This window comes from Bordetella genomosp. 7 (assembly GCF_002261415.1).
Taxonomy (GTDB): Bacteria; Pseudomonadota; Gammaproteobacteria; order Burkholderiales; family Burkholderiaceae_B; genus Bordetella_A.
The window spans coordinates 57672-280471 of the sequence record NZ_NEVI01000017.1 but is presented as its reverse complement, the minus strand read 5'-3'; the positions used below and the strand labels follow the sequence as shown (position 1 = coordinate 280471).

Genomic DNA, 222800 nt, shown 5'->3' with positions numbered 1-222800 from the left:
GCTTACGGGCGAAGGCAAGCTGCGCCGCGCGCTCAACAAGAATCTTGGCTTCCCGCCCAAGTGCGCACACAAAACGGCGCTTACTCAGTGGCTCGATGCCGCAGATCCGCAGGCGGCCTGGATCTGGATGCTGGATGCGGTAGACACGGTGCCGCCGGCCGAGTTCACCGATACGCAATGGCGCGTGCTCGGCGCGCAGCTGATGACCTTGAAGCTCGCGGTGGCGCAATTGCACCTGCGCTTTGCCGAGACGCGCGAAGTCGATTTCATCGAAATTGCCCAACGCGCCGTGCACGCGCTGGGCAGCGCCGATGACCCCGGCGAACTGCTGCTCAAGCTCGATGCGTCGATCCGGCATTTGCTCATCGACGAATTCCAGGACACCAGCCTTACCCAGATCCACCTGCTGGCCACCCTGACCGCCGGCTGGCAGCCGGACGACGGGCGTACGCTGTTCCTGGTGGGCGACCCCATGCAGTCGATCTACCGCTTCCGCAAGGCGGAAGTCGGGCTGTTCCTGCAGGCGGCCGAGCAGGGGGTGGGCGAAATCACTCCCGCCTTCCTGCAACTGACCGATAACTTCCGGTCGCAGGCGGGCGTGGTGGAATGGGTCAACGCCACCTTCCGGGGCCTGCTGCCCGCGCGCAACGACGCAGCGGCTGGCGCGATCGCGTATACCGATTCGGCGGCTTTCAATGAGCAGCTGCCCGGCGAGCCCGTGTGTTTCCATCCTGCGTTCAGTGCCGACGGGCCCGCCGGCGCCGACGCCGCGGCCCAGGCGCTCACCGTTCAGCTGGTGCGCCGCGCGCTGGACGAGCGCGACCCGGCCAGCCGCCATCCGGTGGCCATTCTGGTGCGGGCGCGCGGCCACCTGGGCCAGTTGGTGCGCAAGCTGACGCAGGCGGGCATCCGCTGTCGGGCGGTCGACCTGGTGCCACTGGCCCAGCGCCATGTGGTGTCGGATCTGGTGCAATTGCTGCGCGCCCTGGCGCACCCGGCGGACCGCATGGCCTGGCTGTCGGTGCTGCGCGCGCCGTGGTGCGGGCTGACCTTGCATTCGTTGCATGCGCTGTTCGGCCACGACCCGGCCACGCCCGTACCGGTGTTGCTCGCCGATGCGCTGCGCGCGCCGCAGCCGGCCGCCCAGCCCGTGAATGCGGGGCAGGGCCTGCCGCTGTGGGATGCCCCGCAAGTGCAGCCCTGCCGCGCCCGGCAGGTGCTGGCGGCCGATGAGTACGCGCGGGTGCGCCATGTGGCGCCCATTCTGCTCGACTCGTCCAACGCCAGCGGCGCCATGCCGCTTGCGGCATGGCTGGAATCGCTCTGGCGCAGGCTGGGCGGCCCGGCGCTGTATGCCAGTCCCAGCGCCGCCGAAGATGCCGAAAGCCTGTTCCGGCTGGTCGAACGCCTGGCGCCGCATGGCGGCCTGGACCCCGCGCGCCTGGATGCCGCGCTGGCGCGCCTGTATGCCGCGCCCGAAGCGGCAGACGATGATGCGGGCGTGGTCGAGATCATGACCATGCACAAATCCAAGGGGCTGCAGTTCGACACGGTCATTCTTTACGGGCTGCACAAAGCGCCTCGCGCCGAGCGCCCGCCGCTGGTCAGCTTCGAGCAGACGGGCGAAAGGGTGCTGTTCGGGCCGGTAAAGCCTCGCGCCGACAAAGACGCCGATCCCGTCTCACGTTATCTGGGCCTGCGCGAAAAACGCCGCGCCGCCTACGAGACCGACCGGCTGCTCTACGTTGCGGCCACGCGCGCGCGCCACCGCCTGCACCTGGTGGGCAACGTTGTGGTTGATCGCGCCACGGGCCAGGCCAAGCCGCCGCCGCCCGCCAGCCTCCTGGGGCGCCTGTGGGAATGGCTGCCGGCCGACAAAAAGTCCCCGCCGCCGGGCTGGCAGGACGACGCGCCCGCCGCCGATGCCGCAGCAGCGTCAATGGGCGAGCCCTTGCGGCGCCTGGCCAGTGAAGCCATCGTGGCGCTGGATCAGCAACGCCATGCAACGGGCAATCCCGGTTTCGCGATAGGGGCGCCGGCGCAAGGCGGCGAACATCCGTCATGGCAGCTCGACACCGCGCACGATGCCGCAATCGGCACACTCGCCCACGCGTGGCTGGCCCGCATCGGCCAGGACGGCGTGGACGCCTGGCCCGCCGAGGCCTTGCGCCGCTATCTGCCGGTGATGCAAAAACAGCTCACCCGCGCGGGATTGCCGGCGGCGCAGGCGCCCGATGCCGCGCTGGCGGTGCTGGACACCCTGCTGGCCACGCTGGCGCACGAGCGCGGGCGCTGGCTGCTGTCGCAATCGGCGGCACGGCGCGAATGGCCGCTGATCGACGCCACCGGGCGCGTGTCGGTAATCGACCTGGCGCTCAGTACCGAAGACGGCTGGCTCATCGTCGACTACAAAACCGCGCGGCCGCATCCCGACGAATTGCCCGAGCAGTTTGCATCGCGCATGCGCGAGCGCCATGCCGAGCAGTTGGGGCGCTATTGCGCGCAGGTCACGGCGCTGGACCAGCGCCCGGCCCGCGCCGCGCTGTACTTTCCGCGCGCCCGCCTGTGGATCGATATCTAGCGCGCCTGCGGCAGGCGGGCGGCCTGTCGCACGCCTTGGCCCAGGGCGCCAGCGGCGTCGTGCCCGCTCTGTTAGAATTCGGGTTGGCGGGCCCCTTCGCATGGTTCGGCGGCGAACCTGGTCAGGTCGGGAACGAAGCAGCCATAGTCGTTTAGGATCAGTGCCGGAGTAAGGCTCGCCTACCGGTTTCCCCAAAGGGGCGCCGTAATCGGAACGAACTGTCGTGGTGTCTGGCAGTTCGCGCCCTGGTTGCGGCGCCCCTTTGCATTTCCGGCGCGCCGGCCGCGCGCAACTGGCTCTACAATCCGCCCATGACTTATCTGGTACTGGCCCGCAAGTGGCGGCCGCGCTCGTTCGATACCCTGGTAGGCCAGGACCACGTCGTGCGTGCGCTCACGCACGCGCTAGATTCGCAGCGCCTGCACCATGCCTGGCTGTTCACGGGCACGCGCGGGGTGGGCAAGACCACTCTGTCGCGCATCCTGGCCAAGTCGCTCAACTGCGAAACCGGCATCACCTCCAGGCCTTGCGGCCAATGCCGGGCCTGCACCGAAATCGATTCGGGCCGTTTTGTCGATTACCTGGAGCTCGACGCCGCCTCGAACCGCGGCGTGGACGAAATGACCCAGCTGCTCGAGCAGGCCGTGTATGCGCCCGGAGCAGGGCGGTACAAGGTCTACATGATCGACGAAGTCCACATGCTGACCGGCCATGCGTTCAACGCCATGCTCAAGACGCTCGAAGAGCCGCCCCCGCATGTGAAGTTCATCCTGGCCACGACCGATCCGCAGAAAATTCCCGTCACGGTCCTGTCGCGCTGCCTGCAGTTCAACCTGAAGCAGATGCCGCCCGACGCCATCGTGGGGCACCTGCAGGCCGTGCTGGCCGATGAAAGCGTCGCGTGCGAAACGCCGGCCCTGCGCCTGATCGCACAGGCGGCGAGCGGGTCCATGCGCGATGCCCTGTCGCTTACCGACCAGGCCATTGCCTACAGCGCCGGCAACCTCACCGAAGAAGCGGTGCGCGGCATGCTGGGCACCATCGACCAGCGCCATCTGGTGCGCCTGCTCGACGCCTTGCCCAAAGGCGATGCCGCCGGCGTGCTGGCCGTGGCCGACGAACTCGCCACGCGCGGGTTGTCGTATGCGGGGGCGCTGGCCGACCTGGCGGTGCTGCTTTCGCGCGTGGCCATCGAACAGCGCGTGCCCGGCGCCACGCCGTCGGACGATCCGCTGGCGGCCGACATCTCGCGCCTGGCGGGCATGCTGCACCCAGACGCCGTACAGTTGTTCTATTCGGTGGCGGTGCACAGTCGCGGCGAACTGTCGCTCGCGCCCGACGAATACGCGGGCTTCGTCATGGCCTGCCTGCGCATGCTTGCGCTCTGCGGGCAGGCCGGCCCGGTCACCGAGGCCCGGCCGCCGACGCCGGGTGCCGCGCAGCCGGCCGGCGCGCCTGCGGCGGCCCCGCCTGTCGCGGCTGCCGCGGCCCCCGCCCCGCAAGCCCGCGCGCCCGCAGCGCCCGCGCCCGATGCCGCTGACACGGCCAAGGCGGCCGGCGCCGCCGCCCGGGCGACGCCCGATCCGCAAGGCACGGGCTCGCTGCCTCAGGCGGCGGATCCCGCGCCGACCGACGTTTCGGCGAGTACGCCGCCGCCGGCCGCCGCGCAGGCCGCCGACACGCCGCCATGGGAAGACCTGCCTGCGGAACCGGCCGCACAGTCCGAGCCTGCGCCGGCCCGGCCGCCCGCTGCCGCGCTGGCCGTTACACCGCCCGCCACGCACAGCAAGCCGGCGCCTGCGGCCGTCGACGGCCCGCCGTCCTGGGTGGACGAAGACATCCCCGACGACGCCCAGGCCGGCTATGTGCCCACAGACGAATTCACCGCCGACCCGGACGACGAATTCGAAACGCTCGCCACCGGTGCAGAGCCGGCCGAAATCGCCGCCGTGCCGCAGCCCCGGCAGCGCCCGCCCGCGCGCCGCGCCAGGCAGGCGCCGGCCAAACTGAACAGTATTACCGCGGCCGACTGGCCGGCATTGGCTGCACGTCTTCCCGTCACGGGCCTGGCTGCCGAACTGTCGCGCCAGAGCGAATGGGTAGGCGTGCAGGGCGACGCAATCGTGCTGCGCGTCGCCGTCAAGACGCTGGCAGAAAGCGAAAGCCGCATACGCCTGCAAACCGTGCTGTGCGAACATTTCGGGCAAGGCCTGCGGCTGGAAGTCGAAGTCGGCGCCACGGGCGATGCCACCGCGCATGCGGTGGCGCAGGCCGAGCGCGCGGCGCGCCAGCAGGCCGCCGAAGCCGCCGCGGCGGCCGATCCCTTTGTCCTGGCACTGCAGGCCGATTTTGGCGGCCGGGTGGTGCCGGGTTCGGTACGCGCAGTTCATCCACCGGCGTGAGCGGCCGCGCCGCCGCAGCCGGTTTTTCGGAAATTCCCCTTCTCCAAGGAACTCTCATCATGATGAAAGGACAACTTGCCGGTCTGATGCGCCAGGCGCAGCAGATGCAGGAAAACATGAAAAAGGTCCAGGATTCCCTGGCCGAGATTCTCGTCGATGGCGAGTCCGGCGGCGGGCTGGTCAAGGTGTCCATGAGCTGCCGTCACGACGTCAAGCGCGTGTCCATCGATCCCAGCCTGCTGGCCGACGACAAAGACATGCTCGAAGACCTGGTCGCTGCCGCGTTCAACGACGCCCTGCGCAAGGCGGAAGCCACCGCGCAGGAAAAAATGGCCGGCGTCACCGCCGGCATGCCGCTGCCCCCGGGCATGAAGCTGCCGTTCTAAGGCGCCGGCCGCACCGCAATGGAACCGCAACTGCCCGAACCCGAACCGCTGACCACGCTGATCGAGGCGCTGCGGCGCCTGCCCGGCGTGGGCGTGCGCTCGGCCCGGCGCATGGCGTATCACTTGCTGCAGCACGATCTGCAAGGCGCAGACATGCTGGGGCGCGCGCTGGCGGGCGCGGTGCAGAACCTGCGTCATTGCGCGCGCTGCAACAGCTTCACCGAAGACCCCATCTGCGCCACCTGCGCCAACCCCAAGCGCGACGCCACGTTGCTGTGCATCGTCGAGACGCCGGCCGACCAGAACATGATCGAAGCCAGCCATGGCTATCGTGGCCTGTACTACGTGCTGATGGGCCGGGTGGCTCCTCTCGAGGGCATCGGCCCGCGCGAGCTCGACTTCGAGCGGCTCATCCAGCGCGCCTGCGATGGCGTGGTGCAAGAGGTCATCCTGGCCACCAACTTCACCGCCGAAGGCGAAACCACCGCGCACTTCCTGGGTGAAGTGCTTGCCGGCAAAGGGCTGAAGATCACCCGCCTGGCGCGCGGCGTGCCGGCCGGCGGCGAGCTCGAGTACGTCGACGCCGGCACCATCGCCTGGGCCCTGATGGAACGCAGAACCACGTAGCCGGCCACCAAGGAGACTCCCATGTCCGCGCTCAAGGGCATCAAAGTCCTCGAACTCGGCACGCTGATCGCCGGGCCCTTCGCGGCCCGCATGCTGGGCGAATTCGGCGCCGAAGTCATCAAGGTCGAAACCCCGCACGGCGCCGATGGCACGGGCGGAGGCGACCCCATCCGCAGCTGGCGCCACCTGCACGAAGGCAACTCGCTTTGGTGGACGGTGCAGGCGCGCAACAAGAAGTCCATCGCGCTGAACCTGAAAGACCCGCGGGGCCGCGAGATCGCCCGTCGCCTCGCGCTCGACGCGGACATCGTGATCGAGAACTATCGTCCCGGCGTGCTTGAAAAGTGGGGGCTGGGGTACGAACAGCTGCGCCAGGTCAATCCCGCGCTCATCATGGTGCGCCTGTCGGGCTACGGGCAGACGGGCCCCATGCGCGACGCGCCGGGATTCGGCGCCATTGCCGAATCCATGGGCGGCCTGCGCTACGTTTCGGGCCACCCCGACCGCCCCCCGGTGCGGGTAGGCATCTCGGTAGGCGACTCCATCGCCGCGCTGCATGCGGTCATCGGCGCCATGATGGCCCTGCGCCATCGCGACGCCACCGGCGGCCGCTGGAACGGCAAGCCGGGCCCCGACAGCGTGGCGGGGCAGGGCCAGATGGTGGATGTGGCGTTGTACGAGTCGGTATTCAACCTGATGGAAAGCCTGGTGCCCGAGTACGACGTGGCCGGCGTCGTGCGCGAACGCACCGGCGGGGCGCTGCCCGGCATCGTGCCATCCAATACCTACACTACGCGCGACGGCCAGAACGTGGTCATCGCGGGCAATGGCGACGCCATCTTCAACCGCCTGATGCGCGCCATCGGCCGCGACGACCTGGCCAACGACCCGCAATTGGCGCGCAACGACGGCCGCGCCCGCCGGGTCGAAGAAATCGATGGCGCCATCCAGGCCTGGTGCGGCACCCGTACCATCGACCAGGCGCTCGAGGTCATGCGCGCGGCCGATGTGCCGGTGGGCAAGATCTACAGCGTCGCCGACATGTTCGCCGACCCGCAGTTCATCGCCCGGGGCATGATAGAGCAGCATCGCTTTCCCGACGGCAGCCCGGTCAAGCTGCCGGCCGTCGTGCCACGGCTGTCCGAGACGCCGGGAGGCACGCGCTGGCTGGGCCCGCGCCTAGGGGAACATACTGAAGAAGTCCTGAAATCGCTGGAGTATGATGCAGCGGCAATCGTTGAACTGGCCCAGGCCGGCGCCATAGGCCTGCCCCCGCAGCCAGCTTCGCCGGCCGGCGCTTGCCGCCAGCCACAAGACGGCCTGCCTGGCCGCACCACATAAACAGGCCGCCCGAGCGGCAAAGGAGACCCCCAATGTCAGTCACTCGTCGTGATTTGCTCAAGCTGGCCGGAGCCGCCGGCGCCCTGGGCGTGGCGCCGGCCATCGTGCGGGCGCAGCAGCTGGAAAAGAAAAGTGTGCAGATCGCCGTGGGCGGCAAGCCGCTCATCTATTACCTGCCGCTTACCATCGCCGAGATCAAGGGCTACTTCAAGGACGAGGGGCTGGATGTCCGCATCGCCGACTTCGCCGGGGGCTCCAAGGCATTGCAGGCTGTCGTGGGCGGCAGCGCCGACGTGGTGTCCGGCGCCTTCGAGCACACGCTGCACATGCAATCCAAGGGCCAGATGTACCGCTCGTTCGTGCTGCAGGGCCGCGCGCCCATGATCGGCTTCGGCGTGTCCAAGAAAAACATGCCCGACTACAAGGGGCCGGCCGATCTCAAGGGCAAGAAAATCGGCGTCACCGCGCCGGGCTCGTCCACCAACATGGTGGTCAGCTTCTTCCTTGCCAAGCATGGCCTCAAAGACAGCGACGTCTCGATCATCGGCGTGGGCGCGGGCGCCGGCGCGGTCACGGCGCTGCGCAGCGGCCAGATCGACGCCATCTCGAATACCGACCCCGTGGTTTCCATGCTGGAAATGCCGGGCGACATCCAGGTCATCGTCGACACGCGCACCCTGAAAGACACGAAGGAAATCTTCGGCGGCAACATGCCGGCGGGCAGCCTGTATGCGCCGCAGGCCTTTATCGACGCCAATCCCAACACCGTGCAGGCGCTTACCAATGCCATCGTGCGCGCCGACAAGTGGATCCAGCAGGCCGGCGCCGAAGAAATCGCCAAGACTGTGCCCACCCAGTACCTGCTGGGCGAGCCCGCTGTATACAAGGCCGCGCTCGAAAAGAGCATGGAGGGCCTGTCGCCCGACGGGGTCTTCCCCGAAGACGGCGCCGCCACGGCCACGCGAGCGCTCGCGGCCTATGTAAAGGGCTTCGACGCGTCCAAGATCGACCCATCCAAGGCGTGGACCAACGAGTTCACGCGCCGTGCCAACGAGAAGTATCCCAATGGCTGAAGCCGCGCTCGCGCTCGACCGCATCACGTGTACCTTTGTGTCCCGCGACGGCGGCGGCCGCTACACCGCCGTCCAGGACACCAGCCTGGCCATCGCCCCCGGCGAATTCGTGTCGGTCGTGGGGCCCACGGGTTGCGGCAAATCCACGTTGCTCAACGTGGGGGCCGGCCTGTTGGCGCCCTCGTCCGGCCAGGTCAAGGTGTTTGGCCAGCCGCTGGCGGGGATCAATTCCCGCGCGGGCTATATGTTCCAGGGCGAAGCGCTGCTGCCCTGGCGCAGCGCTCTCGAAAACGTCATTGCCGGCCTGCAGTTCGCGGGGCAGCCGCGCGCCGAATCGATCGAGCGCGGCCGCGAATGGATGCGGCGGGTAGGCCTGGGCGGCTTCGAAGACCGCTACCCCCACCAGATGTCCGGCGGCATGCGCAAGCGCACCATGCTTGCGCAGACGCTCATCCGCGACCCCGACATCATCCTCATGGATGAGCCTTTTTCTGCGCTCGATATCCAGACGCGCCAGCTGATGGAAAACGAAGTGCTCGAACTCTGGATGGCCAAGCGCAAGGCGGTGCTGTTCATTACGCACGACCTGGACGAGGCCATCGCCATGAGCGACCGCGTGGTGGTGCTGTCGGCCGGGCCCGCCACCCATCCTATCGGCGAGTTCGCCATCGACTTGCCGCGCCCCCGCGATGTGGCCGAAGTGCGCACCCATCCGCGCTTCGTGGAACTGCATGCGGCCATATGGGCGGTGCTGCGCGAAGAAGTGCTCAAGGGCTATGCCCAGCAGAAGCGTGCCTGATGTGGCGGTGACGCGTGCCCGGGGTCGGGCGCGCCGCAATGGAATACAGATATGAAGATCAAAACTGGTTCGGCCAGCCTGCGATTCTGGCAGGTACTGTTGCTGGTGGTCATCCTGGTCATCTGGCATGTGGTCACCCTGGACCCGAAAATCGCCTTCTTCTTCGGTCAGCCGCTCGAAGTCTGGGGCCGCATCTGGGCGTGGTTCGTCACCAACGGCGATATCTACCGCCACCTCTGGGTGACCCTCTCGGAGACCGTGCTGGCGTTTTTCATCGGCACCATCGCCGGACTGGGTTTTGGCCTGTGGCTGGGGCTGTCGACCACCGCCAGCGCCATTCTCGACCCCTACATCAAGGCGGCCAATTCCATGCCGCGCGTGATTCTCGCGCCGATCTTCGGCATGTGGTTCGGGCTGGGCATCTGGTCCAAGGTGGCCCTGGCCGTCACGCTGGTGTTCTTCATCGTTTTCTTCAACGTTTACCAGGGGGTGCGCGAAGTCAGCCCCACATTGCTCGACAATGCGCGCATGCTGGGCGCGGGGCGGCGGCAATTGCTGCGCCACGTGTACCTGCCCTCGGCCACCAGCTGGGTGTTTTCCAGCCTGCACACTTCCGTGGGCCTGGCATTCGTGGGCGCCGTGGTGGGCGAATACCTGGGGTCGGCCAGCGGCGTCGGCTACCTGATCCTGCAGGCCGAGGGCACCTTCGACGTCAATACGGTGTTTGCCGGCATCGTGGTGCTGACGGCATTTGCCCTGGTGCTGGACTACCTCGTCGGCCTGGGCGAAAAACGATTGATGAAATGGCAGCCCAAATCGGGCGAAACTGAAAAAATCTGAACCCCGCGCGGCCCGACCGGGCCGCGCTTTATTCCGGAGTCCCTCGCATGGCGCGCCTGCCTTATGCCGATTTGAACCATCCCGAAGCCAAGCCCCTGGTCGAGCGCATCGTCGCCGAGCGCGGCAGCGTGCTGCACCTGTACCAGATGCTGCTGCACAGCCCGGCCGTGGCGGGCGGCTGGCTGAACTACCTGACGTCCATCCGCCAGCTCAGCACGCTGCCCGGCGACCTGCGCGAACTCGTGATCATGCGCGTGGCCGCCATCAACGGCGCGCCGTACGAGGCCGACCAGCATGCGCCCATCGCCCTGCAAGAAGGCGTCACCCAGGCTCAGCTCGATGCGTTGCCGCAGTGGGAAGCCTCGGATCTGTTCAGCGAGCGCGAGCGCGCGGTGCTGGCCTACACCGACGCCATGACACGGCACGTGCAGGTCCCCCAGCCGGTCTTCGACGCCGCCCGCCAGGCCATGGGCTCCGACAAGCTGATGGTCGAACTGACCGCCACCGTGGCCGCTTACAACATGGTTTCGCGCTTCCTGGAAGCGCTGCAGGTGCATTCGCACGACGAGCGCTGACGCGCCCCGCGCCCGGCCCCGTGCCGGCCGGGCGTCCGGTACGCTCAGGCCGCGGGGCCGCCCAGCATGGCGTCCAGCTTCAGCGCGTCGGCGGAAAACAGCCGGATGCCTTCGGCCAGTTTTTCGGTGGCCATGGCATTGGCGTTGAGCTCGGTGCGGAACCACACTTCATCGGCGGTGCGGCGCGCGGGCACGTCGAGGTCGTCGCGGCGCGCCAGGCTGGCAGGCACGTCGCCCGGCGTGCTGTCCAGTTCGGCCAGCAGTTCGGGGCTGATGGTCAGCAGGTCGCAGCCGGCCAGCGCCCGGATCTGCCCGGCATTGCGAAAGCTCGCGCCCATGATTTCGGTGGTGATGCCGTGGCGCTTGTAATAGTGGAAGATCTCGGTCACCGAGCTCACGCCGGGGTCATTGGGGCCGGCGTGGTCGGCCTCGACCCAATCGGCTCCGGCCGCCTTCTTGTACCAGTCGTAGATCCGGCCGACAAAGGGCGAGATCAGCTGCACGCCGGCGTCGGCGCATGCCACCGCCTGCGGCAGCGAGAACAGCAGCGTCAGGTTGCAGCGGATGCCGTCGGCCTGCAGGATCCGCGCCGCCTGGATGCCCTCCCAGGTTGACGCCACCTTGATCAGCACGCGTTCGCGGGGTATTCCCGCGGCTTCGTACAGGGCGATCAGCCCGCGGCCGCGCTCGATCGTGGCGCGCGTATCGAACGACAGGCGCGCATCCACCTCGGTGGACACCCGGCCCGGCACAATGCCCAGGATCTCGCGCCCGAACGCCACCAGCAGGCGGTCCGTCAGTTCGGGCAGGGGCGCGCCGCGGTGGTCGCGCACCACTTGCTCGAGCAGGGGCCGGTAGGCGTCTTTCTGCACGGCCTTCAGGATCAGCGAGGGGTTCGTGGTCGCGTCGGTGGGGCGCAGCGCGCGCATCACTTCGAAATCGCCGGTATCGGCAACAACGGTGGTATGGCGACGCAGGGCTTCAAGCTGGCTGGACATGGGCTGCAAAACGGCAAGGGTTGGCGACAGGGCTAGGGTATCACTACAAACCCCCGGGTCGCGGCCATGAAACCTCGGCGCTCAGCCTTATTCGGCGCGGTTCCCGGGGGAAAACGGCCTTACAGAGTATAATTCCAAGGTTTAATTATCGATTCTGAAACCGGGGTTTACTGTGCTGCCGCAACTTCTTTCCGAGGGAGCCAACCGCTTCCCTCCAGCAATTCTGGCTCTGGCGGACGGTACCATTTTCCGGGGAGTGTCCATCGGTGCGCCGGGGCACACGGTCGCCGAGGTAGTGTTCAACACGGCCATGACCGGCTACCAGGAAATTCTGACCGATCCCAGCTACAACGGCCAGATCGTAACGCTTACTTACCCGCATATCGGCAACACTGGCGTCAATCCCGAAGACGTCGAAACGTCGCGCGTGCTGGCCTCCGGCCTGGTGGTGCGCGACTGCCCCGCGCGCGTTTCGAACTTCCGCGCCCGTCAGTCGTTGCCCGAATACCTGGCAGCCCAGGGCGTGGTGGCCATCTCCGACGTCGACACCCGCAAGCTTACCCGCATCCTGCGCGAGACGGGTGCGCAGGGCGCCTGCATCCTCACGGGCGATGACGCCGACCGCGCCGTCGAGCTGGCGCGCGGCTACGCCGGCATGTCCGGCGTCGACCTGGCCAAGGTGGTGTCCGTCAAGTCGCAGCAAAACTGGACGGAAGGCACCTGGCAACTGGGGCAGGGCTATGGCCAGCCCTCGCAAGACCGCTTTCACGTCGTGGCCTACGACTTCGGCGTCAAGTACAACATCCTGCGCCTGATGGCCGACCGTGGCTGCCGCATCACGCTGGTGCCGGCCCAGACGCCCGCCGAAGAAGTGCTCAAGCTCAATCCCGACGGCGTATTCCTGGCCAACGGCCCGGGCGACCCGCAGCCTTGCGACTACGCCATCGCGGCCACGCGCGTGTTCCTCGAACGCAAGCTTCCCGTGTTCGGTATCTGCCTGGGTCACCAGATCCTGGGGCTGGCCATCGGCGGCAAGACCGTCAAGATGAAAACCGGCCACCACGGGGCCAATCATCCGGTGCAAGACGTGCAGTCCCGGCGTGTGTTCATCACCAGCCAGAACCACAGTTTCGAGGTCGATGCCGCCAGCCTGCCCGCCAACGCGCGGGTCACGCACGTGTCGCTGTTCGACGGCACGCTGCAGGGCTTCGAGCTCACCGACCGCCCCGCCTTCTGCTTCCAGGGCCACCCCGAGGCCAGCCCGGGCCCGCACGACATCATCGTGCTGTTCGACAAATTCATCAGCCTGATGGCCGGCCAGAAATAATCATCGCACCATGCCCAAGCGTACAGACATAAAAAGCATCCTCATCATCGGAGCCGGCCCCATCATCATCGGGCAGGCCTGCGAGTTCGACTATTCCGGCGCCCAGGCGTGCAAGGCGCTCAAGGCCGAAGGGTTTCGCACCATCCTGGTCAACAGCAACCCGGCCACAATCATGACCGACCCGGAAACGGCAGATGTCACCTACATCGAGCCCATTACCTGGCAGGCGGTCGAAAAAATCATCGAACGCGAAAAGCCCGATGCCCTGCTGCCCACCATGGGCGGGCAAACCGCCCTGAACTGCGCGCTCGACCTGGCCCGCCACGGTGTGCTGGCCAAGCACGGCGTGGAACTCATCGGCGCGAACGAACACGCCATCGAAAAGGCCGAAGACCGCCAGAAGTTCAAGCAGGCCATGACCGACATCGGCCTGGAATCGGCCAAGTCGGGTGTTGCCCACAGCATGGACGAAGCCTGGGAAGTCCAGCGCCGCATCGCGGCCGAAACCGGCACCTCCGGGTTCCCCACGGTTATCCGGCCCAGCTTCACCATGGGCGGCTCGGGCGGCGGCATCGCCTACAACGCCGAAGAATTCGAGATCATCTGCCGTCGCGGCCTCGAAGCCTCGCCCACCAGCGAACTGCTCATCGAAGAGTCGCTGCTGGGCTGGAAGGAATTCGAGATGGAAGTCGTGCGCGACAAGGCCGACAACTGCATCATCGTGTGCTCCATCGAGAACCTCGACCCCATGGGGGTGCACACCGGCGATTCCATCACTGTCGCGCCAGCCCAGACGCTGACCGACAAGGAATACCAGATCATGCGCAACGCCTCTATCGCGGTGCTGCGTGAAATCGGCGTCGACACCGGCGGGTCCAACGTACAGTTCGCGGTCAATCCCGATAACGGCCGCATGATCGTCATCGAAATGAACCCGCGCGTGTCGCGCTCGTCGGCCCTGGCTTCCAAGGCCACCGGCTTCCCCATTGCCAAGGTCGCCGCGCGCCTGGCCGTGGGCTACACGCTCGACGAGCTGCGCAACGAGATCACCGGCGGCGCCACGCCGGCCTCGTTCGAGCCCTCCATCGACTACGTGGTCACCAAGGTGCCGCGTTTCGCCTTCGAGAAATTCCCCCAGGCCGATTCCCGCCTTACCACCCAGATGAAGTCGGTGGGCGAAGTCATGGCCATCGGCCGCACTTTCAAAGAATCGTTCCAGAAAGCCCTGCGCGGTCTTGAAGTCGGTGTCGACGGCCTGAACCAGAAAACCACCGACCGCGAAAAGCTCCAGGTCGAGCTGGGCGAACCCGGCCCCGAGCGCATCTGGTACGTGGGCGACGCCTTCGCTCAGGGGTTCACGCTCGACGAAGTCCACAACATCACCCGCATCGACCCCTGGTTCCTGGCGCAGATCAAAGAAATCGTCGACATCGAACTCGCGCTCGAACAGAAGACGCTGGCCGACCTTGACTACGGCACGCTGTGGCAGCTCAAGCGCATGGGCTTCTCCGATCGCCGCCTGGCGTTCCTGCTGGATTCCTCCGAATCCGAGATCCGCAAGCTGCGCCACCAGCTCAACGTGCGTCCCGTGTACAAGCGCGTCGATACCTGCGCGGCCGAGTTCGCCACCCGCACCGCGTACATGTATTCCACGTACGAAGACGAGTGCGAGGCGCAGCCCACCGACCGCAAGAAAATCATCGTGCTCGGCGGCGGCCCCAACCGTATCGGCCAGGGCATCGAGTTCGACTATTGCTGCGTGCACGCCGCCTTGGCCCTGCGCGACGACGGGTACGAGACCATCATGGTCAACTGCAACCCGGAAACCGTCTCCACCGACTACGACACTTCCGATCGCCTGTACTTCGAGCCGCTCACGCTCGAAGACGTGCTCGAAATCGTCCACAAAGAAAACCCCGTGGGCATGATCGTCCAGTACGGCGGCCAGACCCCGCTGAAACTGGCACGCGCGCTCGAAGCCAACGGCGTGCCCATCATCGGCACCAGTCCCGAATCCATCGACGTGGCCGAAGACCGCGAGCGCTTCCAGAAGCTGCTCAACAAGCTGGGCCTGCGCCAGCCGCCCAATCGCACGGCGCGCACCGAGGCCGAAGCCATGTCGCACGCCGCCGACATCGGCTATCCGCTGGTGGTGCGCCCCAGCTATGTGCTGGGCGGGCGCGCCATGGAAATCGTGCACGAGCCGCAAGACCTCGAACGCTACATGCGCGAGGCCGTCAAGGTCAGCAACGATTCTCCCGTGCTGCTCGACCGCTTCCTGAACAACGCCACCGAGGTCGACGTCGATTGCCTGGCCGACGGCACAACGGTGTTCATCGGCGGCGTCATGGAACACATCGAGCAGGCCGGCGTGCACTCGGGCGACTCCGCCTGCAGCCTGCCGCCGTACTCGCTGTCCGACGAAGTCATCGCCGAGATCAAGCGCCAGACCACCATGATGGCCCGCGCGCTCAACGTCAGCGGCCTGATGAATGTGCAGTTCGCCATCCAGGATGGCGAAGTCTATGTGCTGGAAGTCAATCCGCGCGCCTCGCGTACCGTGCCTTACGTGTCCAAGGCCACGGGCCTGCAGCTGGCCAAGATCGCCGCGCGCGTAATGGCAGGCCGCACCCTGGCCGACCAGGGCATCACGCGTGAAGTGGTGCCGCCTTACTTCTCGGTCAAAGAGGCCGTGTTCCCGTTCGTGAAGTTCCCGGGCGTCGACACTATCCTCGGTCCCGAAATGAAGTCCACCGGCGAAGTCATGGGCGTGGGCACGAGCTTCGGCGAAGCCTTCGTCAAGTCGCAGCTGGCCGCGGGCGTGAGCCTGCCCGAGAACGGCACCGCCTTCATCAGCGTCAAAGACCAGGACAAGGCCCGTGCCGTCGGCGTGGCGCGCGGTCTGCACAACCTGGGCTTCAAGCTGGTGGCCACGCGCGGCACCGCGGGCCAGATCGAGGCAGCCGGCATCCCCGTGCAAGTGGTGAACAAAGTCACCGAAGGCCGCCCGCACATCGTCGACATGGTCAAGAACGGCGAGATCTCGCTGGTGGTCAACACCGTCGAAGAGCGCCGCAACGCCATCGCCGATTCGCGCACGATCCGTACGCAGGCGCTGGCCAACCGCGTCACGTTCTTCACGACCATCGCCGGCGCGTGCGCCGCGGTCGAGGGCATGCAATACCTGCGCCAGGGCCTGGGCCTGCAGGTGTACCCGCTGCAAGAGCTGCACGCCAGCCTCGCGCAGCAATAAGCGGCCAGCCTGCCTGGCGCTTGCCTTAAACGGGCCCTTCGGGGCCCGTTTTCATGGCCGGCCACCTTGCCGATCGCGTAGACGCACGCCGCCCGAGTCCCTATCATGCAAGTCCCGCATACGCCGCGCCGCTTCCTGCTGCCATGACCTCTGTTTTTATTACCGGTGCTTCCAGCGGCCTGGGCCGCGCCCTGGCCGAACGCTATGCCCACGCCGGCGCGCGGCTGGGCCTGGTGGCGCGCCGCGGTGAATTGCTGGGCCAGCTGGCCGCCTCCTTGCCGGGGCAGCACCATTGCTATGCGCTGGATGTGCGCGACCGCGCCGCCCTGCATGCCGCCGCCGCGGATTTCCTGGCCCGTAGCCAGGGCAGGGTAGACGTGGTCATCGCCAGCGCCGGCATCAGCGCGGGCACACTTACCGACCACGCCGAAGACTTCGACGTGTTCAAGGCCATCGTCGACACCAACCTGTTGGCCACGGTTGCCACGTTCGAGCCTTTCGTCGAGCCCATGCGGCGGGCGGGAGCAGGGCGCCTGGTGGGCATCGCCAGCGTAGCCGGGGTCCGCGGCCTGCCCGGTGCGGGCGCCTACAGCGCGTCCAAGTCGGCGGTGGCCACCTACTGCGAAAGTCTGCGCGTGGAACTGGCCGGCGCCGGAGTCAAGGTGGTGACGATCGCGCCGGGCTATATCAAGACGGCAATGACGGCGCAGAACCCGTATTCCATGCCTTTCCTGATGGACGCCGACAAGTTCGCCGCTCGCGCCCGGACAGCCATCGAACGCGGCGTTTCGTATACCGTGATTCCGTGGCAAATGGGGGTCGTGGCGCGCCTGATGCGGCTGCTGCCCAACGCGGTCTACGACCGCGCCGCGCGCAACGCTCCCCGCAAGCCGCGGCGGTAATTGCCTGGTCCGTTCCCGGTCTGGACTGATCCTGGCCGGACATGGCGGCAGCCGAACTGCGGCGAGCCTTTGTCCGAGGGGCAAGCCGGGGGCGGCCATTTGGAGAGAGGGCAGCCTGCGAAGCAGGCCGAGGATGCCTGTATGCACCCGAGCCGAACGACTTGGCCGCCCCCGGCTTGCCCCACGGACAAAGGCGCTCACGAACCAGCAACCGCCCGACTACCGCATATACCGCTAGTAAAACGGCAGCTTGATTTCCCGCACGCGCCCACCTGTTCAACCCGCCCGGGCATCACCGTATTGCGGCCAGCCTCGCCGCCCCCTACACTTCGCCCCGCCCATCAATCATTCCTGGATACACAAGAGATCCTATGCCCAACTCCTATTTCCCGCGCTGGAAGCTGGTCGACGATTCGACACCCGGCGCCATCATCGCGCCCGACGAACGCCTGTCGGGGCCCAAGAGCATCGCCATGGGCGCACAGCACGTCGTGGCCATGTTCGGCTCCACCGTCCTGGCGCCCCTCATCATGGGCTTCGATCCCAACGTCGCCATCCTGATGTCCGGCATCGGCACGCTGATTTTCTTTCTGTTCGTCGGAGGCCGCGTGCCCAGCTACCTGGGCTCGAGTTTCGCCTTCATCGGCGGGGTCGTGGCCGTTACGGGGTATGCCGGCTCCGGCCCCAACCTGAACATGGGCGTCGCGCTGGGCGCCATCATTGCCTGCGGCCTGGCCTATACCCTTATCGGCGTGCTGGTCTGGATCGCCAACTCGCGGTCCGGCGGCGGCGCCGACTGGATCGAAGCCCTGATGCCGCCGGTGGTCACCGGCGCCGTGGTCGCCGTCATCGGCCTGAACCTGGCGCCCATTGCGGCCAAGGGCGCCATGGGCGGGTCCACCTTCGACGCCACCATGGCCATCGTCACCATCCTGTGCGTGGGCGGCGTGGCCGTCTACACGCGCGGCACGGTGCAGCGCCTGCTCATTCTGGTGGGCCTGTTGCTGGCCTGCGTCATCTATGCCATCTGCGCCAACGGCCTGGGGCTCGGCAAGCCGATCGATTTCTCGGCCGTGGCCGCAGCGCCCTGGGTGGGCCTGCCGCAGTTCACTGCCCCCGAGTTCCGGCTCGATGCCATGGGCCTGATCGTGCCGGTGGCCGTCATCCTGGTGGCCGAGAACCTTGGGCACATCCGCGCGGTCAGCGCCATGACCGGCCAGAACCTCGACCGCTACCTGGGCCGCGCCTTCGTGGGCGACGGGGTGGCCACCATGGTGTCCGGCGCCGTGGGCGGCACCGGCGTCACCACCTATGCCGAGAACATCGGCGTCATGGCCGTCACGCGCATCTACTCCACCCTGGTCTTCGTGGTGGCGGCGCTCATCGCCATTGTGCTGGGGTTCTCGCCCAAGTTCGGCGCGCTGATCCAGACGATACCCGGCCCCGTGCTGGGCGGCATGTCGGTGGTGGTGTTCGGTCTTATCGCCGTGGCCGGCGCGCGCATATGGGTGGTCAACCAGGTCGACTTCAGCGACAACCGCAACCTTATTGTTGCCGCCGTCACGCTGGTGCTGGGCGCGGGCGATTTCACGCTCAAGCTGGGCGACTTCATGCTGGCCGGCATCGGCACGGCCACCTTCGGCGCCATTATCCTGTACGCCCTGCTGCAGCGTAGTGGCCGCCGAGTCATCTGAAAGCCAATCCGGAAACGACGGCGCTGCCAACTTGCGCCGTACTGCATTTAACTGCGATCAACGTGGCGTTTTCCGGATGGCTTGCAATTCCTGCGAATTTTGACCACAATGAAGCTTGTTTGCCCCGGTTCTGACCCGAGCCGGGGTTTTGTTTTGGTCGCAGCCTTGCCGGTGCACGGGCACAGGCCGATCAGAGCGGATGGTCGGGAACCACGGATATCGGGTCCGGCTTCGTTCCCGCCTGTTCGACCCTAAGCACGTAACACCGGCTTGCCCCCATCCGGGCGGCGCAAGCATCACAACTGCGACCTTTTACCGAAACGCTCCATTCGGGGCGTTTTCTACTTTTTGTTTGGGAAACGACATGTCTGCCATTCCTTTGACCGCGCGTGGGGCCGAGCGCTTGCAAGCCGAGTTGCATCGGCTGAAAACCGTCGAGCGTCCCGCAGTGATCAACGCCATCGCCGAGGCTCGTGCCCAGGGCGATCTGTCGGAAAACGCCGAATACGATGCCGCCCGCGAACGCCAGGGCTTCATCGAGGGGCGCATTGCCGAGCTCGAGGGCACGCTTTCCAACGCGCACATCATCGATCCGGCTTCCCTGGATGCCGAAGGCCGCGCCGTTTTCGGTGCCACGGTCGAAATCGAAGACCTGGATTCGGGCGACCGCCTGTCATACCAGATCGTGGGCGACGTCGAAGCCGACATCAAGTCGAACCTGATCTCGGTCTCCAGCCCGGTGGCTCGCGCCCTGATCGGTAAATCCGTGGGCGACGTCGTCGAAGTCAAGGCGCCGTCCGGCGTGCGCGAGTACGAAGTCCTGGGCGTCCGTTACATCTGAACCGACGCCGTCGCCCCCCCGGGAACCAACGATGCTGCTACACCTGCCCCCTGTCCTGGTCTGCCCGACCACGGCCTTGCGGTGCGGTCCGCTGCGCAGCATCGGCGCGCTGTGCGCGCCGGCCTTGTCTTGCGCGATGCAAGCCGCCAATGCGGCCAGGGTCGTTGCCTTGCTGTTCCGGGCGCTCGTCTCGTACGGGCTGGGGGGCGCGGTATTTATCATTCTTCACCGCCTGGCGCATGGCCGGGCGATGGTGGCCCCCGGGCGCCGCACCGTGCCGGATGGGCCGGTGGGCGCATGCCAGGGGCAGTGTGCGTCTGGCGCTTCGGGCGCCGCACGGCCGCGCATGGGCCGTTGCAGTGCGCAAGTCATGGCTGCCGCTGCCGCGGTCTAGCGGCGCAGCCTGGCCCACGCTTTTTTATCTTTTGGTAGTCTTGCCAGCCCGGCGCCCCGTGGCGGCGGCCCGGCAGGTGCGCGCACCGGCGCGCAGGCTCAGGGCGCTGCCGGCGCGTCGCGGGATGCCGTGCGCCGCCGGCGTGGTTTTGCGGGTGCTGGGACGCTCGGGGCGGCCTGCCTGGTTCAGGGCAACCCGGGCAGGCTTGGCCGGCTCGGCTGCCGCCTTGCGCGCGGCGGACGGGCGGGGTTTCTTGGCCAGGCTCTTGCCTTCGGCGGCCATTTTCTTGGGCGTGTATGGCTCGGACGGCTTGCGGCGCGCCGGCGTGCTTTCTGCCTGAGGGGCCACGTTGCCCGGCAACGGGCGGAACAGGATCAGGATTTTGCCCAGGTGATGCACCGGGGCGCACGACAGGGTGTCGCAGATATTCGCCAGCATGGCGTCGCGCTCGTCGCGGTCGTTGCCGCCGGCGCGTACCTTGATCAGCCCGTGCGACGTCAGGGCGCGGTCGATTTCTTTCAAGACCGCGTCGGTCAGCCCGTTGTCGCCGATCAGGACGACCGGGCGCAACGGATGGGCGGCCGAGCGCAAATCGCTGCGCTCGCGAGAGGTGAGTTCTAATATAGGCATGCTCGGAATTGTACGGTAATGGCCAAAAAGAAATTCTCTAAAGACTGGATCAACCAGCACATCAACGATCCCTATGTGAAGATGGCGCAACAGAAGGGCTATCGCGCCCGCGCCGCGTTCAAGCTGATCGAGATCGTCGACACCGAAAAACTGCTGCGCCGCGGCGATGTCGTGGTCGACCTGGGCTCGGCCCCCGGCAGCTGGTCGCAAGTGGCGCGCGAACGCCTGGCCGGCCCCGGCGGCGTGGTGGATGGGCGCATCATCGCCCTGGACCTGCTGCCCATGGAGCCGGTGGCCGGGGTGGAATTCATCCAGGGCGACTTCCGCGATGACGCGGTTTTGCAACAGTTGCAAGAATTGGTGGGCGACCAGGCGGTCGACCTTGTCATTTCGGACATGGCCCCCAACTTATCGGGCGTGGGCGTCGCGGATTCTGCTCGTATCCAGCATGTATGCGAACTGGCCCTGGAGTTTGCCTGCAACCACCTCAAGCCCGACGGGGCGCTGATTGTCAAAGCCTTCCACGGCAGCGGGTTCTCCCAGATCGTGCAGGCCTACAAGCAGCGCTTCAAGCGCGTCGTCGAGCGCAAGCCCAAGGCGTCGCGGGATAAATCTTCCGAAACCTTCCTGGTCGCGCGCGATTTGAAGTAGGCGGCCAGCCACGCCGGGCTTCGCCGCCCGGCATACCCGAATTCGCCCCTGTCAGGCACGGCGCGCGTCAAGGTTCCAACATGTATCAGCGCCGCTCCCGGCGCCAGACGGAACCGGTCCCGACAGGGTAGAATGAGCTATTGACATACTTGTGACTGTGCCATATGAGCGGGGCGGTCGCCGGTCGGAATCGAAAGCAGGAGATCGACCTTGAATAATTCATTTTCCAAAGTCGCGGTCTGGATGGTGATCGCGCTCGTCCTGTTTACGGTGTTCAAACAGTTTGACGGGCGGGCCCAGACGCAGGACGGCGTCAGCTACACCCAGTTCATGGATGACGCCAAGGCAGGGCGCATCCGCAAGGTCGACGTGCAGGGCGACGTGCTTTATGTCACGCCTGACACCGGTCGCGCCTATACGCTGACCTCGCCGGGCGACCTCTGGATGGTTTCGGATCTGCTCAAGTACGGCGTGGACGTCTCGGGCAAGGCGCGCGAAGAGCCGTCGCTGCTCATGAGCATCTTCGTTTCGTGGTTCCCCATGCTGCTGCTGATCGGCGTGTGGGTGTTCTTCATGCGCCAGATGCAGGGCGGCGGACGCGGCGGTGCGTTCAGCTTCGGCAAGTCGCGCGCGCGCATGCTCGACGAAAACACCAACCAGGTAACCTTCGCCGATGTGGCCGGCTGCGATGAAGCCAAGGAAGACGTCCAGGAACTGGTCGATTTTCTGCGCGACCCCAGCAAGTTCCAGAAGCTCGGCGGCCGCATTCCGCGCGGCGTGCTGATGGTGGGCTCGCCCGGTACCGGCAAGACGCTGCTGGCCAAGGCCATCGCGGGCGAGGCCAAGGTGCCGTTCTTCAGCATTTCCGGTTCGGACTTTGTCGAAATGTTCGTGGGCGTGGGTGCGGCCCGCGTGCGCGACATGTTCGAAAACGCCAAGAAGCACGCCCCGTGCATCATCTTCATCGATGAAATCGACGCCGTGGGCCGCCAGCGTGGCGCCGGGCTGGGCGGCGGCAACGACGAACGCGAACAGACCCTGAACCAGATGCTGGTCGAGATGGACGGTTTTGAATCCGGCCAGGGCGTTATCGTCATCGCCGCCACCAACCGCCCCGACGTGCTCGACCCGGCGCTGCTGCGCCCGGGCCGCTTCGACCGCCAGGTCGTGGTGCCGTTGCCCGACATCCGCGGGCGCGAACAGATCCTGCGCGTGCACATGCGCAAGGTGCCGTTGTCGCCCAACGTCGACGCCACCATCCTGGCGCGCGGCTGCCCCGGCTTCTCGGGCGCCGACCTCGCCAACCTGGTCAACGAGGCGGCGCTGTTCGCGGCGCGCCGCAACGGCCGCACCGTCGACATGTCCGACTTCGAAAAGGCCAAGGACAAGATCATCATGGGCGCCGAGCGCCGCTCGATCGTCATGCCCGAAGAAGAGCGCAAGAACACGGCCTACCACGAGTCCGGGCACGCGATCGTGGCCAAGATGCTGCCCAAGACCGACCCGGTGCACAAGGTCACCATCATCCCGCGCGGCCGCGCGCTGGGGGTGACCATGCAGTTGCCCGAGAACGACCGCTACAGCATGGACAAAGAGCGTCTGCTCAACACCATCGCGGTGCTGTTCGGCGGCCGTATCGCCGAAGAGATCTTCATGAACCAGATGACCACCGGCGCCTCGAACGACTTCGAACGCGCCACGGCCATCGCGCGCGACATCGTCACCCGCTACGGCATGAGCGATCTTGGCCCCATGGTGTACGCCGAGAACGAAGGCGAAGTCTTCCTGGGGCGCAGCGTCACCAAGACCACGCATATGTCCGAGGCGACCATGCAGAAGGTCGACGCCGAAATCCGGCGCATCATCGACGAGCAATACATGGTGGCGCGCAAGATCCTCGAGGAAAACCGCGAAATGGTCGAAGCCATGACGCGTGCACTGCTCGAATGGGAAACCATCGACGCCGACCAGATCAACGACATCACGTCGGGCCGCCCGCCGCGTCCTCCCAAGACGCCCGAAGGCACCCCCGACTCGCCCGATACCCCGCCCACCGGCCTGGCCACGGGCGGCAGCGGCACTCCCGCGGCGGTCTGATCACGCCGGTCGTCCTTCATGGCCAACACCTTTTTGTGCGGGCGCTACGAGTTTGATCTCGAGCGCCCGCTCGTGATGGGCATCGTCAACATCACGCCCGATTCCTTTTCCGACGGCGGCCAGCATGCCGATGCCGATGCGGCCATTGCGCACGCCCGCGCCCTGATCGCCGAGGGCGCGCATATCCTGGACCTGGGCGGCGAGTCCACCCGGCCGGGGGCCGCGCCGGTGCCGGCGTCGGAAGAACTGGCCCGCCTGCTGCCCGTGATCGAGGCCTTGCGCGATTGTGGCGTGCCTTTGTCGGTCGATACCTTCAAGCCCGACGTCATGCGCGCCGTGCTAGATGCGGGCGCCGACATGATCAACGACATCTACGGGTTTCGCCAGCCCGGGGCCATCGAAGCCGTGGCGCCCACGCGCTGTGGTTTGTGCGTGATGCACATGAAAGGCGAACCGGGCACCATGCAACAGGCGCCCGAATACACCGACCTGCTGGGCGAGATCGGCGTGTTCCTGGGCGCGCGGGCGCAACGGCTGCGCGCCGCCTGGGTAGACCCTCGCCGCATCGTGCTGGACCCGGGTTTCGGGTTCGGCAAGACGGCCGAACACAATTTTCAACTGTTGCGCAGGTTGTCCAGCCTGCGTGTGTCCAGCTATCCCCTCTTGACCGGGTTGTCGCGCAAATCCATGATCGGCGAAGCCACCGGCAGGCCGGTATCCGATCGCCTGGCCGGCAGCATTGCCGGTGCGCTGGCGTGCGTCGCGCGCGGCGCCTCCATCGTGCGCGTGCACGACGTGGCGGCCACCATAGACGCCCTGAAGGTCTGGCAGGCGGCCGAACAAGGAGCTATACGAGCATGACGCAACGCAAGTATTTCGGCACCGATGGTGTCCGGGGCGAAGTGGGCGGCGAAGTCATCAACGCAGCCTTCGCCCTGCGCCTGGGCTACGCGGCGGGCCGTGTCCTGGCCCGCCAGCATGGCAGTCGCGGCGGCAGCCCGCAGGTTGTCATCGGCAAAGACACGCGCGTTTCGGGCTACATGCTCGAATCCGCGCTCGAGGCCGGCCTGTCGGCTGCGGGCATCGACGTGTTGCTGGCGGGCCCCGTGCCCACGCCGGCCGTGGCCTACCTTACCCGCGCCCTGCGGCTGGTGGCCGGCATTGTCATCAGCGCCTCGCACAATCCCTACCAGGACAACGGCATCAAATTCTTCTCGGCCAGCGGCATGAAGCTGCCCGACGAGATCGAGGCCGAGATCGAGGCGGCCCTGGACGAGCCGCTGGGCTGCGTGAAGTCCGAGGCGCTGGGGCGCGCGCGCCGCATGCAGGACTCCCAGGGGCGGTATATCGAGTTCTGCAAAAGCACGTTTCCCAACGATCTGGACCTCAATGGCCTGAAGCTCGTGGTAGACGCCGCGCATGGCGCGGCCTACAACGTGGCGCCTCACGTGTTCCAGGAACTGGGCGCCGAAGTGCACGCCATAGGCGTGTCGCCCGATGGCCTGAACATCAACGACGGCGTCGGCGCCTTGCATCCGGCATCGCTGGCGCAAGCCGTGCGCGAGCGCGGCGCCCACCTGGGCATCGCCCTGGACGGCGATGCCGATCGCCTGCAGATGGTCGACGGCGACGGCCGCATCTACGACGGCGACGAGTTGTTGTATGCCGTCGTACGCGAGCGCATGACGCGCGGCCCGGTGGCCGGCGTCGTGGGCACGCTCATGACCAACTACGGATTCGAACTGCAGATGCAGCGCCTGGGGGTGGGGTTCGAGCGCGCCAAGGTGGGCGACCGCTATGTGCTCGAACAGATGCAGGCCCGGGGCTGGCTCTATGGCGGCGAAAGCTCGGGCCACTTGATCTGCCTCGATTGCCACACCACTGGCGACGGTATCATCGCCGCGCTGCAGGTGCTTACGGCTCTGCGGCGCCACGACGTCACCCTGGCCGACTGGGTGGGCGACCTGCGCATGTATCCGCAGAAGATGATCAACGTGCCGCTGGCGCCCGGAACCGACTGGTCATCGCACGCCGGGCTGGCTGCCGCCCGGCAGGCCGTCGAGGCCGAACTGGCCGGCCGCGGCCGCGTATTGATCCGCGCATCGGGTACCGAGCCCAAGCTGCGGCTCATGGTCGAAGCCGAAGAGGCCGCACTGGCGGCATCCTGCGCAGAAAAGCTGGCCGCCAGCCTGGCCTGAACGCCCATGCCGTGCCACGAAGGCCGCGTCCCGCACAGGGGCCGGCCTTTTTTCATTTCGCCATGACACCAGTGCCGCATTTCGCTGGTACGCGCCAGGACCGGATACGGCAGGCTTATCGGCATTTCCTCACACGATGGAAAGAACTTCTGTCAACGCCCGGCGTGGCTTCTGCGGCCAATTGTCATCGGCGGCGTAGCCCACCGTGACGATCATCACTGGAAGCTCGGTTGCATCCAGATCAAACGTCCGGCTCACCTGCTGTGCATCGAAGCCACTCATCGCGCACGATCCCAGTCCCATGCCTTGTGCCGCCAACATCAGCGTCATTGCGGCCAGCGAGGCCGAACGGACAGCTTCGTCGCGCTGCAAGACGAGATTGCCTTGGTGCGTTGCAGTCGCCTGGGCCACCCAGCCATCGACCATGTGCGGCTCCATGATTTGCGCATCCATGCTGGGTTGAAGCGCGCAAGCCAATTGCGAATAGGCTTCCAGCGTGCCGCAAATGATGAAGGCCACCGACGCATCCACGATCTTCTGCTGCTCGTAGGCTGCGGATTTCAGGCGGGACTTCGCATCGGGCGTGCGCACGGCGATGAATCGCCAGTTTTGCAGGTTGTACGCGGAAGGCGCCTTGGTCGCCTGGCTGATAAGGAATTCGATGACGCCATCCTCCAGCGGCCGGCCGGGCTGGAAGTGATTGACGGACGTTCTGGTTTCAATGACGTTCTGTATGGAATGGTTCATGGCAACAGCTGCTTGGGTGAAATAAAAACGTGATGCCGGGTACGCGCCGACGTCCATTGCACGGCGAAGACGCTGGCGAGTACGACCACCAGCCCTGCCAGCGGCATGCCCTTGATCGACTGCGACAGCAGCCCCCACCCCAGCACCACGGCAGTGAGCGGACTGAGCAAGCCCAGCGATGCGACGGCCACCGCCGGCAACCGCACGAGGCCCCGGAAAAACAGTACATAAGCCAGCACCGCGCCCGCCAGGCTCAAGTAGGCATAGGCCAGCCATTGCGATGACGACAGCGGCGGCAAGGGGGGATCTGCCAGCCAGGCAACGGGCGCGAGCATCAGGCCGCCAATTACCAGTTGCCAGCCGGTAAGTGCCAATACCGGCAAATCCAGCCGCCAGCGTTGGGTCAGCCACATGCCGGTTGCCATGCACACCGCGCCCAGCAGCGCCGCCGCAATGCCCACGGGCTCAAACACGGTTTGCGGCGACAACAGCAGCACGGCCATTCCCGCTATACCCGTGACAGCCGACCACAGCGTGGCCTGTGCTGGTGATCGCCGGTCGGCCACCCAGGCCAGGGCCATCACGACCAGCGGCTGCACCGAACCGAGTACCGCTGCCAACCCGCCCGGAAGACGATAGGCCGCCACAAACAGCAAGGCCTGGAAGATGCCGATATTCAGTGCGCCCAGTACCAGCAAACGCCACCAATCCCGGCGCGCGGGCATTCGGCGCGTATACGCGAGCAACAGCAGGCCGGCGGGCAGGGCGCGGATGAGAGCAGCGGTAAATGGACGATCCGGCGGCAGCAGCTCCGAGGCGACGATGTAGGTCGAACCCCAGATCACGGGCGCGAGCGCGCTGAGCAGCACATCGCGCCAGTAATTGGTGGAAGGGTTAGCGGGCATGGTGATTATCTTTAATTCAAGATATATTGGCGCCATTGTGTTCGCCACTTATCTTGAAGTCAAGATATATGAAGAAAACCAGCCAACGCCTGCCCGATGCGGTAGACGCGATCCTCGACCAGTGGGCGCGAGCGCGGCCCGATCTGGACGCCAGTCCGATGGGGCCGATCGGTCGCATCAAGCGATGCGCCGCCCTGCTGGAACAGCGTCTTGAATCGTGCTTCGCTGAATTCGATTTGAGCCTCTGGGAGTTCGACATGCTGGCCGCGCTGCGGCGCGCCGGCGAGCCGTGTCGCCTGAGTCCGACCGAGCTGTTCTCCACCTTGATGGTGACTTCGGGCACGATGACCCATCGGCTCAAGAGCCTGGAAGCCAAAGGATGGATCGAGCGCGTGCCTAACGCCCAGGATGCGCGCAGCATGCTCGTTCAACTGACCCGCAAGGGCCGCACGCTTATCGACCGCGTAGTCGAGGCGCACATCGCCAACGAGCGCCAGATTTTGTCCGCTCTGCCGGCTGCAGCGCTTGCCGAGCTGGACATGCGCTTATCCGAGTTGCTGCTCAGTCTGGATGCGCCCGGCCGCCCCTAGGCAGCTGCCCCTGGCCGGCCGGACCTCGCCGGCCGCACCTCGCCGCCCTGCGGCGATAGGCGTAAACTTCATGGTCATGTAACATTTTCTTCAAATACCTGACACATCCGGTCTCCACACTGTCGCCATACTTCAGGAGTTCCGCGTAATGCTCGAATTAGCACGTATCGATCCCAGGCCAGCCAAACCGCAGCCGTGGGCAGGCTCACAGTCGCGGATTCTGGTAGTGGGGCTGGCGTGTACCCCCGAAGAAATCGAAGAAGTGCAGCGCCTTCGGTACACGGTGTTCACGGAAGACATGGGCGCGGTGTTTCCCGATGCGCAAGACGGCATAGAGCGCGACCGCTACGATCCCTGGTGCGAACACTTGATGGTGCGTGAGCTTGATACGGGCCGCGTGGTGGGCACTTATCGCATCATGACGCCCGACAAAGCCCGCCAGGCGGGCGGCTATTACTCCGAGTCCGAATTCGACCTTTCCGGTCTCGCCGCCTTGCGCAACAACATGGTAGAGGTCGGGCGGTCCTGCACGCACGCCGACCATCGCAGCGGCGCGGCCATTATGCTGTTGTGGTCCGGGCTGGCCGAATTCATGAGACGCGGCGCATACCGCTACATGCTGGGCTGTGCAAGCGTCAGCCTGCGCGATGACGGCGTGACGGCCGCCGAGGTCTGGCGCAACGTGGCCGGCCAAGCGCAGATACCTGGCGCGCCGCGCGTCACGCCCTTGCATCGTTACCCGGTCGAACGCCTGGACAGCCCGTTGCCGGCGCGCGTGCCGCCGCTCATCAAGGGCTACCTGAAACTGGGCGCCCGCATTTGCGGCGAGCCCGCCTGGGATCCGGATTTCAATACGGCCGACTTTCCGGTCTTGCTCGACATGGAGCAAATGGACGACCGCTACCGCCGGCATTTCGGTCTGGACGTTGCGGCGCCGGCCATCGCCTGACCATGCGCCGCGCGCTCAGGCGGTGGCGCATGCGGCTGCTTTGCCGCGCCACCCGGCCATTGCGCCTAGAACTCAAGCAACTCGAAAGAGAAGCCCACCTTTCGCCATTCTGACTCTTCGGAGCGCAGTGTGAAGTCGCTCAGGGGATGCTTGGCCAGCCAGGCGCGGTCGATGCGCACGACAATGGAGTTGTCGCGTATGGACACCGTCAGGGGCAACTGGGCGATATCCGTGCGCCGGCGCAGCAGCAACACCGCGATCCGCAGGCACAGGATGGCCGCCCATTCGTTGCGGTCGTGCACCAGCGGTTCAACTTTGGAGAGCTTGCCGTGGTGCCCCAGGGCCAGCAGCGCCAGCAATTGCTGGTCGACGCGCGAGAAACCGGGCATGTCGGCGTTGTCCAGCACGTAGGCCGTGTGCTTGTGATAGCCGTTGTGCGCAATGGACAAGCCCACTTCATGCAGGTCGCAGGCCCAGCCCAACGCCTGGCGCAGCTCGGTGCGGCCTTCCTCGGGCGGGCAGATGGAATCGAAGAACGCCAGCGCCGCCTTGCGCACGCGTAGCGCCTGGTTGGCATCCACGTGGTAGCGCTTCATGAACTGGCGCACCGTTTCGTCGCGCTTGTCGTGTTCGGCGTCGCGTCCCAGCAGGTCGTACAGCACGCCCAGCCGCAGCGCCCCGTCGCCGGTGTGCATTACCTCGATACCCAGTTCGTCGAACAGGGCGCTCATGATGGCCAGGCCGCCCGGCAACACGTCGGCGCGTTCCAGCTTGATGCCCGGCAGTTCCTGGGGAATGACCCGGCCCGAACGGATGATGCGTTCTTTCAGGCGTTTCAGGCCCGCGCGGGTGATGCCCCGGTCTGAGAAGCCGCATTCGGTAAGAATGGCGTACAGGGCCTTGGCGGTGCCCGATGAACCGTACGCTTCTTTCCAGCCGGCCTTGCGGTATTGCTTGGCGATGACTTCGATTTCGCGCCGCGCGGCCAGCTCTGCCAGCTTCATCTGGTGGGCATCCACCGTGCCGTCGGGGAAGAACTGCCTGCTGTACGTGACGCAGCCCATGTACAGCGACGACATCAGCCCCGGCTCGAAGCCTTTGCCGATAATGACTTCAGTCGAGCCGCCGCCGATGTCGATGACCAGGCGCCGGTTCAGCGACGGCGGCAGCGTGTGCACCACGCCCGAGAAAATCAGGCGGGCCTCTTCGCGCCCCGCGATGACCTCGATGGGAAAGCCCAGGGCAGCCTGGGCGCGCGGCAGGAACTCGGCCGTGTTGCGGGCGACCCGGAACGTGTTGGTGGCCACTGCGCGAACCCGGCTGGGGTGAAAGCTGTGCAGGCGTTCGCCAAAGCGTTCCAGCACGGCCACGGCCCGTTCCACGGCCGGCTCTCCCAGGCGTTTATCGCCATCCAGCCCGGCAGCCAGCCGCACGGTTTCCTTGAGGCGGTCGATCTGGTAGATGGTCTGTGCGCCGCCTTGCTCGACGACTCGCCCGATGGAAAGGCGAAAGCTGTTTGAGCCGAGGTCTACGGCGGCCAGTAGATGATTCATGCGGGCATGTGGGTAGGGCTGTCAGTGGGCCGATTATAGAGAACCGATATGACAGCCCCTGCGCAGCGCACCGCAACCGGCCGATTTGTCGTACGCTCTGAGGTTGCGCGACGCCGTCATGGAAGCGTCACGAAACTGCAGTAAAACCAGGGTCTTGTCCGTCTGCTTGGAATCTCGTATGTCGACTCGTCCGTCTGTTGAACGTCCGTTCCTGAACCGCGAGCTTTCTTTATTGAAGTTCAACGAGCGGGTCCTGGCGATGGCGGAAAACCCGCAGGTGCCGCTGCTCGAACGCCTGCGCTATGTGTGCATCGTCAGTTCCAATCTCGACGAATTCTTCGAAATACGCATATCCAGCCTGAAAGAACAGCAGCGCCAGAATCCCGGGCTTACGGGCCCCGACGGCCGTACCCCGGCCGAGGTCTTCCAGCGCGTGCAGCAAAAGGTCCATGCCCTGGTGGCCCGCCAGTACGACCTGCTCAACCACAACATCCTGCCCAGCCTCGATGCCGAGGGCATCGCCCTGCATCACGCCTCCGAATGGAACGAAGCGCAGCAGCGGTGGGCGCACGACGTGTTCAAGCGCGATGTCATGCCGCTGCTCACGCCCATCGGGCTCGACCCCGCCCATCCGTTTCCGCGCGTCTATAACAAAAGCCTGAATTTCATCGTGGCCTTGTCGGGCGCCGACGCTTTTGGCCGGCAGGCGTCCATTGCCGTGGTGCAGGCCCCGCGCGCGCTGCCCCGGCTGATCAAGATGCCGCCCGAGATTTCGGGCAAGCCCGATGGCCATGTCCTGCTTACGTCGCTGATGCGCGCCTTTGTGGGCGAGCTGTTCCCGGGCCTGGAAATGCTGGGCTGCTATCAGTGGCGGGTCACGCGCAACAGCGACCTGTTCGTCGACGAAGAAGAAGTCACCAACCTGCGCCATGCCCTGCAGGGCGAACTGTCGCAGCGCAATTTCGGGGCCGCCGTGCGGCTTGAAATCGACCGCCTGACGCCGCCCGACCTCGAAGCCTACCTGCAGCGTGAATTCTCGCTTGTGGCCGAGGATACTTACCGGGTCAACGGTCCGGTCAACCTGTCGCGCCTGATGCAGCTGTGCAATTCCGACAGCCGGCCCGATCTGCTGTTCCCGCCGCACCACGGTTCGGTGCCGGCGCCGTTCGACATGGTGGCGGGCAAGCCGGCCGAGCTTTTCGCGGCGGTGGCCGAGGCCGACCGCCTGTTGCACCATCCGTACCAGTCATTCCAGCCTGTCATCGACTTCCTGACGGCGGCCGCGCTCGATCCCGATGTCATGGCCATCAAGCAGACGATCTACCGTACCGGCGAAGATTCCGAGCTGATGCAGATCCTGCTGGCGGCCGCGCGCGCCGGCAAGGAAGTCACCGTGGTAGTGGAGCTCATGGCCCGCTTCGACGAGCAGACCAACATCAACTGGGCGGCTCGCCTTGAAGAAGTCGGCGCGCACGTGGTGTACGGCGTGGTGGCCCACAAGACCCATGCCAAGATGGCGCTGGTGCTGCGCCGGGAAAAAGGCCGCCTGCGCCGGTACGCCCATCTGGGCACGGGCAACTACCACCCGCGTACCGCGCGCCTGTATACCGACTTCGGCCTGCTTACTGCCGACCCGCGCATCTGCGAAGACATGGACCAGGTCTTCACCCAGCTTACGGGCCTGGGCGCGCGCCGCAGCCTGAAGGCGCTGCTGCAGTCGCCCTTTACCCTGCACGATGGCATGCTCGCGCATATCCGCGCCGAGATCCGGGCTGCCAAGGCGGGCCGCAAGGCGCGCATTCTCGCCAAGATGAACTCGCTGCTCGAAGAGCAGATCATCGCCGAGCTGTACCTGGCCAGCCAGGCCGGCGTCAAGATCGACCTTGTCGTGCGGGGCGTGTGCGCCTTGCGGGCCGGCGTACCCGGGCTTTCCGACAACATCAGGGTGCGGTCCATCGTGGGGCGCTTTCTCGAACACTCGCGCGTGTTCTACTTTTATGCCGATGGGCAGGAACTGGTCTACCTGTCGTCGGCCGACTGGATGGACCGCAATTTCTTCCGCCGGGTAGAGGTCGCCTTCCCGATTTATGACAAGGCGCTCAAGAAGCGTGTCATCGACGAAGCGTTCACCTTTGCCCTGCGCGACAACCAGCTGTCGTGGCAGCAGCAGCCCGACGGCACCTATCTGCGTGTGCGCAACCGCCGGGCGCCTCTGAATCTGCACGAATTCCTGGCTACCCGGCTAGGGTAGTGTCCCTAATAATTGCCTGCTTGAAGCGTATGTGACTGTCACGGTCTTGTCATGTTGGCCTTCTAACATTCGTTACGTCGATGATCAGACGGGCCGCCAGCCCGCCGCGACTTCCTCAACGAGCACAGAAGGAACCCGCATGTTCAACCGTGTTTTCAAGCAGATTTCCCTGGGCGCCGTGCTTGCCGGCGCCGTCTTTGCGGTGCAGGCTGCCAATATCACCGGCGCCGGAGCGTCGTTTCCGTACCCGATCTACGCCAAGTGGGCGTCCGACTACAAGGCGGCTACCGACAATGCCGTGAACTACCAGTCGATCGGCTCGGGCGGCGGGCAGCAGCAGATCAAGGCCAAGACGGTCGATTTCGGCGCTTCGGACGATCCCCTCAAGGCCGAAGACCTGGAAAAAAGCGGTCTGCTGCAGTTTCCCGCCGTTATCGGCGGCACCGTGCCGGTAGTCAATATCAACGGTATCCAACCCGGCCAGCTGAAGCTGTCGGGCCCCGTGCTGGCCGATATCTTCCTGGGCAAGGTCAAGAAATGGGACGACGCCGCCATCAAGGCGCTGAACCCGGATCTGAAGCTGCCGTCGTCCGACATCATCGTGGTACACCGCTCGGACGGCTCGGGCACCACCTTTGGCTGGACCAACTACCTGTCGAAAGTCTCGCCCGAGTGGAAAGAGAAGGTAGGCGAGGGCAAGGCAGTGAAGTGGCCCACCGGTCAGGGCGGCAAGGGTAATGAAGGCGTGGCGGCCTATGTGGGCCAACTGAAGAACTCGATCGGCTACGTCGAGTACGCCTACGCCAAGCAGAACAAACTGTCGTGGACCCAGTTGCAGAACCGCGACGGCAAGTTCGTGCAGCCCGAGCAGTCGGCATTCGCTGCCGCGGCCGCCAACGCCGACTGGAAGGGCGCTCCCGGCATGGGCGTGGTGCTGACCAACGAGCCCGGCGCCGAATCGTGGCCTGTCACCGCCGCCACGTTCATCCTGGTGCACAAGGTGCAGGACAAGCCCGAACAGGGCCGCGCGGTGCTCGAGTTTTTTGACTGGGCCTTCAAGAACGGCAAGGAATCTGCCGCGGCGCTGGACTACGTGCCGCTGCCTGACTCGGTTACCGCCGAAATTCGCGCCGCCTGGGGCGAAATCAAGAGCGCCGACGGCAAGCCGGTCTGGCAATAATCGGTCTGCCATCTTCGGGCGCGCGGGCCGCGGCGGCTGCGCGCGCCGCGCCGCCCGGCCGGGCGGCGCGGTTTCCGGACTCTTCCCAAGGAAAACCCATCCATGAGCGCGGTATTGGATAATACGGTGCTGCAGCCGGCCCCCGGGTCGGAAACCGTCACCACCGGCACGCCTTCGCCTATGAAGCAAAGCAAAAACGCGCTAATGGATGCGCTGTTCAAGAACCTGACCCGCCTGTTCGCCTTCCTGGTGTTCATTCTGCTGGCGGCCATCATGTTGTCGTTGATCTACGGTAGCCGCGAAACCCTGTCCGAATACGGGCTGGCGTTTCTCTGGACCAACGACTGGGATCCCGTGCAGCGGAACTTCGGGGCCGTCGTGCCCATCGTCGGTACGCTGCTGACCTCGTTCATTGCGCTGGTCATCGCCGTGCCGGTGTCATTCGGCATCGCCATCTTCCTGACCGAACTGTCGCCCGCGTGGCTGCGCCGCCCGCTGGGCACCGCCATCGAAATGCTGGCCGCCATCCCGTCGATCATCTACGGGATGTGGGGGCTGTTCGTGTTCGTGCCGATTTTCCAGCAGTACGTGCAGCCCGGGCTTATCGCCACGCTGGGCAGCCTGCCGCTTATCGGCGGCATTTTCGCCGGGCCGCCGTTCGGCATCGGGATATTCACCGCAGGGCTGATCCTGTCGATCATGATCATTCCGTTCATCGCCGCGGTAATGCGCGACGTGTTCGAACTGGTACCCGCCATGCTCAAAGAGTCCGCATACGGGCTGGGCAGCTCGACCTGGGAAGTCATGTGGCGCGTGGTGCTGCCGTATACCAAATCGGGCGTGATCGGCGGCATTATGCTGGGCCTGGGCCGGGCATTGGGCGAAACCATGGCGGTCACCTTCGTCATCGGCAACGCGTTCCGCTGGCCCGATTCGCTGTTCTCGCCGGGCAACTCCATCGCGTCGGCGCTGGCCAATGAATTCAACGAAGCCGGGGGCATGCAGAAATCGGCGCTGCTCGAACTGGGCCTGATCCTGTTCCTGATCACCACCGTGGTGCTGGCCTTCTCCAAGGTCCTGCTCGTCCGTCTTTCCAAGGCGGAAGGCCTGAAAACCTGACCCCATACCCGGAATCATCATGGCTGAATCTGTGCTCAACATGAACAACGGCATCTACCGCCGCCGGCGGCTGGTCAACCGCGTGATGCTGACCATCTCGCTGGCGGCATTGCTGTTCGGGTTGTTCTGGCTGTTCTGGATCATTCTTACGCTGGTGTTCAAGGGCGCGCCCGCCTTGTCGCTGACGCTGTTCACCGAAATCACGCCGCCGCCCGGGCAACAGGGCGGGCTGATCAACGCCATCGTGGGCAGCCTGCTGATGGCCGGCGTAGGCACCTTGGTGGGTACGCCGGTGGGCATCCTGGCCGGCACCTACCTGGCCGAGTACGGGCAGCGCGGCTGGCTCGCGCCGGCCACCCGCTTCCTGAACGACGTGCTGCTGTCGGCGCCTTCGATCATCATCGGCCTGTTCATCTACGCCGTGTATGTGGCGCAGGTGGGCCACTATTCGGGCTGGGCGGGTGCGCTGGCGCTGTCGATCCTGGTGATACCGGTAGTGGTGCGCACCACCGACAACATGCTGATGCTGGTGCCCAACAGCCTGCGCGAAGCCGCGGCGGCGCTGGGCTGCCCCAAGTGGCGCATGATCACGATGGTGTGCTATCGCGCCGCCAAGACGGGCATCATCACCGGCATTCTGCTTGCCATCGCGCGCATTTCGGGCGAAACCGCGCCGCTGCTCTTTACCGCGCTGTCGAACCAGTTCATGTCGCTGAACATGAACCAGCCCATGGCCAACCTTCCGGTGGTCATCTACCAATACGCGGCCAGCCCGTTCCAGGACTGGAACGACCTGGCCTGGGCCGGCGCCACCCTTATTACCCTGCTGGTGCTGGGCATCAACATCCTGGCCCGCAACCTGTTCCGCAAATCGTGATCGCACACCGGCGCGCCCGCGCGCCGGACTCGGGAAAGTCAATGGAAAACACCGCCAACGCCGCCAAAGCCAAGCTCGAAGTCAAGAACCTGAACTTCTACTATGGCAAATTCCACGCGATCCGCAACGTGAACCTGTCTATCCCCGAGCACAAGGTCACGGCGTTCATCGGCCCGTCGGGCTGCGGAAAATCGACGCTGCTGCGCACGTTCAATCGCATGTTCGAGCTCTACCCGGGGCAACGCGCCGAGGGCGAGATTCTGCTCGATGGCGAAAACCTGCTCACCTCCAAGACCGATATCTCGCTCATCCGCGCCAAGATCGGCATGGTGTTCCAGAAGCCCACGCCGTTTCCCATGAGCATCTATGACAACATCGCTTTCGGGGTGCGCCTTTTCGAGCGCCTTTCCAAGGGCGAGATGGACGAGCGCGTCGAATGGGCGCTGACCAAGGCGGCGCTGTGGGGCGAAGTCAAAGACAAGCTGCACCAGAGCGGCAACAGCCTGTCGGGCGGGCAGCAGCAACGCCTGTGCATCGCGCGCGGCGTTGCCATCAAGCCCGAAGTCCTGTTGCTGGACGAACCGTGCTCGGCGCTGGATCCGATCTCTACCGCCAAGATCGAAGAACTGATCGCCGAACTGAAGAACGACTACACCGTCGTCATCGTCACCCACAATATGCAGCAGGCCGCTCGTTGTTCCGACTACACCGCCTATATGTACCTGGGCGAGCTGATGGAATACGGCGCCACCGACCAGATCTTCGTCAAGCCCAGCCGCAAAGAAACCGAAGACTACATCACCGGGCGCTTCGGCTGACGGGCGCAGCCATGTAGACGGTGTCAGACACCCTGCGGGAGTCAGACACCAAGCGATGTAGACGGTGTCAGACACCCTGCGGGAGTCAGACACCGGCCGAATGGCGCCACCCCGTCACACCGGCACCGATTGTTCCGCAACCCGCAAATGATATGTCTTGCGCCCCGCAAGGTGCGCGCGTATGAGTTTTTCGGCTTCTTCGCCGTCTCGCCGCAGCAGGGCGCCCACGAAAGCATCGTGGTCGTTCATCGCCCTGGTCCATTCGGCCTCGTCGAAATTCGACCGGTACCGCAGCGCCTGCACCTGCAGATTCAGGCGGTCGTAGGTATGTGACAGCGACGGATTATGGGCCGCACGGTTGATGGCAATATGCGTGCCCATGCTGTTGGCGTAATAGGCGCGGATATCCCGCTGCTCGTAGAACACGCGGGTCTGTTCATGAAGGTGCGCAATATGCGCGAGCTCTTCGTCACTGGCCCGTTCGGCGGCGCTGCGCGCGGCCAGGCCTTCGAGTACGCCCAGCACATCGAAAATATTTTCGACATCGTAGGCCGATAGTTCCACCACCATCGCGCCGCGCTTGGGCTGCAGGGCCAGCAAGCCGTCGGAGGCCAGCATCCGGTAGGCCTCGCGCAGTGGCGTACGCGAAATCTTCAGTTTTTCACACAGATCCCGCTCGTTCAGCCAGGTGCCGGGCTTGAGGGTGCCATCGATGATCAGCTGCCGCAGCCGCTCGGCCACGACGGCCGCCAGGGTGGGGTGGTTGATCGACAGGCCGCCCGGCGAGGGCGCGGCGGAAATTGCATCAGCGATAGCCATGGGGTTGCTCAATCGTCCTGAATCGATTAATTTGGTATCTGGTATACCAAATACCAGTGGTATACCAGTTCGCCCCATCATAGAGCATGCCAATGCCGACGGGGGGCCCCACGAGGAGACTATCTATGTATACCCCAGTTCGTGCCTGGGCTCGCGCCCTGGCCACCGTAACCCTGGCCGCATTGGCCGCACCCGCCCTGTCCCAGGACGCCAACTGGCCACAAAGGCCGGTGCGCCTGGTAGTGGGTTTCGTGCCCGGCGGCGGCACCGATGTATCGGCCCGCATCGTGGCCGCCAAGCTGTCCGACGTGTTGGGGCAGCAGGTCGTGGTCGAAAACAAGCCTGGCGCCTCGGGGCTGATCGCCGCCGACTATGTGGCAAAGTCCGACCCCGATGGCTACACGCTGCTGCTGGCCAACATGCAGAGCACTGTCGCCGCGCCCCAGGTCATCAAGGGAAACATCGATTCCATCGACCACTTCACGCCGGTGCGATATATCGGCTCGGTGCCGAACGTGTTGATCGTCAATCCCGCCAAGCGCAACTACACGTCGGTGCAGGAGCTGGTGAATGATGCCCGCGCAAAGCCCAAGCAGCTGGTGTATGCGTCGTCGGGCCTGGGCGGTCCGCAGCACCTGAGCGCGGAGAGGTTTTCGCAGATTGCCGGCGTACAGATGGAACACGTTCCCTACAAAGGTAGCGGCCAGGCCATGACGGATCTGCTGGGGGGCGTGGTCGACATGAATTTCGACACGCTGCCCGGCGCCATCGGCCAGATCCAGGCCGGCAAGCTGCGGCCGTTGGCCGTCACCAGCGCGCAGCGCGCCAAGCGCTTGCCCGACGTGCCCACACTGGAAGAGGCCGGCGTCAAGGGCATGGACATCTTGCAGTGGTATGCGGTGCTGGCTCCGGCCAAGCTGCCTGCACCCATACTGGAAAAGCTCGACGATGCCCTGTCCACCACGCTTGCCGACGCCGAAGTCGCCGGCAAGCTGGCGGATCAGGGCATGGACCTGGGCGGCGGCCCGGATTCGCCCGCCGCGTTTGCAAGCTACTTGCAAGACGAATGGCAGAAGTACGCCAAGATCACCAAGAGCCTGGGGCTGACGCCGCAATAGCCCATTGGCTCCACCGGGGCCGCCAGGCCCCGATCCTGCTCACAAAGGAAGCTCCATGAACACGAACGCTTGCACCAACGCGGCCGGCGAGCCGCTGGTCCTTGTACAGCGCGATGACGGTATCGTTACTGTCGTGCTGAACCGCCCCGAAAAGCTCAATGCCTTCACCATCGACGGATGGCGACTGCTGGGCGACACGTTTCTTGAGCTGGGCGCGGACGACAGCGTGCGCTGCATCATCCTGCGCGGAGCCGGAGAAAAGGCGTTTTCTCCCGGCAATGACATCGGCGAATTCGAAACCAGCCGCAGCAACAAACAACAGGCGCGGATATACGGGGCCGTCATGCGCCGCACAATCGAGGCCCTGCAAGATTGCCCGCACCCCATCGTGGCGCAGATCCATGGCATCTGCGTCGGGGGAGGCCTGGAGATCGCCTGCCTGGCCGACATCCGCATTTGCGGCGCAAGCTCACGCTTCGGTGTGCCCATCAAGAACCTGGGCCTGGTGATGTCGTACTCGGAACTCGGGCCGCTGGTGCGGTTGGTGGGCCCATCAGTGGCGCTGCAGGTCTTGCTGGAGGGCACCATTTTCGATGCATCCGAAGCGCTGCGATTGGGCGTCGTGACGCGGGTGGCGTCCGACGACGACGTCGCGGCCGAGGCGCAGGCCACGGCGCGCCGGATCGCCGAAGGGGCCCCGCTCGTGGCCCGCTGGCACAAGAAATTCGTCGGCAATCTGGTCAGCGGCAAGGCGCTTGCCGACGAAGACCGCGACGAGGCGTTCGACTGCTTTGACACCGAAGACTTCCGCAGCGGCTACCGCGCTTTCCTGTCCAAGGAAAAGCCCCGCTTCCAAGGACGCTGATACCCGATCAGGAGCCCATGCAATGCAATCATCCACTGGAACTTCTCCCGGCAACGCCAAGGGCGCACTGGCGGGAATGCGCGTCATCGAACTGGCGCAGATCATGGCCGGACCCACCTGCGGCATGATGCTGGCCGACATGGGCGCGGACGTGATCAAGGTCGAAAAGATCAACGGCGGCGACGATTCGCGCCAGTATCGCGACCCCCTGATCAATGGCGTCTCGGCCCCTTTCCTGATGCTCAACCGCAACAAGCGCGCCATTGCGCTGGACCTGAAGCACCCGGAAGGCAAGAAGATTCTGTTGCGCATGATCCGCGACGCCGACGTCGTGACCGAGAACTTCCGCAAGGGCACGATGGACAAGCTCGGACTTGGCTACGACGCGCTGCGCAAAGAAAACCCTGGCCTGATCTACTGCGCGGTGTCCGGCTACGGACTGACCGGGCCATATGCCGACAAGGGCGGCTTCGATCTGGTGGCGCAAGGGTTTTCGGGGCTCATGGCCATTACCGGCGAACCGGGCGGACCGCCGTTGCGCACCGGAAACTCGGTAGCCGATATCAACGCAGGTCTGCTGGCGGCTTTTGGCGTGCTGGCCGCCTACCAGCACAAGCTGCGCACGGGCGAAGGCCAGATGGTGGAAACTTCGCTGCTGGAAGCCAGCCTGCAGCAGCTGTACTGGCACGCGGCGATCTACTTCGGCAGCGGCGTGTCCCCCGGTCCCACCGGGTCGGCTCACGTGCTCAGCGCGCCCTACCAGGCGTTTCCCACCGCCACGGAATGGATCATCATCGGCGGGGCCAACGAGAAAAACTGGCAGCGCATCGCAGCCGCGCTGGGCAAGCCGGAATGGGCGGAGGACCCGCGCTTTGCACGCAACCGCGACCGCATGAACAATCGCGACGAACTGGTGCAATGCATGTCTGCCATCCTGCAGACCCGCAGCGCGCAAGAATGGCTGGAAATCTTCGACGATGCCGGCGTGCCCGCCGGCCCGGTACATTCCGTGGCCCAGGCCCTGTCGCACCCGCAAACTCTGGCGCGCGGCATGGTGGTCGAACAGGAGCATCCGGTGGCGGGCAAGGTGCGCACGGTCGGCATGCCCGTCAAGCTGTCGGCGACTCCCGCCCAGTATCATCGCGCCGCGCCGCAGTTGGGCGAGGACACCGTGTCGATCCTGGGGGAATTCGGCTATGGCGCCCGGGAAATCGGCGCGCTGATCGAATCGGGCGTGGTGGCCGTGGCCACGCCGCCGGGCGAGGCCGCCGGCTGAACGGAGCAGGCGCATCGGCAGATGTGCCTGCGCCGTTCATGCAGGGTTTCAGCCGGCGACGCGGAACCGTTCGGCGTCGTCCATGAAGGCTTTTTCGCCAAAGCCCGCTTCGTTCGAGCCGAACGGCATCTGCGCGCGCAGCTTCCATGAAGCCGGAATGCTCCATTCGCGCGCCACGGCATCGTCGATCAGCGGGTTGTAGTGCTGCAGGCTTGCGCCCACGCCGGCGTTTGCCAGGGTGGCCCACACTGCCATTTGCGCCATGCCGCCGGACTGTTCGGACCAGACCGGGAAGTTGTCGGCATATAGCGGGAACTGCTCTTGCAGGCTGCGCACCACGTCGTGGTCTTCAAAGAACAGGACGGTGCCCACGCCCGCCGCGAAGCTGGCAAGCTTCGCCTCGGTTTTCTCGAATCCTTCGGCGGGTGCGACCTTGCGCACCTCGTCCACCGCGATGCGCCACAGCTTTTCGCTTTCGGCGCCGAACAGCACCAGCGCACGCGAACTTTGCGAGTTGAACGACGAAGGGCTGTGCTTGATGGCTTCTTGAATAAGGTGCAGCAGTTCTTCTTTGCTGGCCGATACGTTACGGCCCAGGGCGTATTGCGTGCGGCGTTGCTTCAGGGCGTCGAGAAAAGCGTTAGTCATAAAAATCTTCCTTCCAGTAGATAGATGAATTTGATTCTAACTGCCATGCGCTGCTGCGAGTACCCCTGAAACGACGCCAGGCGCGGAACGGATCGTTCCCCCGGTGACGCTAATCGCGCCGGGATGCTCGCCCAAACGTTTTCCGTTCGATCAATGCCTATTGCCGGTGGCGCAAACGTCCCGCGGTTCGACGCTACCCATACTGAGCCCTCGTTTTGCCCCCTCAACGTTGTCCATGACTGCGCAAAGACACTGGTATGGCTTCAATACGGGTTGGTATCCATCGCGGCCTGGCGGCCCCGGCAGCGGCATTGGTTCATGGGCTCGCGGCTTGCGCGCTGGCATGGGCTCCGGCATCCGCCGCCAAAGTCGACGAGGAATACGACGCGCTGATCATCCAAGCGCGCCAGGGCATCTACGACCCCGCGCTGGCCATGCTGCGCCAGCGCGTCAGCCTGAACCCGCAGGACTTGCGCGCCATCGTCGACTTGATCGTGATCGCCGGCCGGGCAGGGCGCAGCGCCGAAGTCATTGAAGTCTATGAATCTCTTGCGCTGGCGCGGCCGCTGCCGGCCGAGGCGCTGGCCACCGTTGCGCGCGCCTATCGCGACGAGAAACAGTGGAACCAGGCGCTGCTGGTGTTCCGCAAGGGCGCGCGCCCCTATCCTGAAGACGATGCATTCGTGCTGGGCGAGACGATGGTGCTGGCCGACGCCGGCGAAATTGCCGAGGCCATCGAGCTGGGTCGCAAGCTTGTGGCGCAGGCTCCGCGCAATGTAGACCGCAGGCTCGCGCTGGGGTACGCCTATGCAAGAGGCCAGCAGCATTTCGCAGCACTGGAACAGGTAGACCGCGCCTATCAGCTCGCGCCCCAGCGCGCCTACGTAGTGCGGGCCTATGTGTTTGCGTTGCAGCGCGCGCGCATGGCCGAGGCGGCATTGCGGGTGGCGCGCGGCCGGGCAGACTTGTTCACGCCGGCCCAGATGCGCCGCCTGGAGGGCGATTACGCGGCTGAACTCGTGCGCATTGCGGGCTTGAACGCGCGGGGCGAAGCGGCGCGCCTGGACGTTGCCCACCGGGCAGTGGCGTTGCTGGATGCGCAGATCGAGGCATGGACGGCGCTTGGCGACGAAGCCAGGGGCGACGTGCAGCGCGCGCGCATCGACCGCCTGCGCGCGTTGTACATCAGCGAACGCATGCAGGATATTGTGGACGAGTACGAACGCCTGCAGGCCGAGCAGGTGCCCGTGCCCCGCTACGTGCTCAACGATGTGGGCAACGCCTACCTGTACCTGCGCCAGCCGGAGGCTGCGGCGACGCTGTTTGCCGGCGCGATGGAAGATCCCGAGGTCGCCTCGGATGAACCAGGGGATTGGCTGGCCAGCCACACGGGCCTGTTTTATTCGCTGGCCGAGGCCGAACGCCGAGACGAGGCGCAGGCCATCATCGAGCAGGCCCAGACCGACAATGCGCCGTGGCTGTATTACAAGGGCCAGGAAGAGCGCATGCCCAACGACCTGCATCTTGAAGCCTTGCGGGTCGGCGCGCAAGGGCGTCTGATGGCGGGCGACACCCGGCAGGCGCAGGAAACCTACGACGAGATGGTCAGGCTCGCGCCCAACAACGCCGGGCTGCGCGCGGCGCGCGCCGACGCGCTGCTGGCCCGGCAGCGGCCTCGCGAAGCCGAAGTGGAATTGAAACTTGCCGAAACCCTGGCGCCGCGCAATCTTTCAGTAGAGGTGGGGCAGGCCTACACGGCGCTGGAGTTGCAGGAATGGCGCCAGGCCCGCCTGCTCAGCGCGGACGTCACGGCCCGGTTTCCCGATAACGCCGCGGTGCGGCAACTGGCCCGCGCCATCGAGGTGCACGATAAGGCCGAGCTGCTGGTGTCGGGCGCGCGCGGCATCGCAAATGACAGCGCGGTGGCCGGAGACGGAGAAACCGCCATAGAAACGGTGCTGTACTCGCCGCCCATTTCGGAAGACTGGCGGGCCTTCGTCGGCGCCGGCTATGCCACGGGCAAGTTCGAAGAAGGCACAGGCCGGTACCGCTGGGCGCGCAGCGGCGTGCAGTGGCGAGTGCGTGACGTGACGGTGCAGGCCGAGGCCTCGGCCAACAACTATGGCTTCGGCACCAAGCCGGGCCTGCGCCTGGAAGGCGCGCTGGACCTGGATGACAGCTGGCAAGTGGGCGCAGGTGTCGACTGGCGATCGCGCGCCACCCCCTTGCGGGCATTGACCAACAACATTTCAGCCAACAGCGTGGAAGCGTTTGTCCGCTGGCGCGCCGACGAACAGCGCGAATGGACCCTGTCGGCGACGGGCATGCATTTCAGTGACGGCAATGACCGGTTCAGCATCGGCGTGCTGGGCCGCGAGCGCCTGTACACCGCCCCCAAGCTGGCGGTGGACCTGGGCATGGACGTGTCGGTGTCGCGCAATACGCGCAGCGACACGCCGTACTTCAACCCGCGCGCCGACCTGACGGTACTGCCCAGCTTGCAGGTGACACACCTGCTGCACCGCCGCTACGAGTCTGCCTGGACCCAGACGGCCGGCCTGGGCGTGGGACTTTATTCCCAGCGCGACCACGGCACCGGGGGCATTGTGGCGCTGAGCTACGGCCAGCGCTGGCAGGTGAACGATGCGTTGGCGCTGGGAGCCACGGCCACGGGCATCAGCCGTCCGTATGACGGCGACCGCGAACGCGAAGTGCGCCTCGTCTTCGACCTTTCCTTCCGGTTCTAGCGGGGCAATCATGCGATTCCATTATTTGCGATGGTGGGCGGTGTTCCTGGCAATGAGCGCGCTGTGCGCCTGCGCGCGCGACATACCGGTGTTTGTGCCGCCCGACGACCGGCCCGTCTCTCGCGCCGACCAGCCATGGCCGACCAATCAGTTTGTCGTGCTGGGGTATCACGACGTCGAGGACAGCGACCCGGACCAGCGGTTTCTCAGCGTGCGCACGGACCGGCTGGTGCAGCAATTCACCTGGCTGCGCGAAAACGGCTACCAGCCCGTGTCGCTGGCGCAGATCATGACTGCGCGCGACGGCGGAGCCCCTTTGCCGGAGAAGGCCGTGCTGTTGACGTTTGACGATGGGTATCGCAGTTCGCTGACACGCGTGCTGCCGATATTGCGCGCGTTCAACTGGCCGGCCGTGGTGGCGCCCGTGGGCAAATGGATGGACACCCCGCAGGGTCAGCCCGTCGATTTCGGCGGCCAGCCGGTGGAACGCGAGCGCTTCCTGAACTGGAGCGATGTGACCGAGCTGTCCAGATCGGGGCTGGTCGAGATCGCCGCCCACACTAACGATCTGCATTTCGGCGCGCTGGCCAATCCGCAGGGCAATACCGAGCCTGCCGCCGCCATCCGCCTGTATGACGCGGATACGCAGACCTATGAATCCGAGACCGCCCATCGCGCCCGACTGGACCGCGATATCGCGGCGGTCACCCGCAAGATCAATCGCGCCGCGGGCACGCCGCCCCGCGCCTGGGTATGGCCGTACGGTGCGGAAAGCGGCACGGGGCTCAGCATCGCCAGCGAGCATGGCTATCAGATGGGCATGACGCTGGAAGACGGGCCGGCGCATGTACAGGGCCTGATGTCCACCCCCCGCCTGCTGATCGCCAGCGACCCGATTACATCGTCGTTCGCCAATTCCGTGGTCGGCATCGAAGCGTATCCGTTGATGCGGGTGGCCCACGTCGATATTGATTATGTATATGACCCGGATCCGGAACAGGCGGACCGCAACCTGGGCGAGCTGGTGCAGCGCATACGCGATATGCAGATCAATACCGTATTCCTGCAGGCGTTCGCGGATCCGCAGGGCGACGGGCTGGCGCGCGAGCTGTACTTTCCGAACCGGTGGCTGCCGGTCAGGGCGGACATGTTCAATCGCGTGGCATGGCAGCTGCGCAACCGCGCGCACGTGCAGGTGTACGCCTGGCTGCCGGTGCTGAGCTTCGACCTGGATCCCGACCTGCCGCGCGTGACGCGATGGGACGCGCAGACCGGCTCCGTAGCGCCCGACCCCGAGCAATACCGGCGTCTGTCGCCGTTTGACGCGACGGCGCGCCAGCGCATCATCGAGATCTACCAGGACTTGTCGCGCCAGGCCGTGTTCGACGGCATCCTGTTCCATGACGATGCCTTGCTGACAGATTTCGAAGACGCCGGCCCCGACGCGCTGGCGGCCTACCAGGCCGCCGGCCTGCCGGCCAGCATCGCCGAGATCCGCGCCGACCCGGACGCCATGCAGCGATGGACGCGATTCAAGAGCCGCCATCTGGTCGATTTCACACTTGAACTGGCCCAAGAGGTGAAAGCCATCCGCGGGCCGCATATCCTGACCGCCCGCAACCTGTTTGCCGGGCCTATCGTCGACCCCGGCAGCGAGGCATGGTTTGCGCAGAACCTGGACGACTTCCTGGCCGCTTACGACTGGACCGCGCCCATGGCCATGCCGCTGATGGAAGACGTGCCCGAAGGCCAGGAACTGGCGTGGCTGGATCGCGTAGTCGATACCGTCGCCCTGCGGCCCGGCGCGCTGCGGCGCACCGTGTTCGAGCTGCAGGCCCGCGACTGGCGCAGGGCGCCCGATGGGGCCGAAAGCACGCCGGTGGACACTGAAGTGCTGGCGCAATGGATGCGGCGCCTGCAGCTTCGGGGCGCGCGCAACTTCGGCTACTACCCCGACGATTTCGTGCAGAACCACCCGGTGCTGGAAGAGATCCGGCCCGCCATCTCTGACTCCTGGTACCCATTGCGATGATAGAACGACTGATAGCCTTTCTGGCCCTGTGCCTGGTCACCGGGCTGCCGGTGGGATTCGCACTGGCCCTGACCAGCGAAGTGCTGCTGGAATTCATCTTCCTGTATCCCCTTTTCATGTCCATCGTGTGGATGACCGGTGGCATCTATTTCTGGCTGCAATGGGAGCGACACTGGCCCTGGGGGCCGGGCACCCCGCCTCCGGAGCTGCCCGGCCATCCGCTGGTATCGGTGCTGGTGCCGTGTTTCAACGAAGCCGACCATGGCGCACAGACGTTGCTGGCCGTGCTGAACCAGCGGTATCGCAAGATCGAGGTCATTGCCATCAACGATGGATCCAGTGACGCCACGGGCGCGATGCTCAATGCGCTGGCGCTGGAGCACGACCGGTTGCGCGTCATTCACCTGGCCGCCAACCAGGGCAAGGCGATGGCGCTGCGCGTGGGGGCGCTGAGCGCGCGCGGCGAATACCTGGTGTGCATAGACGGCGATGCCCTGCTCGACCCCGATGCGGTGGCGTATCTGGTCGCTCCATTGGTTCGCTATCCGCGCGTGGGTGCGGTAACCGGCAATCCAAGGGTGCGCACGCGCTCGACGCTGATCGGCCGGATACAGGTGGGCGAGTTCTCTTCCATCATCGGCCTGATCAAGCGGGCGCAGCGCGTGTACGGCCAGGTCTTCACGGTGTCCGGCGCGGTGGCCGCGTTCCGGCGGTCGGCTCTGGACAGGGTAGGGTACTGGAGCCTGGACATGGTCACCGAAGACATCGATATCAGCTGGAAACTGCAGCGCGACCACTGGTCGGTGTTCTACGAACCCCGGGCGCTGTGCTGGATTCTCATGCCCGAGACGCTGGCCGGCCTCTGGAAGCAGCGCCTGCGCTGGGCGCGCGGGGGCGCCGAAGTGTTTCTCAAGAATGTCACGGGCATCTGGCGCTGGGAGAACCGTCGCATGTGGGCAATGATGGCCGAGTACTGCCTGTCCACGTTCTGGGCATTCGCGTTTGCTTTTTTTACCGTCATCGGCCTGCTGGGGTTGTGGCTGCCGATGCCGCAGGCGCTGGCAGTGGCCAGTTTCATGCCGCCCGCTTTCACGGGGATGGTGCTGGCCATCGTATGCCTGCTGCAGTTTGTCATCAGCCTGCTGGTAGACAGGCGCTACGAACCCGGCTTGCCGCGCGAGCTGTTCTGGGTGATCTGGTACCCGTTCATCTTCTGGATGATCAACCTGTTCACTACCGTTGTGAGCTTCCCCAAAGTCATGCTGATGATCCGGCGTCGCCGCGCGCGATGGGTGAGCCCGGATCGCGGCATCAAGGCACCTACATCATGATCCTACGCACCCAACGTTCATTCCTTGCCCTGTGCGTCGATCGCACATTGACCATCCTTGCCTGGATAGGATTCTGCTACCTGATTGCCGGAGGAGTGGCCGCCGTGCTGCTCGAAGGCCCCGATGCAGGGCCGTCCGACGCCTGGGCCAGGCTGCTGCCCACCCTGGATACGCTGCTGGCCTATGTGGCCGGTGCGCTGGTCGCCAGCGCCGTGCTGGTTGGCTGGGCGCGCTATAACCGCATGCGTTACGGCAGGCTGTGCCGCCGCGCCGCCGGCGGTGAGCTGCATGACTGGCACTGCCTGCTTGCCTTCTGCGCCTCGCCCGCGCAATTGAAGCAACTGCAGGAGTGTCCGCTGGGCATCGTGCACCATGACCCGGACGGGCTGGTCAGCGCCGTCGAGGCGCCCGGCGCGCGGCTGGTGCTGGTATCCGACGCCGCCTAGCGGGCAGCCGCCCGCTCACGTCGCGCTGAGCCAGTGCAACACGCCGTCGTCGTCGACGGCGCCGCGCATGCCGGTGCGGTAGGCCCGCTTGCCTTTGTAGGTGAACAGGCGGTCGCGCGTCAGTTGCCCGGCGTTGATGTAGCCGCGCATGACGTGGTTGCCGCCGAAGCAGACTTCGTCGTCCTGCACGAACACGTGCGTGTCGCGCAATCCGCTGCCCAGCGGACAGAGGCCGGCGCGCTGCGCAGGCAGCCCATCGTCCAGCGGCCCCCAGGTCGCCAGGCCGGCCAGTTCGGCGCATCCGAACGTATTGATGATGCGTGCGCGGGGAAACCGCAGCCGCAGTTCGGCGAACTGGCGCCAGCTTGCCGGCTCGCAGGCCAGGACCAGCGTATCGAGCCCGGGCAGCCGGTCGCCGCTGATTTCGGGATACGCCAGTTGGCCGCACAGAAATGCCGGGGTGGCGCCGAGCACCGTCACGCCATGCGTCTGCAGATAATGCGCCAGCCCCGCGCCTGTGGCGTCCTGCCCCGATGGCGACGTTACATGCGTGCCGCCCAGCTCCATCGCGCCCACCAGCGTCATCAGTGAAAAGCTATGGTCGCAGGGCAGGCACGCCATGAACACCGGCGAGCGCGCGAAGCCTGCCCCGTGACGCAGCCAGTTGGCCAACAGTGCCATGCCTTCGCGCCCGATCTGCACGCCCAGTGGGTCGCCGCCGGCTGGCGTGGTGAACAAGATGCTGGCCAGGCCCGCTTCCCGCAACGGCGCGGTCTCGGTCAGCCCGACAATGAACCGGTCTTCCAGGGGGTCGTAGATCAGCGACGAACGGGCGATGTCGATCCGATGGCGGATCCAGTACACGCTGTCGCGGCAGTCCAGCGGCACGTACGGGATGCCCAGCGCCACGCAGCCCAGTACCGCGGTGACAAACGATGGCTGGTCGCAGCCCAGTATGGCCAGGGACTTGTCGGCGCGCACGCCGGCACTGCGCGCGCGCCGCATCCAGTCCCAGGTGGCCGCGCGCAGCGACTGCCAGCTCAGGGCCCCGTTCGGGCTGGCCACCGCGGTCAGGCCGGCGGCATGCCGCATGTGGGTGAACGTTCCGGTCTTGAAGTCGAAGCGCATAGACGCACGGCATCCGGGGCTTGCTCGACTGCCGAGTCATGCACGCTCGGGGTCTTGCATGATGCGCATCAGCACGCGATTGCGGCCGGCCTGTTTGGCGGCGTAAAGCGTGTTGTCGGCCGCCGAGTACAGTTGCTGCGCCGTTATGCCGCAGCGCGCGGGCGCCGGGTGCCATGCCACGCCAAAGGTGGCGCTCAACAGCGAACCCGGCGTACCGGGATGCGGTATCTTCATCGCGCTGATGGCCGCCTGGCATTTCAGCGCAAATTCCTCGGCATGGGCCGGCGTGGCCGCCCGCAACAGGGCGCCGAACTCGTCCCCGCCGAAACGGAACAGCCGGTCCGACTCGCGGCGCAACAGCGCCTTGACGGCCGTTCCCGCGGCGCGCAGCGCGGCATCGCCCATCGGATGGCCGAACGCGTCGTTATAGGCCTTGAAATGATCGATATCGAACAGGCACAGCGCCACCGCCGCCGCGCGCGGCAGCGGTGATGGCGGCGTGTGCACCAGCGCCGCGAAGCTCGCCGAGAAGTGGCGCCGGTTGTATACGCAAGTCAGCTCGTCGGTGATGCTCAGGCGCTGCAGCCGGCGGTTCTGGGACTCGAGCTGCCGGATGCGGGCCAGCATCGCGGCGCTGGACGCATCGCCCGCAGCGGCCGCGCCGGCGGTCAAGTGTCCGCGCGGTCCGGCGGCCCGCGGCATGTCGCCGGCCGCAAGCAGGGCGGTCTGCGGTGAAAACAGGAAAGGTTCGTGTCGCGGTTGATGGTTCATGGTGTCCCTGCAGCGTGTAGAGCGATTGAGGGCGCCGCGTCGGATGCTGTCCCGCAGCGTGGGCAGGCGCGCCGGGCCGCGTGCTGCCGGCCGGGTTCGGCGAGTAGGTAGTGTGGGTCCACGCCTAGGCGCGGACTTTTTCCGGAAGAGAAATTCCTTTGCTTGCGCGCACTTTTTCAGGCGTTGCCGTCTTGTGGCTGCGCAGGCGGCTCGTCCCTGGGTTCCCCCAGGGCCAGCCTTTCCAGGCGCGCCAGGTCCAGCGCTTGCAGGGCCGCCCGGATTTCGCCGTAGTAGTGGCTATAGTCGGGCTGTGCCCGCTCGGCTTGCGACATCCATTCTTCAATGTCGGTAAGCCGCCCGTCGCGCACCAGCATCGCGAGTTCCAGCCGCGCCGCCACCGGGGGGAGGCTGATGCGCGCAAGCGATGCGTCGCTATCGTCGAGTGGGCCCGTGCCGGCAATGGACGCCACGAGCGTGCCGTCTGTTTCTCGCAGTTCGATTGCGAAGCTGAATTCGCTGCCTTTTCCCGGCGCGCTGTCCACCGCCAGCGTGCCGCCCATGCTTTCCACGATCCGCTCGGATATGAGCAGCCCCAGTCCCGCGCCGCCTTGGGTCTGCTCAAGCTGCGTGAATGCGTCGAATATCCTGTCCTGGTCGGCGGGCTCGATGCCGATGCCTTCGTCCCTGACGCCGAACCGCATGCGCCAACGCGGCATGTCGGGAATTTTTTCCGCCTGCACGAGCAGGCGCACAGTGCCTTGGGACGAGTATTTCACGGCATTGGAAAGCAGATTCAACAGCACCTGTTGCAGCCGCTTGCCGTCAACCTCGACGCGCGCCGGCAGCAGTTCCGGGGCCTCGAGCGCGAACTGGTGGCGCCCGGAATGAACCAGCGCGCGGGCATAGGAAGCTATGGCGTCCAGCAGGGCCGGCAGGTCGGTGTCCCGGGGTTGCAAATACAAGGGCGCGAGTTCTGCCTTGGTGTAATCGAGTACGTCATCGATCAATGAAAGCTGGTAATCGACAGAGCGTTCGATGGCATCCAGATAGTCTGGCCGGGCCGGGGCCTTGTTGCCGCGCATCAGGCGTACATACCCCATGATGGTGGCCAGCGGAGCCCGCAGGTCGTGGGCGAGATAACCCAGGCTTTCGATCGTGCGGCTGGCCTGGTCCTTGAGGCGTTCTTGCTCCGGATCGCGGGCAGGCGCCGTTTCGGCCCCGGTTTCGGCCGCCGGGTCGTAGGGCGGCGTCGCATGCGTTGCGGCTGGCTCGGGATCCGGGGAAGGCAGGGACGGTCGCTCGCCGCCCAGGTACCGCAGCCATAAGCCCAGCGCGCCCAGGTTGGCCAGGGCGCTGGCCAGGTATTCGGGTTCCACTTTGGAATGCGGCCATTGCGCAGCGGCCGGTTGCGGCAGGAGCATGGCGACGCCATCCAGGCGCAGCAGCAGTTGCGCGCATGCCGCCAGTGCCGTAAAGCCCAGAGGCGTGGCCAGCGGCGTCACGTCGCGTAGTCTCAGGCTGAACAGGGCAAGGCTGGCGCAAGCGCCCGCCGCAAGCAGCAAGGCCAGCTGGGTGGCGGTGTGGGGCAACCATAACGCGCAGGCGTTCAACGCGATGATGCCCATGGCCACCACCGCGGCGACGCGCGCATTGGCGTGCAGCGCCGGGTTGCGCGCGGCCACGCTGCATATCAGTCCGGTGGCGGCTGTCGCCAGGGCGACGCCAGCCAGCGTCTCGGCGGCTGGCGCCAGCAGCCAGCGCACTGGCAGCCGGCCTGCAACGGCGGGGTGCGCCAAAGTGAACTGCAGGAACAGCGCCGCCCCGGCGGCCAATGTCAGCCAGGCATATGTGCGAGCCCGGTACAGGACCGCGCGCACGCCGGCCAGGCACGCCAGCGTCAGGAACGCGCCCGTCAATATGCCGTGCGCCATCACCAGTGCGTGCAGCGTTTCCACCGAGCCCGCTGCCTGGGCCGAGGCCGGTGTGGTGCTGTCCAGCGCAATCTGCGCTGTGTTTGCCGGGCCGGCCGGGTAGCCCCGGCTCATGACGTTTCGGTCCGGGAGCGGGTGTGCAGCGGGCCGGGCGGCATCGGGTCGGCGCTGTCGATACGCTGCGCAAGCCTGCGCCGGTACTCCGTAGGGGTAGCGCCGGTTTTCTTGCGAAAGGCCGTGGCGAAGTTGGCCGGACTCGAAAACCCGGTTTCGGCGGCGATGTCGGTGATGCTCAGGGTGGTGTCATCCAGCAGCACCTGCGCCATCCTCAGGCGCTCGTCGCGCAGATACTCGTAGACGGTCTTGCCGAGCACTTTCCTGAAGGCCTGGGACAGCCGCTTTTCGTAGGTGCCGACCTTTCGCGCAAGATCAGGCAGGTGCGGGGGCGCCGCCAGGCAATGCGCCAGGTAGCTGGTCGCCGCATGGACGATGACCTGCTCGGCGCTGAGTCTGGGGCGTGCCGCCGGAGCGGCCGGCCCGTCTGCCGCCGACGCAGCCGCAGCGGCTGGCGGCATCGCGCGGGGGCGGGCGCGCTTGAGGTGTATATGGATGCGCGCCAGCACTTCCGAGGGATCGAAGGGCTTCAACACGAAGTCCACGCCCCCGTTGCGCAAGCCGCTCAGGCGTTCGTCCATGCTGCGCGCGGCCGACAGAAAGAATATGGGAATCTGCGCGGTGGCCGGGTTGTGCTGCAGCAGCCTGCACGCGGTGAATCCGTCGGTGTGCGGCATGCGCAGATCCATGATGATCAGGTCGGGCGCCACTGCCACCGCACGCTTGTACCCCTGGTTGCCGTCGAACGCCAACGTGATGCGGAAGTTCTCCCCCCGCAGCAATTCAACCAGGAGCTTTAATTCGTCCGGATTATCGTCCACGATAAGTATGTGGTAACGAGCGTTTGCAGAGCAGATCATTTTCCGTGTCCCAGTAGCCGGATGCTTCAAGCGCCCGCTACGATTGCACGCTTTGAATGCTTCTCTTAATCACTATGTGCGGTGCCTTGGCACGAGTGCGCATAAATTCCGCAGGACGGGGCCGGGTCGCGCCTGGCGACGGTGAGCGCAAAAAAGAAAAGGGTCAGCCGCATGTTGCGGCTGACGGTAATGCCCACTCTTAGCGATTCCAGAAGTAGGATCGCTACGCGAGGGGCTGTAAGTGATCCAGATTGTCCCAGTAAGATTGGGACGGCCATTTGTAACGCACGATCCTGTTGAACCGTTCGACGTAGGCATTCTGTTGCCGCTCGCCCGGTGCATATATTGGAGCTTTACGCTCCCAGCTTCGGCCCACTCGATAATTGCCGCGCCCAGGTACTTGGGTCCGTTATCGCACCGAATGGCTAAGGGCTTGCCCCGCTAACCAATGATCTGCTGCGAGCCATCAGCGATACGTCTGTGACGTTGAATAACGAGGGTTTGGTGGCGGTGCTTATATTGTGACACCGCACCTTTCCGAGCGGGAAAAATGGGGCGAATCAGCCAGTTTATTTAATTGGCGGCATTACCTACGGCTGGCTGTCCGTGGTCGATCCACACTGCGTACAGAAAATCTGCTACATCTTCGCCTGACAGATTGCCTGCGGCAAGATGCACCATTACTTCTTCTAATTCTGGCGATCGCGGTACCTCAATGCCCTGCCCATATAGATAGGTGAGCGCGCAGGTAAGAGCGGTTCTCTTGTTCGCATCATTAAAGACGTGGCCTCGGGCGATTGCCTCGGCATATAGGCCGGCAATACCAAACACGTCATTTAACTCAGCGTATTGCGCGTGCATCTCGACGCGAAACAACGCAGCTTCTACTGCGCCGGCACCACCGCCAGCCAGACCGGGCAAGCCTCCCAGTTCGGCGATGATTTCGTCATGTACAGCGATGACGAACTGGGGGTCAAGCAATTAGCGATCCCTGAGAGCTACAAGTACATCACGGTGAGTCTTAATCACCGCCTTGGCATCGGTAACCACACGTTGCTTATTTGTCGTCGCAGGCACCGGCTTGATCTTTGCGCGTTCGGTCAGTTTGTAGCCGTACAGCTTCCCACCTTGAGACACTTTCATTTGAGCCATGTGAATCTCCGCCCGTTCGTACGGGTACCCATAACTATACAACGACGGCCGCGCGTTGTTGCGGCATTTTCGCTAGCAACGTCATAGTAGATTTAGCTGCCCTTATAGGGGGAAGGCCACGATACCTCTTGTTCCCGCGGGTATTTATTGTTAGTGGCCGCTATCGCGAAACCGCTGATTCTATTGGTCGGGGCGGCGGGATTCGAACTCGCGACCCTCTGCTCCCAAAGCAGATGCGCTACCAGGCTGCGCTACGCCCCGACGTGCCGCTGGCTGTAACCAGCAGCGGGGAGGCATTGTACCCCAGGCGCGGGGCACCGTCCGGAAGGCTGGCCGGTGGGGGCGCCAAATTCTGATACAAGCGCCCGACGGCAAACCGATATGATGGCGTGCATGCTCGCGCTCGGGCGGGCATGGCAAGCCAATCGCGCCTAGGGAGACCCCCATCCATGACCGTCTGGCAAGAGATCTGGGCCACTATCTATAGTGAATTCAGCGATATTCCCGATGTGGGCGAGCTCACGCGCATCGTGCTGCGGCTGGGCATGGCCTTCGTGCTGGGCGGCCTGCTGGGCTACGAGCGCGAACGTAGCGGCAAGGCCGCCGGCCTGCGCACCCACATTCTGGTGGCCCTGGGGGCAGCGCTGTTCGTGCTGGTGCCGCTGCAGGGCGGCATGGAAGTCGGCGATCTCAGCCGGGTGCTGCAGGGTGTTATCGCGGGCATCGGCTTTCTGGGAGCGGGCGCCATCATCAAGCTCAGCGGCGAAGGCGAGATCCATGGCCTGACAACGTCCGCCAGTATCTGGATGACGGCTGCGATCGGTGTGTCGGCCGGCATGGGACGCGAGGCCACGGCGGTGGTCAGCACGCTGATTGCGCTGTTTGTGCTGGCGGTGCTGCGGCGGGTAGAACGCCGCATCGAGGCGCGCGGCAAAGCCGAGGGCTAGGGCTGCCTTACTTGCCGCGCAGCAGGCTGATCAGCCTGCGGTCGCGCTTGGTCGGCCGGCCATCCTTGATGTCCTGCGACGGCTCGGGCGCCAGGCGCCGCATTTCTGCCGCGCGCTCGCGGGAAAAAATGCTTTCGGGGGTTTCTTCATAAAGCAGCCGTGCGGCGGGCGCAGGCCCGCGCACCGAAGACAGCGCCCGCACCTGCACGTGCATGGGCGGGTCTTCTTTGCGTACGGTTATCAGGTCGTTGACGGCGATGTCGCGAGCCGGCTTGGCGGGCTGATCATTGACCAGCACGCGTCCTTTGTTGATTTCCTGAACAGCCAGGCTGCGCGTCTTATAGAAGCGCGCCGCCCAAAGCCATTTATCCAGTCGCATCTTGTCTGCCATGACGTCGATTCTAGCGGTTATGGCGGGCCCCCGGCGTATGGCGGTTGGGCGGGCGCGGGCACCTTTCCGGCCCGCGTGGGCCAGGGGAGATCCCCTGTTTTTCACGATGCGCAACCGCGGCGGCGCTCATGCATTGCCACACCACCGCGACGGCGAAGCCTTGTGCTAATCTTTTTGCAACCGGACGCGACGCACTACCCCGCGCGCGCCCCGGTAGCGGCCGACTGCGCGGTTACCTCCAGCACCAGGCCATTGCAACGCAAGAACGCAAGACAAAATCAAGCGTGGAGACATTCCCATGAGCCAATATGGCCCACTGAAACTGCACGTCCCCGAACCTACGGGGCGTCCAGGCTGCAAGACCGACTTTTCCTATCTGCATCTTTCGCCGGCCGGCGAAGTTCCCAAACCTGACATTAACGTTGCCGCGGTCGATACGGGCCCCCTGGCTTACGAGCTCGTGCGTGTGCTGGACGACGAGGGCCGGGCGGTGGGGCCCTGGGCGCCGCAGCTGACCGCCGATACGTTGCGCACAGGGATGCGGGTAATGCTCAAGACGCGCATCTTCGATGCGCGCATGCTGACCGCGCAGCGGCAGAAGAAAATTTCTTTCTACATGCAGAGCCTGGGCGAAGAGGCCATCGGCTCGGCGCATGCGCTGGCCCTGGAGCCGGGCGACATGTGCTTTCCCACGTACCGGCAGCAAAGCATTTTGCTGGCGCGCGATGTGCCGCTGGTCGAGATGATGTGCCAGCTGATGTCCAACGAGCGCGATCCGCTCAAGGGGCGGCAGCTGCCGGTGATGTATTCCAAGCGCGAGGCGGGTTTCTTCAGCATATCGGGCAACCTGGCCACCCAGTTCATCCAGGCGGTGGGTTGGGGCATGGCGTCGGCGATCAAGGGCGATACCCGCATCGCGTCCGCCTGGATCGGCGACGGCGCCACGGCCGAGGCCGATTTTCATACCGCGCTGACCTTCGCGCATGTTTACCGCGCGCCCGTGATCCTGAACGTGGTGAATAACCAGTGGGCGATTTCCACCTTCCAGGCCATTGCGGGCGGCGAGGGCGCCACGTTCGCCGGGCGCGGCGTGGGCTGCGGCATTGCGTCGCTGCGGGTCGACGGCAACGATTTCCTGGCCGTATACGCAGCGTCGGCATGGGCCGCCGAGCGCGCGCGGCGCAACCTGGGCCCAACGCTGATCGAGTGGGTGACCTACCGCGCCGGCCCCCATTCCACCTCCGACGACCCGTCAAAGTACCGCCCCGGCGACGACTGGAGCCACTTTCCGCTGGGCGACCCCATCGCGCGTTTCAAGAAGCACCTGATCGGCCTGGGCATCTGGTCCGATGCGCAGCACGACGAACTCAAGGCCGAGCTCGAGGCCGAAGTGCTGGCGGCGCTGAAAGAAGCCGAAAGCCACGGCACGCTGGTCGACGGGCACGTGCCCAGCGCAGCCAGCATTTTCGAAGACGTCTATAAAGACATGCCTGCGCATTTGCGCCGGCAACGCCAAGAGCTGGGGGTCTGATCATGGCTGACAATCAACACAATGGTCAGGACTCGGTGTCGATGACCATGATCCAGGCGTTGCGCTCGGCCATGGACGTCATGCTGGAGCGCGACAGCAACGTCGTCGTGTTCGGCCAGGACGTGGGCTACTTCGGCGGCGTGTTCCGCTGCACCGAGGGTCTGCAGGCCAAGTACGGCCAGTCGCGGGTATTCGACACGCCCATTTCGGAAGGCGGCATCGTGGGTGTGGCGGTGGGCATGGGCGCCTACGGGCTGCGGCCCGTGTGCGAGATCCAGTTCGCAGACTATTTCTATCCGGCCTCGGACCAGATCGTGTCCGAGGCGGCGCGGCTGCGCTATCGGTCGGCCGGCGAGTTCATTGCGCCGCTTACCATCCGCATGCCTTGCGGCGGCGGCATCTATGGCGGGCAGACGCACAGCCAGAGCCCCGAAGCCATGTTCACGCAGGTGTGCGGGCTGCGCACGGTGCTGCCGTCTAATCCGTACGATGCCAAGGGGTTGCTGATTGCCGCGATCGAAAACGACGACCCGGTCATCTTCCTTGAGCCCAAGCGTCTTTACAACGGCCCCTTCGACGGGCACCACGACAGGCCGGTGACGCCCTGGAGCAAGCATCCCGCCAGCCAGGTTCCCACCGGGTATTACACCGTACCGCTGGAATCGGCCAGCATTGTGCGCCCGGGGCAGGCCTTGACCGTGCTGACCTACGGCACGACGGTATATGTGTCCATGGCGGCGGCCGAGGGGACCGGGCTGGATGCCGAGATCATCGACCTGCGCAGCCTGTGGCCGCTGGACCTGGACACCATCGTGAATTCGGTGCGCAAGACCGGACGTTGCGTGGTGGTGCACGAGGCCACCCGCACCTGCGGCTTCGGGGCCGAACTGATCGCGCTGGTGCAAGAGCACTGCTTCCATCACCTGGAGGCGCCCATCGAGCGTGTGACGGGATGGGATACCCCCTATCCGCACGCGCAAGAATGGGCTTACTTCCCGGGGCCGGCCCGTGTGGGCGCGGCGTTCCAACGCGTGATGGAGGCATGACATGGGAATCCATATCATCAAGATGCCCGACATCGGCGAAGGGATCGCCGAAGTCGAACTGGTGGGCTGGCACGTGCAGGTGGGCGATACGGTAGCCGAAGACCAGCCGCTGGCCGACGTCATGACCGATAAGGCAACCGTCGAGATTCCATCGCCCGTCGTGGGCAAAGTGGTGGCGCTGGGCGGCAGCGTCGGCGATGTCATGGCCGTGGGCAGCGAGCTGATCCGGCTGGAAATCGAAGGCGCCGGCAACGCCCGGCCCGACGACGCGCCGCCGGCGCCAGCGCCGGCGCGCGACGACGTGCCTGCGCCGACCCGGGCGCCTGCCGCGCAACCCGTAACCCCGCCGGGCATCGACACCGCATCCAAGCCAGGGGGCATTGCGGGCCAGCTTGCCCAGGACATCGAAGCCGGCGCACCGTCGGCGCAGGGGGCGGCAATGCCCGGCACAGGCGCTCGCGCGGCGGCCCCGGCGCCCGCACGGCAGCAAGGCGAGCGGCCCCTGGCCTCGCCCGCCGTGCGCAAGCGCGCCTGGGACCTGGGTGTGGAATTGCGCTTTGTGCACGGCACCGGGCCGGCAGGCCGCATCCTGCACGAAGACCTGGACGCATATCTGCAAGGGCAGGGCGCCGTCATCCGGCAGGCCGCGCCCGGCTACCGTGAACGCCGCGACGAGCAACAGGTGCCGGTGGTGGGGCTGCGGCGCAAGATCGCCCAGAAAATGCAGGAATCCAAGCGCCGCATTCCTCATTTCAGTTATGTCGAGGAATGCGACGTTACCGACCTGGAAGACCTGCGCGTGCAGCTCAACCGTAAGTATGCGGATACGCGCGGCAAGCTGACACTGCTGCCGCTGCTCGCGCGCGCGATGGTGATCGCCTTGCGGGATTTTCCGCAGATCAATGCGCGCTACGACGATGAGGCCGGCGTCGTCACGCGCTATGGCGCAGTGCACCTGGGTGTAGCCACTCAGACCGATGCGGGGTTGATCGTGCCCGTGCTGCGGCATGCGGAAGCACGCGACATCTGGTCCATCGGCGCGGAAATCACCCGCCTGGCGCAGGCGGTGCGCAGCGGCAAGGCCGAACGCGACGAGTTGAGCGGGTCCACCATCACCATCAGCAGCCTGGGGCCGCTGGGCGGCATCGTCAGCACGCCGGTCATCAACCACCCCGAAGTGGGCATTGTGGGCGTGAACCGCATTGTCGAGCGGCCCGCATTGCGCCAGGGGGTCGTCGTGGCTCGCAAATTGATGAACCTGTCGTCGTCGTTCGATCACCGCGTGGTAGACGGCATGGACGCTGCGCAGTTCATTCAGGCTGTGCGCGAACTGCTGGAGCATCCGGCATTGCTCTTCGTGGAGGCGCCATGAGCGACACCCGCAGTACGACATTGTTGATTATCGGCGGCGGGCCGGGCGGCTATGTGGCGGCCATCCGCGCGGGGCAGCTCGGCGTGCCGGTTACCCTGGTCGAAGGCCTGCATCCGGGCGGCACTTGCCTGAACATCGGCTGCATACCGTCCAAGGCGTTGATTCACGCCGCACAGGAATTCGAGCGCGCCCGCGAATACGCGCAAGATTCGCCGCTGGGCATTACCGTGCAGGCGCCCGCCATTGATATTGCCCGTACGGTGGCCTGGAAGGACGGTATCGTGCGGCGATTGACGGGCGGCGTGCAGGCCCTGCTCAAGAAGAGCGGTGTGCAACTGGTGCGCGGCTGGGCGCGCGTGCTCGATGGCAAGACGGTCGAGGTCGACACCGGCGAAGGGCCGGTGCGCATCCAGTGCGAGCACTTGTTGCTGGCGGCCGGATCGGAACCCATGCCGCTGCCGTCCATGCCATTCGGCGACAAGGTGATCTCGTCCACCGAGGCGCTGTCGCCTGCTTCCATCCCGCGCCGCCTTGTCGTGGTGGGCGCCGGCTACATCGGGCTTGAACTGGGCACGGTGTATCGCAAGCTCGGTGCGCAGGTCACGGTGGTCGAAGCGCAGGACCGCATCCTGCCCACCTACGATGCCGAGCTCACCAAACCGGTGGCCGGCGCGCTTGAACGCATGGGCATCGAGTTGTGCCTGGGCCGCAAGGTAATGGGCCTGAACGCGGCGGGCGACGCGGTGCGCGTGCAGGACGCAACGGGCGCCGAAACCGCCTTGCCCGCCGACCAGGTTCTGCTGGCTATCGGGCGTCGTCCCCGCACCCAGGGCTGGGGGCTCGAAAACCTGCAATTGGATCGCGCCGGCAATGCGTTGCGCATCGACGACCAGTGCCGCACATCGATGCGCAACGTCTGGGCGATAGGCGACATTGCTGGCGAGCCCATGCTTGCGCATCGCGCAATGGCGCAGGGCGAAATGGTGGCCGAATTGGTGGCGGGCCAACGCCGGCGATTCGCCCCCGCCGCGATTCCGGCGGTGTGTTTTACCGACCCCGAGATCGTGACCGCGGGCCTCGCGCCGTCGCAGGCGCAGCAGGCAGGCCTGGACTGCACCAGCGCAATCTTTCCGTTCGCTGCCAACGGCCGCGCCATGACATTGGAAAGCACCGATGGCTTCGTGCGCGTGGTGGCCCGGCGCGACAATCACCTGATTGTCGGCTGGCAGGCGGTAGGGCGCGGCGTATCCGAACTGGCCGCCGCGTTCGGCCAGTCATTGGAAATGAGCGCACGCCTGGAAGACGTAGCCGGCACGATCCACGCCCACCCCACACTGGGCGAAGCCGTGCAGGAAGCCGCTCTGCGGGCGCTGGGGCAGGCGCTGCACATCTGACCGGTAGCCGGCGGACTGACACCGGCCGTGTCCTCGGGGACTTCCTGCGGAGGAGCCGGGGATGTTGAGCCTGGGGGTGTCTGACACCGCGGTGTCAGACAACGATCGCGAGCTGTGCAGGGGTATCTTGTGCGGCACCAAGGGTGTCTGACACCGAGGTGTCAGACACCGACCGCGAGCCGTGCTGGGGTATCGTGTGCGGCGCCTTGGGGTGTCTGACACCGTGGTGTCAGACACCGACCGCAAAGATTTGCAGATAGTCGCTAGTCGCACGGCCATCATCTCAAGTATCGTTCGCGGACTGACGCGTCGCGGGCGGGATCATCGGGTATTGCCATGAAAACGTTCCTGGATCACATTGCTGTCGTTGCGCCCGACCTGGCAAGCGGGGCGGATTATGTCGAGCGCGCATTGGGCGTGCGTCCGCAGCCGGGCGGCGCGCATCCTCGCATGGGCACGCACAATCTCTTGATGCGGCTGGGCGAGAACGTCTACCTGGAAGTCATCGCGCCCGACCCCGACGCCCAGCCTCCGGGGCGCGCGCGGTGGTTCGCCCTGGATACCATCGGCCCGGATACTGCGCCGCGGCTGGCTGCCTGGGTGGCCCGCACCGACGATATCGTTGCCGCCCGAGCCGCCTGCGGCGCGGTGCCGGGCGAGATCGAACCGATGACGCGCGGCGCGCTGGCCTGGCGCATCACCATTCCGGTTGACGGCGCGCTGCCTGAAGGCGGCGCTGCCCCGGCGCTGATCCAATGGGATAGCGCGCCGCATCCGGCCAGCATGCTCGATGACCTGGGGTGCACATTGCGGCGGCTCGATGTCTATCATCCCGAACCCTCACGGGTGCGTCGGCTGCTGGATGCGCTGGCCTTTGACGGCCCGGTCTGCGTGCATGGCCTGCCGGCAGGCCAGGCGCTGCGGCTGTCCGCAGACATCCAGACCCCCCATGGCCCGCGCTCGCTGCCGCTGGCCGGCGTGGCGTGACGCCCGGCCTGCGGCGGCGCTGGCGTCAATCGGCGCGGATCTGCGCTTTCTTGACGATGTCCTCGTACATGGCCAGGTCGCTGGCGATCTGCTTGCGGAACTCGGCGGGCGTATTGCCCGATGCGGTGATGCCCAGTCCGGCCAGCCGCTCCCGGATATCGGGCGCATTCACGACCGCACGGATTTCGCCTTGCAGCTTGGCCACGATGTCATCAGGAGTTCCGGCCGGCGCAAGGATGCCGATCCACGAGTTGGCGATAAAGTCCGGCACGCCGGATTCCTGCACAGTAGGAACATCCGGCAAAGACGCAAGGCGTTTATCGGTGCTGACGGCGATGGCCTTGATCTGCTTGCGCTCGACATAAGGATACGCGCCGGCCACGGCCGTATACAACAGCGGAAGCGAGCCTCCTACCACGTCGGCCATGGCCTGGCCGCCGCCCTTGTACGGGATGTGCACCAGCTTGGCTCCCGTGCGCTGGCGCAGGAGCTCGCCGGCAAGGTGCGGCGTACTGCCGACGCCCGCGCTGCCATACGACACGCCGTTGGACTGCGATTTAGAGTACGCGATCAACTCTTGCAGGTTGTTGGCCGGAAGCGAGGGGTTGGCCACGATGATCAGGGCGGCATCGCCGATTTTGCTGACCGGGGCCAGGTCTTTGAGCGTATCGAAGGGGATATTGCGGTGTACGTGCGGGTTGATGACCAGCGTGCCGTCAAAGCCCACCACCAGGGTATATCCGTCGGGTGTAGCCTGCGCCGCCATCTGGGTGCCGATGTTGCCCGAGGCGCCCGGCTTGTTGTCCACGATGACTTGCTGCCCCAGACGCTGGCCCAGCTTGTCGGCCACCAGGCGCGCGCCGGTATCGGTCACGCCGCCGGGCGCGAACGGCACGATCAGGCGTATGGCGCGCGACGGATACTGTTGCGCAGTTTCCGTCGCATGCGCTGCCGGTGCGCCCACGGTCAGCAGGGCGCACAGGGGCGCCAGTGCGCCCCGCAGAATGGCGCGGCGGTGAAAAAGGCGGGTAGCTTGCATAAGGGAGTCTCCTGGTTGTTGTCGTTTGAGCAAGTCGCGAATCGTGTGCGGCTTATGTCCGCGCCGGCGCGGCTTCGGGGCCGGCGTACCGGCGGCGCAGCCATTTGATGCTGCGTCCGCCAAGGTTCATGCCCAGTCTTGCTTCGGCATAGGCTACCGCCTGCAGCAGGCCGGGCAATGAAATTTGTGTGGCCAGGCCGCTGCCTTCGGCCATCAGGACCAGATCTTCGGTGGCGGCGTTGCCGGCAGCGCCCGGCGCGAACGGGCAGCCGCCTATGCCGCCGACGCTGGCGTCCAGGCGCCGCACGCCGGCCTCGATCGCGGCCCATGCATTGGCGGCCGCCAGGCCGCGTGTGTCGTGGAAATGCGCGGCAAGCTGATCCACCGGCACCGCCTGCCGCAAGGCCTCGAAATGCGTCTTGACCCTGCCGGGCGCAGCCGAGCCGATGGTGTCGGCGATCACGATTTCGTCGGCGCCGGCCCGGTGCATGGCGGCCGCAAGGCGCAATACGGTGTCCGGCGCGGTGGGGCCTTCGAACGGGCAGTCGAAAGCGACGGCGACGTAGGCACGCGTGCGCAATCCCATCTTGCGTGCCGCCAGCAGGGTTTCTTCACACACTTCGGTAGCCTGCGCGAGCCCCATGTTGATGTTCTTCAGGTTCATGGTTTCGGTGGCGGAAAGCACCACCGCCACCTCGCGCACGCCTGCGGCTTGGGCGCGCTGCAGCCCCTTCAGGTTCGGCACCAGGGCGGATGCGCGCAGCCCGGGCAACTCGCGATGCACATGCTCCATGAGTTCGGCCGCATCGGCCATCTGGGGAACCGCCTTGGGCGAGACGAAACTGGTGGCTTCCACGCTGGCCACGCCGGCGGCATGCAGCAGCCGGATCAGTTCGAGCTTGGCCTCGGTGGGCACGGCCACCTGCTGGTTCTGCAAACCGTCGCGCGGCGCGACATCGGTAATGATCAGCGTATCCGGATTCATGCTCATACCTGGCCTTATTCGATGGCGCCGGCCGCGCGCAACGCCGCAAGCCGTTCGCGGCCATAGCCGGGCAGCGCGCCCAACACGGTATCGGTGTGTTCGCCCAGTTGCGGGGGCGCGGCAAACGATTCCTGTGCGGCGGCAGACAACTTCACCGGGTTGCCGGGCATCTGGATCGTCGTGCCCGATTTCAATGTCACATCCACTACCATGCCGCGCGCGCGCACCTGCGTGTCGGCCAGCGCTTGCTGAAAATTATTGACCGGGCCGCACGGGATGCGCGCCGCAGACAGTTTTTCCAGCCAGTAGGCGGTGGGCCGCGTGCGCAGTTCCGCGCTGACAATGGCGTCGATCTCGGCCTTGGCCGCATAGCGTCCGGGTTGCCTGTCGTATTCGGGCTTGCGCAGGGCGGGAAGGTCGATGCAGTCCAGGAACCGCTGCCAGAAGGCATCGCCGATGCATGCCACGATGATGTGGCCATCCGCGGTCGGGTAGCTGTTGTATGGCACGTGCACGAAGTGGCCGTTGCCTATGCCGGCGGGCACGATGCCGGACATCAGGTGCATGGTGGCCATGTAGTTCAGCAACGAGATCTGCGCGTCCAGCATCGACACATCCACATGCTGGCCGCGCCCGGTGCGCTCGCGCTCGGCGATGGCGGCCAGCACGCCGATGGCGCCGAACAAGCCGCCACCCAGGTCGCCTATCGGTATGCCGCTGCGGGTGGGGCCTTGCTCGGGTGTGCCCGTGATGGACATGCCGCCTCCCATCGCCTGCACCACCTGGTCGAACGCGGGACGCTGCGTATCGGGCCCGGTGCTGCCGAACCCGGTTACCGAGCAGGTGATGATGCGCTGGTTGATCGCGCTCAGCGATGCGTAATCGATGCCGAGACGCTGGGTGACGCCCACACTGAAATTGTCGAAAACCACGTCGGCGCTGCGTACCAGGTCTTTGAACACGGCCAGGCCCGCCTCGCTTTTCAGGTCGATGCACACGCTGTGCTTGTTCCGGTTCAGCGTCAGGTAGTACGCGCCCATGCCGTCGCGGGAATAGTCGGGATCGCTTTCCAGCAGCCGGCGCGTGCCTTCTCCGTGGCCGGGCGGCTCGACCTTGATGGTACGCGCGCCCAGGTCGGCAAGCAGCATGGTGCCGTAGGGGCCCGACAGCATGTGGGTCAGGTCCAGTACGGTGATGTGTTCAAGCGCCAAATCGATCTCCTGCGTGTTGCGTGGCGGGTGGATGCCTGGTCAAAGCAAGGTTCGTGCCAATTCACGGCGCTCTTTAAGATATTGATTTGGCGGAATTTTTTCTGGTTCTGGTCATAACACGTGTTTCATGAGACATTGATGAAACACATGTATGTTTCATTGATACAGCGCCCATGCCCTATACCGAGTTCGCAGTCCGTACCGACCTGCCGCGCCTGTGCTTCCTGAGCTACAAGCAGATACGCGAGCTCGCCATGCCTGTTGTGGCCGAATACACGGGCCGTGCCCATATCGAAGTGGTGGACGGCACGTTCGGCGGCGCGCTGGCCATAGCACAGGACCGGATACGCCGCGGGCTGGCCGATGCTTTTGTCAGCGCGGGCTCGAACGCCAGCATCCTGCGCGCCGGCCTGCAGGCGCCCGTGGCCACCATACAGCTGGGCGGTTTCGATATTCTGCAGGCGCTGATCAAGGCGCGGCGCATTGCGGACCGCGTGGGCGTCGTGATGTATGGGCGCACCATTCCCGAGCTTGACGCCGTGAAAGACCTGCTCAACATCGAGATCGCCCAGCATGCTTACCAGACGCCCGACGACGCGCGACAGCGCTTCGAGCAACTGCGGCGCGACGACTTCCAGGTGATCGTCGGGTCCAGCCTGGTGGTCGAGCTGGCCGAACAGGCCGGCCTGCATGGCCTGCTGGCATATTCGCTGGCCAGCGTGCGAAAAGGGTTCGAAGACGCGCTGGAACTGGCGCGCGTGGCGCGGCTGGAAGCCGGGCGATACGAACAACTCAACGGCGTGCTGCACAGCTTGCAGGACGCCGTGCTTGCGGTAGACCGCGACCATCGCATCATTGCGGTCAACCCTTCGATGCAGCGGCTGCTCGACCTGGACAACGGCGCAATGCTGGGCCAGCCGCTGGAGCAGCTGGGCCGGGGCCTGACCCTGCGCGCCACGCTTGAAACCGGCCAGGGTGAAAGCGCGCGCCTGCTCAGGCTGGGCGGCCGCGACTGGGTGGCCAACCGCAGCCCCATACGCGAACGCGGCGCGGTGGTGGGCGCGGCATTGACGCTGTACGACGCGGGACGCATCCACGAAGCGGACACCAGCCTGCGGGTGCAGCAGCGCCGCAGGCAGAACATCGCCAAGTACCGGTTCCACGAACTCATCGGCCAGAGCCCCCGCTTTCTGCGCGCCATCGAGACCGCGCGCCGCTACGCGCAAACCGACCTGACCGTGCTGGTCAGCGGCGAAAGCGGCGTGGGCAAGGAACTGTTCGCGCAGGCTATCCATAACGAAAGCCGGCGCGCCGACCGGCCGTTCGTGGCGGTCAACTGTGCGGCGTTTCCCGAATCGCTGCTGGAAAGCGAGTTGTTCGGCTACGAAGAGGGCGCTTTTACCGGCTCGCGCCGCGGCGGCAAGCCGGGCCTGTTCGAGGCCGCTCACACCGGAACCCTTTTTCTGGACGAGGTCGGCGACATGCCCCTGCCGCTGCAAAGCCGCCTGCTGAGGGTGCTGCAGGAACGCGAGGTGACCCGCCTGGGGGCGACGGCAGCCATACCGGTGGACGTACGCATCATCGCGGCGACCCACCAGCCCCTGCACGACATGGTGGCGCGGCGCCAGTTCCGCCAGGACCTGTATTACCGCATCAATACGCTGCGGCTCGAGGTGCCTGCCCTGCGCGATCGCCGCGACGACATTGCGCGCCTGGCGGAGGTACTGGTAGAGCGCTGCCTTGGCCGCCTGGGCGAGCCGCGCGACGCGGCCGGGCTTATCGCGCCCTGGGTGCCGCGGCTGCGGCGCTATGCCTGGCCCGGCAATGTGCGCGAACTCGAAAACATGTGCGAGCGCATCGCGGTGTTTCTGATGCAATACCCCGACGCCGCCGACCTGGACCATGACGCCCTGCGCCACGATTGCCCCGAACTGTACGCGGCCGCCGATGGCCGCGATGGCCACCCGATGTCGCGGCGGGATCTGGCCTTGCAGGCGCTGCGGCGGTGCGGCGGCAGCCGCCAGGCGGCGGCAAGCGAGCTGGGGATCAGCCGCGCCACCTTGTGGCGATGGGTGAATTCACCGCAAGGCTGAACCCCGCGCGCATCAATGCGCCATGCGGGCAGGCGCCATCAGGGTGAAACCCTGGGACGGCAGGCGCATCGAAATCCATGCGGCCAGCATCAGCAGCAGGCCCGCGCTGCTGAAGGCCACCCAGTGGGTTCCGAATGTTTCGTACCCCCAGCCTCCCAGCCACGAGCTGATCATGCCGCCGACCTGGTGGCCCAGATACGCGCAGCCATACAGCACGCCCACCAGGCGAACGCCGTAGATATCGGCCAGGATGGCCGACGAAACGGCGATGCTGCCCGCCCATACGATGCCCCCGATGGCGGCGGCCATGTACAGTTCCCAGTGCGTGCCCACGACCAGCAGGGCAAAAAAACCCAGGCCTCGGATCAGGTAGATGGCGGCGAGGATCTTGCGGCGCGGCAGCACGTCCGACAGGCGCCCGAGCACCAGCGTGCTGAAGATCGCCACCAGCCCGATCATGCCGATGCCCAGCGAACTGGTGGTGGCGTCAAAGCCGTGGTCCATGAGCATGGGCATGCCATGAGTGCCCAGCAGGTTCATGCTGTAGCCGCAGGCAAACAGCCCCAGGGTGATTTTCCAGAAGGGCGCCGTACGCGTCGCGGCGCGAAAACTCAGGCTTTCGGGCACGGGATCGCCGCGGCGCGGGGTGGGGCGGGCGGCGATCTGCTCGGGCGTCAGGTCGGTGTTGGCCGGCGCCTGGTCGCGCATTACAAACAGGGCCACCGGCACGACCAATACCGTAAAGACCCCGGCAAAGCCCACGAGGGTCGTGCGCCAGTCGGTGGCCTGAACTGCATAGGCCAGGGCCGGCGTCATGACGGCGATGCCCGCCATGGACCCGGTGGACAGGAAGAACAGCGCCATGCCCCGCCGCCGCGTGAACCAGCGGGTAAGCACCGGCGTCAGGGCAACCGGACTGGTAAAGCCCAGGCCTACCGACAGCAGCACGCCAAAAGCCAGGAAGAAGCTGACCGGCCCGCTTGCATTGACTGTCCAGAACGTAGATGCCACGACGATGGCCGTGCCCAGCAGCAACACGAACCGGGTGCCGTGGCGCGCCACCAGCATGCCGGCCACGGGCATGGCAAGGCCATAGCAAAGCATGCCGATGGCCACGATCGCCGACAGCAGGCTGCGGGTGAACCCCAGGTCTTCGGCCATGGGCAGGAACAAGGGCCCCACCCCCATGCGCATGCCTACAGTCAGCAGCGTCAGCAGCGTGGCCGCGGCCACAATGTTCCAACCAAAATACCAGCTTGTTCTTACCGCGCCCAACGTTGTCTCCGGATGGTATTGGCCACCATGTGGCCTGTGTGCAGGCCAGATTGTCGATGATTTCGGTGGGCCGTGCTCGCGCTTGTCCGTTAGGCGAACAACTCGCCGCGCCGCCGATGCCGCGAAGGCCGCCGCAGGCAAGCCGGCCGGGCAGAAATTCATCTAATCATCATACAATCATATTGACACATTGACGGCCAGATCCTTATGATCGGCAGCATGGGCGATCTGCCGCCCTTGCTAGAACGGCCGGCGCCAGACCGGCCGGACCCGGAGACAAACCGCCATGGGCTATACCGACACCCGCGACCTGACGCGGCAAGTGGCCGACTATGTGGTCGCCGCAAGGCTCGATGACATTCCGGCCGACGCCCTGCACGAAGCGCGGCGCGCGCTGTTGAACTATATGGGCTGTGCGCTGGGCGGCAGCGGCCATCGCGCCATGGCCATCACATGGGAAGCGCTCGCGCCGTACGCCGGCCCGCCCACTGCCCGGGTGCTGGGCCGCGCCGGGCAAACCGATCCCCTGCTGGCCGCGCTGCTCAACGGAATCAGTTCGCACGTCCACGACTACGACGACACGACGCCCAGCAACTATATCCATCCCACTTCGCCGGTGGCGTCGGCGCTGTTCTCGTATGCGAGCATGAACCCGGTCACGGGGGCGGATCTGCTGCTTGCCTATGCGCTCGGGTATGAAGTCGTTACCCGCATTGGCGACGCCACGTACCCCGCGCATTACCAGGCGGGGTGGCACAGCACCGGATCGGTGGGGGTGTTCGGGGCAGCGGTGGCCATCGGTAAACTGTTGCGCCTTGATGAACGCCAGATGGTATGGGCGATAGGGCTGGCCGCCACCCAGTCGGCGGGCCTGCGCGAGATGTTCGGTTCGATGGCGAAATCGTTCCATCCGGGGCGCGCCGCCCAGGGCGGCTATACTGCGGCGTTGCTGGCGCAGCGCGGCTTTACCGCGGGCGAGCACGCGCTGGAAGGGCCCCGGGGGTTCGCCGCAGTCGAGTCCGCCGCCTATGACCTGCGCGTCATCAGCGATGGTCTGGGGCGCCAGTATCACTTTCACCAGAACACCTACAAGCCGTTTCCGTGCGGCATTGTCATCCATCCCACCATAGACGCCTGCATCCAGTTGCGCCGCTCGCACCAGATCGACGCGCGCCATGTCGCCGCAGTGCGTTTGCGCGTGGCGCCGCTGGTTCGCGATCTGTGCGACCAGCGCGACATCAGCAAAGGTCTGCAAGGGAAGTTCTCTGTCTATCATGCTGCGGCCATCGGCCTGGCGCGCGGCAAGGCAGGCCTGGCAGAGTTCACCGACGAAGCCGTAAACGATCCGCTGGTCCGGCAGGTGCGCGAGTGCGTCGTCGCCGAAGCGGATGCGTCCATAGCCGAAGACAGCGTGCATGTTGAAGTCCGGATGCGCGATGGCAAATCGCACAGCCTGGCGCTGGAGCATGCGCTGGGAAATCTTCGTCGCCCCTTGAGCGACGCGCAGCTCGAAGAGAAATTCCGGGATCAGGCCACCATGTTGCCGGCGGCGCAGGTCGACGCCCTGATCGCGGCTTGCTGGCAGCTGGATCGCCAGGCCGACGTACGCCGGCTGGTGGACCTGGCAGTTCCCGGTCCGGCCTAGCGCCCGTGCAGCGCCACCTCCAAGGAGAAAACCATGAGAGCTATCACAGCCATACTGTTATTGGCCGTGGCGGCGGCCTGTCCGCTTGCCGCGCGCGCAGAAGTCAGCGAGTTGCGCATTCCGTTGGGCGCGGGCGGCTTCGGGTTTTTGCCGCTGCATATGATGCAAAAGCACAAACTGATAGAGCAGCAGGCGGAGAAGGCGGGCATCAAGGTCACGGTCGACTGGGCAAGGCTGGGCGGCCCGGCCGCCATGATAGATGCGTTGTTGTCGGGCTCGGCGCATTTTGTATCGGCCGGTCCGCCATCGTTCCTGATTCTGTGGGATCGCACCAAAGGCAGCACCGACGTCAAGGGCGTGGCGGCGATGAGTTCCATGCCCATGTACCTGAACACCCGCGCCGCCCATCTCAAGTCCATCGATGACCTGAAGCCGGGCGACAAGATCGCCGTCACGTCGGTGAAGTCGTCGATTCCGTCGATCATCATGCAGATGTACGCCGTGCAGAAGTACGGCAAAGACCAGGCGTTCCGCTTTGATCCCTACACGGTGACGATGGGGCATGCCGATGCGGCGGCCGCGCTCATCTCGGGTAGCGGCAGCATCAACGCACACTACGCCTCGGCGCCGCTGGCCCAGGTGGAACTGCGCAACGAAGGCATACGCACCATCATGAATTCGGACGATGTGATGGGCGGGTCCACGACGTTTACCATGGTGTCCACCACGACACGCTTCGCCAGCGAGAACCCGAAGGTGTACGCCGCGTTCGTGGCAGCGCTGAAACAGGCGCAAGAAATGATCAAGGCCGACAAGCGGGCCGCTGCCGAAGTGCTGATCGAATCGATGGGCGGCGGCAAGACTTTCAGCGTGGATGACATGGTGGCCATTCTGGACGATCCGGCCACCAAGTACACGACTACCCCCGAAAACGTAATGAAGTACGCGAACTTCATGAACGAGATCGGCTCGTTGAAGCACCGGCCGGCCGATATCCGCGACCTGTTCTTCGACTACGGGGATATCGCCGCGGGCAACTAGGTGATCCCCTGGGCCGGCGGGGCGGCCGTTCCGGCAAGCCGCCGCAGCGGCGTGGCCGCGGCGGCTTTGGGTGCCGTTTTCAGTTCAGCTGCAGATTTGCGTTCTCGATCACGGGCTTCCATTTCTTGTAGTCTTTCTCAATGGTTGCCTTGAACGCGTCCGGGGTCGTGGGCATCGCCTGCGCGCCCTGGGCCGCCAGCGCTTCCTGCATGCTGGAGGTCGCCAGCACCTTGTTCAGCGCGCCGTTAAGCGTGGTGATGACAGACGCGGGTGTCTTGGCGGGAGCCAACAGGCCGTACCAGACACGCACATCAAAGTCGGGATAGCCGAGTTCGGCCACGGTAGGCACATCGGGCATGGCCGGACTGCGCTTGGCCGAGGTCACCGCCAGGGGGATGGCGTTGCCCGCCTTGATCTGGGGGGCTGCCGACGGAATCGACGTGAAAATCACGGGAACCTGCCCACCCAGCAGGTCCGCCATGGCCGGGCCCGACCCTTTGTAGGGAACGTGCACGAGCTTGATGCCCGCCTGCTGCTGCAGCAGCTCTGCCGCCAGATGCGTGATGGTGCCCGCGCCCGGCGACCCGTAGTTGATGGCTTCGGGCTTGCCCTGCGCGGCATCGAGCAAGGCCTTCAGCGACTGGTAGGGGCCATCTTTGCGCGCCACGATCACCAGCGGCGCTTCGCCGACGATGCCTATGGGGGCGAAGTCTTTCAGCGGGTCATACGACAGTTTGCGGTACATCGAGGGCGCGACCGCCAGATTGTCCACCTGGCCCATCACGATCTCATAGCCGTCGGGGTTGGCCCGGGCGGCGGCCGAGATGCCGATCGTGCCGCCCGCGCCCGGACGGTTCTCGGCCACCACCGTCCATTGTTCCGACTCGCCCAGCTTGGTCGCCACCGTGCGGGACAGGAAGTCGGTGCCGCCGCCCGGCGTAAATGGCACGATCAGGCGAATGGGCTGGTCGGGATAGTCGGCCCGGGCGGGCCCGGGAAGGGTCGCGGCCAGCGCGCACGCCGCTACGAGAAAGCGAAATCGCATGGTGTTGTCTCCATTGTTGTGGCGCTGCGGGCAGGGGTGAATCAGATCACGCCCTGCGACCGCAGCGCTTCTATGTCGGGCACGGTCTTGCCCAATTGCTTCAGTACTTCTTCTGTGTCGGCGCCCAGCGCGGGTGCGGCGCGCGGCGAACCGCGGCACGCCTGCTCGAAACGGATGGGAAGATCCAGCATGCGTACCGGACCGTGCGCCCCGTGGGGCACATCCATGGCCAACTGCTGCGACTGCACATGCGGATCTTCAAATACTTCTTTCAGGCTCAGCACCGGGCCGCACGGAACGCCATATTGATTGAGCCGGGTGATCCAGTATGCGCTGTCGTGCTGGCGGGTGCGCTCTTCGATCAGGGCCTTCAAGGCGGGTCGGTTCCGCATGCGCTTTGCGTTGGTTTCGAAGTCCGGGTGTTCGCGCAGCATGGGCAAGCCCAGCGCGTCGATGAACTTCTGGTACATCGCGTCGTTGCTGGGTGCAATCGCCACCTGCCCGTCTGCGGTTGCAAACAACCCATAAGGCGCAACAAGCCCATGGTCGTTGCCCGTGCGCGATGGCACCGATCCGCTGGCAAAGAAATTAGAGGCGTGAAAACTCAACAACCCCACCATGCTGCCCAGCAGGCTGACGTCCAGCGTGTCTCCTTGCCCGGTGCGTTCGCGTCTCAGCAAGGACGCCACCACGCCCAACGCGGCGTTCACCCCGGCCACCAGGTCGCTGATGGGCGGGCCCACGCGCATGGGAGGGTCGTCTTCGCCGCCGTTCAGGCTCATGAAGCCGCTCATGGCCTGCGCGATGAAGTCAAAGGCGGGCCGGTCGCGGTACGGGCCGCTGGGTCCGAAGCCGGTGATGCTGCAACGAACCAGGTCGGGGCGCAGCGCTTTCAGGCGTTCATCGCCGAACCCCATTTTCTGCAGCACGCCCGGTCGGTAGTTATCGACCAGGACGTGGCTGCTGGCGATCAGGTCGGCCAGCACCTCTTTGCCCTGGGCGGTATACAGGTCGAGCGTGACGGATTTCTTGTTGCGGTTGTAATTCGCAAAATACCAGCTGAGCCCGTCGCGCACGACGCCCTGGTGACGCACGGGATCGCCTTCGCCCGGAGCTTCGATCTTGATGACCTCGGCGCCCAGGTCCGCCAGAATCATGGTGCAGTACGGGCCCGAGATAATGCGCGTCAGGTCCAGCACGCGGATACCGGTCAATGGCATGTTGCGGGCTCTCCTAGCCTACGGCGACGGCAGTGCCGCCGACGTCGTGCAGGGCAAGGCGCGGGCCCGCCTTCATGACTTGCCCCGGCAGGGGCCGGCCCATGACTTCCTGCATTTCCCGGGCCACGCCGATCAGGGCGGCAAGCTCGATGCCGGTGTGGATGCCGAGTTCGTGCAGCAGGTACACCAGGTCCTCGGTGCAGATGTTGCCGGTGGCGCCGGGGGCAAAGGGGCAGCCGCCCAGCCCGCCGAGCGACGATTCATACGTGGTGATGCCCGCGTGCAGGCCTTCCATCACGTTGACCAATCCGATGCCGCGGGTATTGTGAAAGTGCAGGGCAAGCGGCATGTCGGGAAACTCCGAGCGCAGCGCGTCCACTGTCTTGCGCACCAGCCGCGGGGTTGCCATGCCGGTCGTGTCGCCCAGGGTGACGCTGTCGAATTTCAGGCGGTGGAATTGCGCGACGATGGCCTTCAATGCACCCGTGTCTATGTCTCCCTCGAACGGACAGCCAAAAGCCACGGCGATGGCGCCCTTGCGGCCGATGGGCTGCCCCTGCAGCAGGTCGGCGATGTCTTCGACGTCGCGCAGCGATTGTTCGACGGGGCGGTTCAGGTTCTTGAGGTTGTGAGTCTCGCTGGCCGACAGAAAAACAATCACTTCGTCGGCTTTGGAGTCCAGGGCCCGTTCGACCCCGCGCCGGTTCGGCGCCAGTGCGCCCAGCCTTACGCCCGGCCGGCCGCCGGCCTGATCGAGCAGCTCGGCCGCATCACGCAGTTGCGGCACGGCACGCGGCGACACGAACGACGTTGCTTCAAAATGCCGCACCCCTGCATCGATCAGGTGATTCAGCAACTGCACTTTCACCGAAGTGGGTACGAACTCGGGTTCGGCCTGCAACCCATCGCGCAGGCCTACTTCGACCACGTCTACATGGTCCGGAAAACTCACGCTTGTCTCCTGGCTGGGCGGGCCGGCGGCCCGGCGGGTGGCCTAATCTTGCGCAATTGCGCGGCCGGCGACAATTCGCGAATATTCGAGCAGCCATCGCGATCGGCGATGGCTGGCGGGACGCGGCGCACGGGGCGGCTGTCAGGCCCGCCAGGCGACCCCGGCGGCGCAGGCAGCCAGGTGTTCCAGCAGCAGGCGCGTGGCGCCGGACAATTCCGTGTTGCTGCGCACACACAGCTTGAGCTGCCGGTGCGCCCAGGCATCGGCCAGCGCGATGGTGCGCAGGCCCTGCATGGTGTAGCTTTCCAGCGCGCGCGCGGGCACGATGCCCAGCCCGAGATCGGCGCGCACCATCGAGATCAGCGCATCGTACGACGTGACCTGGAAGCGCAGCCGCAAGCTGCGGTTCAGGGCCGCGGCCTCGCGCATGTGCAGGTAGTTGGCCGCGCTGCCCCGATGCATGCCCACATGGTCGTAGTCCAGGGTGTCGGCAAAGCGCACCTTGTCGCGCCCGGCGAGCGGGTGCGATGCGCTGGTCACGACCACCATCACGTCGCGGTGGTAGGGCAGGATATCCAGCCCCTGTTCGTTGTCCGACTGCGTATAGACGCCAATGTCCGCGGCATTGTCGAGCACGGCGCGTGTCACGGCCTGGCTGACCCGCTCTTCGAGGTCGATGCGCACATTGGGATGCCGCAGCAAGAACTGGCGCAGTTCGGCAGGGATGAACTGGGTGATGGCCGACAGGTTGGCCGCGATGCGCACATGGCCGCGCACGCCGGTGGAAAAATCCCGGATTTCTTCGGCCAGTTCTTCGGTCTGGTGCAACAGGGCCCGCGCGCGTCGGGCCAGGGCTTGCGCCGCCAGAGTGGGTTGCACCCCGCGGGCATGGCGCTGGAACAGCGCGACGTCCAGCATGCGTTCCAGTTCGGCCAGGCGTTTGCTCAGCGCCGAGGCGGCAATGTGCTCGCGCTCGGCGGCCGCAGCAATGCTGCCTTCTTCAAGTACGGCCAGGAACAATTGCAGGCTGTACAGGTCGAGGCGGACGGCCATGGGCGTGCGGGTGGCGGGTGCAGGCGATCAGCTGCCCTGCGGCGCGTCGGCCCGCCATTGGGCTTCGGTCAGCCGGGGCAATTCCAGCAGGTTGTCCTGGATGGCGTACCAGCCGCGGCCGTGCATGCGCCCCACCAGATTCAGGCGAGGTGTATCGATGTAGCAGCGCTCGACATCCAGCACCGCCTCGTCATGCACATGAATGGCCAGCACGTCGGCCACGATGATGTGGCGATGCTCTGCCACGTCGATGACCTGGCGCACCTGGCATTCCATGGCCACCGGGCTTTCGGCAATGCGGGGCGGCGCCACTTTGCGGGATGGCGCCACGGTCAGGCCGGCGGCCTGCATTTCGTCGACGCCGGGGGCGAAATCGATCGCCGTCACGTTCATGCGCTGCAGCAGCTCGGCCGACACCATGTTGATGACAAAGCCGGCGCCTGTGCGCAGGTTCGCGCCGGTATCTTTAGGGCCCTCGGTACGCGAGCCCACGCCCAGGCACACGACCGGCGGCTCGCCGGACATCGCGCCAAAAAAAGAAAACGGCGCGGCATTGTTGCGCCCCTGTTCGTCCTGGCTGACCACCCACGCTATCGGGCGCGGCACGATGGTGGCAGTCATCAATTTATAGGTGTTGCGCCCGTCGAGCGCCGCGAAGTCGAAGTACATGGCTGGTTGGTCGTGTAAGGTCAGGGCACTATCGAAAGGCCCACGCGGAACTGGGATTCGTTGCGCCGGTTATAGCCCAACAGGGTTTCGCCGTAGCCGTTGAAGTATTGCAGATGCAGGTAGCCGTTCATGTTGAGCCAGGTGCGCCGCAAGGGCCAGGCGAAATCCAGCTGGGTCGTGCGGCGGCTGCTGGCGCCCTGCCGGTACAGGGCTGACACCACCGCGCCGTTGTCCTGGGCCCAGCGCAATTGCCAGTCTACATGGCCGGCGTAGTCGGAATAGTCGGGGTTTTCGTCTTCGACATCGAAGTACGCTTTTATCTTGGGCGAGAAGGTCAGCGTGCTGCCGCTATCGAAACGGTAATGCAGCGCGGGCGCGACATAGGCGTCGTTGAGCGACCGGGATTCATCACCGCTTTTGCCGTTGGACATATGCTCGACGCCGGTATTGAGCCCCAGTCGCCAGTTCTGTCCGGACGATGTCCACAGTTTGTCGGACAGCCAGAATACGCTGGGGTTGAAGGTGGTGTCGACAAACGGCATCGAGTCGCCCTGCAGATCCCACAGCGACGTCTGCGTGTAGCCTAGGTAGAAGTTTTCGCCGAAGGTGGCCGGCCGCCCGCCAGTAGGCGTGAACAGGCGGTATTTGGCGCTGATCTGAAAGCGCGCCGTGGTCCGCCCGCGTGTGCCGACGGCAAAGTACATGGGCTGGTATTCGGAAAGCGCACTGCGGAAATGGTCGAATGCCGTAGGCTGGGCCCGGTGCTCGGCCTGGGCTGCGTCGGTGGGGGCGGGGCCCACGTCGGGCTGCGCGCCCGCCGCGGTAACTGCCGCCACCGGCACGGGCTCGCCGGTCTGCGGGTCGATGACCGGGCCTTCGGCGGGCACACTGGCCAGCGTGCCGGTTTCCCGGCCGGTGACGTCCAGCGCCATCATGGTGGGCTCGCCTTCGATGGCCAGCGCCTGCAGGCCGCTGGCCTGGTAGGGCACCACCGTGCTCCACGCGACGCGTGCGAAGTTGTTCACCGGTATGCTCAACGGCGCCCCGCCGTCGGCCAGCGTAGCCAGGCTGCGGATGATGGCGCCATCGGCGCCGCGCCACTGTACAACCAGTTGATCGGCGGGCTCCCAGCGTGCGACCGCGTCGCCGTCGTTGAAGAACACGGCCTGGATCTGGACGGTTTCGCCCGGTGCGGCGCTCGGGCGCCCGAGCTGGTAGGTGACCCCGGCCACCGCCGGCGCCCCGGCGGCCAGCAGCGCGGCCGCCAGCGCGGGCCGCGCAAACGCGCTCAGGTAGGTTCGGTACAAGAACATATCGGGATTGCTAGAAATACGACCGAGGCAATGTAGCACCGACACGGGCCCGGACTGCAACCGCATGTAAGAAGGTGTCGGACCGCGCTGCAAGTGACAGGGGAATCAAGGGCGGACCGGGCTTGTTGGTGTCTGACACCCTTCGGGAGTCAGACACCTGGCGGGGGTGGGTGGCGGGGGCCTGGGTGTGTGGAGGGCGGTTGGTGTCTGACACCCTTCGGGAGTCAGACACCTGGCGGGATGTGGGTGGCGGGGGGGCTGGGTGTGTGGCGGACGGTTGGTGTCTGACACCCTTCGGGAGTCAGACACCTGGCGGGATGTGGGTGGCGGGGGGCTGGGTGTGTGGAGGGCGGTTGGTGTCTGACACCCTTCGGGAGTCAGACACCTGGCGGGGGTGGGGTAGCGGGGGGCCTGAGGGTGTGGTGGACGGTTGGTGTCTGACACCCTTCGGGAGTCAGACGCCAATAGGCAAGGATGTGTCTAACACCCTTCGGGAGTCAGACGCCAATAGGCAAGGATGTGTCTGACTCCCGAAGGGTGTCAGACACCATCGCGTGGCGCGCCTTTATTCCCCGAACTTGATCCCCTGCGCCAGCGGCAGTTCGCGCGAGTAGTTGATTGTGTTGGTGGCCCGGCGCATGTAGTTCTTCCACGCATCCGACCCCGACTCGCGGCCGCCGCCGGTTTCTTTTTCACCGCCAAAAGCGCCGCCGATTTCCGCGCCGGATGTGCCGATGTTCACATTGGCAATGCCGCAATCCGACCCTGCGGCCGACAGAAAGGTTTCTGCCTCGCGCAGGTCGTTGGTAAAGACCGCCGACGACAACCCTTGCGGCACGGCGTTCTGCATGGCGATGGCCTGGGCGAAATCGGTATAGCGCATTACATACAGCACCGGCGCGAAGGTTTCGTGCCGCACCACGTCCGTCTGGTCGGGCATTTCGACAATGGCCGGACGCACATACCAGGCGTCGGGATAGATATCCTGCAACACGCGCTCGCCGCCCGTTACCGTGCCGCCTTGCTCGCGCGCGGCCTGCAGGGCCTGTTGCATGGCATCGTAGGCGGCCTGGTCGATCAGCGGCCCGACCAACGTGCCGGCATCCAGCGGATTGCCGATGCGGGCGCTGGCGTACGCGTTGCGCAGGCGCGCTATCAGATCGTCGGCGATGCGTTCGTGCACGATCAGCCGGCGCGTGGTGGTGCAGCGTTGCCCCGCCGTGCCGATGGCGCCGAAGACGATGGCGCGCGCGGCCATGTCCAGGTCGGCGCTGGGCGCCACGATGATCGCATTGTTGCCGCCCAGTTCCAGCAGCACGCGCCCGAAGCGCTGCGCCACGCGCGGCCCCACTTGGCGGCCCATGCGCGTCGAGCCCGTCGCCGACACCAGCGCGACCTCATGCGAGTCCACCAGCGCCTCGCCTATGGCGCGCCCGCCTATCAGGACTTCCAGCAGGCCTGCCGGGGTGTCGCCGAATTGCTGTGCCGCCTGCGCAAACAGCGCCTGGCAGGCCAGCGCAGTCAGGGGCGATTTTTCGGAAGGCTTCCAGACCACCGCATTGCCGCATACCAGCGCCAGCGCGGCGTTCCATGACCACACCGCCACGGGAAAGTTAAAGGCGCTGATGACGCCCACCACGCCCAGCGGATGCCAGGTTTCCATCATGCGGTGGCCCGGCCGTTCCGATGCGATGGTAAGCCCGTACAACTGGCGCGACAGGCCTACGGCGAAGTCGCAGATGTCGATCATTTCCTGGACTTCGCCTTCGCCCTCGGCAAGGATCTTGCCCGCTTCGAGCGACACCAGGCGGCCCAGCGCCTGCTTGTGCCTGCGCAGCGTTTCGCCAAACAGCCGCACGAGTTCTCCGCGCCGCGGCGCCGGAACCAGGCGCCACGCCAGGCTGGCCTGGCGCGCCCGCGTAATGGCCGCATGTGCCTGCGCCGCACTGTGCTCGGCCACCATCGCAAGCCTAGCCCCATCGATGGGGCTGTGTGCGGCCAATGTGCCGCCTTGCAAAGCGGCCTCATCCAGGCCGAGTGCGCGCAGAATGTCTTGGGGGGTCGTCATCGATACTCTCCTTGGGGCGGACAGCGGGCACGTCACGCAGGCGTTAGGGAAAAGCCTAGATGGAATTCCTGCGGAAAAATTTACTATACGAAACTCTAACGCCAAATGCGAAATCTTTCGAGTCTGAGCCATGCCCGAGCCGCTGGTTGTCGTTCAAGGTGTGCACAAGACCTTTCATCGCGAAGGTGCGGCTCCGCATGCGGCGCTGGTTGATGTGCATTGCCGCATCGAGCGCGGCGACGTACTGGTGATCGTGGGGCCGTCCGGCTCGGGCAAGAGCACGCTGCTGCGCACGTTGAATGGTCTGGAAGCCATTGACACGGGCGATATCCGCATCGATGGCGTTTCCATTCGTGCGCCCGGCACCAACCTGAACCGGTGGCGCACCGAAGTGGGCATGGTGTTCCAGCACTTCAACCTGTTCCAGCATCGTACGGCCCTGGACAACGTCGCGTTGCCGCAATGTGTCGTGCGCAAGCGCAGCCGGGCCGAGGCCGTGCGCTATGCGCGCGAGCTGTTGCAGCGGGTGGGCATGGAAGATTTCGCGCAGCGCTATCCCAGCCAGCTTTCGGGCGGCCAGCAGCAGCGCGTGGCCATCGCGCGCGCCTTGGCCATGGATCCGAAGCTGATGTTGTTTGACGAAGCCACGTCGGCGCTCGACCCCGAAACCGTGGGCGGCATTCTGGATCTGATGCGCCAGCTTGCCCATGATGGCATGACCATGGCAGTGGTGACCCACGAAATGGGGTTTGCACGAGACGTTGCCGATCGAGCCCTGTTCATGGATGGCGGACGCATCATCGAAGAAGGCAGCCCCGACGTTCTGTTCCGGAATCCCAGCCACGCGCGCACACAGGCGTTCCTGGACAAGATTTTGTAATGCCGCGCACCGCTGTGTTGCGCGGCCTGCAGTTGTTGTAGTGGTACGGGTAGTACCGTCCGGCGCCGCTCGGCCTGGATGGCTTCACATCGTTAAGAGGGTACTCGACATGCAGAAAATCAAACAATGGCTGGGCATTGCCACACTGGCCGTGACGGCTGCCTGCGTCACATCGGCCGCCCGCGCGGACGCCCTGGCCGACATACTCAAGCGCGGCGAATTCCGCGTTGCCGTACAAACCTCGGGCCCGCTCATGAGCTTCATGGACAAGTCGGGCAAGCGCACCGGGCTGGCGGTTGAACTGGCGCGCCGCATGGCCGACGACCTGGGCGTGAAGCTGGTGTTGCAGGATTACGAATGGAAGGGCCTGATTCCCGCGCTGCTTTCGGGCAAGGCCGACATGATCGCCGCGGACATGACGCCCACGCCGCAGCGCGCTGCGCAGATACTGTTCTCGATGCCGATGTTCTACGCCGAGACCGTTGCGGTAGTGCCCAAGGATTCGCCCTATAAAAGCTATACCGATCTCAACAAGGCCGACGTGACCGTGGGGGCGCTGGGCGCCAGCACGTACGCCGAGGTCGCGCGCAAACTGCTGCCCGAGGCCAACCTGAAAGAGTTCTCCGGCGGCAGCGCGCCGGTGGGGCAGGCCCTGTCCAGCGGCCGCCTGGATGCCGGCATCATGGCGCTGAGTACGGCCAACCAGTTCGTGGCCGACTTCGGCACCTTGCGAGTGCTCGATGGCGTCATGGTGCGCGAACCCCTGTCGTTTGCCGTGGCGCCCGATTCGGTCCGCCTGAAGTTCTGGCTGGACAACTGGCGCGAGCTGCGTACGGCCGACGGTTCGCTGCCGGAAGCCGTGAAGTATTGGTATTCCACGGACTGGAAAAAAGACCATTGATAATGGCCTGATTCCATGAACTGGCTGATCGACTACTACAACTGGCGTATCGTCGGCCAGTACCTGGACCAGTTCGGCGACGGCCTGGCCAATACGCTGATCGCCGCCGGGGTAAGCCTGGTGTGCTCCGTCATACTGGGCGTACTGCTGGCGCTGGCGCGCATGGCCGGCCGCGGCACGATATGGCGCCCGGCCGCTGCGTACATCCAGTTCATCCGGGCCACGCCGCTGCTGGTCCAGATCTACCTGGTGTACTACGCATTGCCGTTCTTCGTGCCCGCGGCCAAGGCCTGGAGCGAACTGATCCTGGGCATCGTGGCGCTCACCCTGCACCATGCCGCCTACATGAGCGAGATCGTGCGAGTGGGCATACAGTCGGTGCCGCGCGGCCAGGTCGAAGGCGCCCTGGCCGTGGGCATGGACTTCCGCCAGCGGCTGCGATACGTGGTGCTGCCCCAGGCATTCGCCAATATCCTGCCGCCCATACTGGGCCAGACCGCGGTGCTCATCAAAGACACATCGCTGTTGTCGTTGATAGCAGTGTTCGAACTGGTGGCCGCCGGCGTGCTCATGAACAGCGAGCGCATCGTGCCCAACGAAAGCTTCCTGACCATCGCCGCGGGCTATCTGCTTATTTACGCCTGCATGCTGGGTCTGTCGCGGCTGGTCAGCCTGTGGCTGGCCGGGCCCGCCTGGAATGCGAGGTAGCCATGCTGCAAGAATATTGGTCCACCATGGTGACGGTGATGCCCTTTCTGCTGAAGGGCTTCCTGGAAACGCTCAAGATCTCTTTCCTGGCGATTATCGCGGGGTCCACACTGGGTTTTGTCATCGGCGTGGTGCGCAGCTACCGGCTGCGCGGCCTGCATCAGCTGCTCGGGCTGTACATCCACCTTTTGCGCGGCACGCCATTCCTGGTGCAGCTGTATATCTGCTACTTCGTGCTGCCCAGCACCGGCATCTGGTGGCTGGAGTGGGATTCCGGCATGGCCGCCTTCATGTCGCTGTCGCTGTATACGTCGAGCTACGTGGCCGAGATCGTCATGGGCGCCATCCAGGCGGTGCCGCGCGGCCAGACCGAAGGCGCCATGACCCTGGGGTTGCGGCCCCTGCAGATACTGCGGCTGGTGGTGCTGCCGCAGGCAATGCGGCTGATCGTGCAGCCGATGAGCGGCGTATATGTCATGCTGATCAAGAGCACGGCCATCCTGTCGGTCGTGGGCATCACCGAACTGACGCGCCAGGGAGAAGTGTTCATGATCACCTATCCCAGCAAGTCGCTCTTCATCTACGCGCTGATCGCACTGATCTATTTCCTGTATTGCTACCCCTTGCTGCGGATGGCCAACTGGATCGAAAAACGCGCGGTAGGCGCCCTGGGGCCCACATCGCTGGCGTAGCGTATCCCTCGACCATATAGCCATCATGGCCTCTGAGTACATCGACACTTTCTACCGGCGCACCCTGGGCGATGCGCACACTCGGTACAGCGCGCTGGCCGGAGCGGCCAGCACCGATATCTGCATCATCGGAGGCGGGCTGGCCGGCTTGACCACGGCGCTTGAACTGGCGCGCCGCGGACGGCAGGTCACGCTGCTGGAAGCACGCCGGGTAGCGTGGGGCGCATCGGGCCGCAACGGCGGGTCCGTGTCGCCGGCATATTCGGCCGGCGCAGACCTGATCCGGCATCGCGTGGGCCAGCCGGCCTACGACAGGTTGTATCGCCTGTCCATCGAGGGCGTGGACATTATCCGCAACAACATACGTGACCTGGCCATCGCCGATGCCCGCAAGGTGGATGGCCGCCTGCGCGTGCTGCGCCACGACGACGTGGCGGCGATGCGGGCCTATTGCGAAGAGCAGAGCCGCCATGGCCGGCAGGTGCGTCTGCTGCAGACCGACGAAGTGCGCGAACTGCTGCGCAGCGATGTTTACTTTCAGGGCATCTACGACCCCGATTCGTTCCATTTTCATCCGCTGAACTATGCGCGCGCGCTCGCCCAAGAATGCGCGCGGCTTGGCGTTCAGATCCACGAAGACTCGCCGGTGCATTCGGCCGACCTTGCGGGGCCTGTCAAGCGCCTGGCGACGCCCGGCGGCAAGCTTGACGCCCAGACCGTGGTGTTTGCCACCGGCGGCTATACCGACGGCCTGGTGCCGGCGCTGCGCCGCGCGATGCTGCCCATTGCCACGTACATCATGTTGACCGAACCTCTGGGCGAACGGGTGCGCGAGGCCATACGCACTGACGCGGCCATTGGCGATACGCGCCGCGCGGGCAATTACTACCGCGTGGTCGAAGGGGGGCGCATCAGCTGGGGCAGCCATATCACCACTCGCGTCAGCGACCCGCCCGACCTGGCCGCATCGCTGCGCGCCGAGCTGCTGTCGGTCTATCCGCAATTGGCCGACGTGCGGGTCGAAGTGGCGTGGTCGGGCAGCATGGCTTATGCGCGCCACCTGATGCCGCAGATCGGGCGCCTTCGGCCGGGCGTCTGGTACTGCACATCGTTCGGGGGGCACGGCATGAACACCACGTCCATCGGGGGCAGGGTGGTGGCGGAGGGCATATGCGGCGACAGCGAACGCTATCGCGAGTTCGAGCCTTTCGGCCTGGAATGGAACGGCGGCCCGTTCGGCAAGGCAGCCGTGCAATTGACATACTGGTCGTATCAATTGCGTGACCGTCTGCGCGAGCGCCGTTCGCGATCCTGAAGGTATGCATCATGCCCGGCTCCAAGCAGAATGCCCTGGCCCAACGGCTGCGCGATTTGCGCCGCGCGCGCGACTGGACCCTGAAACAGGCCGCCCAGGCCACCGGGGTATCGGCGTCCACGCTGTCCAAAATAGAAAACGGGCTGCTTTCGCCCACGTATGACAACTTGCTGAAGATTGCGGCGGGCCTGCAGCTGGACGTGGCCGAACTGTTCACGCCGCCTCAAGAGCACATGGGCACGGGCCGCAGCACAATCAGCCAGCGGGGCGAGGGCCGTTCATACGAAACGCCATACTACGATCACCGGCTGTTGTGCACCGCCCTGTCGCACAAGCGCATGATGCCGTTCCATACCCGGGTGAAAGCGCGCTCGTTCGGCGAATTCAGCGACTGGAGCCGGCACAGCGGCGAAGAGTTCGTATACGTGCTCAGTGGCGAAATCGAACTGCACACCGAGTTCTACCAGCCGGCCCGGCTGGCCGCCGGCGACAGCTTTTACATCGACAGCCGGATGGGCCACCGCGTGATCAGCCTGAGCCCCGAAGACGCCATGGTGCTGTGGATATCCACCGGCGGCGAGCCCGACGGCGGCGATGGCTGACGCCGCGTGCAACACGGTACAATTGCCGCGCTGTCGAACAGCCCAAGCTGTTCATCTCCATGTCGCGGTAGCTCAATTGGATAGAGCAGCGGCCTTCTAAGCCGCAGGTTACGGGTTCGATTCCTGTCCGCGACGCATCCGTGCCCGTACCGGGCGATTGCAAACGCGGCCGCCGCCCCTGGCCGCGACTGGTGGCAGCCTACAGATAAGGCGACGCCAGCCAGATCACCTTATTGCGCAACCGCTTCAAGAACGGCTCGCCATACAGGCTTTCCAGCGTCACCTGGCGCGCATTGGCGATGCGGCTGTCGATACGCGCGGCGATCCACGACGCCAGGTCGCGGTCGTAGATCTCGGTGTCCAGCTCGAAATTCAGACGCAGGCTGCGCGGGTCCAGGTTGGACGACCCGATATACGACCACGCGCCATCCACCGTCATCAGTTTGGAATGATCGAACGGGCCGGACGAGCGCCAGACCCGGCAGCCGGTGCGAACGATCTGGTCCAGTTGCGCGGTCATGGCGTAATTGACCAGGCGCAGGTTGTTGCGGCCGGGAATCACGATATCGACCGTGATGCCGCGCCGCGCCGCGGTCGCCAGCGCGCCGATGAGCGGCTGGTCCGGCAGGAAATAGGGCGACTGTATGCGGATGTGCTTCTGCGCCACCGCCAGGGCCCCCAGCAACATGTTGCGGGTGCTGACCACCGCTCGGTCGGGCCCCGAAGGTACGCAGCGCATGGGCACCGTGCCGGGCAGCGAGCCGCTGGGCGGCGGGAACCACGGTGCGCTGTCCAGGGTTTCGTGCGTGGTGAAGTTCCAGTCGTGCGCGAACACCGACATCAGCTGCGCAACAATGGGGCCGTTGAGTTCGAAATGCACGTCTTCATTGGTGGCGTCGCCCGCGATCGCCCGCACGAATGCCGCCCGCACGTTCATTCCGCCGGTAAAGCCGATGCGGCCGTCCACCACCAGGATCTTGCGGTGGCTGCGCAGGTTGGCATAAGGCATGCGCAGCACGCCCAGCGGGTTGGTCATGAAACGCGCCGTGCGCACGCCGCCGCGCTGCAGGCGGCGCACGATGGGCGGGTGCGAATACCGGCTGCCGATCGCATCGATCAGCACGCGCACCTGCACGCCGCGTTCGTGAGCCTCGATCAGCGCCTGGGCCATTTCTATGCCTATGGCGTCGCTGTCGAAGATATAGCTTTGCAAGGCGATGCAATGCTCGGCCTTGCGTATGGCCTGCATCATGGCCGGATAGGCTTCGTCGCCGCCGCCCAGCGGGCGCACGGAATTGCCGCCCAGCAGCGAAAAGTGGCTGACCTTGTCGCCCAGGATCTTCAGCGATGCAAACTGCGGCGCGGAAAATGGCACGACGTCGCTCACGGGCGATTGCGCATGCCCGGCGTAGGCCAGCATGGCTTCGTCGCGCTGCTGCGAAACCCGCGTATGGTGAATGCGATTGACGCCCGCCACAAAATAAAACAGCGCCCCGAACAACGGCGAGAACAGCGTAACGCCCACCCAGCCGATGGCGGCGCGCACGTCCTGCTTGGTCATCGCCGCATGCACCGCGGCCCCGGTGCCAGCCAGCACGCTGACTGCAAACACCAGATGCGGCCAATATTCGCGTAACAGCTCGTCGAAGCGATCCATAAGTAGCCTGAAAAGGAAGTCGCGCCAGTGCGCCGGATGTCCGTTCCGGCCAAGCGCCACAGAATAGCAAGAACAATCCCCCCGCGGGATTGGCCGCCACGGTGCACGCCGGAAATATATGCTAGAATGCGGCCTCTTTGCAGTAGCAATGGTGGCTGTAGCTCAGTTGGTAGAGTCCCGGATTGTGATTCCGGTTGTCGTGGGTTCGAGTCCCATCAGCCACCCCAAATTTAAGCCTCTTGGCGATAGCGCCCACTAACATTTTCTAATTGTTCGGGCGCTTTCTAATATTTCACGCCAAGGGCTGCACTTTGACCTTGCGGCGACGGTCGTAAACACGACGCGTCGTGGCAGGGTTTTTGTGCGTCTCTGGGTTTCTCCCCTGCTCGATCATTTCCGTGACGTACATGGCCCGCAGGTCGTGCGCCGTGAAGCGCTCGCCGCCCGCCAGGACGTAGGCATGCATGATCTTTGACCAGTTGGCCTTGAAGCCCGAGTCGGTGTAGGGCGCTCCCGATCTCGACGTAAACACATAGTCGTTGTCGTGCTTTTGCGACATCCGCAGGGCCTCGCTCAGCAGTTGGCGCAGCAGCGGCGTCCACTGAACCTCATAGACCCGCTCAGCTTCCCCGGCCTTGCGCTTGGCGGCTACCACGCGCACATGGCCCTCCGTGATGGCTGACTTCTGCAACTCCAGGACTTCCGCCCGCCGCCGCCCGGTTATGCCGACCATCAAGCCGATCAGGGCCGTCATGTAGCTGCCCTCACCGCGCTTCTGTGCGATCTGCAGGAATGCGTTGACCTCGACCTTCTCCGGGCGCCGCGACCTGGGCCGCTCGGGGTTTCGGCTGACGCCGTGGCAGGGGTTGACCTCGGCCATGCCACGCCGAATCCCGTAGTTGAACGCCGACCCGAGTGCGGCCATTTCCCGGTTGGCCCGAACGCCCCGGCCCCTGGCCCGCATCAGATCCAGGTACTTGCCCTTGTGCGATGGCCGGAATTCGGACGGCTTCATGTGTCCGAACTTCGGGATGATGTGAACCATGAAGGCCGACTCGTAGTCGTCCACGGTGCGGGGCGCCAGGGCAGAGGGGTCACCAGAGGCAATCAGGCCGCGCTGGAAGGCGATGAAGCTCAGGCACATGTCGGCGATGGTTCCTCGGACGTAAGCGCCGCCGTGAAGCTCGCGGGCTTGGCGCTCGGCCTTACCCCGGTCATTGCCCAGGCCGTGGTACTTGCCCGCGATGATCGTGTAGTACGTGTCTCGATACCGGCCATGCTTGACGTACACCCGCAGACCGAGGTGGGTGTCGGTAAGTCGCTTCCTGCCCATCAGGCAACCCCTACTGCCTCCCAATTTGGTTCCGCACTGCTCGCATCGGGGGCCGTGATGCCGAGGTGCTTCAGGTAATAGGCCCGGGCGACGATAGGTCTTCCGAGCCGATCCTGGTCAAATCGCCACCGGTTGGATTTCAGCCAGCGGCGCTGCCAAGCGGAGGACTTATAACCCGTCAGGCGGGTAAGTTCCTCGGGGGATAGAAACGTTTCCATATCGCCTCCAAAACAAAGCCCGCACTAGGCGGGCGTCAAAACAATTTCAGCCATTTGCAGCTTAGGGTTAGGGAGTAGCGGGGCATTAGGCCGCCATCAGGAGATGGCGCAACGCCATGGCGTCCCACCACGCGTTGTGCTGCACAGCGCCAGGCAGATCAGTCGGATATGCGCCCACGCGGTGGATCTCGAACGACATGTGCGGAATGTTCACCATCTGCCCTGGGCCAGTAATAATCGCCTGGCAGAAGTAGCGCACGTCGTCTGGCCAGTCGGTGTTGATATGGGGCGCTGGGTCAGCTGATAGAAACGCTGAGATGCGGTATGCGCCGCCCGGGTGGTTGCAGTTGACCGTTGAGACCTCAAACGGCACAGCTCGCATGATGGGCAACACGTTCTCCCGTACCCAGGGGTCCTTGGCAACGTGGTCCACGTAGACCAGATACAGCGATTCGCCATCTTCGCGCACCAGCGCCAGGCTCAGCAGCGGGCCACCGAAGCCGTCGAACTCGGTGTCTAGGTAATAGTTCATCATTCCCCCTTGCGCTGCTGGGCGATGGCGGCGTCGGCAACAGCGTCAAGTTCGGCCGCTGCGTCAGGTGCGACATAAGTAGGCCGCAAGTTGACGATGTGGAAGTCGTTGCCAACGATGCGCACCTTGCGGCGCACTAACCGATACCGCTCCGCATCCTTCGCCAGCTCATCCCTCTCTGCCAGTAGTGCCCGGATAGTGTCGGGTTGGCTGGCTTTCGCGTATTTCACAAACGCGGTTTCCCATGAAATCCAACCACCACCGCCTGCCGCATCTAGTGCTTCCAGCGCCTCCCTGATACGTGCGTAGCGGTCGGTCATTGCTTCACCTCATGCAGCCAGGATTCGACCAGGCCCCACACCCAAGGCAGGCCGAAGATCAGGACAGCGGTGGCAATCGCACCAATTGCGATGCCTGCTACGAGCAAGCCGACAAAGATTTCGTCAGGGAAGCTGATGTACCCACGTTGGTGCTTCATACCCCACCCCCGCTTTCTCGTTGCATAGCGGCGTCGATGGCGGCATTCCACCCTTCTGCGTAGCCCTCTTGATAAGAGTCGTTGCTGGGGTATTCGCCTCCTACAGCCTCATACTCCGGAATCTTTGCGGGCAGCTTCGCATCGTCCGCCTTCTGCGCGGGCACTGGTGCGGTTGGGTGATCCGCCTCAGCCTTGCCGCATTTCTGACAAAACGCCCTATAGCCGGGGTGCGGGTAGAACTTATGGTCAGCCACCGGCTGCGCATCCCCTGCGGCCACTGCTGCGGTGTAAAGTGGCACCATTCCATGATGGGAAGTCGTAGACATGGAGACTGGCATGTCGTTGCCATTCCGCACTTCCCGCAGGTGTCCGGCGTCCACGTAGAAGCACTCCCCTGCGGGCCTGCCGTAGCGGGATAGAAGGGCGCGGGCGAAAGTCATCGCCACACTGTCGGGCCGCAATGTCTCTCGACCGGATACCTGCCGCCACAGCCGTGCAAGTTCCTCGTCGCTCGGCTCCGCGCTCGCGGCAGGTTGGGCTTGGAAAAATGACTGCACGGCAGTCCGCATCTGGGTAAAAACCTGCATGCCGTTGGCGGACGGCGCAGAATCCTCGATGGCGCTGAATGTGTCGCGCAGCGGCTGCGGTATAGGGTGCGCGCTCGCGGCAGGTCGGGCGGCGCAGACGCAACCTACGCCGACTCCGGGTGTTCCCAGGCATTTCTCACAGTGCCACATGCTCATTTGCTTTCCCCTTTCGTAGCGGCCAGGGCGGCGCGGACTCTTTCTGCGAAGTGCTTGCAGATTTCGTGGCTGTTGTATTCCAACGTCGATACCTTGGGCAGCTCCGCTGCCACGGCGGCGTCGAAGGCGCTCACAACATCCCCGCCGCGCTGCTGGCGGTCGGCTTCGATCAGCCGCAGCACATACTCCGCTTGCTCGGCTTCGATAACGCTGCAATTCTGGTAGACCAAGATGGGGCAACCGGCAGAGTGATCGATACGCCAACCATCACTCGCACCCTTCGCAGGAGCCTGGGCGGCAGGGGCGGCATCACATTCAGGAAAAACTCCGTACTCGCTCAACGAGGCGCTTGCGTTATACGGGCGGCGCTTGGGCTGCGCCACATCCGCACCCTTCGCGGATTCCTCGGCGGCAGGGGCGGACTTCAGGGCGCGGATGCGTGCGGCAATAGCCGGTTGCAGGCTGGACTTGTCGCAAACCTGCGCCGCTTCTTCCAGCGCAGCATTGCGGATTTCGGCTTCGGTTCGGTCAGACATTGTTTTCTCCAGTCTCTTTGACCATCGCCGCCCTAACCCTCGCGTACTCGCGCAGGATGTAGACGGCCATTGTGTGCTTTGCGGTGCGCTCGAGCATGTCCGCCCAGTACTCAATCACTGCGACTGGCGTGAGGCTCGCTGTTGATCCAGAATCTTCCATTCGGCTTCCTCGGTCGGGGTCATCACGTCCGGGTCTTCTTGCGGGGCTTCGGGTTCGGGCGTCATGCGGCTTTCCTTTTTTCAATGGAGCAGCGGCGGGCTACTTCCACTAGCCAGCAGGCCAAGTCGGGCGGGGTGTGTTCGCGCTCGGCTTTCGTGATGCTGGGCAAGCGCGGGTGACTCTTGGTTGGGCGCACGCAGTGCGTCGGCCGGCCTGCTCGTTGCGGGATTTCAGGCAGATCATCTGGGCCACACCCGACGATGTACAGCCACGTAGATTTTTCGGCCCGGTGCCCGAAGTGGAACTGGTCAATCTGGATCGTGTACCCGCCCCATGCGTCAGGGAACCGACCAGGCGCCGGCATGCCACAGTGGGCGAACAGCGTGGATTCGGCTGGATGTTCCAGCACGCCGCCCCAGCGTCGGACTTGTTCAGCCGCCCATGGGCCTAGCGCCTTTTCGTCCTCCCGAGGCTTGGCGAACTGTCTGAGCCGCCCCCATGACCTGCACGGCGGGTGCGCCACAACCGGCATACCGCCCTGGAACGTCCTGGCATCGCGATCAATGTCGTACACGTCGCAGCCAGGGAGCGTTTTGTAGAAACTATCCTGGCGGGCGAACAGGACGGCCACGGGCGTCATGCTGTCTCTCCTTGGGGCGGGGCGGGCGGTAAGGTTTGCCAATGAGTAGCGCGGCCATGTAGGGATATATTGTTCACGCGGGTGGTGCGCCACCCCCAAGATGCCATTCCGACCTCCGCTTTCCACGCGCCATCCCGCTCATACCAGCCGAGCAATACCTCTTGGTCGTGCGGAGCCGTCTCAATCGGCATCCACTGCCGCGCCTGTAGCTCTGCGCGCAGAGCCTCGTTCTCGGCCAGGAGGGCGGGAAGGGCGCGTACTGCATTCGTAATCAGGTCGGCGTCGGCTTCTGTCATCCCGCCATTTGAGTCCAGGCGTCGGTAATGAACGCCGCCCTTGCTGCTGTCAGGCCAAAACAGAGCGACTCCGGGCGTGGAGAAGGTGCCCACCTGTTTCCATGTCCAAGGGCGGGGAGAAGCCTTCTCCAGCAGTTCGCGCAGCTCTTGCGTGTTAACTGTCATGGTGAAACTCCTGGGGGATGGGGTACGATTGGCGCACATGCAACTCGCGAGGGAGCCGACGTGAAGATCTGCAGCAATTGCTTGTCGTTGAACGGACAACCCTACGAAACTCGCCCACATGACGATCTAGACCTGCAGTCTGTGGCGGGCCCAATCCGGGCGTCCGGCCCAATCCGGGCGTCCGGCCCAACGATGGAGACATATCAGTGTAGAGGTTGCGGAACGTGGATGAGACGTCACACAAGCAAAAGCGAATTCGCCGACCAATGGCAGGCGACGGTAAGGACGCCTATCAACGTCAATGGTTACTTGGTGGACGGTGAGGCATTCGTAAGCGACGGATCGGAGTTGTTCGACGCGACTTACGAAATTCGACTGGTGGACGCCAGTGGAAATGCGCGCATCGTGCACAGCCCTGGTGTAGTGAGCAAAGGGCACAAGACGCATTACGAAGCGCTGGCAGACGCTCTAGAGCTGGGCGTTGCCCACGCTAAGGGCCTTCCGCCGGGTTAAGAGGCAGCCCACCTAAGTGGGCCTCCATTTGGTTAAGGTGAGCTGCCGGGGGGTCAAAAGTGCAGCGTTTGGGCTTCGCCGTTCGCGTAGCGATGCTCGGCCACAATGCGATGTGCTGCTTTGTGATGCGATGGGCAGAGCCAAGTCACTGAAAGGGGCCGCGAGTAATCGGGGTGGTGCGCCTGCGCCTTGGCCCCGCATATAAAACACGGCTCCGGGATAAGCTTGCCGTCCCGGATCGCGTTGTTAACTGCGTGGCTCGCTTTCCGGCGTATCGCATGCGCCACTACCCATCGCGCATTTGCGCGCGCGTGTGCTAGTTTCCCCTCTGGTGTTTTTGCGTAGGCCCGCCGGGCCGCTACCCGCTCGGGATTGCTGCTGCGCGTTCTATCGTAGGAGCGGTACTGCTCCAGCTTCTCTAGACGATTCTTCCTGACATCCGCCTTTGTGCATTCGATGCATTTATTTAAGCGCCCATCACTCATTTGAGAGTGTTTATAGAATGCGTCAAGGGGCTTTTCGCAAAGGCACCGGAAGCAACGTTTCATACGAACCTCCATCAAAATGGAATCGAGTCGTCCATGTCCATCGGCTCGGCGGCGGGCCGCTGGGCGGGCTCGGGCGCGGCCTGCGGGGCGGCTTGCTGTTGCTGAGCGGGCTTGCTGGCGAACTCGATCACGCTGACGCGTCCGACGATCTTGCTGCCGGTTCGGCCGTCGCGGGTCTGGTAGCTTTCTTCGTGCGCCTCGTCCACGACCACATAAACGCGGGTTCCCTTGAGCAAGTACGGCTGCAACGCTTCGGCGCGCTGGCCCCACAGTGACCCGTCCACCCATTGGGTCGGGCGCTTCCCGTCCGATCCCTTCTTCCCGTAGGTGAAGGCAAGGGATAGGCTTGCCACGGGGTCGCCCTGGGCGGTGTGGCGTACTTCTACGTCGCGGCCAATGGTGGCTAATCCAATGTACTGAGGCATGATCAGGCGGCTTCCTTGTGTAGTTCGTCAAACATGCGGATGCAGTCTTGCAGGTACTCCCTTGCGGCTTCGACCCGCTCCTGCATCCGCTTTTCCTTTTCGGGGTCGCGTTCGATCTCCCAGCCGGTAATGCGGATGTGCTCGGGCAAGTGGGAAACCAGGTGCATCTGGATCGGCTCGTAGCCGATCAGGCGCTCGGGGGTGTCGACCAGGGCATAGACGACCTCCCATCGGTCGGCGTCCCACAGTTGCATGTATCCACGGCATTGCCATTCATAGAGCTTGTTTTCGCAGTCTATTAGCCACCCTGGGAATGTCCTGGCCGACCACGACGACTTGAGGTCGTAGCCCTTGCGGCTGGCTGCGTCATACAGGTCGCATTCACCGGTCAGCCATTTGTTGGCCTTGCGCTCGGTATTCTTGGTCAGGTTCAGGCCCCGCACGCGGTTGAGCATTTCGATGGACTCCTGCTCTACCTCGATACCTTTCTCCATTTCTTTGCTGGAAACCTCGAATTCGACGCCGAAAATTTCCTGCTTGGCGATTTCGCGCAGATAGGTCTTGGCTCCGACGGAGAGGATTCCTTCTGATTTTGACTTGGGCTCGGCCATGATTTTCCCGAGTGACGAGCACCTGATCAGTACGTCCTTCATAGAGTGCATCCTTCATGGTGTTTGCGCTTTGCCTCTATGTATGCTTTGTGTGCCTCTTCAGCGGTTTCATACAGGCCAAGGCTGATATTTCTGCCGTCGACCCACAAACGAGACCTCCATTTGCCGGTGGCCTTATGATGAGTCGCTCCCAATAGCCCATTCGTGCGCGCGCCAAGTGCTCTACGTAGGTTTTGCTGGTTGGCGCGCCTCGGGACATCCCGCAGATTGCGGATTGCATTGTTGAGCTTGTCTCCGTCAATGTGATCTATTTCTCCGATCGGCCATACTCCGTACACATAAAGCCAAGCGAGGCGATGGGCCTTATATATCTTGCGACCTAGGCCTATTTCTAAATAGCCTCTCGCGGTCACGGTGCCCGCAGCGACCCCGGTGGTGGCACGCCCTCCGGTTCGCCTCTTCCAGGTAAATTTCCCTGTTGATGTGTCATATCTAAGGCAACCCCGAAGAATCTCCGGTGTCAGGTCACGCATTGGCCTTCCCCTTCAGGTCGGCCCCCTTCGCCTGGACAGCAGCGGCGAATTGTCGGTAGCCGTCCTTGTCTCGGGTGACCTGGAAGTACTTGGCGCCCGCCTTTGATGTGGCCCTAAGATCGTCCTCGGTAGCAGCTTCTTCAACCTTGGCGATCCAGTCATCCAGCGCCTGGGCAGGGTCGTGTCCGTCGTTGTCGTCATCCTGTTCGGACAGCCCGGTGATGGCCTTGAGCGTATAGCGCTCCAGGTAGGTTTTCGTGCTGGCCCGGGCCTGGATCGCATTCTTGGCGCCGCCCATGTCCGGAGGGCCACCCATCGAGACACTTTCCTCGTGCCCGCCGACGTGCCGCAGGTAGCAGGTGACCTCCATCCAGTCCTTCTCGTCCTTGGTCAGCTTCCACGACGACGAAAGGCCATGCTTGGACAGGGCAGGGGTGACGGCGTTGACCACATCGTGCAGTTCGGCGTAGGCCTTGCCCTTCAATGGGCCGTCAGTCACGTTCCTTCCCTTCACGATCTTGACCGCCTCGGCCTTGAACGCTGCGAAGGCCGCGTCGTAGGCCTTCTTGGCTTCTGTCTTTGCCCAGCGCTCTTGCAAGTCCATCATCTTCTCGACCTGCTCCAGGGTGGCGCCATGCTTCAGGGCTGCCAGCATCATGCCCATCGGCGAGTCGGCGGCGGGCGCAGCGTCTACTGCTAGCTCTCGAGTCGGGGCTTCGATTACTTCATTCATATCGACCTCAGTAGGTGATTCGGACTGAAGGGATGGCACCCTTGACTATGAGGGTCACTGCCTGCTTAGCGCAGTCCTCAGGCATGCCTCCCGCTACGAACGCTTCCAGGGCGGCCCGGTTGATCTTGGCTTTGTGCGCCTTATCAGCCTCGCGGCGCTTAGCTTCAGCCTCTGCTTGGGCCTTCTCCGCGGCCACGCGTTGGCGCTCGGCTTCGATTGCGCGTTGTTGCCGAGCTTCAGCGTCGCGCTTTTCCTGCTCCGCCCGGGCGATGGCCTCGGCCTTTTCCCGTTCGGCGCGCTCTGCTGCCAGTTTCAATTCAAGTTCCCGGCGTTCAGCGGCTGCTTTTGCTTCCTGCTCGCGTCGAATGGCTGCCTCGCGCTCTGCCTGGGCCTTGGCTTCAGCTTCTCGCTGTGCCCGTTCGGCGGCTTCGCGGGCGATGCGCTCTTCGCGCTCCTTCTGCTCGCGGGCTTCAGCCTCGGCGCGGAGGCGCGCAAGCTCGGCCTGCTCCGCTTCATATTTTTCGCGGGCTACCAGGGCGGCGCGGAGCGAAGACACAGCTTTGTCCTTGGCGCGGGCTGCCTCGGCCTCGAATTCCTCCCACTTCGCACTGATCTCTACTTCCTCAGCGGCGGCCAGCAACGCTGCGATGGATTGCGAGCTGCGGTCGTCCAGATTCGCCGCGAGGGTGTTGATCGCTTCGATGGACTCACGGTGTCGCTGTAACCGATCTTCCTCGGCCTGCTCCCATGCAGTAAGCGGTGCGCGCACCTCATCAGCCAGCGCGTCCAGTGTGTCCCGCATCCGCTTACGCTCGGCGTCGATGCGCTTGGGCACGTCCTTCAGGTCATCGACCAGTTTCTTCCCGAGCCCGTCCAGCGCGGTCTTCGACTTGCGCACCTTGAATGCCAAGCTGGCAATTGCCTCGCGCCCCTTGCGGGTGGATACGTCGGGGACATGCCCGGTGACTTCAGCGCGGATCTTCTCCAACCAGGGCTCAAGGCCGCTCGGCTTGGCGTAAACCTCCAGGGCGGTCTCCTGGGGCGGCAGTTCGATCAGTTCGGTAACGTCGCTCAATTTGTTCTCCTTACTTCTTGGCAATAGCGATCAGGCTCGCTTCCTCATCCATCTGCTGCACCGACCCGTAGACACCTACGATGGCGCAGATAACGGCGTAGATCGCTACCCATTGGTGGATGTCGATGCGGCGGAGGAAGTTGATCAGGCGGTGCATGGCGGTTCTCCCTTGGGCGTGGCGAGAGCGTGGCGGGCTTCCAGCCATACTGCGTTGCGTGTCTTCGTGCCGATTCCCCCGTCGAGAAATCGCAGTTGTTCCTTGGCATAAGGGAGCTCAAGCAGCTTTTCGAGCGCCACCCTCATCGCCCGGTACTGCTCCAGAATGTCCTGAAGTTCCTCGCTCATGGCTCACTCCGATAGTTCGTCTTTGACTGCGCTCAGGATCTCCACCTTCAGGCGGTTCGCCCAAGTGTTGGTGGTCGACAACACGGCCATAAGCATCACAGCCCTGTCGCCGCGGGTCAGGTTCTCGAAAAGTCCCCGGTCTTCCAGACGCTCCGTCCACCAGATCGCATCGTGACCGTCCACATCCCATGCCGTGGGGTTCTGCAGCACTTCCAGCACGGAATGGGGCGACGCGGTCAGCGGCGGCGGCTCGGGCGGGTTCAGGTCGGGTTCAGGCCATGCCATGAGGTTCATGATTGGCTCCATAGAAAAGGGCGGCGCTCCTGCACTAACCGCCCTCATGCGTCGTGCGCACTCGGCAGTATTGGCGGGTCGTGGGGTGGCGCCATTGATTGGCCGACTGGGCGGGACTCGAACCCGCAAAGGCATGAACTTGAAGACGCTGTATATCCCCGCCGTCGCGGGTCGGATCAAGCGTCCAAGCCTCGTTTGCATGCCACGGCACCTCTGCGCGCCGCCCGGATACGCCATATCCGGCTGCCAGTCGATAAGGGGAGGGGTACTCGCTGCACCGTTTGATCTGCCCCGCGCAGTCACAGGGCACGGCATCTGCTTTTCCCCATTGATGGGTGAGGAACTCCGCCAACCCTGCACGGTTGGAAAGTTGAAAGTGATGGAGTCCTCAAGGAAGCGGGCCGGGATTGATGCCGGCTTGCGGGGTGTTCATAGGCACAGCACCTTTCGGATAGCCCCCGCGCCTGTTAGCGTGTCCTTCCACGCCGCCGCTTCCTTGAGAAGACCCCGTTTCGTGGGGTCAGGCCGGCTGGGGGACCATCCAGCACCTGAGGAGACTCTTGGAGGATTACCCTCCGTGCTGAGCCCTAATAAGGATCGGCGCCCTCGGACCCATTAACCGACCAAGGAAATGGGAGGGCCCAGCACGGAAGGTCCTGGCCTTTAGCGTCGCCAGGGCGGACGGCTGGAAGGGTCAAGCCAACCAGACTCCAGCCGAACCCTTTCGGGCCGGAGAACTCCTTACAACGTCCCCGCCGTCTTACGCTCACACTGCAGGCGCTCGGTAGCGGCGTTCACCGTACAAGTCCAGTCAGGCATGTACAGCGATACCTTGTCAGGCTTGGGCTGGTACATCACCGCTCCGCCGCCCAGCGTTCCTACTGCCAGGCCAATGGCGGTGAAGATGGTTGTGGCGTACTTGGACATGGCACTACTCCTAGTAGTGATCTTCCTCATCCTGGCGGCGGTAGGCATCGGCCTTGGCAATGAAGGCCGCAACCACCACCAGCACGACAAGGGTTATAAGGACTACCGCGATCAGCATGGCGGCTCCTAATCTATTTCTTGCTCGCCTGCCATTGCTTCGTCAGGGAGGGGAGTGGGGTTGATCAACTCCCTCAGCCGTCGCGCTTGCTCGTCAAGAACCTCGATGCAAACCTGATTAAGCGATAGGTTGACGCACCGGGCGATCAGTTGACTCTTGCTTTTTCCGGTTGCCTTAGAGGCGCATAACAATTTCAGCCGCTCATGCTCAGGCATTCGAATTGAGAACTGCTGATCGGGACCGCCCGGTTTTCTCGGGCGCCCTAACTTTCGTTTGGGAGGCGTTTCCATATCTCTCTCCATTGCGCTGTAGGGCGCGAATCATTCAAAGCGCAGCACTCATCGAATGGCGCTTCGGATTGGGGCTTTAACCATGTCCCCCATGGGCCTGTGCGCGGTCAGGCTCGCGTTTCCCATCCGTATGCCCTCTGTCACAGGGCAGGCGGATGATTCCGGGGCAGGGCAGCGCGAGACATCGCCTCAGCGCCACCCCACCCGACACCGCCAGCTGCGCAACTCCCGGTCATCCCGGCTCGCAATGGTCAGTGGTTCCCGGACTACTCCCGGTGGTCATCGCTCGATTACTCGCCATCGATCGATTCTTGGCGTCCAACTGGATCGCGCCCACGCTGCCAGGCTCTGCACCTGGCCAGCCTTAGTGTGTTCAGCCACCTTGCGCGGGCGTTTTTCGGCATCTTTCTGTCCAGGGCGTCCGATATCTCCCCTGCCGCGTCGCATCACTGCGGACGCGGAACGTTTGTGCTTCGTCGTGTTAAAGAGCGGGTACTGATTGCAGCCCTACTTGGCCCCGCTGTGCGGTAAGCCGTTCTTTGCTGCGTTGGGTGAATATTAGCGAAACGCGAAACGTCTTGTCAATAGCGAAACGCGAAATATATGTATGTCGGCAGCCTACGGTACGATTCAGACTCAAACCGTTACCAGGGGAAGGACATGAGGGTTGCCATGTTTATCAGTTCCGCGGTGTTCTGCAGTCTCGCGTCAGCTGCTGCGCCTAAAGACATCAACCAGATCAAGATGCAGCGCCTCGCGCAGGAACAGGTGAGAGCTAACCTGAAAGACGGCGGCTCGGCCCTGTTCCGAAACCAGAGAGGGTTCTGTGGCGAGGTTAATTCGAAGAACGCGTTTGGCGGCTACGTGGGCTACCAGCGCTTCATCGCAGCAGGGGAAAAAATGGTGGTCTTCGAGCGCGACCCCGCACTGGCCGCAGGGGCGTTTGATGGTGCGTGGCGCCAGTTTTGCAAGTGACCTAAGTGAAAACCGCCCGGGGAGGGCGGCTGTTACAAATTACCAGCCTTGTGAGTTGCCCCAGCGGGAGGGGAACCTTCCAGTCCTATCGGGGTCGGATGATCACGAGTGATGCGAAGTCAATGAAAATGAATGCGCATGACGATGCAATGGCATATACTCCACTTATGCCTTGTTGTCATCTAGGAAAACAAGGCCCCGGGCGACCGGGTTCGCAGTAGCCGACGGGGCGGCATTCATCCCGTCATGTCTCTTCTTCTATTGATGGTTAGTCACGTCTGTACAAAGAAGGGCCCCAGAAAGGAGAAAGCTATGAAGCCAGTAAAGAAGCTCGAGTATGCGCGGTGGGTGGTCGCCGGGGCTATCTTTGGCGCTGCTCTGGCCGGCTCGTTCCTCGGCAGTCTCGATATTAGCTTAGCGGGTCTTGACATGAATTCGGTCGGCGCAATCGTGGGTGCCGCAGTCACGGCCTTGATGGTTAAGGCGGTCCACCTGGTCTAATGACCGACCTCATAGACGGTAACTGGTTTGATATGGCCACCGTAGGGGTGGCCATTCTTTATGCTTGTGCGAGGTGTTTTACAAAGTCGGAGCGCCGGTCTTGGGAAGCATTTGCTAGCGATTTAAGTTATGGCGTTGTGATCTTCCCGATGCTTCTCCTGTCGCTCACGTTTTTGTCCACCAGAGCATTTGAGGCGCTGCTTGCCGGGAATAAGATAATTATTTCCTTGGCGGGTGTTTTTTCGTTAATTGTGATTCTCAAGAGATCCTTTGAAAAATCACCGTCACCGCCGACTTGGACCTAGAAGCCGCCCGAGGGCGGCTTCTTCGTTGGGGCTAGCTAGATAGGTGTGTCCTGTGGATTGGCCGGCATGCCCTGCGGCGGCGAGCCCGGCTTTCGGGGTTGATTTTGCACAGCCTCCACTTGACCGGCTGCCATGCCCATTCCTGTTCCCATTTCACTTTCCGAACTGGAGTAGCTGAGCAATTTCCCAGCTTGGTCGAATGTCAGCGTGACGTGGCTGGAGTTCGTGTCCACGCCACCGACGAACGCTCCGACGAAGGGAATGAACGTCTCAGGCCTGGTCCGGGATTCGGCATAGGTGTACAGCAGGGTGGTGGTGCCATCCGAGTTGCGCATCTGCGTCGTGGGCTTGCCCAGCGCCGCCACGACCTCTTGCCTCGTCGTTTCGCCCTGCTTGAACTGGTCAAGTTGCCCCTGCTTCACCTGGACGCCCGTTGCCGCGCAGCCACTGAGGCCGATCAGAGCCGCTATCAAAAGATAAAAAATTCTCATTTGGTCACATGCGAGTAAAAAAATTAGAAGTCTTCGCTGCGCCACACCTTCAAGACGCGGCCGAATACCTCCAGGTCCATCGTGGGGTCGATTACCCAATCCCGATAGGCCGGATTCTCTGAGATCGCCAGCAACCCCTTGCCAGGTACCCGCTGCAGGCGCTTGATGAATCCTTCGCTGCCGACCCGGAAAAAGTACACGGCGTCGAACTCGACCGACCGTACGCTAGAGTCGATGATCAGCGGGTCGCCGGGGTTAAACATTGGGCGCATGGAGTCGCCGAACCCGGTCACTATGCACAGGCTGTTTACCTGAGCGTAGCCGCGCACGTTCTTCTCCAGCCATTCCCGGCTAACCCTCCAGCTCTCGATCACTCCCGGCTGATCCTTCAGCTCCACTCCAGCCGCGCCCATCCTGCCCCCCGTGTCATATTGACTGATGGTAACGGATCGGGTTGCAGACGTGGGAAGTAGGGTTATCCCGGTGGAATTAGCGAGTTCCTCGTCAGAGTGAACAGTGTCTAACCAGCCGCGGGGCTTCCCGGCAGAGTCCTCGATTCGCCATGCGGTTTCCTTGCGCATGCCCCTGGGCTTGCCGGTCTTTGAGTCTTTCGCCCCATCACGGAGGTTGGTGAATTGGGCAGGGGACATGCCAAGCGCCTTCGCGGTGGCGGCAGGCCCCATGAACTCGGCTTCGAGGCGGCGCAGGTTGGCCCGCCTTATCTCGTCAATATCTCTCATGCGCTGAATTTGATAGCAAAACGCGAAAGATCGATATGCGCGAAACGCTATTGACGTACGTTTCGCGTTTCGCTAAAGTGAAGGCATGCAACTGTCCGAATACCTCACCCAAGAACGCGGTCGCCTGTCGGCGTTGGCTCGGGCCATCGGCGCACCGATTTCGAACATGAGCGAATGGGCCTCTGGTCGACGGCCTGTGCCAATTGAGCGTTGCGCCGACATTGAGCGCGCGACCAACGGTGCTGTCACGCGTCGGGATCTGTGCCCAGACGACTGGCAGAGGATTTGGCCCGAATTGGCTCCAGAGAAATAGGAGAGCGCGCATTGCCACCCTGAGTAGGTTCGTCCGGCACATCCACCTGTAGCTCCTCGACCACATCTTGATCGGGACCTGGATTGGGCGAATAGGAGGGGCCGATACGAACAGCGAGGCGGATTCGCTTTCTAGGTTTTGGTTCTTGGTTGTTTTCCATGGCTAGCAGTTTGCACCACCACCACAGAAATTAATACGTTCGGAGATACGAGACATGAACACAACGGATGCGGCATACCACACGGTTCACGACTACCCGGGCGGCAGCGAGTCCCTTGGGCCGCGCGTCGGCATCTCGCCGGCGGTGCTGCGCAACAAGGTCAACCCGAACAATGACACGCACCACCTGTCGTTTGCCGAGGCTCAGCGGTTGGTAGCCATGACCGACGACGAGCGGATGCTGCGCGCCTGGGCGCACTCGCGCGGGCTTCTACTTATCAAGGCGCCCGAGGGCGATCGCTCCGATAGCGATATGTCGGTGCTGGAGGCCGTGGTCGAAACCAGCGTCGCCCAAGGCCAGTTCATGCAGACTATCCACGCGGCTCTCGCTGACGGGAAAGTTGACCCCCAGGAAATTGAAGCGATCAACCAGGCCAAGCGTGTCCTGCAGACGGCAGCTGAGGGGGTGTCGCAGCGCATGCAGGGGATGTCGGAATGAAGCAGCTCCGTCTGACCCCCCATACCCGGCGCATGGCGATTCAGGCCGTGATCGACGCCCCGGATGGCTACGTCTTCCAGCCCCCAAAGGAACCGACGCGCAACGTGGAACAGAACGCCAAGCTCCACGCGATGCTGGGCGACATATCCCGTCAGCAGAAGTGGATGGGCCAGCAACTGAGCATCGACGACTGGAAACGCCTGCTGGTGGATGCCTGGGCGCGCCAGGAAGGCGGCCCCGCAGCCCGAGTCGTTCCCTCCCTGGATGGGCAGGGCGTCGTCACCCTGGGCGCACAGACTCGCTCCATGGGCGTGCGCGACATGGCCAGCCTGATCGAATCAATCTATGCCTGGGGCGCCGAAAACGGCGTCGTCTTCTCTGATCCGGTCGATGTGCCGGGGTGGGTGAAGCAATGATTAAGGGCCGCACCGTCTCCCGCGAACAGAAGCGTTTCCACGACATGCTCTGTCAGCACGTGGGCTGCATCGCTTGCCGCAAAGAGGGGCTCTACAACACCTGGACTTCGATCCACCACATCGACGGCCGCACCAAGCCGGAAGCACATTGGCTCGTCCTGCCGCTCTGCGCCGGCCACCACCAAGATGGCACGGGCGGCAAGTGGATGATCGCCGTTCATCCCTACAAAGCCCGATTCGAAGCCGAATACGGCCGCCAGCGCACATTGCTGGTTGCCTGCATCGAATGGCTGCTTGCCCATGAATTCGACGTGCCTGAGGGCGCTATGCAAGCCGCAGGGCTGAAGGAGGTCGTATGACCCAAGCTCAGAAACAAGCATATGCCGACGCGATGACCGAAGCCAGGAAGCTGGCTACGTTGAAGCGCCGTAAGTCCATGGCGCCGCACGTCCACGCCTGGGCAGAAGCACTCAAGCGCATGTTGGCAGGGGGCCGGTAATGGCGCGCATCAGAACCATCAAGCCGGATTTCTGGACGGACGAGAAACTCACTGAGTGCTCACTGAGTGCTCGGCTTATGTTCATCGGGATGCTGAACTTTGCAGATGACAACGGCAACCTTGCCGCATCAGCTAAGAAGCTGAAGATGCAGATCTTCCCGGCTGACAACATCGATTGCCAGCCCTTGCTCGACGAGTTGATTGCTCATGGAGTGGTCATTGAGTATTCAGTGAACGGAGATAAGTTCCTGAATATAAAGGGGTTTAAGAAGCATCAGATCATCAATCGGCCATCAAAATCGGCCATCCCCGAGCCTGCCTTCACTGAGGACTCAGTGAGTGCTCATGGAGTCCTCACTGATGGAAAGGAAGGGAAGGGAATAGGAAAGGAATTAAACCCCCCTAACCCCCCGGCGGGGGGTGATGAGCCCGTCCAGCCTTCGGCTGACAAACCTAAGCGGGAACGCAAGAGCCGCATCGCCCTGAAGACCTTCCTTGAAAACTGCCGTGCTACCGGCGAGAAGGCGATCAGCGATTATCGGCCCTTGCTGGAGTACGTGGAAGGTACTGGCCTGCCGATGGAGTTCGTGCAGTTGGCCTGGAACGTGTTCAAGGCCGAGCATTCGGCTGGGGGCAGGAACGAGGCGCGGTTGCAAGCCGACTGGCGCCGGCACTTCCTGAACTACGTCGAAAAGGGCTACTACCGGCTCTGGTACGCCTCGGCAGAGGGCGCCTACTCGCTGACAACCGTGGGCATCCAGGCCCAAGCCATCCACCAGCACCGGGAGGCAGCATGAACCCCCACATTCCCCCGCACTCGGTGGATGCTGAGCAGTCTGTGCTTGGCGCGCTGATGCTCGATGCTCGGGCCTGGGATCGCCTGGACGGCATGTTGTCCGCGGAGGATTTCTACCGCCATGACCACAGGCTGATCTTCGCTGCTGCGTCTGGTTTGGTGGACAAGGGCCGGCCCGCCGACGTTCTGACTGTGCTCGACGCGTTGCAGGCAGCGGGCCAGGCCGAGGAAGCCGGCGGTATAGCCTACCTGAACGCCGTTGCTCAGAGCGTACCCAGCAGCGTCAACGTGCGCCGCTACGCTGAAATCGTGCGAGCTCATCGCATCCGCCGCGATGTGCTCGCGCTGGGGCAGGAAATTTCTGCGTTGGCCTCTGAGGGGATGGATCCGTCCGAGTTGGTCGACAGTGTGACCGGCAAGGCTATGGCGCTGGCGGATACCCGGGAAACCGGCATTGACCCGAAACCGATCGGGGAGCTGTTGAGTGGCGTACTTGAAGCGCTCGAGGCTCGGGTTGACCGCGGAGGTGCCGTCGCGGGCCTTGCCACGGGCTTTGCAGACCTGGACGCCCTGACGAGTGGCCTGCAGAACGGCGACTTGATCATCATCGCTGGGCGTCCGTCGATGGGGAAAACTACCCTCGCGATCAACATCGCCGAGAACGTGAGCATGGCCGGTGGGGTGGCCCTGGTGGTCAGCCTGGAAATGTCCGCGCAGCAATTGGCGGAGCGCAGCATATCGAGGTTCGGGGAGATCGACTCGCGCCGCATGCGCAATGGCCAGCTGAGCCAATCCGATTACACGGCCTTGACGGGGGCCTTGGGCCGTCTCCAGAACCAGCAACTGATCATTGCCGACGATCCAGCCCTGGCGAGCGTGTCCCGCCTTCGCTTGGCCGCCCGCAAGGTAAAGCAGCGTGCCGGGCGTCTGGACCTGATCGTAATCGACTACCTGCAGCTCATGCGGGGCGACGGGAACAACCGAAACGAGGAATTGGGTGGGATAACCCGTGCCCTCAAGCTCATCGCTCGCGAGATCGACTGCCCAATCGTCTTGCTCTCTCAGTTGTCGCGCAAAGTCGAAGAAAGGACCGACAAGCGCCCGATCATGAGCGACTTGCGCGAGTCTGGCGCCATTGAGCAGGACGCCGACGTGATTCTGATGGCCTACCGGGATGAGTACTACAACCCGGACAGTCCCATGAAGGGCTTTGCGGAGATCCTGGCACGCAAGCAGCGCATGGGCCCGCTGGGAGAGGTGACACTGGTGTTTCAAGGCCAGCACTCGCGATTCCTGGATGCCGACCCGCGAGAAGTGGCGCTTGCCCGCAACGCGGTCGAGGCGGCTCCGAAGAAGAAATACAGCATGTTGAGGGACTAAAGATGATCCTCGACCGCCTCCAGATCGTCCTCGAATGGCCCGATCCCAAGCTCATGCCCAACCGCAAGAACGGGCGGCATTGGGGCTCGACCGTGCACGAGAAGGTCCAGGCCCGGTCGCGCGCCCTGTATGCCACGCGTGCCGCGCTAGGAGACAACACGGTCAATTTTGGCGACCGCATCCCAACCCGCATCACCTTCGTGGCGGCCAACAAACGCAAGCGCGACCTCGACAACCTTCTGGCGGCGATGAAACACGCGCTGGATGGGATCGCGATGTACCTGGAAGTAGACGACAGCCGATTTCGCCCTCTGATCCTCGATGACGCGCTGGATCAGGAAAAGAAGGGCTTTGTAGTGGTGGAACTTGGATAGGAGAACGGAAATGCTGACCAAAAGACAGAAGGAATTGGCCGATCGGGCGACGCGCCAGGCGGTAATCGAGCTGCTTCGCCGCGAGGGCATAAGGGTGGCGAAGTTCGGCGCGAGCGCGTCTCGCCTGGCCAAGCTGGTCAACCAGCATCTGGGAGTCGAATACACCGATGACCCGATGGACATGCTGCAGGCGGCGGTGGAGGGGCGCGCGGTAGACGCGGTTCCGAGCCGGGACATCAGGGCCATAGATCAGCCGGAATACAAGCTGCGCGGGTGGCCGCAGATGGCAGCTGAGCGCGCCAGAGCCTGCCAGCCGCCGATGATGTCCATGTGTGGGCTCGGCGACATGAGGCCTTCGCCGTGACCCGCGCGTTGCCCTGGTTCATGTACCAAGACCCCGCCATCGTCTGCGAGCAGCAAGAGGCGTGGCGGAACAACCAAGCCCGGAGGCAGCAGGCCCCGGCCATGACAATCAATGACCTTTTCAGTGAGGCCCCAGTGACGAAGGACGAAAGCGCGCAGTTTGAGGATGTTCTGCTGATCTGGTACAGGATCTCCAAGGCGGAGAAGGAGAACTTGGGGCATAGCCCAGTATCTCCCGGGTTTAAGCACTGCACATCCTCGGATGTGTATTTCGACGAGCAGGACGCAGCAGACGCTGCGGATGAACGCATCAACCAGTACATCGCTGATCAAGTGGACGTCTGCCTCAGTACGTTGCCATACGAGCAGCGCATTGCGGTAGACGTCCACGCTCGGAACAAGTACGTCGGCAATGCCGTGTTCCGCAACCCGCGCATGACTGCCGAGCAGCATCACGTTGCCTACCAGGCAGCAAAAGCTACTTTGCTTCCAATGTTGCGAAAGCGCGACGTCATTACGGCGTCGTATTGACCGCGACGGCGAGGAGGCGCAAAATTGAAGTGCGCCAAGTTGCGTCCAAAATCAGCCCGCTAGCCGAAAGGTTCGCGGGCTTTTTGCATTCCCCTCCCATGAAACAGTCCAAGCCACCCATCGAAAGGTCGTGCAAGGACTGCCGGAATTTCAATGAGACGGCTACATGGGACGAGTGCCGCAGATACCCGCCTGTCGCCATCATGGACGAGGGCGATGTTGTATTTGTGTTCCCAGCGATCAAGCCGGACGAGTGGTGCGGCGAATGGAGCCCCAAGCTGAATGATTGACTACGAAAAGGCAGTCAGGCAGTACGGGTCCATCCGCAAGGCTTCCGCCGCGTTAGGCATCCCCGACACGACGTTTCGTCGTCGGATGGCGCAAGCAAGAGAGCATTTTTCCCTGGCCAAAGCGGACGAGGGCATGGTTGTTCGAGCCACGTCGACCCTGACCGATTTGCGGACGGGCGAGGCGGTAATGCAATGGGTGAAGGCTTCGGCGGACCAGCAGAAGCTGAGGGAGGCCCTGCAGGAGTCGCTCGAAGCCATGAAGGCCGACCTTCCCAAGGTGAAGCCGGTCAAGGCTGGCGCCGGGCACTTGCCCGCGCTAATGGCGGTTTACCCCATTGGGGACGCTCACATCGGTATGCGTAGCTGGGCCCCAGAAACCGGGCAGGATTGGGACCTTGGCATAGCTGAGCGCGTGCAGTGCGGGGCGATGGCAGCCCTGGTGGACCTGGCGCCACCCGCTGAGCAGGCCGTGGTGATCAATCTGGGCGACTGGTTCCACGCCGACAACATGGAAGGTGTGACCAGCCGGAACCGGCACCACCTAGACGTTGACGGCCGATACGGGAAGATGGTGTCGGTCGGCGTGAAGGTAATGCGGCAGTGCATCGAGTCCGCACTGCGCAAGCACAAACAGGTCATGGTTATCAATGTGATTGGTAACCATGACGATACGGGCGCCATATGGCTGAGCGCCGCGCTGAGCCATATGTACGAGGGCGAGCCCAGGGTTGAGATCGACACCAGCCCGGCCCCGTTTATGTATTTCGAGCATGGGAAGGTGCTGGTGGGGTGCCACCATGGCCATACCTGCAAACCCAATGATCTACCAGGGGTGATGGCAGCGGACAGGGCCGAGGCCTGGGGCCGCACCAAGCACCGTTACTGGTATCTGGGCCATGTGCATCACCAGAGCGTCAAGGAGTACGCAGGCGTGACGGTGGAGTCATTCAATACGCTGGCAGCCAGGGATGCATATGCGGCCTGGGGCGGATACCGCTCGGCGCAGAACATGAAGTGCATCGTGCTGCACAGTGAGTACGGCGAGGTTTGCCGCCACACGGTCAGCCCGGAAATGCTGCGAGAGGCGGCGTAGGTATAAGGCCGCAGCCGCAATCGGTGGGCTTAGTCCCTATCTCCAGGAATGTGGCCCGCATCCTAATTGCGGCAGGGCACCAACAGGAACTTCGATGACAACCAACGAGATCGATGGCGAACGCATAGCGGAGTTTTACCTAGGGCGCAATGACTGGGCGGTTCTTTCGTCTGATGTGGTATTGACGCCCGAACAGTTGGCTGCCATTCGGCGCAATTGGGATGATCTAGTGAAGTCCGATGGCCGAAAGGTAGTCGTGCTTCAGAAAGGGTTGCGCTTGGAAGTGGTGAAGCGGGCGTCGGAAGATTCGCCGATTGGAGACTGACCATTCAATGCACTGGATGCCAGAAGCGCAGGGAGTGGCTAGTAGCCCAATGGCGCAAGCTCCAGCGCAAGGAAAGAGAAAGGCGTGAGCGAACCAAGCGAGGATCGGCTAAGGGGCAGGAAGCTCCAGCAGACCAGGCTGAGGATATGGGCACACGACCCACGCTGCGCCAGGTGCAGGACTCTGACTGATTACCCAAGCGGATTCGAATTGGATCACATTGCCCCAGTCCACAAGGGCGGCGGCAACGAGGACGAGAACCTGCAGGTCCTGTGCCACGAATGCCATGAGGCCAAGACGGCAGAGGATCTGGGCAGGCGCCACAGGCCCCGGGTGGGCCGGGATGGATGGCCTGAGGCCGGGGCAGAGGGCAGGGATGCCCGAGTGTTGCGTGAAACCAACGGCGTGTTGCGTGAAACCAACAGACCCGGGAGGGGTGGTCAAAAGTTGACCGATGGGGGGCCGGAAACCGCGCGGGGGGCTTTCTTTTCATAAACGTGAAGAAAAAAGCCGAAATCGGGAACGCGAAAAGTTAACAACAGGTAGGCAGGGATGGGCACTCGGGGCCGTAAGTCGACAGCGGAAATGACTGTCGTGGCCCAAGTTGCGCCTGTTGCCAGCTCCGGCCGTCTGCCGGCGCCAGTGCATTTGACGGATGCGGAGCGCGGGGTGTGGCTGGAGGTGGTCAACGATCAGCCGGCCTCAGCCTTCACTCCGACACATGGCCCACTTCTGGAGCAGTACTGCCGTCATATCGTGCAGTCCCGGATCCTGGCCGAAGAGATCATGAACTTTGACCGCGCCTGGCTGGCGGATGACGAAGGCCTGAAGCGGTATGACCGGCTGCTGGCGATGCAAGAGCGGGAAGGGCGAGCGGCGTCGTCGCTGGCTACCAGGCTGCGCATCACCCGGCAGGCGGTGGATCACCCGATTACCGCGGGACGGGCGAACGCTCGTCAGGCGCGGGCAAGGAAGCCGTGGGAAGCGCCGATCGACGTTTGACGCGTGGCGACCGCAACATCCAGTGGATCGAGCAGTACTGCCGCATCCCGGAAGGAAAGCTGGTAGGCAAGCCGGTCAAGCTGACGAAGCATCAGCGGAAGTGGATCAAGCAGATATACGACACGCCAACGCGGCTGTTCATCTTGAGCATGGCTCGGAAGAACGCGAAGACGGCGCTGTCGGCCTTCCTGCTATTGCTCCACCTGTGCGGGCCGGAGGCGAAGCCGAACAGCCAGCTTTACAGCGCAGCGCAGTCGCGGGAGCAAGCGGCAATTCTGTTCGCTCTGGCGGCGAAGATCGTGCGGATGTCGCCGGATTTGTCGCAGTACGTGGTGATCAGAGACACGGCCAAGCAGCTGTTCTGTCCTGAAATGGGAACCCTGTACAGGGCGCTGTCGGCGGAGGCAAGTACCGCCTACGGCCTGAGCCCGGTACTGACGATCCACGATGAGCTGGGCCAGGTACGCGGGCCCAGGTTCGAACTGTACGAGGCGCTGGAAACAGCAAGTGCGGCTCAGGAGTCGCCGTTGTCGATCGTGATCAGCACGCAGGCGCCGACAGATGCGGACCTGCTGAGCCTGCTGATCGACGATGCATTGACCGGCGCTGACCCGAGGCAGAAGGTGGTGCTGCACTCGGCGCCGCTCGATCTGGATCCGTTCTCGGAAGAAGCGATCCGGGCGGCTAACCCGCACTACGACGACTTCATGAATAAGGAGGAGGTCAGGCGCCAGGCAGCCGACGCCAAGCGCCTACCGAGCCGGGAGGCTTCGTACCGGAACCTGATACTGAACCAGCGGGTAGAGGCAAGCAACCCGTTCATCGCCAGGGCGATCTGGCTGGAAAACGGGGCGGAACCCGAGCCTGCCCGCGGTCAACCGGTATACGGCGGGCTGGACCTGTCGAGCGTGTCTGACCTGACGGCGCTGGTTCTGGTGTCGGAGGCAGGGGATGTCTACCCGACCTTCTGGCTGCCCGGGGAAGGGCTGGAAGAGAAGTCCCGTAACGACCGGGTGCCGTATGACGTGTGGGCGCAGGACGGCCTGCTTCTGACGACACCGGGACGGGCAATCGAGTACGAATTCATCGCGCATTACCTGCGCGAGGCGTTCGATACCTACGACGTCCGAGCACTGGCATTTGACCGATACAACATGCGGTTCCTGCGGCCATGGCTTGAGCGCGTGGGGTTCGACGAAGAAGAACTAGAGCGGTTCGTGGAGTTCGGGCAGGGCTTCGTATCGATGAGCCCAGCCCTGCGCGAACTGGAAAGCAAGCTGCTGGCGAAGAAGCTGCGCCACGGTAATCACCCGGTGTTGACGATGTGCGCAGCCAATGCGGTTGCGGTGTCGGACCCAGCCGGCAACAGGAAATTCACGAAATCGAAGGTGTCAGGCCGCATCGACGGCATGGTGGCGCTCGCCATGGCGGTGGGCGCGATGCCAAACGAGGTAGAGGCCGAAGACGACTTCACCGACTTTCTCAGGGATCCCATCATCGTATGAAAACCAAGACAAAGCCCGGTCGAATCAGGGCCGCGCTGTTGGACTGGCTTGGGGTACCCATCGGTCTGACTGACGCCGACTTTTGGTCGCAATTTGGGGTTACTGCCGCTGGGCAGCAGGTCAACGAGAAGACTGCCCTGCAGCTATCTACGGTATGGGCATGTACTCGCCTGATATCGGAGACGATATCGACGCTGCCGCTCGGCTTGTACATGCGGTCGGGGGATGGTCGCGTGAGTGCCGACGGGCACCCAATCTATACGATCATCCATTCCCGGCCAAACTCGGATTCGACCGCAGCTGTGTTTTGGGAGGCGGTGATCGCCTCAATGCTGCTGCGCGGGAATGGCTTCGCGGAGAAGAAGTACATCGGCAATCGGCTGGTGGCTCTGGAGTTTCTAGTGCCAGGCCGGCTGACAGTTTCTCGTGACATCAAGGGGAATAGGCGGTTTCGCTACACGGAGCGCGACGGCGAACAGAGGGAGATCCCCGAGAGCCGAATCTTTCGAATCCCAGGCTTCACTCTGGATGGTGACTGGGGTGTAAGCGTCATCGAATACGGGTCGAGCGTGTTCGGCTCTGCGCTTGCGGCATCTTCAGCGGCTAACAGCACGTTTGAGAAGGGCCTGGCGCCGACCGTCGCATTTACCGTCGACCGGGTACTGAAGCCTGAGCAACGGGACGACTTCCGGAAATCGATCGAGCTCATCAGCGGGGCGATCAATGCGGGGAAGTCGCCGGTCCTTGAAGGCGGAATCGACGCCAAGACGATTGGCATCAACCCGAAGGATGCCCAGCTAATCGAGTCCAGGCAGTTTGGAGTGGAGGAGCTCTGTCGTTGGTTCAGGGTGCCTCCTCACATGGTCGGGCACACGAGCAACTCGACCAGTTGGGGAACGGGCATTGAGCAGCAGATGATCGGCTTTCTGACGTTCACGCTGCGCCCTTGGCTGACTCGGATCGAGCAGGCCATCAACAAGGATCTGCTCAGTGCAGTCGACCAGCCCCGCTACTACGCAGAGTTCAGCGTCGAGGGCCTACTGCGCGCGGATAGCGCTGCACGCGCTCAATACGAATCAACGATGGTGAACAACGGAATTATGACGCGAGACGAAGTGCGCCGTCTTGAGAACCTGCCCCCGATGGGTGGTAACGCGGACGTGCTCACGGTGCAGACCGCCCTTGTTCCGATAGATCAACTGGGCGCCGCCCAACCTGTCACGCAGGAGTAATTCATGCCCCGAAACCACCTTCCGGCTGCGCCGGAGGGGCGCCCTTGCTCGGGCGTCCGATATGACCTGGTGCCCAAGGCGCTGGACCGCTGGAACCCAGGGATCAAGGCCGCAGCAAGCGACGACAACACGATCAGTGTGTTTGACGTTATCGGCCAGGATTACTGGACCGGCGAGGGTGTGACGGCCAAGCGGATCGCGGCGGCGTTGCGGTCTATGGACGGCAAGGATGTCACTGTCAACGTGAACTCGCCTGGCGGGGACATGTTCGAAGGCCTGGCCATCTACAACCTTCTGCGCGAGCACAAGGGGGAAGTGACGGTCCGGGTGCTTGGCGTTGCGGCATCGGCGGCATCCATCATCGCCATGGCTGGGGATCGAATTGAGATCGCGCGGGCTGGCTTTCTGATGATCCACAACTGCTGGGTGATGGCGGTGGGCAATCGGCACGATTTCCGCGATGTGGCCGACACGATGGAGCCGTTTGACCGAGCCATGGCCGACATATACGCGGCGCGCACAGGCGACGAGATCGAGGTCATCCAGTCCTTGATGGACGCGGAAACCTGGATAGGCGGCGCAGAGGCCGTAGAGAAAGGCTTTGCCGATTCCCTGCTCCCGTCGGACGAGATCGCACAGAGCGAAGAAAAAACTAGCGCCGCAGCAGTGCGACGCATGGAGGCGGCGTTGCGTTCCTCGGGCATGCCCCGGAGCGAAGCAATGCGCCTCATCCACGAACTCAAGTCCAGCCTGAGAGATTCGGCTGGCGGCGGTGGGCGCGATGCCACCGAACGCGGCCTGAGTGATTCAGCCGCTTCTGAAGCAGCCGCAGTCGCGGCATCCCTCATCAAATCCATGTAAGGAAAGACCATGAGTCTCGAAAAAGACATCGAAACTATCACCGCCAGCTTGAAGCAGGTCAACGACCAACTGAAGGCCAACGCCGAAACTGCTCAGAAGGAGATCAAGGCTCACGCTCAGATGTCCGAAGAAACCAAGGCCTCTGTCGACAAACTGCTGGTGCAGCAAGGCGAACTGCAAGCTCGCCTGCAAGCTGCGGAGCAGCTGATCGTCAAGATGGAGGGCGGCGGCGGAGCCGGTCGGCCCAAGTCGATGGGCGAAGAGTTCATCGCAGCTGACGGCTTCGATGCGTTCGCGGCCAAGGCTGCCGGTGGCGCTAAGGGCAGCTTCTCTGTCCCGGTGAAGGCGGCGGTCACCAGCCTGGACACCTCGGCAGGTGAACTGATTCAGCCTACCCGAGTTGGCCTGATCCAACCGGTTCAGCAGCGTCTGTTCATCCGTGACTTGCTGTCGTGGGGTCGCACGACTTCCAACAGCATTGAGTACGTCCGGGAGTCCGGTTTCACCAACAACGCCGACGTCGTTTCGGAAAACCCGGCCAACCCGAAGCCGGAATCGGACCTGACGTTTGAACTGGACACCGATCCGGTTGCCACGATCGCCCACTGGGTGCGCGCCTCGCGTCAAGTCCTGTCGGATGCTGCCATGCTGTCCAGCTATATCGACGGGCGCCTGCGCTATGGCCTGAAGCTGAAGGAGGAAGCGCAGCTTCTGAAGGGCTCGGGCGTTGGCCTGAACCTGAACGGCATCTATACGCAGGCGACGACTTACGTCAACCCGGGCGTGACGGTTCAAGCCGAAACCGCGATTGACCGCCTCCGCCTGGCTCTGCTGCAGGTGACTCTGGCCGAGTTCGACGCCGACGGCATCGTGCTCAGCCCGATCGATTGGGCTGCTATCGAGCTGACCAAGACCACGGACAACGCCTATCTGTTTGCCACCCCGACCGGCCTGGCCACCCCTGGGCTGTGGGGCCGCCCCGTCGTTCCGACTAAGGCGATGGATGCCGGCGACTTCCTGGTCGGCGCCTTCCAGCAGGGCGCGCAGGGCTGGGACCGCGAAGACGTTTCGGTGACGGTTTCGACCGAAGACCGTGACAACTTCGTCAAGAACATGGTCACCATCCTGTGCGAAGAGCGCGTGGGCTTGTCGGTGTACCGTCCTGAGTCGTTCGTCAAGGGCGACTTCGACGGTTTGCCGGTTTCGGCCTAAGGCGTGGGCGGGGCTTCGGCCCCGCCTTTATCGGAGAACCTCAATGGTGATGGTCACTGCTCGATCGTCGTTCATGCATGGCGGAGTAAGGCGTCCAGGAGACGAGTTCGAAGTCAGCGAGATTCAGGCAAAAGAGCTTGTGCGGCGCGGGCTCGCCATGCTTACGGAAGGCGATGTCCCTCTGCAGGCCGCTGGCACACCGTTGTCTGCATCGCCAGCGGCCCAAGTCTTACCGCAGACGATTGCGCAGCCGTCAAAGCGTGGCGGAAGGCGGAAAAAGGCCGCGGAGTAATCGTAACGAACACCACGTTCCGGATGGTGCCATGGGCGGACGTCTTGTACGCCATGGACAAGGTATGGTGGGATCAGTACGGCGAAGAGGCCGAAAAGACGTTTACTGGAGAGAGGTGGGCGCCGCTGCGCTACCCAGGCGTTCGGCGAGAGATATTTAACCGGGGGAAGAACTCCGGGGTTGGGGCGATATCGCTAGCCGCGCATTGGGGCGCCAGGAAGATCATTCTTCTCGGGTACGACTGCCAACTGACAGGTGGTCGGGCGCACTGGCATGAAGACCACCCCAAAGGGCTCGGAAATGCCGGGGGGGTGAAAGACTGGCCCGCGCAGTTTACGCAACTCGCCTCGCGTCTTAGAGATGTGGCGATCGTGAATTGCACGCGGGACACCGCTCTGACTTGCTTTGAACGTATCCCATTGAAGGAGGCGCTGGCTGCGCGGCGTGGCGGGGTTCGCCCTAGCTCGTCGAAAGGCGATGTCGTCGTCGACGGAATGCAGGGATTGGGGGATTCGATCTACCAACGGGCATTTCTGAAGAATATGCCCGGTGCCTATGTGGTCACTCCCTGGCCGGAACTGTACTCGGATCTCGACCTTCATCTGGTTAAGCCGAACACGAAGCTAAGGACGCAAGCCAAGAACGCTGAGCGCTCGCGGGCCCGCTGGGTGAACCCTCCCGCAGGGGCCAGGAGAGTTCGGGTTGCATATGGGCCGCGCGAACTGGCGATTGGATCGATCTTAGACGCGATGCGACGGCAGTCTGGGGTGAAGCCGGGGGCTTTCGATCTGCCGCGATTCGGGTCACCGTTGCGGCCGGGAAAGCCGACGGCAATCGTTAGGCCGGTGACCGAGCGGGCCGAGTGGCATAACACGGCGCGGAGTCCAGATCCGAAGTATGTGCATGCGGCCATAGCTGAGTTGAGGCGGCGCGGGTACTACATCGTGTCTGTGGCTGACCTAGAGCCGGGGAAGGAATGGCTGGTAGGGCCGGAGCCAAAGGCGGATCTGGCGCTGCACCGAGGGCAGTGGGATGTGACTCAGCTGCTGGGCGCCATTCAGGCGGCAGACGTGGTTGTTGGGGGAGTTGGATGGATCGTACCTGCATGTATCGCGGCGGGAACGCCTCTCTATGTGATCCACGGTGGGCAAGGTGGGCACAACCATCGATCCAAGCTGACGGCTCCGTGGATGGATCTATCGAAGGTGGGCTGGGCGGAGCCAATGAAGATGTGCATGTGCACCAACATGCTCCACCGCTGCAACAAGGAAATTCATGGATTTGACGAAGGTTTCCGCGCCTGGCTGGATGGACAAGGCCTTTTCGGAACAGGCAAGCATCGGGCTGGTTTGGCTACCCGAGTACGGGATGGGCTACTACCCGGTGAAGCCGGAGGACATGCCCTACGACGCGGAGTACTTCGCTAAGTACCGGGAGAACGCTGACACCGGGATAGGGCGCGCGCTGACTCAGGCTCGGATGGATCTGGTGGCCAGGCACTACACGGGCTTCTTGCTCGATGTCGGAATCGGTTGTGGGCAGTTTGTGGAGGCGCGGCCCCAAACCTTCGGGTACGACGTGAACCCCGCCGGGGTGGCGTGGCTGCGTGATCGAGGCTGGTACCAGGATCTGTATGCCGGGACATGTGCTGCACTGTCCTTTTGGGACAGCCTGGAACACATCCAGGACCCGGGCGCGGCAGTACGGCAGGCGCGGGAATGGGTGTTTGTATCCCTCCCGATATTTGATGGTGCGGATCACTGCCTGCGGAGCAAGCACTTCCGCAAGAACGAACACATTTGGTACTGGACCCATGACGGCATCATCCGATGGATGGCCGCCCAGGGGTTCGAGTGCGTCGAAAGCAATACGGTTGAAACAGAGATTGGGCGGGAGGGCATTGGCTCTTACGCCTTCCGGAGGCGGTAATGGCGCTGGTGACATTGGAGCAGGCGCGGTTGCATCTGCGGGTGGATGAGACTGAGGAAGACAGCCTCATTGCGCTCTGGATCAACGCCGCGGAGCAGTCGGCGCAATCTTTCCTCGGTCGGAATGTGTACACCGATCAGGCCGAACTCGATGCCGCAGTGAATGCAGGTACGGCTGGCGACGATCCGATGGTGGTCAACGACCTGATCCGTGCGGCCATTCTGCTGACCGTGGGGCATCTGTACGCCAACCGTGAGGACGTGGCGGCCGGCGTGTCGTTCGCCAAGATGCCCGTTGGCGCAGAATACCTGTTGATGCCGCACCGCGTAAAGATGGGTGTGTGATGCGCGCGGGACCCATGAACTCCCGGATTGCAATCCAGGAGGAGGTTACGACGCCTGACGGCGGCGGCGGATTCGTCAAGACCTGGCAGACAGTTTTCTCTATTTGGGCGCACTGGAAGCACCAGAGCATGTACGAGCGTCTGCAGGCCATGCAGTTGCAATCGGGAGTGGTCCACCGGCTGGAAGTCCGGTATCGGGACGATATCACCCCTAAGCATCGGGTTCTGTACAAGGGGAAGGCGTACCAGATCCGAGCGGTCGTCAACGTCAACGAGATGAACGACAAGATGGAGCTGCAAGTCGAGGAAGGGGCGGCTACCTGATGGCAACGCGACGCGCCGGCACGATTGGGATACAGGCCACGCTTAAACAGATCCGGAGCTTTGAGCAGTCAATGAACGCCGAGATCGCCGATGTGGTTAGCGAGACGGCCGATGCGGTACTGGATAGTGCGCAGCGATCCATGCGGAATACGTCGAACGGCCAGATAAAAGGTGGCCGGCCGGTTTCTCAGCCAGGCGAAGCGCCGAATGTAGATAGTGGCGAGTTGGTGAATAGCCTGGGTGTGGATTATCGGGGAACGGTGGCGGACGTGTACACGAATGATTTCAAGGCAGCTTGGCTTGAATTCGGAATTCAGCAGATGCCGGCGCGGCCCTTCTTGGGGCCGGCTCTGCAGCGGAATCGGTTTGAGTTCTTCAAGAAGCTGCGTGGGATTGTCGAGATCGCCCGAAAGAGGTCAGGCCAATGAACCAGTGGGAAGTTCAAGTCGCCATCTATCAGCGGCTAACTACCGACGCGGGGGTTTCGCAGATGGTGGAAGGGCGTGTCTATGACGATGTTCCGCAGGGGGCTGTGTTCCCCTACATCGTGATTGGCGAAGCCCCCGCCGTGGAGTGGAGCCAGGATTGTTCGATCGGCGCGGATACGGAGGTCGTAGTCCACGTGTGGGACCGACCTTCTCAGACTGGCGGCCCGCAGGGGCGCAAGCGAACGAAACAGATTTTGCAGGCGGTTTATGAATCCCTGCACCGATACAACCTGCCGATAGACGACACGTATTGCGTAGATTTGCAGGCGACATTTCAAGAAACCTTTCTTGACCCCGACGGCATCACTCGCCACGGCGTTATCCGGTTCCGTCTCCTTACCACCTACTCTTAACGGAGTTTTGCACCATGGCTGACTTGAATGCTATTGCTGGTCGCGACGTCGCCTTTTACGTGGGGACCGATGATTCTGGCCCTCGAATCTGCGCGCGTACCAAAACCATTACCATCGCTGGCGAACCCATCGACATTACGCAGGACTGCGATGGCGCGTTCCGCACGCTGCTGAATACGCCCGCCACTCGCTCTATCGATATGTCGGTCGAGGGGATTGTCCGGCAGGATGACTGGGCGTCTATTGCCCTTGACCCCGCATCCAACAATTTCCTCGAACAGTACGCGCTTGTCATCCCGGGCTTGGGCACTATCACTGGTGACTTCTTCCTGGGCAACTTCGAGATCGGCGCCGAGTATCAGGACGCTGTGACCTTCTCGGCGACGGTCCAATCTTCCGGCGCCTGGGTGTTCACGCCGGAGGCTTCCGCGTAATGGCTGCCGTATTCCAAGAAGTCACGATCGGTTGGAAGGGCGTCGAGTACCGCATCAAACCCACGCTCGCCCTGCTTAACAGGGTCGAGCAGAAGGTTTCACTATCCGCCCTGGCACACAGCCTGGGTACGGGCGCGCCTAAGCTCACGCACATCGCCAGCGCGATCGCGGTCTTTCTGCAAGCTGCGGGGGCTTCGGTGACGGAAGATGATGTTTACGTCGAGCTCATCCACGGCGACCAGGGAGCGGTGACGAGCATGGCGCACGCCATTGTTATTGCTGCGTTCCCGGAGAACCCAGCAAAGGGAAAGGAAGGCGGCCCCAAGCAGCGAGCAGCGAAGGCGAAGTAAAGGACGTTGATTGGGGCGTCTTGTATGACATGGCCGTGTGCCATTGGGGGATGTCCCCGCGCGATGTGTGGGACATGACTCCCGCCGAATGGTGGCGCATATACGAAGTGAAGCGACCCAGGGACAAGGATACGGATTACGCCGGATCCCTGAGTCAAGAGGATGTAGAACGCCTAAACCGGATGATGAAGAATGGCAACAAGCGCAACGGGTAGCCAGATCGGCGGTGTGTTCGTCCGGGTCGGGGCGGACACTACTGGCCTGAATCGCGGCCTGCGTGAGGCCACTGCGCGCATTAACGATTTTGATCGTCAGGCGCAAATGGCCACCCGCAGTATTGCTTCGCTCGGCGCGCGCTTCGCCGCTGCCTTCTCGGCGGTCAAGATCATTGATATAGCCGATAACTGGGGGCAAGTTTCGAGCCGCATCAAGCAGGCGACGACCAGCCAAGAGGAATACAACCTCGTCCAGGCGCGGCTGGTTCAATCGGCAAACAGTACGTATCGCTCTCTGCAAGAGTCGCAAGAGCTGTTCATCCAGACTTCTCAGGCGATCCGCAGTTTGGGGTTTTCGCTTGAGCAATCGATTGATCTGACGGACAGTTTCTCGGCTCTGCTCGTGACGAACGCCGCAAGCGCCGAGCGTGGCCGGTCGGCTATCAACGCGTACTCGAAGGCTATCCAGACTGGGCGCGTGGATGCCGAATCCTGGCAGACGATTCTCGCCGCAATCCCGAGCGTTGTCGAGACTATCGCCGAGTCGACCGGGCGGTCGGCCGTCGAGATCCGCAAGCTGGGCATCGAGGGCAAGCTGGCCCTGTCAGATCTAAACCAGGCGCTGCTGGGGAGCTTGGATGAGAACATGCGCAAGGTGGAGGAAATGCCTACCACCGTGCGTGATGCGCTGCAGCGGATATCCAATAACTTCCAGAACTATATCGGGATTCAGAACGAGGCAACCGGCGCGACAGGGATCTTGGTAGACGCCCTCGATATTCTGGCGGATCATGTTGAAGGCATCGCGAAGGTTGCGGGCGGTGCCGCGGCTGCGGCGCTTGCCACTTATATCGGGCGCCTCAGTGCTTCTACTGTTGCCACAATAGCGTCCTACCAGGCGAAAAGAGTAGCCACGGCTGAAGAGCTTAAGCTTGCGCAGGCGCAGCTCGCGCAGGCTCGCGCCACGATGGCGCAGATCACCGCGACCAATGCTGCGGACGTATCGACCCGAAAACTTACGGCTGCGAAGATCGGGCTTGAGGCAGCAGAGAAGCGCCTGACGGCGGCTCAAGCAGCCCAGATAACAGTAGGCCGCTCGCTGCTCGGAATTATGGGCGGGCCGGTAGGACTGGTGGTTTCTCTGGGGTTAGCGGCGGGCGCAATGTACGCGGTGTCAGGGTCGGCAAAGTCTGCGTCTGTGGACGTTGATTCGCTGACGGACTCCATGGAGTCGTTGAACCGCGCTCAGCTAGAATTGCGCCGCCAGCAGGCCGAGGAAGCGCTGGAGCGGGCGCGCGCGGCAGCGGAGCAAGCTGCTGTGGAAGTCCGGGCGCTAGAAAAGGATTACGGCTACCTCACGTCAAAGCTTGGCCAAGGCGTAGATCAAGCGGGGCTGGATAATGTAAACAAGACGCTCGTCGAGGCGCGCGCCAAACTGGCCGACGCAGAGCAAGCCGCCGACCGCACGGCTGAGGCGTTCCACCGCCTTGATGATGCCTTCCGCGCGTCCGCCGCTGGAGCGACTGCGGTTACTACTGCCGTTGCTTTCTCCGAGGCTTTTATCAAGCAGGAAGCTGCTATCAAGCGCCAGATCGCTTTGATGGGTAAGTCTGGTCAAGCCGCTGCGCTGCGTTACGACTTGGAGCATGGTGAACTTGCCAAGCTTGATGAGGAGGAAAAGCGCCTGCTACGAACTCAGATCGACGCGCTTGACGTTGCCGAGAAGAGGCTCGAAGCGTCTCGCAAGCGGGGCGATGGTGAGCGTGACGCCAAGCGGCTAGCAAGGGAGCAGGAACAAGAGCGGGACCGGTTGAACAAGTCGCTTGAGGATCTTGAGCGGTACACGGCCTCGGCTAAGGAAATTGAAGTTCGGGAGGCCGCAGAGCGACAAGCTAAGCTGGCCGAGATCTTCCAGGCTGGCCTCGTTGACCAGTCCAAGTACTACGGGCTTCAAGAGCAACTGGCCGGCAAGCACTCCGAAAACATGGCTGCCGTCGCGGATGCCGATCTACAGGCCGAACTCGCGCGCAATCAGCAGCGCTATGAAGATGGGCTTATTGGATTTCAGGACTTCTATGCCGCGCAACAAGAGGCGGTCATCGCACATCAACAAGCGCTCACAGAGATTGAATTAACGGCTTACCAAGACCGGCTGGCGCTGTTGTCCGAGGCCTACGAAGAGCAGCAGATGACCGAGGAAGAACGTCGTCAGCGTGAGTTGGAGTTGGCTGAAGATCACGCCAACAAGCTCGCTGAGATCGAGCAAAGGGGCGCTGCTGCGCGGTCTAAGGTTTCCCGGGAGGAAGCGCGAGAGCGCGAGTCGCAAAGCAGCAAGATGTGGAACAACCTTATCTCGTTGATGAACAGCGGGAACAAGGAACTTTTCCAGATCGGCAAGGTGGCGGCGATTGCTCAAGCCACGCTGGCGGCGGGAGAGTCTATATCTGATGCCTACAAATGGGGCACAAAGCTAGGCGGCCCGGGGATGGGTGCGGCATTCGCCGCTACGGCGGCGGCTGCGACAGCGGCCCAGATCGCTTCTATTGCCAGCACTCAGTTCGGCGGCGGTGGGGGCGTGAAAGGAGGGTCGTACTCCAAGCCGACCGACGCGATTGCAAGCGGGCCTGCGCAGGCAGCGCCGCAGCAAGAACAAGGGCCTGCCGTCACGATAAACATTGGCGACGGCCTTTATTCTGGCAAGGCGGTGCGCGACTTGATTGGGGCCATTAACGAAGCTGTGGGCGATGGCGCCCGTTTGAGGGTCGCATGAGCGTAATCGTTGTCAGCCCGAGCCTGGTGGAGCAGGGCGATCATGCCGACGGGCGCGGCTATCCGCTGAACCATGCGCGGATTGGGTATCAAACCTTGACCCGAAATGCCGTCGTGACTGCCAGCAGCGAAGCGCCGGCCTTCCCGGCGTCCGCCACGGCCAACCCGATGACGTATGAACGGTGGAGGCCCGCGGCTGTCCCGGCGTGGGTGGCATATGACGCTGGGGAGGCGGTCGAGGTTGACTACCTGGGCATTGCCAGTCACAACCTCGGGACGGCTGGCGCGACTTTCGCTCTGGAGTACAGCGTCAACGGCACAGACTGGACGACCGTGGAGACGGTAGAGGCCGCTGATGACCTGACAATCATGCTGCTGTTCGAACCTATCACGGCGCGCTACTGGCGCTTGTCTGTGACTGAGGCGGTGGCCTCCGTTGGCGTTGTCTATATCGGTCGGGTGCTGGAAATGCAGCGAGGGTTGTACGGGGGGCACACTCCCGGGAACCTGGCGCGCCAGACTGAGATCATGCCGAACAAGAGCGACGGCGGGCAGTTCCTGGGGCGATCGATCATCCGCGAAGGGTATGCCACTTCTTACGAGTGGGACAACCTGACCGCTGGCTGGTATCGCCAGTGGTTCGATCCGTTCGTGGAGTCGGCCCGTAAGTATCCGTTCTTCATCGCATGGTACCCGCTGAAGTACCCATCCGAGGTGCTGTACGCCTGGTGCAATGACGACATTCGCCCGCGGAATCAGGGCGTGCGCGACCTGATGTCGGTCGGTTTCTCGGTCGAGGCCATAGCATGAACGAGGAAACCGTAGGGCGCGAGCTCCAGACGGTCGTCGAGGTCGAGCAGGATTTCTGCCAGCACCGGTATGGCGTGGCGCCTTGTGCAGCGGCCATAGGGGTGACGGGGCAGCGCAAGTGCTTCAACACGCTGGCGACCTGCCAGGATCCGGAGAACTACTCGCCGCAGCCGCTGGTGTTGCACTTCTGCAAACCTGGGGAGCGCCTGCCGGATGTGTACTGCATCCCGAGCGTACAGTCTGTTTCGACGGCGCCGACCGAGATTAACCCGGGTGGCGGCAACAAGAACAGCGGCCCGCTGGGCAAGCGCGCCTCGATTCGCGTGTCGTTCAAGGATCATCCCCACTCGGACAACGTTGTCGACCCCTATGTTTCGGAGCGCGACTACAACCCGACGGAGCGGGGCACGTTCTGGTCCAAATGGCTGGCCCGCAATCCGTACTACAACAATCGGGTATTGCGCGTGCGGGAGGGCTACGCTGGCCAGGCACTAGAGGACATGGTGACCCGGACGTACCTGATCGATAAGATCGACGGCCCGGATTCGCGAGGCAAGGTACAGATCACCGCCAAGGACGTATTGAAGCTGGCGGACAACGACAAGGCGCAGGCGCCGCGGCCAAGTGCGGGGGAACTCCTGGTCGGGTACGGCGAGGACGATTCGATTTCGTTCCTGCGGGTGACTCGGGCTTTGGCATCCGAGTACCCAGCGCCGGGGACAGTGCGGGTCAACGACGAGTTGATGCGCTACACGGGCGTGTCGACCATCAGCGAGACCGAGATCCGCCTGACCGGCATCACGCGGGCCACCGACGGCAGTGCGCGGGACAGCCACGAAGCCGGGGACCGGGTGCAGATCTGCTTGCGCTACACCAACAAGCGGGTCGATGACCTGGCCTATGAATGGCTCACGCAGTACGGCGAGGTTCCCGCGGCGTGGATCGACTTTCCCGAATGGCAGGAAGAAACTTCCCTGTGGCTCCAGCAGTTCGAACTCACCGGTTTGATTACCGAACCGACCGGGGTCACCGACCTGCTTTCTGAGATCACCGAGCAGTGTCTGTTTTTCATCTGGTGGGATGAGCGGGCGCAGAAGGTCAAGCTGCAGGCGATCAAGCCGCCGATCTTCCAGGCGGTGCCCAAGATCAACGACTACGCGAACATCATTGCAGACAGCGCGGAGTTGTCCCAGGACCCGAAGGCCCGAGTATCGCAGGTGTGGGTGTTCTGGGGGCAGCGCGACCCGACCGAGAATCTGGATAAGGAAGCGAATTACCGGAAGGTGCGCATCCGGGCGGATCTAGAGGCCGAGGGCAGCCAGCAATACGGTGAGCAGCGCATCCGGAAGATTTATTCGCGATGGCTGCAAAGCGATGCTCAGGCGGTAAACGTGACGGCTCGACTTCTGAGCCGCTACCGGAACAATCCTCGGTACGCCACGATCAGTGTGGACGCCAAGGACAGGGCGATGTGGACTGGCGATGTGGTGGATATGTTGCATCGCGGCGTCGTAGACGAAACCGGCGCGCCTTTGGAGACGCGGTATCAGATACTGAGCGCAGAGGAAACTGTGCCTGGCCACTCGGTCGAGTACAGGCTTGAGGTTTACGAGTACTCGATCAGCTTCCGGATTGGCTTGTGGATGGATGACGACGCTCCGGACTTCGCGGACGCAACCGAAGTAGAACGCGCCACGGGCGCATGGTGGGCTGATAACGATGGGCAAGTCGATGGTAGCCCTGGATATAACTGGACGTAGATATGGCGAACTGGACTGATATTTCAGACGCGGTACTGGAGCCTGGGAAACCCATACGCTCCGTAGACGGCATTGCATTGCGGGACAACCCGGTAGCAATAGCTGAGGGCGCTGCGGGGGCGCCGAGGATTCAAACAGCAGCGATTGAAAACGCCGCAGTGACCTCATCAAAGCTGGCCGCGACCTCCTCTGAGGTGGCCTGGGTCGCTAGCCGAACGGTCAGCATTGGTCTTGGAGGAATTGGGAGCTATGCGTTGCTTGGCGCGGCGGGGTCAGCCGTGGAAAGCTCGCCGGGAACTACTGTGTCGGGCAGTGGGTGGAGGTACTCGGATGCCGGCACTGGGCGTTCGTCCGGCTCCCCCCCGGGGACATGGCGACTGATGGGATACGTTGGGGGTGGCGCTGGGTCTAGCGGCGTCTCACTTTTTCAGAGGATTGCATAATGAAATATCGATCGCCGAGGTACAACGCGGTGGGCTCGATTGATATTGAGCTATACCATCCGGAGTTCGGCTGGATTCCCTTTACGGCTTCCCCGGATGACCCGGAGGAATACGGGCGTCAGCTCTACGATCAGATCCTCGCAGCCGGAAACATCGAGCCCTACGAACCCGCCTAGCGCGGGTTTCTTTTTGCGTACAGCCCGCTTCGGCGGGCTTTTCTTATTGGGTGAATCAATGCTGATTCGTTGGCAATCCACGATCGTTGACCAGCACGGAGACATCGTGCCTGGAGCGGTGCTGTACATTCGTCGTGAGTCCAACCAAGCGCTCGCTCCGGTTTACCGTGACAGGGACGGTACAGATCCGTACCCCAGCGGCACGGTCGTGGCGGATGAGAACGGGTACGCCTATTTCTATGCCACCGACGGCCTGTACCGGATTCAGTCTCTGGAGCCCGCTATCGACTGGCGCGATGTCCTGGTCGGGCAACTGTACGGCGCCGTCCAAAGGTACGAGACCTACGCCGATATGGCCGCGGCGCTACCCCAGCCGGAGGGCACTCTTGCTCAGGTCTACGCTGACCCGGATGAAGAGCTTCGCGGCTTTTACGACCTGGTGGATGGCGCTTGGGTTTATTCCGACCCGCAGCCTCTGACCGATGAGGACGTGCAGGCGGTCATCGACGCCCGCAATACCGCGACTGCTGCGGCCAGCTCGGCTTCGTCCTCTGCGTCGACTGCGACCGGAGCGGCATCGGACGCCTCTGACAGCGCAGCGCTGGCCGAGGCCTGGGCAACCAAGACCGATGGCCCTGTCGCTGGCGGCGAGTTCTCCGCCAAGCACTACGCGGAGCAGGCGCAGACCAACGCCGGGTTGCCTGTCTACCAGAGCATCCCCACTTCGGACGTTGGCCCGATATATGCGGTTGGCATTGGGCCGATGGAGTGGGATGACGATACGGCTCAGTACGTCCCGGTTGGCTCTAACCAATGGCTCGCGAAGGCAATTTGCGAACCGTTCCCGATTTGGGATCACATCCCCGGGTGCCCGATACCACCAACGGACAATCCTGACTTTCGGTTTATCAAGCTGACCGCTGGTGACGCATACAACAGCGGGGTATTGACCGGTGAGTCGGTGTCCGGCACTGCGCCGCTCGTAAGCGCAACCGCGACGATCAGCCTAGCGGGAAGCCCCGTAAATGGCGCAACGGTTCGCCTCATCAACACTGAGACCCGGGCGCTGAGGGCTGGGGTGTCCGGGACGGTGCAGGACGACGCCTTTCAGAACATTACGGGAACGCTGGATACCGGGCACGGCGCCAACGGTTCTCGTTTTCTCAACGGCGCGGGAACAGGGGCGTTTACAGTCACGAAGCAAACGGAAACCTGGATGCCTGCCGGGACCACCAGCAGCGGCAGCAACTTTACTAGCGTGATCCTGTTCAACTCCGGCGACAGTCCCGGTGCCCGCACGGCCAACGAAACCCGAGGCAAGAACATCCAGGCAACCTATTACATGAGGGTTCTGTAATGCCTTACGCAAGCGAAAACGCGGTGAGCCGCGATGAACTGCCCGGCGGGGTGGAGATTACGGAACAACAGTACCAGCAGGCTATTGCCGCGCTGGTTGCCGGCAAGCACGTAACCATTGAGGGCGGCTTTGCCATCGTTGACCCGCCGGTGGCCCCTGATCCAGAGCCGGAGCCGGTAGAGCCGCCAACCCTTGAACAGATCAAGGCAGCCAAACTGGCGGAAATCAACGAGGCCGCCGAAAGCGAAATAGCCGTGCTGTCTGGCAAGCACACGTACCCGCCGACCGAGGTTGACACATGGCCCACACAGCAAGCAGAAGCCGCCACTTGGTTTGCTGAGGATGAGGCCGACCGGGTTGCATCCCTGGTGCCGTGGTGTGCGACGGCGGCAGCCGCGCGGGGACTGGACTTGGACGAGTTTATGACGCGCGTGCAAACCAAGGTCGAAGCTTTCACGCAGATTTCCGCGTTGATCTTCGGCCACCGGCAGGGGCTGGAAGATCAGGTCATGGCGGCGGTGGATGAGGCGGCGGTGGCGGCCGTAGTCTGGACTTCACCGGTATGAACCAAGCCTGAGAGTTGAACGGCTAAGCGCCATTCTCCCCGGCTCACGGCCGCCAGTAGGCGGCTTTTTTACGTCTGGACATTCATGAACCAACGAGACTTCGCAGCCGCCGCGATGCTTTCGCCGCCGCGCGCGGCCAAGTGGTACGACCCCGTAGAGCGGGCAATGATGGAGTTCGCCATCGTGTCGCCGATGCGGGCGGCCATGTTCATCGCCACCCTGGGGCACGAGTCAGCCGGTTTTGTGCACACGCGCGAGATCTGGGGCCCAACGCCTGCGCAGTCTCGATATGAAGGGCGTCGGGATCTGGGCAATACCGAGCCTGGCGACGGATTCAGATACCGGGGCAGGGGGCTTATCCAGGTCACCGGACGGGCGAACTACCAGGCGCTGTCCGATGGCCTGGGCGTCGATTACATCAACAATCCCGAGTGGCTGGAAAGACCGGTCGATGCCGCCAGGGGCAGCGGGTGGTGGTGGTTCAACAATGGCTGTAACGAGATCGCCGACACGGGCGATTTTTTACGCCTGTCGATTCGGGTCAACGGCAAGAACGCAAACGGACTGCCCAACGGGTGGGAAGACAGACAACGCCGATTCAAGGCGGCATGGAAAGCGCTGGGGGAGTAATGCAGCTACCTGAGGAACTGTCGGGGGGAGGTGTCGGCGGGTGGATAGGAGCTGTCGCGGCGGCCGTGGTGGGAGGCGGACTCATGTTGCGCCGCTGGTTGTCGAGCGATGCCGTAAACCGGGCGGCGGATGAAGCGCGCGTCGAGGTCATCCAGATGCTCACCGAACAACTCGCGGCAGCTAATGCGCGTGCCGACATGTTCGCCAGAGAGCGCAACGATGCCATCCGAGAAGTTGGCGATCTGAAAACTCAGGTTGCGCTGCTGACCGCTCAGGTTCGGCAGATGCAAGCCCAACTGGAGAGACTCAATGCCAATCCGACTTCGTGAGCGCATTTGCCGACTGCGGGCTGATTACCCGCGGGCGGTGGCGCTGGTTGAGGGCTGGACGCTTCTGGCTCTGATGCTGGGCGGCTCCTTTGCCGCAGGGCATATAGCGGGCCTATCTCGCGCCGACGTACAAATCGCCCAGAGTGCCCGAGACCATCAGGCAGAGCAACAGCGTCTGATGGACATAAACCGGCAGTTGCTGCTGATCATCGAGCAACGCTTGCCAGCGATTGCGGAGACGGCAAGCGGTGCTGCAGAAGCGGCCAAAGCGGCTGCGGATACGGCGAACGAAGCGGCGATTAAGGCCGGGTCGGCGGGTCGAACTGCGCGCACTGCGGCCACCACCGCGAAGGCTGCGGCGACAACCGCCAAGGCGGCAGCCGATGACCTGGGCGCGGCGCTTGAGCCACAGCCGCCTAAAGATGCTCCTCAATGGCTGGACGGCCCATGATCGGCAAAATTTTTGGCGCTTTGTCGGGCTGGAAGGCTTACGCGGCGGCAGCGGCGGCGGGTGCCGCCCTGATCGCCGCCATGGTCGGGGCGTGGCACTGGCGCTGGTCGTCGGGGTATGACGCGGGCTATGCCGCCGCCCAAGCCGAGGCCCAAGCACTTAACGCCGCCATCGAACGCGGTTTGCAATCGGAGAAAGACCGTGCAGATGCTGAATACCGTGGGGCCGTCCTGGCCCGCCAGGCTGCTGATCGTCTTGTTGCTGACCAGCGCAAGCGCATTGACGGGCTGCTCGACCAGCTACGCCGTCGCCCCGAAACTACCCGAGCCAGCGGCGGATCTGATGAGCCCGGAGAAGACTGGATCGGAATATTCGGCCAGTGTGTCGCGGAATATGAGCGAATGGGCGCAGAAGCTGGAAGGCTGGCTGACAAGGTGAACGGCCTGCAAGGCTACGTCAGGGCGATACGACGCGCACCTTAGCCCGCCAGTCCACGACCCCCGGCTCTTCGTCCAGCAACACGCGCATCCGATGGATGGCGACCAGCTTGCCCCCGACCGTCTCCCGCCAGGACTTTTCTATGGCGTCGGTCAGGATACGGGCGTCCACCAGCACGCGATGGAGGCGGGCGATTTCGAGCAGCAATTCGCGCTCGGTCGAATCCTTCGCTGACGCCTTCCAGATTTCGCGCAGGCGGTTCGCATCGAGGGGGTCGGGGAGTTTGGGAGGCATGGCGCAAATACTGTATGGTTGTACAGTATATCCAAGCCAGCCCGGCCAATAGCGTCCCCTATTTCGGCTCCGGTGTGGCCATCAGAGCGTCGGCAGGGAAGGGCTGCAGGAGGTCCCGCGTGTCGCCGGCGCCCGTCAGCCAGTCATCGTAGGCGCCATCCGGCAGGATCACGACCATGCGCTTCTCGTCGTCGGGCCGGTGGTACTCACGAAACAGCGGGTGGTGGTCGGCGTTGATCGTCAGCATGGTGTAGCTGAGCCGCCAGTTGCCGTCGACGTCCTTGTACTGATCCCACAGGCCTGCGATGCCTAGCGGAGCGCCGTCGGCCCTGGTGAACCTGGTGGCCACGGCCTTGCCCGAGCGCCAGTCGGGTTCGTAGACAGCCTCGGCGGGCACGATGCACCGCTGGCCCTTGCGCCAGGCGTTGCCGAAGGTGAAGGACTTGTGCGCGGTTTCCGACCGGGCATTGAACGTCGACAACTTCTCCGCCTTTGCCAGGCCATCGGCACGGGTCATGGCAGAAATTAGCCCCCATCGCCCAATCTCAACCTCCCGCTCCGGGACGGCCTCATCCCCTGAATCCCACTCAGGCGGTCTTCTGACGAACTCCCCAAGGCGGCGCGGCCACATGTCCCAGTTCGGCGGCAGTGGAATGCCCCGACTGCGAAAGTATTTCTCCAGCTGCTCGCGCTTTTTGATGCCCTGGTAGTGGGAACACATAGGCGAATTCCTTTCTAATATCTTGGCGCAGAGCCGCATATTTGCGTGGCTCAATTCGTCTCGATATTAGAAGAAATTCGGCGGAGAACCGCATAAATCCTAGAAAGCTGCCCGGATTGTGATTCCGGTTGTCGTGGGTTCGAGTCCCATCAGCCACCCCACTAAACTGCTTGCAAATCAAGAATTTACGCCGCGCTCACCCGCGGCGTTTTTTCTTGCTGTTCGAGATTGGCCAAAAATTGACCGTCTCGGCGTGCGCCGCCAAATAGTTGGCGCCAGACGCACATACCTCGGCACCATCCCGATCTGCTCCCCGCCCCCGGTTACCTTTCGACCAGGCCGCGGCGTGTCGCGAGCCTGCCCGGCTGGCTTGACGCATTCGCAACTCCACTTCCGCGCATTACCGCAAGATATTGGCGCAGGTCTGCGAAATCTCGCTTTCGCAAGCACCGCACGGACTGAGCGCTAGCTCGTCGCACGGGCGTTTCAGCGTGCATGGGTGCACGCGTCGGGGCTGATGGGTCTCCCGCCAGTACGCCTTTAGCTGTTTAAAGACAAATGATCACGCCGCTTCTGAGCGGCGTTTTTCTTTTGTGACCGCACCTACGCCGACGCGATGGCTGCGCGGCCAGATTGTTGCAGCAGTTGGACTGCATGGCGGCACCGGGAGGGCCGGACATATACGCGTATACCCCAATATCAAGTTGTGCACGACGCATATAAATTGCGTACTAGATCAAGTTTTGTATACAAAAACATGTCTGGAATACAGAAAAAGACCTCGGCGCAGTCCGTGTACGACGACGTCAGCGCCCTTCTGCGGGACATGGTGGCGGACATTACCGAGCCGGTCCGGGTCCGCGAAGAGGATTTGGCGAATCAATTGGGCGTAAGCCGCACGCCCGTGCGCGAAGCGCTGATCCGCCTGGAAAGCACGGGGCTGGTAAGACTGCGTCCGGGCCGGGGAGCATTGCTTAGTCCCGTCACCGACGAGGAATACATCGAATGGTTGCAGTTGCGAGAGCAGCTTGAGGGGTTTGCCACTCGCGAAGCCGCGCTCAATGCCTCGCAACGGGACGTGGAGCGCTTGCGCGCGCTGTTTGCCCCGTTTATCGGGCTGGACGAGGACGCTTTCGCGCCGATTCCCTACGGCCAGGCGAACGTGGCGTTTCACAAAGAAATCATTGCGCTGGCGAACAACCGCTTGCTGGAACGTGTATGGGCTGCTTTCGGTCACCGGCAAACCACTTACCGCCGCCAGACGATCAAGCGATTGCATAGGTTCGGCACATCTTTGCGGGAGCACTTGGCAATCATCGATGCGATCGAGCGGCGTGACGCCGAACTGGCCGAGAAGCTGGCCCGGCAGCACGTGCGCACGCTATACGACGCATTCATCAAGGCGCTGCGATCCGGCAGCACCGCATGAGCCTGCGCAATCACGACTTTGCTTCCCTGTCCACTTGAGCCCGATATGAAGTTTCTGACGTTTTCTGAGCAAGGCCAGCCTCGGCTCGGCATGCTGTGCGGTGAGAACCGCGTCCTGGATTTGACCCGCGCGCTGGCCGACCACGGCGTGGCAGGCCCGACGTGCACGGTAAGCGACCTTATCGCCTTGGGGGACGAAGGCATTCGGCTGGCAAGCGACCCCGTCCTGCTGAAAGGTGTCGATGTCGCCGCGTTGCCGGCGCTGGATACCTTGCATGTGCTGCCGCCTGTAGAAATGAAGCGGAATGTCTTCTGCGTCGGGCGCAATTACCGCGAACACATCATCGAAGGCAACCTGGCGCGCGGCCGGCCAGCGAATGCTTTCCCTGAAGCGATCGAGTTCTTCACGAAGGCCCCTACGACGGTGGTGGGGCATGGCGCGGCGGTGCAGCGCCACGCGCACCTGACCGACAGCCTGGACTATGAGGTTGAGCTGGCCATCGTGATAGGACGGGCAGGCGTCAATATCCCCCGTGAACAGGCGTTGGAGCACGTGTTTGGGTACACCATCGTCAACGATATTACCGCCCGCAACCTCCAGGCGCGCCACGGGCAGTGGTTCAAGGGCAAGAGTCTGGACACGACATGCCCGATGGGCCCCGTCGTGGTGCATCGCTCGGCGATTGCCGATGCCAATAATCTTGCGATATCGCTGACCGTCAATGGCGAGCTGCGACAGCAGGATAACACCCGCGACATGATCTTCGATGTGGCCGCTGTTATTGAACAGTTGTCGGCGGGGCTTACGTTGCAGCCTGGCGACGTCATTGCAACCGGCACGCCCAAGGGCGTCGGGTTTGCGTTGAATCCGCCGCGGTGCCTGCAAGTAGGTGACGTTGTATCGGCCACTGTCGAGCACATTGGCACATTGACCAATCATATTGTCGATTGATTCTGGGCTGCGGTCCGGCCGCGCCCCGCTTGGAGGAGACTCACCATGACTATGCCTGATGCCTTGAAACCCTACGCCAGCGGCGAGCTTGCGTCGCGCTACGTGAATGTAGACGAGTTGCCCTGGAAGCCAACCCCGACACCGGGCATCGATATGAAGATTCTGCTGGACGTGCCTGAAACGGGCCTGCTGACCGCACTGTTCCGCTGGGCGCCGGGAACGTCGCTGCCGTTGCACGAGCATGTCGAAATTGAACAGACGTACGTGCTCAGCGGCAGCATTGTGGATGACGAAGGCGAAGTCCGCGAGGGCAATTATGTGTGGCGTCCCAAGGGCAACCGCCACATTGCCCGTTCGCCGAACGGGGCCCTGGTGCTTTCGTTTTTCTTGAAGCCGAACAAGTTCTTGGAAGGCGATCTGGCCGGCAAAGAGCTTAAGTAACAAACTACATTTTCTCAGCACAACACGGGAGACACACATGAGATTCCAGCGGTTGAAAAAGTTCCAGTACGGTTTGCTTCCAGGTGTTCTGGCCGCGACTATTGTTGCCGGGTTGACTGCGCCGGCCGGCGCGGCGGAGATCCAGGAGCGCCGCGTCAAATTCGCGCACCCGGTCAGCAAGACCAATCCGGTTGGCATGGCGACAGACAAGTTCATTGAACTGGTTGATCAGAAGTCCAACGGCAAGATCAAGGTCACCGGCTATCCGGACGCGCAGCTGGGCAACGAATTGCAGGCCATGTCGTCGGCCCAGGGGGGCATCATCGAGCTGACAGTGGTATCCACGGCAGGCGCGGCCAATAACGTGAAGGAGTTGGGCATCTTCGACCTGCCGTTCATGTTCCAGTCGGTCGAGGAAGCCGATGCGGTCGTGGATGGTCCGGTGGGCAAGAGCTTGCTGAAGAAGTTTTCCGATAAGAACCTCGTGGGCCTGTGCTACTGGGATTTCGGCTTCCGCCAGGTGTCCAACAGCAAGCATCCGATCGCCAAGCTCGAAGATTTCCAGGGCCTGAAGCTGCGTGTGCTGCAGAATCGCATCTATATCGACACCTTCAAGGCCCTGGGCGCAAACCCCTTGCCTCTGCCGTACCCCGAAACCTATCCCGCCCTGGAAAGCAAGGCGATCGACGGGCAGGAGAGCAGCTTCCTGGTGACCAAGAGCAGTGGCTATCAGGAAATCCAGAAGTACATGACCGAAACCAACCACGTGTTCCTGCCGGCGGTGGTCATGGCGAGCAAGCGCTTCTGGGATCGGCTGAGCAAAGATGAGCAGTCGTTGATCCAGCAGGCGTGCGACGAGTCGGTCGTGTATTTCCGCCAGGTCAGTCGCGAACAGGAGCAGAAGGTAGTTACTGACCTTAACGCCGCTGGGATGGCTATCAACAAGGTCGACCCCGCCGAAAAATCGCGCATGGTGCAGGCGACCGCTGCGGTCACAGAAAAATATAGAGCCGAGCTTGGCAATGACCTGGTCGACAGCGTTATCGAGTCGATCAAGCAAGTTCGCCAGTAAGAGGACGCCCCACAAGCAAGTGGCGGCCCGTCTGCGGCCGCCACTGCAACCTTCTAGGAACGACGGCGATGTCAAAGATCGTACACGCCTATTTCACGTTGCTGAAAGCCATTATCGTCATCTGCCTGGCGGCCATGGTGGTAATGGTTTTTTCAAACGTGGTGATGCGCTTCATGTTCAACACAGGGATTCCTGTTTCTGAAGAACTGTCCCGGTGGTGCTTTGTGTGGCTCACTTTCCTGGGCGCCATCCTGGTGTTGAATGAACGCTCGCACCTGGGCGTGGACGTGGTGCTGCAGGCGCTTGGGCCGCGGGCACGCAGGTCCTGCCTGGTGGTTTCTAACTTATTAATGATGTATGCAACCTGGTTGATTCTTCAGGGCAGCATCGAACAGACCATGTTGAATGTCGGCGCCAGCGCGCCCGCCAGCGGCTTGTCGCAGGCCTGGTTCTTCGGCGTTGGCGTGGTGTTTGCCGCCACGACCGGGCTGATCTTGATTTATCAGCTGTACCAACTGCTTACGCTGCCAGCTGCGCAGATCGACCGCTTTATCAATGCTCATGACGCGGGGGCTGAATAATGACGCTGGCAATATTCGTGTCTGTGTTATTGGTCGGGCTGGCCATCGGCCTGCCCGTCGCGTACGCGCTTATTCTTACGGGCGTGGCGTTGATGTACCACCTGGACTTCTATGACGCGCAGATCGTAGCGCAGAACCTCCTGAACGGCGCCGACAGCTTTCCGCTGATGGCGGTACCGTTCTTCATGCTGGCCGGTTCCGTCATGAACGCGGGCGGCCTGTCGGCTCGCATCGTAGACCTGGCATTGACGCTGGTAGGGCATATCAAGGGAGGCCTGGGCTATGTGACGATCCTGGCGGCGTGCATATTGGCCAGCTTGTCCGGCTCTGCAGCTGCTGACGCTGCGGCTCTGTCGGCGCTGCTGGTGCCCATGATGATGAAGGCCGGGCACAGCCGCGCCCGTTCGGGCGGCCTGGTGGCTTCGTCCGGGATCATCGCTCTGGTCATTCCTCCCTCTATCGGCCTCGTGCTGATAGGCGTCACGGGCAATGTCAGCATTACGGGGTTGTTCATGGCCGGGATCGCTCCAGGGATCATGATGGGGCTATCCTTGTGCGCGGCATGGTGGCTGTTGTCGCGCAAAGAGGCAGTGGAGCCGATGCCCAAGGTCGAGCGGAAGATCGTGTTGACCACGCTTGTGCGCAGCTTCTGGGCGCTGTTGTTGCCCGTCATCATTATCGTGGGCTTGCGGTTTGGCGTGTTCACGCCCACGGAAGCGGGGGTTGTCGCTGCCGTTTACGCCATTTTTGTGGCGACCTGCGTATACCGCGAACTTTCGCTCAAGCAGCTTTACACAGCGTTTCTGCAGTCGGCCAAAATGACCGCCATGGTGATGTTCCTGGTCGCAGGGGCTCTGGTCTCGGGCTGGATGATCACGATTGCAGGGCTGCCACAGCAAGTTATGCAGCTGGTTAGCCCCTTCAATGACAGCCCCACCGTGCTGATGCTGGTAATCATGGGGCTGGTTCTGGTGATAGGCATGGCCATGGACATGATTCCAATTGTGCTGATTCTCGTCCCTGTACTGATGCCAGCCGTGACGGCGGCCGGAATCGATCCAGTGTATTTCGGCGTCGTCTTCATGCTGAGTTGCGCCATCGGCCTGGTGACTCCGCCGGTTGGCGCTGTACTCAACGTAGTGGCCGGAGTGACCGGCGCGCGCATGATGGACCTCATCAAGGGCGTCTGGCCATTCCTGTTGGCGCAATGTGTGACTTTGCTGCTGCTGATCCTTTTTCCACAGTTGGTGCTGACGCCTTACCGCTGGATTATGGACTGATGCCATCCGGTTCTTTCACCTCACAGGAGCATTGAACATGCAGTTGAGTGACCACCTGACTGGCTGCCGCGTCATGATCTCGGCCGGCGCCTCGGGTATAGGCCTGGCGATCGCCCGCGCGTTTCATCAGCAGGGCGCGAGCGTCCAGGTTTGCGATATCTCCTCCGAGGCTCTGGAAGCGGCCCGGTCCGAGTTGCCCGGCGCAGGCTTGTTTCGCGCAGATGCGGCTTCGGAGGCGGATGTAGAAGCCTGGTTTGCGCACGCGCTGGCGCAGCTCGGTGGCCTGGATGTGCTGGTCAACAATGCCGGCATCGCCGGGCCTACGTCTGCGCTGCAGGACCTGGACGTGGCCGAATGGGATCGCACCATGGCGGTCAATGTACGCAGCCAGTTTTTGTGCGTACGCCGTGCTGTCGAGCCTTTGCGACAGTCCGGCCGAGCGACCATTATCAATATCAGTTCGGTCGCGGGACGCTTGGGCTATCCCATGCGCACGCCCTATGCGGCGTCGAAGTGGGCGGTCATCGGGCTGACCCAAAGCCTTGCTATCGAACTGGGCGAGCATGACATCACGGTCAACGCGATATTGCCGGGCATCGTCGAAAGCGAAAGAGTGAACCAAGTGGTCGGGGCCAAGGCCAGGTTGCGCGGGATCCCTGACGCGGATATGCGCGCCGAAGTATTGCAGCACGTGGCTTTGCACCGGACAGTGCCTATGGCCGACATCGCCAGCACTGCGCTTTTCCTGGCGTCGAGCCCCGGCCGCAGTATCACCGGGCAAAACATGAATATCTGCGCAGGCGTGCAGACCTTGCGTTGAATAGCCCAGAATCAAAGGAGACGGTCATGGACCAGCAATTCTTGGCTTCTACGTTCGGCCTGGAAGGCCGGACAGTGCTTATTACGGGCGGCGCTTCCGGGCTTGGCCTTTGTATGGCAACGCAGGCAGGCAGAGCCGGCGCTCGCATCATCGTCAACGACGTGCGGCCCGAACCCTGCAAGGAAGCCGTCGCCGCGTTGCAGTCCCAGGGCATCGATGCCCGCGGCGTCGTGTTCGACGTATCCGACCCGGGCGCTGTGCAGGATGGCGCAGACGGCCTGTCCGAAGCCGGCTGGGCACCCGACGTACTGGTCAGCAATGCCGGGAACCAGAACCGCGCGCCGGTCGTCGAGCAAGACCCTTCAGTGTGGCAGTCGATCCTCAACGTCCATGTCAATGGCGCGTTCAACTGCGCGCGAGCCGTACTGCCCGGCATGGTGGCCAATGGCTATGGCCGCATCATCATCACCTCGTCCGTCGCGGCCATGGCTTGCATGCCCGGAATCGCGGCTTACGCAACTGCCAAGGGCGCATTGGCAGCGTTTACGCGGGCGCTGGCGGTTGAGTACGGCGGCAAGGGCGTAACCTGCAATGCGCTGGCGCCCGGCTTCGTGCGTACAGGCTTTACAGTTGCTTTGCAGGAACGTGACGAGTTCAACACGTTTCTGCGCGCCCAGGTGCCCCTTGGGCGCTGGGCCGAAGCCGATGAAATCGCGCCGGCGGTTATCTATCTGGCATCGCAAGCCGGCCGTTTTGTAAATGGGCATGTGCTGGCCATCGACGGCGGCCTGCTCGCCCACATGTGAATTGATTCAAGGGTAGAAGCGGAATGTTCCTGCACGTGGTGATGATGGAGTTCGACGAACGTGTCGACGCCAATTTTTTCGGTAAGGTCGAAGCGCTGGCAGAGCGAGTGCGCCAGGAGTGCGCCGGCCTGGTGCTCTATCATTTCGGCGAGAACGTGGCCGACCGGTCGCAAGGCTATACACATGCGACCAGTTCGCTGTTTTCCGATGCCGCCAGCCACGACGCCTACCAGGTCAGCGCCGCGCACGTGGCCATGAAGAACCACATGGTTCCGTTCATCAAGCGCATCGTTGTGTACGACGGGCAGCTGCCGGATATAGGCCCGTTGATTCCGAAATAAGCCTGCGGATAGGCGCGGCATGCGGCTTGCTTGCAGGCGGACAAACACCGACGGAGGCCCGCCATGCCGAACGATTTTCCCTCCCAGCCCGCTGCGGGCGCCAGTTTGCCGCCTGCGCACGCCGATGACCTTGGCCCGGACAAGAATCGGCCCCGATCCGTGCTGGCGCAGCTCAAGCGCTACGATGAAACCCGTCCCGACTTTCCGGGCGAACATCTCATCGTGTTCGGCGTGGGGGCCCTGCTGATGCTGGCGGGTATCCGCGGCGGCGGGGTCGTGCGGCGCGCGGTATTGACCGCCGTGGGTACGGCGCTGATCGGCCGGGCAGCGAGCGGCACAGGAGGCGTCGCCAGGCTCGCCCGTGTGGTGAAGCGGCTGGGTTGACGCCCGTTGCGGCCCGGAGCCCGATCCAGGCCGTTGAAAACAAACAAGTTTTTCTATGGTACGATCCCCGCCCATAGGATGAGCCGACGCTCGCGCGCGCCGGCTCATTGCCATTTTTGCGGCGCGCACCGGCGTGCCTGCACCCCACATACAAAATTGGCGGCTCCTCGATCGAGGGGCCGTCGGCATTTTTGCGGCGCCTTCGCGCCCTCGATTTTTTACGCCCGGAGACTTCTCATGCGCGTGACGACTTTTCTTTGTGCCTCCCGACTCAACCCCGGGGCGATTTACGAAGACCCTTGACCGACCCTGTCTGACTTAAAGGAGATTGCCGTGCCTACGTTGGCGCTGGGCGCATTTCCTGGCTGGCTTGCCCGCATCATGGAATTGCGCATCGACGTTGACCCCGGTTCGTGGAAACTGGATAACGAACTGGATAACCTGTACAGCCGCATTACCCGCCCGGGTGACCGCCTGCATGCCATGGGGCAGTCCGGCACCGACATTCCCGGGCTGGTGCTGCGCTACCGCGAAGCGGACGGGGAATTCTATGTCTACCTGGAAGACCGGATGCGCGGCAGGCTGGCGGGCTATACCGTGTTCAACCGCCTGGTCGAACTCGGCAGGCGCGCCGATCCGTTGTTCAGGGCCCCCCATTCCAAGTACGACCCCGCGTATCAGCGGCAGGGGCTCGCCACGGCGGTGTACCGCTGGGCGCTCGACGCCGGGCAGTGCCTGATCACCGGGGCGCGACAGTCGGAGGCCGCACACGGGTTGTGGCGGTCGCTGGCCCGACAATATGAATTCCGCTACGTGAATCTGTCCCGCAAGGAACTTACCGATCTGGGGGAAGACGTTGCGGATTCCGTGCTGCAGGACCTGCATACCCGTATGGTGTTGTTGGGGCGGGGCTGGACGTGGCCCGACTTGATGGCCGCGGCCGGCATACGTTCACACGGGCCACTGGGCGGTCGGCGCCCGGTGCGATAAGCGCCAAACGTACGGCCACTTGCCGGGATAACCGCGCGCTCGTTACAACATGTATCACGACGGTGACGAAATGCGCGGTATGCTGGCCCCAGAGAGGGCTCATCAGTGCATCAGAATAATTTCGTTTACAAGGGGTACCGCCTGACTGCCAAAGTCACGCGAGGCACCCCCGGCACGGCAAGCGCTAGCGGCTCCCCCGTCTTTACTGCATCCGTATTTGTCGTACAGGCCGACGCCATCCAGGAAGACGGTGACGAATATGTGGTGCCCGGTTTCGCCGAGGGCAATTTTGTGTACAGCCCCCGCGAAGCCGTACACGAAGCGATCAGCCATGGCTGCGCCATTGTCGACGCGCTGACCGGCGTCGTCAGTTGAAAGGCCGGACCCCGCATGGTCGGCTGCGCCCGTCGCGCTGCGCGACGCGATGCGGGCATCGCACAGGCGTTGTGTTGCGTTAACCCGAGAAAATCTCGGCCCAGCTGCGCGCCTTTCCGAGCGGTCGCACTGTGGCGGACTGCTCCAGGATCGACACGGCCTTGTTGAATTCCTCGGGCGACGCGCCGTCTTCCAGGATCACCAGGCGGCCATTGGCGGCATCGGCCATCTTGACGTCGGCCATTTTGCCGTTGGTCTGGTAGACCTGTGTCCAGTCCATCTTCTTGCCGGTCTTGAGTGCGATGGGCTCGATATAGGTAAGCGTGCAACCGGCGGCGCTGCGCACGGCGTATGCGAAGTCGGCCATGTGCCCGCTGCTGGCGCGCGCCCGCGCGCCTTGCACCAGCCGGTCGCCCACGGCTTCGGCCAGGGTGCGGCCGACCTCGGCGCGAAAGCGAAGGCGGTTGAACTTGGGCATCCACTGTGAGCATTGAAAGCTCAGTATCGATACAAGCCGCGTGGCTTCCCACAGGGCTTCCTGCAGGCGCGCAGCAGGGCCGCTGGCGATGATGGCGCCGGTCTTGTCAAAGCGGGCCATGCTCAGGCCGGGCGCTGAATTGAGCTGTTCAAGCCGCTTGGCGGTGATATCTATACCGTAGGTGGCAGCGTGCATGGCGGCCTCGCCGGCGTCGGTAAGGTAGAACGTCTGGTCGTCCGGCTTTGCGACATAAAACGCCGCGTGCTGTCCGTCCAGGCCCAACGCGACGGGTGTGATGGCGCGCACCGCATGATCGCCGGCGGGCAGCACGGTCCAGCCGGCGGCTTGCAAAAACGAAGTCATACCAACAATTCGATCTGTCGGCCCTTAAGCGGGTGGGCGAAGCCGCCGGCCAGGGCCAGGTTGGCCTGCTGCAGGAAGTAAGAAACGACGGCCGCCAGGTCGTTCAGCGGCGGCTCTACAGGTTCTGCGTAACCTTCGCCATCGTCATGCCAGGTGTGCAAATGAGTGCGGCTTTGCAGCACCACGCCATGATGCGGGCGGCCGGCGCCGACCAGGCTGGTGTGGAAGGCATCTGTAGTGTCGACGCCCAATACACGGTGCGGGCCCACGAACAGGCTGGCCGAGCAGGTTTCGGGCAGCGCGATGACGGCCAGCCCGTGCACGGCCGTGCCCGCCGGCCGGTACACCGCACGGAAAATGATGTCGTCGCGCGCTTCGCCGCGCAGGCGGCACGCCGAGGCATATTCCATCCATTGCGCCTGGCCGGCCGCCGGGCGCGCCGTCCAGGCGACGGGTTTTACGGTTTCCTTGGGCGCGGCCAGAATGTCGCGGACTTCGGACGGGCTGATCAATGGGGCTTGCATAAAAAGCGCAGGCGTCGCAAAGGGCCGTAATCTTACAAGAACCCGGCGGCCTGCCGCCGCCCATGCGGTTTCAAAGCGTGTCGGTGGAGAAGGTGTCGCATTGCCGCAGGTCGCCGCTGTCCAGGCCGCGCTTGAACCAGCGCACGCGTTGCGCCGACGAGCCGTGGGTGAAGGCATCGGGCACCACGTACCCCTGGCTTTGCTTTTGCAGCGTGTCGTCTCCGATGGCGCTGGCCGCGGCCAGGCCTTCTTCGATGTCGCCAGGCTCGAGGATATTGCGCGCCTGGTCTGCGCGGCGGGCCCACAGGCCGGCGAAACAGTCGGCTTGCAGTTCCATGCGCACCGACAGCGCATTGGCCTGGCCCGGATTGCGCTGGCGCAGGCGGTCGACCTGCCCGGCGATGCCCAGCAGGTGTTGCACGTGGTGGCCCACTTCATGGGCGATGACGTAGGCCTGCGCGAAATCGCCCGGCGCGTTCAGGCGGCGTTGCATCTCGTCGAAAAAGCTCAGGTCGATATACACCTTGCTGTCGGCGGGGCAGTAGAACGGGCCCATGGCCGCCTGGCCGGTGCCGCACGCGGTGGGCGTGGCGCCCCGGAACAGCACCAGGCGAGGCGGCTGGTACGGGCGGTTCAGGTTCTGCTCGAAGATGGCGGCCCAGGTGTCTTCGGTTTCGCCCAGCACCTGGGCGACGAAGCGTGTTTGGGGATCGTTGGCGGGCGGCTGCGACGGCGCCTGCTGGTGCGTGGGGGCGGGGCCTTCTGCCATTTGCAGCACCACCGCGGGGTCCACGCCGAAATAGATGGCCACCAGGGCCAGCACGATGGTGCCTATCCCGATCGAACCGCGGCCGCCCAGCCGCGGGCCGCCGGAACGGCGGTCTTCGATGTTCCGGCTTTCCCGGGAATTGCCCATGCGCATGTTGTTTCTCCTTGGTGGCGCCAACAATGCTAGGATAAACCCATGGCGATCCATTTCTCTATTCATCCAGATAACCCGCAGGCGCGCTTGCTGAAGCAGGCGGCCCATTGGCTCAGCGACGGCGGCCTGGTGGCCGTGCCCACCGATTCCAGCTATGCCGTGGTGGCCCATCTTGATGACAAGGCGGCGGCCGACGCCCTGCGGCGGCTGCGTGGCCTGGACGAACGTCATCATTTGACGCTGCTTTGCCGCGATCTCGCCGAAATCGGCCATTTCGCGCGGGTGGACAATCGCCAGTACCGGCTGCTGAAGGCCGCCACGCCCGGGCCATGGACCTTCATCCTTGAGGCCACCCGCGAAGTGCCGCGCCGCGTGTCGCACCCCTCGCGCAAGACAATCGGCATCCGGGTGCCGCAGCACCCCGTCACGCTGGCGCTGCTCGAGCAGGTTGGGGCGCCGCTGCTGTCTACCACGCTTATTCCCAAGGGCGAAGAAGACGCGCTGAACGACGCCGACGACATCCTGCAGCGCTATTCCCACGATCTGGCGGCGGTGGTGGATGCGGGCGCCTGCCCCCAGTCGCCCACCACGGTTGTCGACCTTACCGGCCCGGAACCTGTCGTGGTGCGGCTGGGGCGCGGAGACCCGGCGACGCTCGGCCTCTGATCCCCGCCGCGGCCGCGCGCAGCGCGACCCAGGTTTTCGCCGCAATTGCGCGAAGGTACAATCCCGCTGGCCATGTCCGACCTCATCCAGACCATCGCGGTTTACGCGATTCCCGTCATTTTCGCCATCACCCTGCACGAGGCCGCGCACGGCTATGTGGCGCGCATGCTGGGCGATCCTACCGCCGAGCAGGCCGGTCGCATCACCCTGAACCCCCTGCGCCACATTGATCCCGTCGGCACATTGCTGGTGCCCGCGGGCATCCTGCTGATGTCCAAGCTGATGGGCGGATCGGCGCTGCTGTTCGGCTGGGCCAAGCCCGTGCCAGTGGATTTCGGCCGGTTGCGCCGCCCCAAAAAAGACATGCTCTGGGTGGCGCTTGCCGGCCCTGCGGCGAACCTGTTCATGGCGATCCTGTGGGTGATTTCCATGCGCCTGTATATGGCCGGCGGCGTGCAGGAGGGCTACTGGTACCAGATGGCCATCGCAGGCATCAATATCAACCTGGTGCTGATGGCCCTGAACCTGCTGCCCATCCCGCCCCTGGACGGCGGGCGCATCGTGTTCAGCCTGTTGCCCAACCGGATGGCCTGGCAATATTCGCGCATCGAGCCCTACGGCCTGGTCATTGTGTTGCTGCTTTTGGTAACCGATGTGCTGTGGGTGCTGATGCAGCCCGTCCTGCAACTGGGGGCGGCTATCGTCACCTGGTTCTTGTAAATTCCAATATCCGTTAAACTCGGCGATTCGACTGACTCAGTTCACTGCCCGGAGCTCCCGTTCCGGGGCCCGGAGCCCATTTTTCATGGCATCCCCCGCCGAAACCGTTACTTTCCAGGGCAGCCTGGTGGCGCTCGTCACCCCCATGCAGCCCGATGGCAGCCTGGACTACGCTGCCTATCGCAGTTTGATCGATTGGCATATCGCCGAAGGCACCGACGGCCTGGTCGTGGTGGGCACCACAGGCGAATCGCCCACGGTGTCCATGGACGAGCATGCCGAACTCATCCGCGTGGCGGTTGAACATGCCGCAGGGCGCATACCCGTCATTGCCGGGGTGGGCGCCAACTCTACCGATGAAGCCATCCACCTGGCGCGCCATGCCAAGGCCGTCGGCGCGGACGCGGGCTTGTCGGTAGTTCCGTACTACAACAAGCCTTCGCAAGAAGGGCTTTACCGGCATTTCCGGGCAATCGCCGAAGCGGTCGACCTGCCCACGGTACTGTATAACGTGCCGGGCCGAACCGTGGCCGACATGTCCAATGAAACCGTCCTGCGTCTGGCGCAGGTGCCGGGCATCATCGGCATCAAGGATGCCACCGGCGATATCGGCCGCGGCGCGCTGTTGATGCGCGAAGCGCCGGCCGGCTTCCAGGTGTTCAGCGGCGACGACCCCACCGCCACGGCGCTCATCCTGCTGGGTGGGCGCGGCAATATCTCGGTCACGGCCAACGTGGCGCCGCGGCTGATGCGTGAACTCTGTGCCGCCGCCCTGGCGGGCGACGTTCCCAAGGCGCGCGAACTAAATGCGCGCCTGGCGCGTCTTAACAAGGTCTTGTTCATCGAGGCCAATCCCATTCCTGTCAAATGGGCGCTTGCCCAGATGGGCCGCACCGCGCTGGGCTACCGCCTGCCCATGGTCGAGCTGGGCGCCCAGCACCACGACCTGGTTCGCGGCGCGCTCCAGGAAACGGGTCTGCTCTAATAGTGAGGATGCGTATGAACCAACGTCATGCCGCTGCGTCGGCATTGATGGCCCTGGCGTTGTTGGCGGGTTGCAGCGAAGTCAACCAATTGCTGGGTAATGATGAATCGATCGACTACCAAAGCACGCGTCGCGGCGAACCGCTCAGTATTCCGCCCGACCTGACCCAGGCTTCCGCCGATCCGCGCTACCGGGCGCCGACTTCGGGCAGCACGACGTTCTCCGAATACCAGCAACAGGGGCAGCAGGTGGCCTCTGTGTCGCAAAACACCAATGTCCTGCCGCAACGGCCCGACATGCGCGTCGAGCGCGACGGCGACCTGCGCTGGCTGGTAGTGGAACGTCCGCCCGAAGAAGTGTTTCCCAAAGTGGTCGACTTCTGGACCGACACCGGGTTTACCGTTGCGGTGAACGATCCGAAGTCGGGGCTGGTGGAAACCAATTGGGCGGAAAACCGCGCCAAGATCCCCGAAAGCTGGCTGCGCCAGGTGCTGGGGGCGGTGCTCGACACCGCCTGGGATAGCGGCGAGCGCGAGAAATTCCGTACCCGCGTCGAACGCGTCAGCGGCCATACCGAGGTCTATATTTCGCATCAGCAAATGATCGAAAAACGCGTGGGCCCCGACGAAATGCAGGTAGCGTGGGAACACGGCAGCGAAGATCCCGGCCTGAACGCGGCCATGCTGGCCCGCCTGATGGTGTACCTGGGCACCGATGTCGACAATGCCCGCAAGCTCGTGGCGCAGGCCGAGGCTTCGCCCCAGGCGCCCAAGGTGCAGGATGTCCGGGCCAGCGGCGCCATGCTGGTGGTCGACGAATCGTTCGATCGCGCCTGGCGGCGCGTGGGTGTGGCGCTCGATTCGGGGGGCTTCGCCGTTGACGACCGTGACCGCTCGGCGGGCGACTATTTCGTGCGTTACGTCGACACCGACACGGGTGCGCAGCAAGATCAGCCGGGCCTCTTCAGCCGCCTGTTCTCGGGCGACAAGCAAACCCAGGCCGCGCAATATCGCATCCACCTGTCGCAAGATGGCGCGCAGACGAACGTCACGGTGCTCGACAGCTCCGGCCAGCGCGACAACAGCCCCACTGCGCAACGCCTGCTCAGCGTCCTGAAAGACAAAATGATCTGACGGACCGCCGGTGCGCAAAAAAAGGCCGCGACAGTGTCGCGGCCTTTTTTATGCAGCCCGTGGGCTGTATGGGTCTATCACGAGGCCGGCGTGGTGCTGCCACCCGTGCCACCCGTGCCGCCCGGGGCAGGCGTGGTCGAACTGCCGGGCGCCGGCGTAGTGGGCGCAGGCGTGGCCGGCGCGGGGCTGGACGGCGCCGGCATCGTGGTCGACGGTTCGGAGCCGGCTGGACTCGCGGCTTCTTCCTTATTGTCGCAAGCGGTCAGCGCTACGGCGACGACCGAAGCAAGGATGAGGGTTTTGCTGAGCATGTTGGACTCCTGTTAGTTGACAGTCATGCGGCCCATATTGGGGGAAACCAGTATCCCATTAGGGGAAACCAGTACTCAGGCTACAGGAATCGGCTACATGCTTGCGTGTGGAAATTAAAGCGGTGGCATCCGGAAGGTAACAATCCTTACTTATAAGTGTGCGACCTGTCGCGATGTTTCAAACGACGTGCACTCCTTAGCGTTCTGTACCGGCTGGAAACTGCATGGTTTCCGGATGGTACGGCGCACGCCCCGGGCGAGGCTTTATGGCAACAGCCGCTGTCGCGGCCATGCCACAACTATCGCGGCCACGCGCTACGGTTGGTAGTGCAACCAGCCTGCATCGAGCCAGTCGGCCAGGCATTCGCGAGCCGCGTCCGCAAGGCGCGCGCATTTCGGGCTGGCACAGTCCAGCCGACGTTCGTCGGCCAGTATGCGCAACGCGCCATCGGCCGGTACGGGAGCGGTTTCGCCGTTGATGAACAACTGGCGGCCTCGGTAGAGCATGCGGGTGCGGCGGTCCAGCCGCAATGTGCCGCTTTCGGGCCATTGGCTGGCCAGGTCCACACCGGGTGGCGGCTCGGGCTCGAATACGGCCAGATTGCTGGGTTCGGTTAGCCAGCAGCCCAGAAAGCGCGACGCCAGCGCATCGTCGAAGCGAATTTTCGTCAGGGTATCGAGCGTGGCCTGCACCAGGGAATCCGGCAGTGCGGCAGGGGTCTGCACGGCTGGCTGGCCGGGATCGCGGTACAGGGCGTCCAGGCGAGGCCCGGGCAACGGTGGTTCGCCATAGGGCCCGCCCAGGAGCCCGATACGCGCCATGGCCTGGTCGGCCGCCGCCTCGAGAAGTCCGCGCGCCAGCGCCGCCTGCGTGGGGGCGCGAAAGCCGACAGAGATGGTCATGCAATCGTCACCCAGTGCGATGCCGTCGTGCGCCGCCTGGGGCGGCAAGTACAACATGTCGCCGGGCTCGAGCACGACGTCGTGCTCGGGCGTGAACTGCTGCAGTATCTTCAGCGGCAGGCCGGGCTGCAGCGACAGGTCTTTCTGGCGGCCGTAGCGCCAGCGGCGGCGCCCGCTGGCCTGCAGCAGAAAAACGTCGTAGCTGTCGAAATGCGGGCCGACGCCGCCACCGTCGGACGCGACGCTGATCATGATGTCGTCGAGCCTGGCGTCGGGAATGAAGCGGAACTGCTGCAGCAGAGCCGAGGCGGCGTCGCTGTGCAGGTCTACGCTTTGCACCAGAAGCGTCCAGTCGGGCTCGTCTTTGCGGGGCAGGCGGGCGAACGGGCCTTCTTCCATTTGCCATTGACCTGCCTCGCGCCAGATCAGGCGCGATTCCACATCGTCTCTGCGCGCCAGCTTTTTCAGCGCGGCGATGCTTACCGGCGGCTTGAAGCCGGGGATCGCCTGGCGGATCAGGAAGGGCTTGCGCTGCCAATAGCGGCGCATGAAATCGTCGGGGCTCAGGCCGCCCAGCAGGGTCCGCGGTAGTTGGGTGTTCATGGCAGGCAGGCCTTCAGTCGGTACAGCGCGTCCAGCGCTTCGCGCGGCGTCAGGCTGTCGGGATCGATCTGCGCGAGTTCGTCGCGCAGCGCTTGCAGGGCAAGCGACTCGTCGGATTGGTCGCTCGCGGCGCCGGCTTGCGCGTCCGCTTCGATGGCAGCGGCAAACAGGCTCAGCTGCGGCGTGGGCGCGCCCTGCGCTTCAAGGCGTTCGAGCTCACGCGTGGCGTGCCGGATGACGGCAGCCGGCACGCCGGCGCGCTGCGCGACCTGGATGCCGTAGCTGCGGCTGGCAGGGCCGTCGCGCACTTCGTGCAGAAACACGATGCCGCCCGCCGATTCGGCGGCCGCCAGGTGCACGTTGGCCGCGGTGGGCTGTTCGGCCGGCAGGCGCGTGAGCTCGAAATAATGCGTGGCGAACAGCGTCAGGGCGCGGTTGTGGGTAACCAGCCGCAAGGCGATTGCCCAGGCAAGCGCCAGCCCATCATAGGTAGAAGTACCCCGGCCGATCTCGTCCATCAGCACCAGACTGTTCGGCGTGCTGGCGGCAAGAATGGCCGCCGCCTCGGTCATTTCCATCATGAATGTGGAACGCCCTCCCGCCAGATCGTCGGCCGCGCCGATGCGCGTGAAGATGCGGTCGAGCCTGCCTATTGCGGCCCGCTGCGCCGGCACGAAGCTGCCGGTGCGCGCCAACAGCGCGATCAGGGCCACCTGGCGCATATAGGTGGACTTGCCGCCCATGTTGGGGCCGGTGATCAGCAGCATGCGGCGCATGGGATCGAGCCGGCAACTGTTGGGCGTGAAGCGTTCGATGGAGCGTTCCACGACCGGATGGCGGCCGGCGTCGATGTCGATTTCGGCCTGCTCGGTGAGTTCGGGGGCCACCCAGGCATGTCGCCGGGCATGCTCGGCCAGCGCGGCCAGGGTGTCGAGCTCAGCCAGGGCGCCCGCGCATTCGGACAGGGCGCTGACGTGTTCGGCCAATGCATCCAGCACTTGCTCGTAGAGCCACTTCTCACGCGCGAGCGAGCGATCCTGGGCCGACAGCACCTTGTCTTCCCACGCCTTGAGTTCGGGTGTGATGTAGCGTTCGGCATTCTTGAGGGTCTGGCGGCGGCGGTAGTCGTCGGGGACTTTGTCTGCCTGGCCTCGGGTGACTTCAATATAGAAGCCGTGCACGCGATTGAACTCGACGCGCAGATTGGCGATGCCCGTGCGTTCGCGTTCGCGCGTTTCGAGCTGCAGCAGGTAATCGCCGCCATCGGCCGCCAGGCCGCGCAGTTCGTCCAGTTCGGCGTCAAAGCCCGCTGCGATGACGCCGCCGTCGCGTACTGCCACGGCGGGTTCCTGCGCGATGGCCCGCTGCAGCAAGGCAGCCGCGGCGGGATCGGGTGTAAGGTGGGCCGCCAGCGCGGCCAGCCGCGACGAGCTATGCAGCGGCTCGACCAGGGCCCGCAAGGCGGGTAGCGCGCCCAGGGCGTCGCGCAGGCTGGCGAGTTCGCGGGGGCGCGCCGAGCGCAGCGCCAGCCGCGACGATATCCGCTCGACGTCGGGAAAGGCATCCAGCGCCGAGCGCAGGGTGTCGAGCAGATCCGCGCAAGCGAAGGGCTCGCCGGAATCGAGCCTTCCGGCCAGCAGGGCTGAAATGGCCTGCTGGCGCGCCAGCGCGGGTGCGTTGTCGCGCAGGGGATGGTGCAGCCACCTGCGCAGCAGGCGGCTGCCCATGGGCGTGCGGCAGCCATCGAGCAGCGAGAAGACGGTGGGCGAGTCTTCGCCGCTGAGTGTCTGCGTCAGTTCCAGGTTGCGCCGTGTCACCGGGTCCATCAGTACATACTGGCCGGGCCGGTCTACCGCGATACTTTGTACATGTGCGAGCGCGCGCGACTGTGTGCGCGCCGCGTAGCGCAACAGCGCGCCGGCGGCGCAGATCGCTGCGGGCATGTCTTCGACGTCGAAACCGGCCAGCGTGTCGGTCTTGAAGTGCGCCAGCAGGTGGGCACGCGCGCCGTCGCTTTCAAAATGCCAGTCGGGCACGCGGGAGCGCGCACCTTCATATGCCAGCGCCAGTTCGGCGCTTTCGGCGCATATCAGTTCGGCCGGGGCGATGCGATGCAGCTCGGATTCCAGTTGCGCGGGGGCGCACTCGGTCACGCGGAATTCGCCGCTGGCCAGGTTGAGCCACGCCAGGCCCGCACGCAGGTTGCGCGCCTTGCCCGACACAAACACCGCTGCCAGCGCGCGGTCGGCCTTGGCCGGCAGCAGGGCTTCATCGGTGAGCGTGCCCGGTGTGACGATGCGGACGATGCGCCGTTCAACGGGGCCTTTGGCCGCGGCAGGGTCGCCGATCTGTTCGCAAATGGCCACCGATTCGCCTTGGCCGACCAGCCGCGCCAGGTACTGCTCCATCGCGTGCACTGGCACGCCGGCCATGGGAATGGGCGTGCCGTTGGAGGTGCCGCGCTTGGTCAGCGTCAGGCCCAGCATGCGGGCGGCGCGTTCGGCGTCTTCGTAGAACATTTCGTAGAAGTCGCCCATGCGATAGAACAGCAGCAGGGCGCCTGCCTCGGCCTTCAGGCGCAGGTACTGCTGCATCATGGGAGTGTGGCCGGCCAGGTTGTCGTTGGAGCTGTTGCCGCCCGGCCCGGCGGAAAGATCTTTGGCGCTTTGCTTCGACATTGATGGGAATTCTTCGGTCTCGGGTAAACCAACACCGCCTATTAGAACTCATCCCGCCAAGCCGGCGGTCGGCACGCCGCTTGCGCATAGGCAGGCGCGCCCGGGCGTGCCACAATGGGTTGGCCCGATCACGGGCGGCGGCTTGCCGCCTTGGCTTGTCGCAATTTTCTTGCAGGAGACGAGCAATGTCCAACAACAGTCATGTCTATAAGCAGATCGAGCTGGTCGGATCGTCTACGAAGTCGTCCGATGACGCCATTGTGCAAGCCATTGCGCGGGCATCGGAAACGCTGCGCAACCTTGACTGGTTCGAAGTGACCGAATTGCGCGGCCACATCAAGGACGGAAAGATCGAACATTGGCAGGTCGGCCTGAAGATCGGCATGCGCCTGGAAGACGGCGACTAAGCGGCGGGCGCTGATTGCCGCGCAAATAAAAAGTGCCCGGCCCTTTCGGGATTCCGGGCACCTAAGCGCTTGGCGAAGGCTGCCGGGCCGTGTCCGGCACGGCGGGCGAATCAGCCGGCCAGTTTCGCCACCCAGGCGACGTATCCGTCGAGCCAGCCCTGCAAGAACTTGCGCGTGCCTTCGTTAGTGATGGTGTATTGGTCGTCGATGAGGCCATCGGTGTATTGCAGGAAGACTTCGGGCGTGGTCATGACGTTGACGCCTTCGGCGGCCAGGATGTTGCGCAGATGCTGTTGAGCCATGGCAGTGCCGGCCGCACTGGGCGACGTGCCCACGATGCCTGCGGTCTTGCCCGTCCAGGAATTCTGGCCCCACGGTCGCGACCCCCAGTCGATCGCATTTTTCAGGGCTGCAGGTATCGAGCGGTTGTGTTCGGGCGTGACAAACAGCAGCCCATCGGCGCGTGCAATCAGGTCTTTCAGTGCCGCCGCCTGCGGCGGCATGGACATTTCGTTGTCCTGGTTATAGAGCGGCACGTCGCCCAGGCTGGCGTATTCGAACTCGACCGTATCCGGAGCCAGCTTTTCAAGGGCGCGCGCCAGGCGCAGGTTGAACGATGCTGCGCGCAGGCTACCGACCAATACCGCGATCTTGTGATTGCTCATGATGACGACTGCTCCAAGGGGAAATGAGTGTCCAGTGTAGACCTGCGCGCGCGCCACGCTCAATAAGGGACCGCCTCGGCCCGTATTGGCCCGATGCGCGCCAGAACGGTGCAAATGCCCGATGCCGGTGGATCGCTGCGGTGCACAAAAATGCGGGAAAGCGGGGCAGAGCGGGTGGGGGGCGCCGCCAATCGGGGGCTGCCGCGAGTTGGCATGGACATTGCTAGGGTTAACACTGAGTTGAGCGGGCAGTCCGGCCCGTGCCGCCCGCCCGAATTGTCATCAGGAGCATGCATGTCTGTCCAGTCTTCCGCGCCCGTCACGATGCTTGTCACCCGGCATATCGCCCCGGAACGTTATGGGGATTTCCTGGCCTGGATGCGCCAGGGCGAAATCCTTGCGGCAGGTTTCCCGGGGTTCCTGGGCTCGGGCGTGCTGCTGCCCCCCGAGGGGGGCGATCAATATCAGATTGTGCTGCGCTTTGCCGACGCCGCCAGCCTGGCGCGCTGGGAAAACTCCTTGTCCCGTCGCATGTGGCTTGAGCGCGGCGCTGACCTCGTGCGGGCCAGTCGTGTGCACAGGGTGAGCGGCATGGATACGTGGTTCGGGCCCGCGCATGCGGCGCCGCCACGGTGGAAGCAGGCCGTCAGCATCTGGATCGCGTACTTTCCGGTGCTGCTGGTGTTCAGCATCCTGCTCAACGCCCAGTTGAGCGCAATGCCGGTGTTCTGGCGCGTGTTCGTCACCACCGTATGTATGACGCCGATCCTTTCTTTTGTTTGCATTCCCGTGGTTACCCGTTTGTTGAAGGGCTGGTTGCGGCCGGCGGGCCCACGCGTAAAGAAGGGAAGGCGACTTTCTTCTGTATGCTAAACGAAAATTGTTTACACTTGCGCTTGCAAACTTTCAACCACAGGAAAAGCGCGCCACGCGGGGGGCGCGTTTTCAAATAAAGGAGAGTGTTTTGATGCGCAAGTTGCTTTATGGCGCACTGCTGGCCGCTTCAATGGCGGCCGGCGCGGCCCAGTCGGCCGTTGAGCCCAAGGCGGTGGTAAAGACCTATTCCGACGTGGCGCTCGCCGGCTACGAAGATTCGCTCGAGTCGGCCAAGGCATTGCGCACGGCGATCCAGGCGCTGATCGACAAGCCCAGCGAGCAGACGCTGCAGGCCGCACGCGCGGCGTGGCTGGCTGCGCGTGTGCCGTATCAGCAGACGGAAGCGTTTCGCTTCGGCAACTCCATTGTCGATGACTGGGAAGGCAGCGTGAACGCATGGCCATTGGACGAGGGCCTGATCGACTACGTGGACGCCTCGTACGGCACCGAAAGCGACGCCAACGCGTTCTACGCGGTGAACGTGATCGCCAATTCCAAGATCTCGGTGGGCGGCAAGACAATCGACGTCACCACCATTACGCCGGAACTGCTGGCCGAGACGCTGCACGAGGCCGATGGCAATGAGGCGAACGTGGCTACCGGGTACCACGCGATCGAGTTTCTGCTTTGGGGCCAGGACCTGAACGGCACCGGTCCGGCGCCGGCCGACCGCAAGGGTACCCCGCAAGAGCGCCATGCCGGCAACCGTCCGCATACCGATTTCGATACCGCCAACTGCACCGGCGGCAATTGCGAGCGGCGCGTACAGTTCCTGCGCGCGGTGACCGATCTGCTGGTGTCCGACCTGGAAACCATGGTGGGCAACTGGAAGCAAGACGGCGAGGCCCGCAAGGCGGTCGAAGAAGATCCGAAGGCCGGGTTGGTGGCCATGTTGACCGGCCTGGGCAGCCTGTCGTACGGAGAGCTGGCGGGCGAGCGCATGAAGCTCGGCCTGATGCTGCACGACCCCGAAGAGGAACACGACTGCTTTTCGGACAACACGCATAACTCGCACTACTACAACCAGCTGGGCATTCGCAACGTGTACCTGGGTTCGTACGATCGTGTCGATGGCAAGACCGTGTCCGGTCCCAGCCTGTCGGACCTGGTGAAGGCGCGTGATCCCAAGCTCGACGAAGAAATGCGTGCCAAGCTGGACGCGACCGTGGCGGCCATGCAGGCCATGCGCGACCGGGCCGAAAAGGTCGAGACCTACGATCAGATGATTGCCAGCGGCAATGCCGAAGGCAACGCCGTGGTGCAGGCCGCCATCGACCGGCTCATCGACCAGACCCGCAGCCTGGAGCGCGTCATTGCCGTCCTGGAGCTGGGCGATGTGACCCTGGAAGGCTCCGACAGCCTCGACAAGCCGGAAGCCGTATTCCAGTGAGCAAGACTGTAGTTGCAGTATTGGCGGCGCTGGCGGTGGCCGGCGCCGCCGCGTCGCCCCCGGTGCGCGATGACCTGACTCCCGCCGACCGCGAGCGCGTCACCAAGGTTACCGCTGCTACCCGCGATTTTTCTCAGGCCGAGCAGTTCGAGGCCATGTCGGCGGGCGCGGCCACCACGCGCAAGCTGATCAACGCCGACATTTTTTCGCAGCCCTCTGCCAACCTGACGTTCGAGGGGCGCCAGCAATTCCTGGTGGGCAACGGCCTGTTCCGCAAAGACTGGGTGTCTTCGCCGTCGTCCACCCAGGCGTCCGATGGCCTGGGGCCGCTGTTCAACGCGCGGTCTTGCCAGGCCTGCCATACCAAAGACGGGCGAGGCACGGTGCCGGGTTTCGACCCGATGGAACGTTCCGATGCCGTGGCGTTGTTGTTGCGCCTGGCCGTGCCGCCCAGTACCGACGAACATCGACGCCTGCTGGCTTCGGGCGAATTGCCCTTCGTGCCCGAACCGGTATATGGCTCGCAATTGCAGAATTTCGCCGTGCCCGGCCTGCCCGCCGAAGGGCGGATGGAGATCGAGTACGAGCCTGTCGTGGTCGAGCTCAATGGCGGGGAAACGGCCACCCTGATGAAGCCCGCCTACCGTATCGAGAACCCCGGCTATGGGCCGCTGCGCCCGGATGTGCAGATCTCTGCGCGGCTCGCGCCGCCCATGATAGGCCTGGGCTTGCTCGAAGCCATACATCCGGCCGATATCCTGGCCAATGCGGCGGCCGATCATGGCGACGGCGTCAGCGGGCGTCCGAACTGGGTGCGCGACGTGCGCACCGGCGAGCGCGTGCTGGGCCGCTTCAACTGGAAGGCCAGCCAGCCGACCGTGGAGCAGCAGAGCGCGGTGGCGTTTTCCAACGATATGGGCCTGTCCACGCCATTGTTCACCAGCCATTATGGCGAATGCCGCCCGGGACAGGAGGCCTGCTTCAAGATGCCGCATGGCGCGCAGCCCCGCCTGGGCGAGCACGAAGTGCCTGGCGAGCTCATGGACTTTGTCACGATGTATTCGCTGAACCTGGCTGTGCCGCAGCGGCGCGACATCGATGACAAGCGCGTGCTGGCGGGGAAGCGGCTTTTCTATGAGGCCAACTGCGTGGCCTGCCACGTGCCCAAATACGTCACCAGCCGCAACGCGAAACGGCCCGAGCACCGTTTCCAGTTGATCTGGCCATATACCGATTTGCTGCTGCACGACATGGGCGAGGGCCTGGCCGACGGCGTGTCGGAAGACCTGGCCAGCGGCAGCGAATGGCGCACGCCGCCCTTGTGGGGCATAGGCCTGACGCGCACCGTCAACCCCAATGCCACGTGGCTGCATGATGGCCGTGCACGCACGCTGCTCGAGGCCATTCTGTGGCACGGCGGCGAGGCGCAGGCCGCGCGCGACCGGGTCGTGGCCATGACGCCGCAAGAGCGCGCCGACTTGATCCGCTTCCTGGAATCGCTATAACCGGGGAGCCTGGGAGTATGAACATGCTGATACGCAAACTGGGCTTCGCCGCCATGATGCTGGTTCCCGCCGTCGCGCCGGCGGGCCCGGCGCCCGATCTGGGCGCGCGCCTGGCCGACGGCTATGCCAGGCCCGCCGTCACCGCACTGGCGCAGCAGGCCGTTGAACTCCATCAAAGCCTGGACACATGGTGCGGCAAGGGCGGCGGCCCCGCAGGCGCGCCGGCGGTGCGCCAGGCATTTCGCGACACGGTGCTGGCCTGGTCGGGCGTCGAGTTCCTGCGGTTCGGGCCGCTGGTGCAGGGCAATCGCTTTGAACGCCTGGCGTTCTGGCCCGATACGCGCGGCGTGATGCAACGCCAGGTGCGCGCGCTGCTGGCCGAGGGCGATGCGGGCGTGTTGCAGCCCCAGGCCCTGGCGGGCCGCAGCGTTGCGCTGCAGGGCCTGCCTGCCTTGGAATATGTGCTGTACGACGCGCCTGGCCTGCTCGACGCGCCCGCGCAGTCCGATCACGCATTTGCATGTCGCTACGCGGTGGCAGTGGCAGGCAACATTGCCGACGTATCGCGCGAACTGCAACAGGCCTGGAGCGCGCAGGGCGACTTCGGCAGGCAGTTCACCCAACCTTCGGCCGCCAACGACCTTTATCGCTCGCCGCAGGAAGTCGCCGCCGAAGCGGTCAAGGCATTGTCCACCGGGCTGCAGTTCGCACGCGACGTCAAGTTGCTGCCCGTGCTGGGCGATTCGGTGCAGGCCGCCCGGCCCAAGCGGGCCGCATTCTGGCGCAGCGACATGACGCTGCCGGCGCTGGCGGCCAGCCTGCGCGGCATGCAGGCGTTTTACCAGGCTGGAGCATACCGGTATGCCGATGGCGAAAGCTGGATCGAGGCCTCACTGAACGGCGAGCTGGCTCGCGCGGCCGCCATTTTCGCCGAGGCCGATGTTCCGGTGGCGCAGGCGCTGGCTGACCAGGCCCGCTGGCAACGCCTGGCCCTGGCCGGAATGATCCTGAAAAATGCCAAGGACATTGTCGACCAGCACATGGCTCCCGCGCTGGGAGTCGCCATTGGATTCAATGCGCTCGATGGTGATTGACCGCCGCCGCTTTCTTGCGCTGGCTGCTGCCGCCGGCCTGGCGCCCGGCGTGGTGCAGGCGGCGCAGCACCAGGCGCTGTATCTGGCGGCGCGCCGCAGCGCCGGGCGCTACGAAGCCGTGGTGCTGGATGCACGGGGCCGCGACCTGCAGATCGTGCCCATGCCGGCTCGCGGCCACAGTTTCGCGCTCGATCCGGCGCGCGGCCGCGCCGTCGTGTTCGGCCGCCAGCCGGGCTTTTTCGCCGTGGCTTTTCGTCTGGATGGCGCCGAGCCGCCGATGCCGCTGCAGGCAGCCCAGGGCCGCCATTTCTTCGGGCATGGCGTATTCCTGCCTGACGGGCAACGCATGGTGGCCACGGAAAATCATTATGAAGCCGGCTACGGCGTGCTGGGCGTGTATGACACCTCGCCCGGCGGAAACTTCCGGCGTATAGGCGAATTCGAAACCGGCGGCATCGGACCGCACGAAGCCGTGCTGCTCAACGACGGCCGCACCGTATGCGTGGCCAACGGCGGCATTCTTACTCACCCGGATTACGGCAAGCTCGAACTCAACCTGGATACGATGCGGCCTTCGCTGGCCTACGTGGATGCGCAAGATGGCCGCCTGCTGGAACAGGTCGAGCTGCCTGCCGAATACCATCGTTTGTCGATACGCCATCTGGCCGTGGCGGCCGATGGCGCGGTGTGGTTTGGCTGCCAGCATACCGGCCCTGCTTCCGAGCGGCCGCCGCTGGTGGGGCGGCATCGCCGCGGACGCTCGCCCGAGTTGTTCGCCGGCCCCTCTGAAGTGCTGCGCGGTTTTCGCAATTACGTGGGCTCGGTGGCCGTGGATCCGGCCGGCCGCGTGCTGGCCACCAGCAGCCCGGTGGGCGGGCAAGTGGTGTACTGGGATACCGACGGCGGCCGCTGCCTGGGCGTGACTCGCCTGGCCGACGGTTGCGGTGTGGCGCCCCTGGCCGAGGGGCGTTTCCTGGTCAATAGCGGCCTGGGAGCGTTGGTCCGGGCCGGACCGGGGCTGCCCGGCGACGCGGTGCTGCCGCCGTCCGCCTCGATATCGTGGGATAACCATTTCCGCAAGGTATAGCGTTATTCTTGCGAGCGTCGCCGTGGCCGGCGCCCGCGCTCATCTGATAAATTCTTCCGCGTCTGTGATCAGGCTCGGCGAGTTGCCGGGCCTGCATGGCACCGCATAGGTTGGAAGCTCCATGAACGAATACCTGGTAAGTCTCGAAACAGTTTTGCCGCGGCTGGCCGACGGCGCCATCAATATTGTCCTGGCGCTGGTCATCCTGGTCGTCGGCTGGTGGATATCGGCCCTGCTGGGTCGCTGGGTGCGGCGCGCCGCCACCCGGTCGCCGCGCATCGATCCCACTATCGTGCCCATGTTCTACACCGTGGTGGTGTGGGCGGTGCGCATCTTCACCGTGATCGCGGTACTGGCGCGCTTCGGGGTGCAGACGGCCAGCCTGATCGCCGTACTGGGCGCGGCCGGCCTGGCCGTGGGCCTGGCTCTGCAGAACACCTTGCAGAACATTGCGGCGGGCATCATGTTGCTGATGCTGCGTCCGCTGCGCGCCGGCGAATACGTGGCCTTGAGCAGCGGCACCGAAGGCACGGTGGCCGAAGTCGGGCTGTTTCTGTGCCGCCTGGTGCAGGCCGACGGCATACAGATCACGCTGCCCAACAGCGTGGTGTGGAACGCCACGATCACCAACTACAGCCGCAACACGACGCGGCGCCTGGATATTCCGGTAACGGTGCACTACGACGACGATCTCGATGCGGCGCTGCAACGCCTGACGGAGATCGTCGGCAGTCATCCGCTGGTGCAGAAGGAACCGGCGCCGCAGGTCAAGGTTGTCGAATACAAGGACAATGGCACGGTGGTCAACGTGCGCATGTGGTGCAATGCCGCGCAATACTGGGACCTGCGCTGGGATTTGTTCCACCAGATCCGCCTGACAATGAGCCAGTCCGGCTTCAAGCCGGCGATTCCCATCCGCGAGATCCAGGCGGCGCCGCAGAAAGAAGGCGGCGCGCCGGCCGCCTGATTCAGGCGCGCAGCGAAAGGCGCGCCAGTTCGGCGTTGATCCAGCAGGCGATCTCGCGCTGGCGCGGCGCCGGCATGCGATCGATGATGGCCGTGACGCTGATGGCCAGAATCGGCGCGCCCTGCGGGTCCAGCAGGGCGCAGCCCACGCCCAGCGCACCGCGCACCGCATGGTTGCCCACTACCGAATAGCCGCGCGCCCGGGTGTTTTCGATCAGCCTGCGCATTTCGTGGGGCGTCATGCCGCCGTATTCGTCCAGGTAGCTGGCGTTTCTTTCGATGATGCCGTGGGCCACGGGGTCGGGCAGGGCGGCCAGGATCGCCATGCCGCCCGAGCCCACGCCCAGGGGCTGCCGCTTGCCGGCATAGGTGGCCAGGATCTGCACGGGGTAGCCGCCGATCTCGCGGTGCAGGCTGACTGACTCGTCGCCTTCGCGCACCACCAGAAATACCGCGTCGCCGGTGCGTTCGGCCAGTCGGCGCAAGATGGGCAGGGTTTGCGCGACGCGCGGGTCCGGCGTGGTCGAGTCGGCGATGGCCGACCACTGCGCACGGTATTTCTTGGTGCCAGGGATGGCCAGCACGAGACCGGATTCCATCAGCGCGGCCAGCAGGCGATAGACAGTAGGACGCTGGATCGAGGTCAGGCGAGCGATGTCCGTGACGCTCAGCCCCGCGGCGCCCTGGTCGCGCAGCGCGGCCAGTACGGCCAGCCCGCGGCGCAAGGTGCGCGGACCGGAAGATTGATCTGCAATCGACATGCAACTCTCGAGTAAAGCATGAAAAGTAGGGGAACTGGGTACGAGGCGGTATCCAAGTGTCCGCACAATGGACTCTACCTTGCCTTAGGCCGCTTGCCTAGTGGAAAATCGGCTGCCGAACAAAATCTAGTATGTCCGTACAACGGACAGCTTGGCCTGTCCGTACCCCGGACCATTTCTACAGGAGACTCTGATGGCCCAAGGTCACAAAACCCGCTTCCTGCGCCACGCCGCGACGCTGCTGGCCGGCGCCGTGGGCGCGCTCGCACTGGGCGCAAGCGCGCAGGCAGCCTATCCAGAAAAACCGGTGCATATCGTGGTCGGCTTCTCTGCCGGCGGCACCACCGACGTCATCGCCCGCATCATGGCCAAGGAACTCACCCAGGAGCTGGGTCAGTCGTTCGTGGTCGAGAACAAGCCGGGCGCGGGCAGCAACATCGCCACCGATTATGTCAGGCGCGCTGCGCCCGACGGCTACACCTTGCTGTTCGTGGCCGTCACCAGCGCCATCAACCAGACGCTGTACAAGAACGTATCGTTCGACCTCACCAAGGATTTCGCGCCGGTGGCGCTGGGCGCCAAGGTGCCCAATGTCCTCGTGGTCAACTCTGAAGTGCCGGTGAAGTCGGTGCAGGAACTGGTGGATTACGCCAAGGCCAACCCCGGCAAGCTGGCGTTTGCATCTTCGGGCAGCGGCACTTCCATCCACATGGCGGGCGAACTGTTCAAGCAGCGCACCGGCCTGGACGTGCTGCACGTGCCCTATAAGGGCAGCGCTCCTGCGGTAACCGACCTGATCGGCGGGCAGGTGCAGTACATGTTCGACAACATGCCCTCGGCCTGGCCGCACGTCATGGGCGGCAAGCTCAAGGCGCTGGCGGTCACCACTGCCAAGCGTTCGCCCACCGCGCCCGACCTGCCCACCATGCAGGAAGCCGGTTTCGATAACTTCGACGTGTCGTCCTGGTTCGGGCTCATCGCCCCGGCCGGTACGCCCCAGGAAGTCATCGACAAGCTGAACGCCGTGATCGTCAAGGCGCAAGACAACCCCGACGTGCAGAAGGCCTTCGCCGGCCTGGGCGCCGTCGGTGAAAAGACCACGCCGGCCGAGTTTGGCGTGTTCATCAAGTCGGAAGTCGAGAACTGGGCCCCGGTCGTCAAGGCCTCGGGCGCGCAGGTCGACTGAAGCACGCGGCGCCGCCGGGCCGCGGGCGTCGTCCCGCGCCCGGGCGGATCTGTCCGAAAAGCCCCCTGCAAAGGGGGCTTTGTCATTCCGGACGTAGTCCCGAACGGGCCGTCCCCAACCGGCCGTCCCGAACGGGCTTTTATTTTTTGCGCAACATGGCCGTGCATACCCCGCGCAGCATGTCCACCTCGTCGCGCGTCAGCGCGCACCGGCTGAACAGGTGGCGCATGCGCGGCATCAGCTTCTTGGGGTGGGCGCGGTCCAGGAACTGCACGTGCACCAGCGCTTCTTCCCAATGCGCCAGAAAGGCCTGCACGGCCTGGCCGGTGGCCGGCGCTGCGCCAGGATCGGCCTGCTGCGCCGCAGATACGGGCAATAGCGGCGCGGCGGCGGCCTGCAGCAGCGCATAGCGCAATTCCCAGGCCGCCAGCTGCAGGGCCTGCGCCACGTTCAGAGAACTGTATTCGGGGTTGGCCGGAATGTGGCAGATGCGGTGGCACAGGGCAATCTGCGCGTTGGTCAGCCCCGCCCGCTCGGTGCCCAGCACCACCGCGGTGCAACCTGTGCCGGGGGTGGCCAGGTGGCTGCTGGCCAGCAGGGCGGCCTGGCGGATATCGCAGGGCGGGGGGCCCAGGTCGCGCACGCGGGCGGTCAGGGCGAACGACAGCGTAACAGGCGCCAGGGCCTCTTCCAGCGTGGCGCACACGCGGGCCCGCTGCAGGATGTCGCTCGCGCCGCTTGCCAGCGCTACCGCTTCGGGCTGGGTCGTGATGTCGGGGTAGCGGGGCTCGACCAGCACCAGCTCGGAAAAGCCCATGGTCTTGATGGCGCGCGCGGCGGAACCCACATTTCCGGGGTGGCTGGGCTGCACCATAATGAACTGAACACGTGAAAAGGCTTGAGTCATTTAAAATGCCGAGTTTGGCTTAACGCTTTCCTGGTTTTTGGGGTCGTTGCCGCGCCGCTGTACCGGTGCGCGGCAAGGCCGCCCGGGTGGCGGCCCTTACCGCATACGTACGGAATCTTATGCACCCGATGCTCAATATCGCCATCAAGGCGGCCCGGCGTGCCGGCACCATCATCAACCGTGCCAGCCTCGATTTGGAACGACTCAGCGTGGCTCGCAAGGGCCCGCGCGATTATGTCACGGAAGTCGACCGTGCCTCGGAAGAGTCCATTGTAGAGACCTTGCGCACCGCCTATCCCGACCACGCCGTGCTCGGCGAGGAGTACGGCCTGCAAGGCCCGGAACAGGCCGAGTTCCAGTGGATCATCGACCCCCTGGACGGCACCACGAACTTCATCCACGGCCTGCCTCACTATGCCGTGTCCATCGCGCTGGCGCAGCGGGGGCAGGTCACGCAGGCAGTGGTCTACGACCCGTCGCGCAACGAGCTATTCACCGCCAGCCGGGGCAGCGGCACCTTCCTGAACGACCGCCGCGTGCGGGTCTCGGGCCGTACGCGCTACAGCGAAGCCCTGCTGGGGGCGCACTGGCCCAAGTCGGGCGACATCGACGCCGGCGGCGGCCGCTTCCGCCAGCTGGCCGAAGGCAGCACCGGGGTGCGCCGCCTGGGCTCCACGGTGCTGGACCTGGCCTATGTGGCGGCGGGCCGCATCGACGGTTTCTGCGGGGTGCGGCTCAAGCCCTGGGATCTCGCCGCCGGCAGTTTGCTGGTGCAGGAAGCGGGCGGGCTGGTCGCCGACTTCGACGGCGAGCAGGGCTGGCAAGATTCCGGCAACGTGCTGGCCGGCAGCCCCAAGATCTTCACCCAGATGCTCGCCGCCCTGCAGCCCAGGCAGGCCTGAGTTCGGCGGCGCGGCGTGCCGCGGGCCATGGCGCCCCGGGGCGCGCCGCCCGCGACAACGCCGCCGGCGTCGTTAAAAATCGACACGTTTCCCGGCGCGATCTGCCGGCAAGTCGCCCGCATGTGACGTCAAATCCGGGTACGATTGGCGGTTTCGCAACTTTTGGAGCACTCGATGGAGTGGCTGCAGGATCCCGCCGCGTGGGTCGGCCTGCTTACCTTGGTCGTTCTCGAGATCGTCCTCGGGATCGACAACCTGATCTTCATCGCCATCCTGGCCGACAAGTTGCCGCCGGCGCAGCGCGATCGCGCGCGCATCGTTGGACTGTCCCTGGCCCTGCTCATGCGGCTGGGCCTGCTTTCAGTCATGTCGTGGCTGGTCACCCTGACCGCTCCCTTGTTCTCCATCGGGCCTCTTACGTTCTCCGGACGCGACCTCATCCTGCTTGTGGGCGGGCTGTTCCTGTTGTTCAAAGGCACGCTTGAACTCCACGAAAGGCTGGAAGGCGGCCACGCGACCCAGACGTCGGGGCCGCGTGTGTATGCCAGCTTCTGGGTCATCGTGCTGCAGATTGTGGTGCTGGACGCGGTGTTCTCGCTCGATTCCGTCATTACGGCGGTAGGCATGGTCGACCACCTTGCCATCATGATGATCGCCGTCACGGTAGCCATCGGCATCATGCTGCTGGCGTCCAAGCCGCTTACCCGCTTCGTGAACGCGCACCCCACGGTCGTCGTGCTGTGCCTGGGTTTCCTGCTGATGATCGGCTTTTCGCTGCTGGCGGAATCGTTCGGCTTCAAGGTGCCCAAGGGCTACCTGTATGCCGCCATCGGCTTTTCGGTGGCGATCGAGGCGCTGAACCAGGTGGCGCGGCGCAATCTGCTGCGCCTGGACGCCACGCGCCCCATGCGCGAGCGCACGGCATCGGCGGTGCTGCGCATGCTGGGCAAGCGCCCGCCAGACGGCGAAGAAGTGGTGGCCGCCAATGCGAGCGGCCCCGCCATGCCTGCGTTCGGCGTCGAGGAACGCAACATGGTCAGCGGCGTGCTGACGCTGGCCGAACGCTCCATCCGGTCCATCATGACGCCGCGCACGGATGTGTCGTGGGTCAATATCGACGACGACGCCGACACTATCCGCCGCCAGCTCACCGAGGCGCCGCACAGTTTCTTCCCCGTGTGCCGCGGTTCGCTTGACGAGGTCATCGGCATCGGACGAGCCAAGGACCTCGTGGCCGACCTTATCACCGAGCAACGCCTGCGCCGCGATCGCCTGCGCGACCCGATCATCGTGCACGAATCCATCGGCATCCTGCGCCTGATGGATACCCTCAAGCGGTCACGCGGCCAGCTGGTGCTGGTGGCCGACGAGTTCGGCGCGATAGAAGGGCTGGTAACCCCCATCGATGTATTCGAGGCCATCGCCGGCGAATTCCCCGACGAGGACGAAACGCCCGATATCACGCCATTGCAAGACAACGTCTGGAGGATCGACGGCGCGGCCGACTTGCATCACGTCGAGCAAGTGCTTGAAACCGAAGGCCTTATCGACGATTCGCAAGACTATTCCACGCTGGCGGGTTACCTGCTTGCGCGATTCGGGCACCTGCCCGAGCCCGGTAACGCGTGCGACTACGACGACCCGCATCATCACTTCCGCTTCGAGGTACTTGAACTCGACGGCCGGCGCATCGCGTCGGTGCGGGTCGAGCGCCTGCCCCTGGCCTCCGCCGAAGCCGAAGAACCCGTCGACAGCCATTGACCCCAACCGCGACCCAGCAAATTGTGACCGACAGCACGCTACACCTGATCAAGGCATTCTTTCTTGGCATCCTCGAAGGGCTCACCGAGTTCATCCCGGTGTCCAGCACAGGGCATCTGATTCTGGTGGGTGACTGGATCAGCTTCGAATCCAGTTCGGGCAAGGTGTTCGAGGTGGTGATTCAGCTGGGCTCGATCCTGGCAGTGATGTGGGTGTTCCGGGCCAGGCTCTGGCAGTTGATCCGCGGCACCCTGGCCGGCGTGCCGGTCGAAGTGGCGTTTACGCGCAACCTGGCCCTGGCGTTCCTGCCGGCCGCGGTCGTGGGCGCCATTTTCATCAGCAGCATCAAGCAGATTTTCTACCATCCCGGCGTGGTGGCAGTGACCCTGGTGCTGGGCGGCCTGGTGATGCTGTGGGTAGAGCGCAAGGCGCATCATACGCCGGGCGACGCGCCCGGCGCGGCCGACGACACGGCATCCGACGAGCGCGCCACGGCATTCTCGCTGGAGCAGATCACCTGGAAGCAGGCGTTGGGGGTGGGGGTGGCGCAGTGCGTGGCGATGATACCCGGCACATCGCGGTCCGGCGCCACCATCATCGGCGGCATGATCGCCGGCATCCAGCGCAAGACCGCTACCGAGTTTTCGTTTTTCCTGGCCATGCCCACCATGCTGGGCGCGGCCACCTACGACATGTACCGCAACATCGGCCTGCTGACCCAGCAGGACCTGTCTGCCATCGCGGTAGGGTTCATCGCCGCTTTCCTGAGCGCGCTGGTGGTGGTGCGGGCCGTGCTGCGGTTCGTGGCCAACCACACCTACAAGGGCTTTGCCTGGTATCGCATCGCCCTGGGAATCGTCGTGGCAATCTGGCTGCTGGGCAAGTAACCTGGCGGGGCCGCCACAAAGGGCGGCGCCAGCGCCGCCCTTTGAGTCAGGCGGTTTCCAGGTCGTAAAGAACCGGCCCGTCGCGGTCGATGACCAGCCAGCCTCCGCGTGGCGGCTCGGCGTGGTCGCAGTCCCAGTCGGGCAGCACCCAGCGTTCGCGGCGGCGCCCATCGACCATCAGCACGTGGCGGCCGGGCCGGTGCGTGTGGCCGTGCACCATGATGTCCACGCCGCCGGCGCGGAAGGCGTCTTCCACGGCCCGCGGATTCACGTCCATGATCTCGGCCGACTTCATCTGGTTGGCAGCCTGGCTTTCGCCCCGCGCCTGCTGCGCCATGGCCAGGCGTTCGGGAATGCTCTTGGCCAGGAACTGCGCCTGCCAGCGCGGATCGCGCACCATGGCGCGAAACTGCTGGTAAGCGGCGTCGTCCGTGCAGTATTCATCGCCGTGGCTGAGAAGGATGCGGCCGTAGTCGGTTTCCAGCAATGCCGGATCGGGCAGCAAGCGGCCGCCCACGGCATCGGCCAGGCCGGCCCCCATCAGGAAGTCGCGGTTGCCGCGACCCAGCCAAACGGGGATGCGGGCGGCCGTGTGTTGCAAGGCGCGCAGCGCCTGGGCCAGCCATGGAGGAGCGGCCTGTATCGTGTCGTCGCCGATCCAGGCGTCGAAAATATCGCCCGGCAGGAGCAGGGCGGCCGCTTCATCCGCCGCGGATTCCAGAAACCCCACGAAGGCCTCGGCCGTGGCCGGCGTGGCCGGCCCCAGGTGCACATCGGAAGCCAGCCATATCGGGCCCCGCAATGCAACGTTATTCAACGACTTCGGCCTTTTCGATGATCACGTCTTCGGTGGGCACGTTCTGGTGAAAGCCGCTGTTGCCCGTCTTCACGCCCTTGATCTTGTCGACCACGTCCGTGCCTTCGGTGACCTTGCCGAATACGGCATAGCCCCAGCCGTTGGGCGTGGGAGCAGTGAAGTTCAGGAAGTGGTTGTCGGCGACGTTGATAAAGAACTGGGCCGTGGCCGAGTGCGGGTCGCTGGTGCGCGCCATGGCCAGCGTGTACTTTTCGTTCTTCAAGCCGTTGTCGGCTTCGTTCTCGATGGGAGCCTGGGTGGGCTTTTGCTTCAGGCCCGACTCGAAACCGCCGCCCTGGATCATGAAGCCATCGATGACGCGATGGAACACCGTGCCGTTGTAGAAGCCGCTGTTGACGTAGCCGAGGAAGTTCTCGACAGTCTTGGGCGCCTTTTCTGCGTCCAGGGTAATGACGATGTCGCCCTGGTTCGTTTGCAGTTTGACGCGGGGAGTGGTGCTCATGGGTTTGGTGCCTTCTGAGGTGGTAGGGTTGGAAGAGGCGGCCGGCTGTGCGCCGGCGGGCGCCGGCATCATCGTGGCCAGCGCGAAGGTGCACGCCAGCAGGCGCAGCATACGTAGATGAGGGTAGCGCGAAATCATCGTTGTTGGCTTTCCTTCAGCAGGTTTTCGATTTCACGTGCCTTGGCATCCATGCCGGGCACGCCCTGTTTTGCGGCATTGCGATAAGTGCGCAAGGCCATCATCAGCTGGATGTCGCCCATGTTGGCGCGCGCATCGGGGTAATCGGGGTTGGCGCGCAACGCCATCTGCAAGGCGTCGTGGGCCTGGTCGAGATCGCCTTGCCTGGCGTACAGCGCGGCAAGATTGTTCCAGGGCTCGGGCAGCTCGGGAAACCGCGCGGTCATCTCGGTGTACATGGCGATGGCCTCGTCGGTGCGGCCCAGCGCCGCCAGGGCGCGCGCATGCTGGAACATAAGCTGCACATCGGTGCCGCGCTGGCCCGCGATCTCGGCCTCGCGCTTTTCGATCATCTGCAGCGCTTCTTCGTTGCGGCCCTGGTTGAGCAGGCGCTCGATATGGCTGGTGATTTGCGAAGGCGTCGGGTCCAGCCGAGTGTCCACGTTCGGCTTGAGCGCCTCGAGCAGGTTGGCCAGCGCCTTCCAGCCGCGTTCGGGGGGCGGCGGATCGAGTTTGGTGAGCCCGGTGCCGCTCGCGTTGGGCAGCGCGTCTCCGCCGCCCATTGCCTGGCCCCATGCAGCGCCGCCCGAAAAGGCGGCAAGCGCCACGGCCAACAGGGTGTTGCGGTAAAGGCGATTGATGGTCACGAGGGCATCCGTTAAAAATCGGCCCGGCGCACCCGGCGCGCGTCGAGGCCGCTTGCTATACTTGACGACCGCCATTTTAGCCCCGGTTGCGTTCTGGCTTCACTAGAACCGAAGCGCCAGGGCACGGAGCGGCCTGGCTTGGTCCATGCCGCATTTAGCCGGCGCCAGGCGCGCCGGCGCGGACGCCCCATGGGGCACGCACCGCAACATCTCGAGGCCAGCCTAAGCGTCATGCTGCATATCTACAATACGTTGTCGCGTACTAAAGAACCATTCAAGCCGGCCCGGCCCGGCCAGGTGCGCATGTACGTTTGCGGCATGACCGTGTACGACTACTGTCACCTGGGGCATGCGCGCATGCTGGTGGCCTTCGACGTGGTGCAGCGCTGGCTGCGCGCGAGCGGACTGGCCGTCGACTATGTGCGCAACATCACCGACATCGACGACAAGATCATCCGGCGGGCCGTGGAAACCGGGCGCCGCATCGGCGAGGTTACCGAATACTATATCGCCGCCATGCATGCTGACGAGCGCGCCCTGGGTGTGCAGCCGCCCGACCGCGAACCGCGCGCCACCCAGTATGTCGGGCAGATGCTCGACATCATCCGCCGCCTGGAAGAAAAAGGCCTGGCCTATCGTGCCGACGACGGCGACGTCAACTATGCCGTGCGCGGCTTCGAAGGCTACGGCAAGCTCTCGGGCAAGGCGCTCGACGACCTGCGCGCCGGCGAGCGCGTGGCGGTGGCCTCGGCCAAGCGCGACCCGCTGGACTTCGTGCTCTGGAAGGCGGCCAAGCCCGACGAGCCCGAAGACACCAAATGGCAGTCGCCCTACGGGCTGGGACGCCCCGGCTGGCACATCGAGTGTTCGGCCATGAGCCACGCGCTGCTGGGCTTGCCCCTGGACATCCATGGGGGCGGCCCGGACCTGAAGTTTCCGCACCACGAAAACGAAATCGCCCAGACCGAAGGCGCGTTCGGAGGCATGCTGGCCAACATCTGGATGCACTGCGGCCCCCTGATGGTCGACGCCGACAAGATGTCCAAGTCGCTGGGCAATTTCCGCACCATCCGCCAGACCATCGCGCAGGGCGAGGCGCCCGACGGCCAGGCCGACTACACGGTCAACCCGCGCGAAGCCGAGATGCTGCGCTTTTTCATCGTGCGCAATCACTACCGCAGCCCGCAGAATTACACGCCCGACAACCTCGTCGACGCGCAGAACGCCATCGACCGCCTGTACCAGGCGCTGTCCAACGTGGCGCCCGATGACCAGGGCGTCGATTGGCACGAGCCTCACGCCCAGGCGTTCAAGGCGGCCATGGACGACGATTTCAATACGTCGGGGGCCATGGCGGCGCTCTTCGAGCTGGCTTCCGATGCCAACCGCACGGGCAGCGCGCGCAGCGCCGGCCAGCTCAAGGCATTGGGAGCGGTGCTGGGGCTGTTGCAGCAAGATCCCGCCCAGTACCTGCAAAGCCCCACGCGCTATTCGGCAGCCGGGCTGGCACAGGCCGAGGCGCCCGCGGCCCGGCTCGACAACGCCCAGATCGACGCCCTGGTCGCTGCGCGCGCCGCTGCCAAGCAGGCGCGCGACTACGCCGAGGCCGACCGCATCCGCGCCACCTTGCGCGAGGCGGGCATCGAACTCGACGACAAGCCCGGCGGCCACACGCAGTGGCGGCGCGCCTGAGGAAGACCGCCGACATGCCCGCCGCCGACATCGCCGCCAAGCCGCCGTATTGGGAAGAAGCGGTCGCCCATCTCATGCGCCGCGACCGCATCCTGAAAAAGCTGATCCCGCAGCATGCCGAAGCCTGGCTGACTTCGCGGGGCACGCCGTTTATCACGCTGGCGCGCGCCATTGTGGGGCAGCAGATCTCCACCAAGGCAGCCGACGCGCTGTGGCAGCGTTTGCTCGACACCGTGGGCAAGCGTCCCACGCCCGCCGGCGTGCTGGGCCTGCAAACTGCGGATCTGCGGCAGGCTGGCCTGTCGCAGCGCAAGTCCGAGTACCTGCAAGATCTTGCCGTCCATTTCAGCGAACGCCGCGTGCATCCAGAAAAATGGGCGGCCATGGACGACGAGAGTGTCATCTCGGAACTGGTGTCCATTCGCGGCATCGGCCGCTGGACGGCCGAGATGTTCCTCATTTTCAATCTGCAGCGGCCGGACGTCCTGCCGCTGGACGATCTGGGATTGCTCAAGGCAATCTCGCTACACTACTTCAGCGGAGAACCTGTCTCGCGCTTCGAGGCCCGCGAGGTCTCGTCCGCGTGGCAGCCCTGGCGTACCGTGGCGACCTGGTATTTGTGGCGCAGTCTGGAAACCAAGCCGGTTGCCAACTGATACGCCGGGCGCCCAATAACGGAACCTTACTTCATGCGCAATACATTCCTTGAATTCGAACAACCGCTGGCCGAGCTTGAAAACAAGATCGAGCAGCTGCGCTATGTACAGGCTGATTCCGCGGTGGATATTTCCGACGAAATCGGCCGCCTGCAGCAGAAAAGCCAGACGTTGGCCAAGGAAATCTACGGCAAGCTGACACCCTGGCAAACCGCGCTGGTGGCACGCCATCCGCAGCGGCCCTATACGCTGGACTACGTCCGGGAAATCTTCACCGACTTCCACGAATTGCACGGCGACCGCATGTACGCCGACGACCAGTCCATCGTGGGCGGGCTGGCGCGGTTCAACGGCGCGGCTTGCATGGTGATCGGGCACCAGAAAGGGCGCGACACCAAAGAGCGGGCCGCGCGCAACTTCGGCATGCCGCGCCCCGAGGGCTATCGCAAAGCCCTGCGGCTGATGCGGCTGGCCGAAAAATTCAACCTGCCGGTGTTCACGTTCGTCGACACCCCCGGCGCCTACCCGGGCGTGGGCGCCGAAGAGCGCGGCCAGTCCGAGGCCATCGGCCACAACCTGTACGCCATGGCGGAACTCAAGGTGCCCATCATCGCCACCATCATCGGCGAAGGCGGCTCGGGCGGCGCGCTGGCCATCGCCGTGGGCAACGCCGTACTGATGCTGCAGTACGCCACGTATTCGGTCATTTCGCCAGAAGGCTGCGCGTCCATCCTGTGGCGCAGCGCCGACAAAGCCTCCGACGCGGCCGAGGCCCTGGCCATTACCGCGCCGCGCCTGAAAGACCTGGGCCTGATCGACCGCGTGGTCAACGAGCCGGTGGGCGGCGCGCATCGCGACCCGCGCGTCATGGCGCGCCTGCTGCGTCGCGCCCTGGGCGATGCGTTGCGCCAGTTCCGCGGCATGACGCCCGATCAGCTCATCGAGCAGCGTATGCAGCGCCTGCTGTCATACGGCAAGTTCCAGGAAGTCCGCGGATAGCCCGGCGCCTGGGCCGGGCCCGCAGGGGTCGTTTCCATGATGAAACCCGGCGAACCGCTCGGCACGGCCGGCCCGACCGACACGCGGGCGGCTGCCCCCGTCTTTCCGTCAGTGCCGCTTGCCCGCGCGCTGGCCTCGGCCCTGCAACCCCTGCAGGGCAGTGAGGCAAGGGTGGCGGCGGCCGTCAGCGGCGGCGCCGATTCGGCCATGCTGGCCGCCCACGCCGCGCCGCTGGCCCTCGAGCGTGGCATTGCATTGCAGATCTTCCATGTGCACCACGGCCTGCAGGCCGCCGCGGACGAATGGACGGGCAATGTCCGCGAACTGGGCCGTATCCTGCAGCTGCCGGTGCACGTGGCGCACGTGCAGGTAGATGGCAACAGCGGCCTGGGCATCGAGGCTGCCGCGCGCAATGCCCGATACGCCGCGCTCGCCGAGTTGGCCCAGGCGCATGGCGTGACGCATATCCTGCTGGCTCACCACCAGCGCGACCAGGCAGAAACCGTATTGCTGCGCCTGCTGCGCGGCGCCGGCCTGCAAGGCATGGCGGCCATGGCGCCCGCCATACAGCGCGACGGCCAGACCTATCTGCGGCCCTGGCTGGATCAGGATCGCGCCGAGATCCTGCGTGCGGCCCAGGCGTTCGCCGGGCGGCATGGCTGGCACCCCGTGCACGACCCCACCAATGCCGACCCGCGCTATACCCGCGCCGCAGTCCGCGAACTGCTGGGCCCGGTGCTCGATGCGCGCTGGCCGGGGTGGCAGGCCCGGCTTGCCGAGCATGCGCGCCATATGGCCGAGGCGGCCGCCATTGTCGAAGACGTTGCGCGCGCCGATCTGGCCACGCTGCAGCCATCGGCCGACAACACCAGCTTCGCCCTGGCGCCGTGGCGCCAGCTTCCACCGGCCCGCCAGGCGCAGGCGCTTCGCTACTGGCTGGCATTGAACGGGGCCGCGATGCCTACCGGCGCGCGCCTGGCCGATATGCTGCGCCAGTTGCGGCAGTTGCACAGCCTGGGCCACGACCGGCAGATGCGCGTGGCCCATGCCGGGCATGTCGTCCGGTGCCACCGCGGCAGGGTGTGGATCGAGCCGCGGCACCAGGGGCATCCGTAGGCGTGCTCTGCGCAAAATCGCGCCCCTGTTAAAATCGTGATCTTTGCCTGCCCAGTTGGGGGCGGGTTTCCAGCCAGAGCACGAGATGTCCCTGATCGTTCAAAAATATGGCGGTACTTCGATGGGCTCGGTCGAGCGCATCCGCAATGTGGCCCGTCGCGTTGCCAAATGGCACGCCGCCGGCCACCAGGTGGTCGTGGTGCCCTCGGCCATGGCCGGCGAAACCAATCGCCTGCTGGGCCTGGCCCGCGAAATTTCCTCGCAACCCGACCCCCGCGAACTCGACATGATCGCCGCCACCGGCGAACAGGCCAGCAGCGGGCTGTTGTCGCTGGCGCTGCAGGCCGAAGGCGTGCCTGCCCGCAGCTACGCCGGCTGGCAGGTGCCGGTGCGCACCGATTCGTCGTACACCAAGGCACGCATCAATTCCATCGACGATGCCCGCATTCGCGCCGACCTGGATGCCGGCAAGGTCGTCATCGTCACGGGCTTCCAGGGCGTCGATCCCGACGGACACATCACTACGCTGGGGCGCGGCGGTTCCGATACCTCGGCCGTGGCGGTAGCCGCCGCGCTGAGCGCGCATGAGTGCCTCATCTTCACGGATGTCGATGGCGTCTACACCACCGACCCGCGCGTCGTGCCAGAGGCCCGGCGCATGAACGTGGTGTCGTTCGAAGAAATGCTCGAAATGGCATCGCTGGGCTCCAAGGTGCTGCAGATCCGTTCGGTGGAATTCGCCGGCAAGTACCGCGTGCCCACGCGCGTGCTGTCGTCGCTGACCGACCCGCTCATTCCGCTCGAAATCGAAATGACTTCGGGCACGCTGATTACTTTTGAGGAAGACGAAAAAATGGAAACCGCCGTTGTCTCCGGCATCGCCTTCAGCCGCGACGAAGCAAAGATCACTTTGCTGGCCGTGCCCGACAAACCCGGTATTGCCTATTCCATCCTGGGTCCCGTGGCCGCCGCCAACATCGACGTCGACATGATCGTGCAGAACCAGTCCGTGGCCGGCACCACCGACTTCTCGTTCACGGTCAATCGCAATGAATTCCAGCGCACCATCGAGCTGCTCAAGCGCGAGGTCGTGCCCGCCGTGCAGGCTCGCGAACTCGTCACCGACGACAAGGTCGCGAAGGTCTCCATCGTAGGCATCGGCATGCGTTCGCACGTAGGCGTGGCCAGCCTGATGTTCCAGACCCTGTCTCAGGAAGGCATCAACATCCAGATGATCAGCACGAGCGAAATCAAGACCTCGGTGGTCATCGACGACAAGTACATGGAGCTTGCCGTGCGCGCCTTGCACAAGGCCTTTGGCCTGGACCAGGCGCCGGCAGAAAAAGCCTGATCGACGTCGTGGTTTGCGGCCCCCGCACTTGCTGAGGGCCGGCAAAAGCGTGCTAGAATCGCAAATTCTTCGGAGACGTGCCCGAGAGGCTGAAGGGGCTCCCCTGCTAAGGGAGTATGTGGCCAAAAACTGCATCGTGGGTTCGAATCCCACCGTCTCCGCCAGAAGCAAAAAAAAGCCCTTGAAAAATCAAGGGCTTTTTTGTTTGCCGAGAGCTCAACGGCAGGTCGCTTATAGGCGTCTCCAGTCGTCTCGACACCACTGCCGAGAGCGCTGCAAATCATGGTTCGGCCATGGTGCCCAAGGGTGCTGTTTGATGAGTCGCCCAAACACTCGGTTCTGCTGAGTCAATCTAATGACAAGCTCGCTGAGCGTCGCCTATAAAAAAATAGCTGAGAAAAAGGCCCGCACGGTGCGGGCCCCCAAGGGTACGGGCGCGCGTCAGGCGCGCGTCTTTGGCGGCTTTTGCCGGGCCTGGCGCGCAATACGCAGGGAATCCACGACTTTGGTCAGCGCTTCGACCGAATACGGTTTCTGCAATAGTTCAAAGTCGGTGGGGCCGAATTCGGCCAGGATGTGGCTGTATCCCGTGGCCAGCACGATGCGTATGCCGGGCCACTTGGTATTGATGCGTTGTGCCAGCTCGATGCCATTGATTTCCGGCATGACGATGTCGGTGATGACGAGGTCGAAGCCGCCGTTGCACGCTTCGCAGGCTTGCAGCGCCGCGGTGCCGTTGGCAACCGTGGTGACCTTCTGCCCCAGGTCTTGCAGCAGGCTGGTGACGATCTCGTTGACTTCGGCGTTGTCTTCGACCAGCAATACGCGGTAAGTGGGGCGCAGCAGGGCGTCCATCGAGTCCGAATTCGGGCTCAACAGATCTTCGTATCCCAGCGGTTGGGCCACGGGCAGGTACAGCGTGAAGGTCGTGCCTTGGCCCGGTGCGCTTTGCAGGTCGACCAGGCCGCCCGATTGCATCACGAAACCCAGCACCTGGCTCAGGCCAAGCCCCGTGCCGCGACCGGGTTCCTTGGTGGTGTAGAACGGCTCGAATACGCGGTCGACAAGTTCCGGCGGAATGCCCGTGCCCGTGTCGGTGATTGCAATGGCCACGTGCGGGCTGTTTACTTCGGCGTGGTGCCGCGTGCGGGGCACTGCTTGCACTTCTTGGGCTTGGATGGTCACCGACCCGCCGTCGGGCATGGCGTCGCGGGCGTTGATCAGGATGTTGAGGATGCAGGTTTCCAGCTGGTTGCGGTCTGCATGAACATAGCAGGGCTCGGACGACAGCTTGTAGTGCATGTCGACTGCCGAGCCTTTGGTGGCATGTATCAGTTCTTTCATGCTTTCGATGCAGCCGCATACGTCGAACGTGACGGGGCGCAACGGCTGCTTGCGCGCATAGGCCAGCAATTGCCGCGTCAGATGAGCGGCGCGGTCGGCGGTGGAAGCGATGGCGTCGATATAGCCCTGGCGCTTGCGCTCGGTAAGGCCGGGTTGGCGCAGCAACTCTGCCGAGCCGCGTATCACCATCAGCAGGTTGTTGAAGTCGTGGGCGACGCCGCCGGTAAGCAGGCCCAGCGCCTCGAGCTTCTGTGAGTGGTGCAGCGCCTCGCGCGCCGCCTGTAATTCTTGCTCGGATTTTTTGCGGTCGGTGATGTCGCGCGTGATTTTGGCAAAGCCCAGCAGCTTGCCGTGCTGGTTGCGGATGGGGTCGATGACGACGCTGGTCCAGAATTGCGATCCGTCCTTGCGCACGCGCCAACCTTCGGACTCGTAGCGCCCTTCCTGGATCGCCGTGGCCAGGGCATGGGCCGGAATGCCGGCGGCGCGGTCTTCGTCGGTGTAGAAGCACGAAAAGTGCTTGCCTATGACTTCGTGAGCCTGGTAGCCCTTGAAGCGCTCGGCCCCGGCGTTCCAACTGCTGACATAGCCATCGGGGTCGAGCAGGTAAATGGCATAGTCCATTACCGCTTCGACCAGGAGTTGGTAACGGTAGGCCTCGTCCAGCTCAGTCAAGCTGCTGAGGTGTGCGCCCGACGTGCTCAATTTCGTTTCTGGTGGCATGGACGCAATATCAAGAGGTGAAATGACTTGCTTATCTTTTTAGTGACAAGGTTTGTATTATTAGGCGACAAATCAAAAAATAAATGGCGCCTCGCCACGCACGGCCGCCGAGTCCTTCGCGCATGGCTCATCGACATTACGAAACACTTCAAAGGCGAGGGCGCGCGGCAGTGCGCGGTAACGGGCCAAGGGCCCACTATAGAGGCGCTCGCCCCTGGCGGCAAACGCTTGTTTGGGCCGAGCGCTCGGGTCAGGCACGCAATTTGCAGCGACGCCCGCCCGAAGAGCCCCTTTGGGGCGACCTGACGAGGTGCATCATGGCGACGAGAACCATCTGGAAAGGCGCGATTTCGTTCGGACTTGTACACATACCGGTGGGCCTGCATACGGCGACCACGGATTCGGGCGTGGATTTCGACTGGCTGGACAAGCGCACGATGGACCCGGTGGGCTACAAGCGCATCAACAAGCGCACAGGCAAAGAGATCGACCGCGAGAACATCGTCAAGGGGGTGGCCTATCAAGAAGGCGAGTATGTGGTGCTGTCGCCGGATGAAATTGCAGAAGCCTACCCGCGCACCACCCAGACCATCGAGATCCAGCGTTTTGTCGACGCGGCCGACGTGTCGTTTGTGTACCTGGAGCGTCCTTATTACGTAGAACCCATCAACCGCGGCCACAAGGTGTATGCGCTATTGCGCGATACGCTGGCCAAGACGGGCAAGATCGGCATTGCGAAGGTGGTGATACAGACCAAGCAGCACCTGGCCGCGCTCATCCCTTCCGGGGATGCGCTGGTGCTGAACCTGATGCGGTGGGGCGAAGAGGTCAAGTCCATGAAAGGGCTGGACCTGCCGGCGGTCGGCGCAAAGAACATGTCGCCCAGCGCGAGCGAACTGAAGATGGCCAAGATGCTGGTGGAAGATATGTCGGGCCCGTGGGACCCTGAAGAGTTCCGCGATGAGTTCCGCGAGACCGTCATGCAGCTGGTAGAGGCCAAGGCCCGCGCGGGGAAGACGGAAACCGTGATCACGCCCCAGGAAGACAAGCCAGCCTATGCCGACAATGTCATCGACCTGACCGAGTTGCTGCAACGCAGCCTGAAGGGCGGAAAAAAGGCCACGGGCGGCGCGCGCAAGAAGGCCGCCAAGACCGCCGCCAAGTCCGCCGCCAAGACCGCCGCCAAGACGGCGAAGAAAGCCGCGCCCGCCAAGCGCGCGGCCAAGAAATCGGGCGCCCGGTCCGGCAAGTCGGGCAGCGCCCGCAAGGCGGCGTAAGCCATGGCCGATACGCTCAAGCGGTATCGTGACAAACGCGATTTCAAGGTGACGCCGGAGCCCGCCGAAGGCGGCAGGGCCAACGAGCAGTCGCGCGCCTTTGTGATCCAGAAGCACTGGGCGAGCCGCCTGCACTACGATTTCCGACTGGAACTGGGCGGTGCGATGAAAAGTTGGGCCGTACCCAAGGGGCCCAGCTACGACCCGTCGGTCAAGCGCATGGCCGTGCAGGTGGAAGACCATCCCATTGCCTACAACCAGTTCGAGGGCGAAATTCCCAAGGGGCAGTATGGGGCGGGCAAGGTCATCATCTGGGACGAAGGGGTATGGGCGCCGGTGGGAGACCCGCGCAAGGGATGGCGTGATGGACACCTGAAGTTCGACCTGCACGGGCACAAAATGCAGGGGCGCTGGGCCTTGATACGCCTGAAGGGCAGGGAAACCGAAAAGCAGCCGCCCTGGTTGTTGATCAAAGACCGCGACGAGCATGCGCGCGCCGAAGACGAGTTTTCGGTGGTGGACGAAATGCCCGACAGCATTGTTCCGCTGCGCAAGCCGGCCAGGAAGGCTGCCGGCCGTGCCCGCAACAAGCCTGTCGCGCGGGCCGCGGCCAGCACGGCCAGGCAGCCGCCGGCGAACGGCGGGCAGGGCGATGACGCCATCCCGGGCAAACCGGCGGACCTGCCGGCCGAGCTCAAACCGCAACTTGCCACTCTGGTGGACAGGCCGCCCGCGGCGGGCGACTGGGTCTATGAACTCAAGTACGACGGCTATCGTATCCTGGCCCGCCTGGAAGAAGGCCAGGCGCGCCTGTACACCCGCAACGGCCATGACTGGACTGCCCGCCTGCCTCACCTGGCGCGTGCCCTGGCCGGTATCAAGGTGCCTTCGGCCTGGCTGGACGGCGAGATCGTGGTGCTGGCCGACAATGGCATGCCCAGCTTCCAGGCGCTGCAGAATGCCTTCGACAGCGACCGTACGGGGGATATCGTCTACTACCTGTTCGACATGCCTTATGTGGCCGGGCGCGACATACGCGCTGAACCGCTGCACGCGCGGCGGGCGTGGCTGGGCCAGTTGCTTGCGGCGAACGGCGCCGTCCTGAAAGAAGCCGTCAGGTTCAGCGAGACGCTGGACGCCGCGCCCGGCCAGCTCGTGGCGTCTGCCTGCAAGATGGGGCTGGAAGGCATTATCGGCAAGCGACGCGACGCCGCGTATGTATCCCGGCGCAGCGACAGCTGGGTCAAGCTGAAGTGCGCGCAGCGGCAGGAGTTCGTAATAGTGGGATATACGTCGCCGCAGGGCTCGCGCGCCGGTTTTGGCGCGCTATTGCTGGCGGTGCACGACAAGAATGGCGAACTGCGCTATGCCGGCAAAGTGGGCACGGGTTTCGATACGCGCGGGCTCGAATCGCTGGCGCGGCGGTTGAATGAGCTGAAGACGGACAAGAGCGCGCTTGCGGCCGGCGCCAAGGCGGCGCGCGGCGCGCATTGGGTCAAGCCGGAGCTGATCGCCGAGGTGTCATTTGCCGAATGGACCGCCTCTGGCCACGTACGCCAGGCGACCTTCCGCGGTTTGCGCGCCGACAAGCCGGCCAAGTCCATCGAACGCGAGCGGCCCGTTTCCGCGCGCGCCGTCGAATCCGCTGCGCGGTCGGAAAGCGGGCGCCGCGGGGAAGGGGCGGCGGGTCGCAAGGGCCGGGCCGCCGTCGGCAGTGCGGACAAGCCCGCCGGCCGCAAAGACGCCGCGCGCCTGTCCAGGCTGACCCATCCCGAACGCGTCATCGACACAACGTCGGGCCTGACCAAGCTGGACCTTGCGCGGTATTACGGCCTGGTGGCGCCGCTGCTGCTGGACCACCTGCGCCACCGGCCCGTGTCGTTCGTGCGGGCACCCTCGGGCGTGCAAGGCGAATTGTTCTTCCAGAAGCATCCCGATTTCGACACCATGCCGGGCGTGAAGGCGCTGCCGCGCGAGCTTTACCCCAAGCATCCGCCGCTGGCCGAAGTGGCGACGCCCGAGGGCATCATGTCCAGCGCGCAGATGAATGTGGTGGAGTTCCATACCTGGAACGCCGTCAAGTCGGCCATCGACAGGCCGGACCGCATGCTGTTTGACCTGGACCCCGGCGAGGGCGTGAAGTGGGCCTCGGTGCGGCAAGCAGCCGAGCTGGTGCGGGTGCTGCTGGACGAACTGGGCCTGGAGTCATGGCTGAAGACCAGCGGCGGCAAGGGCCTGCACGTGGTCGTGCCCTTGCGCAAGCAGTACGGCTGGGACGTGGTGAAAGACTTTTCGCAGGCGGTGGTGCAGCACCTGGCCAAGACAGAGCCCCAGTTGTTCGTGGCCAAGAGCGGCCCCAAGAACCGCGTCGGCAAGATCTTTGCCGACTACCTGCGCAACGGCTTCGGCGCCACGACGGTGGCCGCGTGGTCGGCGCGCGCGCGGCCCGGCATGGGCATTTCTGTGCCGCTGGCCTGGGACGAGCTGCCAGGCCTGGACCGCAGCGACCACTGGACGGTTGACAATGTGCACCAACGCCTGGATGTGGGTAATGAGCCCTGGGCAGCGTACCGGCCCCAGGCCCTGGGCCGGGCCATGAAAGCCCTGGGGTTCGAGCCGCGCTAGCGGCGCGGCCGGGCCCTTAATTGTCAACGCCAAGCTTGCGGAACAACCAAAAAGGGTGTTATAGTCGCCGTCTTTACAGCGCCCGTAGCTCAGTTGGATAGAGTACTTGGCTACGAACCAAGGGGTCGTGGGTTCGAATCCTGCCGGGCGCGCCAATTCAAAAAGGGTCTCGATTGCGAGGCCCTTTTTCTTTGTGCCGGCCACTTTGTGCCGGCCGCGCCCGGGCGGCCTTCATGCGGCCATTTACTGTGGCTTGATGCCGGCCAGGCTCACCAGTTCGCGGTACTTGTCGAACTGGCCGGGCATGGCGGCTTTCATGCCCGCCGGGCCGACGATATCGATATCGATGCCGGCGCTATTGCAGCGATGAACGTGCCGTACGCGGTGTCGATGGTGGCGCATGGCGTGCCCAGCGGCCCGGCCTGGCACGATGACGGCACCATGCGCAACGACACTCTGCTGGCGTTCATGCGCAAGGTGACGGTGCTGCCGCATACCGGGTTCGAAGCGGCCCTGGCCGTGGACCCGCAGGCGCGCATCGGCAAGGTCGAAGTGCGGGCGCGCGGACAGGTGCTCCAAGCGCAGCGGCATTACAGGCAGGGGTCGCCCGCCACTCCCGAAACGCGCATGACCGACGAACAGTTGCTTGCCAAGTTCCGTCACTGCGCCAGCCGGGTGCGGCCCGACACGGCCGGCCAGATCGGCTCGATGATTTTCCAGCTGGAGCGGCTGGTCGACATCGGCGAGCTGGCACGACTCTGGTAGCGGGCGATGTGCGCAGCGTGCCTGAGCGGTCTGTTCGGGCTTCACGACCCCGACGCGGAAGAACCGAGCTACGAAATGTTCCATCGGTTCAAGGCCAGGCGGTCGGGCGGCCTGGGCGGGCGTGCCGCCGGCCAGAGCGACGCGCAGGCAGCCACGGCGCCGGCTCGTGCCGAACCGGCGAGGCCCCGACTGCGCTACGGCGGGCGGGGCTGGGCAGGCTACATCGACCAGGAAGGCTAGGGCGGTCGGCCCCTAGACGAAACCTATCCACCGGCCCGCCACGATGGCGGCCAGCCACAGGCCCAGCGATACGGCCGCCTGGGTGCGTACCCGCAATGTGACGGGGCCGCCCGCCAGCAGCCTGGCCCAATGGGTGCTGTGTCGCAGCCAGAGGGCGTTGGCGATGCCCGCGGCCACGATTGCCACCTTGACCAGAAACGCCGGGTTGGCCACATATTCTCGCGGTTGCACGGCGAACAACAGCAGGCCGGTGGCTACCGCCAGCAGCGCTCCCGCGGCGGCCAGCCGGGGCAGGGACGCCGCCGCATCCGCCTGCGACATCTGCCGCATGAGCCCCAGCAGGCGCAGGTCCAGCGCGGCGATGCTGCCGAACAGCAGGCCAATGGCCGCAATGTGCGCGGCGTTGACCAGCAGGTAGGCGGTATCCCAGCGACGCAGCATTGCGGCAGGCGGCAGGGCGGCCAGCCATTCCAGCATCTACTGTCCCGACGATTTGATGCGTTCGGGGTAGATGTCGTAGGTTTTGCCCTCTACCGTGATCTGTATGGCCTTCATGCGTTTTTCGTTGTGGTCTTGCGCACGGTTGCCGGTGGCGGAGACGGTGTCGCCGGGCTTGGCGGAACCTTCGACGAATCCGGTTCGGCGGGTCTGCGACGGATTGCCCAGTTCCACTCGCCATACCCCGTCGGCGGCTTTTACGTCCAGCCAGGGGTGGGGCGGCGCGATCTGCACCTGCCGGACGGTGCCTTGCAGTTGGATGGGCTCGGCATCGGCCCAGGACCAGCCGTGGTGCGCCCACGCCGAAGATGCGAGCGCCGCCGCGCACGCCAGCGCGGCCAGCGTCGGGACACAGGTTTTATTCGCCATGGATGACTCCATTGTGCAAACAGTCGGGGCTGCGCGCGCCGCCGGCAGGCGGCTGCGGGCCTGAATACTATAGCGTCGTGCCCGCGCCGCGCATAGCGCCTTGCGCGTTGCGGAATCCCGGTGTGGGCGGGGGTTGCGGCATGCCGCGAATATAGTGGATTTAATCAACTAATTGCCGTATAGTTGCCGCATGCCTTTACGCAACCAGCAGGAGCCTGAATGAGTGCTGCCTATGAAACTGTGGCGCTGGACGTCGCCGGGCATGTGGCGACGTTGACGCTTAACCGCCCCGAGAACCGCAACGCATTGAGCCTGCGCATGTGCCGGGAACTCGTAGCCGCGTGTACCGCGCTGGCCGCTGACGAGCAGGTGCATGTGGTCGTGATACGCGGGGCGGGGCCGGTGTTCTGCGCCGGCGCCGACCTGAAAGAACGGCGCACCATGACGGATCAGGACATGACGGCGCGACGCGTGGCCGGCTTTGCGGCTTATGCGGCTATAGAACGCCTGCCCCAGCCGGCCATCGCGGTGGTGCATGGCGCGGCGTTCGGCTCGGGTTGCGAGATCGCCGGCGCCTGCGATTTCATCCTGGCGGCGCAGGGCACGCGGTTCTGCTATCCCGAGGTGGGGTGGGGAACAATAGGCGCGACGCAACGGCTGCCCCGGGCAGTGGGGGCGCGGATGGCCAAAGAGTTGCTGTTCACCGGGCGCAAGTTCGACGCCCGGGAAGCACGCGAGATCGGGCTGGTGAATCACGTATACCCGCCCGACGAACTGGCGGCCCAGGCCGCCGAAATGGCTGCGCACATCGCGCGCGCCACGCCGCTGACGGTACGGCTGACCAAGCGCAGCGTCGACCAGGGGCTGGCCACCACGCGCGAGGGCGCCATGGCGGTAGAGCTCCTGGCGATCGAAGAAAACCTGCGCGGCACCGACTGGAAGGGCGCGCTGGCGGGGTTTGGCGCAAAATCGGCGGGGGTGACCGATGCTGGTTGAGCCGACGACCTTGCCCGAGCAATTGGCCGAAACCGCCTTGCAGCGCGGGCAGGCCGAGGCTTTCGTGGCGCCCGACGGACGTCAGACCTGGGCCGACATGGCGCGCGAGGCGCGCCGCGTTGCCGCAGCACTGCATGCCATGGGCGTGCGCCGTGGCGACCACGTGGGCATCTTGCTGGGCAACAGCGCGCTGTGGGTGCAGGTGTTCTATGGTTGCGCCAGCCTGGGGGCGGTGGCGGTGCCGGTCAATACGCGCTTCAAAAGCAGCGAGTTGAGTTTTTGCCTGAAGCAGGCGGATATCAGCCTGTTGATCACGGCCGATGAGTTCCTGGGCATTGATTTCCTGGAGCTGCTCCGGCAGGTGGAGCCTGCCATCGACACCGGCCTGCCGGGGCAGTCGCTGCCCGTGCTGCGCCAGCTCGTGGTCGTGGGATCGCAGCCTCCGGCCGGCGCCGTCGGCTACGCGGCGTTCATCGAGCAGGGACAGGCTGTGCCACAGGCCGAACTGGATGCGGCGTGTGCGAGCGTGCAGCCCGACGATGTACTTCTTATTCAATACACATCGGGCACGACGTCGTTTCCCAAGGGCGTGATGTTGACGCACGCCAACATGCTGACCAACGCGTGGGCGGCATCCAGGCGCATGGGGGTCGAGCCCGAAGATCGCTACTTCAGCATACGGCCGTATTTCCACGTGGCGGGCACCACCTTGTCCATCCTGGTCAGCCTGGTCACGGGCTGCTGCCTGCTGACGCTGCCGCGCTTCGACGTGGGCCAGGCATTGCGCATGCTGGACGAGGAACGCTGTACGCTCACCTCGGGCAATGACACGATCTTCCTGATGCTGATGGGCCACCCGGACTTCGACGCCCGGCGCCTGCACCTGCGCGGCGGCTGGGCAGCGGCCGGGCCCGAGGTCATGCAGAAGATCCGCGACGTAATGGGCGTGCCGTCGATCTGCAATGCCTATGGCCAGTCGGAGGCCTCGCCCAATGTAACCATGTCTTCGTACGACGACGATTTCTCGCTGCGCGCCATGGGCTGGGCGTTTCCGCATCCCGGCATGGAGGTGCGCATTGTCGATCCAGCCACGCGAGCCCGCTTGCCCGCGGGACAACGCGGCGAAATCCAGGCCAGGGGATGGAGCGTCATGAAGGGCTACTACAACATGCCCGAAGCCACGGCGCGCGCGTTGAGCGCCGACGGCTGGCTCAGCACCGGAGACCTGGGCGAAATGGACAGCGAAGGACGGCTGCGCATGGTGGGCCGCCTGAAAGACATGTTCAGGGTGGGTGGCGAGAACGTGGCGCCCCTGGAGATCGAAGAAGTGCTGCACACGCACGCGGCCGTGCAGCTGGCCCAGGTCGTGGGGGTGCCCGATGCGCGTCTGGGCGAAGTGCCCGCTGCGTTTGTGCTGCTCAAGCCTGGCCGTATGGCCACGCCCGACGAACTGGTCGACTGGTGCAAGGCGCGTTGCGCCAACTTCAAGGTGCCGCGCTATCTGGATGTGGTCGACAGCTTCGAGCATATCGGCATGACGGGTAGTTCCAAAGTGCAGAAAACCAAGCTGCGCGAATATGCCTTGCAGCGTTTCGGGCTGGAGCAGCCGGCATGACGCGCGACGTGATCCTTTGCGAATGCTATGCGCGCGATGGCTTGCAGCACGAGGCGCGCTTTATTGATACTTCCGTCAAGGCGGACCTGATCCAGCGTTTTGCCGCGCTGGGATTCGAGCGCATCGAGGCGACTTCGTACTCGAATCCCGCCGTCGTTCCGCAATTTGCCGACGCCAGCGAGTTGCTGGCCACGCTGCCCCGGCGCGAAGGCGTCTGGTACAAGGCCACTTGCGCCAATGTGCGGGCGGTCGAGCGTGCCCTGGCCGACCTTGACGCGGGGCACGGCGCCAACGAGATCAGCCTGCTGGTGTCGGCCAGCGAATCGCATTCACAGCGCAATCTGAAGCGCACTCGCGAGGAGCAATGGCGCAATGTGGCCGGCATGGCAGAGCGTGCTCACGGACGTTTTCGCATGGTGGGCACGATTTCGGTGGCGTTCGGCTGCCCCTTCGAGGGCCGGGTCGACGAGGCCACGGTGGTTGACGACGCGCGCCGCTTTGCCGAACTTGGCGTCGACGCGGTGACGCTGGGCGACACCACAGGCATGGCTGCGCCGCAGGCGGTGCAGGGCCTGTTCCGCGTGTTGCTGCGCGAATGCCCCCAACTGGCGCTGGTGGCGCATTTCCACGATACGCGCGGCACCGGCCTGGTGAATTACGTCGCGGCCCTGGAAGCCGGCGTGCGCTATTTCGACAGCGCTTTCGGCGGCGTCGGCGGGCATCCCGACAAAGTGAAATACGGCGGCGGGCATACCGGCAACGTGGCTACGGAAGACCTGGTGAGCCTGTTCGAATCCATGGGCGTGCGCACCGGCCTGGACCTGCAGCAGTTGCTGGAAGTGTCCCGGCTCTGCCAGCAGGCGCTGGGGCGCGAGCTGCACAGCCGCGTGGCGGCCAGCGGGCTCAATCCATTGGCGCTGCGCCCATGATGACGGCCCGTCCGGCAGGGCTGCATCCTTTGTATATGATGTGCGCGTTGGCACACGGCCGCCCGGCGTGTGCGCCCCAAGCCTGGAAACCTTCGACTATGGCCACTCGTACCGCCGCCAAGACCGTGGCGCCGCGCGCCGCCCCAAGCGGCCTGAAAGACCTGTTTTCGTATCGCCTGAACCGGCTGGCGTATGTGTCGAGCCGCATTGCCGCGGGGCTGAACCAGAGCCGCTATCAGGTGGGTCCGCGCGAATGGCGCATTGTGGCGTTGCTGGGCGCCGAGGCGCCCATGTCGTTGAATGCCCTGGCGCGCGAGTCGAATATCGACAAAAGCCAGGCCAGCCGCACAGTGTCGGAACTGATCGACAAGAAGCTGATCCGCCGCAGCGCCGATGCGCAGGACGGACGGGGCATCAGCCTGGACCTGACCGCTGCCGGCCGGCGCCTGTACCAGGAGATGTTTCCCGCGGCGGTGCAGCGAAACGAAGCCTTGCTCGAAGTACTGAGCCCGGCCGAGCGCGAAGCGCTCGAGCGGGCGCTGGACAAGCTGACGGGACGGGCGCTCGAGATGTTTCATGAATTGAAAAGCGAGATCCCGGCCCGACGGGGTCGAAGCGCCGGACCCCGCTGAACTGACGCGCCCGCCTGCCCGGCGGCGCGTCCATATAGTTGATTTTTGCAATTAATTTGCCAATCGCAATGCCATGACGAGGATCGGATGACCGAACTGCAGATCGAGAACCAGGATGCCGTGCGCATTCTTTGCATGAATCGCCCGGATAAGCACAACGCGCTGAATACCGCGCTGACGCAGGCCTTGCTGGATGCCCTGCGCGCGGCCGACCGCGACAGCACTGTGCGCGCGGTGGTGCTGGCGGGCAATGGACGTTCATTCTGCGCCGGCGCCGACACCAGGGAGTTCGCAGGACTGACGGCGCAGCATGCCGATGCGGTATCGCGGCGCGCCGAGCTGACGACCGAGCTTCACCAGGTGTTTTCGCTGATGGGCAAACCGGTTGTTTCCGCGGTGCACGGCAATGCGCTTGGGGGCGGGGCAGGGCTGGCGCTGGCGTGCGACATGACCGTGGCGGCCGACGACATGCGTTTTGGTTATCCCGAACTGCGCCATGGCATTGTCGCCGCAGTGGTCATGGCGAACCTGGTTCGGCAGGTCGGCCGCAAGCAGGCGTTCGAACTGGTCGCCCTGGCCGAGCCTATCGACGGCGCGCGCGCGCTGGCGTTGGGCCTGGCCAACCGCGTGGTGCCGGCCGGCCAGGTGCGTGACACGGCGCTCGAACTGGCGCGCCGCATGGCGGCCTGGGACCCGGCCGCCATGAAGCTGACGAAGCGTTCGTTTCACCGGGCGGCGGACCTGGGGCTGGCCGAGGCGCTGGCGGTGGGCCGCGACGCGAACACCATCATGCGCAGCTTCGGGGGCGGAGGTGGCCAATGAAACCGCTGGACGGCGTCACCATCCTGGATCTTTCGCGCGTGCTCGCCTGCCCGTTCGCCTCGATGATATTGGCCGAGCTGGGCGCCACGGTGATCAAGGTAGAGCAGCCGGGCGCGGGCGACGAAACGCGCAGTTTCGAGCCGCGCGTGCAGGGGCCCGGGGGCAGCGAATCGGCTTACTACCTGGCCTTCAACCGCAGCAAGCAGTCGATTACGGTGAACTTCCGCCACCCGGAGGGGCAGGCGCTGATTCGCAGACTGGCGGCGCAGGCGGACGTCGTCGTCGAGAACTTCCCGGTGGGCACATTGCAGAAGTATGGGCTGGACCGCGAACACATCGCACCCGATAACCCCGGCCTGATCTACTGTTCCTGCACGGGGTTCGGGCAGACCGGCCCGTATGCGCCGCGCAAGGGATATGACACCGTGTTCCAGGCAATGGGCGGCATCATGAGCCTGACGGGCGAACGAGGCGGCGGACCCGTCAAGCCCGGGCTGCCGGTGGCCGACCTGACGTCGGGCCTGTGGGTGGCCATCGGCATCCTGGCCACCCTGCTGGGGCGCGAACGTGGCGGCCCGGGATGTCATGTGGATTTCTCGATGCTCGATGGCCAGGTCGGCCTGCTGTCGCTCGCGGCGGCGCGCTTTTTCGCACTGGGAGAGGTGCCTGCGCGCATGGGCACCGAGCATCCGGGCCGGGTGCCGTCGGCAGCCTTTGAATGCCGCGACGGGAAGTGGGTACAGATCACGGGCAGCGACCAGCATTGGAAGCCATTGTGTGAACTGCTGGGGCTGGTCGCATGGCGCGACGATCCGGAACTGGCTCGCAACGCCAACCGCGTGGCGCGGCGCGAGGAGGTCATGGCCGGGCTGGCCGAGGCCATCCGGAAAATCGACCGCGATGCGCTCTGCGCGCGCTGCGATGCCGCGGGCGTGCCGGCCGGGCCAATTCTGTCTGTAGACGAAATCTTCGCCAATGAGCATGTGCGGGCGCGCGGCATGGTCGCCGGGTACGAGCACCCCCAGCTGGGACGTTTCGGCGCGGTGCCCGTGCCCTTCAAGTTCGACGGTTACGAGCACCCCGAGACGGGCCGGCCCCCGCTGCTGGGCGAACACACCGACCACGTGCTCAGGCAACGCCTGGGTCTGGATGACCGTGACATAGCTGCCTTGCGCGAGCAAGGCGCCATATGAACGCTTGCGATACGCCGTAAGCCAGCCAATAACATCAACCAGGAGACATGAAATGCATGCACTAGGAAAATTCATTGCCGTTGCCGCGCTCACCGCCACATGCGGGACGGCCGTGGGCGCGGATGCTTACCCGTCCAAACCCATTACGCTGGTCAACCCCTACGCTGCCGGCGGGCCCGCGGATACGCTGGGGCGCGCGCTCGCGCGCGAACTGGAAACCCAGCTGGGCCAGCCCGTGGTGGTAGAGAACAAGGGCGGGGGCGGGGCATCAATAGGGTCGCAGATCGTGGCGCGCGCCCAGCCGGATGGCTACACACTGCTGTTGGGAACCGCGGCCGCGCATATCGTGACGCCGCTAATGCAGCGCACGCAATATGACGGCGTGAAAGACTTTCGTTTCATCGGCATTGTCGGCAATCAGCCGAACATGCTGGTCGTGCATCCCAAGCTGCAGGTCAAGTCCGTGCAGGAACTGATCGCATTGGCTCGCGAGAAGCCGGGGCAACTGAACTACGGCTCGGCCGGGCCGGGCAGCTCGCCGCACCTTGGCGCGGAACTGTTCCGCAAGCGGGCCGGCATCGACCTGGTGCATATCCCGTACAAGGGCGCCGCGCCGGCCATCAACGACCTGGTGGGCGGACAGGTGGACGCGGCGGTACTGAATCTGGCCGCCAGCCTGCCTTTCATTAAAGATGATCGCCTGATACCGCTGGCTTATGCGGCCCGCGAGCGCTCACCCCTGTTGCCCGACGTGCCGACCATGGCGCAAGCCGGCATCGAATCGGCCGAGTCGGCCTCGTGGTATAGCCTGGCCGCGCCTGCCGGCACGCCGGATGCGGTGATTCAGCGGTTGAATGATGCCGTCAATGCGGTGAACCAGAACGCGAAATATCGCGATCAGATGGCATCGCAAGGCGTCGAGCTGTGGAGCATGACGCCGGATGAAGCGACCGAGTTCGTACTGGAAGACCAGCGGGTGCTGACCGATCTGGTGCAGGGCGCAGGGCTGGTAAAGCAATAGCACCGCAGGCCTAGGCGCGGGCGGGTTCGACGACCCGCGCCAGCGCCTGCAACGCCTCGCTGGCCAGGTCGGCAACGACGTCGCCAGCCGGGCGCAGGGTATCGATGAGTCCTACGCTCTGGCCGGCCTCTACCTTGCCATGATCCACATCGCCGTCTTTGGCCGATTGCTTCAGGGATCGTGTGCCGAACAAGGCGTCCAGTTCGGCATCCGAGGCGCCGGCGCGCTCGAGCGCCGCATATTCCTGGGCGAACACGTTGCGCAGCATGCGTACCGGCGATCGGCCGCGACCCACCAGGGTCGTGTCGGCGACGCCGGCCGAGAGCGCCGCCTGTTTGTACGCCGGATGCAGGTTGGACTCGTGAGTGAGCAGAAAGCGGGTGCCCAGCTGGGCGCCATCGGCCCCCAGGCACAGCGCGGCCGCCAGGCCGGCGCCATCGGCAATGCCTCCCGCGACGGCGTATGGGATATCCACGGCGCGGGCCACGGCGCGGGCCAGCACCAGCGTGCCCACCTCGTCGGGGCCGGGATGCCCGCCCGCTTCCAGGCCCACGGCGATGACGGCATCCACGCCGGCTGCCTGCGCCTTCCGGGCATGTGCCGGGCTGGCCACGACCTGCAGCCACTTGATGCCGGCATCGCGCGCGCGCGACAGGTGCTTTTGCGGCCCCCCTTGCGAGCCGATGATTACCGGGACGCGTTCGGAGATGGCGATGTCCAGGTGTTCCTGCGCCCGCTTGTTGTACAGCGGGATGTTGACCGCGAATGGCGCGTCGGTGCCTGCGCGCACGGCGCGAATGGCAACGAGCAAGTCTTCAGGGTACATGGGGCCAGCCGCAATGGTGCCCAGGCCTCCGGCGCGCGATACCGCGAGGGGCAGCGCGGCGTTGGACGACGCCCAGCTCATGCCTCCCTGGATGATGGGGTAGCGCAGGCCGAGCAGGCGGGTCAGGCGGGTCTGGAGCATGGTGTGGGCAATCCTGTCGCGGGACATCGAGTTGCCCTATTCTTGCCGATATCGTTGATTTAATCAACTAAATGGTGCGGCCATGTGCGCGCCGCTGGCTGTCGCGCAGATAGTCCTGGGGAGGCGCACCGAGGGCGCGCCGAAACATCGCCGTGAACGCGCTGGGGCTGCGGTAGCCGAGTTCGGCGGCGATGCGTGCCACGGAGTGGCCCAGCGACAGGCGGCGCAAGGCTTCGGCAAGCCGCACCTGCTGCACCCACTGGCGATAGTTCAGCCCGAGCTCGGCCTGGAACAGGCGTATCAACGTGCGGCCGCTGGCGCCCACTTCATCGCCCCAGTCATCAATGGTGCGCACGGTGCCCGGCTGCTCGAGAATGGCGCGGCAAACCGTCTGCAGGCGCCGGTCGCCGGGCCAGGGTATGCGCATCGGGATCACGGGCGCCCGGCGCAGTTCCGTCAGCAGCAAGGCGGCGATCTGCCCGCCGCGGCCATCCATGGCGTATTCCACCGGCTCGGCTGCCAGCGCCAGGATCAGTTCGCGCAGCAGGCCCGGGACTTCGATGACCTGGCAGCGGTCCCACAGTACGGCCGCGGCGTCGGCATGCACGTACAGCGTGCGCATCCGCACCGTGCCTACCATCTGGATTGCATGCGTCGCGCCCGGGGGCACCCACAGGGCCCTGAGAGGCGGCAAGGTCCAGAAGCCGTCGGGCGTGCTGACCCGCATCATGCCTTCAATCGCATACACGAGCTGGCCGCGCGGGTGGCTGTGCGGGCCGGTGTGGGCGCTGGGCAGGAAGTCCTTGGCCATGGCGGTAACCGGCCTGGGCCCGTGCTGGTAATCGTCGGCCCGGCGGCTGCGCAGAGCGTCGGCGGGCGCAGGAGAGTAACGGGGCATGAGAGGCGGGGCGACAGGAATGGCGCTTGTTATGTCATTTAAGCGACGAAGTTTGGCACTTCGGCGAGTCCAGGGCTTTATACACTGAAACAGCGCGCGCCAGGCATGCGTGCGTATTGCTGATTCCAGTGTAGTTTCCAGACCTGCGACACCATGACTGCCTCGTCCTCCACCGGCCCCGCGCCGGCTACCGCGCCGCCCGCCACAGCCTTCAAGGTACTGGGCGCCATCAGCGTGGCGCACATGATGAACGACATGATCCAGTCGATCCTGTTGGCCATCTATCCCATGCTGAAAGAGTCGTTCGATCTCAGCTTTGCGCAGATCGGCCTGATCACCTTGACCTACCAGCTGGCCGCTTCGCTGTTGCAACCCTGCGTCGGCCTTTATACCGATAAACGGCCGACGACGTACTCGCTGCCGGTGGGCATGGGTTTCACGCTGGTGGGCCTGTTGTTGCTCGCTTATGCGCCGTCGCTGCCTTACCTGCTCGTCGCCGCCGCGCTGGTGGGCACGGGCTCGTCGGTGTTCCACCCCGAATCTTCGCGCGTGGCGCGCATGGCATCGGGCGGCCGGCACGGGCTGGCGCAGTCGCTGTTCCAGGTCGGCGGCAATGTCGGGTCCGCCCTGGGGCCGTTGCTGGCGGCGCTGGTCATCATTCCCCACGGGCAGGCCAGCGTGGCCTGGTTTTCGCTGGCGGCGCTGTTCGGGATGATTGTGCTGATCGGCATCGGCCGCTGGTATGGCGCCAACCGTGCGCTGCTCAAGCCCAAGGCCCGCGCGGCCGGCGGCGTCGATGCGCCGGGTCGCCGCAAGGTCATGTTCGCGCTGGCCATACTGGGGGTGCTGATTTTCTCCAAGTATTTTTACCTGGCCAGCCTGAACAGCTATTTCACCTTTTACCTGATCGACAAATTCGATCTTTCGGTGCGCTCGGCGCAGCTGTATTTGTTCCTGTTCCTGGCCGCGGTGGCGTTCGGCACGGTGGCTGGGGGGCCGGTGGGCGACCGCATCGGCCGCAAGATCGTGATCTGGGTGTCCATACTGGGCGTTGCGCCGTTCACGCTGATGTTGCCGCACGCCAATTTGTTCTGGACCGGCGTACTGGTGGTGATCATCGGCGTGGTGCTGGCCTCGGCATTTTCGGCCATTGTGGTGTATGCCCAGGAGCTGGTGCCGAACAACGTCGGCATGATCGCGGGCCTGTTCTTCGGCTTTGCGTTCGGCATGGGCGGACTGGGGGCGGCCGCGCTGGGCAAGCTGGCCGACATGACCGACATTGCGTTCGTCTACGAGGTGTGTGCGTACCTGCCCCTGCTGGGCCTGGTGGCCTTTCTACTGCCCGATATCGAACGCAAGGCGCCCCGCGCCGTCCGTGTGCCGTTAGGGCCGCAATTAGGGCGCGCCGATACTCCGCTGGACAAATAAACTGATTCCGTTATAATTTCGCCTCTTTACCAGCGCCCGTAGCTCAGTTGGATAGAGTACTTGGCTACGAACCAAGGGGTCGTGGGTTCGAATCCTGCCGGGCGCGCCAATTCAAAAAAGGGTCTCCATTGCGAGGCCCTTTTTCTTTGCGCCAGCGGCGGCTGCGCCGTCAGTGTTGCAGCACCGTTTCAACAACGGTACGTACCGAGTTGGCAATGAAACATTGTTCGTGGGCCTGGTGGTGCAGCGCATGGTCGGTGGCGGCATCGGGCGCCGCACCGCGATAAAGCACGCGCGGGCGCAGGGTGACGCGGCTGACGTACAGGCGGCCCTGTTCGTTTTTTTCCATGACGCCCGTGGCGCGGTCGTCGTAGCCGTCGATCACATAGCCTTGCCTGGCCGCTATGGCCAGGAACACCAGCATGTGGCAGCTCGACAGCGAGGCCACATAGGCTTCCTCCGGATCCACGAAGGCGGGTTCGGAATAGGGCAGCGGCACGATGTGCGGCGACGACGATGCCGCGACTTGCGCACCGCCGTCAAAGCGCCACGTGTGGGCGCGGCTGTACCGCTGGTCCGAGAACGCTTCGTGCGGCTGGCGTTTCCACGAAATAGTCGCTTCGATTTCCATCATGGGCCCTGTGGAGGGTTCAGGCGCGGTTGCGCGTGTAGATTTCGGAATAGCCCAGCTTGATGACTTCGGTGATCTGGTCCTGACGGCGTCCGATGTGCGATTCGAGCAGGTTGACCAGCGCCGCTTCGTCGCGCGCACGCAAGGCCTCGATGATGCCGACGTGCTCGGCCTGCGTATAGGGCCGCCTGCCGTTGCGCATGTCGATCCACCGCACATACTGGATGCGCGCGTTGATGTTGGCCAGCGCGCGCACGTACTCCTCGTTGTGCGTCAGGCGGGCCAGGCCCATGTGAAAGTCTTCGTCCAGCGCCAGCAGCTGGGCCGAATCGGCATCGTCGGGCATCGAGGTGTCGCGCTGTGTCGCGGCGGCCAGTGCCTCGATCTCGGCGTCGGTCGCGCGTCTGCAAGCCAGGCGCGCAATGGCGGTTTCGATGCCCAGCCGGTATTCGTACAGGTCGAACACTTGCTTGGCGTCCAGCGGGCGGCTGGTGAAGCCCTTGTTCGCGGTGCGCTCGAGGAAGCCTTCGACCATGAGCTGATTCAGTACTTCGCGCAAAGGGGTGCGGCTGACCTCGAGCTGCTTGGACAGCTCGATTTCGTTGATGCGCTCGCCCGGCTTGAACTCGTAGGTGGCTGCCATGTTCTTGATGCGCTCATAGATGGCAGAAGAGCTCAGCGACGTGCGTTTTCGCGGTGCCGCTGCCGCCTCGTCGGCGGAAGCGGTCAAGGCATGCTTGCCTGCCTGGGTCATTGTCTCGTCCGATAATGTGTATACCGGACTGTATTATATCCAGGCGGGCGTGCACGGCGCCAAACCGGGCGAAAGGGCAGGACGTCATCGGTTCAGCTTCCAGTTGCGCGTTTCGGGCAGCAGGAAGATGGTCACGGCGATGGATATCGCGGCGATGACGATGGGGTAATAGAGGCCAGCGTAGATATTGCCCGTGGTGGTAGAGATCAGCGTGGCAAAGTACAGGGCGAAGCCGCCGAAGTACCCGGTTCCGATATGGTATGCCATGGACATGCTGGAGTAGCGGACCTTGGTGGGAAAGAGCTCCACCAGATAAGCGCCGTTGGGGCCATAGACCACGCACCCTATGACCACCAGCAGCCAGATCAGCGCCACGACCATGGGGCGGTTGATTTCGTCGGCCTTGGCCTGGGCCGGATACCCGGCCTGTGACAGGGCGCGGGCCACTGCGGCGGTGTCGGCGCCATCCGCATTGATGCCTGCCACTCGCACCGTGGCGCCAGGCTGGTCGGACGGCGTCAGGGTATAGGGCACGCCGGCGCTGTTGAGCTGCTCGCGGGCCCGTTCGCAGGCGTTTTCGGGGCCCGAAAACAGGCGCAGCCGGCATTCCGAAGATTCCAGTGTTACCGGGGCCGTCGCGATGGCGCGTTCGAGCGCCGGATTGGCATAGTGGGTAAGGCCCTTGAATATGGGTATCACCGCCAGCACGCCGACGATAAAGCCGCACACAATCACCGGCTTGCGGCCCCAGCGATCCGCCATCCAGCCCGCCAGGACGAAGAAGGGCGTGCCGAGCAGCAATGCTACCGAAACCAGCATGTACGCGGTGGTGGGCTCGACCTTGAGCCATTTCATCAGGAAGATCAGCGCGAAAAACTGGCCCGTGTACCACAGCACGGTTACACCGGCGACGGTGCCGAACAGTGCGAGCAGCACGTACTTCAGGTTGGCCCAGTTGCCGAACGCGTCGCGTATGGGTTGTCGTGATGTCTTGCCTTCCGCCTTCATCTGCAAGAACACCGACGACTCATTCAGCTTCGCGCGTATGTAGATGGATACGCCGAGCAGCACGACCGAAAACAGGAAGGGTATGCGCCAGCCCCAGGCGTTGAATTGTTCGGCAGTGGTGGCGTAGCGCGTCAGCGTGACGACCAGCAGCGACAGCAGAAAGCCCACGGTCGCGGTGGCCTGGATCCAGCTGGTGTGCTGGCCGCGCTTGCCGTCTTCGGCATGCTCGGCGACGTAAGTGGCCGCGCCGCCATACTCGCCGCCCAGGGCCAGCCCCTGGATGCAACGCAGCAGCACCAGCAGGGCTGGCGCCCAGGCTCCTGCAGTGGCATATGTGGGCAGCAGTCCCACGCCTATTGTGGCGATGCCCATCATCACGATCGTGATCAGGAAGGTGTACTTGCGCCCCACCAGGTCCCCCAGGCGGCCGAACACCAGCGATCCGAACGGCCGCAGCACCAGCCCGACCCCGAACGTGGCCAGGCTGGCCAGGAAAGCGGCCGTCTGGCCCATGCTGGGCGGAAAGAACAGTGGCGCCAGCACGGCCGCCAACGCGCCATAGACAAAGAAGTCGTACCACTCGAAGGCGGTGCCTAGCGATGCGCCCCAGATCACCTTGCGCATTTCCCTGGAGCGCAAAGGCCTGGTGGTCGAGGTGTCGTTTAATGAGCCGGCCAGCGTTTCCATGATTTCCCCTGTTTATGGTGTTGGACGTGGCATCAGGCAGGCATCAGGCCGCGTGCATAGTCGGCCAGGCTGCTGTCGTCGATTTCCTGCAGCACGTAGGGCGCCGGATTCATGATGTAGGCGTTCTTGTGCTTGCGCGTGACCTTGCCGGTAGGCCGGTTGCCGTCGCGGCTGTAGGCAAAGTAAAGATTGCGGCGTCCTTGCTGCGAGCGGTTTTCTTTCGAGCTGTGTACAAGGTTGCCGCAGAACAGCACTACCGTGCCGGCCGGAAAGGTGCATTCGTACACGGGTATGTGCGAGAAATGCGTTTCCATGTATTCATCGGGGACAATGTGCAGGGGATAGCTGGTGGTCGTTGTGTCGTAGAAGGGATCGATGAGGCCGTGCTTGTGCGAACCGGGTATGAAACGCAGCGGGCCGTTGTCGGGCGTGGAATCGTCAAGCGTGATCAGCACCGTGAGCATGTCGCGATGCCCCCCGTATGGCAGGCCGTCATGCACCCAGCTTGCATAGTCCTGGTGCCACTGGAAGATGTCGCCTGTGCCGGCCGCCTTGTAGTTCAGCCGCGACTGGTGTAAATAGACCTGCCCCAGCAATTGCTTGATTGCGCCCAACACGCGGGGCAGGCGGTAGACGCGGGCGCACGCCTCTGAATCGAGTTCGACGGCCCAGGCGGCGCGTACGGTCGTGCCGTCTTTTTCGAGCACGTTCGCATCGGGGTGGCCGCGCTGGTCGCTGCGCAGCACGATGGCGTCTTCCTGCAGGGCGCGCAGTTCCAGCGGAGTGAGCAGGTCCCGCAGGACCAGGAACCCGTTCTCGTCGTAGGAATGGATTTGTTCGGGGGTCAGCATGGCTAGTGTCCTCATCAAGGTAGGAAAGGAAAGTCGGCGACTGCCGTACAGGCCAGGCGATTACAAGGCTCCAATCGTGATTTGCTTGGTTTCCAGGAATTCATCGATGCCGTGGTGCGCGCCCTCCCGCCCGATCCCCGACTGCTTTACGCCGCCGATGGGCACCGCTTCGGACGAGATCACGGCTTCGTTCACGCCTACCGCGCCCAGTTCCAGGCGCTCCGCCATGCGCAGGGCGCGCGCCAGGTCGCGTGTGTAGAAATATCCCGCAAGGCCGTAGCTGGAGTCGTTGGCCAGCGCCAGAGCTTCTTCTTCGGTATCGAAAGCCATCAACGGCGCGACGGGCCCGAAGGTTTCTTCGTGGCAGATGCGCATGCGCGGCGTGACATCGAGCAATACCGTAGGCTGGAAGAACAGGCCTCCCCGTGCATCTGGCTTGCCGCCCAAGACGGCGCGGGCGCCGTGCGCAAGTGCGTCGGCCACATGCCGCTGCACTTTCTGGACCGCCTGGTGATTGATCAGCGGGCCCTGGGTGACGCCGGGCTCGGTACCCGGCCCGACCTTCAGGTTTCGCACCCGCTCTACCAGCTTGGCCGCGAAGGCCTCATAGACCGAACGCTGCACCAGGATACGGTTGGCGCATGTGCAGGTCTGGCCCATGTTGCGGAACTTGCTGGCCAGCGCGCCGTCGGCGGCGCGGTCCAGGTCGGCATCGTCAAACACAATCAGCGGCGCATTGCCGCCGAGTTCCAGGCTGACCTTGAGCACGTTATCGGCGGCCAGGCGCATCAGGGTCTTGCCGGTCTGGGTAGAGCCGGTAAATGACAACTTGCGCACGCGGCTGTCTTCCAATAGCGCCCGGCCCACTTCGGCCACGTTGTCACGCGTGCACAGCACCAGGTTGATCACGCCGTCCGGAATGCCGGCGCGTTGCGCCAGAACGCACAGTGCGATGGCCGATAGGGGAGTTTCTTCGGAGGGTTTGAGCACGATGCTGCAGCCAGCCGCCAGTGCCGGCGCGCACTTGCGCGTGATCATGGCGCTCGGAAAGTTCCATGGCGTGATGGCCACGACGACTCCTACCGGCTGCCGCAATGTCAGCACCCGCCGGTCGGCACTGTAGGTTTGCAATACCTCGCCATGGACGCGCTTGGCTTCTTCGGCATACCACGCCACGAAGCTGGCCCCGAACATTACTTCGCCGCGCGCTTCCGCCAGGGGCTTGCCCTGTTCGCGCGTCATCAGCAAAGCCAGATCGTCCGCATGCGCAATTATCTGGGCATGCCAGGCCATCAGCAACGCCGCCCGTTCCCGGGCCGGCAACGCCGCCCAGCCAGCCTGGGCCGCGCTGGCGCCGCGAACCGCCTCGCGAGCATCGCCGACCGAGCTCGCGGCCAACGTGGCCAGCCGTTGCCCTGTGGCAGGGTCTGTGACGGGCAGGCAGGCGTGCGCCGCGGCCGATCCCCATTGGCCATTTATGAATCCACCCTGTTGCAGCAGGTAGGAATGCTGGAGTTGCCCGGCCAGCGGCGCATGGGCCGGATCGGCGGGGCAGGCGGTCAGGGTCGTCATTGGGTGCTCTCCCATTGCTACGGCAATTAAACTGCATCACGTACTGAATAATATTCTGTGTACAGTTTGGGCAAATCCGGAGAAACCCGTATAACGCACCGCTGCGAGCCCCGGTTTTCAACGGGGGCGAGGGCTCAGAGACCGGGAATGGGGCGCGCGCGCCACCGTGGCGGCGACGTAAAAAAGGGCGCACGGTGTGCGCCCTGGGCAGATAGAGTGGCCGGCCCCGCCCAAAGGCGGGCGGGCCTGGAACTTCAGAATCGATACGCGGCGCTGAGCGTCACGGTGCGGCGCTGCCCGTAGAAGCAGTCGCCACGGCGCAGGCAAGTGACCTCGTAGGTACGGTCGGCGATGTTGTTGACGTTCAGCGCGTAGCGCCACGCGCCGCTGTCATAGGCCAGCATCGCATCAAACAGCGTCACCGAAGGTGTTTCGGGCGCGCCGCCGTCGGTGAATGCGCCCAGGTAGCGTACGCCCGCTCCGGCCGAGAAGCCCGACATGCCTGCCACGTTGAACCGGTACTTGCCCCAGAGAGACGCCATGTGCTTGGGCACTCCTTCCAGCGCCGGATCGATATCGGTATAGATGTAGTTGGCGATCACGTCCATCTGCTTGGTGACGCGGCCGCGCAGTTCAAGTTCGACGCCGCGCGTCTTGGTCTTGCCGGTCTGGACCTGGTTGTTCGGATTGGAAGGGTCGGGCACCTGGCGGTTTTTCTCGCGCAGGTCGTAGATGGCGGCGGTGGCTTCCAGATCGCGGTTGGGTGGCATGTATTTCAGCCCCAGTTCCCATTGCTTGCCGCGCATGGGCTTCCAGCGATTGCTGTTCACGTCCGTGCCGGCAATGGGCGTGAATGACTCGCTGTAGCTGATATAGGGCGACAGGCCGTTATCCGCGGCATAGAGCAGGCCGAACCGCTTGGTGGTGGCATTGTCGGTTTCGCGGTCGCTGCCTTCAAGATCGTTGCGGGCACGATCGTGGCGGACGCCCGCCAGGAATATCCAGTTCCGGTAGCGGATCTGGTCCTGCGCGTAGAAGCCCAGCTGCTCTTGCTTGTTCTTGGGCGTGTCGGTGGTCTGGTAGTCGGGAATGTTGCCGTAGACGGGATGGTAGACGTTCAACGGGCTGCCCACGCCGGATGCCGTTTCGCCAGTTTCGCGATAGCGGCTGTAGTCGGCGCCGAACAACAGCGTATGTTCCGTGGCGCCCCAGTTAAGCTTGCCTTCCAGGTTCTGGTCGGCCAGCATCGTGCGCATGCGCGGCTTGTTGACGTAGAAATAGCGATTGAGCACCTGCTGGCGCGGGTCGATGTACGGCGCTTCGGGGTTCGAATAAGCATCCGGATACATCGACTTGTAGTCGACCTTGCTGATGGTGTTGCGGAAGTTCTGGCGAAACGTCCAGCGATCGTTGAAATGGTGTTCGAACAGCCAGCCCAGGCTGAATTGCTCGGTGTCATAGGCGTCGAAACCCGGCTCGCTGGTGAATCGGCGGGTGGGGATCTGGCCGTTCGGGTTGTAGCTGACCGTGCCGCTCCAGGGCAGGAACGATTGCGTAGTGCCGGCCTTGTCTTTCTGGAAATAGCCTTGCAGGGTCAGCGATGTGGCCGCGCTGGGTTGCCAGGTAAGCGAAGGGGCAAGCAGCAGGCGATCGTCGGGGGCGTGCTGCACCTGGGTGTCGCTGTTGCGGGCGACGGCCACCACGCGATACAGCCATTGCCCGTCTTCCGTCACCGGGCCGGTAAGGTCGGCATGGATTTCCTTGCGGTTATGGTTGCCCAGGACGACGCCTATCTCGCGTTGCGCTTCGGGCTGCGGGCGCTTGCTGACCAGGTTGAGCACCCCGCCCGTACTTCCCTGGCCATACAGCATCGAAGACGGCCCGCGCAGCACTTCGACGCGTTCCAACGCATAGACTTCAGTGCGCGGGTTGTTGTAGTTGAAGAACTGGCGCAGGCCGTCCATATACTGCACGGGCTCCACGCCCCGCACGCGGACATAGTCGGCGCGGTTGTCCACGCCGTAGGCGTTGGGCCGCACACCCGCCGCGTAATTGAGGGTGTCCTGTACGTTCTGCGCACCCTGGTCCACGATCTGGTCGCGCGGGATGACGGTAATGGCCTGCGGGGTTTCGCGCAAAGGCGTGTCCGTTTTCGTGCCGGTGGCGCTGCGCCGCACCACGTACCCGGCCACCGGACTCGTGGCGGTTTCCTGGGTGCCGGTCACCTGCACCGCCGGCAGCGTGGCCGTGGTGTCTGCGGCGGCGTTCTGGGCATGGGCTCCGGGGGCGGCCAGTCCCGCCACCATGGCAATGGCGCAGGCCCGTGCGAGGCGTGCGCTAGCGGCGCGCGATCGAGTCTTCAATATATTCCCCTGCGTAATGACGATAATGGTTGCAAGAATAAGAACTATTCTTGATAGCGGGGAATTATATAGAGGAGTCTGGCCGGGGTCACGCCCCCCAAAAGCGCATGGGCGGCGCCGGGACCTCCATGGATCGGGTCAGGGTGCGGGCGCGGCCGGCGGTGTTCTTAACGCCCGCCGCAGGATCTTGCCCACGGGCGTGCGCGGCAGGTCGTTGCAGAATTCGACGTGGCGCGGAACTTTGTAGCCGGTGAGGTGCTGGCGGCAGTGGGCGATAAGCTCGGCGGCCTCCAGCGTCGGGTCGCGCCGGATAACAAAGAGTTTGACGGCTTCGCCGGACTTCGCGTCGGGCACGCCGACGGCGGCCACTTCGCGTACGCCCGGGTGCAGGGCGGCGGCGTCCTCGACTTCGTTGGGATAGACATTGAAGCCTGAGACCAGGATCAGGTCTTTCTTTCGATCGACCAGGAACACGTAGCCGCGCTCGTCCATGTAGCCCAGGTCGCCGGTGCGCAGAAAGCCGTCGGGGTGGAGCACCTGCGCGGTTTCGTCGGGGCGGTTCCAGTAGCCGGCCATGACTTGGGGGCCGCGCACGCAAAGTTCGCCCGTTTCGCCCTGGGAAACTTCGCGGCCTTCATCGTCGCGCACAGACAGTTCGGTGGAGGGCACGGGCAGGCCGATCGAGCCGGTAAACGTTTCCACATCGAGCGGATTGAGCGTGACCGCCGGCGCGGTCTCGGTCAGGCCATAGGCCTGGGCCAGCGATACGCCGGTTACTTCGCGCCAGCGCTGTGCAACGGCTCGTTGTACGGCCATGCCGCCGCCCAGCGTCAGCCGCAGCCGCGAAAAATCCAGCCTGGCGAAATCCGGGTGGTTCAGCAGCGCGTTGAACAGTGTGTTGACACCCGTGATGGCGCTGAAAGGCGTGCCGCGCAACGCCCGGATGAAGGCCGGCATGTCGCGCGGATCGGCGATCAACAGGTTGCGCGCGCCCAACTTGAGAAAGGTGAGGCAGTTCGCCGTAAGCGCAAACACGTGATAGAGCGGCAATGCCGTGACGATGCATTCTTCGCCTTCGCGCACCAGGCCGTGGATCCAGGCATGAGCCTGGCTCAGGTTGGCCAGCATGTTGCCGTGCGTAAGCACCGCGCCCTTGGCCACGCCGGTGGTGCCGCCGGTGTACTGCAAAAAGGCAGGATCGGAAGGGGTGAGCGCCGGGGTGCGCAATGGCCTGCCGCGTCCCTGGCTGAGCGCCACGCGCAGGCGTGTCGCTTGCGGCAGTTGCCAGGCCGGCACCTTGCGCTTGACGTAGCGCACTGCGAAATCGACGGCGCGGCCCTTCAGGGGGCCCAGCAGCTCGCCCACCGAGGTAACGACGATATGCCGCAATGCCGTGTCGGGCAGGGCGCGCTGCAACGTGCGCGCGAAGTTTTCAGAGATGACGATGGCCTGGGCCCCGGCATCCGCGAGCTGGTGGGCCAGCTCGTGAGCGGTGTACAGGGGGTTGCAGTTGACGACCACGCAGCCTGCTCGCAGGGCGCCGAACAGGCATACGGGGTATTGCAGCAGGTTGGGCAGCATCAGTGCGACGCGGTCGCCGGCTTTCAGGCCCCGGTATTGCAGCCACGCGGCAAAGTCGCGCGACCACCGGTCGAGCTGTGCATAGGTGATGGTAACGCCCAGGCTGGTGTAGGCCGGGCGCCGGGCAAAGCGCGCGCAACTGTCGTGAAAGATGTCCAGCAGCGAGTCGTAGCGGGAAATGTCGATCTCGGCGGGCACGCCGGGCGGATAGCTCTTGAGCCAGATGCGTTCCATGTCGGTAATGCTCGCGGGTTCAGGCGTCGGCGCGGGCGCCGCGAACCTTGGTTTTATAGAACTGCTTGTCGGCGATATACACGGTGCGCTCCACCTCGGCATAGACCGCGCCGTGGCGGTCTTTCAGTTCGACGATATATACGCGGGTCGTCTCGCGCCGCTCGGCGAGTTCGTGACGGATGGCGGCGATGTCGGCCGGATCGAGGCGAAAGTCGGCGTACAGCGTCGTGTATGCCGGCTTGCGGTAGCGTATGGTGGCCGCCTTGTCCCAGACAATGGCGTCGGCGCCCAATGCGGCCATGAGCAGGGTGGGGTGCGCGCCATCGGTAATGGCGAACAATGAGCCGCCATACATCGAACCGACGATATTGCGGGTGCGCCGAGCCAGCCGCAGGCGCACGCGCAGGTGCAGAAAGTCGGGCGACACGTGAGTGACGCGCCCGCCCGTGGCGCGGAACGCCGGGTGCAGATTGAAGCCTGCGCGCATCAGGCGGGCGCGCCATGCCGGCGGCAGGCGCTTGAGCCAATAGGGCTTCACGGCCGCAGGCGCTACAGCGCCTCGAAGATGCCGGCCGCGCCCATGCCGGTGCCCACGCACATCGTGACCATGCCGTATTTGCCGCCGGTGCGGCGCAGACCATGCACCAGCGTGGCGGTACGGATGGCGCCGGTAGCCCCCAACGGGTGGCCGAGTGCGATCGCGCCGCCCAGCGGGTTGATCCTGGCCGGGTCCAGATCCAGGTCGCGGATGACGGCGAGCGACTGGGCGGCGAAGGCTTCGTTCAGTTCGATCCAGTCGAGATCTTGCTGGCGGATGCCACTGGCGGCCAGGGCCCTGGGGATGGCCACCTTGGGCCCTATGCCCATGATCTGCGGCGGCACGCCGGCCACCGAGAAGCCCACGAAACGCGCCAGCGGCGCGAGGTTCAGTTCTTTCAGCACGCGCTCGGATACCAGCAGGACGGCGCCGGCGCCGTCGGACATCTGCGAGCTGTTGCCGGCAGTGACCGACCCGCGCGCGGCGAATACCGGCTTGAGCCGGGCCAGCGCCTCGGCGGTGGTGTCGGGGCGCGGGCCTTCGTCGTGTTCGCACAGGTTTTCCACCCGCCGCACCGCGCCGCCTTCGCCCGGTACATGGCTGAGGGTGCGGTAAGGCGTGGTTTCGTCGCGAAAGTGCCCGGCCGCGATGGCTGCGCAGGCCTTCTGGTGCGAAGCCAGGGCAAACGCGTCCTGGTCTTCGCGCGAGATCTTCCATTGGGCGGCGACCTTCTCGCCGGTCAGGCCCATGCCGTAGGCCATTCCTATGTTGTCGTCGCTGGCGAAAATGCGGGGGTTGAGCGCGACCTTGTTGCCCATGATCTGCGGCATGGCGCTCATGGATTCGGTGCCCGCGGCGATGACGACGTCGGCCGAGCCCAGCCGGATGCGGGCGGCGGCGTCGGCCACGGCCTGCAGGCCGGATGCGCAGAAGCGGTTCAGCGTGACGCCGGGCACGGTGTCGGGCAACCCGGCCAGCAGCAGGCTCATGCGCGCCACGTTCATGCCTTGTTCGGCCTCGGGCATGGCGCAGCCCGCGATCACGTCTTCGATGCGCGCCGGGTCGAGCGCGGGCGCCTGCGCCAGTACGGCACGCAGTGCGGCGGCCAGCATGTCGTCCGGACGCGTGGTTCTGTACATGCCGTTGCGCTTGCCAACCGGCAAACGGGTGGCGGCCACGATATAGGCGTCTTGGATCTGTCGGTTCATCGCGATTCCTTCAAGCTTGCGTAGACTAGTTGCGCAGCGGTTTGCCGGTTTCCAGAGTGTGGCGGATGCGCGCCTGGGTTTCGGCCGTGCGCAGCAGCGCCATGAATTCGCGCCGCTCCACGGCGAGCAGCCAGGCTTCGTCGACTTGCGTGCCGGCCTCGACCTCGCCGCCGCACAGCGCCGCAGCGGCGCCGCGCGCCACGCGATAGTCGTGCGCGCTGATCATGCCGCCTTCGCGCATATTGACCAGCACCATCTCGAAGTTGGCGATACCGGTGCGGCCGGCCACGGGCACGCGCTGCGGCCGCAAGGGGGCGACGTGGCCGATGTCGGCCGCCGCGCGCGCCTGCCGCAACGCCACCCAGAGCAGTTCGTCGGGATGGAATACCACGGTGTCGGCCGCTTGGGCGTACCCCATATCGATGGCGTGCAGCGCGCTCTTGGCGACCTGGGCGGTGGCGATGTTCTGGAACACCGGCTGCAGGAAGGGAAAGACTTCGGCGGGCGTGGCGGTGGCGGCCGCCAGCGCGGCGGCGCGTACCGCCAGCGCCTTGCTGCCGCCGCCAGCGGGCACCAGCCCTACGCCGGCCTCTACCAGGCCGATGTAGCTTTCCAGCGCCAGTACGCGATGGCTGCAATGCATCAGGAACTCGCAGCCGCCGCCAAGGGCCATGCCTTGCACGGCCGCCACGGTGGGCACGCGCGCATAATGCAGAGCCAGTGAGGCGCGCTGGAACTTTTCGACGGTGGCCTCGAGCATGTCGAATTGCCCCGCCGCGCAGGCCTGCGCCACCTGCGCAAGGTTGGCGCCCACGGCGAACGGGGCATCGTGCCATAGGACCAGCGCGTCCAGCTCTTGCTCGCTGTACTGGACGGCATGCAGCACGCCGTCGAGCACTTCGCCGCCGATGGTGTGCATCTTGGAGGTGAACGACAGGATGCCGATGCGCGCATCGATATCCGGCAAGTGCCACAGCCGCACGCCATCGTTTTCCCAGAGCGTGGCGCCGCGATCGGCCGTGGGTTCGCCCGCCAGCCTTTCGGGCAACAGCTGCCGCTCGTAAACCGGCAGGGTCGAGCGCGGCTGTTGCCGCTGGCCGCGCGCCGAATACGACCCATGCGCATCATGCACGCCCTTGCGGGCGGGGTCGGCCGCCCACGCAGGCAATGGCGCTTGGCTCATCGAGCGGCCGGCGGCGATATCGTCGGCGATGGCGGCGGCAACGTTCTGCCAGCCCGCGGCCTGCCAGGTTTCGAAGGGCCCCATGGACCAGCCGAAGCCCCAGCGCATTGCCAGGTCGGCGTCGCGCGCGTTGTCGGCGATGTGTTCGAGCTGGAATGCGCTGTAGTGGAAAATGTCGCGAAACACGCTCCACAGGAACTGCGCTTGCGGATGCGCGCAGGCCCGCAGTTCAGCGAAGCGCAGGGCGGGGTCGCGCTGCTTCAGGATGGCGTCGACTTCGTCGGCGATGGCGCCGGCCGCCGGCCGATAGTCGAAGCTGGCCGGGTCCAGCACGCGGATTTCTTTGCCCACCTTCTGGTATACGCCCTTGCCGCTCTTCTGTCCGAGCGCGCCGCGCTCGATCAGGGTGTTGAGCCAGCCCGGCAACTGGAAATACGCGTGCCAGGGGTCATCGGGCAGCTTGTCGCGCATCGTGCCTACGACGTGCGCCAGCGTGTCGAGCCCCACGACATCGGCCGTGCGGTAGGTGGCGCTCTTGGGTCGGCCGATGCGCGGGCCGGTGAGCGCGTCGACCTCGTCGAATCCCAGGCCCAGCCGTTCGGTGTGGTGCATCGCGGCCAGGATCGAGAAGACGCCGATGCGGTTCGCAATGAAGTTGGGCGTATCCAGCGCCCGGATGACGCCTTTGCCCAGCCGCGTGGTCAGCCAGCTTTCCAGGTGGTCGAGCACGCCCGGGTTCGTGTCGGGCGTGGCGATCAGTTCCACCAGGCGCATGTAGCGTGGCGGATTGAAGAAGTGCACGCCGCAGAAGCGGCCGCGCAAGGCCTGCGGCAAGGCGCCGGCCAGCTCGCTGATCGACAGGCCCGATGTATTCGAGGCCAGGATGGCGCCGTCGGCGACGTGCGGCGCAATGCGCTCGTACAGCGCCGCTTTCCAGTCCATGCGTTCGGCGATGGCTTCGATCACCAGATCGCATTCGCGCAGGCGGTCCAGGTGGTCGTCGTAGTTGGCCGGCGTGATCAGGGCTGCCCGGGACGGGCTGGCCAGCGGCGCCGGTTCGAGCTTTTTCAGGCCGGCCAGCGCTTTCAGGGCGATGGCGTTGCGGTCGCCTTCTTTCGCGGTCAGGTCGTACAGGGTGACCGGTACGCCCGCATTGGCAAGGTGGGCGGCGATCTGGGCGCCCATGACGCCGGCGCCCAGTACGGCGGCGTGTTTGACGTTGAAGTTGCTGCTCAAGGCGATCTCCTGATGGGGCGGCGCCCACCGCCGGGTATGACGGTGTGCGCCGCGGCGGATGTCATGCGTGGTCAGAACCGGGTGGACACCTGGATACCAAAGATGTTGCCCTTGCTGCGATAGTCGCCGGCGACGCGGCCGCGCGTCAGCGGGTCGCCCGAGTCGGTGTCGATGTCGGTGTCGCGCAGGTACAGGTAGGTATAGCCTACGTCGATGCTCGTGTGTTTGCCCGCCTGATACTGTACTCCGGTAGAGAACCACCAGCGGTCGTTGTCGGGCAATGACGTGGGCCTGTCAGACGGGTTGTGCACCGGCGACTGGTCCCAGGCTACGCCGAAGCGCCATTTCCATTGCGGCGCGAACTGGTAGTTGGCCCCAAGGGCGACGCGCCACGAGTCACGGAAGTCCAGCGGCAGTGTGTCGGTGGGCCCGCCTTCGTTCTGGATCTTCAGTTGGGGAATGCTGCTCCAGCCCGTCCAGGAAATATCGGCCAGCAATTCCCAGCGCTCATTGAGCCGGTGCTGGGCGCTCAGGATGAGCGTGTCGGGCAGGTTTACTTTGGCCTTGGCGTCATAGGACAGCGACTGCCCGGGGGCAAAACCGTCGATCTTGGTGTCGCCCCGTGCCGTGTGTTTTATCTTGGAACGGTACGAAAGGCCGATGCGCGTGTCTTCGGTGGGCTGCAGCATGATGCCGGCGTTCCAGCCCCACGCGTCGCCATCCAGGTTCAGATCGGCGTCGCCCGGTAAGAACATTGCCGGGCCGGCCGGCACCACGACGCTTTTGGTGTACTGGGCATCGATGTGCTGCCAGTTCAGGCCCACCCCCATCGAGAATTGTTCGTTGACCTTGTATGCGATGGACGGATTGATATTGATGGTCTTGATGTCGAACTTGGTGGAATGGTACTGGCCCACCCAGCCATCGTCGTACTCCGTCATCAGCCCGAACGGGGCGCCCACGCCCACGCCGACAAACCACTTTTCGTTGAGCTGCCATGAAAAATAGGCATTGGGCACGATGCCCCAGCTGCCGGCGTCGCCTCCGTTGCCGCCCGTGGGGGAGCCGCCGCCCAGTGCAAGCGGGTTGGTGCTTTTGCCGTTGTCGCGGAACTTGAACGAAGGACGTATGGCGTTGACGCCGGCCGACAGGTTGAACCCGGGCAAGTAAGTCATGCCCGCCGGATTGAAGTAGATCGTGCTGGCGTTCTCCGCGACGGCGGCAGAACCGGCGTAGGCATTGCCGAGGCCGCTGGCGTTCTGTTCCAGTAGCTGGAACCCCGCGGCCTGTGCCGTTCCCGCAATGCCGGCCGCGATAGCGGCTGACAGAGTGCTCATTGCCCACGATGCCTTGTTCATGTGTCTCCTCCTTAGGCAGGCGAAAAATGCACTTGTCGTGCAGAAAGTGATGGTCAGGTATTTATGGACGTGCTGGATCTGGCTCGGTAAGGGGTGGATGGGAGGCGGCGCGCAGGTGCAGCGGGCCGCCCGTGAAGGGCGCGAAACCGGTTCCGAAAATCACGCCGGCATCGGCGAGGTCGGCGTCGGCCACCACGCCGCTGTCGACCTGTTGCCGGGTGCGGTCGATCAGCGGCTGCACCAGGCGCCGCGCCAGGCCGGGCGGTGCGGCATCCGTGGCGGTTTTGCGGGGCTTGCCGTCATGCCAGGCATAGAACCCCCGGCCCGTCTTGCGGCCGAGGTCGTTGCGGGCGATGCGTTCGGCCAGGCAGCGCGGCGGCTCGTCCTGGCCCGCAAGCTGGCGTCCGGCGGCCAGCGCAATATCCAGCCCGACGGTGTCGGCCAGTTCGAGCGGGCCCATGGGCATGCCGAAATCGGTCATGGCGCGGTCGATGACGGCAGGCTCGATGCCTTCGTCCACGCAGCGCATGGCCTCGAGCATGTACGGCGCCAGTACCGCGTTGACGAGGAACCCCGGTGCGTCGCGCACGGGCAGGGGCAGCTTGCCGAGCTGCCCCACAAAGGCGCAGGCGCGCGCCTGCGCCTGGTCATGGTCGGCGCCGGCCTGCACGACTTCCACCAGCGGCATGCTGGCCACCGGGTTGAAAAAATGGATACCGATCAATTGGCCGGGGCGGTCGAGCCCCGCGCGCAGGTCAGCCAGCGACAGGCTGGATGTATTGGTGGCCAGCAGCGCATCGGGTTTCATGCGCGGCTGCAGCGCGCGGTACAGCGCCCGCTTGGCGTCTGCCTGTTCGCTGATGGCTTCGATCACGATGTCTGCGCGCGCAACGCCGTTGCCCTGCGGATCGGGGACGAGCCGGTCGAATGCCGCACGCGCGGCGCGCGGATCTTTGAGCTTGCGCGCGTACAGGGCGGCGGCCCGGCCCAGCGCGGGCGCGATGCGTTCGGCGTCCTGATCTTGCAGCGTGACGGTCAGACCCTTGAACGCACACCACGCGGCAATATCGCCTCCCATGGTTCCGGCGCCCACCACGTGCACATGCTGCGCAGGTGGCGCGTTGCCCGGCTTGCCATATGCCTTCAGCCTTTCCTGGAGGCGGAACACGCGCAGCAGGTTGCGCGCCGTATGGGACGTGAGGATGTCGTGCACGATCTCGGGCGCGCGCAGCGCATTGCCGCCGTGTCGGGCCCAGAGCGTCACGATGGCCGGCGCGGCCGGGTAATGACGCTGCGGGTCTTTGGCGGCGATCTGGCGATGGGCGCGCCTGGCCGCCAGCAACTTGAGAGGCCAGCGGTTCAGCCATCCGGCGATGCCGCGCGCCCGGCGCGCGGGCCGGCCGCTTTGCACATGCTGACGCGCGGCGGCATCGGTCAGGCGCGGGGGCACGCGCGCGTCGACCAGCCCCAGCGCCGCGGCGCGGCGCGCGTCGGCGGGGCGGCCCGTCAGCATCATGTCCAGCGCGGCGGGCGCGCCGATCAGCGCGGGCAGCCGGCGCATGCCGCCCCAGCCGGGGAAGATGCCCAGCATGACCTCGGGCAGGGCCAGCGATGTGCCGGGCTGATCGATGGCAAGCCGGTAGCGGCAGGCCAATGCCAGCTCCAGGCCGCCGCCCAGGCAATGGCCGTGTATCAGCGCCAGGGTGGGATAGGACACGGCGGCCAGGCGGTCGAACAGGTTCCAGCCGCGTTCGACGAGTTGCCGGGCCTGCTCGGGCGTGGTGAGGCCGGCGAATTCCTCGACATCGGCGCCGGCTATGAAGCCGGCCGCCTTGCCCGAGCGGATGATCAGGCCCGCGGGCGGACGAGCCTGCAGCTCGTCGAGTACGGCGCCGAATTCGGACAGCACTTCGGCAGACAGGGCATTGACGGCCGCGTCGGCCCGGTCGATGGTGAGCCAGGCCAGGCCGTCGGCATGGCGTTCGAGCCGACAATGGCGCCAGGAGGACGTCGTATCAGGGTTCATGGCGTGGTGTCCGTATCGACCAGCATGGCGCCGCCCTGGCCGCCGCCTATGCAAATGGCGGCCATGCCGCGGCGCAGGCCTCGTGCGTGCAGGGCCTGCAGCAAATGCAGGACGATGCGCGCGCCTGACGCGCCCACCGGGTGGCCGATGGCAATGGCGCCGCCATCGACGTTGAGGCGGCTTTGGTCCAGCGTGCCCCAGGCGCCCGTGCCCAGGTGCTCGCGGCAATAAGATTCATCGTTCCAGGCGGCCAGGCAGCCCAGCACCTGGGCGGCAAAAGCCTCGTTGATTTCCCACAGATCGGGATCGTTCAGGCCCATGCCGTGCCGCTGCAGCAGGGGCGTGGCGGCGTGCACCGGACCCAGGCCCATCTGGGCTGGGTCCAGCGCTGCCCATTGGGCGTCGACAATGCGCCCGAGCGGTTGCAGGTTCCAGCGCCGCACGGCGTCGGCAGAGGCCAGCAACAGCATTGCGGCGCCATCGGTCACTTGCGAACTGTTGCCGGCCGTGATGTTGCCCCATGGTTTGTCGAATACGGGGCGCAGGCGCGCAAGGCGTTCTGGCGTGGAGTCTTCGCGCACGCCATCATCGTGCGCATACAAGGTTCCGCGCGTATCGACCAGGGGCACGACTTCGTCCAGCCGGCCCTGCTCGCGCGCGGCCAGCACGCGCGCATGGCTGCGCGCGGCATAGGCATCCATGTCGGCGCGGCTGATTCCGAAACGAGTCGCCAGGTTTTCGGCGGTCTGGCCCATCGAAAGCCCCACCACGGGATCGGTAAGCCCCTTGAGCAAGCCGATGACGGGCGCCAGACCGCGCCACGGAAAGCCGCGCAGCGCCCTGATGCGCTCGCCCATGCCGCGCGCGGCATTCCACCCCGCGAGCCAGCGGGTCATGTCGTCGGACACCAGCAACGGCGCGCGCGACAGCGCATCCACGCCGCCCGCCAGCACCAGCGAGGCGCGCCCGGTGTGGATATTGGCGATGGCCGAATCCAGGGCCTGCATGCCGGACGCGCAATTTCGCATTACGGTCCAGCCGGGCACGCGGTGGCCGCAGCCCAGGCGCAGCGCGATCACGCGGCCGATGTTGGTTTCGTCGGCAGAAGGCGCGGCGCAGCCGACGATGACTTCATCCAGGTCGGCGGGCGCGAAGGGTTGCCGCATCAGCAGGGCGCGTCCCGCCTGTACGGCCAGGTCCGCCGCCGAGAATGGGCCAGGCGCGTTGCGGGCCTTGAGAAACGGCGTGCGCGCGCCGTCGATGACATAGATGGGATCGAATGCCATGGCGGCCCCTAGGCAGCTTCGCGCTGTGGACCGGCGTGCACAACGCCGGTCATGCCGAAGTCGAAAGGAAAGTCGTCGACGCGGATGACCTGGTCGCGCAGTGCGTCGCGGCGCCGGAGGAGTTCGTAATCGTGGGCATCGATGCCGCCCGCTGCGTGGGCCGCTTCGACCAGGTCGCGTACATTGGCCCGGGGGTTGCCCGCGAGGGCGCCGGTTTTTTCATAGGCGCGCAGGCGCGCGTCGGCGGCTTCGGCTGCAACCGTGGCGGCCAACGCCTGTTCGAGCGCGCCCACAGGCTCGTCGGCCGTTGCGGGCAAATGGCAACTGGCAGTAAGGCGTTCGCGTGTGTCGCCAGGTTCGGCAAGCAAGCGGGCGACTTGTTGGCCAAGCAGGTCAGCGGGTGCATGATGCGGCGGCCCCCAGGGAAACAGCAGACGGCGTAACACTGAGCCTACCCAACGTGACGGCAGATTGTCCAGCACACCTTTGAAAGAATCTTGTACACGTTGCATTGAATCTTGCAGTGCCCAATGTGCAAGCGGCGCGTCGGCGGCGGGCCGGCCATCGTCTTCATAGCGCTTGAGCACGGCCGATGCCAGGTAGAGCTGCGAGTGGATGTCGCCCAGGCGCGCGGACAGGCGCTCGCGGCGCTTGAGGCTGCCGCCCAGTAACGCCATGCACGCATCGGCAAGCAGCGCGAACGCGCCGGCATAGCGCGTAAGCTGCCGGTAGTACGGCTGCATGTCGGGGGCGGCATTCGCGGGGGCGCGCGCCAGCCGCGCCCCGGTAAGGCCGTGGCCCAAGGCGCGCGCCGCATTGCCGAGCACGAATGCCACGTGGCGCCAGAACGCCTGGTCGAAGGCCCGTAACCCGCGTTGCGCATCGGGGTCGCCCGCGGCCTGCATTTCAGCCAACACATACGGGTGGCAACGGATCGCGCCCTGACCGAAGATGATGAGACTGCGCGTAAGGATGTTGGCGCCTTCTACCGTGATGCCCACCGGCACCTGCTGGTACGCGCGGCCCAGGAAGTTGGAAGGCCCCAGGCAGATGCCCTTGCCGCCGATGATGTCCATGCCGTCGTTGACGACCTGTCGCGCGCGCTCGGTGACGTGATATTTGACGATGGCCGACACCACCGAAGGTTTTTCGCCCAGATCGATCGCGCCGGCGGTCATGACGCGCGCCGCATCCATCAGGTAGGTGTGGCCGCCGATGCGCGCCAGCGCTTCTTCCACGCCTTCGAAACGGGCCACCGGCGTGCGGAACTGGCTGCGCACGCGCGCATAGGCGCCGACAGTGCGGGCCGTGAGCTGCGCCATGCCGGTATTGGATGCGGGCAGAGAAATCGACCTTCCCGCAGCCAGGCATTCCATCAGCATGCGCCAGCCCTGGCCCGCCATGGCGGGCCCGCCGATGATGAAGTCCAGCGGCATGAACACATCGGCGCCGCGCGTGGGCCCATTCATGAACATGGCGTTCAAGGGGAAATGCCGCCGGCCTGTTTCCACGCCGGGGTGGTCGTGCGGCACCAGTGCGCATGTGATGCCCACGTCCACCGGGCCGCCGAGCAGTCCGTCGGGGTCGTACAGCCTGAACGCCAGGCCCAGCAGCGTGCATACGGGCGCAAGCGTGATGTAGCGCTTGTCCCAGCTGACCCGCATGCCCAGCACCTCTTCGCCTTGCCACATGCCTTTGCAGACAATGCCGCGGTCGGGAATGGACGCGGCATCCGAACCCGCCCAGGGGCTGGTCAGGGCGAAGGCCGGCACCTCATCGCCGCGCGCCAGGCGCGGCAGGTAATGGCTTTTCTGTGCATCGGTGCCGTAGTGCAGCAGCAGTTCGGCGGGCCCCAGCGAATTCGGCACCATTACCGACACCGCAAGCGCAGACGAGCGCGTGGACAGCCGCGTGACGACCTGCGAATGCGCATAGGCAGAAAAGCCCAGACCGCCGTATTCGCGCGGGATGATCATGCCCAGGAAGCCATGCCGCTTCAGGTAATCCCAGGTCTGGGGGGTCAGGTCGTAGCGCCTGTGGGTGATGTCCCAGTCGTCGACCATGCGGCACACTTCTTCGACCTGCTTTTGCAGGAAGCGCTGTTCGTCGGCGGTAAGGCGCGGCTTCGGCAGCGCCAGCAGCTTGTCCCAGTCGGGACGGCCGCGGAACAGCTCGCCGTCCCACCACACTGTGCCTGCCTGCAGGGCGTCGCGCTCGGTATCGGACATTTGCGGCAATACCTTGCGATAGGCATTGAACAAGGGCCGGGTCAGCAGTGCGCGCCGCAAGGGCCGTAGCGACAGCGTCGCCACGATCAGGGCCGCAACGGCGCACAGGACGAGCAGCAAGACATTCATGCAGATGGCCTCCGTCAAGAGATGGCCCGGCCGCAGCCGGAACTATTGCGCCGGATACTCGGGCAGCGGTGCCCGCAGGCCCCCAAGCAGGAAGCTCATCAGGCGGGGCAGCAGGCGTTCGGGGTCGTGGGTTTGATCGGCTTCGTCGTTCGGGTTCCAGCCCAGGCACAGGCGCAGTACTTCGGTACCCACGATGGCGTAGGACGTGGCGCCGAGCATGAATTGAAACCGCCAGACTACTTCGTCCCGGGGTACGTCGGGCAGGGCGCGCAACAGCGCCGATTGATAACGGTCGACAACCTCGGCATATTCTTCGGCCACCAGCGCGCGGATGAAACCGGTGGGGTCGGTCATGGTGCGTTCGAGCAGGCGCAGGAAGTTCTTGTTGGCCGGGTCGGCGCTGGCGGCCAGCCGCAGCACGGTTCCGAAGAACGCGTCCACGATCTGCGACGGCTTCAGCGGCTGGCCGCCGGCGCGCGCTTCGAGTTCGTCGAGCAGGCGCAGGCGTTCGTGGTTCAGCACCGCCAGCCGGCGCTTCAGCACCGCTTGCACCAATGCCTCTTTGGAGCCGAAGTGATAGTTCACCGCGGCCAGGTTCACGCCGGCTTCGCTGGTGATCTGCCGCATCGACGTTCCGTCGTGACCCTGCCGGGCAAATAGCGCCTCGGCGCTGTCGAGAATGGCTTCGCGGGTGGAGCCGGAGCGGATTTCGTTCATGGCATTTTTCAAACGTTTGTTTGAAATAATTATAGGCATGCCCCCAGCCAGCCGCATGTAGCGTTTTCCCGTAGGCGCGGGCGGCCGCGGCGGCCGCTCAAAACCCCAATGCAAGCCGGGTCGAGCCAGCCAATTGCGGCGCGGGCGGGTTACAGTTCATGGATATTGCGCCGCAGCGCGAGCGGCGCTGCCAGATTGCAGAGGTTGTTAGATATGTTTGACTACATCGCCGCTGCCGCGGCCGGGAAGGTGCTGCCATGAACGATTCATCCCATTCGCCCGCGGCCCATTGGAACCTGGATGCCATTGTGTCGGGCCTGCGTTCGGCCCGCGTCGACTGGCGCGGCCCGCGCGGCCGCCTGCGCCACGATGCCGGCGACCGCGAATTCCCGTCGCAGGAAAGCCTGCGCGCGATCGTGCGGCAGCTGTGCGGAGCTTTGTTTCCCATGCGCCTGGGGCCCATCGACCTGCGCGAAGAGGTCGAGGATTTTTATGTAGGCCACACCATTGGCGCGGCGCTTGACGCATTGCTGCACCAGGTTTGCCTGGAACTGCACCACATGGGGCGCAATGGGTCCGAACCCGATTCCGACTCCAGCATACGGGCGCGTGCCGTGCAGATCGTGCGCCAGTTCGGCGCGGCGCTGCCGCAGGTGCGCCGCGCGCTCGACCTGGACGTGACCGCGGCTTATCAGGGCGACCCGGCGGCGCACAGCGTAGACGAAGTGCTGCTGTGCTATCCCGGCGTAAGCGCGATGATCCATCACCGCCTGGCCAGCGTGCTGTACAGGCTGGGCGTGCCCATGCTTGCGCGCATCGTGGCCGAGATCGCGCACGCGGACACGGGCATCGACATCCACCCGGGCGCCACCATCGGCAAGAGCTTCTTCATCGACCATGGCACCGGCGTGGTCATCGGCGAAACCGCCATCATCGGCGACCGCGTAAGGCTCTACCAGATGGTGACCTTGGGCGCCAAGCGTTTCCCGCCGGGCGAAAACGGCGAGCTGAAAAAAGGCCTGGCGCGCCACCCGATCATCGAGGACGACGTGGTGATTTACGCCGGGGCCACCATCCTGGGGCGCGTCACCATCGGTCAGGGCTCTACCATCGGCGGCAACGTGTGGCTGACGCGCAGCGTGCCCCCGGGCAGCAACGTCACGCAGGCCAGCCTGGTCAGCGATATGCCCGATTGCGGCCTTGGCGGCGCCTAGCAAAGCGCCGCGCATGGATATATCGGCAAAGTCATCGGCGGGCCCGGAGCCGGCCGCGCTCGCGCCCGACCTGCAGGCCCTTGGCGAGTTCATCGGGCGCCATCGGCGGCTGTTTGTGCTGACTGGGGCCGGTTGCAGTACCGGTTCGGGCATTCCGGCCTATCGCGATGCCGACGGGCAATGGACGCGCAGTCCGCCCATCGAGTTTCCCGATTTCATGGGGCATGCGTTGATGCGCGCGCGATACTGGGCGCGCGCCACGGTGGGCTGGCGGCGATTCGGGCACACCCGTCCCAACGCGGCTCACCGGGCGCTGGCCAGCCTGGAAGCAGAAGGCCGCATCGTGCTGCTGCTGACGCAGAACGTCGACGGCCTGCACCAGGCGGGCGGCAGTCGCAATGTGGTGGACCTGCACGGGCGCCTGGACGAGGTGCGCTGCATGCGTTGCGACTGGCGGGCGCCGCGGCACGCGTGGCAGGCCGAGCTCGATGCCCGCAACCCCGAATGGGCGGCGCTGGACGCCGATGATGCGCCCGACGGCGATGCCGACCTGGAAGGCGTGGATTTTTCGCGTTTCGTGGTGCCCCCGTGTCCGCGCTGCGCCGGCATCGTCAAGCCGGACGTGGTGTTCTTCGGCGAGACCATACCCGCCGAGCGCGGCGCGCGGGCGCGTGCGGCGCTGGCGCAAGCCGACGCCATGCTGGTCGTGGGTTCGTCGCTGATGGTGCATTCCGGCTACCGCTACGTGCGCGCGGCCGCCGATGACCGCCTGCCCATTGCCGCCCTTAACCTGGGGCGTACCCGCGGCGATCACCTTTTCGCCCTGAAGGTGGTGCGCCCCTGCGCTGAGGCGTTGCAGGCCCTTTACGGGCCGTTTCCTGGCGAGGGCTGATCGCGATGCGCAAGTGCTTGGCGCAGCACGGTTTTTTCAGGATGGCCCCAGGCTTTCCATAGGGTTGTCCACAGAAACTGGGGATAACCCGCAGGCGCCGGGGAGTCAGGACGGCGGGTAGTCGTCGCCCATGAGCGCGCGCCGCACGGCGTGCCAGCTGCCGACGTCGGGCGCGTACAGCAAGCCGCCGCTGCGGTGCGTGGGCTTGTACGGACTGGCATCGAAATGTGCCGAGAAACCGCCCGCTTCGCGATGCAGCAGCCAACCCGCCGCGTGGTCCCAGGGTTCGAGCCTGTTGTACAGCACCACGTGGCAATGCCCGCTGGCCGCCATGCGGTATTCGTGCGCCGCGCAGCGCAGCGAAGCGGTCGAGGCCAGTGCCGCCAGGTTGCCATTGACAGTGCCGCGCAGCGGCTCGGGCAGGAAACCGGTGGCGACCAGGCCGTCCATTTCGTCGGGGGGCGCCGGCTGGGCGACTTTCAGCGTCGTCTGGGTGCCGTCAGCCGATTCGGACCATGCGCCTTCGCCGCGCACGGCCATGGCCCAGTCGTGGGCGACGGGGTCGTAGATGACGCCGGCCAGCACATCGCCGCGATGGCACACCGCGACCATCATGCCGAACAGCGGCAGCCCCGCCACGAAATTGCGCGTGCCGTCGATGGGGTCGATGAGAAACGCCAGATCGGCATCGACCAGCATGTTCAACAGGGCGGGGTTACGGGCCGATGCCTCTTCGCCGACCATGACCGCGCCGGGGTGCAACCGGGACAGGCGGGCGGCGATATAGCGTTCGGCGGCCTCGTCGGCATCGGTGACGAGATCGCGCGGAGAACTCTTGGCGTGGATGGCGTCGGCCGCAAGCCGGCGAAAGCGCGGCATGACTTCCGCCTGGGCGGCTTCTGCCAGGATCGCGGCAATGCGGCGGGTGTCTTCGCGGGAGAATGTTTTGGTCATGCCGGACTCATGGATAAGAGTCGAAAATCTAGCATGTTTGCATGACAGGGCGTTTGTCCTGGCGTGACCGTTGCGGCAGCCGCCGGGGCGGCTGCCGCATGGCGCGCGTCAGGCGCCCAGGTCTACGCAAAGGTACTTCAGTTCGAGGTATTCCTCGATGCCGTACTTGGAGCCTTCGCGGCCCAGGCCCGATTGCTTGACGCCGCCGAACGGACCGACTTCGTTGGAGATGATGCCGGTGTTGATGCCGACGATGCCATACTCCAGCGCCTCGGATACGCGCCATACGCGCGCGTAGTCGCGGGTGTAGAAATACGCGGCCAGGCCGAAGATGGTGTTGTTGGCCTGCCGCAGCACTTCATCTTCGGTGTCGAACTTGAACAGCGGCGCAACGGGGCCGAAGGTTTCTTCAATGGCGAAACGCATCGACGGCGTGACATCGCGCACAATGGTCGGCTCGAAGAACGTGCCGCCCAGGGCGTGCGCCTTGCCGCCGGTGACGACCTTGGCGCCTTGCTCGACGGCATCGGCGATGTGTTCCTTCACCTTGTCCACGGCGTTGCTGTCGATCAGCGGACCCTGGGTCACGCCTTCGTCGAAGCCGTCGCCGACCTTCATGGCCTCGACCTTGGCGGCCAGGCGCTTGACGATTTCTTCGTAGACGCCCGACTGGACGTAGATGCGGTTGGCGCAGACGCAAGTCTGGCCGGCGTTGCGGTACTTGGACGCCAGGATGCCGTCCACGGCGCGGTCGAGATCGGCATCGTCGAACACGATGAACGGCGCGTTGCCGCCGAGTTCGAGCGACAGTTTCTTGATGGTGGGCGAGCACTGCTCCATCAGGGTGCGGCCCACTTCGGTCGAGCCGGTGAAGCTCAGCTTGCGCACGTCATCGCTTTCGCAAAGCGCGGCGCCGATTTCACGCGAGCTTCCCGTCACGACATGGAACACGCCGGGGGGCACGCCGGCTTCTTCGGCCAGCACGGCCAGCGCCAGCGCGGTGAGCGGCGTCTGCTGCGCCGGCTTGACCACCATGGTGCAGCCGGCGGCCAGGGCAGGGCCGACTTTGCGGGTGATCATGGCGGCGGGGAAGTTCCAGGGCGTGATGGCGGCGGTGACGCCGATGGGCTGCTTGAGCACCATCAGGCGCTGGCCGGCCTTGGGGCTTTGCAGTACGTCGCCGTCGATGCGCTTGGCTTCTTCAGAAAACCATTCCAGGAACGACGCGGCATAGGCAATTTCGCCGGCGGCTTCGGTTACCGGCTTGCCTTGCTCGGAGGTCATGATGGTGGCCAGGTCTTGCTGGTTGGCCAGCATCAGCTGCGCCCACTTCAGCAGGATGGCGGCGCGCTCTTTGCCGGTTTTGGCGGCCCAGGCGGGCAGCGCGGCGGCCGCGCTGGCAATGGCCTGCTCGGTCTCTTTGCGCCCCAGCTTGGGCACCGAAACGATTGTCTTGCCGGTGGACGGGTTGGTGACGGCAATGGTGGCGCCGTCGCCAGCCGCCACCCATTTGCCATCGATGTAGCAGGCATCGCGCAGCAATTCCGCGCGCTTGAGGGATTGAGGCAATTGCGACATGTGGACTCCTTGATGGAAGAATGCGCTAAATGGCAACCGGCCACGTACGCTCCGCAACGGGCGTACGCGGCCGGAGAATTCGCTGCAACAGCAGGCTAGGCGGTCAGGACGTCGGCAAGGATATCCAGGGCCTGGCCGAACTGGGCGTCCGGGATGGTCAGCGGATACAGGAAGCGCAGAACGTTTCCGTATACACCGCAGCTTAGCAAAATCAGGCCGCGCTTGAGCGCCTCGTCCTGCACCCGCTTGACGGTGGCCGCATCCGGTTCGCCGGTGGCGGGATCGCGCAATTCAAGGGCGACCATCGAGCCCAGGCCGCGCACATCGGCGATGGCCGGGCAGCGTGCCCGCAGTCCGTTCAGGTGGTCTTGCAGGCGCTTGCCCAACTGGTCGGCGCGTGTGCACAGTTGTTCTTCTTCGATGACGTCCAGGACGGCGTGCGCGGCGGCGACGGCCAGCGGGTTACCGGCATAGGTGCCGCCCAGGCCGCCGGGCGCGGGGCCGTCCATGACTTCGGCGCGGCCCACCACGCCCGAGATCGGGAAGCCGCCGCCCAGGCTCTTGGCCATGGTGATGAGGTCGGCCTGCACCGAATGATGCTGCATGGCGAACAGCTTGCCGGTGCGGGCAAAGCCGGTTTGCACTTCGTCGGCGATCAGCATGATGCCATGCTCGTCGCAGACCTTGCGCAGCGCCGTCATCAGTTCGGGCGGAGTAATGTTGAAGCCGCCTTCGCCTTGCACCGGCTCGATGATGATGGCGGCCACGCGGCGCGGGTCGATGTCGGACTTGAACAGCAGGTCGAGCGCCTTGAGCGAATCGGCCACGCTGATGGACTGCGTCTGGTTGGGGAACGGCACGTGGTAGATGTCGCCCGGCATGGGGCCGAACGCCAGCTTGTAGGGTGCAACCTTGCCGGTGAGCGCCATGCCCAGCATGGTGCGGCCATGAAACGAGCCGGTGAAGGCGATCACGCCCGAGCGGCCGGTGTAGGCGCGCGCGATTTTCACGGCGTTTTCCACTGCTTCGACGCCGGTGGTGAAGAAGGCGGTCTTCTTCACGCCGTCGATGGGGGCCAGCGCGTTGATGCGCTCGGCCAGCGCGACGTAGCTTTCGTACGGCACAATCTGGTATGCGGTGTGGGTGAACGCTTCGAGCTGTTCGGCCACCGCTGCCTTGACCTTCGGATGGCGGTGACCCGTGTTGAGCACGGCGATGCCGCCCGCGAAGTCGATATATTCTTTGCCGGTGCTGTCCCACAGCGTGGCGTTTTCGGCGCGCACGGCGTACATGTCGCACATGACGCCGACGCCACGGGGCGTGGCCAGCGAACGACGGGTGTTGAGATCTCGGTTTTGCATTTCAGCCTCGATGGCAAAAAGACACGGGCGCCGTGGTGGCGGCGATAAGCGCGGCGCCGTGACGCGGCGCCTGCCAGTGTTCTATTTAATGCTAAGATGGCCCTATTAAAAAGAACCACTTTTGCAAAACGAGTAGAACCAATTGCGCACCCTTGCCGGCGACCTGCTGCAGCTGCGGCTTGGCGATCCATCCGATGGGCCGATGAACAAGCGGCTGTACCGTGGCATCCGCGAGGCCATCCTCGACGGCAGCATCCCCGCCGGCACGCGCCTGCCCGCCACGCGCGATCTTGCCGCCGAGCTGGGCATCGCTCGCAACACCGTCGTGCACGTGTATGGCCAGCTGCTGGCCGAAGGCTACACCTATAGCCGCCAGGGCAACGGCACGTTCGTCACCGATTCGGTGCCGGACGCCTATCTGGCCAGCGGGCGGGGCAGGCGCCACGAGCCCGCCGCGCAACCGCGCGCGTCGCTGTCGGTGCGCGGCGCGCAGATCGTCGACGAAGCGTCCGCCTCGCCGCACCAGTGGGGCGCCTTCATGCCGGGCGTGCCCGACGTCACCGAGTTTCCGCACCAGAAGTTCAGCCGCATTCTCAGCGCGCTATGGCGCGACCCGACGCCCACCATGCTCAGCTATTCGTACGGCGGCGGCCTGCCTGCGCTGCGCGAGGCGCTGGCGCAGCATCTGGCCGTGACGCGGTCTATCGATTGCGAGCCCGACCAGATCATCATCGTCGAAGGCTCGCACCAGGCCATCGATCTGGCGACTCGCATCCTGGGCGACACGGGAGACGTGGCGTGGGTCGAGAACCCGGGCTACTGGGGCGCGCGCACCGTGTTGATGGCCAACGGCATACGCATCGTGCACCAGCCCGTGGACGCCGAAGGCATGCTGCTGCCCGCGCAGCACGACGGCCCGCCGCCGCGCTTTGTATTCGTGACCCCTTCGCACCAGTACCCGTTGGGCTCGGTCATGTCGCTGGCGCGCCGCCGGCAGTTGCTTGCCATGGCGCGCAACTGGGGCAGCTGGATCATCGAAGACGACTACGACAGCGAGTTCCGCTTTTCCGGGCGGCCCATTGCTTCGCTGCAGGGGCTGGAGCCGGATGCGCCGGTTATTTACCTGGGCACGTTCAGCAAGACTCTGTACCCGGGCCTGCGCGTGGGGTACCTGGTGCTGCCCAAATCGCTGACACAGGCCTTCCAGGCCGCGCATGCCGAGCTGTATCGCGAAGGGCACCTGATGACGCACGCGGCGCTGGCCACCTTTATTGCCGAGGGGCACTATGCGGCGCACATACGCCGCATGCGCATGCTGTACGGGCGGCGCAGGGCCATCCTGGTCAACCTGATAGAACGTCGCCTGGGCGCGCAGTGGCTCGATCGGCATTCCAGCGATGCCGGCTTGCATGTGGTGGTGAACCTGCCCGACGGCATCGACGACACGCAGGTCGTCCAAGAGGCGCGCACGCGCGGCGTGCTGACGCGGCCGCTGTCGCGCTATTTCGCGGCCGGCACGCCAGGCCGTCCGGGCCTGCTGCTGGGGTATGCGTGCGTGCCCGAGCGCGACATCGCGCGCAAGTTCGAACTGGTGCTGGATAGTGTGGCCGCCGTGGCGCGGCGCAGCCAGCCAGCGGCGCAGGCCTAGGCGCTGCGGTCAGCGCACCGCGGCCAGCGCGGCGGCCAGGCCCGCGGCGTTGCGCATTCCCTGGTCCTGGTAGTTGGTGTTCAACACGGCGTGCGCGGTGCGCACGCGTTCGGCGATGCGCGTGAACCGCAGGGCGAGCTCGGCCAGTTCCGCCGGCGTGTATTCGTACTGGAAGCGGCCCGACGACGCGCCCGACCGGTGGTTCCAGGCGGCGGCATTGCGCCCGTGCAGCCGCAGCAGTGCAAGTTCGGGGTGCGTGGCGGCCCAGACAGCGGGAACCGTGTTGTCAAAGCCTTGCGGCGCGTCGACGATGGTGTGGACGACGCCCAGGTCGCGCTGTAGATCCAGCGTGGCCGCGCTGCGCGCCGGCGTCGCGAACCAGCTGCGGTGGCGGAATTCGGCCGACATCAGGTGTTCATGCATGCGCCGGGCGCAGTCGCCGAGCAGGGCGTGGCCGCGCCTGTCGGCGTGCACCCATGGCGCAAATTGAAAATGCACGGCGCCCAGCTTGCCCGTCATGCGCAGCGGTTCAAGGGCGAGCAGGAAGCGGCGCCAGAGTTCGTCGTAAAGATCGGCGGGCAGCTGGTTGGCGAACACCGGGATCCCGGGCCCGTGGGCGCCAGGCACGCCCGGCGCGTCATGGTCCGGCAGCTCCGGCAGTTCGCGCCGGATATCGGCCGGCAGGGCGCGCAGCGGCGCCGGGTGGCCTGTGAACAGGCGAAACGCCTTTACGTTGAACACGAAGTCGGGCGGCGTGCGCATGGCCCACAAATGCGTGGTGCGTGCATCGGGCATGCCGTAATACGACGAGTCGGCCTCGACCAGCCTGAACTGCCCGGCGTAATGCCGCAGGCGTGCCTCGGCCGTGCGCACGTGCGCGGGATAAAAGCGCCCGCAGGCGAGCAGGGTGGGGTCGGTCCAGGACGCGGTGCCGGTCAGGATGGACATGGGGCTGGCGGCGGGACAGCGGCCCGGCAGTTCCGTTATAGTCTGTATGAATATACAGTATTGTCCTGGTTGTCTCCCATGTCCGCCGCTACCCCCGAAACTCCCGCCGACGACTACCTTTCCGACCTGAACCCCGCCCAGCGGGCGGCTGCCGAGTTCGGCGCGGGCCAGGCCGACGCGCCGGCCCTGCTCGTCATCGCGGGCGCGGGTTCGGGCAAGACCAGCACCCTGGCGCACCGGGTGGCGCACCTGGTTGTCAACGGCGCCGATCCCCAGCGCATCCTGTTGCTGACGTTTTCGCGCCGCGCCGCCCTGGAAATGGACCGCCGCGTCGGCATGGTGCTGCGGCGCGTGATGAAGCTGCACCCTTCCCAGCAGGCGCCGTCGTTGCCATGGGCGGGCACCTTCCACAGCATCGGTGCGCGCCTGTTGCGCGATTGTGCCACGCGTATCGGGCTGTCCGAAAGCTTTACCATCCACGATCGTGGCGATGCCGAAGACCTGATGGGCATGGTGCGGCACGAAGCCGGCCTGTCGTCTACCACCGAACGGTTTCCGCTCAAGGGCACGTGCCTGGCCATTTACTCGCGCGTCATCAACAGCCAGGCGCCGGTGGCCGACGTGCTCAAGCAGGCCTTTCCATGGTGCGCCCAATGGGAAGACGCCCTGAAGCGGCTGTTTGCCGCCTACGTGCAGGCCAAGCAGGCGCAGCAGGTGCTCGACTACGATGACCTGCTGCTGTATTGGTCCGAAATGATGCAGGATCCGGTGCTGGCGCGCGATGTGGGCAGCCGGTTCGACCACGTGCTGGTCGACGAATACCAGGACACCAATCGGCTGCAGTCTTCCATCCTGCTGGCCATGAAGCCAGACGGGCACGGCCTTACCGTGGTGGGCGACGATGCCCAATCCATCTATTCGTTCCGTGCCGCCACGGTGCGCAACATACTGGACTTCCCGCAGCACTTCGCCCGGCCCGCGCGCGTGATCACGCTCGAGCGCAACTACCGGTCCACCCAACCCATCCTGGACGCGTCCAATGCCGTCATTGCTCAGGCTGCCGAGCGGTACAGCAAAAGCCTCTGGACCGATCGCGCCTCGTCGGCCCGGCCCGCCCTGGTCACGGTCAGCGACGAGGCGGGCCAGGCCCGCTGGGTGGCCGACCAGGTGCTGGCGCAGCGCGAGGCCGGCGCCACGCTGAAGTCGCAGGCCGCGCTGTTCCGGTCGTCGAACCATAGCGCGGCGCTCGAGCTCGAGCTCACCCGCCGCAATATTCCGTTCGTGAAGTTCGGGGGGCTGCGCTTTCTCGAAGCCGCGCACATCAAGGACGTACTGTCGGTGCTGCGCTGGGCCGAGAACCCGCAGGGGCGGCTGGCCGGCTTTCGCGTGGCGCAGCTGTTGCCGGGCATCGGCCCAGCCATTGCCGGGCGCCTGATGGATGCGCTGGCCGGCGCCGCAGACCCAATGCAGGTACTGCGCGAATTCAAGCCGGGCTCGGCAGCCAGGGCCGACTGGGATGCCTTTGTGCAAACCTACGCAGCCCTGCGCGGCGGCGCGCAGTGGCCGGCCGATCTGGACCTGGTACTGCGCTGGTACGCGCCGCAGCTGGAACGGCTGTATGAAGATGCGCGCGTGCGCAAGGCCGACCTGGACCAGCTGCAGCGTATCGCGGCAGGGTATGCCAGCCGGGAACGCTTTCTTACCGAGCTCACGCTGGATCCGCCGGACGCCACCAGCGCCGAATCCGGCCCGCCGCTGCGCGATGAAGACTACATGATCCTGTCCACCATCCATTCGGCCAAGGGCCAGGAATGGAAGGCGGTGTATGTGCTCAATGTGGTCGACGGCTGCATTCCTTCGGACATGAGCACGGGCACCGCCGAAGAAATCGAAGAAGAACGGCGCCTGTTGTATGTGGCGATGACCCGTGCCAAAGAATATCTGCACCTGATCGTGCCGCAGCGTTTTTATGTGCACCAGCAGACCGGCATGGGCGATCGCCATGTGTATGGATCACGCACGCGGTTCATTCCCGACGCGATGCTGCCCATGTTCGAGATGCTGCCCAAGCCGCCCGAGCTGCCATTCGGCCGGGGACAAGCGCGCCCCGAAGCGCAGCCGCGCATCGATGTGGCGCAGCGGGTCCGCAAGCTGTTCTCCTGAGCTATCATCCGTGGGTCGTGCCCATGCGGGCGCTATTTCGCAAGAGATGTCATGTCGCAGCATGAAGACGGCACGCATTGGCGGAGCGAAGTGATCGCGTCGGCGGCGTATGTGCGGGGCGAACGTTCTCACGATGTGCCGATCGAAGACATCAAGTCGCATGTCTGCCAGGATGAGTCGCTATTGTGGATAGGCCTGCGCAATCCCGCCGACGACCTGCTGCGGCGCGTGGCCGACGACCTGGGCATACAGCCCAAGGCGCGCGACGAAATGCTGGAGCCGCATCGCCGTCCCAAGATCATTGATTTCGGGCATTGCGTGCTGGTCGTGGCGGTTACGGTCGAGATCGGCAGCAACCGGCCCATGTTCGGCGAAACGCAGATCGTGATCGGCCGCGGGTTCCTGCTTACCGTGCGGCGCGGCGCCACATCCGATTACCGCGCGCTGCGGGCCCGGCTGGAATCCGCGCCCGACCTGCTGCGCCGGGGCAGCGACTACATTGCTTCCGAATTGCTCGACTTGCTGGTAGACCATTACGTCGCGGCGGCCGGGCAGCTGGAGGGCGTGGTCGAGTCGGCCGAGCAGAAGCTGCTGATCCGCGGCGCCAAGGATGCCGACATCCGCAAGCTGTACCGGCAGCGCCGCGACCTGCTGCGCATCCACAAGGTCATCGCGCCGCTGGCCGAGATATGCCGGCGGCTGGCCAGCATGGATATGGCCGTGATCGACCGCGAGGCCCGTCCGTACTTCGCCGTGGTGGCCGACCGGGTGCTGCGCGTGGACGAGCTCGTGAGCGGCCTGCGCGAAGCCCTGGCATTCGCCTTCGAGGCCAGCATGATGATCGCGCAGACGCAGCAGAACGACATCACCCGCCGCCTCGCGGCCTGGGCCGCGATCCTGGCCGTGCCCACGGCGGTGGCGGGCATATACGGCATGAACTTCGAATTCATGCCCGAACTCAAGGCCCGTTGGGGATATCCGGCGACGCTGGCGGGCATCGCCGCGGCTTGCGGCGTGCTGTATTGGCGGTTCCGCAAGGCGGGGTGGCTGTAGCGGCGGGCTGGGCGGCAACGCGCCGGGCGGGCTGTTCCTGTCGCCTCGCCCTGTGGCACACTGCGAGCCATTCTTCAGATCTGGAAGGCTCATCTTGCGTAGGCAGTTTTCATCCGGGCGCCTTGGCCGCAGGCTGGGCGGGCTATTGGCGGTAGCCCTGGCCGCGGCGGTCGCACATTGGTTTCCCGAACTCGGCAATCGGCCGTCCGAACCCGCGCATCGCGCCGAGGCCCCT

At 64.5% G+C, this 222800-nt stretch carries 225 protein-coding genes, 7 tRNA genes and 1 other RNA gene (2 of these 233 cut by a window edge); 145 read left to right on the top strand and 88 right to left on the bottom strand.

Going from position 1 to position 222800, the window contains the following annotated elements:
- The 10 genes from CAL18_RS13030 to CAL18_RS12985 form a co-directional block, all read left to right on the top strand.
- On the top strand, window positions 1-2581 hold the 3' portion of the coding sequence (locus tag CAL18_RS13030) for a UvrD-helicase domain-containing protein (RefSeq protein ID WP_094818021.1). Its footprint begins 854 nt before the window's first position; 2581 of the gene's 3435 nt are visible here — the last part of the coding sequence; its start codon lies off the left edge, out of view; the stop codon is at window positions 2579-2581.
- 85 nt (window positions 2582-2666) lie between these two features.
- Window positions 2667-2764: signal recognition particle sRNA small type (gene ffs / locus CAL18_RS13025), an RNA gene on the top strand.
- Between the two features lie 128 nt (window positions 2765-2892).
- Window positions 2893-4983 (top strand): DNA polymerase III subunit gamma/tau, encoded by a 2091-nt coding sequence (locus CAL18_RS13020; RefSeq protein WP_026640055.1) that lies wholly within the window; start codon window positions 2893-2895, stop codon window positions 4981-4983.
- Window positions 4984-5042: 59 nt separating this feature from the next.
- Window positions 5043-5369 (top strand): YbaB/EbfC family nucleoid-associated protein, encoded by a 327-nt coding sequence (locus tag CAL18_RS13015; protein ID WP_026640056.1) that lies wholly within the window; start codon window positions 5043-5045, stop codon window positions 5367-5369.
- 18 nt (window positions 5370-5387) lie between these two features.
- Complete coding sequence (gene recR, locus CAL18_RS13010; RefSeq protein ID WP_026640057.1) at window positions 5388-5996, top strand: recombination mediator RecR; 609 nt, start codon at window positions 5388-5390, stop codon at window positions 5994-5996.
- A 21-nt stretch (window positions 5997-6017) separates the two neighbouring features.
- Complete coding sequence (locus CAL18_RS13005) at window positions 6018-7337, top strand: CaiB/BaiF CoA transferase family protein (RefSeq protein WP_094818020.1); 1320 nt, start codon at window positions 6018-6020, stop codon at window positions 7335-7337.
- A 32-nt stretch (window positions 7338-7369) separates the two neighbouring features.
- Window positions 7370-8410, top strand: a complete 1041-nt coding sequence (locus CAL18_RS13000; RefSeq protein WP_026640058.1) for an ABC transporter substrate-binding protein — start codon at window positions 7370-7372, stop codon at window positions 8408-8410.
- Entirely contained in the window at window positions 8403-9209 is an 807-nt protein-coding gene (locus CAL18_RS12995) for an ABC transporter ATP-binding protein (protein WP_026640059.1), read from the top strand. The genes CAL18_RS13000 and CAL18_RS12995 overlap by 8 nt, the downstream gene beginning before the upstream one ends.
- A 51-nt stretch (window positions 9210-9260) precedes the next feature.
- Window positions 9261-10049 carry an ABC transporter permease gene (locus CAL18_RS12990; RefSeq protein ID WP_026640060.1) on the top strand — a complete coding sequence of 263 codons (789 nt, stop codon included), beginning with the start codon at window positions 9261-9263 and terminating at the stop codon, window positions 10047-10049.
- A gap of 47 nt (window positions 10050-10096) precedes the next feature.
- On the top strand, window positions 10097-10624 hold the full coding sequence (locus CAL18_RS12985; RefSeq protein WP_026640061.1) for a carboxymuconolactone decarboxylase family protein: 528 nt from the start codon (window positions 10097-10099) through the stop codon (window positions 10622-10624).
- Between the two features lie 44 nt (window positions 10625-10668).
- Here the strand turns inward: CAL18_RS12985 and tal are convergent, their stop codons facing one another.
- Complete coding sequence (gene tal / locus CAL18_RS12980; RefSeq protein WP_094818019.1) at window positions 10669-11622, bottom strand: transaldolase; 954 nt, start codon at window positions 11620-11622, stop codon at window positions 10669-10671.
- Window positions 11623-11794: 172 nt separating this feature from the next.
- Here tal and carA point away from each other — a divergent pair, with 172 nt between their 5' ends.
- The 6 genes from carA (at window position 11795) to CAL18_RS12950 (ending at window position 20033) form a co-directional block, all read left to right on the top strand.
- Entirely contained in the window at window positions 11795-12949 is a 1155-nt protein-coding gene (gene carA, locus CAL18_RS12975; protein WP_038852396.1) for a glutamine-hydrolyzing carbamoyl-phosphate synthase small subunit, read from the top strand.
- A gap of 10 nt (window positions 12950-12959) precedes the next feature.
- Window positions 12960-16202 (top strand): carbamoyl-phosphate synthase large subunit, encoded by a 3243-nt coding sequence (gene carB / locus CAL18_RS12970; protein WP_094818018.1) that lies wholly within the window; start codon window positions 12960-12962, stop codon window positions 16200-16202.
- A gap of 143 nt (window positions 16203-16345) precedes the next feature.
- Window positions 16346-17104, top strand: a complete 759-nt coding sequence (locus tag CAL18_RS12965; protein WP_094818122.1) for an SDR family oxidoreductase — start codon at window positions 16346-16348, stop codon at window positions 17102-17104.
- A 371-nt stretch (window positions 17105-17475) separates the two neighbouring features.
- On the top strand, window positions 17476-18798 hold the full coding sequence (locus CAL18_RS12960) for a solute carrier family 23 protein (RefSeq protein ID WP_094797024.1): 1323 nt from the start codon (window positions 17476-17478) through the stop codon (window positions 18796-18798).
- A 364-nt stretch (window positions 18799-19162) separates the two neighbouring features.
- Window positions 19163-19639: a transcription elongation factor GreA gene (gene greA, locus CAL18_RS12955; RefSeq protein ID WP_026640067.1), complete on the top strand. Its 477-nt coding sequence runs from the start codon at window positions 19163-19165 to the stop codon at window positions 19637-19639.
- 31 nt (window positions 19640-19670) lie between these two features.
- The gene (locus CAL18_RS12950; protein ID WP_094818017.1) at window positions 19671-20033 is read left to right on the top strand and encodes a hypothetical protein; all 363 of its coding nucleotides are present in this window, start codon (window positions 19671-19673) and stop codon (window positions 20031-20033) included.
- A 24-nt stretch (window positions 20034-20057) separates the two neighbouring features.
- Here CAL18_RS12950 and CAL18_RS12945 read toward each other — a convergent pair whose 3' ends face one another.
- Window positions 20058-20663: a YhbY family RNA-binding protein gene (locus tag CAL18_RS12945; protein WP_094818016.1), complete on the bottom strand. Its 606-nt coding sequence runs from the start codon at window positions 20661-20663 to the stop codon at window positions 20058-20060.
- An 18-nt stretch (window positions 20664-20681) separates the two neighbouring features.
- Here CAL18_RS12945 and CAL18_RS12940 point away from each other — a divergent pair, with 18 nt between their 5' ends.
- The 4 genes from CAL18_RS12940 to glmM all read left to right on the top strand — a co-directional run bounded on the left by CAL18_RS12940 (window position 20682) and on the right by glmM (window position 25609).
- A complete protein-coding gene (locus tag CAL18_RS12940; RefSeq protein ID WP_026640070.1) occupies window positions 20682-21314 on the top strand; it encodes an RlmE family RNA methyltransferase in 633 nt (210 codons plus the stop codon).
- 210 nt (window positions 21315-21524) lie between these two features.
- Entirely contained in the window at window positions 21525-23411 is a 1887-nt protein-coding gene (gene ftsH, locus CAL18_RS12935; RefSeq protein WP_026640071.1) for an ATP-dependent zinc metalloprotease FtsH, read from the top strand.
- A gap of 18 nt (window positions 23412-23429) precedes the next feature.
- A complete protein-coding gene (folP, locus tag CAL18_RS12930) occupies window positions 23430-24272 on the top strand; it encodes a dihydropteroate synthase (protein WP_094818015.1) in 843 nt (280 codons plus the stop codon).
- Complete coding sequence (gene glmM / locus CAL18_RS12925; RefSeq protein ID WP_026640073.1) at window positions 24269-25609, top strand: phosphoglucosamine mutase; 1341 nt, start codon at window positions 24269-24271, stop codon at window positions 25607-25609. The genes folP and glmM overlap by 4 nt, the downstream gene beginning before the upstream one ends.
- A 129-nt stretch (window positions 25610-25738) precedes the next feature.
- Here the strand turns inward: glmM and CAL18_RS12920 are convergent, their stop codons facing one another.
- Window positions 25739-26356: a nitroreductase family protein gene (locus tag CAL18_RS12920; RefSeq protein WP_094818014.1), complete on the bottom strand. Its 618-nt coding sequence runs from the start codon at window positions 26354-26356 to the stop codon at window positions 25739-25741.
- Window positions 26353-27261 (bottom strand): EamA family transporter, encoded by a 909-nt coding sequence (locus CAL18_RS12915; protein WP_094818013.1) that lies wholly within the window; start codon window positions 27259-27261, stop codon window positions 26353-26355. Before CAL18_RS12915 ends, CAL18_RS12920 begins: the two co-directional genes overlap by 4 nt.
- 68 nt (window positions 27262-27329) lie before the next feature.
- Here CAL18_RS12915 and CAL18_RS12910 point away from each other — a divergent pair, with 68 nt between their 5' ends.
- Both CAL18_RS12910 and CAL18_RS12905 read left to right on the top strand, forming a co-directional pair.
- Window positions 27330-27851 carry a MarR family winged helix-turn-helix transcriptional regulator gene (locus CAL18_RS12910; RefSeq protein ID WP_026640075.1) on the top strand — a complete coding sequence of 174 codons (522 nt, stop codon included), beginning with the start codon at window positions 27330-27332 and terminating at the stop codon, window positions 27849-27851.
- A gap of 148 nt (window positions 27852-27999) precedes the next feature.
- The gene (locus CAL18_RS12905) at window positions 28000-28800 is read left to right on the top strand and encodes a GNAT family N-acetyltransferase (protein WP_026640076.1); all 801 of its coding nucleotides are present in this window, start codon (window positions 28000-28002) and stop codon (window positions 28798-28800) included.
- A 65-nt stretch (window positions 28801-28865) separates the two neighbouring features.
- Here CAL18_RS12905 and ppx read toward each other — a convergent pair whose 3' ends face one another.
- On the bottom strand, window positions 28866-30353 hold the full coding sequence (ppx, locus tag CAL18_RS12900) for an exopolyphosphatase (protein ID WP_094797018.1): 1488 nt from the start codon (window positions 30351-30353) through the stop codon (window positions 28866-28868).
- Window positions 30354-30531: 178 nt separating this feature from the next.
- On the opposite strand from ppx, the gene ppk1 reads away from it, so the two are divergent.
- The 5 genes from ppk1 to pstB all read left to right on the top strand — a co-directional run bounded on the left by ppk1 (window position 30532) and on the right by pstB (window position 36598).
- Complete coding sequence (ppk1, locus tag CAL18_RS12895; RefSeq protein ID WP_026640078.1) at window positions 30532-32604, top strand: polyphosphate kinase 1; 2073 nt, start codon at window positions 30532-30534, stop codon at window positions 32602-32604.
- 139 nt (window positions 32605-32743) lie between these two features.
- Window positions 32744-33784, top strand: coding sequence for a phosphate ABC transporter substrate-binding protein PstS (pstS, locus tag CAL18_RS12890; RefSeq protein ID WP_026640079.1), 1041 nt, complete (start codon window positions 32744-32746; stop codon window positions 33782-33784).
- Between the two features lie 102 nt (window positions 33785-33886).
- On the top strand, window positions 33887-34903 hold the full coding sequence (pstC, locus tag CAL18_RS12885) for a phosphate ABC transporter permease subunit PstC (protein WP_094818012.1): 1017 nt from the start codon (window positions 33887-33889) through the stop codon (window positions 34901-34903).
- 19 nt (window positions 34904-34922) lie between these two features.
- Complete coding sequence (gene pstA / locus CAL18_RS12880; protein ID WP_026640081.1) at window positions 34923-35780, top strand: phosphate ABC transporter permease PstA; 858 nt, start codon at window positions 34923-34925, stop codon at window positions 35778-35780.
- A 41-nt stretch (window positions 35781-35821) separates the two neighbouring features.
- Window positions 35822-36598 carry a phosphate ABC transporter ATP-binding protein PstB gene (gene pstB, locus CAL18_RS12875; RefSeq protein WP_026640082.1) on the top strand — a complete coding sequence of 259 codons (777 nt, stop codon included), beginning with the start codon at window positions 35822-35824 and terminating at the stop codon, window positions 36596-36598.
- A gap of 114 nt (window positions 36599-36712) precedes the next feature.
- On the opposite strand, the gene CAL18_RS12870 is transcribed toward pstB, so the two are convergent.
- Complete coding sequence (locus tag CAL18_RS12870) at window positions 36713-37417, bottom strand: GntR family transcriptional regulator (protein ID WP_094818011.1); 705 nt, start codon at window positions 37415-37417, stop codon at window positions 36713-36715.
- A 125-nt stretch (window positions 37418-37542) separates the two neighbouring features.
- On the opposite strand from CAL18_RS12870, the gene CAL18_RS12865 reads away from it, so the two are divergent.
- From CAL18_RS12865 to CAL18_RS12855, 3 genes are read left to right on the top strand one after another with little or no spacing between them, the layout of a single operon-like run.
- Entirely contained in the window at window positions 37543-38535 is a 993-nt protein-coding gene (locus CAL18_RS12865) for a Bug family tripartite tricarboxylate transporter substrate binding protein (RefSeq protein ID WP_094818010.1), read from the top strand.
- A gap of 55 nt (window positions 38536-38590) precedes the next feature.
- Window positions 38591-39400 (top strand): enoyl-CoA hydratase/isomerase family protein, encoded by an 810-nt coding sequence (locus tag CAL18_RS12860; protein ID WP_051423795.1) that lies wholly within the window; start codon window positions 38591-38593, stop codon window positions 39398-39400.
- A 22-nt stretch (window positions 39401-39422) separates the two neighbouring features.
- On the top strand, window positions 39423-40676 hold the full coding sequence (locus CAL18_RS12855; RefSeq protein ID WP_051423796.1) for a CaiB/BaiF CoA transferase family protein: 1254 nt from the start codon (window positions 39423-39425) through the stop codon (window positions 40674-40676).
- Window positions 40677-40724: 48 nt separating this feature from the next.
- Here CAL18_RS12855 and CAL18_RS12850 read toward each other — a convergent pair whose 3' ends face one another.
- A complete protein-coding gene (locus tag CAL18_RS12850; protein WP_026640086.1) occupies window positions 40725-41324 on the bottom strand; it encodes a nitroreductase family protein in 600 nt (199 codons plus the stop codon).
- A 257-nt stretch (window positions 41325-41581) separates the two neighbouring features.
- Here CAL18_RS12850 and pgaA point away from each other — a divergent pair, with 257 nt between their 5' ends.
- The 4 genes from pgaA to pgaD are packed head-to-tail and all read left to right on the top strand — an operon-like array spanning window position 41582 to window position 47880.
- On the top strand, window positions 41582-44071 hold the full coding sequence (gene pgaA / locus CAL18_RS12845; protein ID WP_038852399.1) for a poly-beta-1,6 N-acetyl-D-glucosamine export porin PgaA: 2490 nt from the start codon (window positions 41582-41584) through the stop codon (window positions 44069-44071).
- A gap of 10 nt (window positions 44072-44081) precedes the next feature.
- A complete protein-coding gene (pgaB, locus tag CAL18_RS12840) occupies window positions 44082-46103 on the top strand; it encodes a poly-beta-1,6-N-acetyl-D-glucosamine N-deacetylase PgaB (RefSeq protein WP_038852400.1) in 2022 nt (673 codons plus the stop codon).
- On the top strand, window positions 46100-47434 hold the full coding sequence (gene pgaC / locus CAL18_RS12835; protein ID WP_094818009.1) for a poly-beta-1,6-N-acetyl-D-glucosamine synthase: 1335 nt from the start codon (window positions 46100-46102) through the stop codon (window positions 47432-47434). The genes pgaB and pgaC overlap by 4 nt, the downstream gene beginning before the upstream one ends.
- Window positions 47431-47880 (top strand): poly-beta-1,6-N-acetyl-D-glucosamine biosynthesis protein PgaD, encoded by a 450-nt coding sequence (gene pgaD, locus CAL18_RS12830; RefSeq protein WP_051423797.1) that lies wholly within the window; start codon window positions 47431-47433, stop codon window positions 47878-47880. The genes pgaC and pgaD overlap by 4 nt, the downstream gene beginning before the upstream one ends.
- 15 nt (window positions 47881-47895) lie before the next feature.
- On the opposite strand, the gene CAL18_RS12825 is transcribed toward pgaD, so the two are convergent.
- The 8 genes from CAL18_RS12825 to CAL18_RS12795 form a co-directional block, all read right to left on the bottom strand.
- Window positions 47896-49008, bottom strand: a complete 1113-nt coding sequence (locus tag CAL18_RS12825; RefSeq protein WP_026640090.1) for an AMP-binding protein — start codon at window positions 49006-49008, stop codon at window positions 47896-47898.
- 36 nt (window positions 49009-49044) lie between these two features.
- Window positions 49045-49779 (bottom strand): GGDEF domain-containing protein, encoded by a 735-nt coding sequence (locus CAL18_RS12820; protein ID WP_094797011.1) that lies wholly within the window; start codon window positions 49777-49779, stop codon window positions 49045-49047.
- Between the two features lie 176 nt (window positions 49780-49955).
- Window positions 49956-51824: a sensor histidine kinase gene (locus tag CAL18_RS12815; RefSeq protein ID WP_094818008.1), complete on the bottom strand. Its 1869-nt coding sequence runs from the start codon at window positions 51822-51824 to the stop codon at window positions 49956-49958.
- Entirely contained in the window at window positions 51821-52684 is an 864-nt protein-coding gene (locus tag CAL18_RS12810; protein ID WP_051423800.1) for a response regulator transcription factor, read from the bottom strand. The genes CAL18_RS12815 and CAL18_RS12810 overlap by 4 nt, the downstream gene beginning before the upstream one ends.
- A 223-nt stretch (window positions 52685-52907) precedes the next feature.
- Window positions 52908-53060, bottom strand: a complete 153-nt coding sequence (locus CAL18_RS20035; protein ID WP_094797009.1) for an integrase core domain-containing protein — start codon at window positions 53058-53060, stop codon at window positions 52908-52910.
- Between the two features lie 197 nt (window positions 53061-53257).
- Window positions 53258-53665: a type II toxin-antitoxin system death-on-curing family toxin gene (locus CAL18_RS12800; RefSeq protein ID WP_094797008.1), complete on the bottom strand. Its 408-nt coding sequence runs from the start codon at window positions 53663-53665 to the stop codon at window positions 53258-53260.
- A complete protein-coding gene (locus tag CAL18_RS19745) occupies window positions 53666-53836 on the bottom strand; it encodes a hypothetical protein (protein ID WP_170940346.1) in 171 nt (56 codons plus the stop codon).
- Between the two features lie 184 nt (window positions 53837-54020).
- A tRNA-Pro gene (locus tag CAL18_RS12795) sits at window positions 54021-54097 on the bottom strand.
- A gap of 188 nt (window positions 54098-54285) precedes the next feature.
- On the opposite strand from CAL18_RS12795, the gene CAL18_RS12790 reads away from it, so the two are divergent.
- Window positions 54286-54783, top strand: coding sequence for an MgtC/SapB family protein (locus tag CAL18_RS12790; RefSeq protein WP_026640092.1), 498 nt, complete (start codon window positions 54286-54288; stop codon window positions 54781-54783).
- Window positions 54784-54790: 7 nt separating this feature from the next.
- Here CAL18_RS12790 and CAL18_RS12785 read toward each other — a convergent pair whose 3' ends face one another.
- Window positions 54791-55174: an RNA-binding S4 domain-containing protein gene (locus tag CAL18_RS12785; RefSeq protein WP_094797007.1), complete on the bottom strand. Its 384-nt coding sequence runs from the start codon at window positions 55172-55174 to the stop codon at window positions 54791-54793.
- 298 nt (window positions 55175-55472) lie between these two features.
- Between CAL18_RS12785 and CAL18_RS12780 the strand changes: the two genes are divergently transcribed.
- The 5 genes from CAL18_RS12780 to CAL18_RS12760 all read left to right on the top strand — a co-directional run bounded on the left by CAL18_RS12780 (window position 55473) and on the right by CAL18_RS12760 (window position 61504).
- Entirely contained in the window at window positions 55473-56705 is a 1233-nt protein-coding gene (locus tag CAL18_RS12780) for a 3-methyl-2-oxobutanoate dehydrogenase (2-methylpropanoyl-transferring) subunit alpha (RefSeq protein ID WP_094818007.1), read from the top strand.
- Between the two features lie 2 nt (window positions 56706-56707).
- Window positions 56708-57751 carry an alpha-ketoacid dehydrogenase subunit beta gene (locus CAL18_RS12775; protein WP_094818006.1) on the top strand — a complete coding sequence of 348 codons (1044 nt, stop codon included), beginning with the start codon at window positions 56708-56710 and terminating at the stop codon, window positions 57749-57751.
- A 1-nt stretch (window position 57752) separates the two neighbouring features.
- Window positions 57753-59123: a dihydrolipoamide acetyltransferase family protein gene (locus CAL18_RS12770; protein WP_094818005.1), complete on the top strand. Its 1371-nt coding sequence runs from the start codon at window positions 57753-57755 to the stop codon at window positions 59121-59123.
- Window positions 59120-60517: a dihydrolipoyl dehydrogenase gene (gene lpdA / locus CAL18_RS12765; RefSeq protein ID WP_094797004.1), complete on the top strand. Its 1398-nt coding sequence runs from the start codon at window positions 59120-59122 to the stop codon at window positions 60515-60517. Before CAL18_RS12770 ends, lpdA begins: the two co-directional genes overlap by 4 nt.
- A 336-nt stretch (window positions 60518-60853) precedes the next feature.
- Window positions 60854-61504 carry a VOC family protein gene (locus CAL18_RS12760; protein ID WP_026640098.1) on the top strand — a complete coding sequence of 217 codons (651 nt, stop codon included), beginning with the start codon at window positions 60854-60856 and terminating at the stop codon, window positions 61502-61504.
- A 25-nt stretch (window positions 61505-61529) separates the two neighbouring features.
- Here CAL18_RS12760 and CAL18_RS12755 read toward each other — a convergent pair whose 3' ends face one another.
- From CAL18_RS12755 to CAL18_RS12745, 3 genes are read right to left on the bottom strand one after another with little or no spacing between them, the layout of a single operon-like run.
- The gene (locus tag CAL18_RS12755; protein ID WP_094818004.1) at window positions 61530-62543 is read right to left on the bottom strand and encodes a Bug family tripartite tricarboxylate transporter substrate binding protein; all 1014 of its coding nucleotides are present in this window, start codon (window positions 62541-62543) and stop codon (window positions 61530-61532) included.
- A 52-nt stretch (window positions 62544-62595) separates the two neighbouring features.
- Window positions 62596-63534 (bottom strand): hydroxymethylglutaryl-CoA lyase, encoded by a 939-nt coding sequence (locus CAL18_RS12750; RefSeq protein ID WP_094797002.1) that lies wholly within the window; start codon window positions 63532-63534, stop codon window positions 62596-62598.
- 8 nt (window positions 63535-63542) lie between these two features.
- Complete coding sequence (locus CAL18_RS12745) at window positions 63543-64739, bottom strand: CaiB/BaiF CoA transferase family protein (RefSeq protein WP_094818003.1); 1197 nt, start codon at window positions 64737-64739, stop codon at window positions 63543-63545.
- Between the two features lie 173 nt (window positions 64740-64912).
- On the opposite strand from CAL18_RS12745, the gene prpR reads away from it, so the two are divergent.
- Window positions 64913-66832 carry a propionate catabolism operon regulatory protein PrpR gene (gene prpR, locus CAL18_RS12740; protein ID WP_094818002.1) on the top strand — a complete coding sequence of 640 codons (1920 nt, stop codon included), beginning with the start codon at window positions 64913-64915 and terminating at the stop codon, window positions 66830-66832.
- Between the two features lie 12 nt (window positions 66833-66844).
- Here the strand turns inward: prpR and CAL18_RS12735 are convergent, their stop codons facing one another.
- Window positions 66845-68107 (bottom strand): MFS transporter, encoded by a 1263-nt coding sequence (locus CAL18_RS12735; RefSeq protein ID WP_026640103.1) that lies wholly within the window; start codon window positions 68105-68107, stop codon window positions 66845-66847.
- A 286-nt stretch (window positions 68108-68393) separates the two neighbouring features.
- Between CAL18_RS12735 and CAL18_RS12730 the strand changes: the two genes are divergently transcribed.
- Both CAL18_RS12730 and CAL18_RS12725 read left to right on the top strand, forming a co-directional pair.
- Complete coding sequence (locus CAL18_RS12730; RefSeq protein ID WP_094818001.1) at window positions 68394-69752, top strand: MmgE/PrpD family protein; 1359 nt, start codon at window positions 68394-68396, stop codon at window positions 69750-69752.
- Between the two features lie 33 nt (window positions 69753-69785).
- Window positions 69786-70793: an ABC transporter substrate-binding protein gene (locus tag CAL18_RS12725; RefSeq protein ID WP_081745723.1), complete on the top strand. Its 1008-nt coding sequence runs from the start codon at window positions 69786-69788 to the stop codon at window positions 70791-70793.
- A 79-nt stretch (window positions 70794-70872) separates the two neighbouring features.
- On the opposite strand, the gene CAL18_RS12720 is transcribed toward CAL18_RS12725, so the two are convergent.
- The 7 genes from CAL18_RS12720 to amaB form a co-directional block, all read right to left on the bottom strand.
- On the bottom strand, window positions 70873-71838 hold the full coding sequence (locus CAL18_RS12720; RefSeq protein WP_026640105.1) for a Bug family tripartite tricarboxylate transporter substrate binding protein: 966 nt from the start codon (window positions 71836-71838) through the stop codon (window positions 70873-70875).
- Between the two features lie 41 nt (window positions 71839-71879).
- Window positions 71880-73058 carry a CaiB/BaiF CoA transferase family protein gene (locus CAL18_RS12715; RefSeq protein WP_026640106.1) on the bottom strand — a complete coding sequence of 393 codons (1179 nt, stop codon included), beginning with the start codon at window positions 73056-73058 and terminating at the stop codon, window positions 71880-71882.
- A gap of 13 nt (window positions 73059-73071) precedes the next feature.
- The gene (locus CAL18_RS12710; protein WP_026640107.1) at window positions 73072-74010 is read right to left on the bottom strand and encodes a hydroxymethylglutaryl-CoA lyase; all 939 of its coding nucleotides are present in this window, start codon (window positions 74008-74010) and stop codon (window positions 73072-73074) included.
- A 141-nt stretch (window positions 74011-74151) separates the two neighbouring features.
- A complete protein-coding gene (locus tag CAL18_RS12705) occupies window positions 74152-75063 on the bottom strand; it encodes a LysR family transcriptional regulator (RefSeq protein WP_026640108.1) in 912 nt (303 codons plus the stop codon).
- Between the two features lie 27 nt (window positions 75064-75090).
- The gene (locus CAL18_RS12700; RefSeq protein WP_026640109.1) at window positions 75091-75732 is read right to left on the bottom strand and encodes a flavin reductase family protein; all 642 of its coding nucleotides are present in this window, start codon (window positions 75730-75732) and stop codon (window positions 75091-75093) included.
- A gap of 20 nt (window positions 75733-75752) precedes the next feature.
- Entirely contained in the window at window positions 75753-77045 is a 1293-nt protein-coding gene (locus tag CAL18_RS12695; protein ID WP_249276312.1) for a phospholipase A, read from the bottom strand.
- Window positions 77046-77610: 565 nt separating this feature from the next.
- A complete protein-coding gene (gene amaB / locus CAL18_RS12690) occupies window positions 77611-79113 on the bottom strand; it encodes an L-piperidine-6-carboxylate dehydrogenase (protein WP_094796995.1) in 1503 nt (500 codons plus the stop codon).
- A 130-nt stretch (window positions 79114-79243) separates the two neighbouring features.
- Between amaB and CAL18_RS12685 the strand changes: the two genes are divergently transcribed.
- From CAL18_RS12685 to CAL18_RS12655, 7 genes are all read left to right on the top strand, one after another.
- On the top strand, window positions 79244-79993 hold the full coding sequence (locus tag CAL18_RS12685) for an amino acid ABC transporter ATP-binding protein (protein WP_094796994.1): 750 nt from the start codon (window positions 79244-79246) through the stop codon (window positions 79991-79993).
- Window positions 79994-80102: 109 nt separating this feature from the next.
- Entirely contained in the window at window positions 80103-80894 is a 792-nt protein-coding gene (locus CAL18_RS12680) for an ABC transporter substrate-binding protein (RefSeq protein WP_026640113.1), read from the top strand.
- 15 nt (window positions 80895-80909) lie between these two features.
- A complete protein-coding gene (locus tag CAL18_RS12675; RefSeq protein WP_026640114.1) occupies window positions 80910-81602 on the top strand; it encodes an amino acid ABC transporter permease in 693 nt (230 codons plus the stop codon).
- 2 nt (window positions 81603-81604) lie between these two features.
- Window positions 81605-82294 carry an amino acid ABC transporter permease gene (locus CAL18_RS12670; protein ID WP_026640115.1) on the top strand — a complete coding sequence of 230 codons (690 nt, stop codon included), beginning with the start codon at window positions 81605-81607 and terminating at the stop codon, window positions 82292-82294.
- Between the two features lie 25 nt (window positions 82295-82319).
- The gene (locus CAL18_RS12665; protein ID WP_094817999.1) at window positions 82320-83609 is read left to right on the top strand and encodes an NAD(P)/FAD-dependent oxidoreductase; all 1290 of its coding nucleotides are present in this window, start codon (window positions 82320-82322) and stop codon (window positions 83607-83609) included.
- A gap of 11 nt (window positions 83610-83620) precedes the next feature.
- Complete coding sequence (locus CAL18_RS12660) at window positions 83621-84211, top strand: helix-turn-helix domain-containing protein (protein WP_026640117.1); 591 nt, start codon at window positions 83621-83623, stop codon at window positions 84209-84211.
- Window positions 84212-84272: 61 nt separating this feature from the next.
- Window positions 84273-84346, top strand: a tRNA-Arg gene (locus tag CAL18_RS12655).
- A 64-nt stretch (window positions 84347-84410) separates the two neighbouring features.
- On the opposite strand, the gene CAL18_RS12650 is transcribed toward CAL18_RS12655, so the two are convergent.
- Window positions 84411-85868 (bottom strand): phospholipase D-like domain-containing protein, encoded by a 1458-nt coding sequence (locus CAL18_RS12650; RefSeq protein ID WP_094817998.1) that lies wholly within the window; start codon window positions 85866-85868, stop codon window positions 84411-84413.
- A gap of 151 nt (window positions 85869-86019) precedes the next feature.
- Between CAL18_RS12650 and CAL18_RS12645 the strand changes: the two genes are divergently transcribed.
- A tRNA-His gene (locus CAL18_RS12645) sits at window positions 86020-86095 on the top strand.
- Between the two features lie 65 nt (window positions 86096-86160).
- Here the strand turns inward: CAL18_RS12645 and CAL18_RS12640 are convergent.
- From CAL18_RS12640 to CAL18_RS12560, 18 genes are all read right to left on the bottom strand, one after another.
- On the bottom strand, window positions 86161-87201 hold the full coding sequence (locus CAL18_RS12640; RefSeq protein WP_094817997.1) for a tyrosine-type recombinase/integrase: 1041 nt from the start codon (window positions 87199-87201) through the stop codon (window positions 86161-86163).
- Complete coding sequence (locus CAL18_RS20030; protein WP_094796991.1) at window positions 87201-87419, bottom strand: DUF4224 domain-containing protein; 219 nt, start codon at window positions 87417-87419, stop codon at window positions 87201-87203. Before CAL18_RS20030 ends, CAL18_RS12640 begins: the two co-directional genes overlap by 1 nt.
- An 85-nt stretch (window positions 87420-87504) precedes the next feature.
- Window positions 87505-87954 carry a hypothetical protein gene (locus CAL18_RS12630; RefSeq protein ID WP_212589937.1) on the bottom strand — a complete coding sequence of 150 codons (450 nt, stop codon included), beginning with the start codon at window positions 87952-87954 and terminating at the stop codon, window positions 87505-87507.
- Window positions 87951-88271 (bottom strand): hypothetical protein, encoded by a 321-nt coding sequence (locus CAL18_RS12625; RefSeq protein WP_094817995.1) that lies wholly within the window; start codon window positions 88269-88271, stop codon window positions 87951-87953. Before CAL18_RS12625 ends, CAL18_RS12630 begins: the two co-directional genes overlap by 4 nt.
- Window positions 88268-88429 carry a hypothetical protein gene (locus CAL18_RS19740; protein ID WP_170940345.1) on the bottom strand — a complete coding sequence of 54 codons (162 nt, stop codon included), beginning with the start codon at window positions 88427-88429 and terminating at the stop codon, window positions 88268-88270. The genes CAL18_RS12625 and CAL18_RS19740 overlap by 4 nt, the downstream gene beginning before the upstream one ends.
- The gene (locus CAL18_RS12620) at window positions 88426-89172 is read right to left on the bottom strand and encodes a hypothetical protein (protein WP_141217766.1); all 747 of its coding nucleotides are present in this window, start codon (window positions 89170-89172) and stop codon (window positions 88426-88428) included. The genes CAL18_RS19740 and CAL18_RS12620 overlap by 4 nt, the downstream gene beginning before the upstream one ends.
- Window positions 89169-89708, bottom strand: a complete 540-nt coding sequence (locus tag CAL18_RS12615) for a hypothetical protein (protein ID WP_094817993.1) — start codon at window positions 89706-89708, stop codon at window positions 89169-89171. The genes CAL18_RS12620 and CAL18_RS12615 overlap by 4 nt, the downstream gene beginning before the upstream one ends.
- A gap of 221 nt (window positions 89709-89929) precedes the next feature.
- Entirely contained in the window at window positions 89930-90508 is a 579-nt protein-coding gene (locus CAL18_RS12610) for a hypothetical protein (protein WP_094817992.1), read from the bottom strand.
- Window positions 90505-90969 (bottom strand): hypothetical protein, encoded by a 465-nt coding sequence (locus CAL18_RS12605; RefSeq protein WP_094817991.1) that lies wholly within the window; start codon window positions 90967-90969, stop codon window positions 90505-90507. Before CAL18_RS12605 ends, CAL18_RS12610 begins: the two co-directional genes overlap by 4 nt.
- A 1072-nt stretch (window positions 90970-92041) precedes the next feature.
- Window positions 92042-92455 (bottom strand): single-stranded DNA-binding protein, encoded by a 414-nt coding sequence (locus CAL18_RS12595; protein WP_094817989.1) that lies wholly within the window; start codon window positions 92453-92455, stop codon window positions 92042-92044.
- 2 nt (window positions 92456-92457) lie between these two features.
- Window positions 92458-93108, bottom strand: coding sequence for a hypothetical protein (locus CAL18_RS12590; protein ID WP_094817988.1), 651 nt, complete (start codon window positions 93106-93108; stop codon window positions 92458-92460).
- Window positions 93105-93599, bottom strand: coding sequence for an HNH endonuclease (locus CAL18_RS12585; protein WP_094817987.1), 495 nt, complete (start codon window positions 93597-93599; stop codon window positions 93105-93107). The genes CAL18_RS12590 and CAL18_RS12585 overlap by 4 nt, the downstream gene beginning before the upstream one ends.
- Window positions 93592-94332: an ERF family protein gene (locus CAL18_RS12580; protein WP_094817986.1), complete on the bottom strand. Its 741-nt coding sequence runs from the start codon at window positions 94330-94332 to the stop codon at window positions 93592-93594. The genes CAL18_RS12585 and CAL18_RS12580 overlap by 8 nt, the downstream gene beginning before the upstream one ends.
- Window positions 94333-94339: 7 nt before the next feature.
- The gene (locus CAL18_RS12575; RefSeq protein ID WP_094817985.1) at window positions 94340-95407 is read right to left on the bottom strand and encodes a hypothetical protein; all 1068 of its coding nucleotides are present in this window, start codon (window positions 95405-95407) and stop codon (window positions 94340-94342) included.
- 10 nt (window positions 95408-95417) lie between these two features.
- Window positions 95418-95564 carry a hypothetical protein gene (locus tag CAL18_RS19735; protein WP_170940344.1) on the bottom strand — a complete coding sequence of 49 codons (147 nt, stop codon included), beginning with the start codon at window positions 95562-95564 and terminating at the stop codon, window positions 95418-95420.
- Window positions 95552-95752 (bottom strand): hypothetical protein, encoded by a 201-nt coding sequence (locus CAL18_RS12570; RefSeq protein ID WP_094796981.1) that lies wholly within the window; start codon window positions 95750-95752, stop codon window positions 95552-95554. Before CAL18_RS12570 ends, CAL18_RS19735 begins: the two co-directional genes overlap by 13 nt.
- A gap of 3 nt (window positions 95753-95755) precedes the next feature.
- Window positions 95756-96046, bottom strand: coding sequence for a hypothetical protein (locus CAL18_RS12565; RefSeq protein ID WP_094817984.1), 291 nt, complete (start codon window positions 96044-96046; stop codon window positions 95756-95758).
- Window positions 96047-96787: 741 nt separating this feature from the next.
- Window positions 96788-96973, bottom strand: a complete 186-nt coding sequence (locus CAL18_RS12560; protein ID WP_094817983.1) for a hypothetical protein — start codon at window positions 96971-96973, stop codon at window positions 96788-96790.
- Between CAL18_RS12560 and CAL18_RS19940 the strand changes: the two genes are divergently transcribed.
- On the top strand, window positions 96972-97103 hold the full coding sequence (locus CAL18_RS19940; protein ID WP_283163499.1) for a hypothetical protein: 132 nt from the start codon (window positions 96972-96974) through the stop codon (window positions 97101-97103). The genes CAL18_RS12560 and CAL18_RS19940 overlap by 2 nt on opposite strands.
- Here CAL18_RS19940 and CAL18_RS19605 read toward each other — a convergent pair.
- Window positions 97100-97381: a hypothetical protein gene (locus CAL18_RS19605; RefSeq protein WP_141214385.1), complete on the bottom strand. Its 282-nt coding sequence runs from the start codon at window positions 97379-97381 to the stop codon at window positions 97100-97102. The two genes, CAL18_RS19940 and CAL18_RS19605, sit on opposite strands and share 4 nt — an antisense overlap.
- A gap of 672 nt (window positions 97382-98053) precedes the next feature.
- Between CAL18_RS19605 and CAL18_RS12555 the strand changes: the two genes are divergently transcribed.
- The 3 genes from CAL18_RS12555 (at window position 98054) to CAL18_RS12545 (ending at window position 99162) form a co-directional block, all read left to right on the top strand.
- Complete coding sequence (locus CAL18_RS12555; protein ID WP_141217765.1) at window positions 98054-98356, top strand: hypothetical protein; 303 nt, start codon at window positions 98054-98056, stop codon at window positions 98354-98356.
- A gap of 312 nt (window positions 98357-98668) precedes the next feature.
- Window positions 98669-98857 (top strand): hypothetical protein, encoded by a 189-nt coding sequence (locus CAL18_RS12550; RefSeq protein WP_094817981.1) that lies wholly within the window; start codon window positions 98669-98671, stop codon window positions 98855-98857.
- Window positions 98857-99162 carry a hypothetical protein gene (locus CAL18_RS12545; RefSeq protein WP_094817980.1) on the top strand — a complete coding sequence of 102 codons (306 nt, stop codon included), beginning with the start codon at window positions 98857-98859 and terminating at the stop codon, window positions 99160-99162. The genes CAL18_RS12550 and CAL18_RS12545 overlap by 1 nt, the downstream gene beginning before the upstream one ends.
- A gap of 35 nt (window positions 99163-99197) precedes the next feature.
- Here the strand turns inward: CAL18_RS12545 and bamE are convergent, their stop codons facing one another.
- Window positions 99198-99653, bottom strand: coding sequence for an outer membrane protein assembly factor BamE domain-containing protein (gene bamE / locus CAL18_RS12540; RefSeq protein ID WP_094817979.1), 456 nt, complete (start codon window positions 99651-99653; stop codon window positions 99198-99200).
- 23 nt (window positions 99654-99676) lie between these two features.
- Window positions 99677-100393: a S24 family peptidase gene (locus tag CAL18_RS12535; protein WP_094817978.1), complete on the bottom strand. Its 717-nt coding sequence runs from the start codon at window positions 100391-100393 to the stop codon at window positions 99677-99679.
- Between the two features lie 85 nt (window positions 100394-100478).
- Here CAL18_RS12535 and CAL18_RS12530 point away from each other — a divergent pair, with 85 nt between their 5' ends.
- Window positions 100479-100706 carry a transcriptional regulator gene (locus tag CAL18_RS12530; protein WP_094817977.1) on the top strand — a complete coding sequence of 76 codons (228 nt, stop codon included), beginning with the start codon at window positions 100479-100481 and terminating at the stop codon, window positions 100704-100706.
- Here the strand turns inward: CAL18_RS12530 and CAL18_RS19730 are convergent.
- Entirely contained in the window at window positions 100639-100866 is a 228-nt protein-coding gene (locus tag CAL18_RS19730) for a hypothetical protein (RefSeq protein WP_170940332.1), read from the bottom strand. The genes CAL18_RS12530 and CAL18_RS19730 overlap by 68 nt on opposite strands.
- 54 nt (window positions 100867-100920) lie before the next feature.
- Here CAL18_RS19730 and CAL18_RS12525 point away from each other — a divergent pair, with 54 nt between their 5' ends.
- The 35 genes from CAL18_RS12525 (at window position 100921) to CAL18_RS12360 (ending at window position 127744) form a co-directional block, all read left to right on the top strand.
- Window positions 100921-101364 (top strand): phage regulatory CII family protein, encoded by a 444-nt coding sequence (locus CAL18_RS12525; RefSeq protein ID WP_094796970.1) that lies wholly within the window; start codon window positions 100921-100923, stop codon window positions 101362-101364.
- The gene (locus tag CAL18_RS12520) at window positions 101361-101780 is read left to right on the top strand and encodes a recombination protein NinB (RefSeq protein ID WP_094817976.1); all 420 of its coding nucleotides are present in this window, start codon (window positions 101361-101363) and stop codon (window positions 101778-101780) included. The genes CAL18_RS12525 and CAL18_RS12520 overlap by 4 nt, the downstream gene beginning before the upstream one ends.
- A complete protein-coding gene (locus tag CAL18_RS12515) occupies window positions 101777-102139 on the top strand; it encodes a Ref family recombination enhancement nuclease (protein WP_249278405.1) in 363 nt (120 codons plus the stop codon). Before CAL18_RS12520 ends, CAL18_RS12515 begins: the two co-directional genes overlap by 4 nt.
- On the top strand, window positions 102136-102279 hold the full coding sequence (locus CAL18_RS19725) for a hypothetical protein (protein ID WP_170940343.1): 144 nt from the start codon (window positions 102136-102138) through the stop codon (window positions 102277-102279). The genes CAL18_RS12515 and CAL18_RS19725 overlap by 4 nt, the downstream gene beginning before the upstream one ends.
- On the top strand, window positions 102279-103076 hold the full coding sequence (locus CAL18_RS12510) for a hypothetical protein (RefSeq protein WP_094817975.1): 798 nt from the start codon (window positions 102279-102281) through the stop codon (window positions 103074-103076). Before CAL18_RS19725 ends, CAL18_RS12510 begins: the two co-directional genes overlap by 1 nt.
- Window positions 103073-104455, top strand: a complete 1383-nt coding sequence (gene dnaB, locus CAL18_RS12505) for a replicative DNA helicase (RefSeq protein ID WP_094817974.1) — start codon at window positions 103073-103075, stop codon at window positions 104453-104455. Before CAL18_RS12510 ends, dnaB begins: the two co-directional genes overlap by 4 nt.
- Before the next feature lie 2 nt (window positions 104456-104457).
- The gene (locus tag CAL18_RS12500) at window positions 104458-104829 is read left to right on the top strand and encodes a hypothetical protein (protein WP_094817973.1); all 372 of its coding nucleotides are present in this window, start codon (window positions 104458-104460) and stop codon (window positions 104827-104829) included.
- Window positions 104830-104839: 10 nt separating this feature from the next.
- Window positions 104840-105193 carry a hypothetical protein gene (locus tag CAL18_RS12495; protein ID WP_094817972.1) on the top strand — a complete coding sequence of 118 codons (354 nt, stop codon included), beginning with the start codon at window positions 104840-104842 and terminating at the stop codon, window positions 105191-105193.
- The gene (locus tag CAL18_RS12490; RefSeq protein WP_094817971.1) at window positions 105190-105723 is read left to right on the top strand and encodes a hypothetical protein; all 534 of its coding nucleotides are present in this window, start codon (window positions 105190-105192) and stop codon (window positions 105721-105723) included. The genes CAL18_RS12495 and CAL18_RS12490 overlap by 4 nt, the downstream gene beginning before the upstream one ends.
- A gap of 282 nt (window positions 105724-106005) precedes the next feature.
- Window positions 106006-107106, top strand: coding sequence for an oxidoreductase (locus CAL18_RS12485; protein ID WP_094817970.1), 1101 nt, complete (start codon window positions 106006-106008; stop codon window positions 107104-107106).
- 94 nt (window positions 107107-107200) lie between these two features.
- The gene (locus CAL18_RS12480) at window positions 107201-107431 is read left to right on the top strand and encodes a hypothetical protein (RefSeq protein WP_094817969.1); all 231 of its coding nucleotides are present in this window, start codon (window positions 107201-107203) and stop codon (window positions 107429-107431) included.
- A gap of 84 nt (window positions 107432-107515) precedes the next feature.
- Entirely contained in the window at window positions 107516-107926 is a 411-nt protein-coding gene (locus CAL18_RS12475; protein ID WP_094817968.1) for an HNH endonuclease, read from the top strand.
- Between the two features lie 90 nt (window positions 107927-108016).
- On the top strand, window positions 108017-108433 hold the full coding sequence (locus tag CAL18_RS12470; protein ID WP_249278404.1) for a hypothetical protein: 417 nt from the start codon (window positions 108017-108019) through the stop codon (window positions 108431-108433).
- A complete protein-coding gene (locus tag CAL18_RS12465; RefSeq protein ID WP_094817966.1) occupies window positions 108409-109938 on the top strand; it encodes a terminase large subunit in 1530 nt (509 codons plus the stop codon). Before CAL18_RS12470 ends, CAL18_RS12465 begins: the two co-directional genes overlap by 25 nt.
- Window positions 109935-111170: a phage portal protein gene (locus tag CAL18_RS12460; RefSeq protein ID WP_094817965.1), complete on the top strand. Its 1236-nt coding sequence runs from the start codon at window positions 109935-109937 to the stop codon at window positions 111168-111170. Before CAL18_RS12465 ends, CAL18_RS12460 begins: the two co-directional genes overlap by 4 nt.
- Before the next feature lie 3 nt (window positions 111171-111173).
- Window positions 111174-112031 carry a head maturation protease, ClpP-related gene (locus tag CAL18_RS12455; protein ID WP_094817964.1) on the top strand — a complete coding sequence of 286 codons (858 nt, stop codon included), beginning with the start codon at window positions 111174-111176 and terminating at the stop codon, window positions 112029-112031.
- Window positions 112032-112040: 9 nt separating this feature from the next.
- A complete protein-coding gene (locus CAL18_RS12450; RefSeq protein WP_094817963.1) occupies window positions 112041-113243 on the top strand; it encodes a phage major capsid protein in 1203 nt (400 codons plus the stop codon).
- Between the two features lie 1567 nt (window positions 113244-114810).
- Complete coding sequence (locus tag CAL18_RS12435; RefSeq protein ID WP_249278403.1) at window positions 114811-115464, top strand: methyltransferase domain-containing protein; 654 nt, start codon at window positions 114811-114813, stop codon at window positions 115462-115464.
- Window positions 115464-115808 (top strand): head-tail connector protein, encoded by a 345-nt coding sequence (locus CAL18_RS12430; RefSeq protein WP_094817962.1) that lies wholly within the window; start codon window positions 115464-115466, stop codon window positions 115806-115808. Before CAL18_RS12435 ends, CAL18_RS12430 begins: the two co-directional genes overlap by 1 nt.
- A complete protein-coding gene (locus CAL18_RS12425; RefSeq protein ID WP_094817961.1) occupies window positions 115808-116131 on the top strand; it encodes a phage head closure protein in 324 nt (107 codons plus the stop codon). The genes CAL18_RS12430 and CAL18_RS12425 overlap by 1 nt, the downstream gene beginning before the upstream one ends.
- A gap of 71 nt (window positions 116132-116202) precedes the next feature.
- The gene (locus CAL18_RS12420; protein ID WP_141217764.1) at window positions 116203-116559 is read left to right on the top strand and encodes a hypothetical protein; all 357 of its coding nucleotides are present in this window, start codon (window positions 116203-116205) and stop codon (window positions 116557-116559) included.
- Window positions 116556-116972 carry a DUF3168 domain-containing protein gene (locus CAL18_RS12415; RefSeq protein WP_094817959.1) on the top strand — a complete coding sequence of 139 codons (417 nt, stop codon included), beginning with the start codon at window positions 116556-116558 and terminating at the stop codon, window positions 116970-116972. The genes CAL18_RS12420 and CAL18_RS12415 overlap by 4 nt, the downstream gene beginning before the upstream one ends.
- 14 nt (window positions 116973-116986) lie before the next feature.
- Window positions 116987-117406, top strand: a complete 420-nt coding sequence (locus CAL18_RS12410; protein ID WP_094817958.1) for a phage tail tube protein — start codon at window positions 116987-116989, stop codon at window positions 117404-117406.
- A complete protein-coding gene (locus CAL18_RS12405) occupies window positions 117406-117756 on the top strand; it encodes a GTA-gp10 family protein (RefSeq protein ID WP_094817957.1) in 351 nt (116 codons plus the stop codon). Before CAL18_RS12410 ends, CAL18_RS12405 begins: the two co-directional genes overlap by 1 nt.
- A 20-nt stretch (window positions 117757-117776) precedes the next feature.
- The gene (locus tag CAL18_RS20025; protein ID WP_141217763.1) at window positions 117777-117971 is read left to right on the top strand and encodes a phage tail assembly chaperone; all 195 of its coding nucleotides are present in this window, start codon (window positions 117777-117779) and stop codon (window positions 117969-117971) included.
- Entirely contained in the window at window positions 117949-120741 is a 2793-nt protein-coding gene (locus CAL18_RS12400; protein ID WP_094817956.1) for a tape measure protein, read from the top strand. Before CAL18_RS20025 ends, CAL18_RS12400 begins: the two co-directional genes overlap by 23 nt.
- Window positions 120738-121550 (top strand): discoidin domain-containing protein, encoded by an 813-nt coding sequence (locus CAL18_RS12395; protein WP_094817955.1) that lies wholly within the window; start codon window positions 120738-120740, stop codon window positions 121548-121550. Before CAL18_RS12400 ends, CAL18_RS12395 begins: the two co-directional genes overlap by 4 nt.
- A complete protein-coding gene (locus CAL18_RS12390; protein ID WP_094817954.1) occupies window positions 121547-123310 on the top strand; it encodes a hypothetical protein in 1764 nt (587 codons plus the stop codon). The genes CAL18_RS12395 and CAL18_RS12390 overlap by 4 nt, the downstream gene beginning before the upstream one ends.
- Window positions 123311-123752: 442 nt before the next feature.
- The gene (locus CAL18_RS19720) at window positions 123753-123929 is read left to right on the top strand and encodes a hypothetical protein (protein WP_170940341.1); all 177 of its coding nucleotides are present in this window, start codon (window positions 123753-123755) and stop codon (window positions 123927-123929) included.
- 58 nt (window positions 123930-123987) lie between these two features.
- A complete protein-coding gene (locus tag CAL18_RS12385) occupies window positions 123988-125286 on the top strand; it encodes a hypothetical protein (RefSeq protein WP_094817953.1) in 1299 nt (432 codons plus the stop codon).
- On the top strand, window positions 125286-125852 hold the full coding sequence (locus CAL18_RS12380; protein WP_094817952.1) for a hypothetical protein: 567 nt from the start codon (window positions 125286-125288) through the stop codon (window positions 125850-125852). Before CAL18_RS12385 ends, CAL18_RS12380 begins: the two co-directional genes overlap by 1 nt.
- Window positions 125853-125936: 84 nt before the next feature.
- On the top strand, window positions 125937-126482 hold the full coding sequence (locus tag CAL18_RS12375) for a glycoside hydrolase family 19 protein (RefSeq protein WP_094817951.1): 546 nt from the start codon (window positions 125937-125939) through the stop codon (window positions 126480-126482).
- Between the two features lie 83 nt (window positions 126483-126565).
- Window positions 126566-126811, top strand: coding sequence for a hypothetical protein (locus CAL18_RS12370; RefSeq protein WP_212589936.1), 246 nt, complete (start codon window positions 126566-126568; stop codon window positions 126809-126811).
- Complete coding sequence (locus tag CAL18_RS12365) at window positions 126792-127262, top strand: hypothetical protein (RefSeq protein ID WP_141217762.1); 471 nt, start codon at window positions 126792-126794, stop codon at window positions 127260-127262. The genes CAL18_RS12370 and CAL18_RS12365 overlap by 20 nt, the downstream gene beginning before the upstream one ends.
- Window positions 127259-127744 (top strand): hypothetical protein, encoded by a 486-nt coding sequence (locus tag CAL18_RS12360; protein WP_094817949.1) that lies wholly within the window; start codon window positions 127259-127261, stop codon window positions 127742-127744. The genes CAL18_RS12365 and CAL18_RS12360 overlap by 4 nt, the downstream gene beginning before the upstream one ends.
- Here CAL18_RS12360 and CAL18_RS12355 read toward each other — a convergent pair.
- Window positions 127719-127994 carry a hypothetical protein gene (locus CAL18_RS12355; RefSeq protein ID WP_094817948.1) on the bottom strand — a complete coding sequence of 92 codons (276 nt, stop codon included), beginning with the start codon at window positions 127992-127994 and terminating at the stop codon, window positions 127719-127721. The genes CAL18_RS12360 and CAL18_RS12355 overlap by 26 nt on opposite strands.
- A 58-nt stretch (window positions 127995-128052) precedes the next feature.
- Window positions 128053-128715, bottom strand: a complete 663-nt coding sequence (locus CAL18_RS12350; protein WP_094817947.1) for an SOS response-associated peptidase — start codon at window positions 128713-128715, stop codon at window positions 128053-128055.
- Window positions 128716-128760: 45 nt separating this feature from the next.
- On the opposite strand from CAL18_RS12350, the gene CAL18_RS19715 reads away from it, so the two are divergent.
- The 13 genes from CAL18_RS19715 to CAL18_RS12290 all read left to right on the top strand — a co-directional run bounded on the left by CAL18_RS19715 (window position 128761) and on the right by CAL18_RS12290 (window position 138185).
- Window positions 128761-128876: transfer RNA gene (locus CAL18_RS19715), tRNA-Ser, on the top strand.
- 596 nt (window positions 128877-129472) lie between these two features.
- Entirely contained in the window at window positions 129473-130144 is a 672-nt protein-coding gene (locus tag CAL18_RS12345; protein ID WP_094796930.1) for a GntR family transcriptional regulator, read from the top strand.
- A gap of 45 nt (window positions 130145-130189) precedes the next feature.
- Window positions 130190-131095 carry a fumarylacetoacetate hydrolase family protein gene (locus CAL18_RS12340; protein WP_094796929.1) on the top strand — a complete coding sequence of 302 codons (906 nt, stop codon included), beginning with the start codon at window positions 130190-130192 and terminating at the stop codon, window positions 131093-131095.
- Between the two features lie 45 nt (window positions 131096-131140).
- Window positions 131141-131536, top strand: coding sequence for a cupin domain-containing protein (locus tag CAL18_RS12335; RefSeq protein WP_094796928.1), 396 nt, complete (start codon window positions 131141-131143; stop codon window positions 131534-131536).
- Between the two features lie 37 nt (window positions 131537-131573).
- On the top strand, window positions 131574-132608 hold the full coding sequence (locus CAL18_RS12330; RefSeq protein ID WP_094817946.1) for a TRAP transporter substrate-binding protein: 1035 nt from the start codon (window positions 131574-131576) through the stop codon (window positions 132606-132608).
- A 68-nt stretch (window positions 132609-132676) separates the two neighbouring features.
- On the top strand, window positions 132677-133189 hold the full coding sequence (locus CAL18_RS12325; protein ID WP_094817945.1) for a TRAP transporter small permease: 513 nt from the start codon (window positions 132677-132679) through the stop codon (window positions 133187-133189).
- Window positions 133189-134469, top strand: coding sequence for a TRAP transporter large permease (locus tag CAL18_RS12320; RefSeq protein ID WP_094796925.1), 1281 nt, complete (start codon window positions 133189-133191; stop codon window positions 134467-134469). Before CAL18_RS12325 ends, CAL18_RS12320 begins: the two co-directional genes overlap by 1 nt.
- A gap of 37 nt (window positions 134470-134506) precedes the next feature.
- Window positions 134507-135289 carry an SDR family oxidoreductase gene (locus CAL18_RS12315; RefSeq protein ID WP_094817944.1) on the top strand — a complete coding sequence of 261 codons (783 nt, stop codon included), beginning with the start codon at window positions 134507-134509 and terminating at the stop codon, window positions 135287-135289.
- A gap of 26 nt (window positions 135290-135315) precedes the next feature.
- Complete coding sequence (locus CAL18_RS12310; RefSeq protein WP_094796923.1) at window positions 135316-136095, top strand: SDR family NAD(P)-dependent oxidoreductase; 780 nt, start codon at window positions 135316-135318, stop codon at window positions 136093-136095.
- 23 nt (window positions 136096-136118) lie between these two features.
- On the top strand, window positions 136119-136436 hold the full coding sequence (locus tag CAL18_RS12305; protein WP_094796922.1) for a Dabb family protein: 318 nt from the start codon (window positions 136119-136121) through the stop codon (window positions 136434-136436).
- Window positions 136437-136499: 63 nt separating this feature from the next.
- Window positions 136500-136820: a hypothetical protein gene (locus CAL18_RS12300; protein WP_249278402.1), complete on the top strand. Its 321-nt coding sequence runs from the start codon at window positions 136500-136502 to the stop codon at window positions 136818-136820.
- A 333-nt stretch (window positions 136821-137153) separates the two neighbouring features.
- Window positions 137154-137810, top strand: a complete 657-nt coding sequence (locus tag CAL18_RS12295) for an N-acetyltransferase (RefSeq protein WP_094817943.1) — start codon at window positions 137154-137156, stop codon at window positions 137808-137810.
- Window positions 137811-137915: 105 nt separating this feature from the next.
- Window positions 137916-138185: a hypothetical protein gene (locus CAL18_RS12290; RefSeq protein WP_094796920.1), complete on the top strand. Its 270-nt coding sequence runs from the start codon at window positions 137916-137918 to the stop codon at window positions 138183-138185.
- Window positions 138186-138264: 79 nt separating this feature from the next.
- Here CAL18_RS12290 and CAL18_RS12285 read toward each other — a convergent pair whose 3' ends face one another.
- The 3 genes from CAL18_RS12285 to ypfJ all read right to left on the bottom strand — a co-directional run bounded on the left by CAL18_RS12285 (window position 138265) and on the right by ypfJ (window position 140472).
- The gene (locus CAL18_RS12285) at window positions 138265-139026 is read right to left on the bottom strand and encodes a DUF1828 domain-containing protein (protein WP_094817942.1); all 762 of its coding nucleotides are present in this window, start codon (window positions 139024-139026) and stop codon (window positions 138265-138267) included.
- The gene (locus CAL18_RS12280; RefSeq protein WP_094817941.1) at window positions 139023-139550 is read right to left on the bottom strand and encodes a hypothetical protein; all 528 of its coding nucleotides are present in this window, start codon (window positions 139548-139550) and stop codon (window positions 139023-139025) included. The genes CAL18_RS12285 and CAL18_RS12280 overlap by 4 nt, the downstream gene beginning before the upstream one ends.
- 70 nt (window positions 139551-139620) lie before the next feature.
- Window positions 139621-140472, bottom strand: coding sequence for a KPN_02809 family neutral zinc metallopeptidase (gene ypfJ / locus CAL18_RS12275; RefSeq protein ID WP_170940340.1), 852 nt, complete (start codon window positions 140470-140472; stop codon window positions 139621-139623).
- A 42-nt stretch (window positions 140473-140514) separates the two neighbouring features.
- On the opposite strand from ypfJ, the gene CAL18_RS12270 reads away from it, so the two are divergent.
- The 4 genes from CAL18_RS12270 to bamC all read left to right on the top strand — a co-directional run bounded on the left by CAL18_RS12270 (window position 140515) and on the right by bamC (window position 143976).
- Window positions 140515-141138 (top strand): L-threonylcarbamoyladenylate synthase, encoded by a 624-nt coding sequence (locus tag CAL18_RS12270; RefSeq protein ID WP_026640128.1) that lies wholly within the window; start codon window positions 140515-140517, stop codon window positions 141136-141138.
- Between the two features lie 72 nt (window positions 141139-141210).
- Window positions 141211-141858, top strand: a complete 648-nt coding sequence (locus tag CAL18_RS12265; protein WP_026640129.1) for a site-2 protease family protein — start codon at window positions 141211-141213, stop codon at window positions 141856-141858.
- Between the two features lie 85 nt (window positions 141859-141943).
- Entirely contained in the window at window positions 141944-142843 is a 900-nt protein-coding gene (dapA, locus tag CAL18_RS12260) for a 4-hydroxy-tetrahydrodipicolinate synthase (protein ID WP_026640130.1), read from the top strand.
- Window positions 142844-142851: 8 nt separating this feature from the next.
- Window positions 142852-143976: an outer membrane protein assembly factor BamC gene (gene bamC, locus CAL18_RS12255; protein ID WP_026640131.1), complete on the top strand. Its 1125-nt coding sequence runs from the start codon at window positions 142852-142854 to the stop codon at window positions 143974-143976.
- 77 nt (window positions 143977-144053) lie between these two features.
- On the opposite strand, the gene CAL18_RS12250 is transcribed toward bamC, so the two are convergent.
- From CAL18_RS12250 to mutS, 3 genes are all read right to left on the bottom strand, one after another.
- A complete protein-coding gene (locus CAL18_RS12250; RefSeq protein WP_081745725.1) occupies window positions 144054-144287 on the bottom strand; it encodes a hypothetical protein in 234 nt (77 codons plus the stop codon).
- A gap of 315 nt (window positions 144288-144602) precedes the next feature.
- Window positions 144603-145793 carry a cupin domain-containing protein gene (locus tag CAL18_RS12245; protein WP_094817940.1) on the bottom strand — a complete coding sequence of 397 codons (1191 nt, stop codon included), beginning with the start codon at window positions 145791-145793 and terminating at the stop codon, window positions 144603-144605.
- Window positions 145790-148390 (bottom strand): DNA mismatch repair protein MutS, encoded by a 2601-nt coding sequence (mutS, locus tag CAL18_RS12240; RefSeq protein WP_094818117.1) that lies wholly within the window; start codon window positions 148388-148390, stop codon window positions 145790-145792. Before mutS ends, CAL18_RS12245 begins: the two co-directional genes overlap by 4 nt.
- A gap of 266 nt (window positions 148391-148656) precedes the next feature.
- Here mutS and CAL18_RS12235 point away from each other — a divergent pair, with 266 nt between their 5' ends.
- The gene (locus CAL18_RS12235; protein ID WP_026640134.1) at window positions 148657-148878 is read left to right on the top strand and encodes a dodecin; all 222 of its coding nucleotides are present in this window, start codon (window positions 148657-148659) and stop codon (window positions 148876-148878) included.
- A 110-nt stretch (window positions 148879-148988) separates the two neighbouring features.
- Here CAL18_RS12235 and CAL18_RS12230 read toward each other — a convergent pair whose 3' ends face one another.
- Entirely contained in the window at window positions 148989-149543 is a 555-nt protein-coding gene (locus tag CAL18_RS12230) for an NADPH-dependent FMN reductase (protein WP_026640135.1), read from the bottom strand.
- A gap of 294 nt (window positions 149544-149837) precedes the next feature.
- Here CAL18_RS12230 and CAL18_RS12225 point away from each other — a divergent pair, with 294 nt between their 5' ends.
- The 6 genes from CAL18_RS12225 to CAL18_RS12200 all read left to right on the top strand — a co-directional run bounded on the left by CAL18_RS12225 (window position 149838) and on the right by CAL18_RS12200 (window position 156462).
- A complete protein-coding gene (locus tag CAL18_RS12225; RefSeq protein ID WP_038852407.1) occupies window positions 149838-150416 on the top strand; it encodes an antibiotic biosynthesis monooxygenase in 579 nt (192 codons plus the stop codon).
- A 94-nt stretch (window positions 150417-150510) separates the two neighbouring features.
- Entirely contained in the window at window positions 150511-151809 is a 1299-nt protein-coding gene (locus CAL18_RS12220) for an imelysin family protein (protein WP_026640136.1), read from the top strand.
- A gap of 155 nt (window positions 151810-151964) precedes the next feature.
- Window positions 151965-153314: a di-heme oxidoredictase family protein gene (locus CAL18_RS12215; protein WP_432759143.1), complete on the top strand. Its 1350-nt coding sequence runs from the start codon at window positions 151965-151967 to the stop codon at window positions 153312-153314.
- Between the two features lie 23 nt (window positions 153315-153337).
- Entirely contained in the window at window positions 153338-154408 is a 1071-nt protein-coding gene (locus CAL18_RS12210) for an imelysin family protein (RefSeq protein WP_094818116.1), read from the top strand.
- Window positions 154398-155495 (top strand): DUF1513 domain-containing protein, encoded by a 1098-nt coding sequence (locus CAL18_RS12205; protein WP_170940339.1) that lies wholly within the window; start codon window positions 154398-154400, stop codon window positions 155493-155495. Before CAL18_RS12210 ends, CAL18_RS12205 begins: the two co-directional genes overlap by 11 nt.
- Before the next feature lie 121 nt (window positions 155496-155616).
- Window positions 155617-156462, top strand: coding sequence for a mechanosensitive ion channel family protein (locus tag CAL18_RS12200; RefSeq protein ID WP_026640140.1), 846 nt, complete (start codon window positions 155617-155619; stop codon window positions 156460-156462).
- A gap of 1 nt (window position 156463) precedes the next feature.
- On the opposite strand, the gene CAL18_RS12195 is transcribed toward CAL18_RS12200, so the two are convergent.
- Window positions 156464-157222, bottom strand: coding sequence for an IclR family transcriptional regulator (locus CAL18_RS12195; protein WP_094817937.1), 759 nt, complete (start codon window positions 157220-157222; stop codon window positions 156464-156466).
- Between the two features lie 193 nt (window positions 157223-157415).
- Between CAL18_RS12195 and CAL18_RS12190 the strand changes: the two genes are divergently transcribed.
- A complete protein-coding gene (locus CAL18_RS12190; protein ID WP_026640142.1) occupies window positions 157416-158408 on the top strand; it encodes a Bug family tripartite tricarboxylate transporter substrate binding protein in 993 nt (330 codons plus the stop codon).
- A gap of 139 nt (window positions 158409-158547) precedes the next feature.
- On the opposite strand, the gene CAL18_RS12185 is transcribed toward CAL18_RS12190, so the two are convergent.
- Complete coding sequence (locus CAL18_RS12185; protein WP_026640143.1) at window positions 158548-159315, bottom strand: RNA methyltransferase; 768 nt, start codon at window positions 159313-159315, stop codon at window positions 158548-158550.
- 119 nt (window positions 159316-159434) lie between these two features.
- On the opposite strand from CAL18_RS12185, the gene CAL18_RS12180 reads away from it, so the two are divergent.
- The 3 genes from CAL18_RS12180 (at window position 159435) to CAL18_RS12170 (ending at window position 162865) form a co-directional block, all read left to right on the top strand.
- A complete protein-coding gene (locus CAL18_RS12180; RefSeq protein WP_094817936.1) occupies window positions 159435-160217 on the top strand; it encodes an inositol monophosphatase family protein in 783 nt (260 codons plus the stop codon).
- Window positions 160218-160391: 174 nt separating this feature from the next.
- Window positions 160392-161978, top strand: coding sequence for a TerC family protein (locus tag CAL18_RS12175; RefSeq protein ID WP_094817935.1), 1587 nt, complete (start codon window positions 160392-160394; stop codon window positions 161976-161978).
- A 23-nt stretch (window positions 161979-162001) separates the two neighbouring features.
- Window positions 162002-162865 carry an undecaprenyl-diphosphate phosphatase gene (locus CAL18_RS12170; RefSeq protein WP_026640146.1) on the top strand — a complete coding sequence of 288 codons (864 nt, stop codon included), beginning with the start codon at window positions 162002-162004 and terminating at the stop codon, window positions 162863-162865.
- A gap of 46 nt (window positions 162866-162911) precedes the next feature.
- On the opposite strand, the gene CAL18_RS12165 is transcribed toward CAL18_RS12170, so the two are convergent.
- The 3 genes from CAL18_RS12165 to CAL18_RS12155 form a co-directional block, all read right to left on the bottom strand.
- Complete coding sequence (locus CAL18_RS12165) at window positions 162912-163682, bottom strand: UDP-2,3-diacylglucosamine diphosphatase (protein WP_026640147.1); 771 nt, start codon at window positions 163680-163682, stop codon at window positions 162912-162914.
- A complete protein-coding gene (locus CAL18_RS12160; protein WP_094818115.1) occupies window positions 163675-164184 on the bottom strand; it encodes a peptidylprolyl isomerase in 510 nt (169 codons plus the stop codon). The genes CAL18_RS12165 and CAL18_RS12160 overlap by 8 nt, the downstream gene beginning before the upstream one ends.
- 134 nt (window positions 164185-164318) lie before the next feature.
- Window positions 164319-165008, bottom strand: coding sequence for a tetratricopeptide repeat protein (locus CAL18_RS12155; protein WP_349290276.1), 690 nt, complete (start codon window positions 165006-165008; stop codon window positions 164319-164321).
- A 231-nt stretch (window positions 165009-165239) separates the two neighbouring features.
- Here CAL18_RS12155 and cysS point away from each other — a divergent pair, with 231 nt between their 5' ends.
- From cysS to CAL18_RS12125, 6 genes are all read left to right on the top strand, one after another.
- The gene (gene cysS, locus CAL18_RS12150) at window positions 165240-166700 is read left to right on the top strand and encodes a cysteine--tRNA ligase (protein WP_026640150.1); all 1461 of its coding nucleotides are present in this window, start codon (window positions 165240-165242) and stop codon (window positions 166698-166700) included.
- A gap of 14 nt (window positions 166701-166714) precedes the next feature.
- Window positions 166715-167356: a DNA-3-methyladenine glycosylase family protein gene (locus tag CAL18_RS12145; RefSeq protein ID WP_026640151.1), complete on the top strand. Its 642-nt coding sequence runs from the start codon at window positions 166715-166717 to the stop codon at window positions 167354-167356.
- A gap of 33 nt (window positions 167357-167389) precedes the next feature.
- A complete protein-coding gene (locus CAL18_RS12140; RefSeq protein WP_026640152.1) occupies window positions 167390-168355 on the top strand; it encodes an acetyl-CoA carboxylase carboxyltransferase subunit alpha in 966 nt (321 codons plus the stop codon).
- Between the two features lie 129 nt (window positions 168356-168484).
- Entirely contained in the window at window positions 168485-169471 is a 987-nt protein-coding gene (gene tilS / locus CAL18_RS12135; RefSeq protein WP_026640153.1) for a tRNA lysidine(34) synthetase TilS, read from the top strand.
- Window positions 169472-169556: 85 nt separating this feature from the next.
- Window positions 169557-170822, top strand: coding sequence for an aspartate kinase (locus CAL18_RS12130; RefSeq protein WP_026640154.1), 1266 nt, complete (start codon window positions 169557-169559; stop codon window positions 170820-170822).
- A gap of 71 nt (window positions 170823-170893) precedes the next feature.
- Window positions 170894-170986, top strand: a tRNA-Ser gene (locus CAL18_RS12125).
- A gap of 277 nt (window positions 170987-171263) precedes the next feature.
- Here CAL18_RS12125 and CAL18_RS12120 read toward each other — a convergent pair.
- Window positions 171264-172889 (bottom strand): PAS domain-containing sensor histidine kinase, encoded by a 1626-nt coding sequence (locus CAL18_RS12120; protein ID WP_094817934.1) that lies wholly within the window; start codon window positions 172887-172889, stop codon window positions 171264-171266.
- Window positions 172890-173206: 317 nt separating this feature from the next.
- Here CAL18_RS12120 and CAL18_RS12115 point away from each other — a divergent pair, with 317 nt between their 5' ends.
- The 5 genes from CAL18_RS12115 (at window position 173207) to CAL18_RS19710 (ending at window position 177796) form a co-directional block, all read left to right on the top strand.
- A complete protein-coding gene (locus tag CAL18_RS12115; protein WP_094817933.1) occupies window positions 173207-174166 on the top strand; it encodes a Ku protein in 960 nt (319 codons plus the stop codon).
- A 3-nt stretch (window positions 174167-174169) separates the two neighbouring features.
- Window positions 174170-176791 (top strand): DNA ligase D, encoded by a 2622-nt coding sequence (ligD, locus tag CAL18_RS12110; RefSeq protein WP_094817932.1) that lies wholly within the window; start codon window positions 174170-174172, stop codon window positions 176789-176791.
- Between the two features lie 78 nt (window positions 176792-176869).
- Window positions 176870-176946 (top strand) — tRNA-Arg (locus CAL18_RS12105).
- 52 nt (window positions 176947-176998) lie between these two features.
- Window positions 176999-177556, top strand: coding sequence for an MmgE/PrpD family protein (locus tag CAL18_RS12100; protein ID WP_094817931.1), 558 nt, complete (start codon window positions 176999-177001; stop codon window positions 177554-177556).
- Between the two features lie 75 nt (window positions 177557-177631).
- The gene (locus CAL18_RS19710; RefSeq protein ID WP_155807736.1) at window positions 177632-177796 is read left to right on the top strand and encodes a hypothetical protein; all 165 of its coding nucleotides are present in this window, start codon (window positions 177632-177634) and stop codon (window positions 177794-177796) included.
- 12 nt (window positions 177797-177808) lie between these two features.
- Here CAL18_RS19710 and CAL18_RS12090 read toward each other — a convergent pair whose 3' ends face one another.
- Window positions 177809-178273, bottom strand: a complete 465-nt coding sequence (locus tag CAL18_RS12090) for a DUF2214 domain-containing protein (protein WP_094817930.1) — start codon at window positions 178271-178273, stop codon at window positions 177809-177811.
- Window positions 178274-178663, bottom strand: a complete 390-nt coding sequence (locus CAL18_RS12085; protein ID WP_094817929.1) for a DUF6152 family protein — start codon at window positions 178661-178663, stop codon at window positions 178274-178276.
- 219 nt (window positions 178664-178882) lie between these two features.
- Between CAL18_RS12085 and CAL18_RS12080 the strand changes: the two genes are divergently transcribed.
- From CAL18_RS12080 to CAL18_RS12050, 7 genes are all read left to right on the top strand, one after another.
- Complete coding sequence (locus tag CAL18_RS12080) at window positions 178883-179659, top strand: enoyl-CoA hydratase/isomerase family protein (protein WP_026640161.1); 777 nt, start codon at window positions 178883-178885, stop codon at window positions 179657-179659.
- Window positions 179649-181274: an AMP-binding protein gene (locus CAL18_RS12075; protein WP_170940337.1), complete on the top strand. Its 1626-nt coding sequence runs from the start codon at window positions 179649-179651 to the stop codon at window positions 181272-181274. Before CAL18_RS12080 ends, CAL18_RS12075 begins: the two co-directional genes overlap by 11 nt.
- Entirely contained in the window at window positions 181271-182203 is a 933-nt protein-coding gene (locus tag CAL18_RS12070) for a hydroxymethylglutaryl-CoA lyase (protein WP_094817928.1), read from the top strand. Before CAL18_RS12075 ends, CAL18_RS12070 begins: the two co-directional genes overlap by 4 nt.
- A 98-nt stretch (window positions 182204-182301) precedes the next feature.
- Window positions 182302-182835, top strand: coding sequence for a MarR family winged helix-turn-helix transcriptional regulator (locus tag CAL18_RS12065; protein WP_051423805.1), 534 nt, complete (start codon window positions 182302-182304; stop codon window positions 182833-182835).
- A gap of 87 nt (window positions 182836-182922) precedes the next feature.
- The gene (locus CAL18_RS12060; RefSeq protein ID WP_094796910.1) at window positions 182923-183657 is read left to right on the top strand and encodes an enoyl-CoA hydratase/isomerase family protein; all 735 of its coding nucleotides are present in this window, start codon (window positions 182923-182925) and stop codon (window positions 183655-183657) included.
- Window positions 183654-184850, top strand: coding sequence for a CaiB/BaiF CoA transferase family protein (locus tag CAL18_RS12055; RefSeq protein WP_094817927.1), 1197 nt, complete (start codon window positions 183654-183656; stop codon window positions 184848-184850). The genes CAL18_RS12060 and CAL18_RS12055 overlap by 4 nt, the downstream gene beginning before the upstream one ends.
- Window positions 184851-184902: 52 nt before the next feature.
- On the top strand, window positions 184903-185871 hold the full coding sequence (locus CAL18_RS12050) for a Bug family tripartite tricarboxylate transporter substrate binding protein (RefSeq protein ID WP_094817926.1): 969 nt from the start codon (window positions 184903-184905) through the stop codon (window positions 185869-185871).
- A gap of 10 nt (window positions 185872-185881) precedes the next feature.
- Here CAL18_RS12050 and CAL18_RS12045 read toward each other — a convergent pair whose 3' ends face one another.
- Entirely contained in the window at window positions 185882-186838 is a 957-nt protein-coding gene (locus tag CAL18_RS12045; protein ID WP_094818111.1) for an NAD(P)H-dependent flavin oxidoreductase, read from the bottom strand.
- 67 nt (window positions 186839-186905) lie between these two features.
- Complete coding sequence (locus CAL18_RS12040; RefSeq protein ID WP_094817925.1) at window positions 186906-187736, bottom strand: AraC family transcriptional regulator; 831 nt, start codon at window positions 187734-187736, stop codon at window positions 186906-186908.
- Between the two features lie 153 nt (window positions 187737-187889).
- Between CAL18_RS12040 and CAL18_RS12035 the strand changes: the two genes are divergently transcribed.
- Both CAL18_RS12035 and CAL18_RS12030 read left to right on the top strand, forming a co-directional pair.
- Window positions 187890-189164, top strand: coding sequence for an MFS transporter (locus CAL18_RS12035; RefSeq protein WP_094817924.1), 1275 nt, complete (start codon window positions 187890-187892; stop codon window positions 189162-189164).
- A 32-nt stretch (window positions 189165-189196) separates the two neighbouring features.
- Window positions 189197-189273: transfer RNA gene (locus CAL18_RS12030), tRNA-Arg, on the top strand.
- Window positions 189274-189333: 60 nt separating this feature from the next.
- On the opposite strand, the gene CAL18_RS12025 is transcribed toward CAL18_RS12030, so the two are convergent.
- From CAL18_RS12025 to CAL18_RS11955, 15 genes are all read right to left on the bottom strand, one after another.
- Window positions 189334-189798, bottom strand: coding sequence for an OsmC family protein (locus CAL18_RS12025; RefSeq protein WP_094796908.1), 465 nt, complete (start codon window positions 189796-189798; stop codon window positions 189334-189336).
- 16 nt (window positions 189799-189814) lie between these two features.
- Entirely contained in the window at window positions 189815-190525 is a 711-nt protein-coding gene (locus tag CAL18_RS12020) for a GntR family transcriptional regulator (RefSeq protein ID WP_051423815.1), read from the bottom strand.
- A gap of 108 nt (window positions 190526-190633) precedes the next feature.
- Window positions 190634-192244, bottom strand: a complete 1611-nt coding sequence (locus tag CAL18_RS12015) for an MFS transporter (protein WP_094817923.1) — start codon at window positions 192242-192244, stop codon at window positions 190634-190636.
- 32 nt (window positions 192245-192276) lie between these two features.
- Complete coding sequence (locus CAL18_RS12010) at window positions 192277-193095, bottom strand: phytanoyl-CoA dioxygenase family protein (RefSeq protein WP_026640173.1); 819 nt, start codon at window positions 193093-193095, stop codon at window positions 192277-192279.
- A gap of 60 nt (window positions 193096-193155) precedes the next feature.
- Window positions 193156-194667, bottom strand: a complete 1512-nt coding sequence (locus CAL18_RS12005; protein ID WP_081745728.1) for an NAD-dependent succinate-semialdehyde dehydrogenase — start codon at window positions 194665-194667, stop codon at window positions 193156-193158.
- A gap of 254 nt (window positions 194668-194921) precedes the next feature.
- Window positions 194922-196973 (bottom strand): TonB-dependent siderophore receptor, encoded by a 2052-nt coding sequence (locus tag CAL18_RS12000; RefSeq protein WP_094796905.1) that lies wholly within the window; start codon window positions 196971-196973, stop codon window positions 194922-194924.
- Window positions 196974-197168: 195 nt separating this feature from the next.
- Window positions 197169-198845 carry an AMP-binding protein gene (locus CAL18_RS11995; RefSeq protein WP_094796904.1) on the bottom strand — a complete coding sequence of 559 codons (1677 nt, stop codon included), beginning with the start codon at window positions 198843-198845 and terminating at the stop codon, window positions 197169-197171.
- A gap of 19 nt (window positions 198846-198864) precedes the next feature.
- Window positions 198865-199383 (bottom strand): DUF4442 domain-containing protein, encoded by a 519-nt coding sequence (locus CAL18_RS11990; RefSeq protein WP_026640177.1) that lies wholly within the window; start codon window positions 199381-199383, stop codon window positions 198865-198867.
- Between the two features lie 11 nt (window positions 199384-199394).
- The gene (locus CAL18_RS11985; RefSeq protein WP_094817922.1) at window positions 199395-200591 is read right to left on the bottom strand and encodes an acetyl-CoA C-acyltransferase; all 1197 of its coding nucleotides are present in this window, start codon (window positions 200589-200591) and stop codon (window positions 199395-199397) included.
- 25 nt (window positions 200592-200616) lie between these two features.
- A complete protein-coding gene (locus CAL18_RS11980; RefSeq protein ID WP_094817921.1) occupies window positions 200617-203010 on the bottom strand; it encodes a 3-hydroxyacyl-CoA dehydrogenase/enoyl-CoA hydratase family protein in 2394 nt (797 codons plus the stop codon).
- Between the two features lie 71 nt (window positions 203011-203081).
- The gene (locus tag CAL18_RS11975; RefSeq protein WP_026640180.1) at window positions 203082-204368 is read right to left on the bottom strand and encodes an OmpP1/FadL family transporter; all 1287 of its coding nucleotides are present in this window, start codon (window positions 204366-204368) and stop codon (window positions 203082-203084) included.
- A 61-nt stretch (window positions 204369-204429) separates the two neighbouring features.
- Complete coding sequence (locus CAL18_RS11970) at window positions 204430-206394, bottom strand: 3-hydroxyacyl-CoA dehydrogenase NAD-binding domain-containing protein (protein ID WP_094817920.1); 1965 nt, start codon at window positions 206392-206394, stop codon at window positions 204430-204432.
- Window positions 206391-207680 (bottom strand): acetyl-CoA C-acetyltransferase, encoded by a 1290-nt coding sequence (locus CAL18_RS11965; RefSeq protein ID WP_026640181.1) that lies wholly within the window; start codon window positions 207678-207680, stop codon window positions 206391-206393. The genes CAL18_RS11970 and CAL18_RS11965 overlap by 4 nt, the downstream gene beginning before the upstream one ends.
- Window positions 207681-207688: 8 nt before the next feature.
- A complete protein-coding gene (locus CAL18_RS11960; RefSeq protein ID WP_094818110.1) occupies window positions 207689-210037 on the bottom strand; it encodes an acyl-CoA dehydrogenase in 2349 nt (782 codons plus the stop codon).
- Window positions 210038-210079: 42 nt separating this feature from the next.
- On the bottom strand, window positions 210080-210754 hold the full coding sequence (locus CAL18_RS11955; RefSeq protein ID WP_026640183.1) for a TetR/AcrR family transcriptional regulator: 675 nt from the start codon (window positions 210752-210754) through the stop codon (window positions 210080-210082).
- Between the two features lie 257 nt (window positions 210755-211011).
- Here CAL18_RS11955 and epsC point away from each other — a divergent pair, with 257 nt between their 5' ends.
- Window positions 211012-211968 carry a serine O-acetyltransferase EpsC gene (epsC, locus tag CAL18_RS11950; protein ID WP_026640184.1) on the top strand — a complete coding sequence of 319 codons (957 nt, stop codon included), beginning with the start codon at window positions 211012-211014 and terminating at the stop codon, window positions 211966-211968.
- A gap of 13 nt (window positions 211969-211981) precedes the next feature.
- On the top strand, window positions 211982-212860 hold the full coding sequence (locus CAL18_RS11945; RefSeq protein WP_094817919.1) for an NAD-dependent protein deacetylase: 879 nt from the start codon (window positions 211982-211984) through the stop codon (window positions 212858-212860).
- Window positions 212861-212965: 105 nt separating this feature from the next.
- On the opposite strand, the gene CAL18_RS11940 is transcribed toward CAL18_RS11945, so the two are convergent.
- From CAL18_RS11940 to CAL18_RS11930, 3 genes are all read right to left on the bottom strand, one after another.
- Window positions 212966-213814, bottom strand: coding sequence for an inositol monophosphatase family protein (locus CAL18_RS11940; protein ID WP_026640186.1), 849 nt, complete (start codon window positions 213812-213814; stop codon window positions 212966-212968).
- A gap of 108 nt (window positions 213815-213922) precedes the next feature.
- Window positions 213923-215392 carry an NAD-dependent succinate-semialdehyde dehydrogenase gene (locus tag CAL18_RS11935; RefSeq protein WP_094817918.1) on the bottom strand — a complete coding sequence of 490 codons (1470 nt, stop codon included), beginning with the start codon at window positions 215390-215392 and terminating at the stop codon, window positions 213923-213925.
- 95 nt (window positions 215393-215487) lie between these two features.
- Window positions 215488-216753, bottom strand: a complete 1266-nt coding sequence (locus tag CAL18_RS11930) for a 4-aminobutyrate--2-oxoglutarate transaminase (protein WP_094817917.1) — start codon at window positions 216751-216753, stop codon at window positions 215488-215490.
- A gap of 142 nt (window positions 216754-216895) precedes the next feature.
- On the opposite strand from CAL18_RS11930, the gene CAL18_RS11925 reads away from it, so the two are divergent.
- Window positions 216896-218401, top strand: coding sequence for a PLP-dependent aminotransferase family protein (locus CAL18_RS11925; RefSeq protein WP_419670201.1), 1506 nt, complete (start codon window positions 216896-216898; stop codon window positions 218399-218401).
- A 9-nt stretch (window positions 218402-218410) separates the two neighbouring features.
- On the opposite strand, the gene CAL18_RS11920 is transcribed toward CAL18_RS11925, so the two are convergent.
- Window positions 218411-219349, bottom strand: a complete 939-nt coding sequence (locus CAL18_RS11920) for a DUF72 domain-containing protein (protein WP_094817916.1) — start codon at window positions 219347-219349, stop codon at window positions 218411-218413.
- A 78-nt stretch (window positions 219350-219427) separates the two neighbouring features.
- Between CAL18_RS11920 and CAL18_RS11915 the strand changes: the two genes are divergently transcribed.
- The 3 genes from CAL18_RS11915 to CAL18_RS11905 all read left to right on the top strand — a co-directional run.
- Window positions 219428-221512, top strand: a complete 2085-nt coding sequence (locus CAL18_RS11915) for an ATP-dependent helicase (RefSeq protein WP_094817915.1) — start codon at window positions 219428-219430, stop codon at window positions 221510-221512.
- 51 nt (window positions 221513-221563) lie between these two features.
- A complete protein-coding gene (locus CAL18_RS11910; RefSeq protein ID WP_026640192.1) occupies window positions 221564-222565 on the top strand; it encodes a magnesium and cobalt transport protein CorA in 1002 nt (333 codons plus the stop codon).
- Window positions 222566-222659: 94 nt separating this feature from the next.
- Window positions 222660-222800, top strand: the 5' end (the start) of a protein-coding gene (locus tag CAL18_RS11905; protein WP_170940336.1) for a thermonuclease family protein. The gene runs 531 nt beyond the window's last position; 141 of the gene's 672 nt are visible here — the first part of the coding sequence; its start codon is at window positions 222660-222662; its stop codon lies beyond the right edge, outside the window.

What these genes read in the sequence shown, in the direction of transcription:
- CAL18_RS12910 (WP_026640075.1), top strand. Translation starts at nt 27,330, where the DNA reads ATGAAGAAAACCAGCCAACGCCTGCCCGATGCGGTAGACGCGATCCTC.
- pstS (WP_026640079.1), top strand. Translation starts at nt 32,744, where the DNA reads ATGTTCAACCGTGTTTTCAAGCAGATTTCCCTGGGCGCCGTGCTTGCC.
- CAL18_RS13000 (WP_026640058.1), top strand. Translation starts at nt 7,370, where the DNA reads ATGTCAGTCACTCGTCGTGATTTGCTCAAGCTGGCCGGAGCCGCCGGC.
- CAL18_RS11995 (WP_094796904.1), bottom strand. Translation starts at nt 198,845, where the DNA reads ATGGAACGCATCTGGCTCAAGAGCTATCCGCCCGGCGTGCCCGCCGAG.
- CAL18_RS19940 (WP_283163499.1), top strand. Translation starts at nt 96,972, where the DNA reads ATGGCACTACTCCTAGTAGTGATCTTCCTCATCCTGGCGGCGGTAGGC.
- CAL18_RS11985 (WP_094817922.1), bottom strand. Translation starts at nt 200,591, where the DNA reads ATGAACCGACAGATCCAAGACGCCTATATCGTGGCCGCCACCCGTTTG.
- CAL18_RS12235 (WP_026640134.1), top strand. Translation starts at nt 148,657, where the DNA reads ATGTCCAACAACAGTCATGTCTATAAGCAGATCGAGCTGGTCGGATCG.
- CAL18_RS12560 (WP_094817983.1), bottom strand. Translation starts at nt 96,973, where the DNA reads ATGTCCAAGTACGCCACAACCATCTTCACCGCCATTGGCCTGGCAGTA.
- CAL18_RS12425 (WP_094817961.1), top strand. Translation starts at nt 115,808, where the DNA reads ATGCGCGCGGGACCCATGAACTCCCGGATTGCAATCCAGGAGGAGGTT.
- CAL18_RS12755 (WP_094818004.1), bottom strand. Translation starts at nt 62,543, where the DNA reads ATGCAAGCTACCCGCCTTTTTCACCGCCGCGCCATTCTGCGGGGCGCA.
- CAL18_RS12570 (WP_094796981.1), bottom strand. Translation starts at nt 95,752, where the DNA reads ATGAGCGAGGAACTTCAGGACATTCTGGAGCAGTACCGGGCGATGAGG.
- CAL18_RS12790 (WP_026640092.1), top strand. Translation starts at nt 54,286, where the DNA reads ATGACCGTCTGGCAAGAGATCTGGGCCACTATCTATAGTGAATTCAGC.
- CAL18_RS12555 (WP_141217765.1), top strand. Translation starts at nt 98,054, where the DNA reads ATGTTTATCAGTTCCGCGGTGTTCTGCAGTCTCGCGTCAGCTGCTGCG.
- CAL18_RS12595 (WP_094817989.1), bottom strand. Translation starts at nt 92,455, where the DNA reads ATGCCTCAGTACATTGGATTAGCCACCATTGGCCGCGACGTAGAAGTA.
- epsC (WP_026640184.1), top strand. Translation starts at nt 211,012, where the DNA reads ATGAACGATTCATCCCATTCGCCCGCGGCCCATTGGAACCTGGATGCC.
- CAL18_RS12950 (WP_094818017.1), top strand. Translation starts at nt 19,671, where the DNA reads ATGCTGCTACACCTGCCCCCTGTCCTGGTCTGCCCGACCACGGCCTTG.
- CAL18_RS12345 (WP_094796930.1), top strand. Translation starts at nt 129,473, where the DNA reads ATGTCTGGAATACAGAAAAAGACCTCGGCGCAGTCCGTGTACGACGAC.
- CAL18_RS11955 (WP_026640183.1), bottom strand. Translation starts at nt 210,754, where the DNA reads ATGAACGAAATCCGCTCCGGCTCCACCCGCGAAGCCATTCTCGACAGC.
- CAL18_RS12860 (WP_051423795.1), top strand. Translation starts at nt 38,591, where the DNA reads ATGAACACGAACGCTTGCACCAACGCGGCCGGCGAGCCGCTGGTCCTT.
- CAL18_RS12660 (WP_026640117.1), top strand. Translation starts at nt 83,621, where the DNA reads ATGCCCGGCTCCAAGCAGAATGCCCTGGCCCAACGGCTGCGCGATTTG.
- greA (WP_026640067.1), top strand. Translation starts at nt 19,163, where the DNA reads ATGTCTGCCATTCCTTTGACCGCGCGTGGGGCCGAGCGCTTGCAAGCC.
- CAL18_RS12430 (WP_094817962.1), top strand. Translation starts at nt 115,464, where the DNA reads ATGGCGCTGGTGACATTGGAGCAGGCGCGGTTGCATCTGCGGGTGGAT.
- ypfJ (WP_170940340.1), bottom strand. Translation starts at nt 140,472, where the DNA reads ATGCGCATGGGCAATTCCCGGGAAAGCCGGAACATCGAAGACCGCCGT.
- CAL18_RS12060 (WP_094796910.1), top strand. Translation starts at nt 182,923, where the DNA reads ATGACCGAACTGCAGATCGAGAACCAGGATGCCGTGCGCATTCTTTGC.
- CAL18_RS12670 (WP_026640115.1), top strand. Translation starts at nt 81,605, where the DNA reads ATGCTGCAAGAATATTGGTCCACCATGGTGACGGTGATGCCCTTTCTG.
- CAL18_RS12205 (WP_170940339.1), top strand. Translation starts at nt 154,398, where the DNA reads ATGGTGATTGACCGCCGCCGCTTTCTTGCGCTGGCTGCTGCCGCCGGC.
- CAL18_RS11935 (WP_094817918.1), bottom strand. Translation starts at nt 215,392, where the DNA reads ATGTCGCAATTGCCTCAATCCCTCAAGCGCGCGGAATTGCTGCGCGAT.
- CAL18_RS12245 (WP_094817940.1), bottom strand. Translation starts at nt 145,793, where the DNA reads ATGAACACCCAACTACCGCGGACCCTGCTGGGCGGCCTGAGCCCCGAC.
- CAL18_RS12590 (WP_094817988.1), bottom strand. Translation starts at nt 93,108, where the DNA reads ATGAAGGACGTACTGATCAGGTGCTCGTCACTCGGGAAAATCATGGCC.
- CAL18_RS12335 (WP_094796928.1), top strand. Translation starts at nt 131,141, where the DNA reads ATGACTATGCCTGATGCCTTGAAACCCTACGCCAGCGGCGAGCTTGCG.
- carB (WP_094818018.1), top strand. Translation starts at nt 12,960, where the DNA reads ATGCCCAAGCGTACAGACATAAAAAGCATCCTCATCATCGGAGCCGGC.
- CAL18_RS11970 (WP_094817920.1), bottom strand. Translation starts at nt 206,394, where the DNA reads ATGAACCCTGATACGACGTCCTCCTGGCGCCATTGTCGGCTCGAACGC.
- CAL18_RS12040 (WP_094817925.1), bottom strand. Translation starts at nt 187,736, where the DNA reads ATGCCCCGTTACTCTCCTGCGCCCGCCGACGCTCTGCGCAGCCGCCGG.
- CAL18_RS12320 (WP_094796925.1), top strand. Translation starts at nt 133,189, where the DNA reads ATGACGCTGGCAATATTCGTGTCTGTGTTATTGGTCGGGCTGGCCATC.
- CAL18_RS12390 (WP_094817954.1), top strand. Translation starts at nt 121,547, where the DNA reads ATGAACGAGGAAACCGTAGGGCGCGAGCTCCAGACGGTCGTCGAGGTC.
- CAL18_RS19740 (WP_170940345.1), bottom strand. Translation starts at nt 88,429, where the DNA reads ATGAAGCACCAACGTGGGTACATCAGCTTCCCTGACGAAATCTTTGTC.
- CAL18_RS12530 (WP_094817977.1), top strand. Translation starts at nt 100,479, where the DNA reads ATGCAACTGTCCGAATACCTCACCCAAGAACGCGGTCGCCTGTCGGCG.
- CAL18_RS12190 (WP_026640142.1), top strand. Translation starts at nt 157,416, where the DNA reads ATGGCCCAAGGTCACAAAACCCGCTTCCTGCGCCACGCCGCGACGCTG.
- CAL18_RS12350 (WP_094817947.1), bottom strand. Translation starts at nt 128,715, where the DNA reads ATGTGTTCCCACTACCAGGGCATCAAAAAGCGCGAGCAGCTGGAGAAA.
- CAL18_RS12870 (WP_094818011.1), bottom strand. Translation starts at nt 37,417, where the DNA reads ATGGCTATCGCTGATGCAATTTCCGCCGCGCCCTCGCCGGGCGGCCTG.
- CAL18_RS12695 (WP_249276312.1), bottom strand. Translation starts at nt 77,045, where the DNA reads ATGTTCTTGTACCGAACCTACCTGAGCGCGTTTGCGCGGCCCGCGCTG.
- CAL18_RS12055 (WP_094817927.1), top strand. Translation starts at nt 183,654, where the DNA reads ATGAAACCGCTGGACGGCGTCACCATCCTGGATCTTTCGCGCGTGCTC.
- CAL18_RS12750 (WP_094797002.1), bottom strand. Translation starts at nt 63,534, where the DNA reads ATGAGCATGAATCCGGATACGCTGATCATTACCGATGTCGCGCCGCGC.
- pstA (WP_026640081.1), top strand. Translation starts at nt 34,923, where the DNA reads ATGGCTGAATCTGTGCTCAACATGAACAACGGCATCTACCGCCGCCGG.
- CAL18_RS12140 (WP_026640152.1), top strand. Translation starts at nt 167,390, where the DNA reads ATGCGCAATACATTCCTTGAATTCGAACAACCGCTGGCCGAGCTTGAA.
- dnaB (WP_094817974.1), top strand. Translation starts at nt 103,073, where the DNA reads ATGAACCCCCACATTCCCCCGCACTCGGTGGATGCTGAGCAGTCTGTG.
- CAL18_RS12305 (WP_094796922.1), top strand. Translation starts at nt 136,119, where the DNA reads ATGTTCCTGCACGTGGTGATGATGGAGTTCGACGAACGTGTCGACGCC.
- CAL18_RS12700 (WP_026640109.1), bottom strand. Translation starts at nt 75,732, where the DNA reads ATGTACTTCGACTTCGCGGCGCTCGACGGGCGCAACACCTATAAATTG.
- CAL18_RS20030 (WP_094796991.1), bottom strand. Translation starts at nt 87,419, where the DNA reads ATGGAAACGTTTCTATCCCCCGAGGAACTTACCCGCCTGACGGGTTAT.
- CAL18_RS12215 (WP_432759143.1), top strand. Translation starts at nt 151,965, where the DNA reads ATGTCGGCGGGCGCGGCCACCACGCGCAAGCTGATCAACGCCGACATT.
- CAL18_RS12500 (WP_094817973.1), top strand. Translation starts at nt 104,458, where the DNA reads ATGATCCTCGACCGCCTCCAGATCGTCCTCGAATGGCCCGATCCCAAG.
- CAL18_RS12450 (WP_094817963.1), top strand. Translation starts at nt 112,041, where the DNA reads ATGAGTCTCGAAAAAGACATCGAAACTATCACCGCCAGCTTGAAGCAG.
- CAL18_RS12810 (WP_051423800.1), bottom strand. Translation starts at nt 52,684, where the DNA reads ATGATCTGCTCTGCAAACGCTCGTTACCACATACTTATCGTGGACGAT.
- ppk1 (WP_026640078.1), top strand. Translation starts at nt 30,532, where the DNA reads ATGTCGACTCGTCCGTCTGTTGAACGTCCGTTCCTGAACCGCGAGCTT.
- CAL18_RS19710 (WP_155807736.1), top strand. Translation starts at nt 177,632, where the DNA reads ATGTTCCATCGGTTCAAGGCCAGGCGGTCGGGCGGCCTGGGCGGGCGT.
- mutS (WP_094818117.1), bottom strand. Translation starts at nt 148,390, where the DNA reads ATGATGCAGCAGTACCTGCGCCTGAAGGCCGAGGCAGGCGCCCTGCTG.
- CAL18_RS12160 (WP_094818115.1), bottom strand. Translation starts at nt 164,184, where the DNA reads ATGAGCACCACTCCCCGCGTCAAACTGCAAACGAACCAGGGCGACATC.
- ppx (WP_094797018.1), bottom strand. Translation starts at nt 30,353, where the DNA reads ATGAATCATCTACTGGCCGCCGTAGACCTCGGCTCAAACAGCTTTCGC.
- CAL18_RS11920 (WP_094817916.1), bottom strand. Translation starts at nt 219,349, where the DNA reads ATGTCCATCCTGACCGGCACCGCGTCCTGGACCGACCCCACCCTGCTC.
- CAL18_RS12485 (WP_094817970.1), top strand. Translation starts at nt 106,006, where the DNA reads ATGATTGACTACGAAAAGGCAGTCAGGCAGTACGGGTCCATCCGCAAG.
- CAL18_RS12365 (WP_141217762.1), top strand. Translation starts at nt 126,792, where the DNA reads ATGCCAATCCGACTTCGTGAGCGCATTTGCCGACTGCGGGCTGATTAC.
- CAL18_RS12625 (WP_094817995.1), bottom strand. Translation starts at nt 88,271, where the DNA reads ATGACCGACCGCTACGCACGTATCAGGGAGGCGCTGGAAGCACTAGAT.
- CAL18_RS12850 (WP_026640086.1), bottom strand. Translation starts at nt 41,324, where the DNA reads ATGACTAACGCTTTTCTCGACGCCCTGAAGCAACGCCGCACGCAATAC.
- CAL18_RS12675 (WP_026640114.1), top strand. Translation starts at nt 80,910, where the DNA reads ATGAACTGGCTGATCGACTACTACAACTGGCGTATCGTCGGCCAGTAC.
- CAL18_RS12265 (WP_026640129.1), top strand. Translation starts at nt 141,211, where the DNA reads ATGTCCGACCTCATCCAGACCATCGCGGTTTACGCGATTCCCGTCATT.
- tal (WP_094818019.1), bottom strand. Translation starts at nt 11,622, where the DNA reads ATGTCCAGCCAGCTTGAAGCCCTGCGTCGCCATACCACCGTTGTTGCC.
- CAL18_RS12460 (WP_094817965.1), top strand. Translation starts at nt 109,935, where the DNA reads ATGAAAACCAAGACAAAGCCCGGTCGAATCAGGGCCGCGCTGTTGGAC.
- CAL18_RS12585 (WP_094817987.1), bottom strand. Translation starts at nt 93,599, where the DNA reads ATGCGTGACCTGACACCGGAGATTCTTCGGGGTTGCCTTAGATATGAC.
- CAL18_RS12730 (WP_094818001.1), top strand. Translation starts at nt 68,394, where the DNA reads ATGGGCTATACCGACACCCGCGACCTGACGCGGCAAGTGGCCGACTAT.
- CAL18_RS12085 (WP_094817929.1), bottom strand. Translation starts at nt 178,663, where the DNA reads ATGGCGAATAAAACCTGTGTCCCGACGCTGGCCGCGCTGGCGTGCGCG.
- CAL18_RS12080 (WP_026640161.1), top strand. Translation starts at nt 178,883, where the DNA reads ATGAGTGCTGCCTATGAAACTGTGGCGCTGGACGTCGCCGGGCATGTG.
- CAL18_RS12820 (WP_094797011.1), bottom strand. Translation starts at nt 49,779, where the DNA reads ATGAACCATCAACCGCGACACGAACCTTTCCTGTTTTCACCGCAGACC.
- CAL18_RS12360 (WP_094817949.1), top strand. Translation starts at nt 127,259, where the DNA reads ATGATCGGCAAAATTTTTGGCGCTTTGTCGGGCTGGAAGGCTTACGCG.
- CAL18_RS12355 (WP_094817948.1), bottom strand. Translation starts at nt 127,994, where the DNA reads ATGCCTCCCAAACTCCCCGACCCCCTCGATGCGAACCGCCTGCGCGAA.
- CAL18_RS12115 (WP_094817933.1), top strand. Translation starts at nt 173,207, where the DNA reads ATGGCGACGAGAACCATCTGGAAAGGCGCGATTTCGTTCGGACTTGTA.
- CAL18_RS12070 (WP_094817928.1), top strand. Translation starts at nt 181,271, where the DNA reads ATGACGCGCGACGTGATCCTTTGCGAATGCTATGCGCGCGATGGCTTG.
- CAL18_RS12940 (WP_026640070.1), top strand. Translation starts at nt 20,682, where the DNA reads ATGGCCAAAAAGAAATTCTCTAAAGACTGGATCAACCAGCACATCAAC.
- CAL18_RS12905 (WP_026640076.1), top strand. Translation starts at nt 28,000, where the DNA reads ATGCTCGAATTAGCACGTATCGATCCCAGGCCAGCCAAACCGCAGCCG.
- CAL18_RS12455 (WP_094817964.1), top strand. Translation starts at nt 111,174, where the DNA reads ATGCCCCGAAACCACCTTCCGGCTGCGCCGGAGGGGCGCCCTTGCTCG.
- CAL18_RS12520 (WP_094817976.1), top strand. Translation starts at nt 101,361, where the DNA reads ATGAAGCAGCTCCGTCTGACCCCCCATACCCGGCGCATGGCGATTCAG.
- CAL18_RS12300 (WP_249278402.1), top strand. Translation starts at nt 136,500, where the DNA reads ATGCCGAACGATTTTCCCTCCCAGCCCGCTGCGGGCGCCAGTTTGCCG.
- CAL18_RS12825 (WP_026640090.1), bottom strand. Translation starts at nt 49,008, where the DNA reads ATGCGCTTCGACTTCAAGACCGGAACGTTCACCCACATGCGGCATGCC.
- CAL18_RS12495 (WP_094817972.1), top strand. Translation starts at nt 104,840, where the DNA reads ATGCTGACCAAAAGACAGAAGGAATTGGCCGATCGGGCGACGCGCCAG.
- CAL18_RS12220 (WP_026640136.1), top strand. Translation starts at nt 150,511, where the DNA reads ATGCGCAAGTTGCTTTATGGCGCACTGCTGGCCGCTTCAATGGCGGCC.
- CAL18_RS12565 (WP_094817984.1), bottom strand. Translation starts at nt 96,046, where the DNA reads ATGAACCTCATGGCATGGCCTGAACCCGACCTGAACCCGCCCGAGCCG.
- CAL18_RS12525 (WP_094796970.1), top strand. Translation starts at nt 100,921, where the DNA reads ATGAACACAACGGATGCGGCATACCACACGGTTCACGACTACCCGGGC.
- CAL18_RS12285 (WP_094817942.1), bottom strand. Translation starts at nt 139,026, where the DNA reads ATGACTTCGTTTTTGCAAGCCGCCGGCTGGACCGTGCTGCCCGCCGGC.
- CAL18_RS11915 (WP_094817915.1), top strand. Translation starts at nt 219,428, where the DNA reads ATGTCCGCCGCTACCCCCGAAACTCCCGCCGACGACTACCTTTCCGAC.
- CAL18_RS12780 (WP_094818007.1), top strand. Translation starts at nt 55,473, where the DNA reads ATGAGCCAATATGGCCCACTGAAACTGCACGTCCCCGAACCTACGGGG.
- CAL18_RS12385 (WP_094817953.1), top strand. Translation starts at nt 123,988, where the DNA reads ATGCTGATTCGTTGGCAATCCACGATCGTTGACCAGCACGGAGACATC.
- CAL18_RS12545 (WP_094817980.1), top strand. Translation starts at nt 98,857, where the DNA reads ATGACCGACCTCATAGACGGTAACTGGTTTGATATGGCCACCGTAGGG.
- CAL18_RS13020 (WP_026640055.1), top strand. Translation starts at nt 2,893, where the DNA reads ATGACTTATCTGGTACTGGCCCGCAAGTGGCGGCCGCGCTCGTTCGAT.
- CAL18_RS12340 (WP_094796929.1), top strand. Translation starts at nt 130,190, where the DNA reads ATGAAGTTTCTGACGTTTTCTGAGCAAGGCCAGCCTCGGCTCGGCATG.
- CAL18_RS12195 (WP_094817937.1), bottom strand. Translation starts at nt 157,222, where the DNA reads ATGTCGATTGCAGATCAATCTTCCGGTCCGCGCACCTTGCGCCGCGGG.
- CAL18_RS12210 (WP_094818116.1), top strand. Translation starts at nt 153,338, where the DNA reads ATGCTGATACGCAAACTGGGCTTCGCCGCCATGATGCTGGTTCCCGCC.
- pstC (WP_094818012.1), top strand. Translation starts at nt 33,887, where the DNA reads ATGAGCGCGGTATTGGATAATACGGTGCTGCAGCCGGCCCCCGGGTCG.
- CAL18_RS12225 (WP_038852407.1), top strand. Translation starts at nt 149,838, where the DNA reads ATGTCTGTCCAGTCTTCCGCGCCCGTCACGATGCTTGTCACCCGGCAT.
- bamC (WP_026640131.1), top strand. Translation starts at nt 142,852, where the DNA reads ATGCGTATGAACCAACGTCATGCCGCTGCGTCGGCATTGATGGCCCTG.
- CAL18_RS12535 (WP_094817978.1), bottom strand. Translation starts at nt 100,393, where the DNA reads ATGAGAGATATTGACGAGATAAGGCGGGCCAACCTGCGCCGCCTCGAA.
- lpdA (WP_094797004.1), top strand. Translation starts at nt 59,120, where the DNA reads ATGAGCGACACCCGCAGTACGACATTGTTGATTATCGGCGGCGGGCCG.
- CAL18_RS11965 (WP_026640181.1), bottom strand. Translation starts at nt 207,680, where the DNA reads ATGGCATTCGATCCCATCTATGTCATCGACGGCGCGCGCACGCCGTTT.
- CAL18_RS11940 (WP_026640186.1), bottom strand. Translation starts at nt 213,814, where the DNA reads ATGACCAAAACATTCTCCCGCGAAGACACCCGCCGCATTGCCGCGATC.
- CAL18_RS12050 (WP_094817926.1), top strand. Translation starts at nt 184,903, where the DNA reads ATGCATGCACTAGGAAAATTCATTGCCGTTGCCGCGCTCACCGCCACA.
- CAL18_RS12855 (WP_051423796.1), top strand. Translation starts at nt 39,423, where the DNA reads ATGCAATCATCCACTGGAACTTCTCCCGGCAACGCCAAGGGCGCACTG.
- CAL18_RS12615 (WP_094817993.1), bottom strand. Translation starts at nt 89,708, where the DNA reads ATGTCTGACCGAACCGAAGCCGAAATCCGCAATGCTGCGCTGGAAGAA.
- CAL18_RS12480 (WP_094817969.1), top strand. Translation starts at nt 107,201, where the DNA reads ATGACAACCAACGAGATCGATGGCGAACGCATAGCGGAGTTTTACCTA.
- bamE (WP_094817979.1), bottom strand. Translation starts at nt 99,653, where the DNA reads ATGAGAATTTTTTATCTTTTGATAGCGGCTCTGATCGGCCTCAGTGGC.
- CAL18_RS12470 (WP_249278404.1), top strand. Translation starts at nt 108,017, where the DNA reads ATGACTGTCGTGGCCCAAGTTGCGCCTGTTGCCAGCTCCGGCCGTCTG.
- CAL18_RS12915 (WP_094818013.1), bottom strand. Translation starts at nt 27,261, where the DNA reads ATGCCCGCTAACCCTTCCACCAATTACTGGCGCGATGTGCTGCTCAGC.
- CAL18_RS12775 (WP_094818006.1), top strand. Translation starts at nt 56,708, where the DNA reads ATGGCTGACAATCAACACAATGGTCAGGACTCGGTGTCGATGACCATG.
- CAL18_RS13015 (WP_026640056.1), top strand. Translation starts at nt 5,043, where the DNA reads ATGATGAAAGGACAACTTGCCGGTCTGATGCGCCAGGCGCAGCAGATG.
- CAL18_RS12770 (WP_094818005.1), top strand. Translation starts at nt 57,753, where the DNA reads ATGGGAATCCATATCATCAAGATGCCCGACATCGGCGAAGGGATCGCC.
- CAL18_RS12075 (WP_170940337.1), top strand. Translation starts at nt 179,649, where the DNA reads ATGCTGGTTGAGCCGACGACCTTGCCCGAGCAATTGGCCGAAACCGCC.
- CAL18_RS12990 (WP_026640060.1), top strand. Translation starts at nt 9,261, where the DNA reads ATGAAGATCAAAACTGGTTCGGCCAGCCTGCGATTCTGGCAGGTACTG.
- CAL18_RS12000 (WP_094796905.1), bottom strand. Translation starts at nt 196,973, where the DNA reads ATGGTGGCGGGACTGGCCGCCCCCGGAGCCCATGCCCAGAACGCCGCC.
- CAL18_RS12550 (WP_094817981.1), top strand. Translation starts at nt 98,669, where the DNA reads ATGAAGCCAGTAAAGAAGCTCGAGTATGCGCGGTGGGTGGTCGCCGGG.
- CAL18_RS19725 (WP_170940343.1), top strand. Translation starts at nt 102,136, where the DNA reads ATGACCCAAGCTCAGAAACAAGCATATGCCGACGCGATGACCGAAGCC.
- pgaB (WP_038852400.1), top strand. Translation starts at nt 44,082, where the DNA reads ATGCGATTCCATTATTTGCGATGGTGGGCGGTGTTCCTGGCAATGAGC.
- CAL18_RS19605 (WP_141214385.1), bottom strand. Translation starts at nt 97,381, where the DNA reads ATGGAAACGCCTCCCAAACGAAAGTTAGGGCGCCCGAGAAAACCGGGC.
- CAL18_RS12090 (WP_094817930.1), bottom strand. Translation starts at nt 178,273, where the DNA reads ATGCTGGAATGGCTGGCCGCCCTGCCGCCTGCCGCAATGCTGCGTCGC.
- pgaC (WP_094818009.1), top strand. Translation starts at nt 46,100, where the DNA reads ATGATAGAACGACTGATAGCCTTTCTGGCCCTGTGCCTGGTCACCGGG.
- CAL18_RS12760 (WP_026640098.1), top strand. Translation starts at nt 60,854, where the DNA reads ATGAAAACGTTCCTGGATCACATTGCTGTCGTTGCGCCCGACCTGGCA.
- CAL18_RS12705 (WP_026640108.1), bottom strand. Translation starts at nt 75,063, where the DNA reads ATGGCCGTCCGCCTCGACCTGTACAGCCTGCAATTGTTCCTGGCCGTA.
- CAL18_RS12515 (WP_249278405.1), top strand. Translation starts at nt 101,777, where the DNA reads ATGATTAAGGGCCGCACCGTCTCCCGCGAACAGAAGCGTTTCCACGAC.
- CAL18_RS19730 (WP_170940332.1), bottom strand. Translation starts at nt 100,866, where the DNA reads ATGGAAAACAACCAAGAACCAAAACCTAGAAAGCGAATCCGCCTCGCT.
- CAL18_RS12120 (WP_094817934.1), bottom strand. Translation starts at nt 172,889, where the DNA reads ATGCCACCAGAAACGAAATTGAGCACGTCGGGCGCACACCTCAGCAGC.
- CAL18_RS12715 (WP_026640106.1), bottom strand. Translation starts at nt 73,058, where the DNA reads ATGCCATTGACCGGTATCCGCGTGCTGGACCTGACGCGCATTATCTCG.
- CAL18_RS12865 (WP_094818010.1), top strand. Translation starts at nt 37,543, where the DNA reads ATGTATACCCCAGTTCGTGCCTGGGCTCGCGCCCTGGCCACCGTAACC.
- CAL18_RS12130 (WP_026640154.1), top strand. Translation starts at nt 169,557, where the DNA reads ATGTCCCTGATCGTTCAAAAATATGGCGGTACTTCGATGGGCTCGGTC.
- CAL18_RS12025 (WP_094796908.1), bottom strand. Translation starts at nt 189,798, where the DNA reads ATGATGGAAATCGAAGCGACTATTTCGTGGAAACGCCAGCCGCACGAA.
- CAL18_RS12405 (WP_094817957.1), top strand. Translation starts at nt 117,406, where the DNA reads ATGGCTGCCGTATTCCAAGAAGTCACGATCGGTTGGAAGGGCGTCGAG.
- CAL18_RS11945 (WP_094817919.1), top strand. Translation starts at nt 211,982, where the DNA reads ATGGATATATCGGCAAAGTCATCGGCGGGCCCGGAGCCGGCCGCGCTC.
- CAL18_RS12720 (WP_026640105.1), bottom strand. Translation starts at nt 71,838, where the DNA reads ATGCGATTTCGCTTTCTCGTAGCGGCGTGCGCGCTGGCCGCGACCCTT.
- CAL18_RS12410 (WP_094817958.1), top strand. Translation starts at nt 116,987, where the DNA reads ATGGCTGACTTGAATGCTATTGCTGGTCGCGACGTCGCCTTTTACGTG.
- folP (WP_094818015.1), top strand. Translation starts at nt 23,430, where the DNA reads ATGGCCAACACCTTTTTGTGCGGGCGCTACGAGTTTGATCTCGAGCGC.
- amaB (WP_094796995.1), bottom strand. Translation starts at nt 79,113, where the DNA reads ATGACGACCCCCCAAGACATTCTGCGCGCACTCGGCCTGGATGAGGCC.
- prpR (WP_094818002.1), top strand. Translation starts at nt 64,913, where the DNA reads ATGCCCTATACCGAGTTCGCAGTCCGTACCGACCTGCCGCGCCTGTGC.
- CAL18_RS13005 (WP_094818020.1), top strand. Translation starts at nt 6,018, where the DNA reads ATGTCCGCGCTCAAGGGCATCAAAGTCCTCGAACTCGGCACGCTGATC.
- CAL18_RS12230 (WP_026640135.1), bottom strand. Translation starts at nt 149,543, where the DNA reads ATGAGCAATCACAAGATCGCGGTATTGGTCGGTAGCCTGCGCGCAGCA.
- CAL18_RS12270 (WP_026640128.1), top strand. Translation starts at nt 140,515, where the DNA reads ATGGCGATCCATTTCTCTATTCATCCAGATAACCCGCAGGCGCGCTTG.
- CAL18_RS12510 (WP_094817975.1), top strand. Translation starts at nt 102,279, where the DNA reads ATGGCGCGCATCAGAACCATCAAGCCGGATTTCTGGACGGACGAGAAA.
- CAL18_RS12330 (WP_094817946.1), top strand. Translation starts at nt 131,574, where the DNA reads ATGAGATTCCAGCGGTTGAAAAAGTTCCAGTACGGTTTGCTTCCAGGT.
- CAL18_RS12685 (WP_094796994.1), top strand. Translation starts at nt 79,244, where the DNA reads ATGCCCGAGCCGCTGGTTGTCGTTCAAGGTGTGCACAAGACCTTTCAT.
- CAL18_RS12725 (WP_081745723.1), top strand. Translation starts at nt 69,786, where the DNA reads ATGAGAGCTATCACAGCCATACTGTTATTGGCCGTGGCGGCGGCCTGT.
- CAL18_RS12015 (WP_094817923.1), bottom strand. Translation starts at nt 192,244, where the DNA reads ATGGAAACGCTGGCCGGCTCATTAAACGACACCTCGACCACCAGGCCT.
- CAL18_RS12180 (WP_094817936.1), top strand. Translation starts at nt 159,435, where the DNA reads ATGCACCCGATGCTCAATATCGCCATCAAGGCGGCCCGGCGTGCCGGC.
- glmM (WP_026640073.1), top strand. Translation starts at nt 24,269, where the DNA reads ATGACGCAACGCAAGTATTTCGGCACCGATGGTGTCCGGGGCGAAGTG.
- CAL18_RS11910 (WP_026640192.1), top strand. Translation starts at nt 221,564, where the DNA reads ATGTCGCAGCATGAAGACGGCACGCATTGGCGGAGCGAAGTGATCGCG.
- CAL18_RS12325 (WP_094817945.1), top strand. Translation starts at nt 132,677, where the DNA reads ATGTCAAAGATCGTACACGCCTATTTCACGTTGCTGAAAGCCATTATC.
- CAL18_RS12415 (WP_094817959.1), top strand. Translation starts at nt 116,556, where the DNA reads ATGAACCAGTGGGAAGTTCAAGTCGCCATCTATCAGCGGCTAACTACC.
- CAL18_RS12605 (WP_094817991.1), bottom strand. Translation starts at nt 90,969, where the DNA reads ATGACAGTTAACACGCAAGAGCTGCGCGAACTGCTGGAGAAGGCTTCT.
- CAL18_RS12920 (WP_094818014.1), bottom strand. Translation starts at nt 26,356, where the DNA reads ATGAACCATTCCATACAGAACGTCATTGAAACCAGAACGTCCGTCAAT.
- CAL18_RS19745 (WP_170940346.1), bottom strand. Translation starts at nt 53,836, where the DNA reads ATGGCTCAAATGAAAGTGTCTCAAGGTGGGAAGCTGTACGGCTACAAA.
- CAL18_RS12145 (WP_026640151.1), top strand. Translation starts at nt 166,715, where the DNA reads ATGCCCGCCGCCGACATCGCCGCCAAGCCGCCGTATTGGGAAGAAGCG.
- CAL18_RS12185 (WP_026640143.1), bottom strand. Translation starts at nt 159,315, where the DNA reads ATGACTCAAGCCTTTTCACGTGTTCAGTTCATTATGGTGCAGCCCAGC.
- CAL18_RS12945 (WP_094818016.1), bottom strand. Translation starts at nt 20,663, where the DNA reads ATGCCTATATTAGAACTCACCTCTCGCGAGCGCAGCGATTTGCGCTCG.
- CAL18_RS12580 (WP_094817986.1), bottom strand. Translation starts at nt 94,332, where the DNA reads ATGAATGAAGTAATCGAAGCCCCGACTCGAGAGCTAGCAGTAGACGCT.
- CAL18_RS12250 (WP_081745725.1), bottom strand. Translation starts at nt 144,287, where the DNA reads ATGCTCAGCAAAACCCTCATCCTTGCTTCGGTCGTCGCCGTAGCGCTG.
- CAL18_RS12175 (WP_094817935.1), top strand. Translation starts at nt 160,392, where the DNA reads ATGGAGTGGCTGCAGGATCCCGCCGCGTGGGTCGGCCTGCTTACCTTG.
- CAL18_RS11930 (WP_094817917.1), bottom strand. Translation starts at nt 216,753, where the DNA reads ATGCAAAACCGAGATCTCAACACCCGTCGTTCGCTGGCCACGCCCCGT.
- pstB (WP_026640082.1), top strand. Translation starts at nt 35,822, where the DNA reads ATGGAAAACACCGCCAACGCCGCCAAAGCCAAGCTCGAAGTCAAGAAC.
- CAL18_RS12640 (WP_094817997.1), bottom strand. Translation starts at nt 87,201, where the DNA reads ATGGGCAGGAAGCGACTTACCGACACCCACCTCGGTCTGCGGGTGTAC.
- pgaD (WP_051423797.1), top strand. Translation starts at nt 47,431, where the DNA reads ATGATCCTACGCACCCAACGTTCATTCCTTGCCCTGTGCGTCGATCGC.
- CAL18_RS12665 (WP_094817999.1), top strand. Translation starts at nt 82,320, where the DNA reads ATGGCCTCTGAGTACATCGACACTTTCTACCGGCGCACCCTGGGCGAT.
- CAL18_RS12680 (WP_026640113.1), top strand. Translation starts at nt 80,103, where the DNA reads ATGCAGAAAATCAAACAATGGCTGGGCATTGCCACACTGGCCGTGACG.
- CAL18_RS12960 (WP_094797024.1), top strand. Translation starts at nt 17,476, where the DNA reads ATGCCCAACTCCTATTTCCCGCGCTGGAAGCTGGTCGACGATTCGACA.
- CAL18_RS12005 (WP_081745728.1), bottom strand. Translation starts at nt 194,667, where the DNA reads ATGACGACCCTGACCGCCTGCCCCGCCGATCCGGCCCATGCGCCGCTG.
- CAL18_RS12395 (WP_094817955.1), top strand. Translation starts at nt 120,738, where the DNA reads ATGAGCGTAATCGTTGTCAGCCCGAGCCTGGTGGAGCAGGGCGATCAT.
- pgaA (WP_038852399.1), top strand. Translation starts at nt 41,582, where the DNA reads ATGGCTTCAATACGGGTTGGTATCCATCGCGGCCTGGCGGCCCCGGCA.
- CAL18_RS12650 (WP_094817998.1), bottom strand. Translation starts at nt 85,868, where the DNA reads ATGGATCGCTTCGACGAGCTGTTACGCGAATATTGGCCGCATCTGGTG.
- CAL18_RS12435 (WP_249278403.1), top strand. Translation starts at nt 114,811, where the DNA reads ATGGATTTGACGAAGGTTTCCGCGCCTGGCTGGATGGACAAGGCCTTT.
- CAL18_RS12010 (WP_026640173.1), bottom strand. Translation starts at nt 193,095, where the DNA reads ATGCTGACCCCCGAACAAATCCATTCCTACGACGAGAACGGGTTCCTG.
- CAL18_RS12370 (WP_212589936.1), top strand. Translation starts at nt 126,566, where the DNA reads ATGTTGCGCCGCTGGTTGTCGAGCGATGCCGTAAACCGGGCGGCGGAT.
- CAL18_RS12035 (WP_094817924.1), top strand. Translation starts at nt 187,890, where the DNA reads ATGACTGCCTCGTCCTCCACCGGCCCCGCGCCGGCTACCGCGCCGCCC.
- CAL18_RS12785 (WP_094797007.1), bottom strand. Translation starts at nt 55,174, where the DNA reads ATGGCAGACAAGATGCGACTGGATAAATGGCTTTGGGCGGCGCGCTTC.
- CAL18_RS12065 (WP_051423805.1), top strand. Translation starts at nt 182,302, where the DNA reads ATGGCCACTCGTACCGCCGCCAAGACCGTGGCGCCGCGCGCCGCCCCA.
- CAL18_RS11960 (WP_094818110.1), bottom strand. Translation starts at nt 210,037, where the DNA reads ATGAATGTCTTGCTGCTCGTCCTGTGCGCCGTTGCGGCCCTGATCGTG.
- ligD (WP_094817932.1), top strand. Translation starts at nt 174,170, where the DNA reads ATGGCCGATACGCTCAAGCGGTATCGTGACAAACGCGATTTCAAGGTG.
- cysS (WP_026640150.1), top strand. Translation starts at nt 165,240, where the DNA reads ATGCTGCATATCTACAATACGTTGTCGCGTACTAAAGAACCATTCAAG.
- recR (WP_026640057.1), top strand. Translation starts at nt 5,388, where the DNA reads ATGGAACCGCAACTGCCCGAACCCGAACCGCTGACCACGCTGATCGAG.
- CAL18_RS19720 (WP_170940341.1), top strand. Translation starts at nt 123,753, where the DNA reads ATGAAATATCGATCGCCGAGGTACAACGCGGTGGGCTCGATTGATATT.
- CAL18_RS12995 (WP_026640059.1), top strand. Translation starts at nt 8,403, where the DNA reads ATGGCTGAAGCCGCGCTCGCGCTCGACCGCATCACGTGTACCTTTGTG.
- CAL18_RS12610 (WP_094817992.1), bottom strand. Translation starts at nt 90,508, where the DNA reads ATGACGCCCGTGGCCGTCCTGTTCGCCCGCCAGGATAGTTTCTACAAA.
- CAL18_RS12315 (WP_094817944.1), top strand. Translation starts at nt 134,507, where the DNA reads ATGCAGTTGAGTGACCACCTGACTGGCTGCCGCGTCATGATCTCGGCC.
- CAL18_RS12045 (WP_094818111.1), bottom strand. Translation starts at nt 186,838, where the DNA reads ATGCTCCAGACCCGCCTGACCCGCCTGCTCGGCCTGCGCTACCCCATC.
- CAL18_RS12280 (WP_094817941.1), bottom strand. Translation starts at nt 139,550, where the DNA reads ATGCAAGCCCCATTGATCAGCCCGTCCGAAGTCCGCGACATTCTGGCC.
- CAL18_RS11975 (WP_026640180.1), bottom strand. Translation starts at nt 204,368, where the DNA reads ATGAACAAGGCATCGTGGGCAATGAGCACTCTGTCAGCCGCTATCGCG.
- CAL18_RS19735 (WP_170940344.1), bottom strand. Translation starts at nt 95,564, where the DNA reads ATGCACCGCCTGATCAACTTCCTCCGCCGCATCGACATCCACCAATGG.
- CAL18_RS12400 (WP_094817956.1), top strand. Translation starts at nt 117,949, where the DNA reads ATGGCAACAAGCGCAACGGGTAGCCAGATCGGCGGTGTGTTCGTCCGG.
- CAL18_RS12620 (WP_141217766.1), bottom strand. Translation starts at nt 89,172, where the DNA reads ATGAGCATGTGGCACTGTGAGAAATGCCTGGGAACACCCGGAGTCGGC.
- CAL18_RS12380 (WP_094817952.1), top strand. Translation starts at nt 125,286, where the DNA reads ATGCCTTACGCAAGCGAAAACGCGGTGAGCCGCGATGAACTGCCCGGC.
- CAL18_RS12375 (WP_094817951.1), top strand. Translation starts at nt 125,937, where the DNA reads ATGAACCAACGAGACTTCGCAGCCGCCGCGATGCTTTCGCCGCCGCGC.
- CAL18_RS12815 (WP_094818008.1), bottom strand. Translation starts at nt 51,824, where the DNA reads ATGAGCCGGGGCTACCCGGCCGGCCCGGCAAACACAGCGCAGATTGCG.
- CAL18_RS12420 (WP_141217764.1), top strand. Translation starts at nt 116,203, where the DNA reads ATGAACGCCGAGATCGCCGATGTGGTTAGCGAGACGGCCGATGCGGTA.
- CAL18_RS12965 (WP_094818122.1), top strand. Translation starts at nt 16,346, where the DNA reads ATGACCTCTGTTTTTATTACCGGTGCTTCCAGCGGCCTGGGCCGCGCC.
- CAL18_RS12985 (WP_026640061.1), top strand. Translation starts at nt 10,097, where the DNA reads ATGGCGCGCCTGCCTTATGCCGATTTGAACCATCCCGAAGCCAAGCCC.
- CAL18_RS12310 (WP_094796923.1), top strand. Translation starts at nt 135,316, where the DNA reads ATGGACCAGCAATTCTTGGCTTCTACGTTCGGCCTGGAAGGCCGGACA.
- CAL18_RS12630 (WP_212589937.1), bottom strand. Translation starts at nt 87,954, where the DNA reads ATGATGAACTATTACCTAGACACCGAGTTCGACGGCTTCGGTGGCCCG.
- CAL18_RS12200 (WP_026640140.1), top strand. Translation starts at nt 155,617, where the DNA reads ATGAACGAATACCTGGTAAGTCTCGAAACAGTTTTGCCGCGGCTGGCC.
- dapA (WP_026640130.1), top strand. Translation starts at nt 141,944, where the DNA reads ATGGCATCCCCCGCCGAAACCGTTACTTTCCAGGGCAGCCTGGTGGCG.